Here is a 162,781-nt window from a genome sequence, read left to right as displayed (position 1 = left end):
TCTACCTTGTCAACTAGTTTTTTTAAAATTAGTTGACAAGATTCTAGGTACACAAGTAGATGAGTAACTGCTATTACAATTCAGCAATTTGATTCAAGTTTACTTCTGCTACTGTATCATTACCAAACATTGAAATAATCATTTTCACTTTGTTATTATCAATTTCAATAATTTTTCCTGTGTAATCAGCAAAGGCACCATCAATGATTCGAACTGTTTGACCAACTTCAACATTGATATTGAATTCTTGAACCGTTTGTCCCATTGATACCAAGATATCTCTGATTTCTTGTTCCAAAAGCGGAGTTGGTTTAGATCTGTTTCCGTGTGAGCCGACAAATCCCGTAACGTTTGGTGTGTTGCGAACTACAAACCAAGCTTCATCAGTCATAACCATTTCCACAAGGACATATCCTGGGAAGCGATTTTCTTCAACTTCTTTTTTCTTCCCATTTTTTTCAACTTGCACAGTTTGAGTTGGAATTTCCACACGTAGGATATTATCCAACATATTGTATGTTTGTGCACGTTGCAAGAGATTTTCTTTTACTTTATTTTCATAACCAGAATATGTTTGTAGGACAAACCATCCTTTATCAAAACTATCCATCTTTTTTCCTTTCTTAATGGTAAACTTCTTTCAGCCTATTTATACTATCTTAAAAAATGTTAATGAATCGGATTAATCCGCTAACGATTAACTGGTCAAAAATATAAATGATTACAACAAAGAAGGCAGTGTATTCCATGATAGACTTGAAATCTACCCAACTTTGTTTTCGAGTTGGCCAAGTTGTATCTTTAAGAAGTGTAAAGATATCCTTTATAAAACCCATTCTTATCTCCTATCTCGTTTCTCGATGTGTTGTGTATTTACCACAATGTTTACAAAATTTATTTACTTCTAAGCGAGTCGGTTTTGGATTCCCACTAATTTTAATTGAGTAGTTTCTTGAACCACAAACCGCACAGGCTAAACTTGCTTTTTTAAGTGCCATAGCGCCTCCATCCTATCTATTATAACAAGAATCCTTGTCTTTGACAAGTTAAATTACACTCTGCATTTTCCTATTTTCAAAATAAAAAAGCCTAGGAATAATCCTAGACTCTATTTTACATTATTTTCCGAGGTAGTATTCAGAAACAACGTTCAAATTTTCGTCAAATTCGAATACCAATGGTGGGAAGTTAGGGATTTCCACATCCATGATTTCATCGTCTGACAAGTGTTTGATGTGTTTTACAAGGGCACGGATTGAGTTACCGTGTGCTCCTACGAATACATTTTTACCGTCTTTAAGAGCTGGAGCGATTTTATCTTCCCAGAATGGAAGAGCACGTTCCAAAGTAACTTTCAAGTTTTCAGCATCTGGAATCACTGAGTCGTCAAGTGAAGCGTAACGACGGTCAGTGTGAGCTGAGTATTTGTCATCACGAGGCATTGCAGGAGGCAATACATCGTATGAACGACGCCAAATGTGAACTTGTTCATCACCAAATTGTTCAGCAGCTTCAGCTTTGTTTTTACCAGTCAAACCACCGTAGTGACGTTCGTTCAAGCGCCATGATTTTTCAACTGGAACCCAAAGTTGGTCAGATGCTTCAAGAGCAAGGTTAGTTGTTTTGATTGCACGTTTCAATACTGAAGTGTAAGCTTGGTCAAATTCAATACCAGCTTCTTTGATCAATTTACCAGCATCGATAGCTTGTTGAGTACCTTTTTCAGAAAGATCTACGTCAGCCCATCCTGTGAAAAGGTTAGCTTTGTTCCATTCAGACTCACCGTGGCGAGCGAAAACCAATTTTACCATTAGTTGGATTCTCCTTTTATTTTTCGAGGTTGCCCTCGTTTATCTATTCTATTTTACACAATTTTTCACAAAAAAGCTAGTTAAAATCAACGAAAAAGAGAAGAGCTCTTGGACTCTTCCCTAAAAAATAATTTATTCTTCAATTCTAAATTGTTTCAAGCTTGCTAGGTACAACGCTCCACCAATGACAAGGACGATTCCACCAATCCACCCAAGGAAAGGAATCAAGGCAACTACAGATCCAACGATAAATAGAATCGATGGTGCTAGTGAAATACGATTGTCATCCTTATAGTAGACAAGTGAGAGGATTCCAAGAATGAGGGTTGCAATTTTCACTAAAGAGAAAACAATGAAAATAATGCCCAAAATTAGCCCTGCAGCATCTTCGTCTTCAGAAATGGCTGCAAGAAATACCATAAAAATCGGTAAGAAAGCTAAAATTGCCCCTGCAATAATACCAATAAAGCCATCTACTTGTGCTAGTGTTTTTGTCTTCATAAATATCTCCTTTTATTTTAATAAGGTATATTATACCATATTTTTAATAAAGTTTTTATTTTTTAAAAAAATACAGGAATTTCTCCTGTATTTTTGTTGGATTATTTAGCTTCAAATCCTTCTGCCACTGCGTCCTCAAAGTTTTCTTCAACGATGTTTGCACAGTGATCACAGATAGTTGCATTATAGCTACGTTCTGCAGTTGTTGGATCGATACGACGGCAACGGTCACAAACTTCACCAGCTGCACGGTCAACTGTGAAGGCCACATCTTCAAAGGCCACTGCACCTTCTGGAGCTGGTCCTTCTGCGATGGTCAATTTAGAGACGATCAAGAGTTGGGCTACATTGCTATCAACAGCTCCAAGAAGAGTTTTCACCACTTCATTTGGATAAACTGTCAAGTGAGCTTCAAGTGATTTACCAATCACTTTTTCATTACGTGCTTCTTCCAAGGCTTTTTGAGCTTGTCCACGGAAGTCCATAAAGGCTGCCCATGTATCCAAGATTTCTTCTTGATTGGCAAAAGTTTGAGCTTCAGGTAATTCTGACAATTGAACGAAGTCTTCTGCTTCAAACTCAAGATATGACCAGATTTCTTCCGCAGTGTGAGGAAGAATTGGAGTCAAGAGTTTGGTAATTTTCACAAGAATGTCGTAGAAGACAGTTTGCATTTGACGGCGTTCAAGAGATTTTGCACCTTCGATGTAGACAACATCTTTGGCAAAATCAAGGTAGAAGGCAGACAAATCAACATTGATAAAGTTCACCAAAGCCTTATAGATTGTCAAGAACTCGAAGTTTGCATAAGCATCACGAATGGTCTTAACAAGTTGGTTAAAGCGGATGGTCATGTACTTGTCAACTGAACGTAGTTCTTCGTAAGCCACTGCATCTGTTGTTGGATTGAAGTCAGAAGTATTAGCAATCAAGAAGCGAAGCGTGTTACGAATCTTACGATAAGTCTCAGAGACTTGGCTCAAGATATCCATAGAGATACGTACGTCGTTGCTTGAGTCCACACTAGTTACCCAGAGGCGCAAGATTTCCGCACCAAATTGTTTTTCAACGTCACTTGGAGCAATGGTGTTTCCAAGTGATTTCGACATCTTCTCACCTTTACCATCAAGGGCAAATCCTTGTGACAAGATTTGTTTGTAAGGTGCTACGCCATGGTTGGCAACAGATGTAATGAGTGATGAGTTGAACCAACCACGATATTGGTCTGAACCTTCAAGATAGAGGTCAGCTGGGTATTTGAGTTCTGGACGGTTGACCACTACTCCATTCCATGATGAACCTGAGTCGAACCATACGTCCATGATATCTGTTTCTTTCTTGAACTCTCCATTTGGAGAACCTGGATGGGTAAATCCTTCTGGCAAGAGGTCTTTGGCATCACGTTCCCACCAGATGATGGAACCATGTTCTTCAAAGAGTTGAGCTACATGCTCGATGGTTTCAGCTGTCATGATAGGTGTTCCATCTTCAGCGTAGAAGATTGGAAGCGGCACACCCCAAGCACGTTGACGAGAAATCACCCAGTCACCACGGTCACGAATCATATTGTAAAGACGGACTTTACCCCACTCTGAGTGGAACTTGACTTTTTCAATTTCGTCCAAAATTTCTTGACGGAATTTTGAAACTGAGGCAAACCATTGTGGAACTGCTCGCCAGATGATTGGTTTTTTCGTACGCCAGTCAAATGGGTAGGAGTGAGAGATTTCTTCTTGGGCAAGTAGCAAATCACCAAGTTTTTCAATAACTGTTGGGACAACCTTATCATAGAATTGGCCTTCAAACTCAGCGCCTGCGTTAGCCATCATGATACCGCGTTCGTTAACAGTCACAGCAACTTCTAGACCATTGGCAACACCGACATTGTAGTCATCCTCACCAAAACCAGGGGCTGTATGGACAATACCTGTACCAGAGTCTGTTGTAACGTGATCACCAAGGATAACAAGTTCATCTACTGCAGTATCCCATGGGTGCTCTGTCACGATATGGTTCAATTCTTGACCACGGTAAGTCGCCAAAACTTGAACATCCGCCCAACCAAATTTTTCAGATAAGCTGTTCAACAATTCAGCAGCAACCACAAACTTACGAGCTTCACCAGCAGGTTGAACCAAAACGTAATCAATATCCGCACCAACAGTCAAACCACGAGAAGCAGTAATGGTAAATGGAGTTGTTGTCCAAACGACGATGTAAGTATCTGTATCAAGGACACCTTTACCATCTTTTACCTTGTTGGCATAGTAAAGGGACGTAGAAACCAAGTCATGGTATTCAATTTCCGCTTCGGCAAGCGCAGACTCAGATGACCAAGACCAATAAACAGGCTTCGCTCCACGGTAGATATAGCCTTTATTCGCCATTTCACCAAAGACACGGATTTGCGCTGCTTCATAGTCAGGAGTTAGTGTTACATATGGATTTTCCCAGTCACCTGAAACACCCAAGCGCTTAAAATCTTCGCGTTGTTTATCTACTTGAGACAGAGCGTATTCACGGCAAAGTTTCAAGTACTCAACCAATTCCATCTCTTTGCGTTTAACGCCTTGTTTTGCCAAAACTTGCTCAATTGGCAGACCATGAGTGTCCCAACCTGGAATATATGGTGCGTAAAATCCTGACATAGACTTAGAACGAACAATGATATCTTTTGAAATCTTGTTCATGGCATGTCCGACGTGGATGTTCCCGTTAGCGTATGGAGGGCCATCATGAAGAGTGAAATGTGGTTTTCCTTCATTTAATTCTTGACGACGTTGGTAAAGTTTAGCTTCGTCCCACTCTTTTTGCCATACTGGCTCTTTGGTTGGAAGTCCGGCACGCATTGGAAATTCTGTTTTCCCAAGGTTTAGTGTTTCTTTTAGTTTCATGATTACTCCTTAATGTAAATTGACAATATAAAAACCACGACTCGCAAAAAGGACGAAAATCGTGGTACCACCTTTGTTCGGAAAAAGACCTAGTCTCTTTCCCTCTTTTCCCGTAACGTGGGCAACGTCAAATCTTACTATTTTCAGATTTGATACTAAGAGAGGATAAATTTACCAACAGGGATTGTAGGACTTCCACCATCTCCTACTCGCTAGAAATTTGATTGATAAATTCTTGTTCTCTAATGAGATTCTTATAAAATTAGAACTGATTCTTGTTGAGAATTGGCATCGTCTTGAGATTCATTCTCATGCGATGGTTCAACAGGAGTTTCAGCCACTGATTGAACTTCAACTTCAGTTTCACTTGACTCTTCAGCAGCCTGTTCTGATTCTAACAATTCCTTGTTAGCTGCTTCAATACGTGCCTGAAGTTCCGCAACTTCTTCTGGAGAAAATTGACGAGTCATGTCAATTGGCTCTTCATCATGGTATGAAGATACATCTTCACCTAGAACTTCTTGGACGACTTCCTTGAAAGCTTCGTCGCTAGTTTGCAAATATGTTGCAGTCGGACGCAAAATTTCTTCCCAATCTGATGAATCAACAATAGCCAACTGACTTTCGATTGTTGATTTCAAACGTTGGTGGAAGACGCGACTCTTGTTCTTCAACTCTTCAGTTTCTACAGCAACTTTTTTAGCATTATCTGTAGCTTGTCGCAAAATTTCATTGGCTTTATACTTAGCTTCATCAAGTAAACGTTGAGCATCTTGCTCAGCCTGCTTAATGATGTTATTAGAGCGGTCATTCGCAGCTTGTTTTACACGTTCAGCTGTATCTTGAGCAATCAAAACTGACTGACTCAATGAATCTTTGATTTCGTCAAAATAAGATAAACGCTCTTCTAAATTTTTAATGTGCTGTTCTTTTTCATGATTACTACGAACCAAGTCTTCATAGTCACGAACAACAATATCTAAAAATTCATCAACTTCTTCACGGTTAAAACCTCTAAACTGAACGCCAAAGGTTTTATCCTTAATTTCTAACGATGTAATTGGCATATTTTTCCTCACTTAATTAATAAAAAATAGAATCATTGATTGCTTCTGGTTCCTGCTCGTTTGTTACTGTTCTCTTAGGAATATCATTCGTATAATAGGAAAGACGTTCTTCTAGTTTTTTGATATAGAGTTCAGCTTCATCTTTAGATCGAATCATTTCCTCTAATTCAAAATATATCTTATCTAGAAATAGGTCAACCTCTTCCTGATCGTAACCTCTGAATGTTCTTGAGAATTCTTTATCACTAATTTCTTGTGGTGTAATTGACATGTTTATTCTCACTTGCTTAATAGTAGCTGGACTGTTAATTTTTTCTTATCCTTTTTGGTCTGACCGTTTTCTTTAAGTAAAATCATTCGTCCAAAGCGTCTGACACTGATTAAATCACCAATTTTTACCGGATAGTCAGATTTTTCAACTATGTGATAGTTGACCTGAACCAACTTTTTTTCAACCAGAGTCGAAGTTTGGGAACGAGATAATTTCAAGATACTAGATAAGAAGGTATCCAGACGAAGGCTTGAAACCAAGACTTCTTTTTCTTGATAATCATCTTTAGACTCTATCATTTCTGAAAAAGGACGCTCTACCAAATTTACAGGCAACTTGGAAATTTTTTGAATTCCATCCTGAAACAGGGTGGTAAATCTCTGATCGACAATTATTTGAGCCCTCTCATCTGTTACCAAGATGTCGCCAAATAACTTACGATCAATACCTAGTCGATTGAGAACTGTTCCCAATATCTTTGAATGGGTCAGTTGCTGAAACTTGCTGGGATACAGAATCTCAAGCAAGGTCATTTCAAAATCTTCCACACTTGGCATGAAGTAATCTGGCGCTAAAATAACCCTAGCGTACTCTGAAGAGATATAACTTGTACTAGAGAAGACTTTTATCCCTCGATTATTTCCCAACGTTTCCAAGATAAATACTTGGTGAGGATTTATAAAAGGAGATAAAATCGGTGCATAGTGCTCCTCGACTTGCCTCAACCATTCCAAGCCCTTATCGATGAATGGAATATCCTCAGTTGCGAAATGTTGGTAAAGCTCCTTGCTCATAATACGACCAGCAAATTGATGAGATAGCGGCTAATCATGCGTAAGAGAATTAGGGCAATCCAAACAGAGAAATCCAAACCTGCGATTTGAAGAGGTAGACGTTTTAGAGGTTCAAGAATTGGTTTACACAAAGTCTCTAAAAATTTCCCCAACTGTGTGTTATAGGCATTTGGAAACCATGATAATAGAGCAAAAGCTACAAGTATCAGTGAATAGATATCTGTAGCATTTTGGATAAAACGAATTATTAGAAACATTAACGTACTCTATTTCTCTTCATGTCAAAGTCGTATTCTTCGCTTTGAGCTTCTTCAGGCAAACGAATATCCTCAATGTTGACCACAACACCTACTGGTGTCAAAAGATACATTGTGTTCGCAACTTTTCTTAACTCACCAGCAAGGACATGACGTGCTCCATCCAAGTAATCCAAACAACGACGAGCTTGAACTTCTGTCATATATTGGAAGTCAATCAAGATACTTTCATTTCCTGCCAACAAATCAACAATATCAGTTGCATCTTCGTAACGGCGTGGGTAACGAACATCGATGGTTACTTTTTCAGTACTACGATGACTTTCCATAGCGAGTTGTTGCTGACGAGCATGAAGTTTTGTAATGTTTTTCTCTTTTGCTTCAACTGGAGAAGATTCTTGAGCAGCGGCTTGCTGTGGTAATTCTCTTTTTTGAGGGACCGAAGCTAGTGAACGTTCAGGTTGTGCAGCTACAACTTCTGAAGCAACTTCATCTCCATCTTCTGTAAAGTAATCTATAAATTTATCAAATTTATCTTTTAATGACATGATTAATTCCTATTTAAAAAATGCTGTACCAATTCGAACGAAAGTCGAGCCACACTGAATCGCTTCTTTATAGTCACGGCTCATTCCCATACTTAGTTCTGTCATTGGCATATTGGGGAGTTGTTGTTCACGAATGTATTGTTGCAACTCTTGCGTTTCTTTAAAGATTTTTTGCAACTCTTCTGTTTGGGCTTCAAAGGGAGCCATGGTCATGAGACCAACATACTCGATTTTATCCAAGCTAGACAAGTCTGGCAAGACTGTCAATAGTTCTTCTTTTGAAAAACCATGCTTGCTTTCCTCTCCAGAAATATTGACCTGCAAAAAACATTTAACAGTACGATTGGCACGTTTTTGAATCTCTTGAGCCAATTTCAAAGAATCTAAAGCGTGAAAATAATCAACATAAGGAATGATATCCTTGACTTTTCTTCTTTGTAAGCTACCAATCAAGTGCCAAGTAACATCTTTATCACTTAAAGCATGATACTTCTCAAGAAATTTGTCGACACGGTTTTCACCAATGTGTTTGACTCCTTGGTCAATCAAATTTGCTGCAGTTGCAATATCAACATATTTTGTTACGGCAATTACAGAAACCGAATCGTCTTCACGGCCGGTTTCTTGAATTGCTTTTGTAACCTGTTGAAATACCTGATTTGTGTTTTCTTTTAAATCCATCTCTATTAACGGTTTTTAAAGAATGGTGGTGTTTCCAACTCATCTTCGTCAGAAGATGGTGCTTCGAAACGCTCAACTGGAGATACGACTGATTCACCTTGACGAACAATTGAATCACGTCTCAAGTCCCAATCACCAAAAGCTGATGCTTTAGGCGCTTCAGTGTGACGTTGTGAAGGAGTTGGAAGTTCAGCTGTTTCAGCCAAATCAAAATGACGGTCATAAGTGTGTGTATGTCCAGATTTTACTGGTTCACGGAATGATGCTTGTCTTGGTTGTGGCGCTACAACTTTGTCGACTGTATCTTGACGTACTCCAGTAGCAACAACCGTTACACGGATTTCATCTTTCATTGATTCATCAATAGAAGTACCGAGCCAGATGTTTACGCCATGTCCAGCAGCTTGATTGACGATTTCAGAAGCTTCTTCCGCTTCAATCAAAGTCATATCCAAACCACCAGTTACGTTAACGATAACATCTTCTGCTCCATCAATTGTTGTTTCAAGAAGTGGTGAGTAGATAGCTTTACGAGCCGCTTCAATAACGCGCTCTTCTCCACTACCAATACCAATACCCATAAGGGCATTCCCTTTGTTTGCCATTACTGTCTTCACGTCAGCGAAGTCCAAGTTGATTAAACCAGGATTTGTAATCAAATCTGTAATCCCTTGAACACCTTGGCGAAGAACGTTATCTGCTTCAGACAAAGCTTCAAGAAGTGGAGTTTTCTTGTCAACAATTTCTAACAAGTTGTTGTTTGAAATAATCAAAAGAGTATCAACATGCTCGCGAAGTTCGTTAATCCCTTCAACTGCGAATTGACCACGTTTGCTTCCTTCGAAACCGAATGGACGTGTCACAACACCAACAGTCAAAGCACCTAAACCTTTAGCGATACGAGCGATAACTGGTGCAGCCCCTGTACCAGAACCACCACCCATACCAGCAGTGATGAAGACCATATCTGCACCACTGATAGCTTCAGTTAGAACTTCTTCGCTCTCTTCAGCAGCCTTACGGCCAATTTCAGGCTGTCCTCCAGCACCAAGCCCACGAGTTAATTTAGGACCAAGTTGGATAACTGTTTCAGCTTTTGTACTGCTCAAGGCTTGTACATCTGTGTTGGCTGCGATGAACTCAACACCTGAAACGCCTTCGTCAACCATGCGGTTAATGGCGTTTCCACCGCCACCACCGACACCAATTACTTTAATTACTGCACCTTGTGCTGCTGCTGTATCAAATGAAAATGTCATATTTTATTCCTCTATCCTATTCATCAAACATGCTTCCGATTAAGCTACGGAATCGCTCAGTTAATTTTGGTTTCTCTTCTGATTGATTTGGAGTTGTTGAGTCAGCAGCATAAGTTGGTTCTGCTGATTCAGTTGAAGTTGTACCAAACACTGAACGTTGAGAAGCTGCAGGTTTTTCCTGACTTGAAGTTCTGAAGTCAATTGGTTGTTGACGCAAAACTTGATCTCCTCTGATAGCTCTTTGAGCCAAAACATTAATTTCTGTAAGACTTCCAGCAAATTCAGACAAACTAATTACATGAGCAAATGCAGGATTGCGGATACCCACTTGGTTTGGAACATAAAGTTTCACACGAACTCCAAGTACTTCCTGGGCAAGCTCAACGACACCCGGCAGAATAGCATTTCCACCAATCAGAGCAATACCACCTGGCAAGTCCAACAAATGTCTTCTTTCCAAATCTTGTTTGATTTGTTCAAAGATATGTTTCAATCTAGCTGAAATAATTTGAGCCAAGTATTCTTCTGTAACTTCAACAGGTTCTACTTCACCAATCACTTCAACTTGGAAAGTTTCTTTGCTTGCAAGTTGCGGATAAGCTTCACCGTAGTTAAGCTTCAAACCTTCTGCAATCTTCTTAGAAGTTTTAAGAACTTTTGAAATGTCTTTAGTGACGTAATCGCCACCTTCTTGGTAAACATTTGTGTATTGAAGTTCTTGATTACGGATAGTAGCAACACTTGTTTGGCCACCACCCATATCAATAACAGTCGCTCCAAACTCACGTTCGCCTTCGTTAAGAACAGAGTTTACAATTGCAAGCGGTGAAATAATCACGTTATCGACTTGAACTCCAACACGTTCTACAGTTTTACGAAGGTTGTGAAGAATGGTTCTTGGACCTGTATAGAGAAGTCCACGCATTTCCAAACGAACACCCATCATACCACGAGGGTCACGAATGCCTTGGAAACCGTCTACTACAAATTCTTCTGGCACAAACGTAATCACTTCACGATCAGGTGTCATGCTCTTTGTCAAAGCTGATTTGACAACATTCTCAACATCTTGATCTGTAATTTCTTTTGTATCTGATGTTACAGGAATCATTCCTTGAGTTGGTTCCACTTGCAATAAGTTTGCTGGAAGTCCAACATTTACTGATTTGATTGAAATCCCTGCTTTTTCTTCTGCTTGAGAAATAGCAGATTTGATAGCCGTTGCTGCGGCTTCGATGTCAACGATAATCCCATCCTTGACACCTTTACTTTTGGCGTTACTAACACCGATTACATTTACTTCACCATCTACAAGCTCGGCAACTAACACTTTAATTGAGCTCGTTCCAATATCTAAGCCTGTAAAGAAACCATTTCTAGTCATTACATTGCGTCCTCTCTATCTTCCAAGTTTCACACTTTGATTTTTTTAATAGCTACAAGAAGGCATAGCTATTCACAGAATATTATATCACAAAAATCCGATTCGTGGCTATTTTTTTATGATTTTATCGAAGGTTTTTCATTAAATTTATTTTAATATTCTATTACAAGTCCATCTTTTTTACTTTTTCTTTAAAAAACAGTGTAAAACAGTCAAACTAACTGAAAAATGGTTATGAAATTTATTATATTTTCCAAGATTTTTCATGTTGCTGTTCCCATTTTCATAATTGAATAGAAATCTTAATAGTACTCCTAAAAATGAATTATTTATATTCATTTTTTATACTAGATTTATCATCTCTTTAACAAAAAAGAAGTCTAAAAAAGACTTCTCATTTCGTTAATTCTTTTAGAGCACTAGTTAGATAAAAACCTTCTCTGATTTTCTTACCGATATGTTTGGCATTCCCGACCAAACCTTGATAATCGGATTCTGATAGATTCTCAATCGTAGTTTTTATATCATGAAGCGACTCTACTGCAATCCCACAGTCATTTTCAAGGACAAAGTGAGACAAGGCTGACTGACACCAAACCACTAAAGGAAAACCGGATGCCAAGTATAGAGACGCTTTGTGAGAATTGTTGAAGCGAAGGTACTCACCAAAGACACCACTGCATGTTTCAGCACTATCGCCATCCCAGACAAGTCCAAAGCCACCCTCAAGGGCCGCAGGTAGTTCGTCAGGTAAGAAAGAACCAAAGTAGGTTTCGTTTAAAAGAGCTCTATTCTCATCAAAGCCGACACCATAGAGATTATAAGAAGGTTCTACAGGAAGTTTATAAAGATAACCCGCTTTTTCCTGAGCCAAATTACCTGCTACAATGATTGGTTGTTCCTTGGATAATTTTTCTTTTTCTATGAAGCTCGGAATGAGATAATCAAAAATGTCCAAGCTTACAATTTTTTTCTCAGAAAGACCTTGCTTCACCAAAAATGATTTCATGATTGGGTTATGAGCAACAATCCCATCAGCGACGCCCAAAAGACTAGATTCTTGGAGACGAACTCGAATCTTATGCTTCAAAGGTACTGTATCCAAATTCGCATAGCGTAAAGCTTCCAAATCATGAATAATAAAGTAGACTTTCACCCCTCTTCGCTGGATTTTTCTTACCAAGCGAGTGGTGAAAAAACTATGATGGAGCATAGGAAATTGAATCAATAATTGATCCCCTGATTTCAACTGAGAAAAAGCTTGAGCTAGAGCTTTCGCCTTGTGTTGTTGGGCTTTAAAGGTTCCCATTTGGTACCAATCATCAACTGTTAACAACAAAGGTTGATAACCTTCTCGTTTGACGATCTCCTCGACATCATTTCTAGCCTTATTTCCGGCGTTACGAGCACCAGAATCTTTTAAAAACTCTTCTTTTAGAAAATACTTCATGGATCTCTGTTTCTTTCAATCAAATTCATTTGCTACGACTTCCAAAGCACGCTCAATGACCACGTGCATATCGTAGTATTTATAGTCTGCTAGGCGTCCACAGAAGATGACCTTGTCATTTTTGGCTGCTTCTTCTTGATATTTAGCAAACATAGCGTTGTTCTTTTCATCATTGATTGGGTAGTAGGGTTCATCCCCACGTTTCCAGTCAGCTGGGTATTCACGGGTGATGACTGTCTTCGACTGGGTTCCATACTCGAAGTGCTTATGCTCGATAATCCGAGTATAAGGAATCTCACGCTCGGTATAGTTGACTACAGCATTCCCTTGGTAATTTTCCTCATCCAAGATTTCGTGTTCAAAACGCAGGCTGCGGTACTCCAACTCCCCATGTTTGTAATCAAAGTACTGGTCAATCATCCCTGTGAAGACTACTTTTTCTGCTGATGCTTCCAGCTCTTCACGATTGGCAAAGAAATCAACCCCAAGCTCTACTTCGACGTCGCCCAACATGTTTTCAATGATGACGTTGTAGCCACCGATTGGAATCCCTTGGTAACGGTCGTTAAAGTAATTATTATCAAAGGTCAAACGAACCGGAAGACGTTTGATGATAAACGGAGGAAGGTCTGTTGCAGAACGTCCCCATTGTTTTTCTGTATAGCCCTTGATCAATTTTTCATAGATGTCCGGACCAATCAACTTGATGGCTTGTTCTTCCAAGTTTTTAGGCTCAACATCTTTCATATCCGCCGTTTGCTCGGCAATCTTGTCTTTGACTTCTTGGGGAGTCTTGGTCCCCCACATAGCGTAGAAGGTATTCATGTTGAAAGGAAGATTGTAGAGGCTACCCTTGTAGTTAGCCACTGGTGAGTTGATATAGTTATTAAATTCAGCAAACTGGTTGACATAATCCCACACTTTTTTGTTGGAAGTATGGAAAATGTGAGCGCCATACTTGTGGACATTGATGCCCTCAACATTTTCACAGTAGATGTTTCCACCGATGTGATCACGCTTGTCAATCACTTTTACTTTTTTGCCACGTTTTGTAGCTTCGTGTGCAAAGATTGCTCCAGACAAACCTGCTCCAACGATTAAATAGTCATACATATTAAAACTCCGTTAATAAACTCTACAATTTCTTATTAATGCCGACTCAGGATCAGCAAAGGTTAGTTGTTTTTTAGAAAGGTATCATTTCATGTATTAGACCCGCCTAAAATTTTGTACTAGAGCTAGGTCGCATTTAATGCAATAATATCATTTGATTCTTTTTTGCTAAAAGTATTTGTCGTAAATAGTAAAAACATGAATATATTATATGTAGGAACAAACCAAAAGGCTTCAATCATACAGTTAAAAGCAATCAATGATAAAATCGCAACGAATAAATATTGACCATCCTTATACTGTTTTCTCGAGGCGACAACATAAATTACGATCAATAGGACTACAGGAACTATTCCATATGTAAACAACATCTGCACATAAGAAGAATCCACATAGTTATACCCAATTACAGATTCTGTTTTTCCACCTGATCCGATAAATTGAACGTTTCTAGTCCCAAATAGATGCACTTCAAATGTAGTAAATGCATTCCTGCCTAGAGCCAGCCTTCCCGTAATTAATTTGTTTATCGATACTAAAAATGGATCAGACCATGAAAACTTGTATGATAAATAGGTAACAACTGAAGCGAAGACAACAACCGAATAAGGTAGCAAGGCAAAAATTTTTAATTTTTTCCCCTTGCTAAAATAAAAATAAGTGAAAATAACCGTCGCTAACAAGATTGACAAAGCATTTAAACGTGCATCACAGTATTTTATAATAAAAGCTGATAGCAAGAAGCCAAACAGAGTTCTGGTCCATATCAATTTATCTTTTAAAAGATAAGAAATTGCTAAAAATAGATAGAAGCAATGTGATGCAAAGTCCGTAGGATAAATAAATCCAAACGAATTTCGAATAACGCCCGCACGATTATACTGCAAGTTAGGAACCATGCCAACCAGCGATAAAAGAAAAACACCAACTACGAGAATACCAGCTACAACCACATAGTTTCTCAAAACTACTTTCATATCTACATTAACCAAGAGGACTAGTAGCATCGAATAGACTAGAAAATTAAGTCTGTTCGTTTGAAAATACACTAAAACCCCTGAAAGCAACAATAGAATAGAAAGTATTAAATATTTGTATGAGACTCGCATTTTATACAAAAAACGAAGCCCTAAAAGCAATACAACAAAAAATAGGAAATTTACTTTGACTTGAAAAAAAGTCCTATCCAGCATCGTAGTTGATATGGTATTAAAAAACACCACTACAGATACAACAATGCTGACTAGTAAGTTTTCAAATTTAATTTTTATCATATTTTTTGAAAAAGAATCATACAGGGTGAATTATAAGAAAAAGAAATATCGAATTGAATGAGAAAAATAGTATTTCTTTAATCCCCTAGTTCACTTATACTCTTCTATCCTCCCTTTCCTAACTATTTAATCAACCAAAGCGAATTTAATCTTTACAAGAGTTTATTTCACAATAAAACTATAAGCTACTGAGATCTCTTATTTATTCCATACAATGTCACTTATTCAATAACTGCCGTTTCAACTCTTTTGGACTAATTACTTTTAAGAATAGTATTTGAGAAATGTAAATCACCGATCCTATTACAGCAAATACCATAACATTTATAACAGGCGTAAAATTCACTGTAGTTTTTACAACGAATAGTACACCGTACATGAGAGCTGATGCTCCTATAATTTTAACTGTCGAAGCAAGAAAAGGCACTTCCTTTAAATAGTTTCTTGTAAAATATAGTTGAATAGCCCATACTAAAGCTTCTGTTAATACAGAAACAATGGCTGCTCCGATATAACCTAATTTAGGTAGTAATAATAAATTTAAACCGACACTCACAATAGCTGGAATTGTTGTCGAAATCATAAATTCTTTATTTTTATTATGTGGAATCAATATTTGAATCCCCATAATATTTGTCCAACCAATAAAGAACATTCTAAAAATCATAATTGCTATCGCATACTTAGCATCTTGGAAATCCTGTCCTAAGAAAAATTGCACGAAGTCATCATTAACAATTAACATTCCTGCAATAATAGGAAAAATGACTAAATTGTATATTAAGAAAGACATCTGATGCATTTTGTTTACAGCCTTGTGATCTCCAGTAGATAGGAGATTGGCAACACGAGGAAGCATCACACTTCCTAATGAAGTCACTAGTGTAAGCAAAATATTGACCAATTTTAAGGCTTGGTCGTAAATCCCGACGTCTTTAGTTGAAGCTAATGCTCCTAGCATAGTACGATCCAAAGTAACATATAGCGAAATAGCTATTTGAGGCAAAAACAAGAGAATAACTGGTTTCAAGTGTTGTTTAGCATAGGTCCAATCAAAATGTGGTTTCCCGATAAATTCTCTAGCTGGCAACCACATACTAAACTGCCCCAATAATTCAAATATTGTTAGCAAAAACACATAAAGATATAAATCATTTGCTGATTTTACAAATAAGAAGATTGAAATGACACCGACCAGTTTAACAGTAATATTTCTAACTGTTATCTTGCGAAAATCCTCTAACCCTTGAAATAACCAGGAGATATCCATCCCTTTAGATACCAGACTTAAGCCCAAAATATATGCAACGGGATTTTGCATAAATGACAAGGACAGACATAAGAGAATGTATAAGCATATCGACAGAATGGTCGCACCAAACTGCAAAGTGTAGATTCCCCAAAAGTTTTTTCGGATATCTTTACGATGGCCTGAAATTTCTTTTGTTCCATAATTGGCCACACCCAATGTTGCCAATAAAATAAAGTAGGTAACAATGGAATTGAAATAACCATAAGTTCCTAAATCAGATGAGCTAAACACCCTGGTTACATAAGGTGTCGTTATAATGGGAAGAATTATCACTAGTAGCTGGTAAGAGAGATTATATGCATAATTCTTTAAAACCTTCATTCTTACCTAACCCATCTTCTCTCTAATTTTTTCATACAGTTTTGGAGAAACCAAAAGCATCAAGTATTTCACTTTATTTTTCCCTGTTATATTTGGATTAGGAATAATATCGTTAAAATATCTAGTGTATTCTTTTCTGATTTTATTAACATCCAAATACATATCTGAACTGAGCATAGCATGGACAACATGTAGACCATTAAAGACGTAGCGGACATTTAAAGCTCTTCTCATTTCCTGATCATTAGGATAGTCTCTTTCAACATAGGCTCTGTTCCATTCCATAGCCTTGTAAAAATTCAAGAGACGTTCACTATACTTCGAATTAACAGTACTTCCCATGCGTCGGTAGTACTTATAAACACTTCTATGCCCAACCGCAATTTCAGTACAGTAATGAATATGCTCGTAAGCCATCGCTAAATCTTCGTATATCATTCCCTCTGGATATGGATACTGAAGTAAAATCTCTTTCTTGTAGAGTTTACCACCTGGATGTGTTCCAACACTATTTCCGTAAAACATACGAACAAGGCCTGTATAACGGTCTAGTTTTTCACTGTTTTCAAGAGAAATGTCCTGAGTATTCAATTCCGTTTGATAAGTTCGTACTTCAACAATTGATGTTACGACTAAATCAACTGCGTATTTATCTCTTAAAGCAACTAAATACTCGACGGCTTTCAAATCGTAATAATCATCAGAATCTAAAAACATAATCCAATCAGAAGATGATGCTTGGACTCCAATATTTCTGGCACGAGATTGACCTCCATTAACAATATGAAGTACTTTAATACGCTCATCTTCCTGAGCATACTGATCACAAATTTCTCCAGAATGATCTGTAGAACCATCATCTACCAGTATAATTTCTATATTTTTATAGGTCTGTTGTCGTAGACTATCTACACAATAGCTCAGACAGTCTTCAACATTGTATACTGGAACAACAATAGAAACCTTATCCATTATGATAATCCTTCCAAAATGATATCGACGATTCTTTCACAAGCCTTTCCATCTCCATACGGGTTGCTAGCCTTACTCATCTTGTTATATTCTGTTTCATCTTCCAAAAGCAGTTTAAAATTCGTATAAATATTTTCTTCTTCCGTACCGACTAATTTCAATGTTCCAGCAGCAATCCCCTCTGGTCGCTCTGTTGTATCTCGCATGACCAAAACTGGTTTCCCTAAGGATGGCGCTTCTTCCTGTACTCCACCTGAATCTGTTAAAATCATATAGCTTTGATTCATAAAATTATGGAAATCGATGACTTCTAAAGGTTCAATGATTTTCATACGTTCATTATCGCCGAATACTTTACTTGCCAATTCACGAACTTTAGGATTTTTATGAATTGGGTAAACAACCTTAACATCCTCAAATTCATTTAAAATGCGATTAACGGCATTAAACATATGCTCCATTGGTTGCCCAAGATTTTCACGTCGATGAGCTGTCAACATAATCAATTTGCTGCCCTTGGCCCATTCTAAAATTGGATGGTCATAGTCTTCTTGAACAGTTGTCTTCAAAGCATCAATAACGGTATTCCCGGTTACAAAGATATTCTCTCTTCCTTCTTTTAGCAGATTTTCCTTTGCAACTTCTGTCGGGGCGAAATTATAATCTGCAATAATGGAAGTGGTTTGGCGGTTGAATTCTTCAGGGAACGGACTTTGAAGATTATAAGTTCGCAAACCTGCTTCCACATGCCCAACCTTGATACCCATATAAAATGCAGCTAAAGCCGTAGCAAAAGTCGTAGTTGTATCACCGTGAACAAGAACGATATCAGGATTTTCTTGTTCAAGCACAGCTTGAATCTTATCTAGAATACTAGTCGTAATTGTAAAGAGAGTTTGATTGGCCTTCATAATCCCCAAATCATAATCTGGAACGACCTTAAAGACATCTAAAACTTGCTCCAGCATTTCCTTATGTTGTCCAGTTACACAGACAATAGTCTTGATTGAATCATTTTCCTTCAACTCATTTACTAACGGACACATTTTGATTGCTTCTGGACGTGTCCCAAAAACCAACATTACTTTTTTCATTTTGGTTCTCCCTGTATTTCTCTATACAATGCTCGATAGTTTTCCAAAAACATAGGATAACTAAATCTGTTTTCATAGTCTTTTTTTGCTTGGCTAGCAAGTTCCTGTCTTAGTGTTGCATCTGTAGCTAATTTATCAATAGCAGATGCTAGAGCAGCAGGGTCTTTTGCTGGGACTAAAACCCCATTTTTATTTGTTACAACTTCGTTTAATCCCGGTATATCCGTCGCAACTAAGGTTTTACTATTCATAAATGCCTCAATGGCAACTAAACCAAATCCTTCAAATACTGAAGGCAAAACACAAAAATCAAAACTATTGATACATTCGACGATATCCTTGCGATATCCTAAAAAAATTACCGAATCTTGAAGATTTAGTTCTTTAACCTTGTTTTCCAACTCTTCTCGAAGCTCACCTTCACCAACGATAAATAATCGAATATCCTTAATAGTCAGTAAAGACATAGCATCAAGGAGATAAGTCAAGCCTTTTTGCTCAGATAACCTAGCAATACAGCCAAGTTTAATCCCACCATAACTGATAATCTCATCGACCTGGTCATCCGTTTCTTTTAAAACGACTCCATTATAAATAACCCTGCTATCAGTAATACCTACATCTTCTTTTAAGTTTTTATTTACAGCTTCTCCCACTGCCACACTTTTAGCATTTTTTAAAGCAAATCCATATAGAGGCAGTTTATCTTTAAAGACATTGTGGGCTGTATAAACGTGTATCAATTTTGGATGAACAAGTTTTAATAAACGGATATAAAAAGCAGCCATCCGATGATGAGTGTGGACTATTGTTATCCCTTTTTGTTTGATAATCTGGTGAATACTAAAGAGTAGCTTTAATACCGTCACAGGATTTTTACTATCGATATCTAAAATTTTATGATGTTGAATCCCTTGAGCAGCCAGTTCGCTCTCCCAAAGCCCACCCGTAGATGCGACATGAACACTGTCAAACTCATCTTTTAAATCTGAGCTCAACTGGTAAACAATACGCTCTGCACCACCTATATCCATGGTACGCGAAATATGTAAAATACTATTTTTTCGATTTTCGTTTTTCATCTAAAACTCGCTTAATAAAAGTGGCATTCCCTACAAAATAACGTTTAAAGAGGCGTCTAGGTTCATTTGCCACGCGGAACAGCCACTCAAGATGCGCATTTTGCATCCATAAAGGAGCTCGTTTAATATGGCCAGATAAAACGTCAAAACTACCTCCGACTCCCATAAAGACAGAATTAACACCTTGATCCATAAATTTTTGAATGATGTATTCTTTCTTAGGAGAGGTGATCCCAACAAAAACAAAATCAGGATTTTTCTCACGAATGTCTTCTTGAATGCCATATTCATCTTCTTCAGAAAAATAACCATTGCGATGTCCAAGAACTCGTAAATTCGGATAATCTTTCTTAAAGATTTCCAACATATCTATTAAAACTTCTTCCTTGGCACCAAAAAAATAAACCGAATATGACTTTTCATTGGCTAAATGGAGCAACTTTTGCATCAAATCAATCCCAGCGACTCTCTCAGGAACTTGATAACCCAAAAAACGGGAAGCTAGAACAACTGAAGCACCATCTGCATTAATGATTTCAGAATCGTTCACTATCTTTTTAATCGATTCATCTGTTTGGCATTGATTAATTTTATCTGCATTCACTCCCATTAGGTGGAGTGGACGTTGTTCAAGAACAAATTTTTCAACGGCTTGGACAGTTTCGTCCATTGTTAAGGGGTCAATTCTGACCCCCATTAAATCAAAACTATTCAATTCAATCTCCCCACGTAGACTCAAAATGACCCTTACGCTCAGCTTCTTTTGGCAGTTGCATGTAATCACCGTATATTTTTGTCAAATATTCATCGGGATTTGCATGACAACTTATTTGTAAACTTTCAAATTCTAGTAATTGCGGTTCCCCAAACACTTCTTTTCTTGCGAGTTCACGTTCTCGATAGGAACCCAAGACATTCCCGACCATAGTACTAGTCTCGTAATCATATTGTTTGATGATACTTTGCAATTTTTTATTAATTTTTGAAGTGTTTAAAAGTTTATTTAATTTTAAACTTTTTGAAACTTTTACAATCGCATTTTCGAACGAGCCTCTATCTCTCTCATGTATACGATCGATAACAGAAATTTTAGATAAAGCACGATAGAATTTTATTTTATTCGTATGCAACCAGTAATGGATTCCGTCTTCTGGGTAACCATCTAAGGGAAAGATATCAATAAAAGGACTACACCATTCATTACCAAATTGAATTTGGATTGAAGTATCCATAATCGAAGTATTACCTAGATTATCATCGTGAAGTCTTAAAATAACACTTTCAGGAAGCTCTTGTTCACAAATTGTCAAGAATTTTTCATAATCTTTTCTAGGCATTCCTAAATCCATATCATCATCCCATGGGATAAATCCTTTATGACGAATGGCACCGAGTAATGTCCCACCCAAGGCGTAATAACGCAAATCATGTCTTTTACAAAGATCGATATAACTTTCTAAAAGTGTTAACTCTCCTAATTGAATTTCTCTCACTTTATTCATAGAATCATTTCGCTCCATCTCTCATCAACACTACTTTTACTGTTTTTAATAAAATTTCGAAGTCTTTCCAAATTGTCCAATCATCGATATAAGCTACATCTAGTTTGACAACATCGTCAAAGTTGGTAATTCCACTTCTACCACTAATTTGCCATAGCCCAGTAATGCCTGGTTTAAAACTCAATCGGCGTTTTTGTTCAGGTGTGTATTTTTCGTATTCATCAACCGTTGGAGGGCGAGTCCCTACTAAGCTCATGTCCCCAATCAGTACGTTCCAAAACTGTGGCAACTCGTCAATACTAGTTTTACGTATAAAGCGTCCAATTTCTGTAACTCGAGGATCATTATCCATTTTAAACATACCACCTTGCATGGTATTTTGATCCATCAATTGTTGCTTGATTTCTTCCGCATCTACCCTCATAGATCGGAACTTATAAAAAGTGAAATAGCGACCATTTTTACCGACTCGGGTTTGAGAAAAGATTGCTGGTCCACCATCTTTTCGAATCATTGGAACAAGGACTATACTTACAAGTCCACAAATGATTAGCCCAACAATTGCTCCTAAAATATCAATGATTCGTTTGGCAATAATATGACTCGGTTTATATAAGTTTGTAGAAAAAGTTACTACATTTAAACCAGCCATCTCATGAATTTGCTTATTTCTACCTAAATTTTTATCAAAGGCATTTAGATTGACTGTAACATCAATTCCCATTGTTTCAAATTGTGAAATAATGCTACCGATATCATAATCCTCACTAGGTAGGTTTACAAATACTTCGTCTACTACCTCATGAGTTGCATAATTAATGAGGTTTTCTCGAGGAATAACCGTTACTTTACTGTGTTTAAAATCCGGTTTATCTAGTACACTTACAGCAACAAGTTTTCCGCCAACATCACTTGCAGTCAACAAGCGGTCTATCACTTTCTCAATTCGAGATGTCGCAGTAATCAAAATGATTTTACGACTTCCCTTTAAATTATGGTTAAAATGGACCCAATATTTTTTGATAACAAAACTCAGAAAATAATTAAACACTCCGTACAAAGACAGGAAGTAAATCATACCCCTTCTAGAAATCACAAATTGATTTTTCAGAAAAAAACTAGAAAAACTAATCAGCAATGCAAAAAAGATGATGTATTTTACTATTTCTATCAATTCGGCGGATTGACTACGTTTAAAAAAATCCTTACCGTAGCCACTGATATAGAAGGCTGCAAAATGAAGAAAATACAGAACAAAAACCGTTTTTGCAACAATTTCTGTTTCAGATACAGAGATTAGTATATAAGCTAATATACTGACCAGTATACTCTGTATAAACGCTAGAGTTACGTTGTAGAAACCCCTTCCTTCCATTTTTTTCTCCCTTATTACCTACTTATTTCTTTCCGTAGGAACCGTAGTTCCCATATGATCCGTAAGAACCATATTTTTCAAGCTGAATATTAAATTTATTCAGAATAACTCCTAAGAATGGTGTTCCTGTTTGCTCTAACTGATCTTTCGCTTTTTGAACTTCTCTCCGTTTTGTTGCAGAGGCTTCAGTCACCAGGATAGAGGCATCACATTTTTGTACGATAATAGCCGCATCAATGACAACTCCTATAGGGGCTGTATCTACAATGATATAGTCAAAATATTTGCGTAAAGTCTCAATCATCGCTTCAAATTTTTCACTTTGAAGAAGAGCAGTTGGGTTTGGTGAGACAGCACCTGATTGAATGACAAACAAGTTTTCTACGTTTGTTTCACACAAACCATGAGATAGATCTTTGGTTCCTGATAAGTAGTCTGTCAAACCTGTAATTTTTTCTCGAGACTTGAAGACACCTGACATGACTGAATTACGAATATCGGCATCGATAAGGAGTGTCTTATAACCTGCACGCGCGAAAGCCCAAGCTATATTGGTTGAAGTGGTCGACTTCCCTTCTCCAGGTCTAACCGACGAAAGGGCAATCACTTTGAGGCCATCTCCACTCAACTGGATGTTGGTCCGTAGTGCGTTATAATACTCCTCAGCTTTTTTTACAGAGTTTAATCGTTGTTGTGATAATTCTAACTTTGCCATATTTCCCTCTTTACTTTAATTTCTCAAGATTTGGAATAACACCTAAAAGCGAGAGGTGCATCACTTCTTCGATATCTTCTGGACGCTTCACTCGATCATCCAACAATTCAACTAAAAGCACGATAACCGTGACGAATCCTACACCTGCTATAGTGGCCATCATTGTATTGCGACGAATATTTGGTGAAGATGGCGATGTTGCTGGTCTTGCTTCCTCAAGTGTGGTTACATCCGATACTCTTGTTACAGAAATGATTTTCTGAGCCGCTACTTCTCTGAGCGCATTGGCGATACGACTCGCTTCCTCAGGGTTACCATCTCGAACTGAGATGGATACGATACGCGTATCTGCAGGAACTGTTACGGAAACTTTCTTCCCAAGAGTTTTCGCATCCATCGTTAATTTTTGATCAGCCACCACTTTTTCAAGAACATCCTGAGAAAGGATGATTTCACGGTAGTCTTTTACCAGATAAGCACCTGCCTGCAAATCTTGGTTGGTCAAGCCAGGCTTATCTGCTTGGTTACGATTGACAACGTAGATGCGGGTAGTACTGGTGTACTGAGGTTTGATCACAAACGAGCTATAAGCAAAAGCTACTAGGCCTGCTATTATTGCAGTTAAGACGATGAGGAATTTACGTTTCCAAAGCACTTTTACCAATTGAAATACATCAATTTCAATTTTGTCTTGTTCTTTCATAATTTCTCCTAAATTAGTTGGTCATTTATAATGTTTGATGGGTTTGTTTCAAAAAGCTCACGAGCTTTTCCTGCTCCGTATTTTTTAGCAATAAGCTCATAAGCTTCTTTCATATAAGGCGGACGATTATCCAGATTATGCATATCGCTAGCCACTACATGAACTAAGTCCTTGTCCAAGAAATACCTAGCACGTTTTTTCATAAACTTGTAGGTGTCTCCGAAAATACGTGGCTTCAATACACTCGAACTATTAATCTGCATATAGCAGCCCATATTGATGAGCTCTCTAACCTTTTTCTCATCGTTTTCCAAGGTGTGATAGCGCTCAATATGAGCAACCACAGGTGTAATCCCTAACATGAGAACTTTGGATAAAGCGCTATGAATGTCTCTGTAGTGCGTATTCATACTAAACTCAATCAAAGCATAACGACTTCCATTGAGTTTTGGGATGATGTTTTGTTCAAGTTTCTCTAAAACATCACTTGAAAAATAAATCTCAGCTCCGTACACTATCTTCAAATCCGGTGCAATTTCTTGAGCCAACTGTTTGACTTCGCTAAAATTAGCTGCAATTTTGTCCTCTGGTGTTTCAAACATCCCTTTTCTACGATGAGAGGTCGAAACAATAGTACGAACACCTTGTGCGTAAGCTTCCTCTAGGAGAGCCTTGCTCTCAACTCTATTTTTAGGTCCATCGTCAACATCGAAAACAATATGTGAATGAATGTCAATCATCTTATTTTCCTTCCATGGTAGCCTTAATGGCTGCTTTAACAGCTTCCAAGCTTGTTGGATCGATTTCTAACATGTAAAGATTGCTATCTGGCATGGCGTAAGACGGAAGACCCATACGTCCAGTCCCTTTCAGATCTTGATTGGTAACGGTATATTTTCCACCGCTTGCCAACTGAGTATTGACAAGACTAACCATTGTTTCTGGTGGCATATTGGTCTGGATCGAATCCTGCAAGCTTTGAATAATGCTGTCATAGTTTTTCAGAGATTCCGCTGAAGTCAATTTCTGGATAATAGCCGCAATGACTTTTTGTTGGTTACGACCACGATCACCGTCACCATTAGCAAGCGAATAGCGTTCACGAACAAATCCCAAAGCTTGCTCAGAATCTAAATGAACATTGCCAACTGGGAAATGGTATTGTCCGTGACGCGATGTGAACTCTTGGTCGTTATAGACATCCACGCCTCCGAGAAGGTCAATCAACTTCAAGAAAGACGTGAAATTGAGACGGGCATAGTAGTTCAAGTCGATACCATAAAGATTTTCTAAGGTATGGATAGAAGCATCTACACCATAGATACCTGCATGCGTCAACTTATCGTTTTGGTTGTTTCCCCCATCTGCAATAGGGACATAGGCATCTCGAGGAGTTGTCGTCAAGAGAATCTTCTTAGTATCTTGATTCACTGTCATGATGATATTGACATCTGAACGGGAAACAGAACTGATAGGACCATAGGTGTCAATACCGCTGATATAGACATTGAAAGAATTTCCTGTAACCGCCTTAGGTGCTTCCACTTTCTTAGTCAAATCCTTGGTATAGATTTTCTTGATCTTCTTAGCGTAGTCAGGATATTCCTGTTCAATCAGATTTTCAAAGACGCCGTTTAAGACAATCGCTTTGGTTTCTCCGTCTAACAAACTCTTATAGGCTGCTAGGTAAGAAGAAGCTTTCTCGACTGCCAATTCCTTGCTTTGAGTTGTTTTAATATCATCTATCAATTTTTGGATATTCTCAGCATCTGTTCCTGTTGGAGCAGTTACACTGGAAAGCTGAGAAACATTATTGATTTCACTGTCTGCTAGCACGGCCACACTCATAGTGTAGCTTGAATAATTTGACGTTGCATTAAATTGATTGGCAATACCGATAAAGCGATTTACAGCTACCAAAGCTAGAGAGCTGAATAAGACCGATAGCAATAGCACTATCAAGGTAAAAATTTTGGCTTTTTGTTTTACTATCAGCAACAGAGACAATAAAGCGATAAGAACTAAAACAACTGCCAATATAACATTAAAATAGCTAACTGCTAAAATCTGATATCTAAAAATCAGAAACAATAAAAAAGAAGCAAGAACAGCATAGATTAGCAACAAACCTACATTTAAACTCTGCTGGAACTTACTAGATTTTCCTTTTTTAATACGTCTATTTTTCATGGAACACCTCTTCAAAACATTTTAATTTAATTATATCATAAAATGCCTCTTAAGGCTATCAATACTGGTCAAGGAAGCGCTTACTTTTTTGAAAGCATTTGCATTTTTTATATTTACTATAGTTTTTGATGCTTTTTATGTTTTCAAAACACAATCAAAATAAAAAATAGAGCTTTTGAAAAGCTCTATTTTTTATTATTTAACGTGACTTTCGAATTCTTTTTGACTCTTTTCGACTGAATTTTTACGTTCTTGTTCCCATTTGGCTTTGGCTTCGTCAAATTGAGCAGTTGTCACCACTTCTGTTTGCAATCTCATATACTTGTAGTTGCTTCCAGTTCCTTTAATACCAACTAATGAGTAAGCACGTGTAAATGGTGTCACGCGTGTCACCGAAGCCCCACCACCATTTGACACAACTGGGATTAGAAGAGAACTATCAATCAACCAAGCTTGTGCATCTGCATAGTTTTCATAGCGTTTAGCAACATCTGTATTTTCTGCATCTGCTGTTTTTAATTTTTGAGTATATTGGTCCAAACCTAGACTAGTAATCTTACCTGCGTCTTTGCTTGGATCAAGTCCTAAGATTTTGAGATAGAATCCATCCTCAGCATTGAAAGGATTGAGGTAAGTTGAAGGATCTTGGTAGTCAGCTGACCATCCATCCAAGTTCAAATCATAATCATGATCTGCTGGAGTTGGAGCTTGAACCGTTGCATTTGTATAATCATCCGTAGACAATTGGATAACATCAACCACAACATTTTCAGAACCAAGTGTTGATTCGATTGATTGCTTGATTGAGTTTGTTCCTGCAAGCAAGGTCTTATTAACTTGATCCACTGGCAAGTCCAAATGAATTGGGAAAGTTACACCTTGGTCTTCTAATTCTTTTTTAGCCTCTGCAAACTGAGCTTGTGCTTTTTCTTTATTGAAGTAGCCGTCTTGAGCATCTTCAAGATTCATATTTGACCATTGTGTGCCATAGTTGACCAATTTTGAAGCAACTGTTTCACCAAAAGTCTTGTCACCTACTTGCACGAAAGTTGGTGGCACAAGCGTGTTACGAAGAGTATTTTTAGCCGCTTCTTCACCGTTTGATTGAGCTGAGTATGCTGTACGGTCAATAGCAAAGTTGATGGCCTGACGGAAGTTTTTATTCAAAACTGCAGCTTGAGTTGCCTGTTTTTGATCGTCGCTTGTTTTCGCAGTGTGGTTATAAGCACCACGGTTAACGTTAAAGTTGTAGTACCAAGATGTCGCATCTTGCAAGCTATAGACGATGTTGTCCTTGTATTTTTCCTTGGTCTTCGCAAAGTTCGAACTGTTTGGATAAACACCTGCAGATGAGTAGGCACCATTTTCGAAGTTACGGATTGTCAAGTCTTGGTCTGAACCGTCAAAGTACGCCAATTTTACCTTTTCAATCGTTACTTTTTCTTGATCATAATAATGTGGATTCTTCACATACTCAATAGATGACTTAGATGTAAAATCTCTTAACAAATATGGTCCGCTATAAAGAATGCTATCAGGTTTCAATGTTCCGAAGTCTTTACCTTTAGAAGCTAGGAATTCTTCATTAACTGGGAAGAGGATGCTATTAGTTGTTTTAGAGTTCCAGAATGGTTCTGGACGTGTCAAAGTATATTGGACAGTGTAATCATCTATAGCTTTAACACCAACATTTGAAAAGTCAGTATTAGCACCTGTTACATAATCATCCAAACCCTTGATAGAGTTCTGAATCAAATCGAGAGCTTGCCCCTTGTTGTCAGCAGCGTATTTGATACCAGTTACAAAGTCTTGTGCTTTAAGGGGAGCGTATTCTTCACCGTCAGCTGTAAACCACTTGGCATCCTGGCGAAGTTTGTAGGTATAAGTTAAACCATCCTTCGAAACACTCCAATCTTCTGCAAGAGCAGGAATGAGATTCCCATAATTGTCATTTTCAAGCAAACCATCTACTAAGTTGGTAATCACACTAGTATTGTCACCAGAATAATCCAAAAGGTAGTTGAAGGTTGTTGGATCTGCACCAAATGTTGACGAATAGGTTTTAGCATCTGTTGCGGATTTCCCACATGCAGTCAATAAGACCGCAGCAGCAAGTGTCAATCCCGCTCCAATCAATCGTTTTTTGAGTTTCATGATTCAACTTCTCCTTATATGTTAGGTTTTATAACATAAGATGATTTTATCAAATTTTATCCTAAAAGTAAAGTTATTTAATTTTTTGCTACCCGTCACTAAGATGAAAAAAAGAAAGAAACCCAGCATAAAAACTGGATTTCTTTCAGTATTGTACAGATTATTTAACGTGGTTGGCTAACTCTTTCTGATACTTGGCATTAGTTTCAATTTTCTCTTTTTGCCATTTCTTGAGAGCTTCTTCGTATTCTTTAGCGGTTACAATATCATTTTGCAACTCTAAACCTTTGAAGACAAATGGATCACCCTTGATTCCAACCTGAGAGTAGGCTTTTGTAAATGGCACTGTACGACTCACGGTCGGAGAACCACCTGAAGATGCTACAGGGATGAGGAGTGAGCTATCAGATACCCAAGCTTGTGCTTTGGCATATTTTTCATAGCGTTTGTTCAGATCGCTCGTTTCAGATGCTGCATCGTCCAAGAGCTTCTTGTATTCATCAAGTCCAACTTGAGCCATCACTTCTGGATCTTTACCTTTTGTAATACCCAAGTGTTTAAGGGCAGATCCCTTCTTAGCATCTAGGATATTGAGATAGGTAGCTGGGTCTTGATAGTCTGGTCCCCAACCAGTTCCGTTCAAATCGTAGTCTTTTTGAGAAGGAACCTTGGCTTGAGAAGTAATACTCATTTTTTCATTATCAGTCATTTGAAGCACATCGATGACGACATTTTCACTTCCAAGTGCTGCTTCGATAGACTGTTTAAGAGAGTTGGTTTGCTGTACAGCGATGACATCTGTTTGCTCAACTGGAATATCCAAGTGAATAGGGAAGGTTACACCCTTGGCTTGCAATTCTGATTTTGCTTTTTCAAAGGCAGCTTTTGCTTTTGTTGGATTGTAAAGAGTATCCTTACCATCTGTCAACGCTACATCTTTCCACTGGTCTCCGTATGTTACCAATTGCTCTTGAGCCAGTTCACCGAAGGTCTTTTCACCAACCTGAACAAAGTCATAAGGTACAAGACTGGTACGGATAATCTTGTCTGCACCCTCTTCACCATTCATCTGCGCAGAGTATGAATGACGGTCAAGGGCAAAGTTGATTGCCTGGCGGAAGTTTTTATTGAGAAGTGCTTCTTTTGTAGAAGTCTTTTGCGCTTCGTCTGTCTTGGCTGTTTTATTGTAAGACTGACGATTTACGTTGAAGGTAAAGTAATAGCTAGTCGCTTCTTGCGGGCTATAAACAATTTTGTCGCCGTATTCTTTCTTAGTTGAATCAAAGCTTGAACTAGTTGGGAAAAGGCGTGCTGTTGTATAGGCCCCTGATGCAAAGCTACGAATCAATGATTCTTGGTCAGAACCATCGTAGAAAGTAAGCTTGACGTGGTCAATCTTAACATTGTCTTTGTCCCAATAATTTGGATTTTTTTCGTACTCAATGACTGATTTTGAAGTGAAGTTCTTCAAAATATATGGTCCATTGTAGAGAATACCTGAAGGAGCTGCTGCACCATAATCTTTACCTTGTGAATTTAGGAATTCTTCATTGACTGGGAGCATAGTCGCTGTTGTTACCTTAGAATTCCAGAAGCTTTCTGGTTGATTCAAGGTATATTGAACAGTGTAGTCGTCAACTGCTTTGACACCGACAGTCGAGAAGTCATTTGTTTCACCGCTAACGTACTCTGCCAAACCTTTGATAGAGTCTTGGATAAGTGTAAGGCCATCTGACTTACCATCAGCAGCATGCTTCAAACCAGTCACAAAGTCTTGAGCCTTGACCTCGGCGTACTCTTCACCTTCAGAAGTATACCATTTGACACCTTTGCGTAGCTTGTAGGTATAGGTCAAACCATCCTGTGAAACCGACCAATCTTCAGCAAGAGATGGAATCAAGTTCCCGTATTTGTCATTTTCCAAGAGTCCGTCGACCAGGTTAGCGATGACGTCTGATGTCGAACTTTTACTAGTTACGCTATAGTCCAATGTTGTTGGATCAATGGCATATACATATGAAAATGTTGTAGGAGCATCTGCTTTTTTCTCAGTCTTGCTACAAGCTGCTAAAAGAAGAGCTGCACTCATCGTTATCCCTGCTACTGCGAGCAACTTTTTCGATTTCATCGGTATTCTCCTTTAAAATACTATTTTTCACCATTATACCCTATTTTTTTATAAAAGCAAGGGTTTTCATGGCATTTTTTAGAAAATTCAAAATAATATTTTTTAAAGAAATTTCTATACTTATTTTAGAAAAAACTCAAGCATCTTAGATACTTGAGTTTTTAGGTTTAATTGTCTAATTCGACACAGAATGCATCCCATGGGGCTAGTCTTAGTTGTTCGAGTTTTTCTTGAACCTCGGTATTCGCAACTAAGATTGATTTTAGAACTCCATCAAAGTGAAATTCTTGTTCTTGACTTGAGAGGTTAACGACTACTAGGAAACGGCGTTTCCCATCCTTGCGAATATAGGAAAAGATTTTCTCAGCTGTTTCTAATAATTCAAAGTCAGCTTGAACCAACCAGCTGTTCTCCTTGCGAAGTTGGACTAGTTTTTGATAGGTATAAAAGATAGAATCTGGATTTGCTAAAGCCTCTTCTACATTTATCTTCGCATAGTTTGGATTAACTCCCAACCAAGGCTTCACATTTGAAAATCCAGCATAATCGCTAGCATCCCATTGCATTGGGGTACGGGCATTGTCTCGCCCTACTGTACGAATACTGTCCATAATTTGCTCGAGTGGAACACCTTGCTCAAGCGCTTCTTTGGCGTAGTTGACAGACTCAATATCTTCAACTTGCTCCAAGCTTTCAAATGGGAAATTGGTCATACCGATTTCTTCACCTTGATAGATATAGGGTGTCCCTCTCATCAAGTGAAGTAAAATCGCAAAAGCCTTGGCTGACTTCTCACGGTATTGGCCTTCATCACCCCAGATAGAAACGATTCGTGGAAGGTCGTGGTTATTCCAAAATAGGGAATTCCAGCCCTCTTCAACTCCTAATTCTGTCTGCCATTTATTGAAAATCTCTTTTAATTTCCCAACATTTAGCTCTTTTTGGTACTGCCACTTAGGTTGTCCTTCCTGATACTGAAGACAGATATGTTCAAACTGGAAGACCATAGACAACTCTTGACCTTCTGGATTCGAATATTTCTTGGCCTCTTCTGGATTTGCCCCCCAAGTTTCCCCTACTGTCAAAAGGTCTTTGCCGCCGAAAGTAGCCTGATTCATTTCCTTGAGGTAGGGATGAAGCATGGGACCATTGTTGACAATCTTCTGGTCAGGTATCTTCCCAATCATGTCAATAACGTCCATACGGAATCCACCAATCCCTTTATCAATCCAGAAATTCATCATCTCATAGATTTTATGACGGAGCTCTTCGTTTTCCCAGTTGAGGTCTGGTTGTTTCTTACTGAAAAAGTGTAGATAGTGTTGACCCGATTTTTCATCATATTCCCATGCAGAACCACTAAAAGTAGAGGTTAAATCATTGGGTTTATCTCGCCAAATATAGTAGTCACGTTTGGGACTTTGAGGATTTTCACACGCTTCAATAAACCAAGCATGCTCATCGGATGTATGATTGACAACCAAATCCATAATGATTCGAATATCTCTTTTTTTAGCTTCAGCAATCAGCTCGTCCATGTCTTCCATGGTTCCAAAGATAGAAGCAATGTCTTGATAATTGGCAATATCATAACCATTGTCATCCATAGGGCTATCGTAAACTGGCGAAAGCCAAATTGCTGTAATCCCAAGCTTAGCTAAATAATCTAACTTGCTAGTAATTCCAGGCAAATCACCAATTCCATCCCCATTACTATCCTTAAAACTTTTAGGGTAGACTTGATAGACTACGGCATTGTGCCACCATTTTTCTTGCATCTTTTCACCTCATTATTTTAATAATCTATGGTCTATGATAGCGCTTTTCATAATTTTATGCAAGCGTTTGCTTTATCTTTTTTTCTTACTTTTGTGACTCTCTAGTTTCTTATCTTCTATTTTTTTTATATAATAGAAAACAGAGGTAAAAAAATGAAAAAACAAGCTTTTAGTTCTGAAAAATATTTGAATCTGCAACGCGACCATATCTTGGAACGCATCAACCAATTTGACGGCAAGCTCTACTTGGAGTTTGGAGGCAAGATGTTGGAGGACTTCCACGCTGCCCGTGTCCTTCCTGGATATGAGCCGGATAACAAAATCAAACTCTTGCAAGAGTTGAAAGAACAAGTCGAGGTTGTGATTGCCATTAACGCTAGCAATATCGAGCACTCAAAGGCTCGTGGTGACTTGGGTATTTCTTACGACCAAGAAGTGCTTCGTTTGATTGATAAATTTAACGAATTGGGAATCTTTGTTGGTTCTGTTGTTATCACACAATACGCTGGTCAACCTGCTGCAGATACATTCCGTAATCAATTAGCTAAAAATGGGATTGACTCTTATCTCCACTACCCAATCAAGGGTTATCCGACAGATATGGACCATATCATCTCTCCTGAAGGTATGGGGAAAAACGACTATATCAAAACGAGTCGCAATTTAATTGTCGTGACTGCTCCTGGACCTGGTTCAGGTAAGTTGGCAACTTGTATGTCTAACATGTACCACGACCAACTGAATGGCATCAAATCTGGTTATGCTAAGTTTGAAACCTTCCCAGTATGGAACCTTCCACTGCATCATCCGGTTAACTTGGCTTATGAGGCTGCTACTGCAGACCTTGACGATGTCAATATGATTGACCCATTCCATCTACAAACTTATGGAGAAACTACCGTCAACTATAATCGTGATATCGAAATTTTCCCTGTTCTCAAGCGTATGCTCGAACGTATCTTGGGTGAATCTCCTTATGCATCTCCAACTGACATGGGTGTAAATATGGTTGGTTTTGCAATCACTGATAACGACGCTGCAGTTGAAGCATCAAAACAAGAAATTATTCGCCGCTACTACCAAACCGTTCTCGATTTTAAAGCTGAAAAGGTTGCTGAATCTGCTGTCAAGAAAATTGAACTTCTCATGAACGACCTTGGTATCACTCCAGCAGACCGCAAGGTAGCTACAGTTGCTCGACAAAAAGCTGAAGAAACAGGCGGACCAGCTCTAGCACTTGAGTTACCTTCTGGTGAAATCGTCACTGGTAAGAATTCAGAACTCTTTGGTCCGACAGCTGCTGCTGTGATCAATGCTATTAAAAAGTCAGCTAACATCGATGCTGAAACAAAATTGATTGAACCAGAAGTGGTGAAACCAATCCAAGGTTTGAAAATCAATCACTTAGGCAGTCGCAATCCACGTCTTCATTCTAACGAGATTCTCATCGCTCTTGCAATTACAGCTATGCAGAATCCTGATGCAGACCGTGCTATGAAAGAACTCGGAAATCTCAAAGGTAGCGAAGCTCATTCTACGATCATCTTAACGGACGAAGATAAGAATGTTCTCCGTAAATTAGGAATTAACGTAACCTTTGATCCCTACTACCAATACGACCGTTTATATCGTAAGTAGATTGAAAACTAGTAAGAACTTCTTATCAAGTATCACCCCTCTTCGATAGACTTCGAATCTCTCTTAAGGGGTGACTTTCTTTTATGCTAGAATTCTGACAATCTCCAATTATCTTCTTTTCTAATTATTCTAACATTACTTCGGGAGTTTATTAAAAATGAGAGAATTACTCAGTCAAAAAGAGCAAAGGCAATTAAAGATTTTAGAATATTTGTTTGAAAATCCTGATTGGATTTACCTGGATGATTTATCTAAAACCATTGGACACAATGCTCGCATCATTAAAAGTGATATCAAAGAATTACGTGAAATCTTTCCTGATTTTGATATTCGACACTCAACTGCGGGGATTATGATGGTGAATACGAAAAATAATGGCATCGAGCGAATTTACCAATATTTTTTACAGACGTCTGAGTATTTTCAAATTTTAAAAGCATTTTTCCTGTTGGACAGCCCCTTTACCTATGAGCATCTTGCCGAATTTCTGGATATTTCCCTTCCTTCTTTGAGAAAGAAAATTGCGGATATCAATAAGACACTTGATGGAACTTACCGCTTTAAGCTCAAGGTAACCCCAATCTCTATTATTGGAGATGAAAAAGATATTCGATTTTTCTTCTCCCAATTTTTCCACGAAGCTTATAATTTTCTGGACTGGCCCTTTGAGGAGGTTAAGGAAGAAAATATAAATGATTTTGTCTCTTTCTTCATCAATTTGGCGAAATTCCCTGCAAAATATCAAAATCTTTACCAAATCAGAACGCAGGCTACAGTCGATTTGCACCGAATGAAGAGAGGATATTTCGTTCAGTTATCGAAACAAAATATTTCCTGGTTAAATCCTATTTTCGACCAACTACCCGATTTTCAGCATCAGTTACAAGAATTGGCCCAAGGACTTAACATTGATATCAATCCGGAAAATCTCTATCAAATCTTCAGTCCATTTGCTGAACCTAGCCTCTTCTTCACAGTCGAAGACTTTCTAGCTGCTCGTCAATCTGACGAAAAAGTTAATTTGTCCTATCATGCTGCACGAGACATTCTGGACAACTTAACTCGAAAATTTGGCGTCCAATTTTCAAATACGGATACTTTAATTTGGAACTTGCACAATACTGCCTTACTCGAGCGAAGAGAAATCAACTCCGAATCGATCATTTCACAAAATAAAGACTATACACTTGGAAAGATTAAAAAATTCTTCCCTAATTTTTATGAAGCAACAGTCTTTGAAATGATGCGCTATAAGAATATTATGGGACAAAAGGAGAAGATACCTGCTCTTTCTCACCTGATTTACACCCTATTTACTCACGCAGAGGGGCTTACAGATCAATTATTTGAACATAAAAAGAAAGTCAAAGTCTTAGTTCTCAGTGAGTATGACTTTGCTCATCCAGAATTTTTGATATCTCTCTACGAATTCCATACTTCAAATAACATCCAGTATGAAACTTGGGATAAAGAAACCCTAAATATCGAAGAAATTAGGCAAAGTGACTATGACGCTATTATCACTAATTTTGATATTAAAGAAATCGATAATAAGCGAATCATGAACATTAGCCGACTATCTATCCTGCAAGTTGTCAACGAACTCAATAAGAATTCCATGCAAGATTTATAATTTTAAAAACCTCCTAGAAAACATCTAGGAGGTTTTTATGAATCTCTGTTTTTCTCAAGAACCATGAGCCAATCACATTATTCAAAATCAACAGTCTTATTCTTAATCACAAGCTTGGTATGAGCTGTTATATATTGTCGGTCAAGGGTTGTTGTAACTTCCCCTTCACCATTTATAATATGCCAAGCTCCGTCTTTATGAACAACCATAGCAACTTCTTGTTTGTTTTTATCTTCATTCTTAACAGCCAAGGCATAGGCGTCATCGACCCCTTCTAGCAAGAGTTCTTTGTTGCTACTGAGTGTCAGTAGATAATAGGCTCCATCTCGAACACCAATATCGTATTGTTGATTCACAAATATGGTTTTGTCGTAGCTAGGTCCTGGTTCAGAAGTTCCTGATCCATTCCCAAGAATACTTTTAAAAGTATCCTTTTGTTTGTCTGACTCTGCCTGTTCTTGGGATTTGATAAATTCCTGAACTGCAGCAATCTTTTCACTCTCTTGTTTCTTTGAAGCTCTCATTTGATGAATCACGACAGTTCGAATCAAAAATGAACTGGCAAACAGGAGTCCTATGATAGATGAAATTTTCCCCTTTTTCATTTCCGCTCCAATTTCCTTATACTTCACTATTTACTACTTTTCTATAGTATAACAAGATTTTGCTAGGTTGACAAGAAAAGTTGGAGTTTAGGAGCAGGACTTCCTTATTCTACTGTTACAGACTTGGCAAGATTACGTGGTTTATCCACATCAAGTCCACGGTGGAGGGTTGCAAAGTAAGCGACCAATTGAGTTGGCACGACCATTGAGATTGGTGAGAGGTAAGGGTGTACGGTCGTAAGGACGATGTCATCTGTATCTTTGGCAACATTCTCTTCTGCGATGGTGAGTACCTTAGCGCCACGCGCTGCTACTTCCTGGATATTTCCACGGGTGTGGTTGGCAAGGACTGGATCTGACAAGAGGGCCAAAACAGGTGTTCCTTCTTCAATCAAGGCAATTGTTCCGTGTTTGAGTTCCCCTGCCGCAAAGCCTTCACATTGAATGTAAGAAATCTCTTTGAGTTTGAGACTGGCTTCCATAGCTACATAGTAATCTTGACCACGTCCGATGTAAAAGGCATTGCGTGTTGTTTCAAGAAGCTCACGAACCTTGCTATCAATCAATTCTTTTTCTGAAAGGGTTGACTCGATAGACTGAGCCACGATAGACAACTCATGAACTAGATCAAAGGCTTGCGCTTTAGCATTGCCATTTGCTTCTCCGACTGCTTTTGCAAGGAAGGCAAGGGCTGCGATTTGGGCAGTATAAGCCTTAGTTGATGCTACGGCAATTTCAGGACCTGCATGAAGCAACATGGTATGGTTGGCTTCACGTGACAGAGTTGAACCAGGCACGTTTGTCACTGTCAAGCTTGGAATCCCCATTTCATTGGCCTTAACCAAAACCTGACGGCTATCAGCTGTTTCACCAGATTGACTGATAAAGATGAAGAGTGGTTTCTGGCTGAGAAGTGGCATCCCATAGCCCCACTCAGAAGAGATTGCAAGTTCAACTGGCGTATCTGTCAATTCTTCCAACATCTTCTTAGAAGCAAACCCTGCGTGGTAAGAAGTTCCAGCTGCAAGGATGTAGATACGGTCTGCCTCTTGAACAGCCTTGATGATAGCTGGGTCTACCACTACTTGACCAGCCTCATCTGTGTAAGCTTGGATCAACTTACGCATAACTGTCGGTTGCTCATCAATTTCCTTGAGCATGTAGTAAGGGTAAGTTCCCTTACCGATATCAGACAAGTCAAGCTCAGCTGTATAGCTGGCACGCTCACGACTGTTGCCATCATAGTCCTGAACTTCGACACTATCAGCCTTAACGATTACCAACTCTTGGTCATGAATTTCCATGTATTGGTTGGTTTCACGAATCATAGCCATAGCATCAGAGCAGACCATGTTGTAGCCATCTCCAAGACCAATCAAAAGTGGTGATTTATTCTTGGCTACATAGATGACATCTGGATTTTCAGAGTCAATCAAGGCAAAGGCATAAGAACCACGAATGATGTGAAGGGCTTTTTTGAAGGCTTCGAGAACTGATAAGCCGTCTTCTTCGGCAAATTTCCCAATCAAATGTACGGCGATTTCCGTATCTGTTTGTCCCTTGAAGTGGTGTCCCGCAAGGTATTCTTCCTTGATTTCAAGGTAGTTTTCAATCACCCCGTTGTGGACCAAGACAAAACGTCCAGTCTCAGATCGGTGTGGGTGAGCGTTGTCTTCCGTTGGTTTTCCGTGAGTAGCCCAACGAGTATGTCCGATACCAGTTGTTCCCTCAACACCTGCAGTTTTAGCAGACAATTCTGCAATACGACCAACAGCCTTGACTAGATGGTTTTCAGCGCCACCTAGAACAAAAATCCCCGCAGAATCATAACCACGGTATTCGAGCTTTTCAAGCCCTTGAATCAAAATATCAGTTGCATTTGTGTTTCCAACAACACCAACAATTCCACACATAGTATATACGACACAGACAAGCTGTGCTTTCCCCTTATCGAAATTGGTATAGTCTGATTTTCTGTTTTTAGAATCAGTGAAAACAGTATATACTTGTTTCTTTTACTTGTCAAGAATAAAAATTGGTATAGTTCAATCGCTTTTAAACCACAAACAAAAAACCATTCAAGAAATAGCTCTTGAATGGTTGGATACAACATTATTGTTACAATAAAATATATGTACGCCTAGAATCTTTACTGATGATTTTGCCTGAGTCCCAGATAGACATAGGTTCGAGTACGTGGACAATCTTTTTCCATCCTCACCCTAAAATAAAATCGATGTTCCCTGCCATCCTTGGCATTTTCCTTATTCAAGACAAAGTAGTCCTTTTGATTGATAGCCATGGTTCGCAGAATGTCGTCAATCAGAAAAGTCAGGGGTACATTCATGGCAGAGTATTTTTGAAAATCTTCCTCAAAACGAATATAGTCGTCCGAAAAATAATCCATCTGCAATTTGTTTTCATAGAGCTCTTTTCTAGTCATAGACTTCCTCCTGACAAAGTTGGATTGTGAGAATGTCATCTACCCTTATTAATCGATAGCCTTCATCAGTTCTAAGAGAGATTTCTTGAGGAGATAATTCTCTTACTTCACCCAATATGGTGCTTTTATGATTTTTCTCCTTGACTACAAAAGAGCCTTTTAGTCGCCCAACGTAGAGCTGGGAAAGTAGCAACAACTTCTCGACTGAATTCAAATCTGTCGACAAGTCGACACGATTTTTTTCTGCACTGAGTGAACTGGTATGCTCCGATAGAAAAAAGCCCATCCACTTCTGCATGCCTGGATCTTGATAGTCCCTCGCGGATTGGAAGGGCAAATAAGAGCGATCAATCATTTTAGTCCATCTAATCCTCCAGCAGAGTGCCCTCCGATCAGCTTACTTCTGGCAATACTTCTCGACGCCTCCTCTAAAGCAGTCGCCTTCAAGAGAGAAGTAAAGCCGAATTGTTCTCGAATGGAATCAATGGCAGTCTGGAGCCTTTCTTCTTTTTCTAGCTTGTCAACCTCATCAAAAAGGGAAATCAACGCAAAGGATTCGTCCACAAATCCTGAATAACTAACGGCAACACTCCTGACAGCCCCAGAAGTATATTTGCTATGAAATAGTTTCAACACATAGCTGACCAAAAGACTGGTATTATTGGTCGGCTCAACCTTCATCTGGGTATGGATGGAGCGTTTTTGTTCCTGCTTTGAAAATCCAAGATGGATAGACACCACTGTTGTCTTCTTTCTGGCACGTCGAAGTCTGATAGCCACCTGCTCAGCCATCTCTCGAAGGATAATTTCGATGTCTCGCTGCTTGACATAATCTCTCGGTAAAATTTGCGAATTCCCCAAGCCGTGAGATTTGGCTTTATAGGTCTTGTGAACATTACTCTCATCAATTCCATTGGCATGGAACCACAAGCGAAGTCCAGCTTGGCCGAGTTCCTTCTTCAGGTCATCAGGATTGCTATTGGCTAATTCCTTAATCGAATAGATTTCCAAGCTATTCAAGCGCTTCTCCATCTGATGCCCAATCCCCCAGAAGTCGATCATCTTAGAAATGTTCCAGACCTTCTCTTCCACATCCTGATAAGACCAATTGGCTCGCATGGTCGGTGTGTGTTTGGCTTCATTATCCAAGGCCAACTTAGCAAGCAAAGGATTGGCATTGGACATACCGACTGTCGAGTAAATTCCAGTTTGCCGCCAGATATCACGCTGGATACGAGCCGAAAGCATGTCCAGCTTGTCTTTACGAGAAATCTGCTGGTCCGGAACAAAATAATTGAGCGAACTGGTTAGGTCAATAAATCCTTCATCAATTGAATAAGGATAAATATCATCTGGACTGCCATAGTTCTGAAAAATTCGCTGGATTTCCATATTGACTGCGATATACTTATCCATCCGAGGAGGGACAATGACGGTCACCCGAGCCCAGTCTTCGATAAATTTCACATAGTCTGGGTCTGTCCGTAAGCCTTGTTTTTTTGCATTGTAGTAGGAAAATTTGCGCGTCTTGATATCGAAGGGGAGGTCATAGGCACGGCCTACATTTGCTTTCCCAAAGACCTTTTTGAACATAGGCGAGGAGGCAAGAATAAGCCCAACAGAATTATCCGCCCGACTCATGACACAAAGGGAGGTTTTAAGGGGATGGAGTCCTCTTTCCACACACTCAACACTGGCATAAAAGGACTTCATATCGACAAAGGCAATATCACTTTGGGGCTCTCTGGAATAATCAAAGTAGCCCATAGACTATCCCTCCATCGGTACAAAATTACCTACGATAATTCCCACAATCCGCGGATCTTCTTCGTAAGAAATGAAAATATCCTTGTATTTAGGATTGATGGAGACCAAACGCAAACCATCCTCTTCTCGATAGACCCGTTTGATATAGGTCTGGTTATTGCAAACCACTGCATAGACAGCGCCATCATAATCAAATCCTGTCTCACGAATCAAAGCCACGGAACCATTTTGATATTTGGGCTCCATAGAATCCCCTGATACCCAGGAAGCAAAATCATGAGCCATTTCTTCATTGAAATAAACCGTATCAAAGTTTCGATCATCATAAACCGAAGCACCGATACCAGCCGACATGCGTTCATAAACATGATACTCGAAAAGTTTTTCTGGCATACCCGTCACCTTCTTGGCTTGTTCTTCTTGAGCCAGATCGCGAGCATAGACCACCACCTTCTCTTTCCCTTGATTGGAAAGGCTATTATAGAGACGGACAATTTCGATTTGGGTGAAATAACCTTTTGGCACTTTTAAAATCTCTTCTAGCTGTCTAACCTTTTCTTCGGAAGGTTCCTTGACTCCACGCTCCCAAGCCGAATAAGCCTGAAAACTAATCCCAAGCTTCTCTGCAATCTCTTTCTGTGTTAGCTTTAACTCTTTTCTCCGAGTCTTAAGTTTTTCTGGTTGGTACATGTTTTACCTCCTAGCGTGATGTTTTCATTGAAGGTTGACTCTATTTAAAAAATTCAACTATTTTGGTTTAGTTTTATTATATAAAAAAAGTAGACGGATGTCTAGTGGAAAAATCTAATGTTAAAGCATGCTTGCTTCATCTTCATAACATGATCATGACTTACAAATAAAGAAGAAAACCATCTCAAATTTGATGAGATGGTTGGAATATTTAATCTACTTTATAAAAAACTTGTTCCGAACTCGTTGGAGCAGCTTGACCAGCAATCAGCCTATTTTTACTTGGATCAGAATCAACCCACTTCATAGTAGTCCCAGCAGGATAAATAATCATACCAAATCCTGTATTACCAGTTCTAACACTAAAGTTAATACTTCCATCATTACCTATACTCGATTTTTCAATGTTTCCACTGTTTACTAATCCATTTTTATCGAATGTAAATTCTTGGCCCAAACCATTTCTCCATGTTCCAACTAGAGTAGAGAAATCACCATTTAGAATGGCTTGCGCATCTATTTTTTGTGATTTAGAGTGCGCTTGCTCTTCTTGTGTCGAAAGTTTTTCCTCTGTAGTCGTCACACTATCTTGAGAAGTTGTTAAAGCAGTGGTTGTCGTTATACTTGTTGTACTAGTCGTTGTCGTACTAGTAGTAGAAACCTGTTCTGTTGTAGTATTCACTGCTTCTGCATCTTGCTTCTTATGATTAAAGAAGAACAAAGAACTTATCAGTACTATAGCAATTACGCAACTTAACAGAATCAAAATCCAATTGATACCTTTTCCTATTTTCATTTATAACTCCTTAATATTATTCGTATTTAATTATATCATACTGAACTTATACTAGGAAGAATTTGTATAAGATAAAGACTATTGGGGTGAATTTTGTATTTTTGAAACAAAAAAGACATCCAAGAGAAAATTCTTGAATGTCTGTAAATGTTGATAGTATCGTATTGATTAACGTTTTGAGGCAACTGACTTTGTCATGTTGCAGCCACATTTGTAAGCGACTAAAGTCGCAACAACTGTGTCAATTGCACCAATTTAGTAAAAAGTACAAAAAAAGAACACCCCGAAAGGTGCTCTTTGTAAGTATAGTCATTCTTTCGAAGAACGTTTACTAAATTGTGATGCTTTACGAACTTTTTTCAAGCCTGGTTTGAAAAGTCTGGCTTTTAGGACAACTCAAAATCACTCGATAGCAAGCGTCAGAAGAGTTTCTTCTGATTTTAATTTCAAGAAATAGGAATAGATGTATCTAAAATAGGGAAATTTCCTAATTCAGAACTTTCAACCCTATCTTCCTCCTTCTTATCCTAATAAAGTTTGTAATATTGGAATAACAACGATAAATAGAACCGTACTTAGAGTCACCACATTCGTCGAAAATTCCACATCTCCTTTTCCTTGATTCGCAAGAATTGGGAGAACGGCTAGAGCTGGCGTAGCAGACTGAATCATAAAGGTCTTAAATTCAGCCGTTACCATATTTGGGGCAAAGAACTTCAATACAAGAAGCATGATTAGGGGAGCTAAAATAAAGCGTCCAACCAAAGTGACAATTGTATCTTTATCAAAACGAATCGTATTCAAGCCTGCCTTTGCAAGAACAATACCGATATAGACAAGAGATAGTGGCGTTGTTAAACTACCAATATAAGTCAAGGTGCTTTCCGCAAAACTTGGAACAGGAAGACGGAGCACTAAAAACACGAGGGCTACGAGAAATCCCAATAAAGGTGCTGGGAAGAGCTTCTTCCAATTAAATTTTTGAGCTTGCTTTGAAGCCCCTTCTTTGCTATCCGAGGTCATTAGATAGACACCTAATGTCCAAGTAGAGACCGTATTTGTAATATAATACACCAAGAAGTAGGGAAGGGCTTGATCTCCAAACAGAGCTATGTTTAAAGGTAAACCAATAAAAATGGTATTGGCATTCACGAAGGTATTAATCATGGTTCCTCGACGGCCCGGGCGCACTCCAAAAAGTTTCACCGCTATAAATGCCATTAGGTAACCGAGAATGAAGGCGATAAACGTATACAACAGACCGCCAGACAAGCTAATTAATTTATCTAACGTTAAATATTTAAGAACAGAGGTAAAAATTGCCACTGGCATGGCCACATTCATAATGAGTTTAGATAAATCATTTCCAAAACTCTCTTGAAACCAACCACGGACTTGTAAGAAGTAACCTAGAATGATGATGACGATAATAGGTACAATACTCTGAATTGAAGTTAAAAAGATTTCCATAGTCTCCCTTTCTATATGTCATAGCGTATAGTTGAAGGTGTACGAAGCATCCAGTCGCACTCGTACACCCCATTTCCATTTACTTATTTATAGGTTGGATACCATTTCAAATCACGAACTGCTTTGGCCATATCTGTTTCCTTGGCACGCGCAAGACCTTGTTCTTGCGCTTTTTTAGCGACTGCTTCTGCTACTTTAATAGAAACATCTGCTACATACTTGAATGGCGGCAAGACAGGAGCTCCCGGTTGACCTGGATTGACAATACCACTCAACGAATGAGCCGCTGCTCCAATCATTTCATCTGTCAAAAGACTTGCTTCAGAAGCTAGCATACCTAGACCAAGACCTGGGTAAATCAAGGCATTATTGGCTTGACCAATCACATAGTCTACACCTTTATAAGAAACCGTATCAGCAGGAATTCCTGTTGCGACAAAAGCCTTACCATCTGACCATTCAATCAAATCTTTGGCACTTGCTTCTGCTAGCTTGGTTGGATTTGATAATGGGAAAATCATTGGACGTTCTGTGTTTTCACACATAGCTTCTACAATTTCTTTGGTGAAGGTATTTGGTTGAGTTGAAGTTCCTACTAAAATAGTTGGTTTAACAGTTTTAACGACTTCTAATAGATCTGTTAATTTATCAGCATTAGGAAAATCCGACCGTTTCTTCGCAAACGGTTTTTGCTGTGGTGTCAAGTCATCCATATCATCAAAGAGAAGACCTTGTTTATCCACCATAAAGAAACGTTTATAAGCTTCTTCTTCGGAAAGACCTTCACTCACCATTTCACGAAGAACACGAGAGGCAATTCCTGCACCCGCAGTACCACCACCATAGCAGAGATAAACTTGATCGGTTAATTTTTCACCACTAATATCCAGTGAACCAAAGATACCACCCAAGGTAACGATTCCTGTACCTTGGATATCATCATTAAAGGTAGGAATTTGTTTCCGATATTTCTCAAGAATATTGGCAGCATTAGAACGTCCGAAATCTTCCCAGTGAAGGTAGAGTTTAGGAAAGAGACGTTCTGCTGTTTGAACAAATTGGTCAATGAAGTCGTAGTAACGATCTCCGCGGACCCGTTCGTGACGATTTCCTAAGTAATTAGGATTGTTACGAAGTTCTTCACGGTTAGTCCCGGCATCAATGACTAAAGGAAGGACCATCGAAGGATCGATTCCAGCAGCACCCGTATAGACCATCAATTTCCCAACAGAAATATCAACACCATTTGTTCCCCAGTCTCCAATTCCAAGGATTCCTTCTGCATCTGTTACAACAATGAGTCGAATCTCGCGATCTCCGGCAGCATTTTTCAAAGTGGCTTCAATATTTTCAGGATGATTAATATCGAGATATCCCGCATATTGTGGATCTACAAAGAGGTCACTATAGCCTTCTATGGTATCTGCAATGGTTGGGTCATATACAATTGGATTGAATTCTTCTAAATGTTGAGAAAAGAGGTAATAGAAAAGAGTCCTGTTGGTATTAAAAATTTCCATTAGGAAAAGACGTTTTTCCAGATCATTGACCTTTGTTTGCATTTGTGCATAAGTTTGCGCTGCTTGTTCTTCAATCGTTTGAACATAAGGTGGCAATAAACCAATAAGGCCTAGTTCCTTTCGCTCCTCTAAGGTAAAGGCAGTTCCCTTATTAAGGAAAGGATTGTTTAAAATATCATGTGCAGTCATAGTGCAACCTCCTTTTTACTTATATTATACCACTTAAAACGAATTATTCATGAAACTTTGTTGTTTATAAAATACAATCGGATACGCATATGTTATAATGAGTCCACGAGAACAATTTCTAAATAAGCTCTTTTATACTTAAAACATTATTATTGATGACACTTTAAGTTGTTTTATAAATTTCTGAACTTATCAAACTCTCGATAATTACTCTTTCCTAAAAGTTTCGACTATAGCAAAATAATCATAGAAATTGGCAATCCTAATCAAAATAAGCATCCTCTAGGTTTGCTATATAATACTTTGTATTTTTTAAGGTGTTTTTTTGTCATACAAAACTTGTATTCTATTTATATGACAACTAAAAACTATTTACAACAATATATTTCCCAAAAAGTGAAGTATTTTAGAACACAAAACAAAATGAGCCAGGAAGAACTTTCGGAACAAGCGGGACTTGGGCTTAAATATATCAACCAACTCGAAAATCAAAATGTGAATCTGACCATTCACAGTCTTGAAAAAGTAATTGACGCCCTAGAGATGACCCCAGAGGAATTTTTCAATTTTGATAGCCTTGAATCAACCTCTGATAAGACTGACAATCTTTCACTCAAAAGAATCAACATGAAGATTAAACAGCTTCCTATTGATAAACGAGAAAAGATGTTGGTCATTTTTGAAAATATCTTAGATAATCTTTGAGATTCCTGACTCACTTACATTTTAACCAGCGAATACTCGTATAGTCAACTTGTAGGATACGGATAAAATTTTTTTATCTGGTGATTTCCACTTATTTTTCTCCAATTAATGAAAGTGAGCCCATATGAATTTAAAAGATCTACAATATTTTTATGACCTCTGCCAGCTTCAATCCTATACGGAAGTAGCAAAACAACATAAAGTCAGCCAACCATCTATTTCTTATGCTATCAAGCGCTTAGAGGATTCCTTTAACTGCAAATTGATTCACCACGATCCCTCGCATCGTTCCTTCAAACTAACTCCTCAAGGGCAAATCCTTCTGAAGCATACTGAACTGATTTTATCTGAGGTTATTTCTACTCACAAAGAAATTAATCGCTCCTTGGCACAATACTCTACTGTAGGATTTCCTCCTATTATCGTTCAGTATCTCTTTGCTGCCTTAAACGAAACAGATAAATTCGATCTTTTAAAAAAGGTGCGCCCTATCCGCGGTGGCTCCGTGGAGTTATTAAACCTTCTCCTCAATGGAGACCTTGATGCAAGCCTACTCGGCTTGATTGAACCACTCAATCATCCTTCAATAGAGACACATAAACTCTTTCATAAAGAACTGTATGTCGTTTTATCTAAGAACCATCCTCTTGCTACTGCTTCTTCCCTCGCTTTTGAAAATTTAGTAGATCAATCCTTTATTCTTTTAGACGAACACTTTGTTCACCTGAAAGCTTTTGAACTACTTAATCAAAAGCATCAAAACAAGGCAGAAGTATTCTTTAAGAGTGACGACATTGTCATTATTAAAGAACTTTTAAAGAAAGGGATTGGCGTTAGTTTACTAGCTGATATCGCACTTTCTGATGAAGATGATGATTTAATAAAAATCCCTCTGATACCGGAGGACCAGATTACATTTACAGTTTATTACGCTTATCTTAAATCAGCTACACTGTCATCAGAAATAGAGGCTTTATTTAATCTCATTAAATCATATGAATAGAAAAAAACTCTAACTATCAACTGCCTGATAGCTAGAGTTTTTTTACATTATAAGTATTAGAGTAAAGTACGAAGAAATAGGATATTATCGACGAATCTTTTCATTTACCTAATACCCTTCAACCAGATTCTTAATTATCAATCTCAAGGTATCAAAAAAGCATCCCGTATATTCGATACGAAATGCTTTCAATAACTGTAAATAAGTTTTAACGTTTACTAAATTGTGATGCTTTACGAGCTTTTTTCAAGCCTGGTTTGGAAAGTATGAATTTCAGTTGGACTAAAAACAGCGTAATATCAAGACTTTTCTCCGCTTTTATAAAAGCGTTTTTCCAATCAAATTCAACTAATTTTATCTAAATGGTGTGGATTTTACCCCCAAAATTACAGAGAATGGAGCTGATAAACACTAAACGTTCACACCATTAGTTAAATGATTTTTTTCATCATTTTTCTTAGATGATAGAACTTCTAATTTATTTCTTATTCAAGCAAAAACAACCTGCTATAAGTAAGAAAGAGGAAGATACAAGAAAAACACGGCGTAAAAACCGATTCAGTTCATTGTCCTCAATCCTTGTCTGCTTCATTTTCTTTTACGAGATCGTTTTGTGAATCTTTTTCAGAGAGTTTTTGATCAATATACTTGTCAATGTTTTCATAAAATTCCTTGGTCGCTTCACTATCTAATGTTGGCGAGTTCTGAACTTGATTCACTTTCAATTGAACAGATTGAATACCGTAAGAGGCTTGTTTTTGGTGGAGTGTTTCTAATTCTTCTTCTGAAATCGGATCTCCAACAACCGTCAAGACCAATTCATTGTTACTTGACTTGTAGACTTGATTAATAACCGTATAATTGGCGAACTCTTTTCCTACAAACTGTTTGATCCCTTCTTTGCGCGCTTGTTCTATTGTCAGAGTAACTGCCGAATAGCTAGCTGGAAGAATCAACAATACAATCAAAGAAATCAAGCCAATTCTCATTTTAATGCTCAGCTCTTTAAATGAAGTTAAAGGAGATTTTCTCATCAAAATTCTTGTTCCAACAATGTTGGCTAGCATGATAAAGACACAGTTGATCAAGAAAAGATAGAGAGCCCCCAATAAAAATCGTACATTCCCATTAGCTAAACCATAGCCAGCAGTACAGATAGGCGGCATCAAAGCTGTAGCAATGGCTACTCCTGGCACGATATTGTTTGCTTCTTTTTTCCTTGAACCGATCACACCAGCAATCCCACCAGCAATAGCAATGAGGACATCCCAAATGGTTGGAGAGGTTCGTGCAATCAACTCGCTACTTGCATAAGACAAGGGAGAAATCCAGAAATACAGAGTCGAGACAAGCAAACTGACCAACACTTGAGTCAATAAAACCTCTAGAGATTGCTTGATTAAACGCGTATCAAAAATAGCTAAACCGAATCCCAGTCCAACAATCGGTGTCATGAGAGGTGAAATCAACATGGCTCCTATAATGACAGCTGTTGAATTCATATTTAGTCCGATAGAGGCAATAAAAATTGCACACATCAAAATCGCTGTATCTCTCAATCGAACATGAAGGTCATCGTATAATTTCTCACGGTATTCCCGTGTTGAATAATTGGCAGTCATTTGTCCTCTCCTCTTTCCTTATTTAAATTGGTATAATAATTAAAAATAACAGCTGATAAACAGCCAAAAAATATGAGCCCATAAATCGTCAAGAAGACACTGGTAATCCTTCCAATCAAGGTCACAGCTAGGAGATCCCCGTAGCCGACAGTCGTCGAAGTCACAAAAGCATACCAAAGACCGTCTCCGTAATTTGTGATAGCAGGTTCAACTAGGAAAAGCACGCCTCCTGACCCAAAAACAAAGGTCACAAAACTCAGAGCAAACCGAGTAAAACCCGTAACCTGCATAATATGCCATAACATTTTTAAACGTTTCATTTGTTCTCCTTATTCATACTAGCTCCTGACCGAGCCGTTTTTTTCCAATAATCAAAGTGAAGATAGGACATGATCTCCATCAGAGAAAGATAGACAAACTGATAGATCTGATTTAAGCTGATTATCAACTGATATTGTTTGAAAAATGACTGGAAGAAAGACCAGATATGACTGTCTTGAATCAGTCCCTTCTTAATATCAGACAGGATATTAGCTAAAGCTCCCAAGGACTGAAACGGTAAATCCTTGACATTTATATAGATCCGGTCCACCACATCATTCAGACTGGTATCTTGGATGGCATGAAATTCTCCAAAGAGAACTCCTGCCGCTCCAAGAGTAGAAACAAATTCCACCAAATAATTTCTGAGGAAATTTTCTCAACCTTTTCCCATAATGTGTTTAGTGCCATCCATAACGATCCCAACCAGAAAAAGGAAAGAAAACAAGCAAAGAAATTTTGCCGTAAATCCCAAAAAGCTTCAAGACTTGGTGTTGTTGGTTTTTCTAACTCTAAAACCAAGATGGTCATAATAATTGCTAGAACAGCATCTGTCAATACAATTAATCTGTCTTTCTTCATCGGATTGCATCCCCTTTCTTTTTTGTAACATTCTATCTTATCGCATAATATTGGATATTCTTTCATAATCCGACTACAAACAAAAATAAACCAAAAAGTATGTCCCTATTATACTATATTTAACTCTAGAAGTATTCATCCATCTAATTAATAAATATATCATATTTCACAATAAGTGAATACTATCAAAGATTCATCCCCTTTCACTTCATCATGTAGTGTTGCTTAGATTTATCAAAAACAACCAAATTTGTATTAATTTCAAGTATCACCTAGTTACAAAAATTTGGGGTGAACAGAAAAAGCATCCCGTATTTTTGATACGAAATGCTTTCAATAAGTTTAAATAAGTTTTAACGTTTACTAAATTGTGATGCTTTACGAGCTTTTTTCAAGCCTGGTTTCTTACGCTCAACTTTACGTGAGTCACGTGTAAGAAGTCCTGCGCGTTTCAATGAATCGCGGAAGTCTGGGTCTACTTGAAGAAGGGCACGAGCGATACCGTGACGGATAGCTCCTGCTTGACCAGCGTAACCACCACCTACAACGTTAACGAAAACGTCGTATGAACCTACAGTTGAAGTAACTGCGAATGGTTGGTTGATTACAAGACGAAGGTCAGCGTGTGGGATGTACTCTTCAACATCTTTTTTGTTAACAGTGATTTTACCAGTTCCTGGAACAAGGCGAACGCGTGCAACAGCGTTTTTACGACGTCCAGTACCTGCATATTGTGCTTGTGACATACTTTATTGTTCCTTTCCTTAGATAAGTCCTGAAATATCAAGAACTTCTGGTTGTTGTGCAGCGTGAGTGTGCTCAGCTCCAACGAATACTTTCAATTTCATACCTTGAGCGCGGCCAAGAGTATTGTGTGGAAGCATACCTTTAACTGATTTCTCGATCAAACGAACTGCATTTTTAGAACGAAGTTCACCAGCAGAGATTTGTTTCAATCCGCCTGGGTGGTTTGAGTGAGTGTAGTAGATCTTATCAGATGCTTTTTTACCAGTCAATTTAACTTTTTCAGCATTGATAACGATTACGAAGTCACCTGTATCAGTGTGTGGTGTGAATGTTGGTTTGTTTTTTCCGCGAAGTACGCTAGCAACAACTGCTGAAAGGCGTCCAAGAGGTACATCAGTTGCGTCAACAACGTACCATTTGCGTTCTACTTGGCCTGGTTTAGCCATGAATGTAGTTTTGTTCATGATTTCTCCTATATGAATGTCGTTTTTGTTTACAGGGCGGATGTTCCGGTCCGCGGGGTATTTGAAAGGTTCCGGGGCCTTACAAATGGGGTAAACAATACCGCCTACTATTGTATCAAAATTCTCAGATAAAAGTCAAGCGGTTGGGAAAATATTTTTTCATTTTTGCCAGATTCGTAGTCTTCTTTCACCCTTCTCCTCAAGCATTGTCTGAAAAGCCTTAGAGACTAAGTAAATGGCACAAGTCAAGAACAACGTAACAACTAGATAATTGATCAAATGACCGTGGTTTCCAACCAATGGTGGTTTTGTCAAAAATCCATAATCTCCACCCGTCATTAGATTAACCACAAATATCACAGCATTAAGGGAAGTTGTGATGACTAGGATTCGTTTGAAATCTAATAAACTGGCATCGTAGTCCTTCAAAAGATAAATCAAGGAATTTCCAAAGAGGGCTAAATGTCCGAAAATAAAGGACAGAATAGCGATGTGGGGGAAGGGATAGGGATCTGGCACTGGATAAACAAAGGCTGCCAATGTCCCAAAGGTTCCAAGCACAGCAAAGTACTGTTTGACTCTAGAGACTCCCGGGGTCAAAAGCACTACAAACATTGCTAAACGGCAATGATAAAAGGGCAGACTTTCTGTCAGAGGCATCTGGTTAACCAAATACCAACCGTAGAGAAGGATTAACTGGGTCGCCTGTAAAATCTGGAAAAATCGTTGACAAACTTTTTTATCACCATAACGATAGGCAAGAAATACAGTCAATGCCAATAAAGTAAATAGACTTCCATACCAAAGAAGATCAAATTGGGGTGGCTCCGTCGGCTGCGTGCTAAATAAAGCATCCCAAACATTCATGTAACTTTCCTCATTTTCATATAAGCAGGCCTCTTACTTATCTCTATAGAGCCTATCTTACATTTATTTCTTATATTTTTGTGTTCCAAAGTAGCTATCGGCCTTAAGATAAAGCAAAGCTTCTAATCAATATATTGTTCCCGCTCACCCTGATAAACCTGCCAAAGAATATCCATTTGTTCCTTAGTTATTCTTTTTTCAGATAAGGGAGGGAGAGCCGAAATGTCAAAAAATCCTAATTCAGCAACTTCTTGATTTTCTTGAAATTGTCCATCTAATAACTGACAGTCAAAGACGAACTTTGCATACTGCTTGTTCTGAAGTTGAAAGCGGTTGGTATCAAAAACTGCCAATAAAGAGCCTACTTCTGCCGAAAATCCTGTTTCTTCCTGAACTTCTTTTCGGATATTTTCCTTGGGAGAATATCCTACCTCACCAAAGCCACCAGGTAATGCCCAAGTATCCTCTCCTTGTCCTCTAACCAAACAAATCTTCTGGTCTTGAACAATCCATGCCCGCACATCCATCAAGGGAGTTGCATAGCTACCTGTTGGTTTTAAAATTGCAGTCAATTCCTCTTGATCGAGCTCTGTTTGATCCTGCAAGATACTTGATAAAATCTGCCGTAAATCCTCATAACGTTCACGGTCAAAAGGATCCTTGGTATAGGTCAGTCCAGTGTCAGTGATAGCCAACATTCTCTGAATAGCTTTAGCGAAATCAGTTGCACTCATTTTCTAAACTTTCTACTAGCTTGGCTAGATTCATAGAGTTCGAACCTTTAAGCAAAATCTGGTCATGTGCACCAAGACTTTCCTTGACCTGCTTAACCATAGCTTCAAACTGGTCTTCCTCAGCTGTTTTCTTGAAGTAGTAAACATGACCAATTGGGAACATTTGACTAGCTAACTGAGCCAAGTCAGCAATGTCTTCACCGTAGAAAATAACAGTATCAAGGACATCTGGTGAAATGCTCAAAATCATCTGATTATGGAGTTGAACAGACTGGTCTCCAAGTTCTTTCATATCTGCCAGAACTGCGAGTTTCTTGCCACCTTCATTGGCTGGAATGGCAGAGAAAGTTTCTAAAATCAACTTCATAGCTGTTGGGTTAGCATTGTAGACATCTGATAGGATATCCGCACCGTTGGCCGCTTTTTTCCACTCGGTACGATTGCGGGTCAATTCTAGGTTTTGGAAGGCTTGACCAATCTGCTCCTCAGTCACTCCTTCTTGCAAAGCAACATAAGAGGCAATCATGGCATTGGTCGCATTGTACTTACCTGTTACTGGCAAGTCGAGAGCCTGCTCCAAGAAATTAGCCTTGAAGGTTAAACTATCCTTACGCTCAATCAATTCTGTAATTTCGAGTTCTGCACCTGGGCCAAAACGAACCACTTTTTGGTCAGCAGGTAGATAATCCTCAACAATGGGATCAACCGGTGCTAACAGTAAGGCCCCCTTCTCCATACCATCAGCGATTTGCAATTTCCCTTTGGCAATCTCTGAACGGTCCTTGAAGAAGGCCAAATGAGCTTCTCCTACCAAGGTCACAATAGCTGTCTTTGGATGAGCTAGTTCAGATAAGAGATGGATGTCTCCTAGGTGATCCTGTCCCATTTCCAAGACTAACTTCTCAGTATCATCTGGCATATGAAGAACCGTGTAGGGAAGGCCAATCTCGTTATTGTAGTTTCCTTGCGTTTTGTAGGTTTTGTAACTTGTAGAAAGCAAATGAGCCAACATATCCTTGGTAGTAGTCTTCCCATTTGAACCTGTAACAGCAAAGACATCGACACCTGTCTTTTGAAGGTAATAGGCCGCAAGTGCTTGAAAGGCTGTCAAGACATCATCTACTAAAATGTAAGGATGACCTTCTACTTCCTTTTCTGACAGGGTTACAACAGCGCCATTTTCAAAAGCTGTCTCTATAAAGTCATGACCATCACGCGCCCCCTTTAGTGGCACAAATAAATCTCCAGGCCCAATCAAACGACTATCAAACTCAGCCTTGACTAGCGGGCTATCCGCATATCCTGTCACATCATTTTTTGCATCGACGGCACGCGCAACTTCGTGAATCGTAAGTTTCATGTTTACTCCTTTAAAAAGGGGCAGGGAGTCTTGCCCCGCCCTTATAGCTGTCTTTACAATAGGTGTGCTTCACGCTTATTAAAGCTTTCCTTAGCAAGATCAACCAAACGCTCAATTAGTTCTGGGTAAGGAAGACCCATATTGTCCCAAAGCAAGGGATACATAGACCATTGGGTGAATCCTGGCATAGTGTTGAGCTCGTTTAGGAAAACTTCTCCCTTATCTGTGTAGAAGAAGTCACAACGTGATAGACCAAGTCCACCAATCGCACGGAAGGCAGTTTCTGCATTTTTACGCATGACTGCTACTACTTCATCACTAATCTTGGCTGGGATATCCATAGTAATCTTGTTATCGATGTATTTTGCTTCGTAGTCATAGAAAGCTACATCTTTGACAACTTCACCAGGAAGCGTGCTCTTGACATCGTAGTTTCCTAAGAGACCAACTTCGATTTCACGTGCATTAACTCCTTGTTCTACCAAGACACGGCTATCGTACTTGAAGGCAAGCTCGAGAGCTTGATGGAGTTCCTCTTTATTTTCAGACTTAGAAATACCGACACTAGAACCCATATTGGATGGTTTGGTAAAGACTGGGTAGGTTAATTTATCCTCAACTTCTGCAATCTTAGAAGTCAAGTCATCCCCTTCAACAATCGCTACGTAAGGGACTTGGGCAATCCCAGCAGATTCCAAGACACGCTTAGTTGTGATTTTATCCATGGCAAGGCTTGAAGATAGGATGTTACAACCGACATAAGGCATTTTCAAGACTTCTAAGAAACCTTGAACAGAACCATCTTCTCCCATAGGTCCATGAAGAACTGGAAAAACAACCGCTCCTTCTTCGTAGATAGCACTTGGAGCAATTTTCTTGTCCCAATCAATCGTTTCATTGGTCATGAGACGTTCATCTTGTCCAGGAGTTTGGGTAAATTCTTGGGTTTTGATGAAATCACCGGACTGGCTGATAAAGAAGGTTTTGACTGCGAAACGATCATAGTTGACCGCACGCATGACACTCTCAGCTGACAATACAGACACTTCACGTTCTGCACTGCGTCCACCATATAATAAAATAATTGTTTGTTTCATATGATTGTCCTGTTTCTACTAGAATACTTGCTCTTTAGTATATCACATTTGTCTCTTTTTTTAAACTTGAATAGCAAAAAAGAGACTGGATTAAAAATAAATCCAGTCTCTTGATTTCTTATATATCGTATCTACTAGTTAATTGCCTGTTCTATATCCTTACAGACTAAAGTTCGGTACGGTTTTCAATAGCTCTTAGGAGTGTTACTTCGTCAGCATATTCGATATCTGCTCCGACTGCTAGGCCTCGTGCCAGGCGAGTAACCTTGATCCCTGCGGGTTTAAGTAGTCGAGAGATATACATGGAAGTTGCTTCACCATCAGCAGTCGCATTGGTGGCCACGATGACCTCAGAAACTTCACTCTCCATGAGGCGAGTCATGAGACTTTTCAGATTGATATCATCGGGACTAATCCCATTCATAGGGGAAATCAAACCGTGTAAAACATGGTAAAGCCCGTGGTATTCCTGGATATTTTCCATGGCAGCGACATCGCGGCTATCCTCCAGAACCAGAATCGTAGACTGATCACGGCTAGAATCCGTACAGATAGAACATGGATCCTCGTCTGTCAAACGTCCACAAATAGAGCAATAAGTCAATTCTCGCTTGGCTGCAAGGAGATTTTTTGCAAATTCATTGACATCGTCATCCGGCATCCCAATGGTATAAAAGGCCAGTCGGGTCGCTGTCTTAATCCCGATACCTGGAAGTTTAGAATAACTGTCAATCAGCTTAGCTATAGGTGTTGGGTAAAGCATGGCTTCCTTTCTAGTTCATTGGATGGTGTTGGTTGTATAGATTGATAATGTCGCGAGCAATTGCTGGCCCAACATTTTTGGTTAAATTGGTATTATGAGGAAAGACTACTGCAACTGCAATTTGAGGATTTTCTGTTGGAGCATAGGCCACGGCATTGGTATTATTAGCTTCTTGACCACCAGCTACATAGCTTTCAGCTGTACCGGTCTTACCACTGATAGAAACAGTGGCGCCATCTAAAAACGCCCGTCCTGTCGTAAGGGGACTAGTTCCATGCGATACTTGGTAAAATCCTTGGTGCAAGATTGCCATATCTGATTCAGAAATATTGACCTTGTTGATTTCCTTGGTATCTATTGCTTGGATTAATTCCCCAAGGCCACCCTTATCATTGTTGTCGTATATTCCCTCGACAATATGTGGAGCTAGACGAACACCATTGTTAGCAATAGTTGCAACGTACTGGGCTAATTGCATCGGTGTGTAGTTATCAAACTGGCCAAAAGCATTAGTTAAATAATTAGCCAAGTCAAATTTTTGGGGGATAAATCCTGTCGATTCATCTGGCAAGTCAATACCTGTAGAAGCACCCAAACCATACTCACTAAAAGTCGCGCGTAGTTTTCCCATGGCAGACTCAAGTTGGTTGGTTTTGACTGTCATATTTGGTTGATAGGTCTGACCCATCATTCCTAGCGCAGTTTGAACCATGTAGGCATTAGATGAATATTCTAGAGCCTCAACGGCTGTAACCGGGAAGGAACCGTAATAAGGGGTATACCACGAATTGATAGGAGCAGAACCTTGGAAAACGATTGGTTGGTCTGTCAAGGTTTGGTTGCCTGACAAGACCCCATTTTCCCAACCGGAACTGATGGTTGCCGCCTTAACGACAGACCCTGGTACAAAAACATTGGTCACTGTCCCTAGTGAGTCTGGTGTCAATTCACCAGTCTCCAGATTATGCTTCATCCCTGACATTGCCAATACAGCACCTGTCTTAGGATTAAGGGCTACTGCATAAACGCCTTCTGAGTATTTAGCACCACCATTTGCAAGTTCAGAATTGAAATAACTCTTCAAGAGGCTATCAACACTATCTTGGAAGGTCAAATCAATGGTTAATTTGATGTTTTTACCCTTGCTACCTTCTTCGATATTCTCTACGCTCTCCATATCTCCGTGCTTGTCCAAATGGATTTCCTTGATCGTCCGTTTACCTTGCAAGACTTCTTCGTATTGTTTTTCAAGGTAAGAAGTCCCGACACGGTCATTAAGCGAGTAACCTTTTTTCAAATACGCATCCACTTCTTCTGCTGGAAGTCCGGATTTTTCACTAGAAACAGTTCCAACAATAGATGAAAGTGAGGTTTCTAAAACCTTTCGATCCCATGAAGTAGAGATAGAAATACCTGGCAATTTCTTAGAAGCAGATGCAATCAGAGCTACCTGCGTATCCGTCAAAGGATCGGTTTGGATATTCCCCGTCGCAAAATTTTCTACTGAATTGAGTTGGCTAAAGAGGTAGATTGCCTTCTTTTCATCATCAGAATAGTTCAGCTGATTCGCTGCAATACTCTCAGCAGCATTATTATAGAGTTCAGATTCAGAAAGTTGATTGCCATCTGAATCATACCGTTTATCTTTTGGAAGAGCTTCGACTGTCTTCTTATAAACTTCGGTATCAGCCAAATAGTAGTCAGCCATTTGACGGTCAGTCAACTCTGGAGAAGTAACTGTTACGTAGTCCAACAATTTTTTAGAAATGTCTTTTAGATCAGCTGCAGTCATCTTGTTGCTTCGTGTGAAGGAAACAACTTGCTTAACGGTATTTTGAACCAAAGGCTTTCCTGCCGCGTCATAGATTTCTCCACGAGCAGAACCCATAGTTACACGAGTTTGACTAGCAGAAGCTAGTTTGTTTTCGTAAAAATCCTTATGAAGAACTTGCATATAAAGCAAACGACCAATAATTGCTAAAAAGAGCAAGATAACGATTGCAAATAACAAATTAAGCCGTGTCGGTATCGAGTGGCTATTGAATTTTCTCATACACATCAATCTCATTTCTAATCAAAATCACACTCTTCATTGTACCATAATTTAGGTAGAAAATTATGGAAAAAGAAAAGACTTTTCCTTTTTGGTCCAAAAAGTATTTTCTATGATATAATAGAGGTAAGCGCTATTTTATTTGTTAGATTTGTCAAAGTAATTTTGGCAAATAGCTATAAAAGGAGTTCCATGAATAAGCAAGATATCTCTACGATTATCGACCTTCACTTTGAAGAAATGACCGATTTAGAGCAAGAAATTGCCCGCTATTTTCTGCAGGCAGATACCATAAATGATGACTTATCCTCTCAACAAGTCACGCAAAAACTTCATATTTCCCAGGCGGCGCTCACTCGTTTTGCCAAGAAGTGTGGTTTTAAGGGCTATCGAGAATTCATCTTCAAATATCAGCAACAAAAAGACACTCTTTCTGCTCCTCAACAGGATATGAATCCTTTGACTCAACGAGTTCTCAGAAGTTATGCAAATGTGCGAGAAATTTCTCAAGGATTGATTGACGATGAGCAGTTGGAACGTGTAGCTCAGATGATTGACCAATCAGAACGCGTGTATTTTTTCGGAACAGGAAGTTCTGGTTTAGTTGCACGTGAGATGAAGCTACGTTTTATGAGATTGGGTGTCGTCTGTGAAGCCTTAACCGATCCAGACGGTTTTGCCTGGACGACTAGTATCATTGATGAAAAATGTTTGGTCTTTGGTTTTTCCCTCTCAGGAACAACACCGTCTATCATAGACAGTTTATTAGATGCCCAGGACATGGGAGCCAAGACGGTTCTATTTACAAGTGCACCGAATAAGGATACTCAAGCATTTACAGAAACCATTTTGGTCGCAAGTCAAAACCAAGCCTCTTATATTCAACGAATTTCTGCTCAGATTCCAATGCTGATTATCATTGATTTACTCTACGCTTATTTCCTAGAGATTGATCGCGAAAGTAAAGAAAAAATCTTTAATAGCTATTGGGAAAATAATAGACTGAATGGTTATCGTAGAAATACAAGAAATAGAAAGCCCTGAAATTGAAAACAATTCAGGGTTTTCTGTTTGGAAGAACGTTATCAATAAAAGAAGGAGTCCACAATGGGACTCCCTTTTTTAGTGTTTCAAAACACGTTCTTTGATTTAGTCTCTGCTAATCCTTCATCTCTTTTTTGAAGAAGAATAGCATCATTCCTGAAACTAGAGTGAGGGCAGGCAAGAGAGCTGAACTGACTTCTTCTCCTGTTGCCGGTAACTGTTTGCTAGCAGAATCTGCTACAGTTCCCTTCGCCTCTAGCTTGTCTTCTCCCATTGGTTGTGGTGCAGGAGTTTCTACATTTGTTGGTGCATCTGATTGAGGTGCATCTTTGTACACTACTGCATAGACACCTAAATGTGGAGCTACAAATTCAAGGGATGAACCTTTTTGTTCAAACTTCACTTCCTGCAATTCTTGATTTGCATTCATAGCATAGACATTGGCTACATCAGACGCCACAGCAACTTGAACAAGGGCTGCACCTTTCAATTGAACAAGTTCTCCTTTCTCATTCTTCAATTGAATTTGATAAGCATCGAAACGGCGACCTTCCAAGACCTGGTTAGCAACCTTATCGACCTCTAGAACAGAACCACCATTGAGGTCCCCTTCTCGAGCAATCAGTTTCAAGTTTGTTGATGAATCTTTCAAGACCTTCAATGTGCTATCAGTTGATGGACTTTCTTCCTTGGTTCCAACTTCGACGATGCGGTCTTGGGCTTCCTCACGTTCAACCTTAAGAACCTTACGGTTGTCACCATCGACTTCTACATAAGTCGTTACTTGTCCGTCTTTTCCTTCAGAAACAACTTGTTCCTTACCTTTAGCTAAATCAGCATTCTCACGGCGAACAGTCTTGAAGGCGATTGGTTCTTTCTCTACTTTTAGATTTGGTAGATTAAAGTCCAAATTCATAACGCCTTCTGTTGGCACAGCAGTTCCTTCTTGCGTACCAACTTCAAGGATGCGATCTTGAGCTTCTTCACGTTCTACTTTGACAACCTTACGATCGCTACCATCAACTTCTACATAGGTCGTTACTTGACCTTCTTTTCCTTCAGAAATGACTTGTTCCTTACCTTTAGGTAGGAGAGAATTTTCACGACGAATCGTATTGAAGGAAATTGGCTCTGTCGTTACTTCAAGGCTTGGTTGAGTTACACTCAATTCTTTAACACCTTCAGTTGGAAGATTTGAGTGTTCCACTTCTTCTTCTGGCTTACTTGGCTCCTCTGGTCTCGCAGGCTCTTCTGGAGCTGGTTCCTCTTTTGGTGTCGCCTGAAGATTGTTGATAGATGCCAAAGCGTCTTGCAAGGCCTTATCTACTGCATCCTGAGTTTTGGCTTCTTCGATAGCAGCTAAGGCTTGTTCTGCTAGTTCAACTAGTTTCTTCTTAGCTTCCTTGTCATCACCCAACTCAGCTGTTTTACTTTTAATGGCTTCGGACAAGCTTGCCATAGCTTTATCGTAGTCAAGCTTAGGCTCTACTGGTTTGCTTGGTTCTTCTGGTTTTGCAGGTTCTTCTGGCTTGCTTGGCTCCTCTGGTTGTGTTGGCTCCTCTGGTTTTGCTGGTTCCTCTGGTTGTGTTGGTTCTTCTGGAGCTGGCTCCTCTTTTGGAGTTGCTTGAAGCTTATTGATGGATACCAACGCGTCTTGCAAGGCTTTTTCAACAGCATCTTGAGTCTTAGCTTCTTGGATAGCCGCAAGAGCTTGTTCTCCAAGTTCAACGAGTTTTTCCTGAGCAGGTACATCATCGGCAAGTTCTGTTGCTTTTTTCTCGATAGCTTCAGTCAAATCTGCAATCGCCTTATGGTAGTCAATCTTAGACTCTTCTGGTTTGCTTGGCTCCTCTGGTTTGGCTGGCTCCTCTGGTTGAGCTGGCTCCTCTTTCGGAGTCGCTTGAAGCTGATTGATAGATGTTAGAGCTGCTTGCAAAGCTTTATCTACTGCATCCTGAGTCTTGGCTGCTTCAATAGCAGTAAGAGCTTGTTCTGACAACTCAACTAGTTTCTTCTTAGCTTCTTTATCGTTTCCGAGTTCCTTGCTCTTGTTTTGAATAGCCTCTGCCAAACTTGCCATAGCCTTGTCGTAGTTTGGTTCTTCTGGTTTTGCAGGTTCTTCTGGAGTTGGCTCTTCTTTTGGTGTCGCTTGAAGACTGTTGATAGATGCTAAAGCTACTTGCAAAGCTTTATCTACTGCATCCTGAGTCTTGGCTGTTTCAATAGCAGTAAGAGCTTGTTCTGACAACTCAACTAGTTTCTTCTTAGCTTCTTTATCGTTTCCGAGTTCCTTGCTCTTGTTTTGAATAGCCTCTGCCAAACTTGCCATAGCCTTGTCGTAGTTTGGTTCTTCTGGTTTTGCAGGTTCTTCTGGAGTTGGCTCCTCTTTCGGAGTCGCCTGAAGACTGTTGATAGATGCCAAAGCTGCTTGCAAGGCCTTATCTACTGCATCCTGAGTCTTAGCTTCTTGGATGGTTGCCAAGGCTTGCTCTGTTAGTGCGACTAGCTTCTTCTTAGCTTCCTTGTCATCACCGAGTTCAGCTGTTTTTCTTTCAATCGCTTCGGTCAGACTTGCCATAGCCTTGTCATAGTTTGGTTCTTCTGGCTGATCTGGTGTTGGCGTATCATCTGCACCGTAATTTCCCTCCTTATCAAGGATCGTTTGCAAAGCTGTTGCTGTTTTCAGAACTTCTTGTGCATCGGCATCACTTGCTGAAAGTTGCTCAGATAATTTGTCCAAGTTTGACTTAAAGGCTTGACGTGCCTCTGGAGTATTCTTCAAGCTTGTCTGGTCAAACTTAACCAACTCATCCTTCCAGCTCTTCATGGCTTGGATTAACTCTGCTTTGGTATAAAGAGCACTATCTTCACCATGAGTGATGAACTGGTCAACTTGGATACCAATATTTCTAGAGGTATCATTTAGTTTTGGATCCAATTGCAAGGTCACAGCATGCCAACCTTCTTCTAGCCCAGTCAAACGAACGAGAGTCTGATCGCCTTGACGTGTAGTAGCTGTACCACTGAAGTATTTCTTACCATTGTATTCAGACGCATTCCCTAAGCCATCTTGATACTCAAGTTCTTTACCATCTAGAGTAACCTTGTAGATACCATGCCCAGGATCAACAAAACCTTTGATTTCAAGACCTGTTCCGTAGAAGTAGGCTGTTACACTAGCATTTTTCTTTTGCTCGTCATTCAATCGACCGAATGATGCCCAAGACTCAGTGTTTTGGTATTTACCTGAAGAATTGGTTTCATGGTTCCAACCTGGGCTATAGTCAAGCTGAGTTGCTTGATCGTCATAGATTGTCTGGTCTTTTTGGAGTAATTCTGCCTTCATCACTCGAATCGTAGCTTCTGAAGCAAAACCAAGAAGGGCATTGTCAGAAACGCTAGTCATTTTCACTTTGAAGTCAAAGATTGAATCAGCTTGCTCTGTAAAGTCGATTGTTGGAATCGTGATTGTTTTCTCAGTTTCACCGTCTTGGAAAGTCAGGTCAGCGGTTGTATCCTTGTAAACTTTACCGTGAACCCCTGTTCCTGGCTCTGTTACAACATGAACTGTTGCAGCTCCTTTGCTACCACCAACACGTTTGATAGTTACAGTAACTGGTTGGCCTTTTTGAACTTCATAGGTTGTTTCTTTCAACTCAAACATACCTTTACCAGCATTATTGAGCGTGTAGATACCTTCAGTTGCAATAGCTTTGCCAGTTTTGTTAACGAGTTTGATGGTATGTTCACCTGGAGCCAAATCATCTGTTTCATAAACCATCTGGCTACGTTTACGAGATGCATTATTGGTTTGCACGTCTGCAACCTTCTGACCATCTACGTAAACTGACATTTCACCGTGGTTTGGATCCACTGTAGATACTACATATGCTTTTGTTCCAGTGAAACGGTAGGTGACGCTAGCATCTTTTTGGTTTGTCCACATAGATGTTCCGCGGATACCTTCAGATTCGTCATACCAAGTTGTATTTTCTTTATCAGCTGTTGTATTTGAATGGTAATCCAATCCTAGAGGGTAGCCGTCTGTTTTCTCAATACTGCTTGGTGTCTTATAAACAGAGAAGTTTGTCAAAATAGGTGTCGCTTGTGCACCAGTAATGGTCACGCGAATCTTTTGTGCTTCTACTGGTTGACCTTGGATAAGGCGACGATAACCAACAGTTGACCCTTCCCCGTATGGTACCCAACGTCCATTGAGCTCAACTTCAACCTTGAAGCCAGAGATACGTTGACCTTTAGCGATATCTTCTTTGAGTTCGACTACGTCAAAGCGTCTCTTTTGACCAAGATCGACAGTAAATTCACCCGTTTTAGCATCATTTGCTGGTGCCCAGCTGGTATCATCCTTACCATCTGTTAGGTGGCTTGCTTGATACAAGTGATTCTTACGAGTAGAGCTTGCAGTAACTGTTGCACCCTTAGCGAAATCAGTCGCATACATTTGATCCAAGGTTGCTCGGAATTCTTTCAAGCGGGCGACATCTGCATCTGCGAATCTACCTTCTTTATTTGGTGGAATATTGAGTAGAAGTGGCGTTCCACGACCAACAGACTTGAAGTAAATATCCATCAAATCTTTGATTGATTTTGGTTGTTGATTATCATGGTAGAACCAACCTGAACGGATAGAAACGTCTGCTTCACCGACTGAGTACATATCTCCTTCTGGATCCCCATGATTGAGATAATCATTCTTCACATCGTCGGTGATTTTAGCTTTCTTGACTTTATGCCAAACTGGATCTCCAGCGATTCCACGTTCATTACCAATCCAACGGACGCTTGTCGGTTGAGCAGAGAAGATAGCGATATCCCCTTCAGCTTTCTTGATGTACTCGAACCACTTGTCAAAGGTATAGGTTACTTTTTGAGCTCCGCTACCACGCGCACCGTCCATCCATACTTCGATGAATTTACCATTATTTCCGTATTTAGGATTGCCAAGGATTTCCTTGAGTTGGTTAAGGTAGTATTCGTTGTACTCTTTTTCAGTATTCACGTGATAGTTTGGATTATTTGCATCCCATGGTGATAGGTACACACCCATATTCATGTCATACTTAGTTGCTGATTTTGAGATTTCTTCAAGAAGGTCACCCTTACCATTTTTCCATGGACTAGCAGCTACGGTATGTTTTGTATATTGAGAAGGATAGATGACAAATCCGTCATGGTGTTTCACAACCATGATTGTTCGTTTGAATCCAGCGTCCTTCAATGTCTTAATCCACTGGTCTGTATCAAGGTTCGTCGGGTTAAAGTTTTGAGGATTTTCTCTACCGTTCCCCCACTCAGAGTTAGTATAGGTATTCATACCATAGTGGATGAAGGCAGCTAATTCTTCCTTGTGATAATCCAATTGAGCCTTGCTAGGCAGTGGACCGTAAGCAGCAATTTCTGTTTCTTCATCTTTTGGATCAGCTACTGGAGTTACAGGAGTCGCTGGTTTTGGATCTTCAATCTTTTCGTATTCAAAAATAACTTCATTCACCCCTTTATGCTTGATAGTCGCTTCTTGGCTCGCATTTACTGGACGATAGCCTTCAATTTCTTTGGCTTGGAATCTATGAACAAAGGAAACATCGTATTCCTTACCTTCATTATTGTCCACATCTGCAGTTGCCAACTCTTTATCAGAGTCTTTCAAGCGATAGTGAACTTCAAAAGAACCTTTATTCACTTTATAAACCACCTTGATGACACGAGTCCCTGCAGGAGTCTTGCTTACAACACTATGATCCTCATCCCAAGGGTCTTTCAGTTGTTTATTGACTGGAGAATCTCCAATTGAAACGATCTCATATTTTTCTTTATTCTTCTTGTAGAAATCTGTTTTTTCAATTTCCGATTTGTAGTTATAATTGAATTGTGCTCCAACTTCTGCCCTGTCTACAAACGTATCGTTTTCTTTGACTAGGTTATCATTTTGGTCCACATGTTCGATAACTACTCGGCCATAATCAACGCCTTCAACTAAGGTTGCTAGACCACTGTTGTCAAAGGCATACTTGTTTCCGCCAATGACAGCTGTTGTATTTCTGAGCAATTGTCCCTTCGAATCAAAGTAATAGCGATTATCGTTATCACCTTGGTACCAGCCTTCTTTGACACCGTACTTGTCAATGATTTCTTTGACCCATGCCAGTTGTTCTGGAGACAAGACAAGACCTCCACCGAAGCGGTCTTTTTCAGCAATGTTCATATTGTCAACAGTCCCACGTTGGTGGATTCCGATAACTTTGCCATCCCCATTGATGATACCACCACCAGAAAGACCTGATACAGAAGTCAAACGATAAGTAACTCCAACAGTTCCCTTATCATCATATTTTTCAGTACCTTTAACAACACCGTCAGCCTTATACAATTGGCCAGGTACAATTGGTTCCTTCAATTCTGGTGAGCTTGAGTCTGTAGGATAGCCAATCGTACTAACAGGTTCCCCTGCTTTATACTCTCGATACTCTGCTAAAGGAGTAAAGGTTGCAGCCTTATTTGGGCTTGCAATCTGAAGTGGAATAGGGGCTACAACCAAGGCTAGGTCATTCTTGTAACCTTCACCAAACTTTTCTTTATTCCAAAAATGAATATCTTTTTCCTTAAACAAAATATCCTTTCCTGAAGTTGGTAAAGATCTTTCTTTTGGAGTATTAGAGCCGACATTGTAGTAGAACTTAGCGGTATCACCACCTAAGATATGACCAGCATTGGTTTCGGCATCCTTCTTCAAGAAATTATGAGCCACTGTCAACATGATATTTGGAGCTACAAAGATACCAGAACCTGAATTGAGGTAACGCTGAGTTCCACCGTCTGCTAGAGGTGAGCTGAAAATTGTGTAAATCATGGTAGCTGATGTAGCAGGTTGACCCTCATAATTGATATGCTTAAGGTCTTGACCACCATTGATAATAGCTCTATTATCTTTCTCAACTTCAGTTGCATTTGATTCTTCAGCTTTTAAAATACTCTTCGTTTCTACTTTGGGGCTATCCTTTTCTGATACAATAGCTGAAGTATCCAATTTTTTCACTGGTGTATCAGGATAAGCACGGTCAGGAATCTCTGCCGGAAGTAAATCGCCAGCTTCTTCAGTAGTTTTAGTTTCTTCTGTTGCTTTTTCTGTAGCAGGAGCTACTTGTTCAGCTACATCTTCTTTAACAGGAGTCGCTACTTCTTTAGTTTCCTTAACTGTCTCTACTTTTTCTTTATCAACATCGATTACTTCTTTTGCTTGACCTTCCACTTCTAGTTTTGGCTCTGTCACAACTTCGTTAGCAGCAACATTTCCAGATGCAAAAAAAGCTAGTCCAACTGCCACAGAGGCTACACCAACCGTTAGTTTACGAATACTAAATATACGACTTCTTTCAAAAAAATACTGTTTCATCAAATTCTCCTAATGAACAAAAGCAGTCAGCTACTGCAAGAGCCCAGTTTCTCTGGCGACAATCTTATTTCTCAGTACCTACTTTAAAACTCTTCTTCCTCCCACTCTTATCTTCTGTTTAAATTCATTTTAGAAATCGCTTACATTTTTTCTGAATAAAAAAATGACTTGATTTTACAAACGCTTTTTCGAGATTTCTCAGTATAATAAATATACTATATTATTCCAAGAAATGCAAGGGCTTCCAAAGTTTTATTAAAGTTTTACCTAACTTTTTTCCTGCCAAAAAAACCTAAATTGGCAAAGCCAATTTAGGACTGTTTGGTTCTGAAATGATAATATGCTCCGAGCATACCAGCAGTATTCTGATGGTGGGCAAATTCAAGTCGAGTCTTGTCTGCCAAACTTGGAACAAGCGAATCTTTCAAAGCCTTACGGATTTTTGGTTTCAAAATTGCTTCTTGCCCCATAATGCCACCACCAAGGATGACAACTTCTGGATTGGCAACATAACAAATATTTGCGAGACCCTTACCAAGGTAATCTACCATACGGTCAATCCCCTCCATGCAGAGTTTATTGCCTTCGGTAGCTTCTTTGAAAATTCTGCGACCGTTCCACTGTTCCATTTCATCTCCATGTGCGTCTGCTACATACTTAACAAGAGCTGTCGTAGACGCTAAATCCTGGAAAGCTCCATCTTGCATGTGCAGATAACCAACCTCACAGGCAGAATTACTAAAGCCATGGAAAACTTGTCCATCAATGATTAAGCAACCACCGATACCAGTCCCAATTGTCAAGCAAAGAGTAATACTTGCACCTTTTCCTGAACCAGAGACAGCTTCAGCAAGCCCTGCACAGTTGACATCATTTTCAATTTCACAAGGAATATTAAAGCTAGCTTCAATTTCCTTTTTAAATTGGGTTCCGGCATAATTTGGAATCTGTGGACCAGCATAGAAAATTTCACCCTTATCAGGATCAACCATTCCCGCTGAGGAAATGGCTACACCTGACACTTGTCCTTTTTCTAGATAGCTAGCTACGATATCTTTTGTTTTCTGTAAGATGTGTGGGCCACCCTTATGAGCCTCAGTCGCTACTTCGTTAGACTCTACAAGTTGTCCATCTTGGTCAATTAAACCGTATTTGATATTAGTTCCACCAATATCAATTGCAACGTAATTAGTCATAAAGCCTCCTATTGATTAGAGGAAACGCTCCTTAGTTTCACGAATCAATTGAGCAGCTGCTTCTACAACTGGACGATCTTCTTCGGTCACTGGTGTAAGTGGAGAACGAACTGATCCGATATTAAGCCCTTCATTGATTTTCAAGACTTCTTTGATAACACCGTACATGTTTCCATGTGCAGCAGTCAATTTACCAATGATAGCGTTGATTGCATATTGCAATTCACGCGCTGTTTCTAGGTCTTTATCTGCAATCAATTGGTTGAGTTTCAAGAAGAGTTCTGGCATAGCACCATAAGTACCACCAATACCAGCTTTAGCACCCATAAGACGACCACCGAGGAATTGTTCATCTGGACCATTAAAGACGATATGATCTTCGCCACCAAGACTAACAAAAGTTTGAATATCTTGAACTGGCATTGAAGAATTTTTAACACCAATCACACGTGGGTTCTTCAACATTTCTGTGTAAAGACTTGGAGTCAAAGCAACTCCTGCCAATTGAGGAATGTTATAGATAACATAGTCTGTATTTGGTGCTGCTGCACTGATGTCGTTCCAGTATTTTGCTACTGAGTACTCAGGCAAACGGAAGTAAATTGGAGGGATTGTTGCGATAGCATCTACTCCCAAGCTTTCTGCATGACGAGCAAGTTCGATACTGTCTTTCGTATTATTGCAAGCCACGTGAGCAATAATTGTCAATTTACCTTTAGCAACTGCCATGACTTCTTCCAAGATCAATTTACGGTCTTCTACACTTTGGTAGATACACTCACCTGAAGAACCATTAACGTAAAGTCCTTGAACACCTTTATCAATAAAGTATTGAACTAAAGCACGAGTACGTTCTGGGCTTACTTCACCCGCATCATCATAACATGCGTAGAAGGCAGGAATGACACCTTCATATTTTTTTAAATCTGACATAGATTTCTCCTAAAATTTCTTATTTTCTGCACCGGGCAGATGATTATTTACTATTTTAGTATACACCTTGTAAAAAGCGCTTTCAATACATCCAAGCCACTTAGATTTTAATTTCTATACATCTCCCGAAGCTTTTCTTGTTTGAAAGTAGTTTCATATTGTTTTCAATTCTCTTGATATTTAGCAAACAATTTTTCCATTAATCCTGCTTGGCAAAAGGCAAGAAGACCAAAGCCAAAGAGTAGAAATGCCGAACCACCAAGTACTAGAGTAAAGCCTGATAGATAGAGAAGCATGATGATTAAGAAAATAATCGCAAGCATCAAGAAGAACCAAACAAAGTTAAAGCTGACCAAGAGCAAGCCCTTTTGAAGAACTTCTTTCCAAGTCAAGTCATAGCGTGCCGCAATCGGATAGCTAGCCAACATAACTAGGGTTAAAAATATCAGAATTCCCAAGCAAATAGCTTTAATGAGCTGAAAGGCAACACCAGTTTGACTCCAGAATAGTGATAAGTCAATTACACTAATCAAAAAGATTCCTAGTTCCAGCAAACCTAACTGAAAACCTAATTTCAAATTTTGCTTAAAGGCTCTAATATAGATTTTGAAAACAGGAATACGACGGCTGCGCTTCACTTCAAAGATTGTCTGATAGAGACTGATTTTAGCTACTCCAATAGTCACAATAGGCAAACAAGACACAACAAAGAGTAGGTTAACCGTCACAATATCTAAAACCTTCTCGCAAAAACGCATAAGAAAATTATCCGTATCGAAAGCCGCTTTTATCAATCCAGATCCTTTATGTGCCATTGTTTGCTCCTCCTAACTGACTAATCGATTAAAATTTTAAATAAATATTTGCGAACTGTATCTTCCATACCTGCATAACCATTAGGCTGATGAGGTTCTCCTGGGAAAAAGACTGCAAAATTGTGATATCCCAACAAAAGTGGGTATTGTTCGTGACAATGAACAAAGCCAATATCGCTAGCTTCATCAAAGGCTACAGCCTCATCTTTGATACGAGAACCGTAACTAGAATACTCATGTCCTTCAACTAACAAATGTAAGTCTGCATAGTTTTTATGATGCTCAAAGCGATCATTTTCTTCTTTATTGAGAACATTTTCCTGTACAACTAAGAAGACCTTATCTCCATCAATATCGTATTTACCCAATTCAAAAGTATCTTTACGATGCTCATAGAGATAATCAATAGCCTTATCCAGATTTGGATGGATTCCCTTGTAAAAGCTAATGTTTTTTAAATCATCAAAAATCATAGTAATTTCCTTTACTTGATTGTTATCTTCAGACACAAAATGTCTAGCCAGTAAGTTTATAAGTGTCTAACAAAACTTCATGAAGTAACCAACTTCTCTCCATTTTGTAGACACTTATATATCCTGTATTCTCTTAGTCTATCAACTATACTTCTGCATACTGATAAACAGATTGTACTATATTCAATTTTCGCAGAGTATTAACCTTTAACGGCTCCCATAGTAATACCTTGAGTGAAGGATTTTTGGAAGACAAGGAAGACTGTTACGATTGGCACCGCTGCAAGAGCAGCCCCTGCCATAATTAAACCATAGTTGGTTGCCATCTCAGCCTGCATAGTCGCAACCCCGAGTGAGATGGTCAAGTTGTTACGAGATGTCAACATAACCAACTGCATAAAGTAGTCATTCCATGTATTGATGAAGGTAAAGATTGCAAGAGCTGCAAATCCTGGCTTCACGATTGGGAAGGCTACGCTCCAGAAAGTACGAATCTCACCACATCCATCAATCTTAGCAGATTCGAGCAATTCTGTTGGAATGTTTTCACTGAACTGTTTCATGAGGAAGACCCCAAATGGCCATCCGATCAAAGGCAAGATAACCGCCCAAAGAGTGTCATGGATTCCCATGAAGTTGACGATACGTACCAATGGTACAAGGACAACTTGTTTTGGAAGAGCCATGGCAGCGATAAAGATAGCGAATAGAATGCGTTGTCCATAGAAACGTTTCTTAGCCAATACATAACCAGCTAGGGATGAAGTGGCACAAACCAAGAACATAGTTACCAATGAAATGAAGACTGAGTTCCACATCCATTGTAAGGCTGGGTTTTGCACCATCAATTGTTGGAAGTTCTCCATAGTTGGAGCTTTCGGGAACCATTGTGGTGGAATCATAATGGTATCCGGTTGTGATTTGAATGCACCTGTCAAAATCCAGTAGAATGGAAAGATAAACAGTACAGTCAATAAAAGCAAGAAGATGGTTGAAATAACAGTGAAGGCTGTTAAAGGTTTCTTTTGTGTAGATTGCATAGCTGTCTCCTTTCTATTAATATTCTACGTCGTTTCCAAGTACTTTAAATTGAACAAAGCTGACGATAGCGATCATAACTGCCAAGAATACACCAATAGTATTGGCATAGCCATACTCAGTCAATTGGAAGGCTTTTTCGTAAAGGTAGTACATGAGAGTACTTGTTGAGTAGTTTGGACCACCGGAAGTCAAAAGCTGAATCAAAGCGAAACACTGGAATGAGTTGATTGTTGTAATGATTGCAATATAAAGAGTTGTTGGAAGGAGGCTTGGCCATTTAATCTTCCAGAAAACTTGTAACTCAGTTGCTCCGTCGACACGCGCCGCTTCTACAAGTGAGTTATCAATATTACCCATTGCAGCGATGTAAAGGATGATTGGTTGACCAACTGATGTTGTCAAAAGAATAATCATAATCGCCATCAAAGCCCAGTTTTTATCTCCTAACCAAGAAATGTTTTGGCTAATGATATGGCTTGACTTAAGCACGAAGTTCAAAATACCTGATAGAGGATCGTAGATCCATTTCCATACTACTGTTACGGCAACACTACCTGTTACTACAGGGAGGAAGAAGACGAAACGATAGAAGGATCTAGCAACGGCATTTTGTTGGTAAGTTTGTGATGCCACAAATAGTGAGAAAAGTACAACGACTGGTACAGATCCGATAACTAAGATTACGGTATTAATCAAAGATTTTGTAAAGACAGGGTCTTTAAACATGCGGATATAGTTGTCAAGTCCCACAAACTCAAAGCTAGTCATCGAGTAGTTAAAGAAACTAGTGATGAATCCCATGATCATTGGAGCTAGGACGAAGACGGTAAAGAAAATTAATACTGGTGCTAAGAAAGCATAAGAAACAATTGTTTCTCTCATGCGAATTTTATTGACTTTCACAGTTGGCACCTCACTTTCAAATAGTTTTTGTTTTTCGACTGTCATCTGACATTGATCTAAAATCAGAATGAAATTCTTTTAAAGATTTGCCAATGTAAGAACTTCATTTTAATTTTGACCTGTCAGTTCCTTACATTTTTTAAATAAAACTCCCCCTTTTCGTACACAGTTATGCACAGGGAAAAGGGGGGATTTTACTTTTTATTTAGGGCTTATTGTTTAGCTGCTTTTTTGATTGTTTCATTCGCTTTTTCAGTGAATGTCTTCAAAGCTGGAGCAGGTTCTTCGTCACCATTAGATACTGATTGCAACATTGGGAACCAAAGTGTTCTCATTTCAGCAAATCCGTCAATTGTGTTGTAGTATGGAGCGTAGTATTGAGTCCAACCACTGATTGTTTCCATACGTTTGTCATCGTAAAGTTTACCAAATGAAGTACGAACTGGGAATGCTCCTGTGCGAACTACGTCTTTAGGACCCCACTCTTTATCATCACATATGAATTGGATGAATTTCTTAGCTGCAGCAATTTTCTTTTCATCCTTGTTGTTAAATACTGCAAATCCGTTTACAAGGTATTCAAGAGATGGTTTGCCTGAGTCAGATGGGAATGGTACTTCAACCACTTCAACTTTACTTGCTTCCAACAATTTAGCTTGGATACCGTTTTGAGCTGGAGCCCAAAGGAGTGTGTATGATGTTTGACCGTTTGCAAAGTTTTGGATGTCTGCTCCACCGTCATATTGTGAACCGTTGTTCAACAAACCTTCTTTAATCCAGCTTGATGCTTTTTCAAGACCTTTGACAAATTTAGGGTCGTCAGTTGTGTATTTAGTAACTTCTTTGTCTGTTACAGAACCACTGTAAAGGTTAGCGATGAAGGCACGTGTTCCTTGGTCTCCCCCTTGACCTGAACTGAACAATGAACCTGGAGTGTATCCTTTATCTTTAAGTGCTTTCAAGACTTTTTCGAAATCATCTGTTGTCCAACCTTCTTTAACAAGGTTAGCAACTCCTGCATCTTCCAACATTTTCTTGTTCATAGCCATGTAGAATGGTGCTGAACTGATTGGATACATGTAAGCTTTATCGCCAGCTTTACTTGCTTGGATGATATTTTCGTTGTTAACATCTTTCACAAATTCGTCTGTGAAGAGATCGTTCAACTCAGCTAATTTACCATTTTTACCGTAATTGATGATACGACCTGGTGCGTCAAAGAGTACATCTGGAGCAGTTCCAGCTTCGATAGCAGTAGTGATTTTTTCAGGACCAGATTTGAAGTCGATTGTTTCTAATTTAACTTTGATATCTGGATTTGCTTTTTCGAAAGCTTCGATGATAGATTTTTCATAAGTACCTACACCGTCACCAGATTTTTCTTGAGTGAAGACTGGGAAAGCCCACCAAGTGATTTCAGTTTTCCCTGAATCCGCTGCAGCGTCTTTTTTAGCGTCTGATTTGCCACAAGCAGCAAGAGAAAGAACGGCAGCACCCGCAAGTACTGTACAAGCTAGTTTTCTAAATTTCATTAGTATTCTCCTAAATGATGATAAGCGTATCCGAAACGGATAGTGAGCATTGACAACTTTGTATACGTTTACATTTTATTTTACGAATCAACCACTCTCCTCGTGTTTTAATTGTCTTATTTGAGACCCGCAACAAATCGTTCCGTAATCTCTTTTGGTCTAGTAATAGCTCCACCGACTACAATGCCTCGCACTCCGTAACCTAGGATTTGCTTAGCCTGTTCTGGTGTATGAATTTTTCCTTCTGCGATGACGTCTACACCTGCATCGCAGAGTTTCTTGATGAGTTCAAAATCTGGACCATCCACTTTTGGACTATAAGATGTGTAGCCTGACAAGGTTGTTCCGACAAAATCGATTCCCGCCTCAACTGCTGTTAGTCCTTCTTCAAAGGTACTTGTGTCAGCCATCAAGAGTTGGTTTGGATATTTTTCTTTGATTTGACGGATAAATTCTTGAATCTCTAGGCCATCATGGCGTTCTCTCTTGGTACAATCTAGAGCGATTACCTCAATATCTAGAGCTGCTAGTTCATCAACTTCTTTCATAGTAGCTGTGATGAATGGTTCCTGTGGTGGATAATCACGTTTGATAATTCCGATAATCGGAAGATTTGTGACCTCTTTGATTTCCTTAATATCCCGAACACTATTTGCTCGGATACCGACTGCTCCACCTTGCTCAGCCGCTTTGACTAGCAAGGGCATTACACCTCCCGCTTCTGTATAAAGCGGTTCGTGAGGAAGTGCCTGACAAGAAACGATGATTCCATCTTTAATCTGCTCAATCAAGGCTTCTTTACTGATCTGTGGCATCCACTTTCCTCCTTTTCTTTTTTCTTATGAGCCTATTATATATCATTTTTAAAGCGCTTTCAAGAACTTGTACTAGAATAGATTGAAGTTTCAAAACAATTTTATGAAACAGAATCTCCTGAAAGTAGTTTCAGGGAAAAATACACGACTTTGAATCGCCTTCCATCCGCTTATTTCCACTAGAATCTTCGCTTTCTACAAATAAAGAGCCTGTAACGAATAAACGTTACAGACCCTTCTAATATAAGTCTAAGTCTTTTTTATGGAGACTTTTTAGATTCAACGTTGCCATTAATCTTCTTTTTTCTTAGCCATTCCAAACAAACCGAGGAGCATTCCAACCATTCCTACAGATACTAGAGGAGTTGAAACCTCACTTCCTGTTGCAGGGAGGGTTGGTTGTTGTGGTTGAGATGCTGGAGCTTGATATGTCTTGTCTTGATGTGCTACTAAAGTGACAAGCGGTTTTTCTTCAACCTTATATTCCGGAAGTTCGTTTTTGGCTGCTTCGGCTGCATTTACTCCGCCTGTGAATTCTGGAAGTTCATGCTTAAGGGCTTGAACTGCATTTGCTCCACCTGCAAATTCTGGAAGCTCATTTTTGAGCGCTTCAACTGCGTTTACTCCGCCTGTGAATTCTGGAAGCTCATGAACTGCAGCTTCGACTGCATTGACACCACCTTCGAATCCTGGGACTACTACTGTTGGTGCCGGCTCGTCGCCCACTGTTCCAATAGCTTCTGTATACTCAGGTGCCTCTGTTACAGGCGCTTCCTCACCATTCACGCCACCTGTGGATTCCGGAACCTCTATTGTTGGTGCTGTTTCCTCACCTGCTGTTCCAATAGCTTCTGTATACTCAGGTTCCTCTGTTACAGCCGCTTCCTCACCATTCACGCCACCTTCGAATTCTGGAACCTCCACTGTTGGTGCTGCTTCGTCACCTACTGTTCCAATAGCTTCAGTGTACTCAGGAAGTTCTGTTACAGCTGCTTCTTCGCCATTTACGCCACCTGTGGATTCCGGAATTTCTACTATTGGTGCTGGCTCGTCCCCCACTGTTCCAATGGCTTCTGTATACTCAGGCGCCTCTGTTACAGCTGCTTCTTCGCCATTTAAACCACCTTCGAATTCTGGGACTTCATGTACTGCTGGTTCCCCTTTTGAGGTTTCCACTGGAATATATTCTGGAACTTCATGTACTGCCACTTCGTCACCATTGACGCCTCCTGTGAACTCTGGAACTTCATGAATGGCAGGTTCTTTACCATTAATTCCACCAGGGATTCCTGCATCTTCAAGGCTAACTGGCAAATTATGCATGCTCTCAATCGCACCATCAGCTAATTCTGTAACTTCTTGACCAATATCTTCTTTTTTGACAACAAACAACAGTGTTTTTGTATCGTACTGAGTTAAGAAGGTTGCTAGATTTCCATTCGCTAATTTAAGAACAGGAGCTTGGTTTACCAAGACTTCTGAATCAAATTCTAGTGCAACAATATTGTTACCCATATCTACTGCACTTTTTACTTTTGCTTTAGTTGGTGCAACCATATCTTTACTCAAGAAATCCCAGTTGAATTTCTTATAAGATAGAGTATATTCATTTTGATTAGCATCTGCATGTTCATAAAGTAAGCCAAATTCACCATTCCCAAGATCTTGCAATGAGTTATAGGCAAATTTACCACTTTGAATTGGATTGTGTTTTAGCCAAGTTAATTCTCCGTTAGCTTCCACACGTGCCAAGTGTACCAAACCGTTGTAACGTCCTGGTCCACCTGCGTTACTGAGGACGATATATTCCTTACCATCTTGTACAGTATGAATAGCTGACATTTGAACATAGACATCTTTGACATCTGAATAGCGTTTTACATCTTTTTCCCAGGTCGCTCCGCCATCTTTACTTGTTGCAACCTGCAAATCTCCTGTCAATCCACGCATGAAGAGTTTGAGGTCTCCGTTGTTCAACTGAACAACAGTTGACTCAGTATTTTGAGCACCTGGATTATTCATTGTTGAAGAGTGAATTGTTTGGTTACCTACTGGACGGTTATCATTGACTGCTTCACCTGCTTGCCAAGTTTCACCATGGTCATCAGAGTAAATGACGCGTGAAGACTGAGAACCACTCAAGTAAGATACGTTATTTGTAGTATAGACTGGAATAACCAGGCGACCTTTGTGTGGTCCTGAATGTAAGGCAATCCCTGTACCAGGCCCTGTTCCTAAGAAGTGCATCCAGTCCTTACGAATACCGTATGTAATATCTTTTGGTGCAGACCAAGTTTTTCCATCGTCATCACTATAAGACATCCAGAGATAGTTGGTGTTTGAAACTCTAAAGATATTCTTGTCACTGTATTCGAAATAGACATTGCCAATTAGTTCTTCACCCTTGTATAGATCACCCTTATCGCTATAAGCTGGTTGTTTAGGATCAACTACAACACGGTATTCTGTTTTTCTATTTTCAGGGTCAAAAACTTCACCATTTTCACGGATAGTATAACGTCCCGCATCACCTTGTTTGTACAAGACTTGGTAAACCTTATCACCGATTTGCTCATAGGCTTGTGGTGCTTTCCCTGGTAGAGAGAATACTGCCTTCCCTTCGAGGAACATATCATAAATTGAGAAGATTCTCTTGGTTTTCGGATCTTGGACTAAAGCCATGTCAATATTAACTGGTGATGGCCATTCTGGATTTTTAGCTTTCTCATTGTCACGAGGATTAGAGATGGTAATTCTATCTCCCCATGTCTTCCCATTGTCATCACTACGACGAACAACCATACCAATATCACCCCAGTCAGAGTGATGCAAGCGTCTTTCATCCGTTCCAGCAATCAAGGTTCCTTTATCAGTTTTAAGAAGGGCTGGAATACGGTAACTTGCAATACCATCTTTATTTGGTTTGCGGTTCACACCACCTTCGAATACATCTAACTTTTCAGTAACTTTTGCACCTTCAGGAAGTTTCTTCTCCAATTCACCTCTTTCAAAGAACTGACTACGTTTTTTCACTTCTTCTGGAGAAAGGGTACGATCATAAATCGTTAAATTACGGACCTTAAGATTAGCGCCCCAATGGTTTTTGCCTTTACGTTTCAATGTACCAATTTGCATACGATTGACATCTGGCATGTCTTGGATGAAACGACCAGACTGAGGACTTGTTCGCGACAAGACACCATTTACATAGACGCGAACTTGACCATTTGGTTGGTCTGCATTTGGTCTTTCAACTGTAAAGGTTACAGAGTTCCACTCACCTGGCTTAATCTTCAAAGGAGCAGTTTTATAATCACCATAGAAATGTTTCCCATTGGCATCACGACCTTCAACGATAGCAGTGTTATTAAGGATTGCCATGGTGAAGTATTCATCTACTTTGGTATCACTAGAAACTGAGAAAAGACTGTATAAATTTGGTGCAGATGCATCTGGTTTGAACTCCATATGAATAGTCGCATTCTGAAGTTGTTTAACCTTGTCCAGCTCGTCTTTCATGTCAACTATTTGACCATTTGAAGGATTGGTTTCAACATCCTCTTTTTCAACGACAACATTGGCATTTTCTAATTCTCTTGCGTAGAAGTCACGTGGGACGCTACCAACTTCCTCATTCTCAGTTTCTGCTGCTGGAGTCTCTGCTGCTGGAGTCTCTGCTGGAGTTTCAGTTTCTGTTGGTTTTTCAGAACCTGGGTTTGCTTTCAGCTCTTCACGGTTTACTTCAGTTCCTTTATCCGTCGCTTTTGCCAACTTATCAGCAAGTTCCTTATCAAGATTTGCTAGATTTCCTGATTCTACTTCTTTTGGCAATTCTGGCAAAGCTTGTCCAGCTGTTTCACCACTGGTTGCTGGAGCTTCTTGAGCTAAAACTGGTGAAGCACCAAAAACAACTGCTCCAATGACTACTGATGCAGCTCCTACTGTAAATTTTCTAATCCCAAAACGTTGTTTCCGTTCAAAATCTCTCTGTGTCATATATTTCCTTCCATTTTCCACAAAAATAAAGCGCTTTCTTTTTTGCTTAAAAATTTTTGCCCCTAGGGCTTTGAGCAAGAAAGAAACTGTATTGTTGATGGGTTTTTCCCATTCTTTTCATCTGAATTTCTGTTGCGTTTTTCTACTTTATATCTTAAAGCAAGCAACAATTTTACTCCTTTCAAATTGATACTACACTTATTATATAATATTTATTCTAAATTTTAGCCTAAGTAATCTATAATAGAATTTACTTTCAGATATATTTCTATGTTTCAAACTTTTTGAAACTACTTTCTTTACTCCTCAACAAAGAAAGCCCTGTTTTAGCAGGGCTATTTTTCATTTTTTTAATGACCTACATAGGTAAAGGGAATCTCACTACCACACAACCAGTTGTAAACCTGGTCATTGACATGGACATTCATAGCTTCGTGGGCATATTCTGGCATGAGACGATAGCTCTTTTCACAAGTCAAACGATTGTAGATGGCAAATTGAGTGATTGGGTAGCAGACATCGTCATCAAGTCCTGTAATCATTCTCACCTCACCTTTAATACGATGGGCAAGATTTTTCACATCGATATAGCCAAGTGTCTCCATGATTTGCTCTTCTGTCTCATGGAATGGATCATGGAACTTAAAGTAGCGGAAGAGTTCATCATAGGCTTCACTGGTATTTCCAATCTCTAGCACGCGTCTAAAATCTGACAAGAATGGGTAGATAGCAACTGTTCGCTTGATACGTGAATTGAGACCAGCAGCCACTAAAGCCAAGGCTCCTCCTTGCGAAGCTCCATAACTAGCCAATTGCCCCTCATCTACTTGAGGGAGACTAGCTACAATCTCAATCAATTGATAAATATCAAGATAAACATCCTTATAGAAGAGTTGCTCTTTCTCTTCAACAGCACCACGGATGATTTGCCCCTTAACTGTATTTCCGAGAGGCGAACGTAAGCCGTCTTGTGAGTAACCAGATTGCCCACGAACATCCATCGATACAACCCCATAACCAGCGACGGTAAAGGCTAGCATATCTGTCCAATCCCAGCAACGTCCCATATAACCATGGAAGTGGAAAATAACCGGTACTTTCTTATCTAATTTTGGTAAGACTACACGTGCATAAACAAGTCCATCACGTGTACCTTTAAAGGTTAACTCATAGCACTTAACATTTGGAATATGAAAGTCACGTTCCTCTAGTTGGTAATCTGGCAAGACCGAAACCTTATCAATCTCCCCATCCCAAAAAGCATCAAAATCCTGAGGAACTTCATCTCTTCCTTTATATGTTTTCATTTCTTCTACTAATGCTGGATTTCTCATAGAATTCTCCTTTGTTTTGTAAACGTTATCATAACTGTAGCACATATGGAGAAGCAATGCAAGAAAGAAAGGGAAACGGAAAGTGGATTTAATGTCTGACCCCTGCAAGAATCCCTCTGAAAGTAGTTTTAAAAAATAAAAAGAGCGATTTCGCTCTTTTCTTAGTATTTAGGAGAAGGTTGAATTTCTTTTTGAAATGTCTTTGGGTAATTTACTTTAATAGTCATGAGAGAGTCCTCGTTTCTTTATGATGACTCTAGTATAGATACTCACCCTAAAAGCAAACTTAACATTATCTTAGAAAAAGCTTAATCCAGATATTCTTTCTTCTCTAGATTTAAGGCAATCATGTGCCACTCTGGATCCTCTCGCCAATTAGGGAGGGAACTGATATAGCTAGCTACCTTTCTGGCTTCCTCAAGGATTGGGAAGTCTTCGATGATATCAGCTACATGAAACTCTGGTAGACCTGACTGTTTGGTCCCAAAAATCTCACCCGAACCGCGCATTTTCAAATCTTCCTCCGCAAGGACAAAACCGTTGGTCGTTTCTGTCATGATACGCATGCGGTCTTTCCCAGAATCAGTTTTTGGATTGGCCACTAGAACTGCGTAGGACTGCTTGTCTCCACGACCGACACGACCTCTAAGTTGATGAAGTTGACTAAGTCCGAAACGGTCAGCATCCATGATAATCATGACTGTCGCATTTGGCACATTGACACCGACTTCGATAACCGTTGTGGAGACCAGGATATCTGTCTTTCTCTCTTTGAAATCCTGCATAATCTGGTCTTTTTCATCACTCTTCATTTTCCCATGTAAGAGGGCAACTTTTGCTTTTCCTGCAAAATGAGCCGTTAACTCTTCTGATAAAGCAATGGCGTTTTTAAGGTCCAAGGCTTCAGATTCTTCAATCAAAGGAGAGATAACATAGGCTTGAGAACCTTTCTGAATTTCTCCCTCGAGCCAAGTCAAAACCTGGGGCAGTTGCTCATGTTTAATCCAGCGTGTTACGATTGGTTTGCGCCCTGCTGGCATCTGGTCAATAATAGAAACATCCATATCTCCAAAGGCGGTGATGGCTAAGGTTCGTGGAATCGGAGTTGCCGTCATCATGAGGACATCTGGATTTTCTCCTTTTTCACGTAAAATACGCCTTTGTCCCACACCAAAGCGGTGTTGCTCATCGATGATAATCAAGCCGAGTCGGGCATAGTCCACACCATCCTGTATAAGGGCATGGGTACCGATGATTACATCAACATCACCCTTGGCAATAGTTTCCAAAACCGTACGTTTTTCTGCAGCTTTCAACGAACCTGTTAGGAGAGCAAATTTCAAATCAGGAAAGAGACTCTCTAGACTTTCAAAATGTTGCTCTGCAAGAATCTCTGTCGGAACCATGAGAGCAGCCTGGTAACCAGCCGTTACAGCAGCATACATGGCAAGACCTGCAACCACTGTCTTCCCGCTTCCTACATCCCCTTGTAAGAGTCGATTCATGTGGTGGTCCGACTTCATATCTGTTAGGATTTCTTGCAGGCTTTTTTCTTGGGCTTGGGTCAGAGCAAAGGGTAACTTTTCTTTTACTGCAGTTAATTTTTTCTGAGACCAGTTCAAGACCAGACCACTTCCATCAACCTTATTTTCAGACTTGAGGGTCTGTAATTGCATTTGGAAATAAAAGAGCTCCTCAAACTTGATTCGACGAAGAGCCTGTTTGTATTCTGCCAAATCCTTAGGAAAATGCATGGCACGCACAGCCTGACTTCGGGGCATAAGTTTGTATTTGTCTAGCAAGGACTGGGGGAGATTTTCCTCTATCAAGAGGTCCAGCCCCTGATCAAAGGCGGTCTTGATGACCTTAACAAGTCCTGCTTGACTGACACCTTGTGCTAGACGATAGACAGGCTGGAGGTCATCCTCGACTTGGGCTAAAACCTTCATTCCTGTGAGGCTTGCCTTGGCACGATCCCACTTGCCAAAGACAGCCAAGGTTGCTCCTAGTTCAATCTTGTCAGCTAGGTAGGGTTGGTTGAAGAAATTAACTGCAAAAACAACCTCCCCCTGCTTGAGGCTAAAACGTAGGCGATTACGCTTAAAACCATAATACTGAACACTAGCTGGTGTCACCACCTGACCAGACAGGACTGCCTTCTCACCGTCTTCTAGCTCTAGCACCTGCTTGGTCTTAAAATCTTCATAACGGAAAGGAAAGTAAAGCAAGAGATCTTGCAGGTTTTCAATTCCTAGTTTGGTATATTTCTCTGCAGATTTTGGTCCCACGCCAGGCAAGACATGCAAGGGTTGATGTAAATTCATGCTCCTCTCCTTTCCTTCTGTTTCTTAATGATATTCTCTCGGAACTCGATCACTGAGGAGACAAACTACCTCATAATTAATCGTTCCTCGGTAGACTGCTACATCTGTTGCAGTAATCTCCTTGTCACCGTTTGAGCCAATCAAAGTTACCTTAGTACCCAATGGGTAAAACTTAGGTAAGCGAATGGTGATTTGGTCCATGGATACACGCCCTACAATGGGGCACAATTGGCCATCCACCAGAACTGAGAAATTCTGCATATCTCGTGTCCAACCATCCGCATAACCGATTGGCAAAGTAGCAATGACTTGTTCACTGTCTGCCTGATAGGTCGCTCCGTATCCCATACAAGCCCCAGCTGGAACTATTTTAACATGAACAATAGCAGTTTCTAAGGTCAAGGCTGGTTTTAGTTCATAAGGCAATTCTAAAACTTGTCCACTTGGATTGAGACCATACATAGAATCCCCCATGCGAACAGCATTAAAAATCGTTTCCGCATGCCATAAAGTCGTTGCGGAGTTACTCGCATGTACTAATTCTGGTACTTCCTGCAAGTCATCTAGGATTCCCTGAAAACACGCTAACTGTTGCTTAAAGTAGCTATCTGACTCTTCATCTGCTGTTGCAAAGTGCGTAAAGATTCCCTCGACATTGGCTCCATGTTTCTTGAGTATAGTTTGGGCTTCTTCAGCCTCACTAGCACTTCTAAAACCAATGCGTCCCATACCTGAGTCAATCTTAAGGTGAACGGTTAAGCCGGATAATTCTGACTCAGTCGCAAGGACATGTTCAAGCCATTCCAATCCTGCTACTGTCAAGGTAATATCAAATTCTTGCGCTAGCGGAATTGATTCTACCTCGGATATTCCTAAAATGAGGATTTTCTTAGAAATCCCTGCCTGACGAAGTTCGATAGCTTCATCGATATTAGAAACGCAAAAACCATCTACATCATCCTGAATAGCAGTCGCAACAGCTACAGCGCCATGTCCATAGGCATTGGCTTTCACGACTGCCCATTTGAGAGTTTCTTTGGGAATATGTGCTCCCATTTGTTGGATATTGTAGCGGATTGCTCCTAGATCGATGAGAGCCTTGGTTGGTCTATGTGGACTAGTTTTCATGATTTTCCTCCAAAATAACACTAGCTGTCACAAACTGATCTGTATGGCTAATCGATAGCCAAACTTTTCCTGAAAACGGGGATTTGCTGAAATAGGGAGCCCCTCTCTCATTATTCAAAACTTCCAAGTCCTGAAAGCCTAGCTTTCCAATACCCGTTCCCATAGCCTTTGAAAAAGCCTCTTTAGCTGACCAACGACCAGCCAAATATTCGACCTGTCTACGACCTTTAAGACTGGCAAAGCGCTCCATTTCCTTGTCTGTCAAGACACGCTGCGCAAAGCCCTCTCTTTTTTCAACTGCATTTTGTATGGAAGCTAATTCTTGAATATCGATTCCATGTCCAACTATCATTTTCTTCAAAAGGAGTTGAGACCCCCAACTCCATCCTTTTCACTTATTTTGTTAAGGTAGTATAGATTTCTTCTACCAGGGCTACTGTGTTTTCCCATCCTAGACACGGGTCTGTAATGGAACGTCCAAAGATTTCTGGCTGGTTTTGGCGCCCATCTGCTAAGTAAGACTCGATCATGAAGCCTCGAACTGTCTTCTTGATTTTTTCATTCCAGTCACGATTGAGCAAAGCTTGACGAACAATTCGAACTTGCTCCATATATTGTTTCCCTGAATTATCATGGTTGGTATCAATCATGATAAATGGATTTTCAAGGCCCATAGACTCGTAACGCCCGATAGCATTTAAGAGAGCTTCATAGTAGAAGTTTGGTTCATTCTTCCCATATTCATTCATAGCTCCTCGCAAGATTACGTGAGCCAAGGGATTTCCTGAAGTTTCAACTTCTTGGCCGTGAAAGAGAAAGGTTTGTTTGTTTTGTGCAGCATAGATGGCATTAAACATCACAGATAGGTTTCCAGATGTTGGGTTCTTCATTCCCACTGGTGCATCAATTCCCGAAGCTACAAAACGATGTTCTTGGTCTTCTACTGAACGCGCACCTACCGCATGATAGCTCACCAAGTCATCAACCAAAACCAGATTAGCTGGGTAGAGCATTTCATCCGCTGTGGTCAATCCAGTTTCTGTAATAACGCGATAATGAAGCTGACGAACAGCCTGCAACCCATTAATCAAACTTGGCGCTTTAGAAGTATCTGGCTGATGAACTAACCCCTTATAGCCATCACCATTGGTACGTGGCTTTGCAGTATATACACGCATAACCATGAAAATCTTATCGGCCACTTTTTTCTGCAAGTCTGCTAAACGACGGGCATACTCTAGGACCGCTTCTTCATTATCAGACGAACAAGGCCCAATGACCAAAAGGATACGATCATCCTTACCTGAAAGGATATCTGCTAATTCTTGATCACGATTTTCCTTATGTTGCAAGGTTTCTGCAGATAGCTGTGTTTCCGCCTTAATCGCTTCAATATCGATTTCTTGACCTTTCTCGATAAATGCCATATTATTCTCCTAGTCTTTGGTAGATTTCGCGAACAAGAGCTTCCGTGTTTTCCCATCCTAGGCATGGATCCGTGATAGATTTGCCAAAGATCTCAGGTTCATTTTGACGACCGTCTTCTAGATAAGACTCAATCATGAATCCACGAACATATTTTTTAATCTTTTCATTCCAATCACGGTTAATTAAAGTCTGGCGAACGATACGAATCTGCTCCATATACTGTTTACCTGAGTTATCATGGTTGGTATCAATAATGATGAATGGATTTTCAAGTCCCATCTTTTCATACTGAGCAATAGTATCCATCAAATTATCGTAGTAGTAGTTAGGAATGTTTTTCCCGTACTCGTTAAGAGCTCCACGGAGAATGGCATGCGATAGAGGATTTCCAGTAGTTTCGACTTCTTTCCCTAGGAAAAGGAAACTTTGCTTGTTTTGAGCTGCATAAATACCGTTGAACATGACATTGAGATTTCCAGAGGTTGGATTTTTAAAACCTGTTGCAAAATCTGCTCCACTAGCTACAAAACGGTGTTGTTGATCTTCAACTGAACGAGCCCCAACTGCCATATAAGAAATCAAATCATCTACTAAAGGAAGGTTCTCTGGGTACAACATTTCATCTGCTGTTGTCATTCCTGTTTCAGAAATAACACGATAGTGCAAGTGACGAACCGCCTTGATCCCATTGATGAGGCTAGGCGCTTCTTTGGCATTTGGTTGGTGAATCAATCCCTTATATCCATCACCATTAGTACGTGGTTTAGCAGTATAGACACGCATGACCATAAAGACGCGATCTTTGACTTCTTCTTGCAATTTTGCCAAACGCTTGGCATACTCAAGAACTGCTTCTTCATTGTCAGACGAGCACGGACCAATCACTAATAAGATGCGTTGGTCTTCCCCACGAATAATTGCTTCAAGCTCTTGATCACGTTGGAGTTTGTTCGCAAGTACTTGTCCTTCTAGTTTAGACAAACTACGAACTTCATCAATATTAATTTTAGGGCTTTTTGCTGAAAATACCATTATCCATCTCCTTATAAAGCAAACGGACGCCAAGCGAAAATTCACTTTTCACTAGGCATCCGCCTGAAAATTAGTCATTCTTAACGTCGTTTACCGTGACAGTTTTTAAATTTCTTACCAGATCCACATGGGCATAAGTCATTACGTTTTACTTGACTGAGGTCCAAATCAGCTGGAAGATCTTTCTGTTGCGCAGCAATATTTCGAGTTGCTGTCGTACTGATATGATGCTCAGTTTGTGGTCGTTCTTGTTCATGAATTTGTGCTTTCATCATCAAGCGAGTCACATCAAACTCAATCGAACCAATCATATCATTAAACATACGGAAGCCTTCCGCTTGATATTCCACGACAGGGTTGTTTTGGGCATAACCACGAAGACCAACTGCATTTCTCAACTGATCAAGGGCATCGATATGGTCAGTCCACTTGTTATCTACAACACGTAGAATCAAGACTTTCTGGAATTCTTTCACAGCTTCTTCATCACGAAGTTTAGCAACTTGGCTATCGTAGACTTTCAATGCACGTTGGTATAGTTCATCCTTAATAGCTTGGTCTGACAAACTTTCTAGGTCTGAAAGTGAAATTGAATCTTCTGGAAGCAAATTGTACTTGGCAAAGTTCAAGATTGCTTCAAGCTTTTCATCTTGTTTAGAACGAGCATGCCCATCGACAATTCGTCCAATCGTACGGCGAATCATGGCGTGAATTTCAGGAGCCAAGTCACGTTCTGCAGTGATAACATCATAGCGTTGTGCGTAGATGATCTCACGTTGTTCACGCATAACATCGTCATATTGAAGGACTTGTTTACGAGTATCGTAGTTATTTCCTTCAACACGTTTTTGCGCTGCTTCGACCTGACGTGTCAACATACGAGATTCGATTGCTTCGTCAGACATATTAAGACGTTCAAAGACACCTTTCAAACGTTCTGAACCGAAACGCTTCATCAAATCATCTTCGAGTGACAGGTAGAACTGTGACTCACCTGGGTCACCTTGACGACCTGAACGTCCACGAAGCTGGTTATCGATACGACGGCTCTCATGACGTTCTGTACCGATGACACAAAGACCACCAAGTTCACGAACACCTTCACCAAGCTTAATATCGGTACCACGACCGGCCATGTTGGTTGCGATAGTGATCGCACCACGTTGACCAGCATTCATGATGATTTGTGCTTCTCTGTAGTGGTTTTTAGCATTCAATACTTCGTGAGGTACGCCTACTTCAACCAATTTCTTAGAAAGAAAATCACTGGTTTCAACGGCAACAGTACCTACCAAGACAGGCTGACCTTTTTGGTAACGCGCCTTAACATCTTCTACTACAGCCTTGAATTTTGCATCGAGACTAGCGTAAAGAAGGTCTGAATGGTCGATACGTTGGATCGGACGGTTAGTAGGAATTGGAATAACACGAATGTTGTAGATTTCGCGGAATTCTTCTTCTTCTGTTTTACCAGTACCTGTCATACCTGCCAATTTTTTATACATACGGAAAAGGTTTTGGTAGGTGATCGATGCTGATGTCTTAGTTTCATCTTGGATTGGGACACCTTCTTTAGCTTCAATCGCTTGGTGCAAACCATCAGAGTAACGACGGCCTTCCATTGTACGACCAGTAAATTGATCGACAATCAAGATTTCTTGCTCTTCGCTAACCACATAGTCGATATCAAGAATCATGATGTAGTTGGCACGAAGGGCGTTGTCGATAAAGTGAGTCAAAGCCACATTTTCGATATCATAAAGATTTTCTAGTTTGAAGAAGCTTTCAGCCTTGTCAATACCTGAATCAGACAAACCGATTGTCTTAGACTGAATATCAATGATATAGTCATCTTTATCCAAAGACTTCACAAAGTGGTCAGCCATATGGTAAAGTTGGCTTGTTTCAACTGCATTAGCTCCTGAAACGATCAATGGTGTACGAGCTTCGTCGATCAAGATAGAGTCAACCTCATCGACCAAGGCATAGTTGAGCGGACGTTGAACCATGTTCTCTGCACGAACAACCATGTTGTCACGAAGATAGTCGAAACCAATTTCTGAGTTCGTTGAGTAAGTAATATCACAGAGATAAGCTTCTTTTTTCTCCATTGGAGATTTTGCAGCCAAGTTAATTCCTACTGACAAACCAAGCCATGAGTACAACTCACCCATTTCAGTCGCGTCACGCTCTGTAAGGTATTCGTTGACGGTAACTACGTGGACACCTTTCCCTGAAAGGGCATTAAGGTATACCGGCATTGTCGCTGTCAAGGTTTTCCCTTCACCTGTACGCATTTCTGGAACGTCACCGTGGTGAAGAACGATACCACCCATAACCTGAACCTTGTATGGGAAAAGTCCAAGAACACGCTTAGCTCCCTCACGTACAACCGCAAAGGCTTCGTACAAGAGTTGATCAAGCGTTTCACCATTTTGATAACGTTGCTTAAATTCTTCTGTCTTAGCTTGCAACTGCTCATCTGTCAAAGCAGCCATTTCATCTTCGTATTTGAGGACTTTATCAGCCATCTTTTCTAAGCGGCGGAGTTCCCCTTTATCATTTTCGATGATTGTTTTTAATAAATTTGCCATTTTTTTCCTTACTTTAAATTCTGAATATTTTAGAATGTTCTTTTTATTGTAGCATATTTGCCTAGCTTTTTCAAGAAAGAATCCGTGTTTATACAAGTCAAAAAAGGCTCATTTAGAGCCTTTTTTTGTAAATGTTCAAACTATTGCTAATCATTGATTTTCTTTTAGAAATTTCAAGCCTACTCTTTGGTTGTAGAAGTACTAAAGTCAACCTTTGGAGCTGTCTTAGCTTCTTCGCTTTCTTTAAAGGTTTCTGCCTCTTTAAAGTTCATCATGTTAGCGAAAAGAACTGTTGGAAAGCTTCTTAATTTTTGATTATATTCCGTTGCCACTTTGTTGTAATCCTTGCGGGCTACAAAGATACGATTTTCACTTCCAGCCAGTTCCGTCATGAGTTGTTCCACATTTTGATTGCTCTTGAGTTCTGGATAATTTTCTGTTAGCGAGATCAATCGTGAAATAGCGGAACTCAACTCTCCTTGAGCCTCTTGATTTTCTTTTGAAGTCACGGAGCCATTCCCAATTTTAGAACGAGCTTCCGCAATCTTGGTGAAAACCTCTGTCTCATGGTTCATCTGGCCTTTTACAGACTCTACCAAATTTCCAATCAAGTCAGAACGACGTTGAAGAGCTGTCGCTACATCAGCTTGAGCTTGTTCGACCTTGGTTTGTTCAGAGACAAGTCCGTTATAAGTGCCTACTACTGAGCAACCGCCAAGCAAGATAATAGCCAGCAAAATGCTCAACACATAAATAATTCCTTTATTTTTCATATCTAAACCTACTTATTTCCTTAATTTTTACATGAATATTACCAATCATCGGATGATCCACCGCCATCGAAGCCACCACCGTCCCAGCTACTAGAAGAGTCTGAGCCTGAATCTGACCAAGAAGAACCTGAGTCGGATGAGTCACTAAACCACCATCCTCCGTCAGAGGAACCTCCTCCTCGGCCACCGCCGCCTCCTCTAATAATAGCTATAAATACGATAATGAAATAAATGATTATCCCGAATCCGAACACATTGTCCATAGGGTCACTGTTCTTACGATGACTAGACGAGCTACTATTGCGACTCGATTTTTTCCCACTGATGCTATCAGAATAACGTTTGATTTCAGAGGATTCATCAGATGGAAATGTTCCACTTCCTCTATAAAACTGATTGTCCAAGGCTTTGGCAATCGCTAGAATTCCTTTACCATAGTCACCAGTTTTAAAATCTGTACGGCTAGCTGCCAAGATCTGCTTGGTTTGATAGTCCGTTATTCTAATGGCGGTGTTATTACTGGTTTCAATTCTTGATTTACGGTCTTGAACGGCTACTACAATGAGACTTCCAAAATTATCTCCTGAATAGCCTATCTTCCAAGCCCTGGCAGTTTCATTAGCCACCGTTTCAATGCTTTCTCCTTCCAGACTGTCTACGATATAGACACCTATTTGGAGCTTTTCTGCCTTTTGACTATTGGCTTCATTCAAATCACGAATCTGAGTAACTACTTCCTCTGTCAAATAATGATTTGGGTCATAGATACCATAGTCTGGTTTTTCAGGTGCAGTGAATGCTGATAGGAAGAAAAATGCCATCAGCAAACCAAGTAGACGCACCAAGAAAGGATTCTTTAACAATCTATCTTTTTTCATAATAACCTCCTTATGCAAGGAAAATTGTTTAGAGCATTATAGCATTTTGAACCTTACAAAGAAAGTACGTTTTCATTACAAATCAGTGACAAGGACCAGGAAAATGATGTTAATTTGATGACAAATTCAGTTCTAGCCTCTTGATGTCATTTCCAAAAAAGAAGGTCCGAGAAAGAGGACTTCACTTAGGGATTTTTAGAAAAGCAGATTTTTAGTGACGCCTTCAAGCGGTGACAAAAGAAATAACGACCATACAAGAGTTGCAATGCTCCTGTGTGGTCGTTTTTTTATTTGGTAATGTAATTAACTACTTTCCTTAAACATTCTAGACTACTCTCTGTAGATATGTTTTCTTCACTCCCTGGCGCGGTAAGAGTGAGGTTGCCCCACATAGAGTTTTGATTTAAGTATTCTAATAAAACATTTTCATATGTTCCACTAGCTGAAGAAGAAGTACTTCCTGGATCAGACCATCTCCATCCACCCATTGCATGATAGACAAAACTATCAATCACAATTCCTGACAGATGGTAACTACTAAAATATGTGTCTCTTATGAACCTAAAGTGTTTACAAGTATCTAGTAATAAACCATTGCTACTAGAGTTTTTGTTTTTCATTGCTTCTTGTTCAGCCTTTGGATTTGTTGAACGCCAGTTACCACCCATATTAGTATCAGGATATTTGTATGTACCATCCCAAGAGCCATACCAGTCTGTTTTTTTAAATGCTGGAAGAATTTCAAATTTCATTCCGTCACTAAAGTTTATTTTTACAACTTGCCCATCTGCACGTACTTCGCTACGAGGGTATGATGAAATAATCGCTTGACGAACTGATTGTAATAAACGTGATTGTCCATTACCATTTATCACATCATGTTTTAAATACACATTCTCAGGCAAAACAACCAAAATATCTATATCACTTGTGTCAATTGCAGTTCCACGTCCATATGAACCAACATAGAAGCTATTTTGCGTATCACTTGAAATACCCCAAAATTCTTTATTAATGGCGGCCGTAACGGTATGATAACGTTTTGAAATAGTTGAACGAATACCTTGGTCTATTACTTCGCCTCTCTTTTTTATATAATCACTCATTTTTCTTACCTCCCATGTAGAGAGTTAGGAAGATTACAGTTTATTTCCTCATCAGTAAATTGATTGTCATGATTCACATTTAATGCAGTGCGTGCTTTTTTTACAGCTTTGTCAGTAGTGCGTGGCGCTTCAGCATATAGGACATCTAACTTTTCTACAATATCCTGATACATATCTGCTAACTCATTTACTGTTTTTTGTTTTAGATGAATTAACATTAATAACAATTTTAATTCATCCCTAATTTTCAACAGTTTCTGAGCGGAATTTTTATGAGCTGAAACTAACGTCTGTAAATCAAAAGATTTAAAAAAAGCACTAATGAAAACTGATACAAATGATATTAATGCAGATAACACTTTCAACCACATTTGATCTGTAAATATTAAAGAAACAATCCCAACCGATGTTAGGGATGCAGTTGCTATTTTAATAGTTTCCATGCATTTATATTGTGAAAAATATATATCAGCCTGTTTTTCTTGGATTTTGTGTGACCATACAACACTTCCAAAAGTATTTCTTACAGAATCCTCCAATATAGAATATTCATCATCCACGAAACGAACCTCCTTTGTTATTACGAAACTCAATAAACATTTTCTGGAATATTTGAGAATTTAGATATCCCTCTTGAATTACATCCATATTGTATCCATTTACCTTTTCAAAGCAAGGCAACCATATGTTGTCGTTATAGTTTTCTTTGTTTTTCCAATTTTGTTTAAGGTATTCTTTAAACTCTTCTTTTTCAGCATTTGTATCAAACACAAGGATACATTCCATAAATCTATCATGTGCTATTGTCTCATCATCACCATCTGGATGATAGTAAAACTCATGGACGATATATTCAATTGAGTCTTTAATGAAATACTTAAACGCAATATCCCAATGATGATATTGTGTTAATAATACACCGTCAGTTCTAGGAGAAGGCGTAAAATAACGACCACCATTAAGCGATAATCCTTCTAATGAAGCGAGCATTGTTTGGTAATAATACAAATTGATATCATACCATCTAGAGTGAATATCGGTTTGATTAAACAAGTAATATTGATATCCATTTTTACTTTCGTCTATATTATTCTCTATAGTAAATTCAGGTGAAAATCTGTAATACCTTTTCTCTGTACAACAATAGTGGGGAGAATAATCCCACAAGTCAGATCTTTTCAAATAAAGCATCATTCTTTCTAATGGCGGTGAAAGTAATCCGAAACGTTTTTTCCATAGTGTCTCTATTTGCGATAAATCAGCAGATTTATTCTTTGGTGTATTTGAATCCATTACTCGTGTGTAGATATTATTAGCCATTACAGACTGATAATGATCAGTTAAATAAAATGGTGTTGTATTACTGTTGTGTATAACAATTACATCTATTTCATTTTTGCCGAAGGAGATATTTTTAACACTGACAATAGGTCTAACTCCACCAGCAAAATGCTTTTCTCTTAAAAAATCAACCAATTTCTGTGTGTTTTTCTGTTTGGATCAGACTTCACAGAGGAAAATGAATAATCATTTTCCTCATCAACACCAATAATAATATAAGCATCTCTATTCAGAAGAGTGTTAGCCATACAAATAATATCATGTAGTAAATCAGCTTTCTTGTCTTGGGAATACCATTCTCGTTTAAAATCCCAATAGTTGCCTTCCTGCTTTAGTGAAATTAACTTTTTGATATCATATTTGTTCATTAAATAGATACCTCCAATCATTCACAACTAACACTATTGTTACTAGCTATCCAGCAATTACATCTTCTATAATCTGCTTAACTTTTTTATTGCTTAACTGTGTATGGAACGAAACAGTGTATCCATCGATAGTAAGTTGCTTGAAGAAAGCCTCAGCACATTTTATCTTAGCATCTTCAATACCACGAAGTGTAGACTTATTTTCTACCAGCTTTGTTTCCACAATAATGTTCAATTCCTTTGTTCCGTCTTTATGCTTAACAACATACATAAAGTCAGGGCTATAGTTTTCGCCGACTATCGTAGGAATAGCAACGCTTGATTTTGGGATTTTTCCGTAGACTACAACCTCATCAATATCAGTCATGATATTAGCTTTTTCAAGAGGTGAGTCAAAAACAATCTTATCATACAGATATTTGTCTGAAGGTGTACCTTCAGCAAATTTTGTACCTACATTTCCTTGTTTAATAACATCCCTAGGCGTTCCGTCTTTGTAAGTTAATGCAGTTTCGGTTACAGGCTGAGCAGATTGTTTATACTTAAAGCGGGTTTGCATCCTCTCGATACGCCAATCTGTAAAAGCAGATACAATATTTGCTACAGAATATTCGTTTATGTATTCTTCAGGAATGTCCTTCTCCTTGGAAAGTTCACACATAGCTTTGTGAATTTCGGTAATAGGAAGGCTTGTCTGTTGGCTAATTCTTTTCAAAAACTCATTATAAGGAATAGAGCGTTTTATCGAATAAGATACACCTGTACCCTCCCTAGTAACCATCGCATTTCCTTCTGTTTCCACTTGATCTCGATGACTATACAAGGTTACATTACCGAAAATTCCAATTCTTCTCAAAATATCATACAATGCCTGCGGGATTTCATCTACCAAATCCACATCATAGAATAAGTAATATTTGTGGTTGATGCGTTCCCATAGCTCTTTTAATTCAGAGTATACAGCTTTTCTTACATGAATTACTTCTTTCTTATTCTTGTTAACATCAGTAACCTTATTGCTGCCTACACCTGTAGCAAATTCTGGATAATCCGCATAAAAAGCATCTCTGTTTTCGGTTTGAATCTCAGAGTTACGATTTATGTATTTTTTACTCATCAATTCTATGAACAAGTCATCCGGGTCAACACCTCGCTCTTTAGCAACTTTATCCAATGCATCTTGAGAAAGAGTAAGAGTTTCTGGTAATTCACCATTAATTTCATCAACAAGTCTTTCAGCAAAATCAGCTTCAGTAAAGTCAACAATATAATTAAGCTTAAATTCCTCGTTAGAGATACGGTTACCATTTTCATCGACAGGAAGACGAAGTCCACGACCTACCTCTTGCAATTTGCTGTTATCACTTCCGCTGGAACGTAATTTTGCAATTGTGAATACATTAGGATTGTCCCATCCTTCTTTCAAAGTCCATTTAGAGAACAGAAATCTTCTTGTGTTGAATGAACCATCCTCTTTACGAAGCGAAATGAGACCTTTCTTATTATGAAGGATATCAGCAACTTCATTTGCAATAGCTTCATCTGAGTCACTATTATCCTGTGCAAAATAACCGGCATGACAAGCAGGAATATCGGCTTTGCTTGCTTCAAGGTAGTCTTTGTATTCCTGTTCGTTATCCGGAAGTGTTAGTAATAATTCTTCGATTTTCTCAAGTAACAATCTTTCAAACATCATTTTCAGATAAGCCTCTTTGCCGTCTTCTGAATCACGGTAAGAAGTAATATCATCAATGAAAAACAGTGCCAGAGTTTTAATTTTGAATTGTCTTCCAGAGAAATTCTGACGTTCAGTTTCAAAATGTCTCTGAATTGCCAACTTCAGCATTTGTTCTTGATAAGATGAAGAATAAATATCGGTGTTGAATTCTTCACCTTGATATTTAACTTGTCCATTTACCAACTCAATGAAGTTTTTACCAATAGCACTGATTGTAAGTCCCTCAAAAGATGAATCAATTATAGAAAGCGAATCCCCGGGTGTAAGTGTATAAGTCTTTGTTTCCTCGCCACGTTTTTTGAATTGGAAAGTAGCAGAAGTTTTTGATACTACGGATAATAGTTTAACCTTTTCTTCCTTTCTTGATAAGGGTTCAAAATGTTCCTTCGCAATGCCTTTAATCAAATTTAGATTGAAGGAATCACAAGCATTAAGTTCATATACAAGGTTATTAAAGTCCTTAAAAGTTACCTTATTTCTTCCTTTGCCAACAGTTGTATCCGGGAAGGTTGCTCCATAACGAATAATAATCTGTGGACATAATTCTTCAACAATTGCTTTATATGCTTTCTGGTCACGAGAAAATCTATGTGGTTCATCAATAATTACAACAGGCTTTGTTGCTTTTAATGCATCAAAAGGTCTATAAAATCCCTCAACTAAATAATCGTAGTCTGATCGAGTAAGCATGTTACCATTTGTCAGCAACTGCATATTAACAAGTAATACATAAATCTTGTTTGAGTTCTGGCATGAGCCTGTTACAAAATCACGTACAGCAGGAGGCATAGCTAAAAAGCCTTTTTTCTTTTTCTTTGGACTTTCCAATACGCTTAATTCGATGTCACAGTTATAGCCACACGCATCAGAAAAGTGATGTTTTACATAGGTATCATCAATAAACTGTGATGTACCTGCCTTAATTGGAAGAGAAGGTACGGCAATAATAAACTTATTAAAACCAAACTTTTTATGCATCTCATAAATTGTTTGTGTATATACATAGGTCTTACCTGTACCTGTTTCCATCTTAATATCAAGGTTCAGGTACTCTCCGTCATCACGGCAACCTCTATAATCAGCACGAATATTCTTTTGAACTTCCGTCAAATTATGAACCAAACGAAGTTCTTTTCTATCAAATGTTGGATTTTCATAGGCAAGGTGCGGCTTTATCATTGTGATTCCATCAAGGGCAGAAATTATGGCATCAACAGCTTTCTGTTGATGGTCCAATTCTCGTTCTAATATAAGTTCCAAAACCTGCACCTCCTTAATATCTGATATCCAGATTGATTTTCAAATTTTTTTCAGAATCACGGAGAATCTTTACATTCGTTTTCAAGTTCTCCATTTCCACATAGTTAAAACTATATCCAAAGAGAACTATATTCTGTGGATTAAATGCTCCTTCTGTATTGTACTTTTCGACTAGAGCCTTGACAGCATCCTCAGAAAGCCCCGGATTGATAAGATACAAATGATTTTCACACCAGTATGCTGTGTAGCCTGCGAGGTCAATCATTTCACAGTTGTTTACAAAACCATAATTGTCATGTACCAACCAAGTAGTAAGCACTGTCGCAGTACCGAACTCATCATATACAGTTGTATCAGTGATAAATCCGCTGCTATCGAATTTTTCGATTTTATCTAATGTTGTTTGGCTTACTTCATGTAAGGTATAATGCTTAAACCCAAGGTCAGCGGTAGTATCGGGGCATTCTTCACGCATCTTATTTGCTGCTCGTATGATTCGTTCTAAACCAAGATAGTCAATAGTATGAGTTCTGTGGGCAGAATCTAAAAAAGCAATATTTTTCTTTATATTTCTCAATGTTTCTCCAGAAGCAGTCTTCAATTTATCATCAAGATTTTCTGGTAATTGTATCAAAATGCATGAAATATTACTGTTCCTGTCTTGGTTCAATTCATAAACAGCTTGCATTGTTGTAGCCGAACCACTGAAAAAATCACACACAATTCCTGTCGTTTGTCCAGAAATACCCATGTGCAATACTCTTTTTATAAGTTCTACCGATTTAGGATAATCAAATTCAACATCTGGTAAAATTGCTTTTAGAGTTCTTCTTGCTACATCTGTTGATAATTCGCCACCCTGCCAAAATGACTTGGCTTTTGAAGTTCTTTCTTCACCTTCATCAAATTCGTCAAATTCATCATCAAGTACAACAGGGTTTAATGCCGGATTCAAATACACTCTGTGCTTTATTCCCCATCTTCCTTTATTGTTTTTATCTGGATGCAGAATATTAAGCGAATTAGCAACATGGTCTTTTCCCCATCTCCAACGTCCATCGCTACCGTCTCCGCGTAACGGAATAATTTTTTCATAACCATTTAAGGCATTCATAGATATATCCCCAGTTTCCGGATTGAAATATATAGGGAAGTACATATTAGGTCTGTCTTCACGTCTATCAGGACGTCCACGCTTGCGTAAATCTCTCAATGCATACAAATTACCATTTTCATCAGTATATTTGTATTGTTTTTTTTGTTCATCTGTTAACGGCAAACCACCAGACACAAAATTTTCACTAACATACATCAATAAATATTCGTGTGTAGTTGCAATATTTGCTCTATCATTGCGTCCTTTTAAATTGTTGACAACGGCAATTTGCCCTGCAAAGTTCTGTTCGCCAAATATATCATCACAAACCAGTTTTAAATTACCTTGTTCATTATCATCTATTGATATGAAAATAACACCATCTTTTGATAATAGTCCTTTTGCCAACTGCAAACGAGGATACATAAACATCAACCACGCTGAATGTGACGCACTGCCCCTGTTTGTCAAATCGAGAATACGCTGCGCTTGTTCCTCATCAATACTAAGTTTCTCAACAAGTTCTTCAACAGTAAAGTTAAACTTATCATTATACACAAAGCCATCAGAGCCGGTGTTATACGGAGGGTCAATATAAATGCACTTTACTTGTCCAGCATATGATTTAAGTAGATGTTTTAGTCCATCAAGGTTATCACCACTGATATATACATTTTCACTGTTTTTATTTTCAGGAAGACTGTTGTGTGCTTCGTCTGGAACAATTACTGTTTCAGTATCAAGTGATGCCAGCATTTTTGCATAGTTTTTACCTAAAAACTTTAATTCGTATCCCTCACGGGAAATATCAATCTTATCCTTTAAGAATTCGGAAAATCTTACCATGTCAAAAGTACCATCGGCACGAAAGCATGATGGGAAATTTTCTTTCAAAATGTTTATTTCTCTCTGATTTGGTGTAGCTAATTCATTCGCTGTAATAATGTCCTTAATCATTTTGATTTACTCCTTACTTCAAAATCAAGCCATGCCTCTTCTACATCTGAATAATCAACATCATGTTCTAGGCAGAACTCTTTTATATTTTTCATAGCATTAAGGTTAGGCTTTGCTTTACCGCCTTCCCATCTATTCACAGTAGAAAATGCCACCTGTACTTCTTTGGCAAAATCTTGCTGTGTCAGAAAACATCGTTGTCTGATTCTTTTAATTTCTTCTGGAAATCCCATGCTGCATCTCCTTAACTCAAATATTTCGATAATATAGCGTTATTATATCATGTAATTATGAATTTTTCTACTTCCTGTGACTAACTCGTATAGTTGCAGGATATTTTTATCTTTCTTCAAAAAATATCCTTTTTCATCTTCTCCCAAGGTTAACAGATAGAAGGACAGAAAAAGTCCTTCAATTGCAAGAAGACAATTAACAACGACTCATCTGAATGGGTTATCTTCAAGAATATTCATGAACCGATTATAGATCAAGAAACTTTTGATATTGTTCAGCGAATCCGAGATGGTAGGCGAAGACTTACACCTATAGGTGAAATACCTGTATTAAGTGGAATGCTATTCTGTGCCGACTATGGTGCTAAAATATATCAAGTCAAGGTAAGAGGCTGGACACACGAGCAGGAACATTTCGTATGTGCTACATGCAGAAAAACCAAAAGTGGTTGTTCTTCTCATCAGATTCATAATGTTCAGGTTGAAGAAATTCTGCTGAGAGAAATAAGAAAGATTACTGCTTATGCCCGTGAACAAGAAGATAAATTCGTAGAGCTTGTAACCAAGCAAAGCAAAAAGGAACTGAACCAACAGCTTCGTAGCAGCCACAAGGAACCGGAACAGGCAACTACAATAATTACAAAGCTTGATACAATTATCCAAAGACTTTATGAGGATGACATTGATGGCAAGATTTCTGATGAACGATCTATGAAGATGACTGAAAACTATGAGGCAGAGCAGAAAGAATTACTTAAGCGTACAAATGAGCTAAAGTCTTTCATAGACCAGGCAAAAGAGCAATCCTTGAATGTAGATTCATTTCTCAAAGTGGTACGAAAGTATACTGATATTACTGAAATCACGGGTGAGATTATTCGAAGCTTTATTGAGAGAATTGATGTTTACAAGCCTGAAAAGGTGCCGGGAACAAGAACCAAGAGACAGACAATCTGCATCCATTGGAATTTCATTGGTGCAGTTGATATTCCCACAGAATAAACAAAAACGGCATAACCTACAATGCTGTAAGTTATGCCGAAATTTTAAAGGGTTAAAAATCCCTTAGTGAGTCAACCTAACCTTCTTTTTTTATTCTTTTATTTTCGTTTTCTTGCGATCAGATGAATCGGTGTACCTTCAAAGACAAAGGCCTTGCGGATTTGATTTTCCAAGAAACGCAAGTAAGAGAAGTGCATGAGCTCTTCTTCGTTGACAAAAATCACAAAGGTCGGTGGTTTAGTTGCCACTTGAGTCGCATAGAAAATCTTGAGACGTTTCCCTTTGTCTGTCGGTGTTGGGTTGATGGCGATAGCATCCATAATGACATCATTCAAGACTGCTGATGGGATACGGGTATTTTGACTCTCGCTGATTTGTTTAATCATCTCTGGAAGTTTGTGGAGACGTTGCTTGGTCAAAGCCGAAACAAAGATAATCGGTGCGTAAGGTAGATATTGGAACTGTTCACGAATATCCTCTTCCCAGTTTTTCATGGTGTGGTTATCTTTTTCAAGAGTATCCCACTTGTTAACTACAATGATCATCCCTTTACCAGCTTCGTGGGCAAATCCTGCGATACGCTTGTCGTACTCACGGATGCCTTCTTCAGCATTGAGGACCATCAAGACTACATCTGAACGGTCAATAGCACGCATGGCACGCATGACTGAGTATTTCTCTGTGTTTTCATAGACTTTACCAGACTTACGCATACCAGCCGTATCAATCATGGTAAACTCTTGGCCATCCGCATCTGTAAAATGTGTATCAATGGCATCACGAGTTGTACCAGCTACAGGACTGGCAATTACGCGATCTTCTCCCAAAATGGCATTAATCAAGCTAGATTTTCCGACATTCGGTCGACCAATCAAGCTGAATTTAATGACATCTGGATTTTCATCTTCGACTTCATGTGGAAGATTTTCGACGATGGCATCTAATACATCCCCTGTACCAATCCCGTGCACAGATGAAATTGGCAATGGTTCACCCAAGCCAAGAGCATAGAAATCATAGATATCATTTCGCATTTCCGGATTGTCAACCTTGTTGACAGCTAGGATAACAGGTTTATGAGTTTTATAGAGTTTACGGGCTACGTATTCGTCAGCATCTGTGATGCCTTCTTTTCCAGAAACTACAAAAACGATGACATCAGCTTCTTCCATGGCAATCTCTGCCTGGTGCTTGATTTGTTCCATAAACGGAGCATCAACATCATCAATCCCTCCAGTATCAATCATACTGAAAGAACGATTGAGCCACTCACCAGTAGCATAGATGCGGTCCCGTGTTACACCTTCAACATCTTCTACGATTGAGATGCGTTCCCCTGCAATACGGTTAAACAGGGTTGATTTCCCAACATTGGGACGTCCTACGATGGCAACAGTTGGTAAGGCCATGTTTTCTCACTTTCTATAATAAGTTCTTTTGTTCAAGATTTTCTCTAGTCGAGCTTGGTTCAGGCTGACCGAATTGCTCTGCAAGACGTTGACTCCAAGTCGTAGTCGCACGAGCTCCTGCATATTCGGTCTGCACACGGTCATAGGCTTCAATAGCCTCAGCTGTTTGTTCTTGGTATTCTTCCTCAAAAACAACATTCTCTAGTGGCAATCTTGGTTTTACATCATGTTTTTGGTTCGGCACACCAAGTGCAATCCCAAAAACTGGGTAGGTATAGTCAGGAAGCTTGAACAATTCTGCCAATTCAACAGATTTGTAACGCACCAAACCGATGATTACTCCACCATAGCCAAGGCTTTCTGCCGCAAGCAAGGTATTCTGTCCAGCCAAGGCTGCATCTACTGAAGTGATTAGGAGTCCTTCCACCCCTTGAGGTTGGAAAGTATCGGTATGGAGACGAGCCCCTTTTTCTGCACGGTTTAAATCTCCTACAAAGAGGAGGAAGGCGGCAGACTGACGAATCGCTTCCTGAGGAACTAGCTCAAAAAGAGCATCTTTCTTTTCTTGACTTCTGACTAGAATCACAGAATAAGATTGGAAATTTTTCCAAGAAGAAGCCATTTGCCCTGCAGATAAAATGGTATTTAAATCTTCTTGAGGGATCGCTTCTTCTTTAAATCTGCGAACCGAGGTATGAGATTTCATTAAGGTGATTGTTTCACTCATCGGCGGTTTTCTCCTTCTAGTCGTGTTTCCTCTGCTAAATAACGGATACGCTCCATCACACGTCTAGCTTCCCATGTTTCATCATTTCCATTCTTGCCTTTGGCAAAATGTTTTTCCAAATCTTCAAAATTGAAATTCGAGGTAAAGAAGGTTGGCAAATCTTCCTGCATACGATATTGGAGAATGACTTGCAAGACTTCATCACGCACCCAAGGCGTTGATTGCTCCGCACCAATATCATCAAAAATCAAGACTTCAGCTTGCTTGATTTCATCGACTAAATTCTTGACATTCCCATCACCAATAGCATTTTTGACATCAATGACAAAGCTCGGATAATGAAGAAGGGTAGATGAAACACCACGTTTTTCAGACAAATCATGGGCTAGGGCAGCCACCATAAAGCTCTTCCCGACTCCAAAGTCTCCATAGAGATAGAGACCTTTACGGACTTCTGGATATTGCTCAACAAAAGTAAAGAGCTTTTCAAAAACTGGCATGCGTCCCAAGTCATCCAAATCAACTTGAGCCAAACTAGCTTTTTTAAGACTAGCTGGAAGATTGATTAGTCTGAGACGGTTCTTGATAGCCGCTTCTTTCTCAGCCGCAATCAGTTCCGGAGTTTCCTCATAGGATACATCTGCGTAACCATGATTCATGACTAAAATTGGCTTATAACCTCGAGCAATATAGTCGGTATCTCCGCGAAGGAACTTATCACGTTCGGTGATGTATTGATTAAACTTAGAGATACTACGATTCAATTCCTCTTGACTGAGAGATTCCTTCTGGATAAAAGCCGCAACATCTGGATCTTTTACAATCTGCTGGACCAAGTCCTGGTATTGAAAACGGCTGGGATGATCTTTAAGCACATCTCCTACACTTTCCATCTAGTCTCCTCCTTTTCCTAATCGGTCTAACATTTCTTTTTTCTTACGTTCTAACTCCAAGCGAGTTTCTTCGCTGGTTTCATTTTTATATTCTGGATTACTCCATTTTGGGACATTACTTTTAGTTTGGCTTGTTTTCGCTGATTTTTGTTCTTGCCCCTTTTGATTCTTCTCTCTGATTCGAAGTACAGCTTCTTCAGCAGTTCTGATCTTGTTATAAGAGTAATCGTTGGCCACTTTCATGGCATATTTTTCATTGAGGTTGGCAGAATCAACCTTGTTGAAGGTCAAGAGGATAACGACATTGATAACTTCATCAAGCAAGCCTAAATCTGCCATCTGCTTTAATAAATCGCGTTCGGCTTGGATAATTCCAGCATTTAAGGTTTGTTTGATACCCGCTAAAAATTGCAGGGCAGTCTTACTTTTAGCTTCTCGGATAATGGTCGCTTCTTGGGGACTAAAGTCCGAAGAGACAGACTCTTGTGCTAATTTTTCACGCATACGCTTGACAGAAATAACTTGTGAAACAGCTGTCGCCTTAGCCAATTGATAGGTCTCAAACCAAGTCCATTTTTTCTCGTCAGAGATTTTAAATAGCTCTAAGACATCTGACTGTTCATCTTGGAAACGAAGATTGTCTCTCGCCATAAGTTGACGAAAATGCTCCAAATCAAAATCATTTTTAAAATCAGCTTTTACTGGTGTCTCATCATGACTAGCCATGTCTTCTATCTCTGGAAAGGCCTGACTCAAAGAAACGGTCAAAGGCTCTCCACCTGCAGACTCTTGGCGAAAATCAGAAACTGCTGGCTCACCGATTTTTTTCTCCAATAAGGTACGATAAACCGTATGATGCAAGAAATCTGAGCTAGAAAGCGTTGGATGAATAGCAAGTTCATAGCCGTCACCCTTTTGATAGAGGGTAACCAAATTGAAGGCTGATAAGATTTTAAAAGCCTTTAAAAGCCTGTCCATCCCAAAATTGAGATGATTGAGAATAGCTGCAAAAAGGTGTTCTTTTTGTCCATCATCCCAAAAAGCTAAGGTATAAAGGTAAAGACTCAGCGCATCCTGACCGATAATCGGGAGGTAGCACTGCACCAAAGTTGTGGGATCTTGCGACACCCGATTATTCTTTAGAAAAGAAAAACGATCATTAGGCTTCATTTATTTTTCCTTTTTCTTCTTTGAAGATTGCGTAATTTGTTTGAGAAGATTTTCGAGCTCACTCACGTCCTTAAAGCTACGATAGACACTAGCAAAACGAACGTATGTGATTTCGTCGAGTTCAGCTAACTCTTCCATGACGAGCGAACCAATATCTTCGCTCTGAATTTCATTATCATTGCGACTGAGGAGTTTTTGTTCGATACGATTGACCACCATGCCAATTTCATCACTGGACACCGGACGTTTTTGGGCTGAACGGATAATCCCATTAAAGATTTTATCTCTTGAGAACTGCTCCCGTGTGCCATCCTTCTTGACCACAACCAGCGTTCTTTCTTCTACACGTTCATAGGTTGTAAAACGATGCTGGCATTCTTCACACTCACGTCTTCTTCTAATCGTATTTCCTTCTTCAGCCTGACGGCTATCGATAACACTTGATTTAGTAGCGCCACATTTTGGACAACGCATGCCTTCCCCTCCTTGTCGTTTTCTTTTCATTATACCATTTTTTGAGCAATTCCCAAAATAATTCTCCTTTTGGCTTGACAAGTTTTTTGTTTAGTTGTATTATTTAAGTGATACAAAAAGAAATTGTAGAAAGGAGACTGTGATGTCCTGGACATTTGATAACAACAAACCCATTTATTTGCAGATAATGGATAAAATCAAACTGCAAATCGTTTCCCATAAACTAGAACCCAACCAACAACTGCCAACTGTCAGAGAACTGGCTAGCGAGGCTGGCGTCAATCCTAATACCATCCAACGTGCCCTATCAGATCTAGAAAGAGAAGGCTTCGTATACACCAAGCGGACTGCAGGTCGTTTTGTCACCGAGGACTTGGACCTAATCCTCCAATCCCGTAAGCAACTATCTGAAGAACAACTGCAGCAATTTGTAACAGGCATGGTAGAATTTGGCTATGAAAAAGAAGAACTACCAACTGTTTTGAGAGATTATATTGAAGGAGTTTAGACTATGACCTTGTTAACATTTGAAAATGTTTCAAAATTCTATGGAGCAAGCCCTGCTCTTCAAAATGTTTCCCTTGAAATCCCAGCCGGAAAGATTGTTGGACTCCTTGGCCCAAACGGTTCTGGAAAGACAACCTTAATTAAACTAATCAACGGTTTACTCCAACCAGAGCAAGGGCGTATCCTCATCAATGGCATGGAACCAAGCCCAGCAACTAAGGCTATCGTTTCTTATCTACCTGATACGACCTATCTCAACGAACAGATGAAAGTCAAAGAAGCTCTTACCTTTTTCAAGACCTTCTATAAAGATTTCAATCTGGAGCGTGCTCAAGGTCTTCTTCGTGACCTTGGTATCGATGAGAATAGCCGTTTCAAGAAACTCTCAAAAGGGAACAAAGAAAAAGTTCAGTTGATCCTTGTCATGAGTCGTGACGCTCGTCTATACGTCCTTGACGAACCAATCGGTGGTGTCGATCCCGCAGCTCGTGACTACATCTTGAACACCATCATCAACAACTACTCTCCAACTTCGACTGTCTTGATTTCAACCCACTTGATTTCAGACATCGAACCAATCTTGGATGAGATTGTCTTCCTCAAGGATGGAAAAGTTGTCCGTCAAGGAAATGTGGATGATATTCGCTACGAATCAGGAGAGTCTATCGACCAGCTCTTCCGTCACGAATTCAAAGCCTAGTTAAAGGAGATTCTTATGTTTTGGAATTTAGTTCGTTATGAATTTAAAAATGTCAACAAATGGTTTTTAGCCCTCTATGCTGCTGTACTATCCCTATCTGTCATCATAGGAATTCAGGGCAGCACCCTTACTAGCACCTATTATCAAGACAAGGGTGTTGTCATGTTAGTATTTCTATCTCTGGTTTTTGGGGGTCTGGTTATTACTTTGAGTATCTCAACCTTGATTTTGATTATTCAACGATTTAAGGGAAGCGTTTACGATCGTCGTGGCTATTTAACTCTCACCCTGCCAGTATCTGAACACCAGATCCTCTCCGCTAAACTTCTTGGAGCCTTTGTTTGGTCTTTGGCAAGTACAGTGGTTTTCCTTTTTAGTCTTTACATCATCATATCCATGATTCAACCAGACGTCTTAATATCCAACGTTGCCGAGTTTATTCTCAAAAATTATCAAGATGATTTCTGGTTAGCCTTGATTTCCTATATCGTTAACACTCTTGCAAGTATCCTTTGTATCTACTTTTCTATCTCTATTGGTCAACTCTTTAATGAATACCGTACAGCTCTTGCGGTTGTCGCCTACATAGCTATCCAAATAGTCCTTGGTTTTATCACCCTAAATCTTCGCATCGATTTCGACTACAATTGGGTATTATCCTTTGAAATTTTCAAGGACTTAATCCTTAGCGTCGGCTTCTATCTCGGCACCTACTACATCTTAAAGAACAAAGTAAACTTACAATAATGAATGAAGCCCCTAGCAAATAAAGCTAGGGGCTTCTTTTTACACAAAGAAATATAAAATTCTTATTTTTTAACTCAATATCAAACCTGCTACGATGGGACTGACAAATACGTAGAGAATACCGGTGACACCGATAGCCAAACCAGCCATGGCACCTGCAACAGAACCATAACGGAATGCTGTCCCAGTTCCAACGGCGTGACCCGTTCCTCCTAGGGCTAGACCGGCAGCTACTGGATCATCTATTTTCAGCCATTTTAAAAGTGTTGGTCCAATAACGCTAGTCAAAATGCCAGTTGCTACCACAACTACCAAGGTGATTGTTGTGATCCCTTGTAGCTTTTCCGTAATTCCAACCGCCATGGCCGTCGTTACAGACTTTGGGAAAAGCGAAATTGCTAAGAAGAAATCCATACCGAAAAATTTAGCGACTAGGGCTGTAAAAGTGGTATTGACGATGACTGCTAGAAGACTGCCTAGTAGAATACTTCTAACGTGATGCTTCATGAGGTGAAAACTTTTATAGAGAGGAATCCCGAGTGCTACTGTCGAGGGTACAATCAAGTTGTTGAGATAAACCCCACCTTGATAATAGGCAGCGTAAGAAATACCCGTCAATTTCAGAAATGCAATGATAAATAAGGTCGCTAGTAGCAAAGGAGTTGTCAGAGGATGAGGGTAGCGTCTAAAGATAATCATCCCTCCGAGATAGGCTAGGATAGACAAGGCTATCCCAAAAAGTGGATTGGATACAAATTCGCTCATTTGGCACCTCTTTCTTCGTAATCCCCTTCATAACGATTTTTGATAAACTGGACGACCAGCGCAATCAAGATAATATTGATCACTGCCGCAAAAAAGACAATCAAGATAATCGGTAATAAATAAGGAGCTATCACATCAAATTTCTCCATAATCCCAACTGCAGGAGGCAGAAAGAGGATGGTCATGTTGGCGAGAAGAAAATTCCCAACCATGTTGACATGTCGTACCCGCAGCCACTTGAACTGCAAGGCCAAAAATAAAATAATCAAACCGATAATGCTTCCAGGGATAGGCAAATGGAAAAAGCTAGAAATTCCCTCACCAATCAGCGAAATGACAAAGAGAATCATTAACTGAACATATAACTTCATCGTATACTCCACAAATAGACTTTCTGCATACCAGTTTACTCTTTTTTCAGAAAATTTCAAGGAAATACACAAGAAACATCCTTCTTGCTATCTCATCTAAAAAGTTGTATACTAATTGCGTGCGCAAGCATCTTAGATGTATAAAGCTATTTACAACTATTATATAGGAAAGGAGATTGACGTGACTTACTTAGAAAAATGGTTTGACTTCAACCGCCGACAAGTCGAGCTGGAAGCTATTTTAGAACAAACTATTGCTGAGCAGAGCGAACAGAGTCTTACGCTCAAGGAATTTTATCTCTTGCACTTTTTAAATCAAGCTCAAGAAAAATCTTTGAGACAGATTGACTTGCCAGATAAACTTCATCTGAGCCCTAGCGCTGTATCACGGATGGTGGCACGCCTAGAAGCAAAAAACTGCGGTTTACTTAGTCGGAGATGTTGTGACCAAGACAAGCGAGCTAGTTTTATCTGCCTCACTAAGGAGGGCCAGACGACTCTTGCTTATCTACAAAAAGCAGTCGAAGAAAGTCTAGAAACAAAAGCAAGTTGGTTATCTTAAAGTTTTTTAAAAAACTTGCGTGCGCAATCAATTTTCTTGACATTCCTTTTTACAAGGAGTAAAATGAAGACATGATTTAGCAAAGGAGAATCCTATGATTGAAATCACTTATCTTGATGCCAGTAAGCAAGAGAGAACCGTAACATTCGAGTCATACGAAGAATTTGAACGTTCTCAACATGCCTGCCTGATTGGTGTCGCAGACTACTACCCTGTCCAAAAACTAACCTACAATGGTCATGTTCTGGACTACCATGGGACTTATGGGGATGTTTTCTTCTATCTCATGAAACAAGATTTAAGCCAATATAACTAAAAAGGAGAAATACTATGGCAAAAGCAATTACAGATGCAACATTTGAACAAGAAACTAAAGACGGATTGGTCTTAGTAGACTTCTGGGCAACTTGGTGTGGTCCATGTCGTATGCAAGGTCCAATCTTGGACAAATTGTCTGAAGAACTTTCAGAAGATGTCTTGAAAATCGTTAAAATGGACGTTGACGAAAATCCAAACACAGCTCGTGCATTTGGAATCATGTCTATCCCTACTCTTCTTTTCAAGAAAGATGGACAAGTTGTTAAACAAGTTGCAGGTGTCCACACTGCTGAACAAATCAAAGCCATCGTTGCTGAATTGAGTTAATTATAAAATCCCCCACCTCTTATCATGGGGGATTATAATATATAAAAAACCTACTCTCCTGTATGAAGAGTAGGTTTTTTGAGTTTCAATTATTCTTCAGTTCCAAGGAAGTTTTTAGCAACAAGAGCTGCAAGAACTCCACCAACGATTGGTGCAAGGATGAAAATCCAAACTTGTTGAAGGGCTGCGCCACCTACCAATACAGCAGGAGCCAAGCTACGAGCTGGGTTTACTGAAAGGCCAGTAATATTCAATCCAACAAGGATCAAAGCTGTCAATGACAAACCGATCACCAAACCAGCAATAGCGCCATTACCTTTGCTTGCTGATGTTACAGTCATGATCACCAAAACAAACAAGAATGTTGCAATTGTTTCAAACAAGAAACCACCAAAGACAGTTACTCCGTTTGCCAAGGCATTTTCACCAAGACTTGCAGTTGACATACCTGAATTCGCTAAGAGGAAGAATACAGAAGCAGATGCAAGGAAAGCACCAACTACTTGACCAAGGATGTAGTTTACAAGCTCTGAAGATGACAAACGTTTGTTCACAAACATAGCGATAGAAACAGCCGGGTTTAAGTGAGCACCTGAAACAGTTCCGATTGAGAAGGCTGCGACTACGATTGCTAAACCAAAAGCAAGAGCAATCCCAAGGTGTCCAAGTCCTTCAACACCATTTCCAAAAACAACAGCTCCTGTTCCGATGAACACAAGCATAAAAGTACCGATTAATTCAGCAACAAATTTTTTCATGATAAGTCTCCTTTTTTCAAACTATGTATTAGTCTATCAGAAGAAGGAAAGGGTTTCAAGAAATGTGCTTGGAAATATTGTGGCCTTTTTCCCTTTACACGATAGTTTTATTTCTCTAACTCTAAACCTTGCAAAGTAAAGTTTTCAATCATTTTGATCTTGAAAAATATTCATTTTTCTAAAAATCAGTCTTTGTTTGACACAAATTTCACAAAGTTGTATACTAAAAAGTGATAGGGCTTCTTTTAGAAACTTATCACTACTCACTTCTAACCCTTTGCTGTTCTTTTTGAACGTTTGAACGGTATCATAGATACCAAAGGAGGAATCATATGTCTAAAGTAGCTATTGTTACAGGTGCAGGTCAAGGAATCGGTTTTGCAATCGCAAAACGCTTGGTTCAAGATGGTTTTAAGGTTGGGGTTTTGGACTATAATGCTGAAACAGCTGAAAAAGCAGTTGCTGAATTGTCAGCAGACAAGGCTTTTGCTGTTGTAGCTGATGTGTCTAAACAAGCAGAAGTTTCTGCAGCTTTCCAAAAAGTTGTCGATCATTTCGGAGACTTGAACGTTGTCGTAAACAACGCTGGTGTCGCTCCTACTACACCTCTTGATACAATTACAGAGGAACAATTTGCTCGCACTTTTGCTATTAACGTCGGTGGGGTAATCTGGGGAGCACAAGCTGCTCAAGCTCAATTCAAAGCACTTGGTCACGGTGGTAAAATTATCAATGCTACTTCCCAAGCAGGTGTTGTCGGAAATCCAAACTTGACTGTATATGGCGGTACAAAATTCGCTGTTCGCGGTATTACTCAAACATTAGCGCGTGATTTAGCTGATTCTGGCATCACTGTCAACGCTTATGCTCCAGGTATCGTTAAAACACCAATGATGTATGATATCGCTCATGAAGTTGGGAAAAATGCAGGAAAAGACGACGAATGGGGTATGCAAACATTCGCAAAAGATATTACATTGAAACGCCTATCTGAGCCAGAAGATGTCGCTGCAGCGGTTAGCTTCCTTGCTGGACCAGATTCAAACTACATTACAGGTCAAACCATTATCGTCGATGGTGGTATGCAATTCCATTAAGATAAAAAAAAGAGGTTGGATAATAATCCAACCTCTTTTATCATCTCTATGATTTCAATTTCCAGAGTCATTTTTGTGTTAGTTAAACTAATCTTTCATCAAGACTAGGAATACTCTCCTGCTCTAAATAGTGTGATTTGCCCTGTTTTAATAGAACACAAGATTAGGAACAGTTTGGATATCCATTTTTTCTGCGAAATCATCAAAAAATCAAAGTTTCCATTGCCGCCATGGATACGTTTATTGACTCTTTCGCGCGCCATTTCAAGAGCATAAAAAATCACCTTTTCTAGGTGATTTTTTCATAGTCTCTTATTTTTCCAATTCAAGCAAAACACTAATGGCTGATAGAGAATAAAGTGGCGCTGTTTCTGCTCGTAGAATGCGAGGCCCAAGTCCTGCAAGGACTGCTCCTTTGGCTTCAAAAGATTCAATTTCTGCAGGGGATAAACCACCTTCTGGACCAAAGATAAAGAGCAGTTTAGCTCCCTTTTCTAACCCAGCAACAGCTTGGATAAGCGCAGCTGATTCTCCTTCTTTGGCTGACTCTTCATAAGCAACCACGACACGATCAAACTGATCAAGTTGTGCTAAGAAGTCTGATTTTCTCTCAAACAGCTCTATGCTTGGAACAAAGTTCCGCTTGCTTTGTTCTGCTGCTCCAAGGGCAATTTTTTCTAACTTCTCAACCTTTTTGCCCAATTTCTTGCCGTCCCATTTGGCGACTGACCAGTCAGCAGGAAAGGCCCAGATTTGGCTGGCTCCGAGCTCGGTTACTTTTTGAGTGATAAACTCCAGCTTATCTCCCTTGGGAAAGCCAGAGGCAATGGTCACTTGGACTGGTAGTTCTACATTGTCAGCTAATTCTTCATCCAACTCAAACTGACGTGCTTCCACATTTACCACGCGCGCCAAGCGCTTGATGCCATCATCAAAGACCAAAGTAACCTCATCATTTTCCTTCAGGCGCATGACCTGAAACATGTGCTTACTGGTTTCCTTGTCCTCAATAGTGACAGGAGAACTAGCCAAACCTTTTACAAAATACTGTTGCATGCTAGCCTCCAATCACACCAGAGATATCCTTAGTTTTTTTGAAGACACAGGCATTCCATTCCCCTTGAATCATATGAGTTTCAAGGAAAAATCCAGCTGCTTCTGCTGACTCACGGACCATGTCCCACTTGTCCCTGATAATGCCACTCATGATGAGGTAACCTTCATCCTTGACCAAGCGATAAGCATCATCCGTCAGATGAATGAGGATATCCGCCAAGATGTTGGCCACGATGACGTCTGCCTCAATCTCCACGCCTTTAAGCAAATCGCCTGGTGCCACATGGATGTTTTCCATGCCAGGATTGAGCTCAATATTCTCCTGAGCAACGCGAACTGCCACATCATCCAAGTCATAGGCGAAGATTTCCTTGGCACCTAGGAGTGAGCTAGCAATAGAAAGAACCCCTGAACCAGTTCCTACATCTAGCACTGTTTCGCCACCACGAAGAACCTGCTCCAAGGCAAAAAGACTCATCTTAGTCGTTGGGTGAGTCCCTGTTCCAAAGGCCATACCAGGATCTAACTTGATAATCTTTTCTCCAGCTGTCGCCTCATAATCCGTCCAGGATGGCACAATGGTCAAGTCATGGGTAATGCGAGCTGGTTCATAGTATTTCTTCCAATTATCTGCCCAATCTTCCTCAGCCAAGGCAGTGGTGCCAATCTTGACTTCACCCAGATCCATAAAGTCCGTCAATTCTGCTAGACGCGCCTGCAAATCCGCTTCAACAACGGCTACATCAACCGTGTCCGGGTAGTAGGCCGTCACCACGATATCTTCCTGTTGCTCAACCTCTGGGAAAATTTCACCAAAACGATCCACATTCCCCACATAGTCCATGCTGTCTTCAATCGCAACACCCTGCGCTCCTAGCTCAATCAAGAGGTTGGAGACTAGCTCCTCACCTTCACGCTTCACTGTAACTTTTAACTCTTGCCATGTTTCCATCTGATTCTCCTTAACACTCTATCAATTCTTCTAATTCTTTTAAGGTCTTGCCGTCCTTATTTTTCCAATCCGTTCGTCCATTCGTATTCATTCCTAGTACAAAAGCAGCTGCATAAGATGGGCTGGAGAACAGTTGTTTTTCTTGTAAAACACCATCTTTAATCACATTTGATTTGATTAATTCCTTACGCAATTCTTTTAGACTTGCTGGTATTGCGGGTGAATCAACCTCATCCACTTGACTGCCTTCTAAAACAACAAAACCTTCCGAAGTCTGTTCACAGATGGCTTCAATCATTCGATTTGATTTCTTTGTTTTTCGCTTCAAATAGAGATAAGTTGAATTTTCATCAGAAACATTCTGATCCGTTTTCTTGGTCATAGGAACAAACACTCGGTACCCTAAGGTTCCTACAATCATCAAAGTATTTTCTACAACCTCATCCAACTCAGACTGCTTTTCTTCTGTTACATTCCCAGAATTGGGCTCATTCCCATTTTTGACAATGAAGCGCCCCGCATCCTTTGCTAATTGTGTAAATTTATTTTCCAAGTAACTTATTTCTGTGGGTCCAAAGGAGTTATTTTGTGTCGTCAAAATAATCACATCATTAAAATAATCTGCATGGTTGTCACGAGTATGTTCCTGAACACGTAAAAGGACACCTTCACCATTTTTGCGATTCGTCGCCTGCCCGATGTAGGTAACATCCTTTTGCTTATCCTCATCACGACCAAATAGGAAATAAATGCCGCTTTGCTTCATTTCATCACGTGATTTTAAATCTGCCAATTGAATTCGAGGAATTTTATAGATCACACCTGTCCAATTTGACAAGGTACATTTAATTATCCCAGTAACTTCTCCATCCATGAGAAACATGTTGATATTCTTACTACGATTTGGCATCTACCTTACTTCCTCCAAATAATCCCTCAATCTCCCCTGTAGCTGAGGCACTGCCTGTTTAGAATTGAGAAATTCCTCAATGCTCATCAGTTTGTATGTCTGTCCTTCATCTCCAAAGGTGATACTGTCAAACTGTTCTTGACTTAGTTGCCCGACCATAAATACTGACTGTCTGCCTTCATAGAGCATGCTGGGATAGACCTTACTCCAGAGCAGGCAATCTTCGGTCAAGTGAATGCCTAGTTCCTCATAAACTTCACGCGCCACGCACTCAAAAGGACTTTCGTCCCCTTCACGACCACCACCCGGCAACTCCCACATATTGGGCCAAGGAATATTTTCCTTGTCATCACGCAAGATGGTTAGTAGCTTATCTCCGCAAAATAGAGCAATTTTGCAGCCTGTGAAATCTAAAATATCTACGTCCACTACAAGCTCCTAGTATCTAGGATAAGGGTAAAATTCTCCCTCTTCCAAGCCAACTTTCCCTTCTTCAAAGACTTCTTGGTTCCATTCCATGACGAATTCTTCTGCTTCTGGGTCTTCCAAAAAGTCCATGAGGGCATCTAGTCCAACCTCTGCAGTATCTTTAAGAAATAGCGCATAATAAGCTAAAAACTCACGAGAAAAACCTTTCTTCGGCAAATAAGGGATGACTGCCAGATAGTCTTCCTCATTAACTATTGACTTGGCAGGGTTGTAAAAAAGTACCGCTTCTTCAAAAAGGATATCATCTGACGAAACCTCTCCGTCTTCATCTACCATCTCCACCCCCGCAGCATTTTGTGCCTCTAGCAAAAAACTCACTTCAACCGCATGATTGCGCTTATCCCAGCTAATCTCATAATCAAAAGGAAAGTTCTTGTCCAACTCTTCTTGTAAAACATCTAAAAATCCGTATGTTGTCATTTTGTCCTCTTTCTATACGACTCTTTAATCGCCCCGAATACTCGGAAATATGCTAAAATAGATACTACCATATTACCACATTCGTATCAGAAAATCCATGTTAGAAAGGGCTGCTATGCCAGACAATCTCGCGCTTCGTATGCGCCCCAAAACCATCGACCAGGTCATCGGTCAGGAGCATCTAGTTGGACCAGGCAAGATTATCCGCCGTATGGTGGAAGCCAATCGCCTATCCTCTATGATACTCTACGGACCTCCAGGCATCGGAAAAACCAGTATCGCTTCAGCCATCGCTGGAACGACCAAGTATGCTTTTCGGACCTTCAATGCGACAGTTGATAGTAAAAAACGTCTCCAAGAAATCGCTGAGGAAGCTAAATTCTCAGGTGGCCTTGTACTGCTACTAGACGAGATTCATCGTCTTGACAAGACTAAACAAGACTTTCTCTTGCCTCTCCTAGAAAGTGGACTGGTCATCATGATCGGGGCGACAACTGAAAATCCTTTCTTTTCTGTCACTCCAGCCATCCGCAGTCGTGTTCAGATTTTTGAGTTGGAACCCTTGTCTAACCAAGATGTTAAAGAGGCCGTTCAAATAGCCCTGACTGACCCTGAAAGAGGTTTTGATTTCCCTGTTGAGTTAGATGATGATGCCCTTGATTTTATCGCAACATCTACCAATGGAGATCTCCGTTCTGCCTTCAATTCGCTTGATTTGGCAGTTCTCTCCACCCCAGAAAATGATGACGGTGTCCGTCACATCACACTCGACATTATGGAAAATAGTCTTCAGAGAAGCTACATCACTATGGACAAGGATGGAGACGGACACTATGATGTTCTCTCTGCCCTGCAAAAATCCATCCGTGGATCCGATGTCGATGCTAGTCTCCACTATGCTGCTCGCTTGATAGAGGCCGGTGACCTTCCTAGCCTAGCTCGTCGTTTGACTGTTATTGCTTATGAAGATATCGGTTTGGCCAATCCCGAAGCCCAGATTCATACCGTGACTGCTCTGGATGCAGCACAGAGGATCGGTTTCCCCGAAGCCCGCATCCTCATTGCCAATGTTGTGATTGATTTGGCCCTTTCTCCAAAATCCAACTCAGCCTATGTAGCTATGGACAAGGCTCTGTCTGACCTTAAAACCTCAGGTCATCTACCAATCCCACGTCACCTGCGAGATGGCCACTATAGTGGTAGCAAGGAATTAGGCAATGCCCAAAACTACCTCTATCCACATAACTACCCAGGTAACTGGGTCAAACAAGAGTACTTGCCAGAAAAAATTCGCAACCATAGCTACTTCTCACCAGAAGATAGTGGAAAATACGAACGTGCCCTGGCTCAACGCAAGGAAACCATTGATAAATTACGAAACTTATGAAATCCTTTTCAAAATTTTTAATTTTCCCTTGATTTTTTTTGAAAAAGTGGTATCATATAATCATAGAAACGCTGTGGTGTACGACTTCACATTTAAGTGTTGACCGACTATTTTTTGTATTATTAGGGAAACAAAAGTCTTCTAACAGCATGTAGGCCGTCTCACACGGAAACAGCTTCAGTTAGAGCGAGTTGCCCACCTGCTTAATTGCGCGGGTTCAATACAAACCGTGAAGTTTCGGCACCAATACAGCTTTTTATTTGCCTCCTTAGCTCAGTTGGTAGAGCAGTAGACTCTTAATCTATGGGTCGCAGGTTCGAGCCCTGCAGGGGGCATCTAAATCAACAGGAAAAAGCCTTGATTTACAAGGCTTTTTTTGCTTGTCTATAACTGATTTGCCCCATCATTTGCCTAACATTTTTTTATGAGCAATCTTTCCAGACATCTCTGATTACGAAAAACAAAAAAGCTATCCTGCCTTTGCAAATTTGGATAAGATAGCGGAATATTTTAATGCAACTCCAACCCAACTCTTTGGAACGAGTAAAGAGATTGAGTTAGAAAAGAGTGTTCTTGAATCTAATGAATACTCTGATAAAGTAAGTGAGATTTTAAAAGCTGTCAAATACATCGAAGATTTTCTAGAAACTGATGGACAGTACTTAGAGGATTTACTTTACTTAACAAGAGGCAACCAACTATACACAGAAGATGGAGATGAGTTGTATATTGATCCAACTTCTCAGAAAAGAACACTTCATAACCAATATGAACCTGGTTTTATTGTAGCAAGGGATAAATCTCCACTAGAACTCTTAATTGAAAATAAGGAATTGTTTGATAAATAGAAAAAGCGAGGATAACCTCGCTTCAGATTGAAGTTAAAATCTTTAGAAGACACTTTTATAAGGACTTTGTCTTCAATCTGTGAAAAGGAGTGGAAACTCCTTTTCTTTTTGTAAGTCAGACTGAAACTTCCAAATTGTTTATTTATTTTATTGACATTTTCTATAAAAATAAATATAATAGTTTTATTATCAGACTATACTATATAGGGGGGATTGAAATGAAATTTTCTAATCGTTTACTGCTATTCCTTGCAGGAGTTGTTTTTGTCCTTTTAGGACTTTTCCTATTTACAAACCCAGTAGCTAATCTTGTTGCTTACAGCTGGTGGATTGCATTTGATTTACTGGTTTCTTCTATAGCAGCTATTTTAGGCTATTTCTCTGCACCAAAAGAGCTTCGCTCACCTGTTTATCTTTTCCAAGGGTTTGTTAGTCTTCTCTTAGCTCTTTACCTCGTTGCTTATGGCTTTGTGACCCTGCCGGTCGTCATTCCGACCATTGTAGGAATTTGGTTAATTGTAGAAGCCATTATAGTTTTCTTTAAAGGCAATCGTCTGGGATTGATTTTCCCTATTATTGGCAACCATATCATGTGGATAGCGTTGCTTGCATTTTTACTAGGTCTAGTGATTTTGTTCAATCCAGTAGCTACAAGTGTCTTTGTCGTTTATGTCGTTGCCTTTGCATTTTTAATTGTTGGTTTCACCTATATCCTTGATGCCTTTCGTAAATAATCTAGCTGCCATTTTGGGCATATTAAAATAGCTGGGAAGTTACATTCTCAGCTTTTTCTGTTGCCTCTTTAGCTAAGTTGGTAGAGCAGTAGACTCTTAATCTATGGGGCGCAGGTTCGAGCCCTTGTAGGGGGCATCTAAATCAACAGGAAAAAGCCTTGATTTCAAGGCTTTTTTGATGTCAAATAACTTTTTGTAGCAAATCATTATAAAGGTTTTCCAACCTTATCAAACTTATCATTTATTCTCAATCAATTGCTAGCAATATTTGATAAGACCAACTGTTTTTTACAGTACAGAGCTAGTCTATAATTAACTAAACTATACTAATTTGTGCCCATATTACATGGCCAATCCGCATAGAGATTAAAATGGGCTATTATGAATTCATAAATTTTCGCAACAGAACAAGAGCAAGTCATTTAGAAATAAAAGAGAAGAGAAACTCTCACTCTCTTCTCAGTATATCTTATTAAATTTAGTTTTTCTTAATCTACCTGATTTTCCTTTGCAACGACAAATTCTTTAACCAGTCGATAGATAACAGCAAATACGGGGGTAAAGAATATCATCCCAAGTAAGCCAAAGAGATTGCCTCCAATACTAGCAGCCGCAAGCGTGAAAATAGCTGGTAAACCAATAGACTGACCTACAACTTTTGGATAAATAAGGTTTCCTTCAATCAGCTGTATAACTTGATATAGAAGAAGAGAAAGTAAGGCTTGAGTAGGACTCACTGTGAAGATAAAAATCGCTCCCACAACACAAGCAATCATAGGCCCTACATAAGGAATGAACGATAGCACTCCTGCAAATATACCTGTCATTACTCCATAGGGTATCCCAAACAGGCTGTAACCAACCGCTATCATAACTCCTATGATAACTGCTTCAATCAGCTGACTCATCAAAAATTGGTCATAAGTCTCTAGTGCTACTTGTCCAATGTAAGTCAACTTTATCACCACCTTCTCTGGAAGAAAAACTTTTAGAAGTCGACTCGTCATCGCTGCCAAATGTTCCTTACTGGATAAAAATAAAAAGGTGAAGACTATAATCAAAAAGGCATTCATCAAACTTGAAAAAATATTGCCGATATTACTAGTCAGACCTGATAAAAAACCTATCAAAGCTTGGCTAATAGAACTAGATTGTCCCTGTATGCCTGATACGATAGTTGACAACATGTCTTTGGTTACAAATTCCGAGCTGCCTAGCAATTTCCCAAGTTGAGTAAGGACTGTTGAAAGGACTGTTCCCAGCTGACTAATAGTCTGAGCTAGGGTTGGCAGCACCAAAACCAAAAGAGCAATCACGATTAAGATAAGAGCTAGGAAAACAAGTACCATGGCAATCGGACGACGCAACTCTGCCTTTACCTTCAATTTAACTAAGTACTGTTCAATTTTTTTCATAGGAACATTAAGCACAAAAGCAATAACAGCACCATAAATCAAGGTTGATGTTACATCAAAGAGAGAGATTGCTCCTGATATAAAGCTCGATGCATTCAGAATTACAAGAGCAACCAGCCCTATAAAAAGGATTAACGGGGTATATTTTTTAACTAAGTTCATAAATTCTCCTTAATAAACATGTTTAGATACGACTATACTATTTGGTTTTTCAAACTCTCGATTAAGGTAGGCTTGGTAAGTTCCTGGAGCGATAAATCCTTTGGGTGAGAGGATATCGGTGCCAGCCTGACCGACTATGGTATCAGCCAAGAGCACACAGTTTGTAGATAAGACAAAGTAGGATTTAAACTTAGATTTGATAAATTTATAAAGTTCCCCATCTGTCTCATGTCTGATTTTATAAGCGTAGGTGTAGTCTTCCTTACCATCACCTGTCATGATTTTATCTGCACTTGGCTCCCATGGAATCGTCAGTTGTTTCAATTCAGCCAACTTTTTCTGAACTGCTTTTTCCATTTCAGGCGTCAAATCTATTCCGTAACCAAAAAGTGTTTTTTGACTCTCACGTTTACATAGATCAATGTACTTATCGCGGTCACAGAAATATAAGACACCATCTCCTACCATACCAAATAAGGTCTCAGATGACGGATCATAGTTGCCATAAGAAATAACACGGCCCTGATAGCAGATATCCACATGACCAATAGCTGAAAACAGGGAGGTCTCAGCTGTATGAACAAAAATTTCTAGCTCTGCTGTCTTACCAGACTTCACTATTCCAAGATGGATATCTTCTTCCTCATCAGCATTTTCCAGCATAAATTTGTTAATTTTTGCTAAAGTTCTTGCAGGGATGAGAGCGGCTAGGACAATAGGTAAGCTAATTCTAATGCGACGTTTGAGATGGTTTTTCCCAATTTCCCCTTCAAATAAGAAACCGTCACGGATATTGGACAGACCATAAAGGAAAAAATAAGCCCCTAAAACAAAGAGTTGAAAGACAGAATTTCCCGTAGAGGACAAAAGACTAGTCCCACCAAGAAAAACTAGTACGAGACCATCTAGTAAGAAACGAAAACGAGGTCGAATTTTGTTTTTGCGGTAGAGAACATAGGTGACAAGGTTGATACTAGCATGAAAAATCTGATAAATTCCAATCACAAGAGCCAAAATATAAATTGGCACATCAGTAGCAAGATTCGAGCCTAGCAAATATCCCATCACTAACAATTTAACCAGTGCAACTCCCAAGGTGTCCGTTGACTGACTTTTTTTGAAAATACGTAATACTAAATCTAAGACCGTTGCTATCCAAGCTAAAAACAGAACCAGTCGAATAACCGTCACTGGCAACCAAGTTCCCGTGACCATCAAGATAAGACCTAGCAGAACAAACAAGAAACCCTGAACAAGTAATTTCTTACCTGTCAGACCTAAAGAAAGAATTTTTTCCATAAAAGACCTTTCAAAAATAATAATTAAGCCCTTTGATCAAATTGACTGGTAAATAGCTGACGGCACAAACAGCCTGTGCCAGCAAGACATGGCGACTGACTGTAGCAATGTCACCATCTTGTCTTTTGCACTTCTGAAATTTGTTTTATTGAGTCGAAATCAGAGCTTTTAAAAACTAGCTAAACTTGAAAGCTAACCATAATTGCTAGATAAAAAAGGTGCAACCAATCCTTCTTGTAAAGGTAGGAAAGAATTATATCCATTCCATTAATTATTTATATATTACCTATTGTGACACAATACTCACTATAATTCAACTTTTTACCTATTTAAAACCATAAAGCCTACATAACTCTTTGAAGAGAACAAAAATCTGAATGTAATAAGATAGTACCCATTACCCATATTATAATTAGATTATGAATTGAAGCTTTTTGGAACTAAAATTAGGAATAATTGAGAAAGTAGGGAGGGAAATTTTGCTTTTACCCCATTTTGAAATAATTTCATTTTAGATTTTTCTAAGTTTCTTTCAAAGAGCCTGCAGGGGGCATCTAAACAACAGGAAAAAGCCTTGATTTTAAGGCTTTTTTGTTTATCTAAGTATTTAGGATACACCACCAAAGACAGTTTCCCAATGTTCCACTTCTTCCTTAAATCGTACTTTTCCTTGGCTGTATAATCTCATAATCTTCACAAAGCGAACTGGATTGTTTTGGTTGTACAAAAGAAATACTGCAAAGAATAACAAGCCCGCAAACCACAAACCATAGCCTTCATCAATCGGTTGACCAAATTTTAGAGGAAGAGTCAAGAAATACAAAAAATAATAGATAGACACTATATTTACTACAAAGCGAGCAAATCGATAAGGTAAAGCAGACAGTTCTCTGGGATCAAACTGGTTTTTCACAAATAAATTATGAGATGCGGCATAATAAAAGACCTTCTCTGTCGTTGACTAAGCCTTTCGAACATTTTTATAGAGCCCTCGTTCAAGTATGGCAACCAAGAAGGAAAACTGCAGCAACCAAAATAGAAAAATGCAAGCTAGACTAAACCAGTTATAGACACCAATAAACTTGAGGGAAAAGAAGCCCGAAACTGCGGGTCCACCTGCTAGTAAGAGAATTACCAAGTCAGGAATAAAGGAATTCGTGTCACCAGCTTTTTCAGTATTGAGCAACCTACTCTTTGGAGCAGCTAGAGCCTCTCCTGTCTTTTGGTCATAATAGACCGCTTGTCCATCACATTCGCCGATAAAGACACGACGGCGTCCGAGAAAAAACATATTGACCTCTTTCTATTTATGAAAATAAGTCTTCAAATTTTAGAATTTTATTATCCTAGTATACCATAAACCAACTTACTAGGTCATAGGATAGCTAAGAGTCACATCTTGCTAAAAGGTTGACAGAACTTCGCTCCATAGGATATGATGGGAATACCTAGAATTTTATCTCTCCATGATCTTTACTCCTTCTACTGAAAAAGCGTTGGTGAGTTCAATTCTATATCTGGAGGTTTGTATGAAAATCTATTATTCAAAATTTGTCGGTGTCGGCTATCTAGTCTTTGCGGCGGGTGTATTCTTTCAATTTTTCTTTTTCCTCGCGCATGGATTGATCGACTTTTCCCAGCTTAGTTTTCTCACTGTGGTTCCAACCATCCTCTTTTTCGCTGCTATCTATTCAACGATTGCAGGCATCAAAAGACTGACTAGTCGTAGGCTCTCCTTTGAATTCTCCTTTGAAGGTATTTATGTATATCCCGGGCTCTTCTTTTCCAAGGAAATCTTCATTCCGAAAGAAGAATTGTTGCGAGCATCGTATGTTGAAGTGGATGTCAGTGACCCCGACCATGTCAACAGCAAGGCTTACTATATAGATTTTGATCTGAGAGAGGTGACCCAGCTAGAAGATATTTCTAAGTCAAACGTCATCATTGATACAAGTGTTCTGATATTGCGTCTCGCCCTTAGCCTCTGTCGATTTAGAGAGGAAGAAAAAGCCGAGTTGGCGACCTATCTAAAAGAAAACTACGGCATTGATTTCTTATATTAGCAAGTAATCAAAAAAGCCCTACATCAGGGCTTTTTTGATATTGTCCTTATTATCTTTCACTTTAACGCGAGCTTGCTAATTAGCCAACTTAAACGTCGTGTAAATTTGAATGCTTAAAATTTTATGCTTCGAAAACTTGTAAAAAAGTAAGGACATTTCACCACCCTTATTTCTGATTGATATTCTTAGTTACGGTAAAACTGGTTATCTTTGTCGCTTACAGATTGACCGATAGACAAGACATCTTGACTGCCATCTGTACCTGTCACTTCGTTTTGGACTCCAGCTGGGGTAAAGATCAGTCGTGCTCCTTGTCCACCACCGACAAGATGAATACCTGTTAAGTAATAGCCATCTCGTATTTAAAGGTTCCATTTGAACTTTGGATTGTCACAATTCCATCTGCTGTGACTGTTGCAGTTGTTCCCGCGTAGTTTTCCCAAGTCCCTACAAATTTAGCGTAAGCCTCTTGTGATTTTTGCTTATCTTCCTTTTGTTCTGCTTGAGTGGTTGTAGCTCCTTTCGCACTATTTGTTTCTGACTTCTGCTCTTCTTTTTGGCCTGCTTCAGTTTTACTTGCGGACTCTGTAGTCACCTTGCTTGTTATCTCCTTTTGGTTTGAAGATGACGTATTCTTGTCAGTCTTTCCACCACAGGCAACCAAGGTCAAGGCAACCAACAAGGTCAGGACTGATAGGCTCGTATAACGCAATGTTTTGTTTTTCATAAAAATCTCCTTTGAAATAGACACAGATAAAAGTAGCTCGTCAGATTTTGCATATATTTGACGGTTGTATCGTAGTCTTCAGTGTATCATTTATTTGCTTTTAATTCAATAGCTATCATATATCGAAAAAAGGCTAATCCAAGTAGGAATTAGCCCTTTTATTTCTAGTTTTGATTTGCTCGTTTTTTAGTAGATAAACATGGCATCACCAAAGCTAAAGAAACGGTATTTTTCATCGATAGCATGCTGGTAGGCTTCGAGAACCAATTCACGGCCCGCAAAGGCTGAAACAAGCATGACTAAGGTAGACTTGGGTAAATGAAAATTGGTAGAAAAAGCATCCACCACTTTCCAGTCATAACCCGGCTTGATAAAGATATTGGTCCAGCCAGAGTCTGCCTGGATTTGGCCATCAAACTTGCTTCCGATGGTTTCAAGCGTACGGATAGAGGTTGTCCCCACAGCAATGACACGGCCACCATTTTCTTTGACCTGTCGCAAGGTCTCTGCGGCTTCCTCAGACAATTGGTAAAACTCTGAGTGCATCTCGTGCTCATCCAAATTGTCTACTGAAACAGGTCTAAAGGTCCCAAGTCCAACATGTAAGGTCAGGTAGACTAGGTGAACTCCTTTTTGCTGGATTTCTTCTAGTAATTCTTTGGTAAAATGTAGCCCTGCAGTTGGGGCTGCTGCTGATCCACTCTCCTTGGCATAGACTGTCTGGTAACGTTCACGGTCATCCAATTTTTCGTGAATATAAGGAGGCAAAGGCATTTCTCCAAGACTTTCAAGTACTTCTAGGAAAATTCCTTCATACTCAAAACGGACAATACGACCGCCATGGGTTAATTCCTCAGTCACGACTGCGCTTAGGCGACCATCTCCAAAGACAACACGGGTGCCGACCTTGAGACGTTTAGCAGGTTTTGCCAAGACTTCCCATTCGTCTCCTGCTGTATTTTTCAAAAGCAAGAGTTCAACATGGCCCCCTGTTTCTTGTTTTTGACCATGAAGTCGAGCTGGCAAGACACGGGTATCATTCATAACTAGGGCATCACCTGGCTCTAGCATTTCGATAATGGAGTGAAAATGGCGATCTTGAAATTCTCCTGTTTTGCGATTGACCATCAAGAGCTTAGAGGCATCGCGCTTTTCCAGAGGTGTCTGTGCAATCAGCTCCTCTGGCAAGTGGAAATCAAAATCATTGGTATTCATTGGTGTCATTTTTCCTTTTCTTTTCTAATAGAGTTGCATTAGCTGTCAAAGCGAACTTCTTCAAGTAGGTACTCGATGAAACGTTCACCCATCTTGGACAAGCTTGTCTTTTCATGCTGGATATAAACCAGCTCAATCGGATCATCAATATCAAGTGGAATCGAAACGATATTGTCCCCATTAAGATTACTATTGAGGATACCAGTCGCGATGGTATAACCGTCCAAACCAATCAAGAGATTGAACAAGGTCGCACGGTCACTAACAACGATGGATTTCTTGTGGTGTTCCTGTGACAAGATTTCTTCTGAGAAGTAGAAGGAATTATGGGTCCCTTGGTCATAGCTCAAATATGGGAAGTCTTCTAGATCTGCCAACTGCACCTTGTCTCTTTTGGCAAGAGGGTTGGACTTGCTGACAAAGATATGGGGCTGGGCTGTAAAGAGATGATGAGCAACTAGATGGTTGTCATCCAACATCTTCGAAAGAACATCTCGGTTATAGCTATTTAAAAAGAGGACACCGACTTCACTGCGGAAGTTCTTGACGTCGTCGATGATTTCCCAGGTTCTGGTTTCACGCAAAAAAAGCTCATACTTTTCCATATCGCTTTTCTTAAGCAAGGAAACAAAGGCATTGACCACAAAAGCATAGTGTTGTGAAGACACACTAAAAAGCTCGCGATGAGCGATTGGGTTCTTATAGCGTTCTTCTAGAAGTTGAGTTTGTTCGACAACTTGACGGGCATAAGATAAAAACTCCATCCCATCACGTGTGAGGGTAATTCCTTTGGGATTGCGGATAAAAATCTCAATTCCCATCTCATTTTCTAGGTCACGAACTGCATTTGATAGACTAGGTTGAGTGATAAAGAGTTGCTTGGCAGCCTCATTCATCGAACCAGTCTCAACGATTTTGATAATATAGTGTAATTGTTGAATTCTCATGCTTTTATTGTACCATACTTGACGCAATATAAAAAGAACCAGTCACTGCATCTCCCATGATCCCTTTTGAATGTTAAAAGAGGTCGAAACAGTTTCAACCTCTTTTTATCTTTTATTATTAAACAAGCATTTAAACCGAAACCTAGCTTCCTCTTTCCCAGAAGATGGCTAATAAAATCATGGCTCCTAAAACTGATGGGATAATGGCCGTATCAGCTAGGATAGGTCCCCAGGTTCCAAATAGTAACTGACCCAAGAAAGCTCCAATCCAGCCCAAGAACATTTTTCCAAAACATCCCATTCGTTCTCCACGATTGGTGATAGCTCCTGCTAATAGTCCGATCAAAAGACCGACAAACATACTTCCAAGCATAGTTTCTCCTTAAATTGCCCAATCTCCATTGCGGAAGAGTGGTACGCATGTTCCATCCTCACGGATACCATCGATATCCATTTGGTTCGAACCAATCATAAAGTCAACGTGAACGTCTGAACGGTTAAGTCCTGCAGCTTCCAGTTCTTCTTCGCTCATCTCTGCTCCACCAACAACGCTCGTTGCATAAGCGGCACCGATAGCTAAGTGGTTAGAAGCATTCTCATCGAAAAGAGTGTTAAAAAAGGTAATACCTGACTGTGAAATTGGGCTTGGATCTGGTACCAAGGCACATTCACCCAAGGCACGCGCACCAGCATTCTTAAAGACGAGGTCCTTCATTACTTGATCACCCTTTTCAGCTGTGATATCAACGATTTGACCATTTTCAAAGGTCACCTTGATGCCTTCGATGATATTTCCATTATAGCTAAGTGGTTTTGTAGAAGTAACATAACCATCTGCACGACGGAAGTCAGGAGCTGTAAAGACTTCTTCTGTTGGCATGTTTGGCAAGAAACCTTCGCCTTGAGCATTGATAGCTCCAGCTGATTCCCAAACGTGGTTCTTAGGCAAGCCAAGTGTCAAATCAGTTCCAGGTGCTGTGTAGTGAAGAGCTGAGAATTGTTCTTTGTTGAGCATTTCTGCCTTGCTCTTCAAGATAGCTGCATGCTCTTCCCAAGCCTTAACTGGATCTTCTTCGTAGACACGGCAAGTTTTGAAGATTTGGTCCCAAAGGAGGTCCACTGCTTCTTCGTCACTCGCAGCATTTGGAAAGACTTTCTTAGCCCACTCTAGTCCAGCAGCAGCTGCTACAGTCCAGCTAACCTTGTTAGATTGAGTTGCGATACGCATTGGCTTCATAGCAATTCCCATAGCTTTAGCAGAAGCTGAAAGTTTTTCTGCATCTACTCCGTTCAAGGCACCTGGGTCAGAAGAACGGACACCGAGACGACTTGCTTTGTTTTCAAGAAGGTAGTTCATCTCAGCAATCTTGTATTCTGGTACATTGTCCAAACGCTCCATCGGCGCGTGAAGGAATTTCTCACGGTTTACAAAGTCATCTGCCCATTGAACGATAACTTCATGTGCACCAAGTGCATAAGCTTCTTTGACGATTAAGTGAGCCAACTCGCGTTGCTCCACATCGATAGAGAGAGCCAAAGTATGACCAGGTTGTACATTCACACCGTTTGCAACCAAAAGCTTAGCGTATTTTTCTAGATTTTCTTTAAAATTTGGTAAAACCATGTTGTTTCTCTTTTCTATTTTTATTTTTCTTTCAAAGCAGACAATAATCCTGCTAAAGCAATAGCACCAGACAAAAGCGCTGTCGATAGAAGAATTGTCTGATCAGCAAGGTCTAATTGATACTCAAACACCTTCTCAGCTGGCTTGTCTTCCGCGAAAATTCTTAGTTTCATTAAATGTCCTTTCTTATTCTTCGTACTCTCCTAGATAGAGACGTCGAGCCTCTGGGCTGTTAGTGAGGATATCTACATAAGTTTCATAGTCATCAAGCAGGGGCTTTCCCAAAGAGATATCTTGTTCTGGATTTATATTTTTCCCATAAAGATAGCAAAGGTAGAGACGCTCATTGAGTGTTGGAAATACTTCAATGGACATGTGTTCAGCCTGGCCTACCCGATCCCAATCCTGTTCTTTGATATCTGGTATGATATAAGCTTGGAAGAGGCCCATAAGTGGATTATCCTCCGGTTGACCACTGTCCTTATCCGCTAGAACTAAAGAACAGCGTCGACCAAAACCAGCTACTTGGCGCTCCCGTCCCTTTACCGAAACAGTAATAGGATGTCCTCCAATATGGCTATAAATCCATTCTTTGGGTAGTTCATAATCTAACAGGGGTTCAAGATTTTTAACAATCGTTACAGGACTATAGCGTAGAAACTGACGAGTAACTGCTTTACAAAAGAGGATATCCTCCTCTTTCAAGGTCACTCCCTTCCAGTTATTTTCTTCGTTAAAATGGTTGAAAAATACCAGATAGGGATCACGCACCATTTGTGCTAATACGTAAACGCCATTTCGCAAGCGTATGGAAATAACTCTCCCTGGTTTCCAAGGTGTTGCTCTTTTTTTCTTTACCATCATTAACTAACCTCAAACCTACATAAGACATTTCAAATTCTTAAAACAAATCATCAAACAAACTCAGCTGGTTATCCTCTGGCATATTGCCAAGAATGCCCATTTCATCCATCTTTTCAACCAAGGTTGATGAGAGCCCACCACGCTTGCGGAGTTCTGTTTTAGAGAGGAATTCTCCCTCTTGACGAGCACGAACCAGTTGCTTGGCAACGTTCTCTCCTAGACCATCCATAGCGACAAACGGTGGGATGAGGGTGTCTCCGTCTATGATGAATTCAGTCGCATCACTGCGATAGAGGTCTAACTTGCCAAATTTAAAACCACGTTCCCACATCTCATTGACGATTTCAAGTGTTGTGTAAAGGTCAATTTCTACGTTAGAAGCTTCATTGTTCTTGCGCTTTTCAGCAATTTCTTGCATCTTACGTTTGATAGCTTCCAAGCCTGCACCCATGGTCTTGATATCAAAAGCCTTGGCACGGATGGAGAAGTAAGCACAATAATAATAAATCGGATGGTGAACCTTGAAGTAGGCCACACGAAGGGCCATCATAACGTAGGCAGCCGCGTGGGCTTTAGGGAACATGTACTTGATTTTCCCACAAGATTCGATATACCACTCAGGGACATTATTAGCCTTCATGGCTTCGATATAACCGTTACGCTCTTCTTCAGAGATTTTGAGCCACATTCCCTTACGTACACGCTCCATGATGGTAAAGGCCATCTTTGGATCTAGACCAGCGTGCATGAGGTAAACCATGATATCATCCCGACATCCGATAACGGTTGACAGGTCCGCAATTCCAGCCTTGATCAAGTCTTGGGCATTCCCCAACCATACATCGGTACCGTGAGACAATCCAGAAAGCTGTAGCAACTCCGCAAAGGTCGTCGGATGGGTTTCATCCACCATTCCGCGAACAAAGTTGGTCCCAAACTCTGGAATTCCAAGCATACCGGTTGAAGTACCGATTTGTTCAGGTGTCACTCCCAGGATATCTGTACCCGAGAAGAGGGCCATGACACCAGGGTCGTCCATAGGGATATCATTTGGATCAATGCCTGATAAGTCCTGAAGTTTCCGAATCATGGTCGGATCATCATGACCAAGGACATCAAGCTTGAGGACGTTCTCATCGATATCGTGGAAGTTAAAGTGAGTAGTCTGCCATTCAGCAGTTACATCATCTGCAGGATACTGTACCGGAGTAAAGTCATAGACATCCATATAGTTAGGGATAACAACGATTCCTCCTGGGTGCTGACCGGTCGTACGTTTAACACCTGCGGCTCCTTGAGCTAGGCGCTCTACTTCGGCTTCACGGTAGAACTTGCCATAGTCACGCTCGTAACCCTTGACAAATCCATAGGCTGTTTTAGCAGCCACCGTACCAACCGTTCCTGCACGGAAGGCATATTCTTCCCCAAAGATATCACGAACATCCAAGTGAGCACTTGGCTGGTCCTCCCCTGAGAAGTTCAAATCGATATCGGGAACCTTATCCCCGTCAAAACCAAGGAAGGTCTCAAAAGGAATGTCCTGTCCATTCTTACTGAGCTTGTGGCCACAGTTAGGACAGTCTTTATCTGGCATATCAAAGCCTGAACCGTAAGAACCATCTGTGATAAACTCACTGTACTGACACTGACCACAGACATAGTGAGGAGATAGCGGATTAACCTCGGTAATCCCAATCATGGTCGCAACGAAACTAGAACCGACAGACCCACGTGAACCAACCAAATATCCTCGTTCGTTGGAACGGTGCACTAGCATCTGTGAAGCCAGATAAATAACGGCAAATCCATTCCCCAAGATAGAAGTCAATTCCTTTTCAATCCGTAAATCAACGATATCTGGGAGTGGGTTCCCATAGATTTCGAAGGCTTTTTTGTAGGTTAACTCGGCAACTGTTTCTTCGGCTTTGTCAATGAAAGGTGTGTACAAATCACCCTTTACAACTTCCACAGGTTCAAAGATTTCTGCCAAGGCATTGGTGTTTTCAATGACAATCTTACGAGCCAAATCTTCTCCTAGAAAGGCAAACTCATCCAACATTTCATTGGTTGTTCTAAAATGCGCCTTGGGTAGCGGAGCTGGTTGGGCAGCTTCTCCATGGCCGATCGTTCGGTTAATCATGGCACCCTGACCTAGACTTCGTACGATAATCTCACGATAAATCTCATCCTCAGGTTCGAGATAGTGGACATTTCCTGTCGCAAGAACCGGCTTGCCGAGACGATCTCCAACCTCTATCAAACTCTTGATAATGGTGTGGAGCTCCTCCATGTCCTTGACCTGCTCTTTGGCAATCAGAGGTGCATAGATAGCTGGAGGCATCACCTCAATAAAGTCATAGTATTTAGCAACTTCGACCGCCGCATCTACACCCTGTGATACGACTGCATCAAAGACTTCTCCTTCCGTACAAGCCGATCCCAAGATTAAACCTTCTCGATGGGCATCTAGTACTGTACGTGGAATCCTTGGAACTCCTTCAAAATACTGGGTATTTGAGAGAGAAACCAGCTTAAAGATGTTTTTCAAGCCTACTTGATTTTTTACATAGATAGTCGCATGCTTGACGCGAGCTTTTTTATAAGAGTCCGTACTGATTAAATCAAGGTTTAATCGTGCCAAATCTGTCACACCATGTTTTTCTGCCACTTCCTTGATAAAGATAAAAAGCAGACGGCCAGTTGCTTCCGCATCATAGTTGGCCATGTGGTGGTGTTCTAGGGCAACTCCAAAACGCTTGGTCAAAGGTCCTAGACCGTGGCGCTTGTATTCAGGATAGAGATTTCTTGCGAACTCTAGCGTATCGATGACAGGCTGAGTGATTTTTGGAAGACCATGACGTTCATAATTAGCATTCATAAAGCCAACGTCAAAGGTCGCATTGTGGGCTACAAGAACGGTATCTTTACAGAATTCTTGGAATTCTTTCAGAACTTGAACCAATGGTTTGGCATTTTTTACATGGTCATCCGTAATTCCCGTCAATTCTGTCGTAAAGGCTGATAAGGGGTGCCCAGGATTGATAAATTCATCAAACTCAGCAATGATATTCCCCTTATACATCTTGGAAGCTGCCACCTGAATTAAATCATTATAGATAGCAGATAGACCAGTCGTTTCCACGTCAAAGACTACATAGGTAGCTTCAGAAAGATCCATCTCAACTTCGTTATAGACGATAGGAACACGGTCTTCAACGATATTGGCTTCCATCCCATAAATGAGCTGAATACCAGCTTTCTTTGCTGCCTTATAACCATGAGGGAAGGACTGAACATTTCCATGGTCCGTGATTGCTACGGCTTTGTGTCCCCATTTGGCTGCTGTTCCAACGATTTCTTCGACCTCAGGAAGAGCATCCATCGTCGACATATTGGTATGGGCATGAAATTCAACACGACGCTCACCTTCTGGCATTAAGTCCTTACGCTCATAGTGAACGACTTCCTGAACATCTTGCACATTCATGGTCAAATCTCGTGTGAAATTATTCATCTCAACATTCCCACGGACACGGAGCCATGAATTTTTCTTAATCATGTCAAACTTCTGAGCTTCTTCTTCGTTTTTGACCCATTTTTGCATAGAGAAACTAGAAGTATAGTCGGTCATCTTGAAGTTAATCAAGACACGACCTGTTCTAGTCACCTTCTGCTCAACATCAAAGACAACACCCTCAAAAACCAGACGATTTTCTTCGGTATTGACCTCGATCATAGGAGTAATTTCTTCCTTGTCTAGTTTTGGCTTAGCAGCTGCCTTCTTAGCCTGAAAATCAAAGACAGGTTTATCCTCAACTGGAGGAGGCGGTGCCATCTGTTCTAACTGCTCCATAGCACGAAGAGTCTCTTCATTGGCAGCCTGAACAATCATTTGATTTTCCGAATGGAAAGCTTCTTGCTCTTCCTTGGTCAAATCTTCATTTTTCTCTAAAACACAAGTGAATTTAGGAAAGCCAAAAAGTTCCAGCTGTTTACTGAGATTTGGTAGGTGGTTTTTTCTGAAATGCTCTGTATCTGCTGCTTCAGAGGCCTCAATAATCAACTGATCATTTTTAAATCGAACCTGAAAATCCTGATACATGGTTCGAAAGCCTTGACTAGAACAAGGGCCAGCTGAAAAAGCCTCCCGATAGTAGGCCTGTAAAAGCTCTCTTGAAAAATCTTGATCTTTCGTTTTAATCTCGAAAGTCGCTTGATTTCCCGTTTTTGAAAATTCTTCTTTCAATCCCTTCTTCAATGCTAAAAAGAGTTCAAAGGGCAGGATATTCTCAAATACAAAACGAAACTCCCAAATGTTACTTTGTTTGTGTACAATAACTTGTTCAATTTCAGCCTGGGAGAAGGCCTCATGATTTCTTATCTCAGCGGGAATTCCCAACTGATTCATTAAAATTTCAAAAGTGGTTGACATCCATTTTCCTCACAATATACTCCTTCTATTTTACCATATTTGAGGCAATTTTAGCTATTTCTACCAAACAGAAAAAGAAGCCACAAAGTGACTTCTTTTAAAGTGACAGTGAATTATTCTTCACCTTTGTTTTTCTTAATGATTTCTTCTTGTACTGACTTAGGTACATCTTCGTAGTGGTCGAATACCATCATGAATGTACCACGTCCTTGTGATGCAGAACGAAGAACTGTTGCGTAACCGAACATTTCAGCAAGTGGAACGTAAGCACGAACGATTTGGCTGTTACCGTGTGCTTCCATACCATCTACACGTCCACGACGAGCAGTTACGTGACCCATAACATCACCAAGGTTTTCTTCTGGAACAGTGATTGTTACAAGCATCATTGGCTCAAGGATAGCTGGTTGTGCAGTCTTAGCAGCTTCTTTAAGTGCAAGAGATGCAGCGATCTTGAAGGCAGTTTCAGATGAGTCGACATCGTGGTATGAACCATCGTAAAGCTTAGCTTTAACGTCAACCATTGGGTAACCAGCAAGAACACCGTTAGCCATAGATTCTACCAAACCTTTTTCAACCGCTGGGATAAATTCACGAGGAACCACACCACCGACGATTGCGTTTTCGAATTCGAATCCTTTTCCTTCTTCGTTTGGAGTAAATTCAATCCATACATCACCGAATTGACCTTTACCACCAGACTGACGTTTGAAGAATCCACGTGCTTGAGTAGAAGCGCGGAATGTTTCACGGTAAGATACTTGAGGAGCACCTACGTTCGCTTCAACTTTGAACTCACGACGCATACGGTCAACAAGGACGTCAAGGTGAAGCTCACCCATACCAGAGATAACTGTTTCACCAGTTTCAACGTTAGTTTCAACGCGGAATGTTGGATCTTCTTCAGCCAATTTTTGAAGGGCGATACCCATCTTGTCTTGGTCTGCTTTAGATTTTGGTTCAACCATCAATTGGATAACTGGTTCTGGAACGTTGATTGACTCAAGGATGATTTTAGCTTTTTCATCTGTCAATGAGTCACCAGTTGTAGTGTCTTTCAAACCAACGGCAGCAGCGATATCACCTGAGTAAACAGTGTCGATTTCTTGACGGCTGTTAGCGTGCATTTGAAGGATACGTCCGATACGTTCACGTTTACCTTTAGAAGTGTTCAATACGTAAGAACCTGATTGAAGAACACCTGAGTAAACACGGAAGAATGTCAAACGACCTACGAATGGGTCAGTCATGATCTTGAAGGCAAGAGCTGCAAATGGCTCTTCATCAGATGCTGGACGAGTTTCTTCTTCATCTGTATCTGGGTTGATACCTTTGATCGCTGGGATGTCAAGTGGGCTTGGAAGGTAGTCGATAACCGCATCAAGCATCAATTGAACACCCTTGTTCTTGAAGGCAGAACCACAAAGTACTGGGTAGAATTCAACGTTGATAGTCGCTTTACGGATACCAGCTTTCAATTCCTCGTTAGTGATTTCTTCACCTTCGAGGTATTTCATCATCAATTCTTCGTCAGTTTCAGCAACTGCTTCAACCAATTTTTCACGGTATTCTTGAGCTTGTTCAAGGTATTCAGCTGGAATGTCTTCTTCAAGGATATCTGTACCAAGGTCGTTAGTATAGATTTCAGCCTTCATCTTGATCAAGTCGATGATTCCACGGAAGTCATCTTCAGAACCGATTGGCAATTGAATTGGGTGTGCATTAGCTTGAAGACGATCGTGAAGTGTGCTTACTGAGTAAAGGAAGTCAGCACCGATTTTGTCCATTTTGTTGGCAAATACGATACGTGGAACTCCGTACTCAGTTGCTTGACGCCAAACTGTTTCAGTTTGAGGTTCAACACCTGATTGTGAGTCAAGAACTGTAACCGCACCGTCCAATACACGAAGAGAACGTTGTACTTCGATTGTGAAGTCCACGTGTCCTGGTGTGTCGATGATGTTTACGCGGTGGTTGTTCCATTGAGCTGTTGTCGCAGCAGATGTGATAGTGATACCACGTTCTTGCTCTTGCTCCATCCAGTCCATTTGTGACGCACCTTCGTGAGTTTCACCGATTTTGTGGATTTTACCAGTGTAGTAAAGGATACGCTCAGTTGTAGTTGTTTTACCAGCATCGACGTGAGCCATGATACCGATATTACGAGTTTTTTCAAGTGAAAATTCGCGTGCCATGAGGTTTGTTTCTCCTATTATTTTTTATTTCTATTCTATTATAACACGATTTCAATAAAAACGGATAGGCAGGACCCACCCGTTCTCAGTGTTTATCTTGTTTAGTTGGTTTCAACTTGTAGATAAGTTGAGTTGAACTTGAGCTAAAAGCTCGAGTTAACTGATTTGAACCCGAGCGAGGCCCGGTGCAAAAAAGATAAACTGCTTTGTGTTCACGGAACACTGCATCAGTTTCCTATTTTTGCCTTGGGCCTTTACCGCTCTTGGTATCATTTTATTACCAACGGAAGTGTGCGAAGGCACGGTTAGCTTCAGCCATACGGTGAGTGTCTTCACGTTTCTTAACTGCTGCACCAGTGTTGTTAGCAGCATCCAAGATTTCTTTTGCAAGACGGTCTTGCATTGTGTGTTCACCACGAAGGCGAGCGATTGTTACCAACCAACGAAGTCCAAGTGTTGTACGACGTTCTGGACGAACTTCAACTGGGACTTGGTAGTTTGATCCACCAACACGACGTGCACGTACTTCAAGTACAGGCATGATGTTTTCCATAGCTGTTTCAAATACTTCAAGTGCATCGTTACCAGTAGCTTCTTTGATTTGCTCAAAAGCACCGTAAACGATTGAAGCAGCTGTACCACGTTTACCATCAAGCATAACGCGGTTGATAAGACGAGTAACTAATTGTGAATTGTAAAGCGGATCTGGCAATACATCACGTTTTGGAGCTCTATTTTTACGACTCATTTCTCTTTATCCCCTTTCCTTATGCTTTTTTCGGACGTTTAGTACCGTATTTAGAACGGCCTTGTTTACGATCGTTAACACCTGCAGTATCAAGTGCACCACGGACGATATGGTAACGTACCCCTGGAAGGTCTTTTACACGTCCACCACGAAGAAGCACCACACTGTGCTCTTGCAAGTTGTGTCCGATACCTGGGATGTAGGCAGTAACTTCGATAAGGTTGCTCAAACGTACACGAGCAAATTTACGAAGGGCAGAGTTAGGTTTTTTAGGTGTCATTGTTCCAACACGAGTTGCAACACCACGTTTTTGTGGTGAAGAAACGTTTGTTTGAACTTTTTTGTGACTGTTGTAACCAACGTTCAAAGCTGGTGATTTAGATTTTTCTACTTTTGATTTACGCGGTTTGCGAACCAATTGGTTAATTGTAGGCATCTACATTCTCCTGTGTTTTTTTATTTTTGGTGATGATACACTTGGTGACAGCTATCATCTGTGTGTACTTTTGCAACATTTGTCAGCACGTCCCTGTACACTCTTGAGAGACCAAAAGTAAAAAGTACCGTCTAACATTGTACCACGTTTTTTCTATTTTTGTCAATATATTTCTTCTTATTTTTTGACTTCTTTGCTCTTAAATTTAGTTGAAAACGTTCGCCTACCAGATAGACTCTTCAACCGACCACATAGACAAAGCATCTTGTATTTGTCGACAAAATGGTGTTTAATAGATTTGTAAGTAAGAGATCTCTATTACAACTTGATGAAAGGAGAAATTATGAAAGTCAGACTCGATATTGATCAGCAATACACTGAAGAGCAAATCATCATAGAGGCACCGTCCTTGTCCCCTAAAATTCAAAAGGTTCAGAACTTTGTCCAATCCCTAGATCAAAAAGATACCATAAAAGGGAAATTCCAAGACCAGGTTTATCTCATTGAAATTGGTCAGATCCAGCGAATTTACATTGAAAATCGTAAAGTTTTGGCTGAAACGGATAGTCGAACCTATGCACTTGACATTCGTCTCTACCAAGCAAGTGAAATTCTACCTGCTTCCTTTATCCAAATTTCCCAATCGGAAATTGTCAACATTGATGCAATTAGTCATCTAAAACTAACCTCTAACGGCTTGATTGAAATCTATCTAAAAAACGAAAGTTTTACCTACTCATCTCGCCGTTACCTCAAAACTATTAAGGAGAAATTAGAACTATGAAAAAACAAGTATTTCACGATGCCACAACTGGTATCCTCATCGGCCTCATTCTATCTATTATCTTTTCACTCATTTATTCCCCAAATAACTACGCGCCACTTAGTCCAGAGTCAGCTATTGGTCAATTCATGAGCAGTCATCAGGTTCACGGTGCTCTAGTTTTACTCTACTGTACACTTATCTGGTCAGCTATTGGAGTCCTCTTTAGTTTTGGTAGCCGTCTATTCGCTCAAGATTGGAGCCTTCTTCGTGCGACTGTCACTCACTTCTTCCTTATGTTGCTAGGTTTTGTACCTTTAGCAATCCTAGCAGGCTGGTTCCCTCTTCACTGGACTTTCATCCTTCAGCTCATCCCAGAGTTTGCCATCGTCTACCTCATCATTTGGACGATTCTCTACAAAAGAGAATCAAAGAAGGTTGCCCACATCAACCAATTATTGGCTAAGAAAAAATAAGACCTAAAAACCCACTCCGTTTTGTGAGTGGGTTTTTGCTTATAATTTTTGTTTCAGCTCTAATAAGAGATTCATGGCTTGCATCGGTGTCATATTGTACACATCTACTTGGGCCAATTCTGCTAGGATAGGATTTTCTTCCTTTTCATCAAAGAGAGACATTTGCTCATTGACAACATTCCTTTGATTGATAGAAATTGGATTTTCCTGACCTTGGCTCTCTAGTTGAGTTAGAATCGCATCCGCTCTTGCTAGTAAGTTTGCTGGCAAACCTGCAATCTTAGCAACGTGAATACCGTACGATTTGTCTGCTGGACCTGGTTCAATCTTGTGAAGGAAGGTAACCTGTCCATTTTGCTCAAGCGTAGCCACGTGAACGTTAACCAGATGTCCCAGACTAGTCTCAAGGCTAGTCAATTCATGGTAGTGCGTTGCAAAGAGAGTCTTGGCTCCAATATGCTCATGGATGTACTCGATGATAGACTGGGCTAAAGCCATCCCATCATAAGTTGCGGTTCCCCGACCAAGTTCATCAAAGAGAATCAGAGAGTTCCTGGTCGCATGACTAATAGCATTATTAGCTTCCATCATCTCTACCATAAAGGTGGACTGGCCTGAAACCAAGTCATCAGCTGCACCAATACGAGTGAAGATAGCATCAAAAATTGGCAGTCGAGCACTTTCTGCAGGGACATAAGAACCCATCTGTGCCATAACTGCTGTTATAGCTAACTGGCGCATATAAGTTGACTTCCCGCTCATATTAGGCCCTGTAATCAGTTGAATGCTGGTCTCTTCATCCATCTGGATGCTGTTTGGGATATAGGTTTGAGCTCCCATGACCTTTTCAACGACGGCATGACGACCTTTTTGGATATCTATGCTAGAGTCTTCCCCAAACTCTGGTCGAATCAGGTGTTGTTTTTCTGCAACTACTGCCAAGCCTTGCAAGACATCGACAGTAGCGATTCCTTGAGCCAGAGCCTGTAGACGTTGGATATACTTGCCAACCTCCTCACGAATACGCATAAAGATTTCGTACTCTAGGTTTGCTGATTTCTCACGCGCCTCTAGCATTTCACCTTCGATACGCGCTAACTCCTCTGTCCCAAAACGCTCAGAGTTTTTCAGCGTAGCCTTGCGGAAAAAGTGGGCTGGTACGTTGCCTAGCTGCGAGTTGGTCACATGGAAATAGTAGCCGTCTTTTTTATTGTAGTCAATCTTGAGAGTATGGATGCCAGAGTTTTCTCTTTCCTTGGCCTCGATCTCAGCAATCCAGCTGGTCCCCTCTCTGAGAACACGACGGTATTTATCCAAGGTCTCATCAAAGCCCGTTCGGATAATACCACCTTCGGTAATCACGTGAGGAGCCTCAGGAGCAATAGCTGCACTAATCAAACTTTCCAACTCAGGAATAGCATCTAGTTGTTCAATCAGATAAGCTAGAGCTGGTTGCTCCATTCCCTCTAAAATGGCGCGAATCCTTGGAACACTTCCCAAGGTAGTCGCTAGTTGCAAGAGATCTTTAGGATTGCTTTTTCCAAAAGAAACACGACTAGCCAGACGCTCAATATCATAGACTCCCTTGAGGCTTTCTGTCAAATCACTGCGCTCAAAGAAATAATCCAGAAAGACTTGCACAACTTCCTGACGTTCTAAGATACGGTCCTTATCAATCAAAGGGCGTTGAATCCAAGAACGCAAGAGTCGCATACCCATAGCAGTCTTGGTTTCATCTAGTAGCCAGAAAAGGCTGCCTTGTTTCTTACCTGAGCGAGCATTTTCAACCAAATCCAAACTGGCCTTGGTTGCATAATCCATCTGCATAAAATCTTTGATTTCATAGCGAATAACTGGTTTTAAGTGATTCAACTCTCTCATCTGCGTTCGATGAACATACTGAAGAAGTTTTCCACTGGCTGCTCCTTCAACAGTTGTCAATCTTGAATCCAACAGGTGAACGTCTTCATATATTTCCTGTTCGTAGGAAAGGACTAGATTCATTTGACGACTGAGAATCTGTTCTTCCGCTTCGGATAGTTCGTAGCCAATCACTACTTCTCTGGCCTTTAGATTGCGGATTTCACCACAGACTAGAGAAAAATCTGATAGTCCTGTCACATAAAAATCACCTGTCACCAGGTCCATGTAGGCCAAACCATATTGAGCCCCATCATGATCAATAGCTACCAAAAAGTTGTTCTGGCTATCTGGCTTGCTACTATCAACGACTGTCCCTGGTGTAATAACCTGAACAACTTCACGTTTAACGACACCCACAGCTTGTTTGGGGTCTTCCATCTGTTCAGCGATGGCAACCTTGTAGCCACGCTCCACTAGAACATCGATGTACTGTTGGGCAGAGTGATAGGGTACACCTGCCATAGGAATAGGATTTTCAGCATTTTTATTGCGACTGGTCAGTGAGATTTCTAGTATCTGTGCAGCATTGACGGCATCTTCATAAAACAACTCATAAAAATCACCCATGCGAAAAAGCAAAAAAGCATCTGGATATTGTTTTTTGATATCCACATACTGTTGCATCCCAGGTGATAATTTTTCAGTAGTCATTTACTCTCTCCTTGTAAAAACAGTCCTGAGAGAAGCTCTCAAGACCTTATCTATTTCCCATTAGCTCAAGCAAGCGTTCTTCCATGACTTTAGCAGCATGCTGATCTTTACAGATAACCAAAAGGGTATTGGCTCCTGCAACTGTACCTAAGATCCACCCATCTTTATTTGAATCGACTACATTGGCTAAAACAGATGCTTCTCCAAGTTTCGTGTGGAGGACAAGGGTAAATTCGGCCCTTGCAACACCCTCTAAGTGGTGTGAAAGGAATTCGACCAAATCAATCTTCTCTGTCTCATTTGCTAGTACATAGTAGACAACATCGTTTTTCTTAACTTTGGTTAAGCCAAGCTCTCGCAAATCACGGGATAATGTCGTTTGTGTCACAAAGACATCACAGGCTTCCAATCGATCTTGAATTTCCTTTTGAGTTCCTAATTTTTCTTCTGTAATCATTCGCTTGATGAGCTGATGACGTTCTCTTTTTCTCATAAGATCCTTTCAAGTGCATATTTATAACATTTTACATTTTTTTAGTAAGAATATTATATCAAAAAAACTGGATATTTCAAAAAATATCTCTTCTTTCAAAAAAAATGTAGTAAATTGTGATAAAATAGTAGAAAAGCCCTAAAGGAGCCCTAAATGAATACAAAAGAATTGATTGCTAGCGAGTTGGCTAGCGTCATTGATAGCCTGGACCAAGAGGCTATTTTAAATTTACTAGAAACACCTAAAAACTCAGATATGGGAGATATCGCTTTCCCTGCTTTCTCCCTCGCAAAAGTTGAGCGTAAAGCTCCTCAAATGATTGCAGCAGAACTTGCTGAAAAGATTAATAGCCAAGCCTTTGAAAAAGTGGTAGCAACTGGACCTTACGTAAACTTCTTCCTTGATAAGGCTGCCATTTCTAGCCAAGTTCTACAAGACGTTATCGCTGAAAAAGAGCACTACGCTGACCAAGAGATTGGCAATCAAGAAAATGTTGTGATCGACATGTCTAGCCCTAATATTGCTAAACCATTTTCAATCGGCCACCTTCGTTCAACGGTTATCGGAGATAGCTTGTCACATATCTTCCAAAAAATTGGTTATCAAACTGTCAAAGTCAACCACTTGGGAGACTGGGGCAAACAGTTTGGGATGCTGATTGTCGCCTACAAAAAATGGGGTGACGAGGAAGCTGTCAAAGCTCATCCAATCGATGAACTTCTCAAGCTCTATGTCCGCATCAATGCCGAAGCTGAGAATGACCCAAGCTTAGATGAAGAAGCACGCGAATGGTTCCGCAAGCTTGAAGACGGAGATGAGGAAGCTCTTGCTCTTTGGCAATGGTTCCGTGATGAAAGTTTGGTGGAATTTAACCGCCTTTACGATGAATTACAAGTTGAATTCGACAGCTATAACGGGGAAGCCTTTTACAATGACAAAATGGATGCAGTTGTAGATATCCTAGCTGAAAAGGGACTACTTGTTGAGTCTGAGGGTGCCCAAGTTGTTAATCTTGAAAAATATGGAATCGAACATCCAGCCTTAATCAAGAAATCTGACGGCGCAACTCTCTATATCACGCGTGACTTGGCTGCAGCCCTTTACCGTAAAAATGAATACCAATTTGCAAAATCAATCTATGTTGTTGGTCAAGAGCAATCTGCTCACTTTAAACAACTCAAGGCTGTCTTGCAAGAAATGGGTTATGATTGGAGCCAAGACATTGTCCACGTTCCTTTTGGATTGGTAACAAAAGAAGGGAAAAAACTTTCTACTCGTAAAGGGAATGTTATCTTGCTCGAGCCAACTGTCGCAGAAGCAATCAGCCGTGCTAAAGCGCAAATCGAAGCCAAAAATCCTGAACTCGAAAATAAAGACCAGGTTGCTCACGCTGTTGGGGTCGGTGCCATTAAATTCTATGACCTTAAAACCGACCGTACAAATGGGTACGACTTTGACCTTGAAGCAATGGTATCCTTTGAAGGTGAAACAGGCCCTTATGTTCAATATGCCTATGCACGTATCCAATCGATCCTGCGTAAAGCTGATTTCAAACCTGAAGCAGGTGCTAACTATAGCTTGAACGATGCTGAAAGTTGGGAAATCATCAAGCTAATCCAAGATTTCCCACGTATTATTAAGCGTGCAGCTGACAACTATGAGCCTTCAATCATTGCTAAATTTGCGATCAGCTTAGCGCAAGCCTTCAACAAATACTATGCCCACACTCGTATCTTGGATGAAAGTCCGGAGCGCGACAGCCGTCTAGCCCTTAGCTATGCAACAGCAGTTGTCCTCAAAGAAGCCCTTCATTTGCTAGGCGTAGAGGCACCAGAGAAGATGTAATTCAGTACCAACAATTGGAACTAAAGTTCCTAATTGTTGGACGCTAGCCGCTTTTATGCGGACTAGCTAACTGCCTTACTAGTCATGGCCCCTAAATATAATCGATTTAGGGGCCACGACGTCGTAAATAAGGCGTTTTGCCTAAACGCTTTACTAATTCATCTAACCAAATAATATCGATTTGGTCAGGCTCATGTCGTAGGCTTTTAATCATTTTATTGTAAAGCAAGCTAAGTAACTAACGCCAAATCCTATTAGGACTTTGGCTAGGCGCTTCACTAGTTTTAGGACATAAATATAATCGATTTAGGGGCCACGACGTCGTAAATAAGGCGACTTGCCTAAACGCCTTACTCATTCATCTAAACAAAAACGAGTAGCGAGGCGCTTTACAGTATCATCACTCAAAAAGTGAAAAACTTTGCTTTTATCTTACCACCTACTTCTTTATCACTTAGGGAGAATTTTTATGAGCCAGTATGCTTATATTCTAGTTGTTATCAGTCTTCTTTTTCTCTTTCTTGTCAACAAATATGAAAAAGAGAAACTTCAAAGACTTCTTCAGAACCAACTATTGAAAGATCAAGCTTTTCGTGCAACTATCAAAGAGAAAATCCAAACGATAGAAAACATCAATGATGTCATTGACTACATTAACAAAGGTTACCGTTTAGGAATTCCCATTTCAAAAGAAATCGTTGACGAAATTCGCCAATCATAAAAAGACTCGAGATGAAGATTCTCGAGCCTTTTCTATTTTTTTCTGGAAACTACGATTTCCACCAGTATAACGATTCCTAGTGATGCCATGGTTCCGTAAGCTGACAAACTTTCATCAAGAAATTTCGCGGAGAACTGCATCAGAGTGATTGCTAAGAGTAGCAAGGCACTACAAAGTAGTATATCCTTAAAACTTGGTTTGCGTTTTATATACTTTAAAAATGATCTCTGTAGTTTATTCATTTCGTTTGTTCCCTTTTGGAGTAAATCCTTTATCCATAGAATAATGCTCTTCCTTAGAAAATCTGGCCTCTTACGAAACCTCAAGTTCGTAAAGTTCTGCAATAATCCCTGCAACCTTCTTGATATCTCCCAACATGCCACGCATCTCAAAGTCAGCTAAAACAGGGAAACCAAAACGTTGACTGTATTGCTTGGCCGTCAAGCAGTATTGGTTGTTAAAATTGCGGTTACCTGATCCTACGACACCAAAACACTTGCTAGCATTGTCACCATATGCGATAAAGTCACCTACCGGAGTTGTCAAAATTTCTACATCACCATTGTCAACCCCATTGCCACCCTCGAGATAAGTCGGTAGAAAAGCCACATACGGGTTGGTCATCTCGAAGAAGTCTTCTCCATCCTTGACCAAGTCTTTAATATGAATTTTTTCCACATCAATATTCGCATACTGCTCTAACAAATAAGCTTTCAAACGTGTTACAAAACTCTCCGTGTTGCCGCTTAGACTGATATAAACTAAGGAAATTTTTTTCATCTTTTCCTCCCTCTTTCTCGAATCCAAAAAAATAACTACCAAGATTGTATCTTGATAGTTACCCTTTGTCAACTCTTAGGCGAGTTCTTCCTCTTGAGATTCTGTTAATTCTTTTTGCTGACGCCATATTTTATAGAAGACGATTCCCAAAAAGATAACATTGATGACGATGAATATGATAGTGGTTACTTTTGACATGACTTCCATTCCTAAACGTAGGGTGTCATCTTTAATCAATTGCATAGCATCTTGTAAATTCATATTGTCATGGACTAGTCCAACAATAGCTAGCAAGGCATATCCAACATAAGTGTAGTTTGCCAACTGCAAATTCTTACGAATTAAGAAAACAAAGGCTACTACAACTAGGATAGCAGATAGAATAATGAGTATCGTGTTAAAAATAGAGTGAGATGACTCTGACACTTGGTGGGCATAGTTAACAGCATCTTCTATTTGTTGAGCACTAAGTGTCCCAACATTTCCTTGGCTAGCACGAAGGGCGTCCTTACTAGGTACTGGGGTAAAAATTCCAACTACTGCCAAGGCTGAATTAATCGCTGATAAGACTAATAAAACCCATAGATAGATTGGTTTCTTTTTCATAAAAGTAACCTCCTCAAATTTTTGAATTTATTATAGCATATTTTAAAATGGATAACAAAAGTTAGAGGGTGACTTCAATCTGCTTGCGGTAGGCTTTCGGAGACTTTCCACATAGTTTTCGAAAGACCTTGTAGAAATAGCCTACATTACTATAACCAACCGTATAGCAAATATCCTCAATACTATCATTTGTAGATAGTAAAAGTTGCTGGGCTGCCTTAATCCGTTGCTTATTGAGAAGCTCAGCAAAGGTTGAATTGGTTTCCTTCTTGATTAACTGACCTAAGTAAACAGGATTGATAAAGAGATCCTTGCTGATATCCTTGAGAGAAAGCTCTTTTTTATAGTCTCTACCAATAACTTCAAGTACACTGACAACATTTTCATTCATACGATATTGACCAAAGAAGGACGTCAAGGTTTCCTTGGTATAAGCCACTAAGTCTTCAAAGTTTGTAATGGCATGGATGTTCTTGACAATATCTGTCATATCATCTGCTTTCAGATGCTCGAAGAGATGGAAAACATCCATCACAAACTGAGTAAAGAGTTGCTTGGTAATGGAAACTCTCGGTGTGTTTTCCAATACAATCTTCTCAAGTAGATTCAACTCTTCGATAATCTGCTGAAGATTCCCTTGGATAATAACTCGATAAATGGGTTCATAATAAGAAAAGAGACTTTCAGACTGATCTAGATTGACAGTTCCATAGAAAAGTGCTTTTTCAACGTTAAACTTCCATTTTTCAAAGTTTGCCTGATAAGGTAACTCAAAAGGCATGACGAGTAAACCATCGAATTTCTGAGTTGCTAGCACAATCTGCCAGTCCTGACCTAGAACATAGTAAGGAATGACAAAATCCCCTTGTTTTTCTCGGGAAAGACCAATCCACCAATTTTCTTTTTGAGACAGGTGTGCATTAAATGCTTCGTCGTCTAACTTCTGACTTAACATTTCTGGCTCATGCACTTTTTCACGAAGCTGACCAAGGATTTTCTCGAGTAAATGCTCCAGCTCAACCTTATCAACTGGTTTGACAAGATAATCTACAACATTGAGGTTCATGGCTTTCTTGACATAGTCAAATTCTTGATAGCCGGAAAGAAGAATATAGTAAGCCTCTGGCAAGAGTTCCTTCATCTCCCCAATCATTTCAAGTCCTGTCTTGCCAGGCATGTTGACATCAGAAATGATGATATCTACGGGATGCTCTCGGACATAATCCAAAGCGTCATCAGCATGATTGGCCGTTGCAACGACTTCCATATCCCATTTTTCAAAAGGGATCAAACGCTTAAGTCCTTCTGTAATCATGTACTCATCATCAACTAATAGTACTTTATACATGTTTATCCTTTCTCTTCATCCTGAATGGTAATTCGATATTGAACACCTTTTTGTTCAGCAGATTCTATACTAATGTTATAGCGGTCTCCAAAGTAGAGCACAAAGCGTTCGTGGACATTGACGATCCCAATAGACTGTCGCTGTTCCATATAATCCGCTGTGTGTTCAAAGGTTCTTTGAGCCAGTTTAGCTTGAATTTCTGCTAGTTTTTCAGCAGACATCCCACGGCCATTATCGGTTACTAAAATTTCGACATAGCCATTTTTTTTCAAAGCCTTGATACTGATAACATTATCTGTCCTTCTGTGGTCAACTCCATGGGCAAAATAATTTTCCACTAAAGGCTGGAGGGTGAACTTTGGAATACGCATTTCTTCCAATTCAGGGTCAATCTTAAATCCATAGGCAATGGATTTTGGATAGCGAACCATACAGAGATAACTGTACTTCCGACAAAACTCTACTTCTTGTTTGAGGGTCGTTTCTCGCTCGTCAGAGATATTATTGCGCAGGAGACTACTGAACTCATAGATGATATCTGCTAGTTCATTTTGGTTCTCCATTACTGCGTACATCCGCAAAAATTCTAGAGTATTGTACATAAAATGCGGATTAATTTGAGCTTGCAAGGCTCGCATATTGGCATCTTTTTGATTGAGTTCCAGTTGATAAATATCGTGGATATTGCTTTCCAATCGATCCAACATATCATTGGTCGACTCAGCAATTAGCAGCAATTCCTGGTCCTTTTTATCTGTGTTAATTCTCTTGGTCTGCTCTCCCTCAGTAATGGCTTGGATGGAGTCCACTAAGTCCACAACCTGACTTTGATAGTCAGAAAAGGTCCTTCTTAAGGTCATATATAAAATGATGATAAAGAGGGCGCTCAAACCTAAAATAAGTGCCGAATTCGCTAAAGTCCCACTCCAAACATAATCCCTTGGTACAGCTACTCGAACTTGATATCCATGGACAGTTGTCCCTACCAACCAAGATTCATTCGTTCCCTTTGTTCCAATATAGAACATATCTGTTTCATATGGTGCAATGACCGTTACTGCTACTGGAATTGTTCCCCTAGTATTGTCAATTGCCTTATAGAGGACTTCTGGTTCTACGGAAATATAGATGACACCAATAGCTTGATCAGATACTGGATCCGATACTGGAATAGCGAAACTATTAGCATCCGGTTTAAAGCTCTCAGCTGGAATCTTCTGCCCACCTCGATTTTCTCTTTTGGAAACAAATACATCCGTCGAATCTTGTAAAACAATCGAAACACCTGTTACAAAATCATTTCGCACGTATATATCATCGATATTTTCATAAATGGAAACGGAAATATAGGGTGACGCCTTTCGTTCTAACTGCCAATAAAAATAATCCGGCGTGCTGAGGCTAAAATACTTGTAAATCCCTTCAATGCGGGCTTGATTCTCGACCAATCCCTGAGCTAGGCGTGTTGACTCCCGATAGTAGTATTCAACCTCATCAACTGTTCGAGCGAGAACACGCTGACCGACACGATTGGCTTCCCTTTCACGCATATCCCAGTCTGCATAAGAAATCAAGAGAGCAAAGCAGGAAATGATGATAATCATCACCAGACTATAGATTCTGAGGAGTGAGTGAAGGCGAAATTGTTTAGTCTTATTTGGTTGCCAATTTTTCATGAATACTTTCATAAACAGGCTCCAATAAATCACTAATAAAGAAGTGCCACATTCCAATGCCTACAAAAGCAATGAGGGCTGGCATATAGAAGCCAATAATGGCTAACAAGACGCTACCAAGGAGAACTTTGGCCACTGCTGATAAACTCATAAAAATTCCGATAAAGGCGAGCTTTAAGGTGTTTTTATAGGACAATTCAAAGTAAACCTGTAACTTTAAAGATACCGTGTAGGCCAAAAATACCAAGGCTACTAAAAAGATATTTAGAAATGTTGCTGCCAAGTGGATAATCGTCTGATTTGGCAACTGAATCATCAGATACAAGCCATAAATCAAGATGAAGTCAATCCCTATAAAAGTGTAGAAACTGATATTACTTTTGACAAAATTGCTCTTAAATAAAGCCCATGCTTCCTTGAAACGATAAGCACGGTAAGAATAGCCGTTTTCAGCAAATAAACTCATGAGAGTTGCACTAGCGGGTGCTATACCAAAGACCACTCCTCCTGCTAGTGTCAATAACCAAAAATAAGCCGTCGCAATCATCCCCAAAAAGAAACGATGAAAGACTAGCTCAATGAAATTTCCCACGGTTTGCCTCCTATACATTAATCTAGTTTTATTATAACATATTTCAAGCGCTCTCAAAAATAGGAGCAATAAAAATAAATACATTTATTGGTTTAATAATGACGTTTGTACTATAATAAAGATAGATAGAGATACCGATTAATGACAAAAGGGGTTTATAGAGAAGATAAACATCTTTGCAGATTAACTAGTGACTATTTAAATCAATTATTGGATTTATAAAATAAGAAAAGGAGTATGGACCATGACTACTCGAACTTTAAGCACTGTGTTGATGTGTGTTGCGCTTGTATTGACTCTTTTCTCTGAAAAATTGTTCAAGCAACATGAAAAAATCGGAAAAATAATTTGCACTATAATCATATTAGTCGTATCATTATCATATCTGTTCTAAGTTATTTTAGGAGCTTGATTAACAAAATAACGAAAGGAGTATGTACCATGACTATTCATACTTTAAGCACTACGTTGATGTTTTTTGCGCTTGTATTGATTCTTTTCTCTGATAAATTGTTCAAGCAACATGAAAAAATCGGAAAAATAATTTGCACTATAATCATATTAGTCGCTGCTTTGTTAAATCTGCTCTAAGTTATTTTAAGAATACAGGAATTTGTTTGTCCTGTATTCTTTTTTTCTCTATAAAACGTGCATTGATAAAAACGAATAACAAAAAACACCCCCAGTTAGGGAGTGTTTTCAAGGAAAATAGCAAGATTACCTAAATTTTACTATTTAGCGTCGTCTTTTTTAAAGATGTTTTTAACACCTTCAACAGCGCCTTCAATTGCGTCTTTTGCATCTTCAGCGACTTCTTTAACTTTAGAAGCAACTTTTTCAGCAGCTCCTTCGCTTTCAAGTCCTTTGTCACCTACCAATTTACCAACGCCTTCTTTAACAGCTCCTGTTGCTTGGTTGAATTTTTCTTCTGTAGACATAAGTATGTCCTCCTTTTATTTTTTCTAAATTAGTAATTAGTGAACACGTGGTTCTGCTTTGGCTGCAGCGTCTTTAACATTGTCAACGCCTTGGCCAACTTTTTCTTGAACGAATTCAGCGCCTTCACTAAGTTTTTCTTGTGCTGCTGCGACACCTGAACCGATACCAGATTTCACTCTAGACAATTGTTCTGACGCGAACTCACCTGTTGATTCTGCCACGTCAGTTACACGATCTTGAAGGCTAACTGAGTCTGCTTCATGTTGTTCTTTAGTTTTGATGTCAACAACATTAACGTTAACTTCAACTACTTCTAGATCAGTCATTTTCGCAACTTCTGATACGATAACGTCTTTGATTTCCTTGTATAGAGTTGGAACGTTTTTTCTGTACTCTACGATAACGTTCAAGTCAACTGCTACTTGTTCTTTACCAACTTCAACGTTAACACCGTGTGTTACATCGTTAGTGTTAACAAGTTTTTCTGTAAGATTTGAGAAGAATCCACCGTCAACATGTAATAGTCCTGGGACTCTATCTAGTGAAAGACCGATGATTTTTTGAATAACTTTATCTTCGTAAGTTAATTCTCCGCGAACATCTTTAGAAACAACAACATCTTTTTTTTCAGTATTTACATTTACATTTTTTTCTACGTTTGACATATGAAACTCCTTTATTTATTTAAATAATTCTTCTGTACATAGTATCCCAACCAAATTCCTAGGGCTCCACAGATTAAAACGAACAATGTTTTAAAGAAACCGAAGGACAGGATGAAGCAAGCTAGAATAATACCTACTACACCACATAGAATTGGGTATTGATATTTTTTAAACCATTCCATTTTTTACTTCCTTACTTTACACGACTAACAATTTTCTTAGCTGCTTTTTGAGGGTCATATTCTTTCACTGAAACTTCCAGTTTAACCTCTCGATCAATACCAAAGAATTCTTTCAATCCTTGAGTGATTTCGTTTTGAACTACTTCAAATTTGTTAGCAATGTTATCTGAAAGAACAGCTGTACCTTCTACATAAACGAAACATTTCTTTTTCCGAGTATGTACCTGAATTTTGGGATTTTTGACCATCTTGTGTTCATCCAATAAACATCGAACAAACCCTTCAATAGCTGAATTTTTTAGTTTTAATTTATCGTCTTTAGTTCCAAGTTTTATTTCCAAATATTGTCTAGGATAAAACAGGATTACTAACATCCATAATAAAACTAAGATAGACAGACCTAGAAGCCCCCAAAATACATATCTAGCGAGATAATATTCAAATGATGTCTGTCTCCAGCTAGTCAATTGAATCCCTAAATCACTAACCTGGTGGTAATCTATCAAAATAGGAAGGAAAATTGTCAAGATTAAAATACAGAAAATAAGTAATAGTATTTTCTTTGATTTTGACATATAAAATCCTTTCAATAGTGCAACAAACCATAGCTTTACCCGTCATTATAAATTAAAAACTATAGTCTGCTTTCGAGTAAAACATTAACCTTTTTTACCCAAAAAGAACGATACCACAGAAACTACAATCACTGCACCAACAATAGATGGGATGATAGCCATACCAGCTAGTGAAGGTCCCCAAGTGCCAAGGAGTGATTGACCTACTGATGAACCGATTAAACCGGCAAATATATTAGCAATTACTCCCATCGAGCCACCTTTTTTAGTGATTGCCCCTGCTGCAAGGCCGATAAAGCCTCCTACAATAATGGACCACAACATAATATGCGCCTCCTTTCACAACCCCAATATATATGGGTTAAATATAGTATATCAAAATATGAGAGCGCACTCAAATTATATGCTCACGAATATGTGCTTTAATAAATTTTAAAACAATACAAAAACGCTCTAGTCATTGTGACTAGAGCGTTTTCTATATATCCGAACATCTAATTTATTTCACAAAAAATGTAGCCATTCGGTTGATTTTTATTGCAATACATTGAAATTTGAAAAAAGAAAAAACGTTTAAAATCAGCGTTTTTCTTATGTATTGATTCGTATTGAATGCTTACTTCACTTATAAAAAGATCAAATAATTTCTATTTCAGCTGTTAGAAACGTTGGTACATCAATGTTTTTAGAATGCTACATAATAAAAGGTAGAGTGAATGGTAGAGTAGTAAAAATAGTTGTTATCCTAGTTGATTAAAAAAATCTCTGATTTCCTCATCTTTTATAAAATAATATATAATTTTCCCCTCTCTCCTAGTATCCAAGATGTTTTGATTGGCTAGTTTACGAAGATGGTGGGAGGCAGATGCCATACTGAGATTTAGTAAACAGGCTATATCACATACACAGAGTTCTTCAACAGCAAGAAGATAAAAGATGATATTTATCTGTTTATTATCGGTAAACTTTGATAAAATACGAAGTGATTTTTGGACTTTTTCCTTTTCAAGGTAGTTCGTTGCGGTTGTAACATTTTGTTGATTTATAATATTCACTTGGCATATACTATCTTTTTTCATAATTTTTTCTCCTAGCCGAACACAGTCCTTAGCATGTCAAAGCTGTTGTTTTCAATCAGGATATACATCCCCAATCCTAAATAAACAACGGCAATAAACCATCTGCTATATTTTTCCAAAGTTTCTCCAACAGAAGGGACTTGTGCCAATTTTTGGGCAGAAAAAACCAAGAGATAAATCATGACTAGAAAAGTAAGTAAAGCCACTATCAAATTCGCTAAATTTAAGGTAATAAAATATGGGACAAAAACACCAATATTGTCAGCACCACAACTTACAAAAGTAATCATAGCGACTAGAAAAATCAGGTTTTTATCATCTTTGCGCAAACCATCTTTTGCAATAGCTTCTCCATCAGAATCTCCTAAAAGCAAAACTTTGAGTCCTAGGAAAATTGGAATCAAACCGAGCAAACCTAAAATCTCTTTACTAGGAATATAATTTAAGACAAATGCAAAAAGCAAACTTATCAATATTAGACTAACAGAGCCTAGAAATTGTCCTAAATAGATGTTAATGATGTCCTTTCTGCTTTTTCTTTTGGCAAAAAATAACATTAGGATAATAAGTAAGTCTACGGCTGTCCCAGAATACAGGATTATTGAAGTAACAACATTTTGAATCATAAAACACCTCATTCAAATATATTTTTGAATGAATTTTAACATTAAACTTTGTAGATGTCAACTCCAGCTCCATCAAAATATAGATAAGAAGGTAGTGTACCAAACATTAAAAAGCCCTGCCATCGAAATGATAGCAGGGCTTAACTTCAATATCCAGATGATATATTTATCTAAAAAAGGTAGAGTTTGGACTGAAATATAGTGAAATGTATTGAAATTGAAAAAAGAAAAAACGCTTGAAATCAGCGTTTTTCTTATGTATTGATTCGTATTGAATGCTTACTTCACTTCTGTAAACACAACATGTTTGCGAAGTTTTGGTGAGTATTTCTTCAATTGAAGACGGTCTGGAGTGTTACGTTTGTTTTTAGAAGTAAGGTACAAGCGTTCACCAGATTCTTTGTGTTCAAGTGTAATATTTACGCGCATGGTATCTCCCTTCTATTATTCAGCTGATGCAGCTTTAGCGATCTTACGTCCTTTGTAGTATCCTTTAAGTGATACGCGGTGAGAACGTGAGTAATCTCCAGTAGTTTCGTCAAAGTTTACAGATGGAGCTGTTACTTTGTAGTGTGTACGACGTTTGTTTTTCTTCGCTTTTGAAGTGCGACGTGCAGGTACTGCCATTTTGTTTTCTCCTTTTAAGATATAATTCAGTTAGGTTTGATTTTCATCAACTTTAATAGTATATCAAAACTTTTTTGTAAAGTAAAGTTACTTGACAAAAAAAGATTAAAAAATTTTCCTATCCAAAGTTCTGGATAGGAAAATAGGTTAAATATCAATCTCAAAAGGTTCATCAATGGTTTCTGAGACGTATTTCCCGTCTTTTTTTCGTTGTTTGACGCATTCGGTGAGAAGATATTCAATTTGCCCGTTGACTGATCGGAAGTCATCTTCTGCCCATGATGCGAGTGCAGCATATAACTTATTCGAGAGTCGAAGGGGAATTTGCTTTTTTTTAGCTTCTGCCATTTCTAATAAAGGCTTCCTGTATTGACAATTGGTTGTGCATCATGATTGCCACAGAGAACGACCAGGAGATTTGAAACCATGGCTGCTTTACGCTCTTCATCTAGTTCAACCAACTCTCCTTCATTGAGACGTTCCAATGCCATTTCAACCATTCCTACAGCGCCGTCTACAATCATCTTTCGTGCATCGATAATGGCTGATGCTTGTTGACGTTGAAGCATAACGGCAGCAATTTCTGGTGCATAAGCTAAGTAAGTAATACGTGCTTCAAGGATTTCCAAACCAGCATCCTCTACGCGACTTTGTATCTCTTCACGAATACGTTTAGCTACAATCTCACTAGAACCGCGGAGACTTCCTTCATCGGCTTGCCCATCACCTGTAGTATCCACATTCGGAGACACATCGTAAGGATAGATGCGGACAATATTACGGAGTGCACTATCACACTGCAATGAGAGATATTCTTTATAGTTATCTACGTTGAAGACTGCTTTGGCTGTATCAACAACTCTCCAAGTTACCGCGATTCCAATTTCAACAGGATTACCTAAGCAATCGTTAATCTTTTGACGAGAATTACTCAAAGTCATAACTTTGAGGGAAATCTGTTTCTTGCCAATCTCAATGTTTACATCATTGCCATTTGATGATTTCATCCCTGAAAAAGGAGTTTTTGTGCTAACATCACCACTTTGACCAAGTCGAGTGTGGTTTGCAGGATTGACCGCTATACTGAAGGGATTGACAAAGTAGAAACCAGGTTCTTTGATGGTACCTGTATAGTTACCAAAGAGGGTCAAAACCAGAGCTTCCTGAGGTTTGACAACTTTTAAACCAGCATGAGCTAGAACTGAAATTAAGATTAATAAAAGACCGATAATAATTCCAAAAATGTTTTCTGAACCAGCACCAATGATAAATATAAAGACACCAAGTACGAGTGCCAACTCGATAAGTATCAACGCTACTACACCATTTGGTTTTGAATTGATTAGCTTTTCAGTCATCAGAATGACCTCCTGTTTTTTGATATCTAAATGATATCACTTTAATTTTAAATGTCAATAAAAAAATGCAATCTTTTTTAAGAAGATTTCAATGTATTGAATTTTCTGAAAATTCAAGAATTTTCTTCTGTTATTCATGCGAAAATTGTGCTATAATGGAACAAACTGAAACGGGAGGAACTTGAATGACAGAATTAGATAAACGTCACCGTAGCAGTATCTATGATAGCATGGTAAAATCACCAAACCGTGCCATGATGCGTGCGACTGGTATGACTGATAAAGACTTTGAAACACCGATTGTAGGGGTCATTTCAACCTGGGCAGAAAACACTCCATGTAATATTCACTTGCATGACTTTGGTAAGCTTGCAAAAGAAGGTGTCAAATCAGCTGGTGCTTGGCCTGTACAATTTGGAACCATTACGGTAGCTGATGGGATTGCTATGGGAACGCCTGGTATGCGTTTCTCCCTAACGTCACGTGATATCATCGCGGATTCTATCGAAGCTGCCATGGGCGGTCACAACGTGGATGCCTTCGTCGCTATCGGTGGTTGTGACAAGAACATGCCTGGTTCTATGATTGCCATTGCCAATATGGATATCCCGGCCATTTTCGCCTACGGTGGTACTATCGCCCCTGGAAAACTAGATGGCAAAGACATCGACTTGGTTTCTGTATTTGAAGGTATCGGAAAATGGAACCACGGCGATATGACGGCTGAGGACGTCAAACGTCTCGAGTGTAACGCCTGCCCTGGCCCTGGTGGTTGCGGTGGTATGTATACTGCCAATACCATGGCTACTGCTATCGAAGTTTTGGGTATGAGTTTGCCAGGATCTTCTTCTCACCCTGCAGAATCTGCTGATAAGAAAGAAGACATCGAAGCAGCTGGACGTGCTGTCGTCAAAATGCTTGAACTCGGTATCAAACCGTCTGATATCTTGATTCGTGAAGCCTTTGAAGATGCTATTACTGTTACCATGGCTCTCGGTGGTTCTACTAACGCCACTCTTCACTTGCTCGCCATTGCCCATGCGGCTAATGTTGACTTGTCACTTGAGGACTTCAATACCATCCAAGAGCGTGTGCCTCACTTGGCCGACCTGAAACCTTCTGGTCAGTATGTCTTCCAAGACCTCTACGAAGTTGGTGGTGTGCCTGCAGTTATGAAGTACTTGTTGGCAAATGGATTCCTTCACGGAGACCGTATCACATGTACTGGTAAAACTGTCGCTGAAAACTTAGCTGACTTTGCAGATTTGACACCAGGGCAAAAAGTCATTATGCCACTTGAAAATCCTAAACGTGCGGACGGTCCGCTTATCATCTTGAACGGGAATCTTGCTCCTGACGGTGCAGTTGCCAAGGTATCCGGTGTTAAAGTTCGTCACCACGTTGGTCCAGCTAAGGTATTTGACTCTGAAGAAGATGCTATCCAAGCTGTCTTGTCAGATGAAATCGTTGATGGCGATGTTGTCGTTGTTCGTTTCGTCGGACCTAAGGGTGGTCCTGGTATGCCTGAGATGCTATCACTTTCTTCTATGATCGTCGGTAAAGGCCAAGGAGACAAGGTGGCCCTCTTGACTGACGGACGCTTCTCTGGTGGAACTTATGGTCTAGTTGTCGGACATATCGCACCTGAAGCTCAGGACGGTGGACCAATTGCCTACCTCCGCACAGGTGATATCGTCACAGTTGACCAAGATACTAAAGAAATTTCCATGGCTGTATCTGATGAAGAACTTGAAAAACGTAAGGCAGAAACAACCTTACCACCACTCTATAGTCGTGGTGTCCTCGGTAAGTACGCCCACACCGTATCTTCTGCATCACGTGGTGCTGTTACAGACTTCTGGAATATGGAACAGTCTGGTAAAAAATAAGCAAATAAAAAGCAAGCCTAAATGGCTTGCTTTTTTGTAATTTCAAAATAGATAACTATCGTGGAGGTAATCCCAGAGCTATACGTCCATAACGACTAATACGTGTAATCTTCCAGGCTGGAGACCAAGTAACCTTGACCTTAACATCCTCAATGCCATCAATTTGTTTCAAACCTGCAACTATCTCGATTGGCAGACTTTCTGCGCAGTCACATGCAGTATCGGTGAAGGTCATGACAACTGTACAAAGGCCAGCCTCATCTAAATGAATCTCATAAATCAGTCCAAGATTGTATACATCTAGCTCTACATCTGTATCATAAACTTTTTCGAGCACTTCAATGATCTGGTCTTCCAATGCTAGAGCTCGGTCATTAATCTGGATGTCTTCTCTCATTGTATTCCCTCCATTTTTTGACTGTTCCTATTTTCTCATAATTCTGACAATTTGGCAAGTTTTTCCCAATCCTGTTTAAAGCAAAAAAGTAGAGATAGAATCTCTACTTTTCATTGATTATTTTGATTTGACAGGTTTGTCTGCCAGAGCTTTAACGGCATTATTAATAGTTTCTGCATAAAGTTTAGCGCCTTCATCCTGCTTAGTAGTATCACTACCAAAGTGAACTTGGTCTGTCCCTTTCCAAATATCTGGATGATCTTTGGCTACTTGATTCCAATCTGCAAGTGCAATATATGGATATTTTTGTGCCAATTCACGCGCATAGCTTGCATACTGTTCTACGTAAGGTTGCGTTTCCTGCGTTGTGTCACCCTCGTATGGAGTTACAAGAACAAGCTGATGTCCCTTAGGTAGATTTGTTATCAGTAGATCAAGATCTTCCTTATAATTTTCAGGGTTATTGACACCAGTCGCGATGACTACAATTTTAGGCAAGGCTTTATTCTGACTGTAATTCAGCATCAATGCATTTGCTTGCTTGGTATTTCGACTGACTTGGCCATCAATCTGAGCATCTGGCAAGAGCTCCTTAAGTCCAGCTGAAGCACGCAAGGTTACAGAGTCTCCGATGATGGATACACCATCAGCTATATTGTATCGACTTGCTTCTGCTTGATCGGCCATAGTTTTTGTTCGAGTAATATTAGTTTGGGCTTGATTGAGACCAGTAACCATCAAATCTGTTTCAAAGGCACCTACTTGCGGAGCTATCAAAACCACAACCAAGGTAATCAAACTAAGAACTCCAACACTACTAGCAAAGATTGGTTTGATGTGAGGAATTTCTTCTGCCATCCGCAAGAGTTTGCTGGATTTCCCTGCAATGAAAGGTTCGATCACATAGAAAGAAAGGGTAGCAAAGAGATAAGAAAAGATGGTCGTTAGAATCACTGCCGGTATATTTCCCACCAATTGCGAGAAAATAATATAAAACGGCCAGTGGAAAAGATAGACGGCATAACTAGTGTCTGCTAAAAAACCGATAACCTTTGGTTCTTCGATTGTCGGAGTTTTCTCATGTAACAGTCGTGCTGCAACAATCATCAGAAGCGCAGCTAAACTTGCTAACAAGAAGCCAAGTAAATAGGCAAAGAGATAAGTGAATTTCACAAAGAAAGTCAATAAGAGCAAGACTCCTAGACCAGCCCCGAAGACTAGCAAGGTTTGTCTCAAATCCAAGCTTCTATTCAAGCGTTTGAGAAGAGGCGTTACATGGCGAACACCTACTAGGGTCGCAAGCACACTTCCTAAGAAGAACGGAAATACATGAGTCAAAGTTGAGAAGTAGAGTGTTGAGTAGGAACTAACGATAAAGCTACCAATAAACATAGAAAGGAAGCTAATCATAAAGGTTGCTGAGGAAAGTAGGAAAATCATTCCTCGTAGTTGTCCACTTGTTTTTGCTCGTTTGGACAAGAACCAGACTGCTAAGCCCCACAAGATATAGTAATGAACTTCAACAGCTAAGCTCCAGTTGTGAACAAAGAGGTGAGGGATAAACTGAGATTCATAACTTCCTCCTGTCAACATTTCATAGAAGTTAGTCATAAATCCAAGAACACCGGCAATTTGACCGCCGATTCCTGCCACATAATCCTGACGAACCAAGAACGTGAAGGGCATAACGACGAGGACCATCAAAACAACCGGCGGAAAAATTCGATAGAAGCGTCGTCTAAAAAATCCTAGGACATCAATCTTACCTTTTTGTCCAAATTCTTCTAATAATAGTGAAGTAATTAAAAAACCTGAAAATGTGAAGAAGACGTCAACCCCAAAGAAACCTCCTGGGAAAAGCGTCTGAAAAAAATGGTACAAGAGTACCAAAAGCAAGCCTGTAATCCTAATTAAGGAAAACCATTTAATACGCATACGAGTTTATTCTCCATTCGTTAGATTGGCAAAAAAGGCATCTAACTTTCATTCATAGTACCTTTATTTTATCAAAAAAAACAGAAAAATCCTAAGATAAAACTTAGGATTTATAGTGGATAGCAAGCTACATTTAGAAATTACGCCCTGACTTGTTATAACCATATTTTTCAACAAAATGTTCACGAAATCCCAAGAGATTATCATCCATGATAGCCTGGCGAACCTGCTTCATGAGATTGAGCAAGAAGTAGAGATTATGGTAACTTGTCAAGCGGATACCAAAGGTTTCATCTGCCTTGAGCAAGTGGCGAAGGTAAGCACGAGTATAGTTCTTACATGTGTAGCAATCACACTCTGGGTCAAGTGGTGTAAAGTCCTCCGCAAACTGGGCATTCTTGACTACCAAACGACCTTGACTGGTCATACAAGTCCCATTACGAGCGATACGAGTCGGCAAGACACAGTCAAACATATCGACACCACGGATAACACCATCAATCAAGCTATCTGGCGCTCCTACTCCCATCAAGTAACGAGGTTTATTTTCAGGAAGCAGCTGGGTCGTAAAGTCCAAGACTGCGTTCATTTCTTCATGAGTTTCACCTACTGCCAAACCACCGATAGAATATCCTGGGAAGTCCATACTTACAAGGTCATGAGCTGATTGGCGGCGAAGATCTTCAAATCCAGCCCCTTGTACAATCCCAAACAAACCTTGGTCATGTGGGCGACGATGAGCTTTCAAGCCACGCTCTGCCCAACGGCTGGTGCGTTCGATTGATTTTTTTACATAATCATAGGGTTGATAAAATTGAGGGCACTCATCAAAGGACATCATGATGTCTGAACCTAGATTATTTTGGATAGAGATGGCCTTTTCAGGTGAAAGAAACATCTTAGAACCGTTGAGGTGGTTCTTGAAGGTCACCCCTTCTTCTGTAATATTACGGCTATCCGCTAGAGAATACACTTGGAAGCCACCGCTATCTGTCAAGATTGGTTGGTCCCAATTCATGAACTTGTGAAGACCTCCAGCACGGGCAATGAGTTCATCCCCAGGGCGAAGCCACAAGTGATAGGTGTTGGATAGGATAATCCCTGAACCCATCTCTTTCAATTCTTCTGGCGACTGAGTCTTGACCGTTGCCTGAGTCCCTACTGGCATAAACATAGGCGTCGGGAAGGTTCCATGGGGTGTGATAATCTCACCCAAACGAGCTCCTGTGTGTTTTTCTTTTTTTATCAATCGATATTTGATTGGCGAATCTGACATTTTTTACCTCCGAAGCTGGGAAAGACAGTCCCAGTTCTTACTTTGTGCCCAGTGGCATACTGTATGATTCTATCAAAAAAAACAGGAACTGTCACGAACTATGGTATAATGAAAGAATGAAGTACCCAAAAATTAATTTAAAAGAAGTTAACCTACAGGCTAGACAATTTCAAGCCGAGCACCCTCGCTTGTTGCTTGTCTTCTTATTGCCAAGTATCCTCTTGATTCTTTCTAGCTTTATTAGACCTTTATCCCTACTTGATGAAGGCATTCTTGAACAGTCCTTCTTGAACTTTCTAGGGACCACGATTCAGTCTGCTCTCTTTCCAATAGCTGTTGGATTTACAAGTTCCATCATCCTAGCTGGTGCTCTCTTTACTACGATTAATCTTTACAGAATTTCTGAGATAGAGCTTTCCTTTAAAGATAGCTTGTCCTTACTTGATAATCGCTTCTTTACCCAGACTTTTCTAACTCTCTTACTCAAGCGTTTCTATCTCTTTTTATGGAGCATCCCTAATCTTTTTGGAGTCTACTTGCTCTTTTATAGCAGTGCAATGGCTCGTAAATTTGTGGAACTTCATCCCGAATTTCCATCTGTCGACGTGACAAATCCAGATATCGAACACTTCCTACTTACTTTTGCACTCTACTTCTTTGGTAGCATCCTAATCATGATTTTGGGAACCATTATCTATCTGCCACAATATTATGCCTATTCCCAAGTTGAACTACTCCTATGCGATACCCTTGCAATCGGAATTGCCAAACCGAGTCGCGTGCTGCATACCAGCCGCTTTCTCATGAAAGGCTATAAATTCCAACGCTTTGTCCTTGATTTACAGCTACTTCCTTGGTATATCCTTATCTGGATTAGCTTTGGAATCGCAAGTATCTCTATCTTCCCTTATATCTATAGTAGCCAAATCTTCTTCTATCAGAGACTACTTGAAATCAAACGTAGAAAAGTTTAAGATCAGTTATTAAAAACCAGCACCTTCATAGAAAGTGCTGGTTGTTTTTATTTTAATAAGAGGATACTCAAAAGAGTTATGATCGCTGGACCACCTTGCTTTAGAATGATTTTTTTGTCTGCTGTTAAAGCACCATAAGTCGCTGCTCCTATGACAAATAAAACAAAGATTGTTACGATTTCTAAGCTATGTGAGAAATAAATCCCATAGATAAGAAATACCCCTATCAAGGCATTATAAATCCCTTGGTTTTTAAACAGTGAGGTGACTGAGGGTCGAGTCAACTCTGCCTTTTCCATATTAAAGACTCGGCTGGTTGCGTCTGATTGAGTTACCATACTCTCCAAATAAAAGATATAAAAATGTTCGAGAGCAACAATCGTTGCTAAAATAGTCGTAATGAGTGACATGGTTTTCTCCTTAAAATTCTATTTTTTCTAAGCCTGACACTAGTTTAGTCAGTAAAGTTATCAGCTCCTGCTGCTCACCAGTCGATAAGATGTTCTCCATCTGCTCCTTCACTTTCAAGTGATGTTTAGGCGGATTGACCAAGAGTTGATTCTTAGCTTCTTGGGTTAATTCAACTAGGACTTCTCGCTGATTAATAGGATTACGATTACGTTTGACATAGCCTTCTGACTCCAGTATCTTAAAATGACGAGTCAAGGCCGCCTGATCGATTTGTAATTTCTCCTGAACGGCAATTTGGTTACATGGTGATTTTTGCAGTAAAAACTGCAGGATTTGATAGCGGGTCAAACTAATTCCCAATTGTTTCTCAAAAAGTTGAGTGATGGTCTGATCTGTTAAATGGAGCTGGTACAGTAATTCATTGATTTCTGACATTTCTATTCCCTTGTTAACATTTGATTTGTCAACTATTGACTTATCAAGTATAATACAAGCAGATTAAAAATGCAACTATTTTGCTCACTCCGAAAAAATAGCCTCTTGGTTTTAATCCCAAAAGGCTATGTTTTTTTATATTCTAGATAAAACCTAGCACTAACCTACCAAATCTGCTCGAAGGATTTCTCCCTCTTTATCAATGACGACTTCAATGGCATGGCCTGCAAAAATTTCCTCGCTATCATCATAGTAGAGGGTCAATTCCCCATCTTCGTTGATCGATAGTTCACTCAAGGAAAGAGAGTTGGTGAAATACTCTTCTGTTAACTCCACATCATTTTCATCCGAATCTATCCAGTCTTGAGCTGCTTCCCACAGTTCTTTGACAATATAGTCTTTAATCCGAGCATCTTGGACTTGGAAGGTTTCCATAAATTTCTTTAGATCATCGAAAGAACTTGGAGGAAGACTTTCATCTGCATCCGCAACAAAGATAGCATGAATCTTACCGCCCTCATAAGTGATGAAGCCTTCAAACCAAGAATAGGCTCTATTTAAGGTGAATTCACCAATATCGTCTTGAATGATGACTGGTTTTTGGTAAGCTTCAATCAAGGTCTCTAATCTAGCATCTGTGGATTGGTCATCTAAATATTCCAGCAAACGATAGCAGTTGTTAGCTACTTCCGACATATATGGCTCTAGCTCCATAAAGGGGCGTTTTTGACATTTGATCCGATGAATTTTGTAGGGTTCAAAACTAAATCCCCATCGCTTTTCTTCAAATTCTTCTGGAGTCAGGAGCCATTCCAAACGTCCTTCACGTTCAGAGAATTCCTGGGTTGCGGCATTGACACTAGCTTTAAAATTTACTGACGGTACCTTGCATCCATCTTTTAAGGAGATTGCTCCACTTACATTTTGGAAGGTAAAAATCAAGAGCTCAACAATTTCTCCGCAAAATTCCTGTTCAAAATCATCTCTTGTTTTCTCAAATGGAGTTTTTAATCGGTTTGTCATCTTTATCATCCTTTCTCTCTGATTTTAATGCCCTAGTATTATTTTGTATCCGCTTACATTTTATCATGTTTTAGATTTTATTTCACTTATAAATACTATTTTTACAAAAAAGAAGTGGAAACTGAATCAGTTCCCAACTTCTCATTATTCTTAGTTCATAGATACGTGAACGTGGTCATAGTGGTTTTCTGTGACGCTACCACGATCTGGCATTGGATTCCAAGTGTAGGCTGGTCCGTATTTGCTATCGTACGGTGCGTAGAAACGTTGTTTCCAGATGATGTAGCTGATGCCACGGCTAGCCATATTTTGGATAGCATAATCCGCAATTTGGTCTCCGAGAGCTGAGCTTACTGGAACCATAAAGTCAATGGCAAGACCTTTTCCGTGGTCTCCACTATCACCAGGACGGTAGCCGCTAAATGATGTAATACCAAACAAGTTCGCAACTTCTTCTTTAAAGGCAGCCGTTTGTGGTTGAAGACCTGCATTTTCTGATTTCGTAGCTGCGATACTTGCATAATCAGGTGCTGCTGGTGCTGCATAAGTTGTTGATGCACCTTGGCTTGCTTCAGCTTGGTAAGTTGATGGTGCTGATTGTACTTCTGTTACAGCTTCTGTTGTTGCTTCCGTAGTTGCTTCAGCAACTGTTGTGGTTGTTTCTTCCACTACAGGTGTTTCTGTTACTGGTGCTGCAGCCTCAGTAGTAGCTTCTGTTGTTGCTTCTGCTACAGGCTCTGCTACTGGTGTTGCTACTTCGGTAGTAGCTTCTACAGCTGGTGCTGCAGTTTCTGTTACAGCTTCTTCATTAGCTTGTGAATCTGTTGTTTCTGCTACAACTTCTGTTTCTTCAACTGGTTGAGTTAAATCTTCAACTTTTACAGTTTGGTCATCTACGATTACTTGGTTCTTTTTCAAATCTGCTGTTGCACTTGCTACATCAGAACCTACTTCTTCAGGTGTGTATACCTCAACACCTGTTACTTCTTCTTGTTCATTAACGATTGTAGTCAATACAGTATCTGGGAAAATCAAGTCAATATTCGTAATCTTGTTCAAGTTAGCAAGGACATTTAAGTCAACTCCCAAAGCTTCCGCAATCGTGCTTAAGGTATCTCCATACTTAATTGTATAACTTGTTTTATTCTCACTTTTAGCAACATCGTTTTGAATTTGCTCAACTGTACGTGGTGACCATGCAACTTCCTCTGCTTGAGCTGCCAAGGCAGGGGCAATTGATAAAGCTACCGTTGATGCTAAAATAATTCTTTTCTTCATACTATTCAAACTCCTTCTTCAAATGTAGTACCTGTCTATCATAACATAAAGAAAAAAGAAAAAAAGCCCTTTTGGGGCTATTTAACAGAACTGTACATTCGTTGTAACAAATCACATTACTTGAAATAGTTTGTTAGTTTCTTGTCATCAAGCTGACACATTCTTCCTAAAATACTCTAGAAAGAAAGCGAGCTAATATCTTCTAATTGCTCTATCTGTTGATTACAAGCTGCGGGAGAGGCAAGGAAATTGATACTCTGGATGCCACTGTTTTGAGCAAATTCGATATCCAAGGTTCTGTCGCCTATATAATAGGTGCGATCTGGGTTTAAATGGTATTTATTGATAAGGTAGGTGGCTGCTTCTGGACTTGGTTTGCGGGCAAATCCGCTCTGGCTAGTCAAGATTTCTGTAAAATAAGAATCCAATCCTAGAGCACGTAAAATGGTAAAGGCATTTTCTCCTTTATGAGTATAGACAAATTGCTGAATTCCTCGCTGATCTGCCCAAGCTAGAACCTCACGTGCACCTGACATCAAGACGACTTGGGCATTCTTTTCGGACAAACTCCGAGCTCGAACTTGATTGAGAAGCCCTACATCTAGTCCTCGTTCTTTTGCCACTTGCTCCAATAAATCCTGGACAGAATATTTCAAGATAAAAGCTCGAACTTCTTTCTTGTTATAAGGAAGAGAAAACCGACGATAGGTTTCTTCAATCCCTGCTAAGATGGCTTCATAAGAATCCAACAAGGTTCCATCCAAATCCCAAATAAAAGCTGTTTCTTGCATTTCTTATCCTTTCGATATCATATAAACTTGGTAACGATAACATAGGAAAATCCAACGGAAACTATTATCCAAAAGAGTCCCTGCCCAAATACCAGGCAAGCCCCAACCAAGAACAATTCCCATCAAGTAACCTGTTCCGATACGGATACACCACATCCCGATACTTGTTGCATAAAAGGGAAGGCGGGCATTTCCCAAACCCTGCCAGACAGCTGTATAAATGACTGTCCCCGTCGTCATAGGAGTCCC

Annotated in this window: 155 protein-coding genes, 2 tRNA genes, 3 pseudogenes and 1 other annotated feature (1 of these 161 only partly in view); of the genes and pseudogenes, 27 read left to right on the top strand and 133 right to left on the bottom strand. The window is 39.7% G+C overall.

The window, feature by feature from the left end; translation table 11 throughout:
* Positions 1-73 precede the first annotated feature (73 nt).
* The 32 genes and pseudogenes from nusG to AC3E9F_RS04915 form a co-directional block, all read right to left on the bottom strand.
* The gene (nusG, locus tag AC3E9F_RS05070) at positions 74-610 is read right to left on the bottom strand and encodes a transcription termination/antitermination protein NusG (RefSeq protein ID WP_263394427.1); all 537 of its coding nucleotides are present in this window, start codon (positions 608-610) and stop codon (positions 74-76) included.
* 49 nt (positions 611-659) lie between these two features.
* Positions 660-836, bottom strand: a complete 177-nt coding sequence (gene secE / locus AC3E9F_RS05065; protein WP_004254104.1) for a preprotein translocase subunit SecE — start codon at positions 834-836, stop codon at positions 660-662.
* A 9-nt stretch (positions 837-845) separates the two neighbouring features.
* Positions 846-998 carry a 50S ribosomal protein L33 gene (rpmG, locus tag AC3E9F_RS05060; protein ID WP_001809375.1) on the bottom strand — a complete coding sequence of 51 codons (153 nt, stop codon included), beginning with the start codon at positions 996-998 and terminating at the stop codon, positions 846-848.
* A 120-nt stretch (positions 999-1,118) separates the two neighbouring features.
* Positions 1,119-1,811, bottom strand: a complete 693-nt coding sequence (locus tag AC3E9F_RS05055) for a phosphoglycerate mutase (RefSeq protein ID WP_214262779.1) — start codon at positions 1,809-1,811, stop codon at positions 1,119-1,121.
* Positions 1,812-1,943: 132 nt separating this feature from the next.
* On the bottom strand, positions 1,944-2,312 hold the full coding sequence (locus AC3E9F_RS05050) for a hypothetical protein (RefSeq protein ID WP_004254107.1): 369 nt from the start codon (positions 2,310-2,312) through the stop codon (positions 1,944-1,946).
* Positions 2,313-2,413: 101 nt separating this feature from the next.
* On the bottom strand, positions 2,414-5,206 hold the full coding sequence (gene ileS, locus AC3E9F_RS05045; protein WP_263394426.1) for an isoleucine--tRNA ligase: 2,793 nt from the start codon (positions 5,204-5,206) through the stop codon (positions 2,414-2,416).
* A 45-nt stretch (positions 5,207-5,251) separates the two neighbouring features.
* Positions 5,252-5,464, bottom strand: a binding site (T-box leader).
* Positions 5,461-6,273 carry a DivIVA domain-containing protein gene (locus AC3E9F_RS05040; RefSeq protein WP_263394425.1) on the bottom strand — a complete coding sequence of 271 codons (813 nt, stop codon included), beginning with the start codon at positions 6,271-6,273 and terminating at the stop codon, positions 5,461-5,463. It overlaps the preceding feature by 4 nt.
* A gap of 16 nt (positions 6,274-6,289) precedes the next feature.
* Positions 6,290-6,544 carry a DivIVA domain-containing protein gene (locus AC3E9F_RS05035; RefSeq protein WP_263394424.1) on the bottom strand — a complete coding sequence of 85 codons (255 nt, stop codon included), beginning with the start codon at positions 6,542-6,544 and terminating at the stop codon, positions 6,290-6,292.
* Positions 6,545-6,552: 8 nt separating this feature from the next.
* Positions 6,553-7,338: a YlmH family RNA-binding protein gene (locus tag AC3E9F_RS05030; RefSeq protein ID WP_263394423.1), complete on the bottom strand. Its 786-nt coding sequence runs from the start codon at positions 7,336-7,338 to the stop codon at positions 6,553-6,555.
* Entirely contained in the window at positions 7,335-7,595 is a 261-nt protein-coding gene (locus AC3E9F_RS05025; protein ID WP_006153053.1) for a YggT family protein, read from the bottom strand. Before AC3E9F_RS05025 ends, AC3E9F_RS05030 begins: the two co-directional genes overlap by 4 nt.
* Entirely contained in the window at positions 7,595-8,143 is a 549-nt protein-coding gene (locus AC3E9F_RS05020; protein WP_263394422.1) for a cell division protein SepF, read from the bottom strand. The genes AC3E9F_RS05025 and AC3E9F_RS05020 overlap by 1 nt, the downstream gene beginning before the upstream one ends.
* Positions 8,144-8,152: 9 nt before the next feature.
* The gene (locus AC3E9F_RS05015) at positions 8,153-8,824 is read right to left on the bottom strand and encodes a YggS family pyridoxal phosphate-dependent enzyme (protein ID WP_263394421.1); all 672 of its coding nucleotides are present in this window, start codon (positions 8,822-8,824) and stop codon (positions 8,153-8,155) included.
* Between the two features lie 5 nt (positions 8,825-8,829).
* The gene (ftsZ, locus tag AC3E9F_RS05010) at positions 8,830-10,083 is read right to left on the bottom strand and encodes a cell division protein FtsZ (protein ID WP_263394420.1); all 1,254 of its coding nucleotides are present in this window, start codon (positions 10,081-10,083) and stop codon (positions 8,830-8,832) included.
* A 16-nt stretch (positions 10,084-10,099) separates the two neighbouring features.
* Positions 10,100-10,300 (bottom strand): cell division protein FtsA C-terminal domain-containing protein, encoded by a 201-nt coding sequence (locus tag AC3E9F_RS05005; RefSeq protein WP_414294089.1) that lies wholly within the window; start codon positions 10,298-10,300, stop codon positions 10,100-10,102.
* A pseudogene (ftsA, locus tag AC3E9F_RS05000) lies at positions 10,276-11,467 on the bottom strand (cell division protein FtsA); the annotation flags it as partial. The gene AC3E9F_RS05005 and the pseudogene ftsA, both read right to left, overlap by 25 nt.
* A 394-nt stretch (positions 11,468-11,861) precedes the next feature.
* Entirely contained in the window at positions 11,862-12,917 is a 1,056-nt protein-coding gene (locus AC3E9F_RS04995; RefSeq protein WP_263394419.1) for a glycosyltransferase, read from the bottom strand.
* Positions 12,918-12,932: 15 nt separating this feature from the next.
* Complete coding sequence (gene glf / locus AC3E9F_RS04990) at positions 12,933-14,030, bottom strand: UDP-galactopyranose mutase (protein WP_263394418.1); 1,098 nt, start codon at positions 14,028-14,030, stop codon at positions 12,933-12,935.
* 125 nt (positions 14,031-14,155) lie between these two features.
* Entirely contained in the window at positions 14,156-15,304 is a 1,149-nt protein-coding gene (locus tag AC3E9F_RS04985; protein WP_263394417.1) for a polysaccharide polymerase, read from the bottom strand.
* A 217-nt stretch (positions 15,305-15,521) separates the two neighbouring features.
* Positions 15,522-16,937, bottom strand: a complete 1,416-nt coding sequence (locus AC3E9F_RS04980; RefSeq protein WP_263394416.1) for a flippase — start codon at positions 16,935-16,937, stop codon at positions 15,522-15,524.
* A 6-nt stretch (positions 16,938-16,943) separates the two neighbouring features.
* Positions 16,944-17,909 (bottom strand): glycosyltransferase family 2 protein, encoded by a 966-nt coding sequence (locus tag AC3E9F_RS04975; RefSeq protein WP_263394415.1) that lies wholly within the window; start codon positions 17,907-17,909, stop codon positions 16,944-16,946.
* Positions 17,909-19,003: a non-hydrolyzing UDP-N-acetylglucosamine 2-epimerase gene (wecB, locus tag AC3E9F_RS04970; protein WP_263394414.1), complete on the bottom strand. Its 1,095-nt coding sequence runs from the start codon at positions 19,001-19,003 to the stop codon at positions 17,909-17,911. The genes AC3E9F_RS04975 and wecB overlap by 1 nt, the downstream gene beginning before the upstream one ends.
* Positions 19,000-20,085 carry a glycosyltransferase family 4 protein gene (locus AC3E9F_RS04965; protein ID WP_195184121.1) on the bottom strand — a complete coding sequence of 362 codons (1,086 nt, stop codon included), beginning with the start codon at positions 20,083-20,085 and terminating at the stop codon, positions 19,000-19,002. Before AC3E9F_RS04965 ends, wecB begins: the two co-directional genes overlap by 4 nt.
* Positions 20,060-20,782: a WecB/TagA/CpsF family glycosyltransferase gene (locus AC3E9F_RS04960; RefSeq protein ID WP_195184138.1), complete on the bottom strand. Its 723-nt coding sequence runs from the start codon at positions 20,780-20,782 to the stop codon at positions 20,060-20,062. The genes AC3E9F_RS04965 and AC3E9F_RS04960 overlap by 26 nt, the downstream gene beginning before the upstream one ends.
* A 19-nt stretch (positions 20,783-20,801) precedes the next feature.
* On the bottom strand, positions 20,802-21,587 hold the full coding sequence (locus AC3E9F_RS04955) for a LicD family protein (RefSeq protein WP_195184122.1): 786 nt from the start codon (positions 21,585-21,587) through the stop codon (positions 20,802-20,804).
* Positions 21,588-21,591: 4 nt separating this feature from the next.
* A complete protein-coding gene (locus AC3E9F_RS04950; RefSeq protein ID WP_195184123.1) occupies positions 21,592-22,962 on the bottom strand; it encodes a sugar transferase in 1,371 nt (456 codons plus the stop codon).
* A gap of 22 nt (positions 22,963-22,984) precedes the next feature.
* The gene (locus AC3E9F_RS04945; protein ID WP_263394413.1) at positions 22,985-23,677 is read right to left on the bottom strand and encodes a tyrosine-protein kinase; all 693 of its coding nucleotides are present in this window, start codon (positions 23,675-23,677) and stop codon (positions 22,985-22,987) included.
* 10 nt (positions 23,678-23,687) lie between these two features.
* Positions 23,688-24,380 carry a capsular polysaccharide biosynthesis protein gene (locus AC3E9F_RS04940; RefSeq protein WP_263394412.1) on the bottom strand — a complete coding sequence of 231 codons (693 nt, stop codon included), beginning with the start codon at positions 24,378-24,380 and terminating at the stop codon, positions 23,688-23,690.
* Between the two features lie 8 nt (positions 24,381-24,388).
* Positions 24,389-25,120: a capsular polysaccharide biosynthesis protein Cps4B gene (cps4B, locus tag AC3E9F_RS04935; protein WP_263394411.1), complete on the bottom strand. Its 732-nt coding sequence runs from the start codon at positions 25,118-25,120 to the stop codon at positions 24,389-24,391.
* 1 nt (position 25,121) lies between these two features.
* Entirely contained in the window at positions 25,122-26,570 is a 1,449-nt protein-coding gene (gene cpsA, locus AC3E9F_RS04930) for an LCP family glycopolymer transferase CpsA (protein ID WP_263394410.1), read from the bottom strand.
* 195 nt (positions 26,571-26,765) lie between these two features.
* Positions 26,766-28,724 (bottom strand): peptide ABC transporter substrate-binding protein, encoded by a 1,959-nt coding sequence (locus tag AC3E9F_RS04925; protein WP_263394409.1) that lies wholly within the window; start codon positions 28,722-28,724, stop codon positions 26,766-26,768.
* Positions 28,725-28,884: 160 nt separating this feature from the next.
* Positions 28,885-30,852 carry a peptide ABC transporter substrate-binding protein gene (locus tag AC3E9F_RS04920; RefSeq protein WP_490672874.1) on the bottom strand — a complete coding sequence of 656 codons (1,968 nt, stop codon included), beginning with the start codon at positions 30,850-30,852 and terminating at the stop codon, positions 28,885-28,887.
* Positions 30,853-31,019: 167 nt separating this feature from the next.
* Entirely contained in the window at positions 31,020-32,630 is a 1,611-nt protein-coding gene (locus tag AC3E9F_RS04915; RefSeq protein ID WP_263394407.1) for a glycoside hydrolase family 13 protein, read from the bottom strand.
* Between the two features lie 153 nt (positions 32,631-32,783).
* On the opposite strand from AC3E9F_RS04915, the gene AC3E9F_RS04910 reads away from it, so the two are divergent.
* Both AC3E9F_RS04910 and AC3E9F_RS04905 read left to right on the top strand, forming a co-directional pair.
* Entirely contained in the window at positions 32,784-34,268 is a 1,485-nt protein-coding gene (locus AC3E9F_RS04910; RefSeq protein WP_263394406.1) for a DUF1846 domain-containing protein, read from the top strand.
* 157 nt (positions 34,269-34,425) lie between these two features.
* Positions 34,426-35,901, top strand: a complete 1,476-nt coding sequence (locus tag AC3E9F_RS04905; RefSeq protein WP_490672873.1) for an AcpB/EbpR/MafR family transcriptional regulator — start codon at positions 34,426-34,428, stop codon at positions 35,899-35,901.
* Positions 35,902-35,978: 77 nt separating this feature from the next.
* Here the strand turns inward: AC3E9F_RS04905 and AC3E9F_RS04900 are convergent, their stop codons facing one another.
* From AC3E9F_RS04900 to AC3E9F_RS04860, 9 genes are all read right to left on the bottom strand, one after another.
* Entirely contained in the window at positions 35,979-36,506 is a 528-nt protein-coding gene (locus tag AC3E9F_RS04900; RefSeq protein WP_214262754.1) for a hypothetical protein, read from the bottom strand.
* A 104-nt stretch (positions 36,507-36,610) separates the two neighbouring features.
* Positions 36,611-38,419 (bottom strand): glutamine--fructose-6-phosphate transaminase (isomerizing), encoded by a 1,809-nt coding sequence (glmS, locus tag AC3E9F_RS04895; RefSeq protein WP_263394405.1) that lies wholly within the window; start codon positions 38,417-38,419, stop codon positions 36,611-36,613.
* 236 nt (positions 38,420-38,655) lie between these two features.
* Positions 38,656-38,949 (bottom strand): DUF5960 family protein, encoded by a 294-nt coding sequence (locus AC3E9F_RS04890; protein ID WP_263394404.1) that lies wholly within the window; start codon positions 38,947-38,949, stop codon positions 38,656-38,658.
* Positions 38,942-39,304 (bottom strand): hypothetical protein, encoded by a 363-nt coding sequence (locus AC3E9F_RS04885; RefSeq protein ID WP_263394403.1) that lies wholly within the window; start codon positions 39,302-39,304, stop codon positions 38,942-38,944. Before AC3E9F_RS04885 ends, AC3E9F_RS04890 begins: the two co-directional genes overlap by 8 nt.
* A complete protein-coding gene (locus tag AC3E9F_RS04880; RefSeq protein ID WP_263394402.1) occupies positions 39,301-40,716 on the bottom strand; it encodes a Y-family DNA polymerase in 1,416 nt (471 codons plus the stop codon). The genes AC3E9F_RS04885 and AC3E9F_RS04880 overlap by 4 nt, the downstream gene beginning before the upstream one ends.
* Positions 40,717-40,719: 3 nt before the next feature.
* Complete coding sequence (locus AC3E9F_RS04875) at positions 40,720-41,406, bottom strand: helix-turn-helix domain-containing protein (protein WP_263394401.1); 687 nt, start codon at positions 41,404-41,406, stop codon at positions 40,720-40,722.
* A gap of 211 nt (positions 41,407-41,617) precedes the next feature.
* Entirely contained in the window at positions 41,618-42,202 is a 585-nt protein-coding gene (locus AC3E9F_RS04870; protein WP_214262747.1) for a DUF6287 domain-containing protein, read from the bottom strand.
* Between the two features lie 522 nt (positions 42,203-42,724).
* A complete protein-coding gene (locus AC3E9F_RS04865; protein ID WP_263394400.1) occupies positions 42,725-43,672 on the bottom strand; it encodes an AEC family transporter in 948 nt (315 codons plus the stop codon).
* Between the two features lie 83 nt (positions 43,673-43,755).
* Positions 43,756-45,381 (bottom strand): malolactic enzyme, encoded by a 1,626-nt coding sequence (locus AC3E9F_RS04860; RefSeq protein ID WP_263394399.1) that lies wholly within the window; start codon positions 45,379-45,381, stop codon positions 43,756-43,758.
* 354 nt (positions 45,382-45,735) lie between these two features.
* On the opposite strand from AC3E9F_RS04860, the gene AC3E9F_RS04855 reads away from it, so the two are divergent.
* Positions 45,736-46,086, top strand: coding sequence for a helix-turn-helix domain-containing protein (locus AC3E9F_RS04855; RefSeq protein ID WP_303942435.1), 351 nt, complete (start codon positions 45,736-45,738; stop codon positions 46,084-46,086).
* Between the two features lie 124 nt (positions 46,087-46,210).
* On the top strand, positions 46,211-47,089 hold the full coding sequence (locus tag AC3E9F_RS04850; RefSeq protein ID WP_303942433.1) for a LysR family transcriptional regulator: 879 nt from the start codon (positions 46,211-46,213) through the stop codon (positions 47,087-47,089).
* Between the two features lie 572 nt (positions 47,090-47,661).
* Here AC3E9F_RS04850 and AC3E9F_RS04845 read toward each other — a convergent pair.
* From AC3E9F_RS04845 to pbp2b, 12 genes are all read right to left on the bottom strand, one after another.
* The gene (locus tag AC3E9F_RS04845; protein ID WP_000126416.1) at positions 47,662-48,711 is read right to left on the bottom strand and encodes a DUF389 domain-containing protein; all 1,050 of its coding nucleotides are present in this window, start codon (positions 48,709-48,711) and stop codon (positions 47,662-47,664) included.
* Positions 48,708-49,031 (bottom strand): potassium channel family protein, encoded by a 324-nt coding sequence (locus AC3E9F_RS04840; RefSeq protein WP_000825751.1) that lies wholly within the window; start codon positions 49,029-49,031, stop codon positions 48,708-48,710. The genes AC3E9F_RS04845 and AC3E9F_RS04840 overlap by 4 nt, the downstream gene beginning before the upstream one ends.
* Positions 49,028-49,387, bottom strand: coding sequence for a hypothetical protein (locus AC3E9F_RS04835; protein WP_000397555.1), 360 nt, complete (start codon positions 49,385-49,387; stop codon positions 49,028-49,030). The genes AC3E9F_RS04840 and AC3E9F_RS04835 overlap by 4 nt, the downstream gene beginning before the upstream one ends.
* On the bottom strand, positions 49,312-49,614 hold the full coding sequence (locus AC3E9F_RS04830) for a TMEM175 family protein (RefSeq protein WP_006151097.1): 303 nt from the start codon (positions 49,612-49,614) through the stop codon (positions 49,312-49,314). Before AC3E9F_RS04830 ends, AC3E9F_RS04835 begins: the two co-directional genes overlap by 76 nt.
* Before the next feature lie 353 nt (positions 49,615-49,967).
* Positions 49,968-50,360, bottom strand: a complete 393-nt coding sequence (rpsI, locus tag AC3E9F_RS04825; RefSeq protein ID WP_000075969.1) for a 30S ribosomal protein S9 — start codon at positions 50,358-50,360, stop codon at positions 49,968-49,970.
* Between the two features lie 18 nt (positions 50,361-50,378).
* Positions 50,379-50,825: a 50S ribosomal protein L13 gene (gene rplM, locus AC3E9F_RS04820; protein ID WP_061418105.1), complete on the bottom strand. Its 447-nt coding sequence runs from the start codon at positions 50,823-50,825 to the stop codon at positions 50,379-50,381.
* A 159-nt stretch (positions 50,826-50,984) separates the two neighbouring features.
* Positions 50,985-51,692, bottom strand: a complete 708-nt coding sequence (locus AC3E9F_RS04815) for a YwaF family protein (protein ID WP_263394396.1) — start codon at positions 51,690-51,692, stop codon at positions 50,985-50,987.
* A 122-nt stretch (positions 51,693-51,814) separates the two neighbouring features.
* Positions 51,815-52,426, bottom strand: coding sequence for an NUDIX hydrolase (locus AC3E9F_RS04810; protein WP_263394395.1), 612 nt, complete (start codon positions 52,424-52,426; stop codon positions 51,815-51,817).
* Positions 52,413-53,786 carry a UDP-N-acetylmuramoyl-tripeptide--D-alanyl-D-alanine ligase gene (locus AC3E9F_RS04805; RefSeq protein ID WP_263394394.1) on the bottom strand — a complete coding sequence of 458 codons (1,374 nt, stop codon included), beginning with the start codon at positions 53,784-53,786 and terminating at the stop codon, positions 52,413-52,415. The genes AC3E9F_RS04810 and AC3E9F_RS04805 overlap by 14 nt, the downstream gene beginning before the upstream one ends.
* 53 nt (positions 53,787-53,839) lie before the next feature.
* The gene (locus tag AC3E9F_RS04800; RefSeq protein ID WP_263394393.1) at positions 53,840-54,883 is read right to left on the bottom strand and encodes a D-alanine--D-alanine ligase; all 1,044 of its coding nucleotides are present in this window, start codon (positions 54,881-54,883) and stop codon (positions 53,840-53,842) included.
* Positions 54,884-55,049: 166 nt separating this feature from the next.
* A complete protein-coding gene (gene recR, locus AC3E9F_RS04795) occupies positions 55,050-55,646 on the bottom strand; it encodes a recombination mediator RecR (RefSeq protein WP_263394392.1) in 597 nt (198 codons plus the stop codon).
* 10 nt (positions 55,647-55,656) lie between these two features.
* Positions 55,657-57,699, bottom strand: coding sequence for a penicillin-binding protein PBP2B (gene pbp2b, locus AC3E9F_RS04790; protein ID WP_317852504.1), 2,043 nt, complete (start codon positions 57,697-57,699; stop codon positions 55,657-55,659).
* Between the two features lie 192 nt (positions 57,700-57,891).
* On the opposite strand from pbp2b, the gene AC3E9F_RS04785 reads away from it, so the two are divergent.
* Positions 57,892-58,743, top strand: coding sequence for a MurR/RpiR family transcriptional regulator (locus tag AC3E9F_RS04785; protein ID WP_263394390.1), 852 nt, complete (start codon positions 57,892-57,894; stop codon positions 58,741-58,743).
* A gap of 115 nt (positions 58,744-58,858) precedes the next feature.
* Here the strand turns inward: AC3E9F_RS04785 and AC3E9F_RS04780 are convergent, their stop codons facing one another.
* The 26 genes from AC3E9F_RS04780 to AC3E9F_RS04655 form a co-directional block, all read right to left on the bottom strand.
* A complete protein-coding gene (locus tag AC3E9F_RS04780; protein WP_490672872.1) occupies positions 58,859-66,154 on the bottom strand; it encodes an alpha-L-fucosidase in 7,296 nt (2,431 codons plus the stop codon).
* Positions 66,155-66,465: 311 nt separating this feature from the next.
* Positions 66,466-67,350, bottom strand: coding sequence for an ROK family protein (locus tag AC3E9F_RS04775; RefSeq protein WP_414254025.1), 885 nt, complete (start codon positions 67,348-67,350; stop codon positions 66,466-66,468).
* Between the two features lie 15 nt (positions 67,351-67,365).
* Positions 67,366-68,283, bottom strand: coding sequence for a dihydrodipicolinate synthase family protein (locus AC3E9F_RS04770; protein ID WP_254730137.1), 918 nt, complete (start codon positions 68,281-68,283; stop codon positions 67,366-67,368).
* A gap of 164 nt (positions 68,284-68,447) precedes the next feature.
* Positions 68,448-69,098, bottom strand: a complete 651-nt coding sequence (locus tag AC3E9F_RS04765; RefSeq protein ID WP_263394387.1) for a YesL family protein — start codon at positions 69,096-69,098, stop codon at positions 68,448-68,450.
* A gap of 20 nt (positions 69,099-69,118) precedes the next feature.
* Positions 69,119-69,571 carry a NanQ anomerase/TabA/YiaL family protein gene (locus tag AC3E9F_RS04760; protein WP_263394386.1) on the bottom strand — a complete coding sequence of 151 codons (453 nt, stop codon included), beginning with the start codon at positions 69,569-69,571 and terminating at the stop codon, positions 69,119-69,121.
* A gap of 200 nt (positions 69,572-69,771) precedes the next feature.
* Complete coding sequence (locus tag AC3E9F_RS04755; protein ID WP_004250812.1) at positions 69,772-70,611, bottom strand: carbohydrate ABC transporter permease; 840 nt, start codon at positions 70,609-70,611, stop codon at positions 69,772-69,774.
* 16 nt (positions 70,612-70,627) lie between these two features.
* Entirely contained in the window at positions 70,628-71,494 is an 867-nt protein-coding gene (locus tag AC3E9F_RS04750) for a carbohydrate ABC transporter permease (protein ID WP_053092415.1), read from the bottom strand.
* Positions 71,495-71,727: 233 nt separating this feature from the next.
* Positions 71,728-73,047 (bottom strand): ABC transporter substrate-binding protein, encoded by a 1,320-nt coding sequence (locus AC3E9F_RS04745; protein WP_263394385.1) that lies wholly within the window; start codon positions 73,045-73,047, stop codon positions 71,728-71,730.
* 116 nt (positions 73,048-73,163) lie between these two features.
* On the bottom strand, positions 73,164-73,862 hold the full coding sequence (locus AC3E9F_RS04740; RefSeq protein ID WP_006152943.1) for an N-acetylmannosamine-6-phosphate 2-epimerase: 699 nt from the start codon (positions 73,860-73,862) through the stop codon (positions 73,164-73,166).
* A 291-nt stretch (positions 73,863-74,153) separates the two neighbouring features.
* A complete protein-coding gene (locus AC3E9F_RS04735; RefSeq protein ID WP_490672871.1) occupies positions 74,154-77,858 on the bottom strand; it encodes an SIALI-17 repeat-containing surface protein in 3,705 nt (1,234 codons plus the stop codon).
* A gap of 350 nt (positions 77,859-78,208) precedes the next feature.
* The gene (locus AC3E9F_RS04730) at positions 78,209-79,192 is read right to left on the bottom strand and encodes an acetylxylan esterase (protein WP_263394383.1); all 984 of its coding nucleotides are present in this window, start codon (positions 79,190-79,192) and stop codon (positions 78,209-78,211) included.
* Positions 79,193-79,500: 308 nt separating this feature from the next.
* Positions 79,501-81,516, bottom strand: coding sequence for an ATP-dependent DNA helicase RecG (gene recG / locus AC3E9F_RS04725; RefSeq protein WP_263394382.1), 2,016 nt, complete (start codon positions 81,514-81,516; stop codon positions 79,501-79,503).
* Positions 81,517-81,540: 24 nt separating this feature from the next.
* Entirely contained in the window at positions 81,541-82,644 is a 1,104-nt protein-coding gene (alr, locus tag AC3E9F_RS04720) for an alanine racemase (RefSeq protein WP_263394381.1), read from the bottom strand.
* A complete protein-coding gene (gene acpS, locus AC3E9F_RS04715) occupies positions 82,634-82,996 on the bottom strand; it encodes a holo-ACP synthase (protein ID WP_263394554.1) in 363 nt (120 codons plus the stop codon). Before acpS ends, alr begins: the two co-directional genes overlap by 11 nt.
* A gap of 43 nt (positions 82,997-83,039) precedes the next feature.
* Complete coding sequence (locus AC3E9F_RS04710) at positions 83,040-84,071, bottom strand: 3-deoxy-7-phosphoheptulonate synthase (protein WP_490672870.1); 1,032 nt, start codon at positions 84,069-84,071, stop codon at positions 83,040-83,042.
* A gap of 1 nt (position 84,072) precedes the next feature.
* Positions 84,073-85,104: a 3-deoxy-7-phosphoheptulonate synthase gene (locus AC3E9F_RS04705; protein WP_263394379.1), complete on the bottom strand. Its 1,032-nt coding sequence runs from the start codon at positions 85,102-85,104 to the stop codon at positions 84,073-84,075.
* Between the two features lie 80 nt (positions 85,105-85,184).
* Positions 85,185-87,698: a preprotein translocase subunit SecA gene (gene secA, locus AC3E9F_RS04700; protein WP_263394378.1), complete on the bottom strand. Its 2,514-nt coding sequence runs from the start codon at positions 87,696-87,698 to the stop codon at positions 85,185-85,187.
* A 179-nt stretch (positions 87,699-87,877) separates the two neighbouring features.
* A complete protein-coding gene (locus AC3E9F_RS04695; RefSeq protein ID WP_490672869.1) occupies positions 87,878-88,471 on the bottom strand; it encodes a LemA family protein in 594 nt (197 codons plus the stop codon).
* A gap of 38 nt (positions 88,472-88,509) precedes the next feature.
* The gene (locus tag AC3E9F_RS04690) at positions 88,510-89,349 is read right to left on the bottom strand and encodes a TPM domain-containing protein (protein ID WP_263394377.1); all 840 of its coding nucleotides are present in this window, start codon (positions 89,347-89,349) and stop codon (positions 88,510-88,512) included.
* A gap of 287 nt (positions 89,350-89,636) precedes the next feature.
* Positions 89,637-90,455, bottom strand: coding sequence for an SMODS domain-containing nucleotidyltransferase (locus AC3E9F_RS04685; RefSeq protein ID WP_263394376.1), 819 nt, complete (start codon positions 90,453-90,455; stop codon positions 89,637-89,639).
* A 5-nt stretch (positions 90,456-90,460) separates the two neighbouring features.
* Positions 90,461-91,015: an SLATT domain-containing protein gene (locus AC3E9F_RS04680; protein ID WP_263394375.1), complete on the bottom strand. Its 555-nt coding sequence runs from the start codon at positions 91,013-91,015 to the stop codon at positions 90,461-90,463.
* A complete protein-coding gene (locus tag AC3E9F_RS04675; RefSeq protein ID WP_263394374.1) occupies positions 91,008-91,931 on the bottom strand; it encodes an ATP-binding protein in 924 nt (307 codons plus the stop codon). The genes AC3E9F_RS04680 and AC3E9F_RS04675 overlap by 8 nt, the downstream gene beginning before the upstream one ends.
* A complete protein-coding gene (locus tag AC3E9F_RS04670) occupies positions 91,916-92,164 on the bottom strand; it encodes an AlbA family DNA-binding domain-containing protein (RefSeq protein WP_263394373.1) in 249 nt (82 codons plus the stop codon). Before AC3E9F_RS04670 ends, AC3E9F_RS04675 begins: the two co-directional genes overlap by 16 nt.
* A 46-nt stretch (positions 92,165-92,210) precedes the next feature.
* Positions 92,211-95,162, bottom strand: a complete 2,952-nt coding sequence (locus tag AC3E9F_RS04665) for a type III restriction-modification system endonuclease (RefSeq protein WP_490672868.1) — start codon at positions 95,160-95,162, stop codon at positions 92,211-92,213.
* Between the two features lie 13 nt (positions 95,163-95,175).
* A complete protein-coding gene (locus tag AC3E9F_RS04660; protein WP_490672867.1) occupies positions 95,176-97,215 on the bottom strand; it encodes a site-specific DNA-methyltransferase in 2,040 nt (679 codons plus the stop codon).
* Positions 97,212-97,448 (bottom strand): helix-turn-helix domain-containing protein, encoded by a 237-nt coding sequence (locus AC3E9F_RS04655; RefSeq protein ID WP_490672866.1) that lies wholly within the window; start codon positions 97,446-97,448, stop codon positions 97,212-97,214. The genes AC3E9F_RS04660 and AC3E9F_RS04655 overlap by 4 nt, the downstream gene beginning before the upstream one ends.
* 156 nt (positions 97,449-97,604) lie before the next feature.
* Between AC3E9F_RS04655 and AC3E9F_RS04650 the strand changes: the two are divergent.
* Positions 97,605-97,733, top strand: a pseudogene (locus AC3E9F_RS04650) (recombinase family protein); the annotation flags it as partial.
* 54 nt (positions 97,734-97,787) lie between these two features.
* On the top strand, positions 97,788-98,450 hold the full coding sequence (locus AC3E9F_RS04645; protein WP_263394370.1) for a DUF4368 domain-containing protein: 663 nt from the start codon (positions 97,788-97,790) through the stop codon (positions 98,448-98,450).
* A 98-nt stretch (positions 98,451-98,548) separates the two neighbouring features.
* Here the strand turns inward: AC3E9F_RS04645 and der are convergent, their stop codons facing one another.
* Genes der through nrdR form a run of 5 tightly spaced genes read right to left on the bottom strand, consistent with a single transcriptional unit; the run spans position 98,549 to position 103,123 of the window.
* Positions 98,549-99,859 carry a ribosome biogenesis GTPase Der gene (gene der / locus AC3E9F_RS04640; RefSeq protein ID WP_004250788.1) on the bottom strand — a complete coding sequence of 437 codons (1,311 nt, stop codon included), beginning with the start codon at positions 99,857-99,859 and terminating at the stop codon, positions 98,549-98,551.
* Positions 99,860-99,872: 13 nt separating this feature from the next.
* On the bottom strand, positions 99,873-100,586 hold the full coding sequence (locus AC3E9F_RS04635; RefSeq protein ID WP_263394369.1) for an NADPH-dependent oxidoreductase: 714 nt from the start codon (positions 100,584-100,586) through the stop codon (positions 99,873-99,875).
* Positions 100,583-101,479 (bottom strand): primosomal protein DnaI, encoded by an 897-nt coding sequence (dnaI, locus tag AC3E9F_RS04630; protein ID WP_490672865.1) that lies wholly within the window; start codon positions 101,477-101,479, stop codon positions 100,583-100,585. The genes AC3E9F_RS04635 and dnaI overlap by 4 nt, the downstream gene beginning before the upstream one ends.
* Positions 101,480-102,649: a replication initiation and membrane attachment family protein gene (locus AC3E9F_RS04625; RefSeq protein ID WP_490672864.1), complete on the bottom strand. Its 1,170-nt coding sequence runs from the start codon at positions 102,647-102,649 to the stop codon at positions 101,480-101,482. It lies immediately after the preceding gene.
* Complete coding sequence (nrdR, locus tag AC3E9F_RS04620; protein ID WP_004250782.1) at positions 102,650-103,123, bottom strand: transcriptional regulator NrdR; 474 nt, start codon at positions 103,121-103,123, stop codon at positions 102,650-102,652.
* 142 nt (positions 103,124-103,265) lie between these two features.
* On the opposite strand from nrdR, the gene AC3E9F_RS04615 reads away from it, so the two are divergent.
* The 3 genes from AC3E9F_RS04615 to AC3E9F_RS04605 are packed head-to-tail and all read left to right on the top strand — an operon-like array spanning position 103,266 to position 105,077.
* A complete protein-coding gene (locus AC3E9F_RS04615) occupies positions 103,266-103,631 on the top strand; it encodes a GntR family transcriptional regulator (protein ID WP_006149409.1) in 366 nt (121 codons plus the stop codon).
* Between the two features lie 3 nt (positions 103,632-103,634).
* Positions 103,635-104,330, top strand: coding sequence for an ABC transporter ATP-binding protein (locus tag AC3E9F_RS04610; RefSeq protein ID WP_006154572.1), 696 nt, complete (start codon positions 103,635-103,637; stop codon positions 104,328-104,330).
* 15 nt (positions 104,331-104,345) lie between these two features.
* Positions 104,346-105,077, top strand: a complete 732-nt coding sequence (locus AC3E9F_RS04605) for a hypothetical protein (protein WP_254731162.1) — start codon at positions 104,346-104,348, stop codon at positions 105,075-105,077.
* A gap of 69 nt (positions 105,078-105,146) precedes the next feature.
* Here the strand turns inward: AC3E9F_RS04605 and AC3E9F_RS04600 are convergent, their stop codons facing one another.
* Together AC3E9F_RS04600 and AC3E9F_RS04595 are read right to left on the bottom strand one after the other, a co-directional pair.
* Complete coding sequence (locus AC3E9F_RS04600) at positions 105,147-105,842, bottom strand: LrgB family protein (protein ID WP_263394364.1); 696 nt, start codon at positions 105,840-105,842, stop codon at positions 105,147-105,149.
* The gene (locus AC3E9F_RS04595) at positions 105,839-106,213 is read right to left on the bottom strand and encodes a CidA/LrgA family protein (protein ID WP_263394363.1); all 375 of its coding nucleotides are present in this window, start codon (positions 106,211-106,213) and stop codon (positions 105,839-105,841) included. Before AC3E9F_RS04595 ends, AC3E9F_RS04600 begins: the two co-directional genes overlap by 4 nt.
* Positions 106,214-106,394: 181 nt before the next feature.
* On the opposite strand from AC3E9F_RS04595, the gene AC3E9F_RS04590 reads away from it, so the two are divergent.
* The 3 genes from AC3E9F_RS04590 (at position 106,395) to trxA (ending at position 107,420) form a co-directional block, all read left to right on the top strand.
* The gene (locus tag AC3E9F_RS04590; RefSeq protein ID WP_254726710.1) at positions 106,395-106,775 is read left to right on the top strand and encodes a MarR family winged helix-turn-helix transcriptional regulator; all 381 of its coding nucleotides are present in this window, start codon (positions 106,395-106,397) and stop codon (positions 106,773-106,775) included.
* A gap of 94 nt (positions 106,776-106,869) precedes the next feature.
* Entirely contained in the window at positions 106,870-107,091 is a 222-nt protein-coding gene (locus AC3E9F_RS04585; RefSeq protein WP_235083452.1) for a DUF4649 family protein, read from the top strand.
* A gap of 14 nt (positions 107,092-107,105) precedes the next feature.
* Complete coding sequence (trxA, locus tag AC3E9F_RS04580) at positions 107,106-107,420, top strand: thioredoxin (RefSeq protein ID WP_001029581.1); 315 nt, start codon at positions 107,106-107,108, stop codon at positions 107,418-107,420.
* Between the two features lie 89 nt (positions 107,421-107,509).
* Here trxA and AC3E9F_RS04575 read toward each other — a convergent pair whose 3' ends face one another.
* Entirely contained in the window at positions 107,510-108,178 is a 669-nt protein-coding gene (locus tag AC3E9F_RS04575; RefSeq protein ID WP_254726711.1) for an MIP/aquaporin family protein, read from the bottom strand.
* Between the two features lie 332 nt (positions 108,179-108,510).
* On the opposite strand from AC3E9F_RS04575, the gene AC3E9F_RS04570 reads away from it, so the two are divergent.
* Entirely contained in the window at positions 108,511-109,275 is a 765-nt protein-coding gene (locus tag AC3E9F_RS04570) for a (S)-acetoin forming diacetyl reductase (RefSeq protein ID WP_490672863.1), read from the top strand.
* A 312-nt stretch (positions 109,276-109,587) separates the two neighbouring features.
* Here AC3E9F_RS04570 and AC3E9F_RS04565 read toward each other — a convergent pair whose 3' ends face one another.
* From AC3E9F_RS04565 to AC3E9F_RS04545, 5 genes are read right to left on the bottom strand one after another with little or no spacing between them, the layout of a single operon-like run.
* Positions 109,588-110,331, bottom strand: coding sequence for a 16S rRNA (uracil(1498)-N(3))-methyltransferase (locus tag AC3E9F_RS04565; protein ID WP_263394361.1), 744 nt, complete (start codon positions 110,329-110,331; stop codon positions 109,588-109,590).
* 1 nt (position 110,332) lies between these two features.
* Complete coding sequence (gene prmA, locus AC3E9F_RS04560) at positions 110,333-111,283, bottom strand: 50S ribosomal protein L11 methyltransferase (protein ID WP_263394360.1); 951 nt, start codon at positions 111,281-111,283, stop codon at positions 110,333-110,335.
* 10 nt (positions 111,284-111,293) lie between these two features.
* Entirely contained in the window at positions 111,294-112,193 is a 900-nt protein-coding gene (locus AC3E9F_RS04555) for a GIY-YIG nuclease family protein (RefSeq protein ID WP_263394359.1), read from the bottom strand.
* Positions 112,194-112,622, bottom strand: coding sequence for an NUDIX hydrolase (locus AC3E9F_RS04550; RefSeq protein WP_263394358.1), 429 nt, complete (start codon positions 112,620-112,622; stop codon positions 112,194-112,196).
* Between the two features lie 9 nt (positions 112,623-112,631).
* Complete coding sequence (locus AC3E9F_RS04545; RefSeq protein ID WP_006150882.1) at positions 112,632-113,102, bottom strand: DUF3013 family protein; 471 nt, start codon at positions 113,100-113,102, stop codon at positions 112,632-112,634.
* A gap of 115 nt (positions 113,103-113,217) precedes the next feature.
* Here AC3E9F_RS04545 and AC3E9F_RS04540 point away from each other — a divergent pair, with 115 nt between their 5' ends.
* The 5 genes from AC3E9F_RS04540 to AC3E9F_RS04520 all read left to right on the top strand — a co-directional run bounded on the left by AC3E9F_RS04540 (position 113,218) and on the right by AC3E9F_RS04520 (position 116,207).
* The gene (locus AC3E9F_RS04540) at positions 113,218-114,489 is read left to right on the top strand and encodes a replication-associated recombination protein A (RefSeq protein WP_263394553.1); all 1,272 of its coding nucleotides are present in this window, start codon (positions 113,218-113,220) and stop codon (positions 114,487-114,489) included.
* 262 nt (positions 114,490-114,751) lie between these two features.
* Positions 114,752-114,824, top strand: a tRNA-Lys gene (locus tag AC3E9F_RS04535).
* A 96-nt stretch (positions 114,825-114,920) separates the two neighbouring features.
* Positions 114,921-115,337 carry an XRE family transcriptional regulator gene (locus AC3E9F_RS04530; protein ID WP_263394552.1) on the top strand — a complete coding sequence of 139 codons (417 nt, stop codon included), beginning with the start codon at positions 114,921-114,923 and terminating at the stop codon, positions 115,335-115,337.
* 218 nt (positions 115,338-115,555) lie between these two features.
* The gene (locus tag AC3E9F_RS04525; protein ID WP_490672862.1) at positions 115,556-116,071 is read left to right on the top strand and encodes a DUF308 domain-containing protein; all 516 of its coding nucleotides are present in this window, start codon (positions 115,556-115,558) and stop codon (positions 116,069-116,071) included.
* A gap of 62 nt (positions 116,072-116,133) precedes the next feature.
* Positions 116,134-116,207, top strand: a tRNA-Lys gene (locus AC3E9F_RS04520).
* A gap of 352 nt (positions 116,208-116,559) precedes the next feature.
* On the opposite strand, the gene AC3E9F_RS04515 is transcribed toward AC3E9F_RS04520, so the two are convergent.
* The 3 genes and pseudogenes from AC3E9F_RS04515 to AC3E9F_RS04505 form a co-directional block, all read right to left on the bottom strand.
* Positions 116,560-117,648, bottom strand: coding sequence for an AI-2E family transporter (locus AC3E9F_RS04515; RefSeq protein ID WP_006150832.1), 1,089 nt, complete (start codon positions 117,646-117,648; stop codon positions 116,560-116,562).
* Positions 117,649-117,657: 9 nt separating this feature from the next.
* Positions 117,658-118,947, bottom strand: a complete 1,290-nt coding sequence (locus AC3E9F_RS04510) for a DUF308 domain-containing protein (protein WP_490672861.1) — start codon at positions 118,945-118,947, stop codon at positions 117,658-117,660.
* A gap of 607 nt (positions 118,948-119,554) precedes the next feature.
* A pseudogene (locus AC3E9F_RS04505) lies at positions 119,555-120,238 on the bottom strand (hypothetical protein).
* A gap of 238 nt (positions 120,239-120,476) precedes the next feature.
* Here AC3E9F_RS04505 and AC3E9F_RS04500 point away from each other — a divergent pair.
* Positions 120,477-121,010, top strand: coding sequence for a hypothetical protein (locus AC3E9F_RS04500; RefSeq protein WP_263394354.1), 534 nt, complete (start codon positions 120,477-120,479; stop codon positions 121,008-121,010).
* A gap of 340 nt (positions 121,011-121,350) precedes the next feature.
* On the opposite strand, the gene AC3E9F_RS04495 is transcribed toward AC3E9F_RS04500, so the two are convergent.
* The 11 genes from AC3E9F_RS04495 to rpsL form a co-directional block, all read right to left on the bottom strand.
* A complete protein-coding gene (locus AC3E9F_RS04495) occupies positions 121,351-121,737 on the bottom strand; it encodes a hypothetical protein (RefSeq protein ID WP_490672860.1) in 387 nt (128 codons plus the stop codon).
* A gap of 186 nt (positions 121,738-121,923) precedes the next feature.
* The gene (gene queA / locus AC3E9F_RS04490; protein WP_490672875.1) at positions 121,924-122,952 is read right to left on the bottom strand and encodes a tRNA preQ1(34) S-adenosylmethionine ribosyltransferase-isomerase QueA; all 1,029 of its coding nucleotides are present in this window, start codon (positions 122,950-122,952) and stop codon (positions 121,924-121,926) included.
* A 38-nt stretch (positions 122,953-122,990) separates the two neighbouring features.
* A complete protein-coding gene (locus tag AC3E9F_RS04485) occupies positions 122,991-123,899 on the bottom strand; it encodes a LysR family transcriptional regulator (RefSeq protein ID WP_254726727.1) in 909 nt (302 codons plus the stop codon).
* Positions 123,900-124,041: 142 nt separating this feature from the next.
* On the bottom strand, positions 124,042-124,272 hold the full coding sequence (locus tag AC3E9F_RS04480) for a GlsB/YeaQ/YmgE family stress response membrane protein (RefSeq protein ID WP_195183603.1): 231 nt from the start codon (positions 124,270-124,272) through the stop codon (positions 124,042-124,044).
* Positions 124,273-124,281: 9 nt separating this feature from the next.
* The gene (locus AC3E9F_RS04475) at positions 124,282-125,523 is read right to left on the bottom strand and encodes an aminopeptidase (protein ID WP_490672859.1); all 1,242 of its coding nucleotides are present in this window, start codon (positions 125,521-125,523) and stop codon (positions 124,282-124,284) included.
* 20 nt (positions 125,524-125,543) lie between these two features.
* Positions 125,544-125,696: a hypothetical protein gene (locus AC3E9F_RS04470; protein ID WP_263394351.1), complete on the bottom strand. Its 153-nt coding sequence runs from the start codon at positions 125,694-125,696 to the stop codon at positions 125,544-125,546.
* Positions 125,697-125,709: 13 nt separating this feature from the next.
* Positions 125,710-126,387: a hypothetical protein gene (locus AC3E9F_RS04465; protein ID WP_263394350.1), complete on the bottom strand. Its 678-nt coding sequence runs from the start codon at positions 126,385-126,387 to the stop codon at positions 125,710-125,712.
* A 37-nt stretch (positions 126,388-126,424) separates the two neighbouring features.
* Positions 126,425-130,819, bottom strand: coding sequence for a PolC-type DNA polymerase III (locus AC3E9F_RS04460; protein ID WP_263394349.1), 4,395 nt, complete (start codon positions 130,817-130,819; stop codon positions 126,425-126,427).
* A gap of 113 nt (positions 130,820-130,932) precedes the next feature.
* A complete protein-coding gene (fusA, locus tag AC3E9F_RS04455; RefSeq protein WP_263394348.1) occupies positions 130,933-133,014 on the bottom strand; it encodes an elongation factor G in 2,082 nt (693 codons plus the stop codon).
* Positions 133,015-133,291: 277 nt separating this feature from the next.
* Positions 133,292-133,762: a 30S ribosomal protein S7 gene (gene rpsG, locus AC3E9F_RS04450; RefSeq protein ID WP_000087873.1), complete on the bottom strand. Its 471-nt coding sequence runs from the start codon at positions 133,760-133,762 to the stop codon at positions 133,292-133,294.
* 19 nt (positions 133,763-133,781) lie between these two features.
* Positions 133,782-134,198 (bottom strand): 30S ribosomal protein S12, encoded by a 417-nt coding sequence (gene rpsL, locus AC3E9F_RS04445; protein ID WP_001142333.1) that lies wholly within the window; start codon positions 134,196-134,198, stop codon positions 133,782-133,784.
* A gap of 343 nt (positions 134,199-134,541) precedes the next feature.
* On the opposite strand from rpsL, the gene AC3E9F_RS04440 reads away from it, so the two are divergent.
* Complete coding sequence (locus AC3E9F_RS04440) at positions 134,542-134,982, top strand: LytTR family DNA-binding domain-containing protein (RefSeq protein WP_263394347.1); 441 nt, start codon at positions 134,542-134,544, stop codon at positions 134,980-134,982.
* Positions 134,979-135,437 carry a DUF3021 domain-containing protein gene (locus AC3E9F_RS04435; RefSeq protein WP_263394346.1) on the top strand — a complete coding sequence of 153 codons (459 nt, stop codon included), beginning with the start codon at positions 134,979-134,981 and terminating at the stop codon, positions 135,435-135,437. The genes AC3E9F_RS04440 and AC3E9F_RS04435 overlap by 4 nt, the downstream gene beginning before the upstream one ends.
* Before the next feature lie 39 nt (positions 135,438-135,476).
* Here AC3E9F_RS04435 and mutS read toward each other — a convergent pair whose 3' ends face one another.
* Both mutS and argR read right to left on the bottom strand, forming a co-directional pair.
* Positions 135,477-138,011, bottom strand: a complete 2,535-nt coding sequence (gene mutS / locus AC3E9F_RS04430; RefSeq protein WP_263394345.1) for a DNA mismatch repair protein MutS — start codon at positions 138,009-138,011, stop codon at positions 135,477-135,479.
* Positions 138,012-138,057: 46 nt separating this feature from the next.
* The gene (gene argR, locus AC3E9F_RS04425) at positions 138,058-138,504 is read right to left on the bottom strand and encodes an arginine repressor (protein ID WP_214262688.1); all 447 of its coding nucleotides are present in this window, start codon (positions 138,502-138,504) and stop codon (positions 138,058-138,060) included.
* Positions 138,505-138,657: 153 nt separating this feature from the next.
* Between argR and argS the strand changes: the two genes are divergently transcribed.
* Both argS and AC3E9F_RS04415 read left to right on the top strand, forming a co-directional pair.
* The gene (argS, locus tag AC3E9F_RS04420) at positions 138,658-140,349 is read left to right on the top strand and encodes an arginine--tRNA ligase (protein WP_490672858.1); all 1,692 of its coding nucleotides are present in this window, start codon (positions 138,658-138,660) and stop codon (positions 140,347-140,349) included.
* 469 nt (positions 140,350-140,818) lie between these two features.
* Positions 140,819-141,070 carry a MarR family transcriptional regulator gene (locus AC3E9F_RS04415; protein WP_490672857.1) on the top strand — a complete coding sequence of 84 codons (252 nt, stop codon included), beginning with the start codon at positions 140,819-140,821 and terminating at the stop codon, positions 141,068-141,070.
* Positions 141,071-141,382: 312 nt separating this feature from the next.
* Here the strand turns inward: AC3E9F_RS04415 and nrdI are convergent, their stop codons facing one another.
* The 12 genes from nrdI to AC3E9F_RS04355 all read right to left on the bottom strand — a co-directional run bounded on the left by nrdI (position 141,383) and on the right by AC3E9F_RS04355 (position 150,138).
* Entirely contained in the window at positions 141,383-141,850 is a 468-nt protein-coding gene (nrdI, locus tag AC3E9F_RS04410) for a class Ib ribonucleoside-diphosphate reductase assembly flavoprotein NrdI (RefSeq protein WP_490672856.1), read from the bottom strand.
* A 75-nt stretch (positions 141,851-141,925) separates the two neighbouring features.
* Positions 141,926-142,456 (bottom strand): ABC transporter permease, encoded by a 531-nt coding sequence (locus tag AC3E9F_RS04405; protein ID WP_490672855.1) that lies wholly within the window; start codon positions 142,454-142,456, stop codon positions 141,926-141,928.
* Between the two features lie 61 nt (positions 142,457-142,517).
* A complete protein-coding gene (locus AC3E9F_RS04400) occupies positions 142,518-143,804 on the bottom strand; it encodes a response regulator transcription factor (RefSeq protein ID WP_490672854.1) in 1,287 nt (428 codons plus the stop codon).
* Positions 143,805-143,806: 2 nt separating this feature from the next.
* Positions 143,807-145,480: a sensor histidine kinase gene (locus tag AC3E9F_RS04395; protein WP_490672853.1), complete on the bottom strand. Its 1,674-nt coding sequence runs from the start codon at positions 145,478-145,480 to the stop codon at positions 143,807-143,809.
* Positions 145,458-146,090: a YesL family protein gene (locus AC3E9F_RS04390; protein ID WP_282184159.1), complete on the bottom strand. Its 633-nt coding sequence runs from the start codon at positions 146,088-146,090 to the stop codon at positions 145,458-145,460. Before AC3E9F_RS04390 ends, AC3E9F_RS04395 begins: the two co-directional genes overlap by 23 nt.
* Before the next feature lie 713 nt (positions 146,091-146,803).
* A complete protein-coding gene (locus AC3E9F_RS04385; protein WP_490672852.1) occupies positions 146,804-147,010 on the bottom strand; it encodes a CsbD family protein in 207 nt (68 codons plus the stop codon).
* A 36-nt stretch (positions 147,011-147,046) separates the two neighbouring features.
* Complete coding sequence (locus AC3E9F_RS04380; protein ID WP_247913189.1) at positions 147,047-147,676, bottom strand: Asp23/Gls24 family envelope stress response protein; 630 nt, start codon at positions 147,674-147,676, stop codon at positions 147,047-147,049.
* A gap of 11 nt (positions 147,677-147,687) precedes the next feature.
* On the bottom strand, positions 147,688-147,858 hold the full coding sequence (locus AC3E9F_RS04375; protein WP_004250679.1) for a DUF2273 domain-containing protein: 171 nt from the start codon (positions 147,856-147,858) through the stop codon (positions 147,688-147,690).
* Positions 147,859-147,869: 11 nt separating this feature from the next.
* A complete protein-coding gene (amaP, locus tag AC3E9F_RS04370; protein WP_247913188.1) occupies positions 147,870-148,433 on the bottom strand; it encodes an alkaline shock response membrane anchor protein AmaP in 564 nt (187 codons plus the stop codon).
* 84 nt (positions 148,434-148,517) lie between these two features.
* Positions 148,518-148,757, bottom strand: a complete 240-nt coding sequence (locus AC3E9F_RS04365; protein ID WP_006149342.1) for a GlsB/YeaQ/YmgE family stress response membrane protein — start codon at positions 148,755-148,757, stop codon at positions 148,518-148,520.
* A gap of 416 nt (positions 148,758-149,173) precedes the next feature.
* Entirely contained in the window at positions 149,174-149,512 is a 339-nt protein-coding gene (cadX, locus tag AC3E9F_RS04360) for a Cd(II)/Zn(II)-sensing metalloregulatory transcriptional regulator CadX (RefSeq protein WP_000711085.1), read from the bottom strand.
* 11 nt (positions 149,513-149,523) lie between these two features.
* Positions 149,524-150,138, bottom strand: a complete 615-nt coding sequence (locus AC3E9F_RS04355; protein ID WP_490672851.1) for a CadD family cadmium resistance transporter — start codon at positions 150,136-150,138, stop codon at positions 149,524-149,526.
* A gap of 28 nt (positions 150,139-150,166) precedes the next feature.
* On the opposite strand from AC3E9F_RS04355, the gene AC3E9F_RS04350 reads away from it, so the two are divergent.
* Positions 150,167-150,340: a FanG protein gene (locus tag AC3E9F_RS04350; RefSeq protein WP_490672850.1), complete on the top strand. Its 174-nt coding sequence runs from the start codon at positions 150,167-150,169 to the stop codon at positions 150,338-150,340.
* Between the two features lie 77 nt (positions 150,341-150,417).
* Here AC3E9F_RS04350 and rpmG (AC3E9F_RS04345) read toward each other — a convergent pair whose 3' ends face one another.
* From rpmG (AC3E9F_RS04345) to AC3E9F_RS04330, 4 genes are all read right to left on the bottom strand, one after another.
* Entirely contained in the window at positions 150,418-150,567 is a 150-nt protein-coding gene (gene rpmG, locus AC3E9F_RS04345) for a 50S ribosomal protein L33 (RefSeq protein ID WP_001265622.1), read from the bottom strand.
* A 15-nt stretch (positions 150,568-150,582) separates the two neighbouring features.
* Positions 150,583-150,765: a 50S ribosomal protein L32 gene (gene rpmF, locus AC3E9F_RS04340; RefSeq protein WP_000290417.1), complete on the bottom strand. Its 183-nt coding sequence runs from the start codon at positions 150,763-150,765 to the stop codon at positions 150,583-150,585.
* Between the two features lie 147 nt (positions 150,766-150,912).
* The gene (locus AC3E9F_RS04335; RefSeq protein WP_000796543.1) at positions 150,913-151,113 is read right to left on the bottom strand and encodes a type II toxin-antitoxin system antitoxin; all 201 of its coding nucleotides are present in this window, start codon (positions 151,111-151,113) and stop codon (positions 150,913-150,915) included.
* Between the two features lie 2 nt (positions 151,114-151,115).
* Positions 151,116-152,123 (bottom strand): SPFH domain-containing protein, encoded by a 1,008-nt coding sequence (locus AC3E9F_RS04330; protein WP_263394336.1) that lies wholly within the window; start codon positions 152,121-152,123, stop codon positions 151,116-151,118.
* A 185-nt stretch (positions 152,124-152,308) separates the two neighbouring features.
* Between AC3E9F_RS04330 and ilvD the strand changes: the two genes are divergently transcribed.
* A complete protein-coding gene (gene ilvD / locus AC3E9F_RS04325) occupies positions 152,309-154,012 on the top strand; it encodes a dihydroxy-acid dehydratase (protein ID WP_490672849.1) in 1,704 nt (567 codons plus the stop codon).
* Positions 154,013-154,067: 55 nt separating this feature from the next.
* Here ilvD and AC3E9F_RS04320 read toward each other — a convergent pair whose 3' ends face one another.
* The 3 genes from AC3E9F_RS04320 to tgt all read right to left on the bottom strand — a co-directional run bounded on the left by AC3E9F_RS04320 (position 154,068) and on the right by tgt (position 157,620).
* The gene (locus AC3E9F_RS04320) at positions 154,068-154,409 is read right to left on the bottom strand and encodes a metal-sulfur cluster assembly factor (RefSeq protein ID WP_263394334.1); all 342 of its coding nucleotides are present in this window, start codon (positions 154,407-154,409) and stop codon (positions 154,068-154,070) included.
* Positions 154,410-154,526: 117 nt separating this feature from the next.
* Positions 154,527-156,344 (bottom strand): acyltransferase family protein, encoded by a 1,818-nt coding sequence (locus AC3E9F_RS04315; protein ID WP_263394333.1) that lies wholly within the window; start codon positions 156,342-156,344, stop codon positions 154,527-154,529.
* Positions 156,345-156,477: 133 nt separating this feature from the next.
* On the bottom strand, positions 156,478-157,620 hold the full coding sequence (tgt, locus tag AC3E9F_RS04310) for a tRNA guanosine(34) transglycosylase Tgt (protein WP_263394332.1): 1,143 nt from the start codon (positions 157,618-157,620) through the stop codon (positions 156,478-156,480).
* A gap of 116 nt (positions 157,621-157,736) precedes the next feature.
* On the opposite strand from tgt, the gene AC3E9F_RS04305 reads away from it, so the two are divergent.
* Positions 157,737-158,594: a DUF975 family protein gene (locus AC3E9F_RS04305; RefSeq protein WP_490672848.1), complete on the top strand. Its 858-nt coding sequence runs from the start codon at positions 157,737-157,739 to the stop codon at positions 158,592-158,594.
* Positions 158,595-158,641: 47 nt separating this feature from the next.
* On the opposite strand, the gene AC3E9F_RS04300 is transcribed toward AC3E9F_RS04305, so the two are convergent.
* From AC3E9F_RS04300 to AC3E9F_RS04275, 6 genes are all read right to left on the bottom strand, one after another.
* Complete coding sequence (locus tag AC3E9F_RS04300) at positions 158,642-159,004, bottom strand: DUF1304 domain-containing protein (protein ID WP_263394330.1); 363 nt, start codon at positions 159,002-159,004, stop codon at positions 158,642-158,644.
* A gap of 10 nt (positions 159,005-159,014) precedes the next feature.
* Positions 159,015-159,440, bottom strand: a complete 426-nt coding sequence (locus AC3E9F_RS04295; RefSeq protein WP_263394329.1) for a MarR family winged helix-turn-helix transcriptional regulator — start codon at positions 159,438-159,440, stop codon at positions 159,015-159,017.
* Between the two features lie 159 nt (positions 159,441-159,599).
* Complete coding sequence (locus tag AC3E9F_RS04290) at positions 159,600-160,463, bottom strand: DUF2262 domain-containing protein (RefSeq protein ID WP_049495246.1); 864 nt, start codon at positions 160,461-160,463, stop codon at positions 159,600-159,602.
* Between the two features lie 150 nt (positions 160,464-160,613).
* Positions 160,614-161,741: a LysM peptidoglycan-binding domain-containing protein gene (locus AC3E9F_RS04285; protein WP_490672847.1), complete on the bottom strand. Its 1,128-nt coding sequence runs from the start codon at positions 161,739-161,741 to the stop codon at positions 160,614-160,616.
* Between the two features lie 176 nt (positions 161,742-161,917).
* Positions 161,918-162,532, bottom strand: a complete 615-nt coding sequence (locus tag AC3E9F_RS04280) for an HAD family hydrolase (protein ID WP_303943278.1) — start codon at positions 162,530-162,532, stop codon at positions 161,918-161,920.
* A 3-nt stretch (positions 162,533-162,535) separates the two neighbouring features.
* Positions 162,536-162,781: the end of an MATE family efflux transporter gene (locus AC3E9F_RS04275; protein WP_490672846.1), read on the bottom strand. It continues 1,035 nt past the right edge of the window; the window shows 246 of its 1,281 coding nt (coding positions 1,036-1,281); its start codon lies beyond the right edge, outside the window — the gene reads right to left on this strand; it ends in the stop codon at positions 162,536-162,538.

It is taken from the genome of Streptococcus sp. SCPM-O-B-15277 (M60), assembly GCF_058200335.1.
The sequence above is the reverse complement of the archived record's forward strand: the minus strand, read 5'-3'. Positions and strand labels throughout refer to the sequence as shown.

Bases quoted from the DNA above. Each gene is read 5' to 3' on its own strand.
- AC3E9F_RS04475 (WP_490672859.1), bottom strand. From the start codon at position 125,523: ATGGTTTTACCAAATTTTAAAGAAAATCTAGAAAAATACGCTAAGCTT.
- AC3E9F_RS04660 (WP_490672867.1), bottom strand. From the start codon at position 97,215: ATGATTAAGGACATTATTACAGCGAATGAATTAGCTACACCAAATCAG.
- AC3E9F_RS04615 (WP_006149409.1), top strand. From the start codon at position 103,266: ATGTCCTGGACATTTGATAACAACAAACCCATTTATTTGCAGATAATG.
- rplM (WP_061418105.1), bottom strand. From the start codon at position 50,825: ATGAACAAAACTACATTCATGGCTAAACCAGGCCAAGTAGAACGCAAA.
- AC3E9F_RS04500 (WP_263394354.1), top strand. From the start codon at position 120,477: ATGAAAATCTATTATTCAAAATTTGTCGGTGTCGGCTATCTAGTCTTT.
- rpmG (WP_001265622.1), bottom strand. From the start codon at position 150,567: ATGCGCGTAAATATTACACTTGAACACAAAGAATCTGGTGAACGCTTG.
- AC3E9F_RS04980 (WP_263394416.1), bottom strand. From the start codon at position 16,937: ATGAAGGTTTTAAAGAATTATGCATATAATCTCTCTTACCAGCTACTA.
- AC3E9F_RS04570 (WP_490672863.1), top strand. From the start codon at position 108,511: ATGTCTAAAGTAGCTATTGTTACAGGTGCAGGTCAAGGAATCGGTTTT.
- AC3E9F_RS04300 (WP_263394330.1), bottom strand. From the start codon at position 159,004: ATGTCACTCATTACGACTATTTTAGCAACGATTGTTGCTCTCGAACAT.
- AC3E9F_RS04285 (WP_490672847.1), bottom strand. From the start codon at position 161,741: ATGAAGAAAAGAATTATTTTAGCATCAACGGTAGCTTTATCAATTGCC.
- rpsI (WP_000075969.1), bottom strand. From the start codon at position 50,360: ATGTCACAAGCACAATATGCAGGTACTGGACGTCGTAAAAACGCTGTT.
- AC3E9F_RS05015 (WP_263394421.1), bottom strand. From the start codon at position 8,824: ATGGATTTAAAAGAAAACACAAATCAGGTATTTCAACAGGTTACAAAA.
- AC3E9F_RS04920 (WP_490672874.1), bottom strand. From the start codon at position 30,852: ATGAAATCGAAAAAGTTGCTCGCAGTAGCAGGGATAACGATGAGTGCA.
- AC3E9F_RS04315 (WP_263394333.1), bottom strand. From the start codon at position 156,344: ATGCGTATTAAATGGTTTTCCTTAATTAGGATTACAGGCTTGCTTTTG.
- AC3E9F_RS04440 (WP_263394347.1), top strand. From the start codon at position 134,542: ATGAAAGTCAGACTCGATATTGATCAGCAATACACTGAAGAGCAAATC.
- rpmF (WP_000290417.1), bottom strand. From the start codon at position 150,765: ATGGCAGTACCTGCACGTCGCACTTCAAAAGCGAAGAAAAACAAACGT.
- AC3E9F_RS04540 (WP_263394553.1), top strand. From the start codon at position 113,218: ATGCCAGACAATCTCGCGCTTCGTATGCGCCCCAAAACCATCGACCAG.
- AC3E9F_RS04545 (WP_006150882.1), bottom strand. From the start codon at position 113,102: ATGACAACATACGGATTTTTAGATGTTTTACAAGAAGAGTTGGACAAG.
- mutS (WP_263394345.1), bottom strand. From the start codon at position 138,011: ATGACTACTGAAAAATTATCACCTGGGATGCAACAGTATGTGGATATC.
- AC3E9F_RS04780 (WP_490672872.1), bottom strand. From the start codon at position 66,154: ATGAAACAGTATTTTTTTGAAAGAAGTCGTATATTTAGTATTCGTAAA.
- AC3E9F_RS04510 (WP_490672861.1), bottom strand. From the start codon at position 118,947: ATGGAAAAAATTCTTTCTTTAGGTCTGACAGGTAAGAAATTACTTGTT.
- acpS (WP_263394554.1), bottom strand. From the start codon at position 82,996: ATGATAGTTGGACATGGAATCGATATTCAAGAATTAGCTTCCATACAA.
- AC3E9F_RS04940 (WP_263394412.1), bottom strand. From the start codon at position 24,380: ATGAAAGAACAAGACAAAATTGAAATTGATGTATTTCAATTGGTAAAA.
- AC3E9F_RS04495 (WP_490672860.1), bottom strand. From the start codon at position 121,737: ATGAAAAACAAAACATTGCGTTATACGAGCCTATCAGTCCTGACCTTG.
- AC3E9F_RS04320 (WP_263394334.1), bottom strand. From the start codon at position 154,409: ATGAGAGAAGACATCCAGATTAATGACCGAGCTCTAGCATTGGAAGAC.
- AC3E9F_RS04960 (WP_195184138.1), bottom strand. From the start codon at position 20,782: ATGGGGGTCAGAATTGACCCCTTAACAATGGACGAAACTGTCCAAGCC.
- AC3E9F_RS04710 (WP_490672870.1), bottom strand. From the start codon at position 84,071: ATGGCATTTATCGAGAAAGGTCAAGAAATCGATATTGAAGCGATTAAG.
- AC3E9F_RS04610 (WP_006154572.1), top strand. From the start codon at position 103,635: ATGACCTTGTTAACATTTGAAAATGTTTCAAAATTCTATGGAGCAAGC.
- AC3E9F_RS05040 (WP_263394425.1), bottom strand. From the start codon at position 6,273: ATGCCAATTACATCGTTAGAAATTAAGGATAAAACCTTTGGCGTTCAG.
- AC3E9F_RS04690 (WP_263394377.1), bottom strand. From the start codon at position 89,349: ATGAAAAAAGATAGATTGTTAAAGAATCCTTTCTTGGTGCGTCTACTT.
- AC3E9F_RS04775 (WP_414254025.1), bottom strand. From the start codon at position 67,350: ATGACTAATTACGTTGCAATTGATATTGGTGGAACTAATATCAAATAC.
- ftsZ (WP_263394420.1), bottom strand. From the start codon at position 10,083: ATGACATTTTCATTTGATACAGCAGCAGCACAAGGTGCAGTAATTAAA.
- AC3E9F_RS04280 (WP_303943278.1), bottom strand. From the start codon at position 162,532: ATGCAAGAAACAGCTTTTATTTGGGATTTGGATGGAACCTTGTTGGAT.
- AC3E9F_RS04395 (WP_490672853.1), bottom strand. From the start codon at position 145,480: ATGAAAAATTGGCAACCAAATAAGACTAAACAATTTCGCCTTCACTCA.
- AC3E9F_RS04965 (WP_195184121.1), bottom strand. From the start codon at position 20,085: ATGAAAAACGAAAATCGAAAAAATAGTATTTTACATATTTCGCGTACC.
- cpsA (WP_263394410.1), bottom strand. From the start codon at position 26,570: ATGAAAAATAGACGTATTAAAAAAGGAAAATCTAGTAAGTTCCAGCAG.
- glf (WP_263394418.1), bottom strand. From the start codon at position 14,030: ATGTATGACTATTTAATCGTTGGAGCAGGTTTGTCTGGAGCAATCTTT.
- pbp2b (WP_317852504.1), bottom strand. From the start codon at position 57,699: ATGAGAAAATTCAATAGCCACTCGATACCGACACGGCTTAATTTGTTA.
- AC3E9F_RS04575 (WP_254726711.1), bottom strand. From the start codon at position 108,178: ATGAAAAAATTTGTTGCTGAATTAATCGGTACTTTTATGCTTGTGTTC.
- AC3E9F_RS04405 (WP_490672855.1), bottom strand. From the start codon at position 142,456: ATGAAAAAGAAACCAATCTATCTATGGGTTTTATTAGTCTTATCAGCG.
- AC3E9F_RS04330 (WP_263394336.1), bottom strand. From the start codon at position 152,123: ATGACTGAAAAGCTAATCAATTCAAAACCAAATGGTGTAGTAGCGTTG.
- nrdI (WP_490672856.1), bottom strand. From the start codon at position 141,850: ATGAAAAAAATTTCCTTAGTTTATATCAGTCTAAGCGGCAACACGGAG.
- AC3E9F_RS04785 (WP_263394390.1), top strand. From the start codon at position 57,892: ATGAATAAGCAAGATATCTCTACGATTATCGACCTTCACTTTGAAGAA.
- AC3E9F_RS04975 (WP_263394415.1), bottom strand. From the start codon at position 17,909: ATGGATAAGGTTTCTATTGTTGTTCCAGTATACAATGTTGAAGACTGT.
- AC3E9F_RS04600 (WP_263394364.1), bottom strand. From the start codon at position 105,842: ATGAGCGAATTTGTATCCAATCCACTTTTTGGGATAGCCTTGTCTATC.
- AC3E9F_RS04305 (WP_490672848.1), top strand. From the start codon at position 157,737: ATGAAGTACCCAAAAATTAATTTAAAAGAAGTTAACCTACAGGCTAGA.
- cadX (WP_000711085.1), bottom strand. From the start codon at position 149,512: ATGAAAAAAGATAGTATATGCCAAGTGAATATTATAAATCAACAAAAT.
- ileS (WP_263394426.1), bottom strand. From the start codon at position 5,206: ATGAAACTAAAAGAAACACTAAACCTTGGGAAAACAGAATTTCCAATG.
- AC3E9F_RS04755 (WP_004250812.1), bottom strand. From the start codon at position 70,611: ATGCAATCTACACAAAAGAAACCTTTAACAGCCTTCACTGTTATTTCA.
- AC3E9F_RS04760 (WP_263394386.1), bottom strand. From the start codon at position 69,571: ATGATTTTTGATGATTTAAAAAACATTAGCTTTTACAAGGGAATCCAT.
- AC3E9F_RS04865 (WP_263394400.1), bottom strand. From the start codon at position 43,672: ATGGAAATCTTTTTAACTTCAATTCAGAGTATTGTACCTATTATCGTC.
- rpmG (WP_001809375.1), bottom strand. From the start codon at position 998: ATGGCACTTAAAAAAGCAAGTTTAGCCTGTGCGGTTTGTGGTTCAAGA.
- nusG (WP_263394427.1), bottom strand. From the start codon at position 610: ATGGATAGTTTTGATAAAGGATGGTTTGTCCTACAAACATATTCTGGT.
- AC3E9F_RS04435 (WP_263394346.1), top strand. From the start codon at position 134,979: ATGAAAAAACAAGTATTTCACGATGCCACAACTGGTATCCTCATCGGC.
- AC3E9F_RS04335 (WP_000796543.1), bottom strand. From the start codon at position 151,113: ATGGCAGAAGCTAAAAAAAAGCAAATTCCCCTTCGACTCTCGAATAAG.
- AC3E9F_RS04290 (WP_049495246.1), bottom strand. From the start codon at position 160,463: ATGACAAACCGATTAAAAACTCCATTTGAGAAAACAAGAGATGATTTT.
- AC3E9F_RS04390 (WP_282184159.1), bottom strand. From the start codon at position 146,090: ATGTATAGGAGGCAAACCGTGGGAAATTTCATTGAGCTAGTCTTTCAT.
- prmA (WP_263394360.1), bottom strand. From the start codon at position 111,283: ATGGAAACATGGCAAGAGTTAAAAGTTACAGTGAAGCGTGAAGGTGAG.
- AC3E9F_RS04805 (WP_263394394.1), bottom strand. From the start codon at position 53,786: ATGAAACTTACGATTCACGAAGTTGCGCGTGCCGTCGATGCAAAAAAT.
- AC3E9F_RS04400 (WP_490672854.1), bottom strand. From the start codon at position 143,804: ATGTATAAAGTACTATTAGTTGATGATGAGTACATGATTACAGAAGGA.
- dnaI (WP_490672865.1), bottom strand. From the start codon at position 101,479: ATGGAAAGTGTAGGAGATGTGCTTAAAGATCATCCCAGCCGTTTTCAA.
- secA (WP_263394378.1), bottom strand. From the start codon at position 87,698: ATGGCAAATTTATTAAAAACAATCATCGAAAATGATAAAGGGGAACTC.
- glmS (WP_263394405.1), bottom strand. From the start codon at position 38,419: ATGTGTGGAATTGTTGGTGTTGTTGGAAACACAAATGCAACTGATATT.
- AC3E9F_RS04525 (WP_490672862.1), top strand. From the start codon at position 115,556: ATGAAATTTTCTAATCGTTTACTGCTATTCCTTGCAGGAGTTGTTTTT.
- AC3E9F_RS04875 (WP_263394401.1), bottom strand. From the start codon at position 41,406: ATGTACCAACCAGAAAAACTTAAGACTCGGAGAAAAGAGTTAAAGCTA.
- trxA (WP_001029581.1), top strand. From the start codon at position 107,106: ATGGCAAAAGCAATTACAGATGCAACATTTGAACAAGAAACTAAAGAC.
- AC3E9F_RS04985 (WP_263394417.1), bottom strand. From the start codon at position 15,304: ATGATAAAAATTAAATTTGAAAACTTACTAGTCAGCATTGTTGTATCT.
- AC3E9F_RS04480 (WP_195183603.1), bottom strand. From the start codon at position 124,272: ATGCTTGGAAGTATGTTTGTCGGTCTTTTGATCGGACTATTAGCAGGA.
- AC3E9F_RS04860 (WP_263394399.1), bottom strand. From the start codon at position 45,381: ATGACTGCACATGATATTTTAAACAATCCTTTCCTTAATAAGGGAACT.
- rpsG (WP_000087873.1), bottom strand. From the start codon at position 133,762: ATGAGTCGTAAAAATAGAGCTCCAAAACGTGATGTATTGCCAGATCCG.
- AC3E9F_RS04870 (WP_214262747.1), bottom strand. From the start codon at position 42,202: ATGAAAATAGGAAAAGGTATCAATTGGATTTTGATTCTGTTAAGTTGC.
- AC3E9F_RS05035 (WP_263394424.1), bottom strand. From the start codon at position 6,544: ATGTCAATTACACCACAAGAAATTAGTGATAAAGAATTCTCAAGAACA.
- recR (WP_263394392.1), bottom strand. From the start codon at position 55,646: ATGCTTTACCCAACACCTATAGCTAAGCTGATTGACAGTTATTCTAAA.
- AC3E9F_RS04815 (WP_263394396.1), bottom strand. From the start codon at position 51,692: ATGAATGTTTGGGATGCTTTATTTAGCACGCAGCCGACGGAGCCACCC.
- rpsL (WP_001142333.1), bottom strand. From the start codon at position 134,198: ATGCCTACAATTAACCAATTGGTTCGCAAACCGCGTAAATCAAAAGTA.
- alr (WP_263394381.1), bottom strand. From the start codon at position 82,644: ATGAAAACTAGTCCACATAGACCAACCAAGGCTCTCATCGATCTAGGA.
- AC3E9F_RS04925 (WP_263394409.1), bottom strand. From the start codon at position 28,724: ATGAAACTCAAAAAACGATTGATTGGAGCGGGATTGACACTTGCTGCT.
- fusA (WP_263394348.1), bottom strand. From the start codon at position 133,014: ATGGCACGCGAATTTTCACTTGAAAAAACTCGTAATATCGGTATCATG.
- AC3E9F_RS04385 (WP_490672852.1), bottom strand. From the start codon at position 147,010: ATGTCTACAGAAGAAAAATTCAACCAAGCAACAGGAGCTGTTAAAGAA.
- AC3E9F_RS04765 (WP_263394387.1), bottom strand. From the start codon at position 69,098: ATGGCACATAAAGGATCTGGATTGATAAAAGCGGCTTTCGATACGGAT.
- AC3E9F_RS04915 (WP_263394407.1), bottom strand. From the start codon at position 32,630: ATGCAAGAAAAATGGTGGCACAATGCCGTAGTCTATCAAGTCTACCCT.
- AC3E9F_RS04950 (WP_195184123.1), bottom strand. From the start codon at position 22,962: ATGGAAGGAAGGGGTTTCTACAACGTAACTCTAGCGTTTATACAGAGT.
- AC3E9F_RS04840 (WP_000825751.1), bottom strand. From the start codon at position 49,031: ATGAAACGTTTAAAAATGTTATGGCATATTATGCAGGTTACGGGTTTT.
- AC3E9F_RS04705 (WP_263394379.1), bottom strand. From the start codon at position 85,104: ATGGTATTTTCAGCAAAAAGCCCTAAAATTAATATTGATGAAGTTCGT.
- AC3E9F_RS04295 (WP_263394329.1), bottom strand. From the start codon at position 159,440: ATGTCAGAAATCAATGAATTACTGTACCAGCTCCATTTAACAGATCAG.
- amaP (WP_247913188.1), bottom strand. From the start codon at position 148,433: ATGTCAAAATCAAAGAAAATACTATTACTTATTTTCTGTATTTTAATC.
- secE (WP_004254104.1), bottom strand. From the start codon at position 836: ATGGGTTTTATAAAGGATATCTTTACACTTCTTAAAGATACAACTTGG.
- AC3E9F_RS04750 (WP_053092415.1), bottom strand. From the start codon at position 71,494: ATGAGAGAAACAATTGTTTCTTATGCTTTCTTAGCACCAGTATTAATT.
- nrdR (WP_004250782.1), bottom strand. From the start codon at position 103,123: ATGCGTTGTCCAAAATGTGGCGCTACTAAATCAAGTGTTATCGATAGC.
- AC3E9F_RS04415 (WP_490672857.1), top strand. From the start codon at position 140,819: ATGAGCCAGTATGCTTATATTCTAGTTGTTATCAGTCTTCTTTTTCTC.
- AC3E9F_RS04625 (WP_490672864.1), bottom strand. From the start codon at position 102,649: ATGAAGCCTAATGATCGTTTTTCTTTTCTAAAGAATAATCGGGTGTCG.
- AC3E9F_RS04740 (WP_006152943.1), bottom strand. From the start codon at position 73,862: ATGCCACAGATCAGTAAAGAAGCCTTGATTGAGCAGATTAAAGATGGA.
- tgt (WP_263394332.1), bottom strand. From the start codon at position 157,620: ATGTCAGATTCGCCAATCAAATATCGATTGATAAAAAAAGAAAAACAC.
- AC3E9F_RS04585 (WP_235083452.1), top strand. From the start codon at position 106,870: ATGATTGAAATCACTTATCTTGATGCCAGTAAGCAAGAGAGAACCGTA.
- AC3E9F_RS04635 (WP_263394369.1), bottom strand. From the start codon at position 100,586: ATGAGTGAAACAATCACCTTAATGAAATCTCATACCTCGGTTCGCAGA.
- cps4B (WP_263394411.1), bottom strand. From the start codon at position 25,120: ATGATTGACATTCATTCACATATTGTTTTCGATGTTGACGATGGACCT.
- AC3E9F_RS04810 (WP_263394395.1), bottom strand. From the start codon at position 52,426: ATGAGTGCAACTGATTTCGCTAAAGCTATTCAGAGAATGTTGGCTATC.
- AC3E9F_RS04855 (WP_303942435.1), top strand. From the start codon at position 45,736: ATGACAACTAAAAACTATTTACAACAATATATTTCCCAAAAAGTGAAG.
- AC3E9F_RS05055 (WP_214262779.1), bottom strand. From the start codon at position 1,811: ATGGTAAAATTGGTTTTCGCTCGCCACGGTGAGTCTGAATGGAACAAA.
- AC3E9F_RS04850 (WP_303942433.1), top strand. From the start codon at position 46,211: ATGAATTTAAAAGATCTACAATATTTTTATGACCTCTGCCAGCTTCAA.
- AC3E9F_RS05030 (WP_263394423.1), bottom strand. From the start codon at position 7,338: ATGAGCAAGGAGCTTTACCAACATTTCGCAACTGAGGATATTCCATTC.
- AC3E9F_RS04910 (WP_263394406.1), top strand. From the start codon at position 32,784: ATGAAAAAACAAGCTTTTAGTTCTGAAAAATATTTGAATCTGCAACGC.
- wecB (WP_263394414.1), bottom strand. From the start codon at position 19,003: ATGAAAAAAGTAATGTTGGTTTTTGGGACACGTCCAGAAGCAATCAAA.
- AC3E9F_RS04885 (WP_263394403.1), bottom strand. From the start codon at position 39,304: ATGATTGATCGCTCTTATTTGCCCTTCCAATCCGCGAGGGACTATCAA.
- recG (WP_263394382.1), bottom strand. From the start codon at position 81,516: ATGAATTTACATCAACCCTTGCATGTCTTGCCTGGCGTGGGACCAAAA.
- AC3E9F_RS04730 (WP_263394383.1), bottom strand. From the start codon at position 79,192: ATGAGAAATCCAGCATTAGTAGAAGAAATGAAAACATATAAAGGAAGA.
- AC3E9F_RS04900 (WP_214262754.1), bottom strand. From the start codon at position 36,506: ATGAAAAAGGGGAAAATTTCATCTATCATAGGACTCCTGTTTGCCAGT.
- AC3E9F_RS04695 (WP_490672869.1), bottom strand. From the start codon at position 88,471: ATGAAAAATAAAGGAATTATTTATGTGTTGAGCATTTTGCTGGCTATT.
- AC3E9F_RS04460 (WP_263394349.1), bottom strand. From the start codon at position 130,819: ATGTCAACCACTTTTGAAATTTTAATGAATCAGTTGGGAATTCCCGCT.
- AC3E9F_RS04770 (WP_254730137.1), bottom strand. From the start codon at position 68,283: ATGTCAGATTTAAAAAAATATGAAGGTGTCATTCCTGCCTTCTACGCA.
- AC3E9F_RS04655 (WP_490672866.1), bottom strand. From the start codon at position 97,448: ATGGGATTTCCAGAAGAAATTAAAAGAATCAGACAACGATGTTTTCTG.
- AC3E9F_RS04735 (WP_490672871.1), bottom strand. From the start codon at position 77,858: ATGACACAGAGAGATTTTGAACGGAAACAACGTTTTGGGATTAGAAAA.
- AC3E9F_RS05025 (WP_006153053.1), bottom strand. From the start codon at position 7,595: ATGTTTCTAATAATTCGTTTTATCCAAAATGCTACAGATATCTATTCA.
- AC3E9F_RS04685 (WP_263394376.1), bottom strand. From the start codon at position 90,455: ATGAGTGATTATATAAAAAAGAGAGGCGAAGTAATAGACCAAGGTATT.
- AC3E9F_RS04470 (WP_263394351.1), bottom strand. From the start codon at position 125,696: ATGAAACTAAGAATTTTCGCGGAAGACAAGCCAGCTGAGAAGGTGTTT.
- AC3E9F_RS04485 (WP_254726727.1), bottom strand. From the start codon at position 123,899: ATGAGAATTCAACAATTACACTATATTATCAAAATCGTTGAGACTGGT.
- AC3E9F_RS04375 (WP_004250679.1), bottom strand. From the start codon at position 147,858: ATGGAATGGTTTAAAAAATATCAATACCCAATTCTATGTGGTGTAGTA.
- AC3E9F_RS04465 (WP_263394350.1), bottom strand. From the start codon at position 126,387: ATGATGGTAAAGAAAAAAAGAGCAACACCTTGGAAACCAGGGAGAGTT.
- AC3E9F_RS04355 (WP_490672851.1), bottom strand. From the start codon at position 150,138: ATGATTCAAAATGTTGTTACTTCAATAATCCTGTATTCTGGGACAGCC.
- AC3E9F_RS04365 (WP_006149342.1), bottom strand. From the start codon at position 148,757: ATGTTGTGGTCCATTATTGTAGGAGGCTTTATCGGCCTTGCAGCAGGG.
- AC3E9F_RS05020 (WP_263394422.1), bottom strand. From the start codon at position 8,143: ATGTCATTAAAAGATAAATTTGATAAATTTATAGATTACTTTACAGAA.
- AC3E9F_RS04350 (WP_490672850.1), top strand. From the start codon at position 150,167: ATGAATTTTAACATTAAACTTTGTAGATGTCAACTCCAGCTCCATCAA.
- AC3E9F_RS04955 (WP_195184122.1), bottom strand. From the start codon at position 21,587: ATGAATAAAGTGAGAGAAATTCAATTAGGAGAGTTAACACTTTTAGAA.
- AC3E9F_RS04380 (WP_247913189.1), bottom strand. From the start codon at position 147,676: ATGTCAAACGTAGAAAAAAATGTAAATGTAAATACTGAAAAAAAAGAT.
- argR (WP_214262688.1), bottom strand. From the start codon at position 138,504: ATGAGAAAAAGAGAACGTCATCAGCTCATCAAGCGAATGATTACAGAA.
- AC3E9F_RS04745 (WP_263394385.1), bottom strand. From the start codon at position 73,047: ATGAAATTTAGAAAACTAGCTTGTACAGTACTTGCGGGTGCTGCCGTT.
- AC3E9F_RS04845 (WP_000126416.1), bottom strand. From the start codon at position 48,711: ATGACTGCCAATTATTCAACACGGGAATACCGTGAGAAATTATACGAT.
- AC3E9F_RS04905 (WP_490672873.1), top strand. From the start codon at position 34,426: ATGAGAGAATTACTCAGTCAAAAAGAGCAAAGGCAATTAAAGATTTTA.
- der (WP_004250788.1), bottom strand. From the start codon at position 99,859: ATGGCCTTACCAACTGTTGCCATCGTAGGACGTCCCAATGTTGGGAAA.
- AC3E9F_RS04670 (WP_263394373.1), bottom strand. From the start codon at position 92,164: ATGAACAAATATGATATCAAAAAGTTAATTTCACTAAAGCAGGAAGGC.
- ilvD (WP_490672849.1), top strand. From the start codon at position 152,309: ATGACAGAATTAGATAAACGTCACCGTAGCAGTATCTATGATAGCATG.
- AC3E9F_RS04645 (WP_263394370.1), top strand. From the start codon at position 97,788: ATGCTATTCTGTGCCGACTATGGTGCTAAAATATATCAAGTCAAGGTA.
- AC3E9F_RS04595 (WP_263394363.1), bottom strand. From the start codon at position 106,213: ATGAAGTTATATGTTCAGTTAATGATTCTCTTTGTCATTTCGCTGATT.
- AC3E9F_RS04995 (WP_263394419.1), bottom strand. From the start codon at position 12,917: ATGAAGTATTTTCTAAAAGAAGAGTTTTTAAAAGATTCTGGTGCTCGT.
- AC3E9F_RS04945 (WP_263394413.1), bottom strand. From the start codon at position 23,677: ATGGCAAAGTTAGAATTATCACAACAACGATTAAACTCTGTAAAAAAA.
- AC3E9F_RS04890 (WP_263394404.1), bottom strand. From the start codon at position 38,949: ATGACTAGAAAAGAGCTCTATGAAAACAAATTGCAGATGGATTATTTT.
- AC3E9F_RS04605 (WP_254731162.1), top strand. From the start codon at position 104,346: ATGTTTTGGAATTTAGTTCGTTATGAATTTAAAAATGTCAACAAATGG.
- AC3E9F_RS04800 (WP_263394393.1), bottom strand. From the start codon at position 54,883: ATGAAACAAACAATTATTTTATTATATGGTGGACGCAGTGCAGAACGT.
- queA (WP_490672875.1), bottom strand. From the start codon at position 122,952: ATGAATACCAATGATTTTGATTTCCACTTGCCAGAGGAGCTGATTGCA.
- AC3E9F_RS04880 (WP_263394402.1), bottom strand. From the start codon at position 40,716: ATGGGCTACTTTGATTATTCCAGAGAGCCCCAAAGTGATATTGCCTTT.
- AC3E9F_RS04555 (WP_263394359.1), bottom strand. From the start codon at position 112,193: ATGCCAAATCGTAGTAAGAATATCAACATGTTTCTCATGGATGGAGAA.
- AC3E9F_RS04830 (WP_006151097.1), bottom strand. From the start codon at position 49,614: ATGAAGAAAGACAGATTAATTGTATTGACAGATGCTGTTCTAGCAATT.
- AC3E9F_RS04515 (WP_006150832.1), bottom strand. From the start codon at position 117,648: ATGAACTTAGTTAAAAAATATACCCCGTTAATCCTTTTTATAGGGCTG.
- AC3E9F_RS04565 (WP_263394361.1), bottom strand. From the start codon at position 110,331: ATGCAACAGTATTTTGTAAAAGGTTTGGCTAGTTCTCCTGTCACTATT.
- AC3E9F_RS05050 (WP_004254107.1), bottom strand. From the start codon at position 2,312: ATGAAGACAAAAACACTAGCACAAGTAGATGGCTTTATTGGTATTATT.
- argS (WP_490672858.1), top strand. From the start codon at position 138,658: ATGAATACAAAAGAATTGATTGCTAGCGAGTTGGCTAGCGTCATTGAT.